The sequence below is a fragment of the Sporomusaceae bacterium genome (genome assembly GCA_031460455.1).
GTDB lineage: Bacteria > Bacillota > Negativicutes > Sporomusales > UBA7701 > Anaeroselena.
Genome location: JAVKTQ010000001.1, coordinates 400172 through 629061 on the forward strand (window position 1 = coordinate 400172; position 228890 = coordinate 629061).

The following is a 228890-nucleotide window of genomic DNA, read 5'->3' on the forward strand; positions in this document are numbered from 1 at the left end:
AAACCGGCCATAACGATTTCGTGGGTCATTTCGCCACCTCCTCCGGTGTTTTGAATACCCCCAGCGGATAATACGGCATCATATTCTTTTCCATCCAGCCGACCGCTTCCAGCGGCGACATCCCCCAGTTGGTCGGGCAGGTCGACAGCACCTCGACGATCGCGAAACCGAGACCGCTCAATTGAACTTCGAACGCTTTCCTGATTGCCGCCTTAGCTTTCGCCATATTGGCCGGGTTGTTCACCGCCACCCTGGCGATATACTTAGCTCCGTCGAGCGTCGACAGCATCTCGCAAACCTTGATCGGCATGCCGACCGATTCGACCTTGCGGCCATAAGGCGAAGTCGTCGTCACCTGGTCGGGCAGCGAGGTAGGCGCCATCTGGCCGCCTGTCATCCCGTAAATGGCGTTGTTGACAAACACGGTAGTAATCTTCTCGCCCCGCGCCGCGGCGTGGACGATCTCGGCGCAGCCGATCGACGCAAGGTCGCCGTCACCCTGGTAACTAAACACAACATTATCGGGATGCACGCGCTTCACACCGGTCGCGACCGCCGGCGCCCGGCCGTGGGCCGCCTCCTGGGTGTCGAAATTGAAGTACTCATAAGCGAGAACCGAGCAACCGACAGGCATCACGCCGACAGTGCGGTCGCGGACCTTCAGTTCGTCGATCACCTCGGCCACTAGCCGGTGAATAATGCCGTGGTGGCAGCCGGGGCAATAATGAAACGGCACATCGCGTAAAGACTCCGGCCTGGCAAATGCAATCTCCGCCATTTATTTCTCCTCCTCGCCCAGCATAATCTTTTTCACGATGCCGAACACCTCTTTCGGGCTGCAGATCATGCCGCCCGTCCGGCCGTAGAAATAAACCGGTTTGGCGCCGTTGACCGCCAGCCGCACATCCTCGACCATCTGCCCGGCGCTAAGTTCGACCGACATGAACCCTTTGGCCGTCTTAACAAGCCTTCCCAACTCCTCGTATGGGAACGGCCAGGCGGTGATCGGCCGGAACAGGCCGACCTTCAGCCCGGCGGCGCGGGCCATCTCCATCGCCGACTGAGCGACGCGGGCGGTAATGCCGTACGCCACCAGCACCAGTTCGGCGTCGTCGGTGCGATACTCTTCCCAGCGGCGCTCATTCTCTTTGATGGTCCGATATTTCATCTGCAGGTGATAATTATGCTTCTCAAGATCGGGCGCCTGAATATGGAGGGAATTGATAACATTCGGTTCCTTGCGGCCCTTGAGGCCGGTCGACGCCCACGGCTTGGCGGGAGCCTCGGCTGACTTTTCCGGGAAAGACACAGGTTCCATCATCTGGCCAAGCGCGCCGTCGCCCAGAATCATAACCGGGTTGCGGTACTTGTCGGCCAGTTCGAAGGCCAGCACGGTGCAATCGACCATTTCCTGCACGGAATTGGGTGCAAGCACGATATTGTGGTAATCGCCGTGACCACCGCCTTTGGTCGCCTGGAAGTAGTCGCACTGGCCGGGCTGGATGCTGCCGAGGCCGGGGCCGCCGCGAACCATGTTGACGATGACGCAGGGCAGTTCCGCCCCGGCGATATAGGAAATACCCTCCTGCTTAAGGCTGATGCCGGGGCTGGAGGACGAGGTCATCACCCTCGCGCCGGCGCCGGCCGCGCCGTAGACCATATTGATGGCAGCGACCTCGCTTTCGGCCTGAAGGAAAACGCCGTTCACCTGGGGCATGCGTTTGGCCATATACTCGATGAGCTCGCTCTGCGGGGTTATGGGGTAACCGAAATAATGGCGGCAGCCGGCGACAACAGCCGCCTCACCGATTGCCTCATTACCCTTCATCAGGATTTTTTCCGCCACTTCATTCACTCCCTTGCCTATTTATGGATTTCAATCACTACATCCGGACACGTCCGGGCGCACAGCATGCACCCGATGCACTGAGACTCGTCGCTGCACGAAGCCGGACGGTACCCTTTGCTGTTGAAGCGATTGGCGATAACCACAATCTTCTTCGGGCAGACCACCGTGCACAGTTCGCACCCCTTGCACCTTTCCTCGTTGAACACAGGTTTCGGCACTGCAATTCCCCCTTTATAAAATATTACCCTTAATATCAAACAGGTTGATAGCCTAAGCGCCGGGCGATCTTCCCGGCCTTCTCCTTGAGAATCCTCACCAGCGTCTCATAACGCTGGGCCGCGAGCACCCTGCTGGCGCTCGACACCGACAGGGCGGCCGTCACCTTGCCCGAGGCATCGTATACAGGCACGGCGATGCAGGTTACTCCCTCGATCGTTTCGTTGCAGCCAACTGCGAACCCCTGCTCCCTGACCTGGGCAAGCTCTTTTTGCAGTACCTCCCGGTCGGTCATAGTATAGGGCGTGAACCGCTCCACCCCCCGCTGCAGCACCTCGCCGACAATAGCCGGCGGCGCGTTGGCCAGCAGCACCTTGCCGATCGCCGTACTATGCAGCGTGATGGAAAAATCGAACTTCGGGATTATGAAGAACGGCCGCTGCGGTTCAACCTTCTCAATGATGATCAGCTCCGTACCCGACAGCACCGCCAGCAGCGCGATCTCCTGCGTCTCGTTCGCCAGTTCGGCCATCAGCGGGCGGGCAATCTCACGGATATCGAGCTGCTCGGCGCACGCTTCTCCCAGCCTGATAAGCCCGTAGCCGAGCGTATAGCGGCCTGAATCCGTCTGGCGGACGAAGCCGCGCAGCAGCAGCGTCTGCAACAGGCTGTGCATCGTGCTCTTCTGGACGCCAAGCTCCTTGGCGAGTTCGGTCACGCCCATGTCGCGGCGGTGCCGGCCCAGGAGCAGCAAAAGTTCTACGGCCCGGTCCACCGAAGCGATGATATACTGCGAATTCGCCTTCTCCAGCTAAACCACCCCGTTTCCACATGCCGAACATCGTTCTATATTCTCTATAGAAGTATATTCGCAGACGCAAGGTTAAATCCTGCCGGATTTTCCTGCGCCGCGCATGAATACAGAATACCGTAAAAGTATGCACGGTAAGTACATTTGTCGCCCAAATGCATATTATTCCCAGTCAATAATGTAACATACCCTGGCTGAGAAAGCGTTGTAGCTGTAAACAGACAGAGGAAAAAAGACCTGCGATTCACTCGCAGGTCTTTTGGCTGTCGGTCCGGTAAACGCTTATCGTCATCTTGTCGCCGGTTTTGCTGACTCCAAAAACATAGCCTTCCCTCTTGAGCGACTTGTTGAGGAAATCGACCACGTCCACCAGCTCCCCGGCGGCGGGAAAGGCTCTGGCGGCGATCATCTCCAGCGTTTTTCCGCCGGCGTTATCCCCGTCCATCGTCGCCTCCTACCCGACTATTTCGGCGAAGTCGCCCGACCTCGCACCGCAGGCGTTGCCCTCGTCGGTATCGACGTGCATCTCCAGCGCGAAACTGTCGTGGACGCGCACCAGCACCTTGTCGAAAATCAGGCAGCGTTCGGCGTCGCCCATTTTTACGGACACGAACTGCTTATCCTTCACGCCGAACTCGGCCGCTTCCGCCGGCGTCATGTGGATATGGCGGCAGGCGGCGATAACGCCTGTATCGAGCTTCACCTGGCCCTTGGGGCCGACGAGCGTCAGCCCGGGAGCATCGCTGTGGTCGCCCGAATCGCGCACGGGAATCTTCAGCCCCAGCTTCATCGCGTCGGTCAGCGCAAGTTCAATCTGGGTTTTGGGCCGTACCGGCCCGAGGATACGCACCTGCTTAAAACTGCCCTTCTCGGTCACCAGGTCGACCCGTTCCTCGCAGGCGTACTGACCCGGCTGGCCGAGATCCTTGAAAACGTGGAGCTGATGTCCCTTGCCGAACAAGATGTCGAGGTGCTCCTGGCTGATATGGAGATGGCGAGCGGAAATCCCTACCGGGATCTTGGGTTTGGCCATGATTAAGAAACACTCCTTGCTAGAAAATAGTCTATTCGATTATCTCCGAAAAATAGACGACCGTCACCGTGTCGTTCGGGGTAAGCGGCTTATCGTAGATCGACCGCAGGAATACGAGCAGATCGTCAACAGTTGCCAGATCGGGATTCTCACCCTGCAGATCCTCGGCGGTAAGCTGACAGATCGGCTTGACCAGCACCCGGTCGATGGCCGCGGTGTAGATCTTCTTCTTCTGCGCGAAGCGCTTGCCGACAGTCACCCAGACAATGTCGCCCTCTGAATACTTGTGGGTCTTGTCCCCCAGCCTTATTGTGCAGGTCTTGCGCCGGCACACCAGCTGGCTGTGGTAGTTTGACGAGTAGAAGTTCAGCGCACGCATATCACTTTTCCTCCTCAGTCGTTTTTCCTATCCCAGCCACTTGCGGATACGGTCAACTGCCTCGCGGAGCCTATCCTGCGGCTGCACGAGCGCGATCCGCACATAACCTTCGCCGTGGGGGCCGAACCCGACTCCGGGCACGACGGCCACCCCGGCGTTTTCTATAAGACTGGCGGCGAAAGCAAACGAATCCTGCTTGGTCGGCACCGGCGCCCATATGTACATCGACGCTTTTGGCCTGGCAACCTTCCAGCCGAGGCTGTTGAAGCCGTCCGCGACGATATCGCGGCGGCGCTGATACTCGGCGGCCATCGCGGTCACGCAGTCCTGGGGGCCGGTGAGGGCGGCGACGGCGGCCTGCTGGATGGGCAGAAAGATGCCGTAGTCAAAGTTCGATTTCACGCGGCCGAGGAGCTCGACAGCCTGGGCGTTGCCGACCATAAAGCCCACCCGGCAGCCGGCCATACAGAAGCTCTTCGACATCGTGTGAAACTCGACGCCGATTTCCTTGGCCCCCGGCAGGCTGAGGAAGCTGGGCGGCCGGTAGCCGTCGAAACACAAATCGCTGTAAGCGAAATCGTGACAGACGAGGAATTTGTAGCGATTGGCCAGTTCGATCACACGGGCGAAAAACTCCACGGTGGCGGTGGCGGCCAGCGGATTGTTTGGATAATTGATAATCATCATCTTCGCCCGCTTGAGGACGCTCTCCGGGATGGCGTCGAGGTCGGGCAGGTAGTCGTTCTCCGGCGTGAGCGGCATAAGATACAGTTCGGCGTCGGCCGAGATCGGCCCGGCGGTGTAGATGGGATAGCCGGGGTCGGGAACCAGCACCACATCTCCGGGGTTTGCTACACACAGGGAAATATGGGCCAACCCGTCCTGGGAGCCCATAAGCGAGTGTACCTCGGTCGCCGGGTCGAGAACGACGCCGAACTTAGTCCGGTACCAGTCGGCGACCGCCTGGAGAAACGCAGGCGTCCCCTTGGACAAGGCATAGCCGTAATTCTTCGGGTCGGCGACGCCCCGCATCAGCGCCTCCATGACGTGCGGCGCCGGCGGCACGTCCGGGCTGCCGAGACTGAGAGTGATTACATCCTTACCGGCGGCGACCGCCTTTTTGCGCATGTCGTCGACCTGGGTGAAGATTGCCGACGACATGCCCTGCATCCGTTTGGCTTGTTCGAGCATAATACCCCTCCCTATAGTAGGTTGCGGTCGCCCTCGTTATCCGGGCAACCACTCCGCCTAAACGCTATATCCATCTAAGCGAAATATTCCAGCCGGAGGGGCGGGATTCCTACCTGGCAGCCTTTTTATTTTGCACATATTCATGGATTTTAGCAGAGGCCTTCTTGCCGGCGCCCATCGCCAGGATGACGGTGGCTGCGCCGGTGACGATATCGCCGCCGGCGAATACGGCGTCCTTGGAGGTCGCGCCAGTCTCGTCGGCCATGATATTGCCGCGCTTGTTGACCGCCAGGCCGGGAGTAGTGTCCTGCACCAGCGGGTTGGGCCCCTGGCCGATGGCCATGACGACCGTCTCGACGTCGAGCACGTAGTTGGAGCCCTCGACCGGCACCGGTTTGCGCCGCCCGGATTCGTCCGGCTCGCCCAGCTCCATCTTGATGCATTCGATGCCTTTTACCCAGCCCTTGTCGTCGCCCAGCACCTGCACGGGGGCGGTCAGCAGGCGGAACTCGACGCCCTCTTCCTTGGCGTGCTCTAGTTCCTCGTGCCTGGCCGGCATCTCCTCCTCCGAGCGGCGGTAGACGATATAAACCTTTTCGGCCCCGAGGCGGAGCGCCGTGCGGGCCGAGTCCATGGCAACGTTGCCCGCCCCCACGACGGCGACCCGGCGGCCCACCCGCACCGGCGTGCCGGTCTGCGGGAACTTGTAGGCCTTCATCAGGTTGACGCGGGTCAGGAATTCGTTGGCCGAATATACGCCGTTGAGGTTCTCACCGGGGATATCCATGAAGTGGGGCAGGCCGGCGCCGGTGCCGATAAAGACGGCGTCGTACCCTTCCTCGTTCAGAAGTTCGTCGATAGTATAGCTCTTGCCGATAACCGCGTTGACCTGGATATCGACCCCCAGCTTGCGCAGGGCGGCGATTTCCCGCTGGACGATGGCTTTCGGCAGACGGAATTCGGGGATGCCGTACATCAGCACCCCGCCGGGAGCGTGGAGGGCTTCGAAAACGGTCACCTTGTAGCCCAGGCGCGCCAGGTCGCCGGCGGTGGTCAGTCCGGCCGGGCCGGCGCCGATGACGGCAACCTTGCCGAGAACCTCGGCAGGCACATCGACTTTGTCTTCGCGGCCTGTGGCCATAGCGTAGTCGGCGGCGAACCGCTCCAGACGGCCGATGCCGACCGGCTCGCCCTTCTTGCCCATGATGCAGTATTTCTCGCACTGGTCTTCCTGCGGGCAGACGCGGCCGCAGACCGCCGGCAGGTTGTTCTTGGTCTTGATCTCGTCGATGGCGGCGTCGAAGTCGCCTTCCTTGATGTTTTTGATGAATTTGGGGATGTCGATTTCGACCGGGCAGCCCTGTCGGCAGGGGGCGGTTTTGCACTGCAGGCAGCGCGCGGCTTCGGCCTTGGCGGTCTCCGCCTCGTAGCCGAGGGCCACTTCGTTGAAGTTGCGGCGCCGCTGGTCGGCGGCCTGCTCCGGCATCTTATGCTTTACTTGTTGCATTTGCAGCTACCTCCTCCGCACCGCTCCATTTTCTCGTGTTCCTGGTACATCCGCTGGCGGGCCATCAGGCCGTTGAAGTCGACCTGGTGGGCGTCGAATTCCGGCCCGTCGACGCAGGCGAATTTGTTCTTGTTGCCGACGCTGACGCGGCAGCCGCCGCACATGCCGGTGCCGTCTACCATGATCGGGTTGAGGCTGACGATGGTATGGATATTATGCGGCCGGGTGACGTCGGCGACGCTGCGCATCATGATAACCGGCCCGATAGCCATAACTGTGTCGATTTTCATCCCGGCGTCGATCATTTCCTGCAGCGGATGGATAACGAGACCCTTGCGGCCTTTGCTGCCGTCGTCGGTGGTGATGATGAGCTCGTCGCTGACGGCGGCCATCTCTTTTTCGAGGATGAGGAGGTCGGCGTTGCGGGCGCCGATGATGGAGATAACTTTATTGCCGGCCTGTTTGTAGGCGCGGGCGATCGGATAGACGGGGGCTACGCCGATGCCGCCGCCGATACAGATTACGGTGCCGAAGTTGTCGATGTGGGTCGCTTTGCCCAGTGGGCCGACGAGGTCTAGGAGGGCGTCGCCCTTATTCAGGGCGCCAAGCTGGCGGGTGGTGTGCCCCACCTCCTGGAAAATCAGCGTGATCGTCCCCGCCTCGCGGTCGAAGTCGGCGATGGTCAGCGGGATGCGTTCGCCGTCCTCGTCGATGCGCAGGATGACGAACTGGCCGGGCTGGCATTTCTTGGCGATCAGCGGCGCCGCGACGTCGAACAGCAGGACGCCGGGCGACAGTACCTCTTTCTTGACGATATTGTACAAGTTCCATTCCTCCCTAAAACTAACACTTACACCCAATTATAGGGCAACAAATACCTATTACTACTGGTTCCTACGCGATTCTACCAGGCGAAGCCCGCGGGCGCCGGCTTCGCGCTTCACCCGCTCTTCGTCGATGGTCGTCAGGCGGCGGGCATCAAGCAGCACCTTGCCATCCACCATAACTGTATGGACATCGGCGGCGGCGGCGGAATATACAAGCAGCGACAGGCGGTCATGGCGCGGATACCAGTGTCCGGCCGTCATGTCGAGAATGGTGATGTCGGCCTTGTAGCCCGGTGCCAGCACCCCGGTAACTCCGCCCAGGCCGAGGACTTCCGCCCCCTTTGCCGTAGCCATGGCCACCGCCTGGCCCGCCGGCACCGCCAGCGGATCGAGCGCGGCGACCTTGCTGAGGAGCGCCGCCAGCCGCATTTCCTCCACCATATCGAGGTTATTGTTGCTGGCCGTGCCGTCCGTGCCGATGCCTACCGGCACGCCGGCCGCGATCAGCGCCGGCACCGGCGCCGCCCCGCTGGCCAGCTTCATGTTGCTCCCGGGATTATGGGCGACCCGCACCTTCTTGGCCTTGAGGATGGCGATATCCTCGGCCGACAGGTGGACGCAGTGGGCGGCCAGCACGCCGAAGTCGAACAGCCCCAGCTCGTCCATCAGGGCGATGGGCGACTTGCCGTGCTCCTTGACGCAGCCGGCCACTTCGCCGGCCGTCTCCGCCAGGTGTATATGGATCTCGGCCCCCAGCTTCGCCGCCAGGGCCGTAACTTTTCTGAGGTAATCGGGAGGACAGGTGTAGGGAGCGTGCGGCCCCAGCATCACCGTTATCCGCCCGCCGGCCCCGCCGTGCCAGTCGCGGTAGAAAGCCTCGCTCTCCGTCAGCGCCTGCGCGGCGGTCGGCGCCACCCCGGCCATACCGCGCGACAGTGCGGCCCGTATGCCGCTCTCGTCCACCGCCCGGGCAACGTCGTCCATAAAGAAATACATATCGGCAAAGGCGGTCGTGCCGCCCCGGATCATCTCGGCAATCGCCAGCATCGTTCCCCAGTAGACATCCTCGCCGGTCAACCTGGCCTCGGCCGGCCAAATCTTGGTCTCCAGCCACTCCATCAGCGCCATATCGTCGGCGTAGCTGCGGAACAGCGTCATCGCCGCGTGGGTATGGGTGTTGACGAACCCCGGCAGCACCAGCTTATCGGTGCAGTCGATCACCCGGTCGGCCTGCCAGCCGGGCTCTACCTCCCCCACCCTGGCGATTGCCGCACCATCGATCGCCACGTCGGCCTTGACCACGCTGCCGCCGGTATAGACCTCGCCGTTCTTCAGCAGTATCCTTGCCATCATTCCGCTCCTTCCTGACGCCGCCGGTAATGCTCCACAAAAAAGCGGCGCATCTCCGCGACATCCCCGTCGCTCAATACCTGGGCCCCGCCCAGGAGATTGGCGTATATGTAAATCTGGGCGCCCTTCTCGACAAGCTCGCAGGCCAGCAACGCCTCGGCGGCCGTCCGGCCGCAGCCCACCGCGCCGTGGTTGGCCAGCAGCACCGCCTGGCGGTCGGACAGCGCCGCCACGGCATTGGCCGCCAGTTCCATCGTCCCTGGTAGCGCATACGCGGCCACCTCGATCGCCCCGCCCGCCAATTGCACCAGATCCTCGATAATCGGCGGCAGGGGGCGACGCGCGGCGGCGCAGGCGCTGGCAAAAACGCTGTGGGTATGGACGACGGCGCCGATGTCGGGCCGGGCGGCGTAAATCGCCAGGTGAAGAGGCACTTCGGTTGACGGCGTGAGTTCGCCGGCCACCTGTTTGCCCCCCATATCGACGACAGCGACATCCTCCGCGCGCAGGCTCCGGTAGTCGCGGCCCGACGGCGTTACCGCCACCAGCTCCTGTCCGGGCACGCGGATGCTCACGTTCCCCCACGTCCCGGCCACCAGGCCCCGCTCCAGCATCGCCTGTCCCGTCCTCACAACCTCGGCCCTCACCGCCGTCAGCTCGTTCATGCGCCCTCTCCCCTTCTGCTTCCAGCCCTACGCTTTGTTAAGATAATCGGTCTGAGTCGTCGACAGCTCGTCGATGGCGATGCCCATCGCCTTGAGCTTGAGGGACGCCACTTTGCGGTCCAGCTCGTAGGGCAGCTTGTAAACCTGATTGTCCAGCTTGCCGTGGTTCTCGAGGATATGGAGGACCGACAGCGCCTGGATGGCGAACGACAGGTCCATGATCTCGGTCGGGTGGCCGTCACCGGCCGCCAGGTTCACCAGCCGGCCCTCGCCGAGCAGGTACACCTTCTTGCCGTCCGCGAACACGAACTCCTCGATATTCTTGCGCACCGTGCGGGTGCTCACCGCCAGCTCGTCCAGATGCTCCTTGTTGATCTCCACGTCGAAATGGCCGGCATTGGCCATGATCGCTCCCGGCTTCATCGCCTTGAGATGCTCGCGGCACACCACGTCGCGGCAGCCGGTCACAGTGACGAAGAAATCGCCCCTGGCGGCAGCGTCGAGCATATTCATCACCTGATAGCCGTCGAACAGCGCCTCGGCCGCCCGGATGGGGTCGACCTCGGTAACGATGACATTGGCTCCCAGGCCCCTGGCCCGCATCGCCACGCCCTTGCCGCACCAGCCGTATCCGGCCACCACCACCGTCTTGCCAGCCACCGTCAGGTTGGTTGTGCGCATGATGCCGTCCCAGGTCGACTGGCCGGTGCCGTAGCGGTTATCGAACAAATACTTGCAGTAAGCGTCGTTAACGGCGATCATCGGAAACTTCAGCTTGCCGGCCGCCGCCAGCGCCTTGAGGCGATGGACGCCCGTAGTCGTCTCCTCCGAACCGCCGAGGATGTTGGCGGCCAGATCGGCGCGCTCGCCATGGAGCAGCGACACCAGGTCGCCGCCGTCGTCGATGATGATGTCCGGCCTGGTGTCGAGCGCCTTATGCAGGAAATCGTCGTACTCCGCGGGCGACGTGTTGTGCCAGGCATAAACCTTGACCCCCTGGCTGGCCAGCGCTGCCGCCACATCGTCCTGAGTCGAAAGCGGGTTGGAGCCGGTAACGGTCACGCTCGCCCCGGCGTTCGCCAGCACCATGCCCAGATATGCCGTCTTGGCCTCAAGATGCATGGTGATAACCATCTTCTTGCCGGCTAGAGGCTTTGTTGCCGAAAGTTCGGCGTTCAGCACATTCAGTACCGGCATATGCTCCTTCACCCAGTTGATCTTGTCCATGCCTTGGGGAGCGAGTTTGATGTCTCTGATGATCGATTCCATATTATCTACACCCTTTCTTCTTCTGCAGCGCGGCGATGGCCTCCGTGTACGGAGCCCTAAGCACACCGTGCTCGGTTATAATAGCCGTCACCAGCCTGTTAGGCGTGACGTCGAACGCCGGGTTGAAAACCTCGATGCCTTCCGGGGCGGTGCGCACGCCGCCCAGGCTGGTGACCTCGGCCGGGCTGCGCTCCTCGATGGGGATGTCGGCCCCGCTGGCGAGGGAAAAGTCGAAGGTGGAAACAGGCGCGGCCACGTAGAAAGGGATACCGTGCTCCTTGGCCAGCACCGCCACCGAATATGTGCCGATCTTGTTGGCGACATCGCCGTTGGCCGTTATGCGGTCGGCGCCGACGATGGCCGCCTGCACCATCCCGCGCTGCATCACCCAGCCGGCCATATTGTCGGTGATCAGCGTCACCGGGATACCCTCGTGCTTCAGCTCCCAGGCCGTCAGCCTGGCGCCCTGCAACAGCGGCCGCGTCTCGTCGGCGTACACGCGGCTGACGCGCCCCTGCCGCCAAGCCTCGCCGATGACCCCCAAAGCAGTGCCGAAAGCCACCGTCGCCAGCGCGCCGGCGTTGCAGTGGGTCAGGACGGCGCACTGCGGCGGGAAAAGCGCCGCGCCGTGGGCCGAGATGCGGCGGTTGACCGCCTCGTCCTCACGGGCGATAGCCACCGCCTCCTCCTCCAGCGCCGCCGTCACGGCCGCCGGGTCGGCGGCGCTGCCGTAGCGGCTGGCTACCGACAGCATCCGGTCGATGGCCCAGAAGAGATTGACAGCCGTCGGCCGTGTGCCCCGCAGCTCCTCGGCGACATTAAGCAGCGCGGTCCAAAAATCCCCCGGCTGTGCCTTCAGTTCGCGGGCTCCCAGCACCAGGCCGAAGGCCGCGGCCGCGCCGATGGCCGGAGCGCCCCGCACCTCCAGGCGGCGGATCGCCTCAGCCACCCGGCGCCAGTCGCGGCAGTCGATAAACTCCGTACTTCCCGGCAAAGCCGTCTGATTCAATAACCGCAGGCGGTCAGCCTGCCACTCAAGCGAACGCAATCCAGATCACCACTCTCTACAGTTTGAAGCCGCCGTATTCGGCCAGCGCCCGTCGGCACGCGCAGGGAGCCTCGGGGTCTAAGCTCTCGATAGTCGCCATAACCAGCGTCTTGATATTCTCAAGATTGGTCCGCATGGCGTCGAGCACCTCGCCGTGGGTCAGCGGCTGGAGCGAAATGCCGGCGGCGAAATTCGTCACCATCGACACCGTCGCGTAGCACATCTCCGCCTCCCTGGCCAGCGTCACCTCGGGAACATTCGTCATCCCGACGATATCGCCTCCCAGGAGGGCGAACGCCTTTATCTCGGCCGGCGTCTCGAACCGCGGACCCTCGGCGCACACATACGTGCCGCGGGCGTGGACCGGGATGCCGTTATCGACGGCCGCCTTGTGGAGAACGGCACGGAGCGACGGACAGTAAGGCTCGGTCACATCCACATGCACCACCCCGCGGTCGCCGCCCTCGTAAAAAGTCGTCACCCGGTTCTTGGTGAAATCGAGGAACTGATCGGTCAGCACGAAATGCCCCGGCGGCATGTCACGGTTGAGCGAGCCCACCGCCGTCGTAGCGATGATGCTCAGCACGCCGATCTTCTTCATCGCCCAGATATTGGCCCGGTAGTTGATGAGATGCGGCGGTATGGAATGCTTGCTCCCGTGGCGGGGAATAAAGGCCACCGCCTTGCCGGCGTACTCTCCCACCTTATACTCCACCTCGCCGTAGGGCGTAACCACCCTGTCCTCGCGGACATTGTCCAGAATGCGGGGGTCGTACAGCCCCGTGCCGCCGATAATCGCTATCCTCGTCATCATTGCGCCCTCCAGAAATCGCTGCTTTTCTCTCAATATAATATGTACCAAATTTTATCGGTCAACAATACGTTGTACAAAGTGTTATATATTGGACTTTGCGACTCGATTCTCCTCCCTGTTCGCTAAAAAACGGCCGCCGATACCCCCCATCTGCGTCGTACCGCAATAAAAATGGCCCCCGCTGTCGCGGAGGCCCGGAAAAACTATTATTTGAAGATACCGAACGGTTTACCCATCGGCATGAACGGTTTGCCGAAATGCGTATTCAGCACGACCGCGCAGCAGGCGTAAAAGGTCAGCAGCGAGATAACCAGCTCGGTCCAGGCGGCGACGGCGTGCGAAGCGTGGGCGGCGATGCCGAACGCGTTCAGCGCCAGGGCGGCGAGCAGCACGTCGATCAGCACCATGATCGCGAAGATAACCTTGTTGACTTCCATCGCGCCGACGGTCATCAGGACGGAGAAGATCAGGTAACCGGTGAAGGCCCAGCCGAGTTGCCCCACATCGGCGGCCTGGGCCAGGATCGGGCCGAATACGCCCATCTTCATCATCCAGGCGGTGGCGATCGCGTACCAGAAGAAAGCGTACGCGCCGAACACCGTGGCGCCCCATATATTATTATGGAAGAAATCGAAGATCGAAGCGACGAGTTGGGCGGTTGCCCCCAGGAAAATTGCGTAAACGATAACGAACGATAACCCGGTTGTCCACCCCAGTTTCTGCGAAGCAGCCACCATCGTAACCATTGCCAAACCAAAAAGTCCCAGTCCGGTCGGATTCGCGAGCACCAATTGAGTCTTCTGCGGTCCTTCTGCCATTTTTTACACTCCTCCCACAAAATAAAAACAATACAACACAAGTAAACACATTCTAAATTATCATATCGGAGGAGGCTCGTCAATCGGTAAGGTCGATATTTCGAAAAATTATAACAACATAATTTATACAGTATACGTCAGAAACGCGCTAATCCCTTATGCCGCATAGCGGGAGCAGCTCTCCCATGTTCTCGATGATATGGTCGGGCCCGGCCGCAACCACGTCAGACCAGGGCACATACGTCCAGCGCACAGCCGCCGTATTCACCGCCGCCGCCTTGGCGCTCATTATATCAAACGGGCTGTCCCCCACCATAAGGCAATCGCCCGCCGGCAGACCAAGCGCCGCCAGCGCCCGCTGCACCGGCTCGGGGTGCGGTTTATGCTGCTGACAGTCCTCGTGGCCGATCACCACCGGAAAATACTTGTCAAGGTCGAACAGTCTCAGGCCGCGTATCGAAGTGACCCGTGTCTTCGAAGTCACCACCGCCAGCTTCACGCCCCGGTCGTACAGCCTCTGCACCACCTCGACGACCCCGGCGAACACCTTCGCCAGTTCGTCGTGATAGTGGACGTTGTACTCGCGGTATGTCCTTATCATCGCGTCCGGATCGGGCCCCATCAGGGCCAGCGCCTCAATCAGCGGCCTGCCGAAGGTCGATTTTACCAGCGCCATATCCGCGTCGCAGCCCTGGTGGGTTTTAATGGTGTGCTGAAACGATTTGAGAATCAGATCGGTTGTGTCCAGCAGCGTACCGTCAAGATCGAACAGAATACCTTTGTAGCTCATCGGTCTCCCCCTGTCATCACTGGCTTGTCCACTCTTCCCGGAAATTAACGCCAGCCCTACCAGGCGCGCTGATAAAGCTGGCGTGATATTTTTTCGCCCTCCGGCGGCGGAAATCCTCTCGGCTAAATATTGACGCCCACCAAGCCTCCCAGAGCCCCGGCGGCAATCCCGGCGAACGCCTTGTTCGCCAGCACGAGCAGCGATACCGGTTCCTGGGTCATCTCCAGCCCCACGCCGACCGAAATCAGCACATACATCAGACCTACCGCCATACCGACAAGCAGACCCGCGCCCCCGGCGCGCTGAGCGGCAAACGCGCTGCCGATGAAAATGCTCGTCACCGTCACCGCCACCATGATATAGCGCAGATAGTTCTCGATGAACAGACTCTCCGTGGCCAGGCTGACCACCGACAGGAAGATTATCGCCACCAGCGACACCGTCAAGCTGACCAGCACCCCTGCGCCGATCGCCATCACCGCCCCTGGCACCTTTTGCGTCGGAACACTCGCCCGTGTGCGTCTGGTCACCTTAGCCACAGTATCCCCCCCTCAAGGGTTTTACTGTAATTTATGCTAAGTAGCCAGATTCCATTCCTTTATAAGCTTGATGATTCCATAGTTGGTGAGATCGAAATGGATGGGCGTCACCGAAATCTTGCCCTTTTTAACGGCCATGACGTCGGTGCCATCCTTGTTGTCGGTATCCTTCAGGCTGCCGCCCATCCAGTAATAAATCCTGCCTCTGGGATCTTCGCGCCGCTCGAAGGTATTCTCGTATTCGATAACCCCCAGAGTGGTCACCTCCACCCCGGCAAGCGCCTCATCCGGCAGCGGCGGTACGTTGACATTCAGCAGCGTATCGGGTGGCAGCGTCCGTTCAGCCAGCTCCAGGACAAGCTTGCGGGCGAAGCGGGCCGCCGGCCGGAAATCGGCCGGCTTGAAAGTGGCCAGCGACACCGCGATCGCCGGGATACCGTGGAGGGCCCCCTCGATCGCCGCGCTCACCGTCCCCGAATACAGCACATCGGTCCCCATATTGGGGCCCTGGTTTATCCCGGAAACGACCACGTCCGGCTTCACCGGCAGCAGCGCCTCGACAGCCATCTTCACGCAGTCGGTGGGCGTCCCGCCCACTCGCCAGGCGCACAGCGGCGGATCGTCAATGCAGAATTGATCGACGCGGATGGGGTGATGGACGGTGATCGACTGGCTCGTTGCGCTCCGCTCGCTGTCCGGCGCCACAACAGTCACCTCGCCGATCGTCGCCAACTCCCGCCACAGCGCCTGTATTCCCGGCGCGTTGATCCCGTCGTCGTTTGTCAACAGAATACGCAAAAGAACTCCTCCTATACCATCCTGCAAATGCTGCTGTCACAGCTGATTCATTATCTTATGCGTCTGCGGTATAACCCGCACATCGTCCACCACATCGAGCGCCGCCGCCAGCAGCCGCAGCACCGCCTCCGGAGCGATGCCGGCCACCCTCCCCACCGGCGTCACCGGCTGAAGCACCACCGGGATGCGACTGTCCACAGCCGCCACCAGTTTTAGCGCCCGGCGAAACTCCTCGTCGCCCGTCGCCGCCGTCAGCACAAGCTTCACATACACCTCGCGGGTTGACGCCAGACGGAGAAAGCGTTCATGCTCGTCCCACAGTTCGCGCCCGCTGATCGACGGCAGCTTGATATCCATACTGACGATATCGATATGGGGCAGCACAGCCGCCAACTCGTCAGGCATCGTCCCGTTAGTCTCCAGATACAGGCGGCCGGCCAGCTTCGGCGCCAGCTCCGCCAGCTCCGCCGCCTGGCAGAGCGGCTCGCCGCCCGTCAGGCTCACCGAGTGGTGCGGCGCACCGAGGAGGCTGTTGACATGCCCGGCCAACGCCTCGACCGGTAATGGATTGTCCACCGCGAAGAAATCCCGCCCTCCCGGCGTAGCCTCCACCCTGGCAGTCGCAGCCGCCACGCGGGAAGCCGGCGTATCGCAATAATCGCAGGCCAGGTTGCAGCCCGCCAGGCGCACGAACACCTGCCGGTAGCCGACATACCTGCCTTCCCCCTGGATGGAGGAAAAAACCTCGACAATCTCCACCTGTGCCGTCACTCCTCCCGATACACGGCCGCCGAATGCGGCGACTCCCACACCTTCACCGCCGTCACCGCCACCCCCGCCGGCAGGTGTCCGGCCAGTTCGCGGTAGACATACGCGGCGATGTTCTCCGCCGTTGGATTGACGGCGCGGAAAGGCTCAATCTCGTTAAGATAATAATGGTCGAGCGTATCGATAACCCGCGTTACCTCCTGTTTGAGGACGCGGAAATCGACCAGCATCCCCAGGCTGTCCAGTGCGGGGCCGGCCACCGTAACCTCCACACGCCAGTTATGTCCGTGGAGGCGGTTGCATTTGCCGGGATAATCGGCCAGCCTGTGGGCGGCCTCAAAATCGACGATCGTCGTCAGTTCGTACATCATTAATCCCTCCCAACCCTATGATTAGCCCGTCGCGGCGATAGTACTCGCCGGCCGACAAAAATAGATGAGCCCCAAGACTCATCTATGAAACAGCGCGAACATCCGATTGGCAGACTTACTATTTCGCCGCCTGCTTGCTTAAATAATTCTCCTTGGGAAAATCGTCGGCCGTCGCCAGCAGCGCCACGTCGCGGTAGCTGAGGCCGCGGGTGTGCTGAGTGTGGCTCCACTCCCGGTCGTTGCGGTGCAGGAAGCCGATAAAAGTGATGGGAATCCAGCTATAGACGAACAGCGGATAAAGCACCATATACCACCACGCCTTCAGGGGGGCGCGGATCTTTGCGAGGACAATGACCGGGAAAACATACTGGCCGACGGCGATCAGCTGCCAGACTTCGACCGGCAGAATCATAAAGAGGATATTGGTGTAAAACGGCACGATATGGTAAATGTAGCTGCAAACCACAAAGGTCGTCGACATGATCAGGAAATGAGGCTGGAGAAGGTGAAGGACGCCGTCGAGGATGCGGATATCCCGCTGGCGGATCCCCTCGTACAACAGGCGGGGTATGTAACGGCTTGCCACGTCGAAGTGCCCCTGGGCCCAACGCTTGCGCTGGTGCCAAGACTGCACGAATGTGAGCGGCTTCTCGTCGTAAACGATGGCGTCGTGGCACCAAGTGGTGCGGATGCCGAGCAGCAGCGCCTTCATCGTGAACTCCATATCCTCGGTCAGGCAAGTAGCCCCCCAGCCGAACTTATGGAGCACGTCGGTCGAGATGCACATCCCCGTGCCGCCGAGAACGCTCGACAGGCCGAGATTATACTTCGCCAGGTGCCAGATATGGTTAACCACCCAGAAGGAAATCGCGAAGGTGCCGGAAATCCATGTATCGCAGGGATTCTTGGAATCCAGGTAGCCCTGGATGACCTTCTCGCCCTTGCACAGGCGGTTGTTCATCTCAAGCAGGAAATTAGGATGCACCAGGTTGTCGGCGTCAAAAACCGCCACCGCGTCATACTTGCGGGGCAGGCGGAACAGCTTGGCGAAGATCCACTCCATCGCATAGCCCTTGCCGCGCTGCTCGAGGTTGAAGCGCTCATACACGATCGCGCCGGCGGCCCTGGCCAGCTCGGCCGTGCGGTCCTTGCAGTTGTCGGCCACCACGAAAATATCGTACAGGTGGCGGGGGTATTTGAGCACATGCAGGTTCTCGATCAGCTGGACGATGACCTGTTCCTCGTTGTGGGCGGCGACGATGACCGCGAACGACTTCTTCGGGGTCATTATCTTGATCTCCCGGCGGCGCCATACCCCGAAGAAAGCAAGAGCGAAATAGTAGAGAGTGAAAAATACGATAATCAGCTGCATTGGAACCATTATGTAGTCAAATAGCTGGTTCATGGGCCGGTCTCCTTTTCGTGGGCGAATCCTTGAATCCGCCCTTTTCGGCACTTGCTGGCTCAGTCACAAAGTAACGAATCACTTAATACACAAATTACATTTTAATTATAGTAAACCTTACTTGTCAAGCCATAATAAAGAAGCGTAAAGCGGCCCTGCTTACCAAAATCAGGAATATCGCCCTTCTTCGGCGGTACAGCACAATTTTCCTGCTCTTACCGTCGGCAGGCTACCTTTAATATAACCAACAAATTGCTTCATATCCTGAGGAAACCGGTCTGGATCCGGAACGTTATGATTCCTTGGCCTCGAACAGCGCGAACAGGTTGTTGAGCAGGCCGAAAACGGCGTAAGCGAAGAAAGCGGCGAACAGCGCCCCCTGCGGCGACAGGTATATTAAGTAGCCGCCAACCAACACCGCCAGCACGGCCGGCACCGGACGGATCTTCTCGCCCTTCCCTTTGAAATCCGGATACTTCACCGTGCTCACCATGAGATACGCGAACACGGCCACAAATATGGCAAACATCCACAGGGGGGGCTTGAGGCCGGTCATCACGAAAAGCGCTACCGTGCAGCCGGCCGCCGGTATCGGCAATCCGAGAAAATAGCCCTTTACCACCCCGGTCATAACGTTGAAGCGCGCCAGGCGGAGCGCCCCGCAGGTGGCGAAAGCCGCGCAGATCAGCGCACCTATCCAGCCTAAATCCTTCAACATATATACGTACGCCAGAAAAGCCGGGGCCACCCCGAACGAGCCGGCGTCACAAAGCGAATCGAGCTCCTTGCCAAACTCGCTGCTCACGCCGAAATAGCGGGCGGCGCGGCCATCAAGCCCGTCGGCGACCATCGCCACAAAGACCAGCAACGCCGAAGCGACGAAATCTCCCTGAAAAGCGGCGACCATCGCCAGGAAACCGAAAACAAGATTGGAACATGTCAGCAAATTGGGGATGAAAGTTCTCACTCGCGCAACCTCCCTATAACCGTCTCGCCGCCCCGGACTTTGTCGCCTTTCTTGACCAGGATCTCCACCGACCGGGGAACGACGATCTCCGTACAAGAACCGAACTTGATCATGCCGTAGCGCTCGCCGCGCTCAAGGACCACGCCCAGCGTCACCCAGGAAACGATCCGGCGCGCCAGGATACCGGCAATCTGCGTGACCAGCACCCGCATCTTCTCGTTCTCCAGGCCGATGGTATGCCGCTCGTTCTCGCAGCCTGCGGATTCCTTGTAAGCCGGGCGGAAGCGCCCGCAGGTATACTGCTGGAATTTGATCTCGCCGGCTATCGGGCTGCGGTTTACATGAACATCGAAGACCGACAGGAATATCGTAACCTTTATCCCGTCCTGTTCGAGGAACTGGTCCTCGTACACCTCGCTGACCCCCATAACCCTGCCGTCGGCCGCCGACACCACCATAGTGTCGTCGAACGGTATAGCCCGCCGGGGATTACGAAAGAAAAAGGTGACAAACGCGGCCAGCACGCCGGGGATGATGGCCCAATACAGGCCGACTGTCAAGGCGGTGACAAAAGTGATAAGCACGAGAATGCCGATATACAGGAAGCCCTCTCTAACGATTGGAGTCTGGGTCATCAAGCCACCTCCTTCCGGTCAACTATCGCCTTCCCCCACAAAACAAAAAGCAAGACAGAAATCCCGCCCTGCCTTATTTTCCTAAATCATTATAATATACCCGTCAGACGTTGTCTAATGTTTTTTGGCCGCCAGCACCCGCAAGACGAAGCGCGGCAGAGCCATCATCCGCCCGATGCGGCTGGGCTCGCAGCCCAGTCGGTACAGCCATTCCAGGCCGGACCGCTGCATCCAGAGCGGCGCCCGGCGAGCAACGCCGGCCATAACGTCGAAAGTGCCCCCGACGCCCATAGACACAGGCACCGACAGCGTCGCCTCATGCGTGGCCAGCCACTTCTCCTGCTTGGGCACCCCCAGGGCGGCCAGCAGGATATGCGGCCTGCTCTCCCTGATAGCGGCGGCGATGCCGGCGGCCTCCTCGGGGGCAAAATACCCGTCGCGCACACCGGCGACAACAAGCCCCGGCCACTTCTGAGCCGCGGCTTCGCTGGCCCTGGCGGCGATCCCCGGCGCACCGCCGAAAAAGAACACCCGCCAGCCCGTCGCCGCCGCCTTGGCCAGCAGCGCCTGCGCCAGATCGAAGCCGGCCACCCGTTCAGGCACCGGCCGCCCCAGATGGCGCGCCGCCCATACCACGCCGGCGCCGTCCGGCACCACGAGCGCAGCGTCGGCCAGGATGCGGGCCAGTTCCAAGTCGCGCCCGGCCGCCATCACCATCTCGGCGTTGGCTGTCGCTACAAGGTGCGGTCCGCCTTCGGCGATAAAACCCTCGACCGTCCGGACCGCCTCGGCCAGAGTCACTGCATCGATATTAACTCCCAGAACGTCAACACGCACGCGGCAAACTCCTCGGAAAGCCTTATTTCCGCCGGTGCGCGGCAAACTGCCGCCCCAGCTTCTCACACCATTTTACCACATCATTACAATCCCGGCAATCGCAGCCAGGGCGGCAGCTTCCAGCCAGGCTTCTGTTCCGGCTGCGCCTGATCGCCCGGCGCGGGGCGGCCTTCAGGGTCCGGCAGCTTCTGCCCCGGCCGGGTGCGGGGATCGATCGCCGTCGGTTCTGTGCCCTTGACGAACGCGCTGTATTCCGTCTCCTGGCAGCCGCCGCTGGCCAGCTTGCCCGAATCGGCGCACACCGGCACCCCTGTCGCCACCCCCGGCGGCACGGGGAAATCGGTCGCCCTTGTCCCCGCCACCGCCTTCGCCATCATCTGGCCCCACAGCGCCGAAACCTCCGTCCCTGATATGCCGACAGGCGTACGGTCGTCATTGCCGATAAAAACCCCTGTAAGCAGCTCGGGAGTGTAGCCCACAAACCAGGCGGTCTCGTAATTGTCGGTCGTCCCCGTCTTGCCGGCCGCCGGCCGGCCAAGGTTGGCGGGCGTCGCCGTGCCGTCCTGCAGCACCCCCATCATAATATCGGTCATGATATACGCCACCTCGGGCCGCAGCACCGACTGCTGGACCACCCTGGCCTCCTCCAGCACCTGATCGTTCTCGTCCAGCACCCTCATGACGGCCACTGGGCGCGACACCACACCGCCGTTGGCGAACGCCGTATACGCCGTGCACAGCTCCATCAGGCTCACGCCCTGCGTCAGCCCGCCCAGAGCCGCCGCCAGATTATCGTCCTCAGGCACCAGCGTCGTAACCCCCAGGCTGCGGGCCAGACTCAGCACATTCGCCATCCCCGCCTGCCGGCCCGTCTTGACGGCGGCCACGTTCACCGACCAGCGCACCGCCTTCTTCATCGTCACCGGCCCGCGGTACTTCTTGTCGTAATTCTGGGGCGAATAACCGCCGATATTGATGCGCTCGTCGACGATGATCGTATTGGCAGCCTGGCCCTGCCCCAGCGCGGTCGCGTACACGAACGGCTTGAACGCCGACCCCGGCTGGCGGACCTCGGCCGTCACCCGGTTGATCTGGCTCTCCTCGTAATTCCGCCCGCCCACCATCGCCCGGATATGGCCGTTTCGGGGGTCGAGCGTCAGCACCGCCCCCTGATATTTGCCCAGCACTGCCTCCGCCGCCTGCTGCAGCTTAATATCCAGCGTCGTATAAACCTTCAGTCCGCCCTTGTAAACGCGGTTCGCCCCATAACGCCCCACAAGCTCCTTGGCAACATAGTCCAGAAAATACGACGCCTGCACCACCCGGCGCTTCTTCCCGGCCAGCGCGATCGGCTCGCGCTGGGCCGCCTCGGCCTGCGCCTGCGTTATATAGCCGGCGTTGGCCAGCCCCTGCAGCACCGTGCCCCGGCGGTTGAGCGCCGCCCGCACATCGGCGTACGGCGAAAAAATGTTCGGCCCCCGCGGCAGGCCGGCCAGCATCGCGCTCTCCACCAGCGAAAGCTCGGCGGCGTGCTTGCCGAAATACACCTGGGCGGCAGCCTCGACGCCGTATGCCCCCTCACCGAAATACACCTGATTGAGGTACGCCTGGAGAATCTCCTCCTTGGAAAACTTCCGTTCGATGATCAGCGCCAACAGCGCCTCCTTGAGCTTGCGGGTCAGCGTCTGCTCCTGAGTAAGGAACATCTCCCTCGCCAACTGCTGCGTTATCGTGCTGCCCCCCTCCACCACCCCGCCGTAGCGGAGATTGACCCATACTGCCCGCAGAATACCGATAGGGTCGACGCCGAGATGGCGGTAAAAGCGGATATCCTCATTGGCGACGATCGCCTCAGGCACATACCGGGACACATTGCTCAGCGTCACGACAATCCGGTTCTCCTCAAACAGCTTGGCCACCGGCTGGCCGTTGACGTCGAAAACCTGTGTAGCCGCCTTCATCGAAAGATTCTCGAGATTATCGGTGCGCGGCAAGGAAAAATAGGCACAGCCGGCCGCCGAAAAGAGGGCGATAACCATAGCCGCGATCACGACGTCGACAACATACTCCCGCCAGACAGCAAGCTTTTTATGGCGCCGGCGGCCGTGTTCTTCCATGCCTCAACCCCTCCTTTACCGATAGTATATCCACAGCTAGTATATCCACAGCTTGGCAGGTAATTGCGCGGCAGGAATCATCCCCGCCACCGCGAATATTACATAAAAATATTATTGTCGTCGGGGAACTGTCATGACCAAAACCGCCACCCTCCTGCGCACCGCCAGCTACCTTGCCGCCGCCCTCCTGCTTCTCCTCCTCTGCACGCCCCTCGCCTCACTCGCCTTCCACCGCCCGCCCCCGCCCGCCACACCTTCCCTGCCGGCCAGCGCAACCGGGCCGCCCACCTACCGCCTCGCAGCAGGCTTCGTCCCCTCCTCACCCGGCGGACCCGTGTACGACACCCTCACCGTCGACCGGCGCCGCGCCGAGAGCCTCCCCACCGCCCTGCCGCCTGCCTTCCCCTACTACGGCGAACGCACCGTCTACCTCACCTTCGACGACGGCCCCGACCCCGACATCACCCCCGCCATCCTCCGCATTCTGCGCCAGGCCGGCGTCCCCGCCACCTTCTTCGTCGTCGGCCGCCAGGCGGAAAAAGCCCCCGCCATCCTCCGCCAGATCCAGCGCGACGGCCACGCCATCGGCAATCATTCCTACAACCACTCCTACCGCGAGCTCTACCGCTCCCCGGCCGCCTACACCGCCCAGCTCCGCCGCACCGACGACATCCTCGTCAAACACCTTGGGTTCCGCCCCCGCATATCGCGGGCTCCCGGCGGCTCGGCCGGCAGCTTCACCGCCGGTTACTGGTCGGCCCTCGCCGACGAAGGCTACCGCGAGGTCGGCTGGAACGTCAACTCCGGCGACGCCTCCCGGGCCAAGGCCGCCCAGATCGCCGCCGCCGTCGCCCAGCAGCTCGACAGCCGTAAATTCCTCTGGAGCCACGCCATCGTCCTCATGCACGACGGCCGCGGCCACGAAGAAACCGTCCGCGCCCTCCCCGCCATCATAAAATACTTTCAAGACCGCCGCTTCGAATTTCGGGTGGTTAACCTCGAAACCCCGCCCGCCTGGTAACGCGAACCGCCCCGGGATAATCCCGGGGCGGTTCGCCTTCTTCACACACCGCCGTATTTTTCGAAGAACCACAGACAGAACTTGCGGGTGATGTAAAACAAGACGAACATCGAAAACCACGTCAGATACCAGTCCCAACTAATATAAATGATCAGATCGGTATAACGCTCGAGCATGACCTCGGCAACCGTCAGCGCAGAGCAGAAAAGCATGTAATACGCCGCTCGCACCAGGGCTTTACTGCCCTCGGGAAAGTAGACGTTGAAATACGCGCACAGCACCGGGAAAAAGAAATATTCGAACGTGAAACTTGTCTGATTGGCGTTTTCGAAAAAACGCACAGGGTACATTATCCAGCCTCTGTCGACCACATACAACCCCACAGGCCACGTTATGAATTGTTTGAAGAGAAATGCCACCAGAGCAAGGCGTACCTTTTCCCTGGGGATGAGAAAAAACAGGCTGACAACAGTAGCAATCCAGACACCATAGAGAATCAGTTTTTCTGTTGACAAATGCCTTCATCCTTTGTCGTCGTGGTAATATATCTTCCCCAGAATACCTTGGAAAAAGCCGAACCGCCCCGGGATTTCCCGGGGCGGTTCAAAATTACTTCCTCTTAATAATCCTACGCAAACAGCAACGCGTAGATGATCAGCAGCGCCGTCTGGGCGAATGCCACCGCCCAGCCGTTGCGGATCATCGATCCGAGGTCCTTCGACTGCGCGAAGCCCATCATCGCGACCATGTTGCTGCCCGGAATGATGAAATTCGTCACCCGCGTCGCCACGATCAGCGCCACCGTCCAGGCGATCATCGACACCCCGTACTGGCTCACCAGCGAGGCGAACATCTTGTTGAGCGTCATCAGCTCGGCCACCACCGCGCCCGAGATGCCGAAGGCGCCGATAACGCCGCCGGCGATGACCACCGCCGCCTTGCCGCCTATCTGGATAAGCGGCATGAGCAGATACGTGATCGCCTTGAAACCGCCGGCATGCTCCACATAATTGATGAGCAGCTCAAGGAGGATAAACAGCAGGAAGATGCCGACATTGCCGGCCATCCCCCGGACGACGCCGCGGCAGATCTCGTCAAACTTCAGCTTGCCGACGAACCCCACCACGAAAGACAGGATCAGCATGACCGATATTACGTACGGCGTCGCCGCCTTGATGAAAATGCCGTAAGCTATCAAGGCGATGAACAGCCAGACGAAAACATTGGTGGCCCGGCGGCTGGTATCGGTGGGGGTAAACCCCACGCTGCTCGACCGTATCGTCTCGTCGTACGACGATTTTTCGGCCGTGTCGCGCTGGATGCGCCACATCATAATCCAGGCGGCGATCATTGTCACGACGGCGATCGGAATCGCCGCGGTAATGAGCATTGTCCCGTAATCCAGCTTGGTCAGGCCGAGCAGCGTCACCACCGGCGGCGTGAACGGCCCAAGGGTCAGGGCTTCCTCGCCCACGCTCTGGTAAAGCACCGCCACCATCGCCGGCGTCAGCCCCACCGCCGCCGCGATCGGGTTGACGATCGGGGCGATGATGGCGATCCCGCCGGCCATCGTTCCCAGCAGGCCGACGATAACCAGCGACGCGAACATTATCCCCAGAGCCGCTTTGCGCTGGGAATTGACGCCGATGCCGTACATGATCTTATACACCAGAGTATGGGCGACCTTGGTCTCGGACAATATCTCGCCCAGGCCGCGTCCCAGCATGATGATGAGTCCGACCAGCCCGAGGAACGAGCCCATCGCCTTCGACAGGTCAGCCCCCACGGCCACGAGGCTCTTGGCATTGATCACCGCGCCGATCACCACGCAGATGATCGTAGCCGGCAGCGGGTCCATCTCCCGCAGCACCAGCACCATGTACACCAGGAGCGGGATCAGGCCCACCAGGCCCCACCACAGATTGAAACCGCCATCAACCATTAGCTTCCCTCCCTATATTTACTGGCTTCCCGGTCCGTCACCGCTTGCGCAGCACCTCCCCCCGCCCGTCGCCCGTCAGGCTCCCGGCTGCCACCGCCGGCGCGCCGTTGACAAACACATACTCTATCCCCTCCGGATACTGGTGGGGATTGGAAAAGTCCGCCCGGTCGCGGATGCGCTCAGAGTCGAAAACCACAACATCCGCCATATATCCCTGCTTCAGCAGACCGCGGTCCCTTATGCCGAAAATCGCCGCCGGCAAAGCCGTCATCTTGCGCACCGCCGCCTCCAGGGGCAGCAGTCCCCGCTCGCGGACATAATGACCCAGCACCCGCGGGAACGTGCCGTAATTGCGGGGATGCACCATCTTGCCGCCGTCCCTCGCCGGGTCGAGGCCGCTGCCGTCGCTGCCGACAGCCACGAAATCGCTGCCGATAATGCCCTCAAGATCCTCGCTGCTGAGCGAAAAATAGATCGCCTCCACCGCGCCGCCTTCCTCCTTAAGCAGAGCGACCACCGCATCCTCGGGCGCCAGCAGGCGATCCCAGGCCAGCTCGGCCACCGTCCGGCCGACATACTTACCGTTAGCCGCGGTACGCAGCGAAGCGATCCTGACCCGTTCCGGCCCGCCCCGCACCGCCATCTCCTCGCGGACCGCCTGGCGGATGCGGGAATGAAGGTCGGCGTCCGCCAGCCGCCATAGCATCGCTGCCGGGCCGCCGTCCTGCACCCAGCCGGGCAACAGCGCCGTCAGCGACGTCGACGTGGCCTCGTAAGGATACTGATCCGCCCACACATCCACCCCCTGGGAACGCGCCTCGGCCAGTCTGTCCAGCGCAGCCCGCCCCTGTCCCCAGAAGGGCTGGCCGATAGCCTTCAGGTGGGAAATAAGCACCCGCGCCCCGCTGGCCGCCGCGATCGACACCGCTTCCTCCACCGCCGCCGGCAGCGTTTTGCTCTCGCCGCGGATGTGGCTGGCGTAAACCGCCTTGTAGGCGGCCAGCACGCCGGCCAGTTCAACAAGCTCCGGCGTGGCCGCAAAACTGCCCGGCGGGTAAATGAGCCCGGTCGACATTCCCCACGCTCCCTGCTCCAGCGACCTGGCCAACAGCATCTTCATCTCATCAAGCTCGGACGCGGCCGGCACCCGGTCGTCCGACCCCATCGCCGCTATCCGCAAAGCCCCGTGGGCCACCAGGGGAGCCAGATTGCGCCCTGGCTCCAGTCGCTCCACCGCCCTGGCGTAGCCGTCCATATCCTCCCATTCGATGCCCTGCGGCGGCAGCTCGCCTTCCATCGTGGCCAGGTACGTCTCCAGCTCGCGCCGGCGTCCGGCGCTAACCGGAAATAACCCGATGCCGCAGTTGCCGACCATCTCGGTCGTCACCCCCTGCATCAGTTTGCTGTTGCCGCGCGGCCCGTGGAAAACCGTCCGGTCGCTGTGGGTGTGGCTGTCGATGAAGCCAGGGGCCACTACCAGGCCCGCGGCATCCACCACCTCCGCTCCGGCAACGGACAGCCCTTTCCCCACCTCGGCAATCCTTCCCCCTGCCAGCAACACGTCGGCCCGCTCGCCCTTGCGTCCGCTGCCGTCCAATACAAAACCATTCTTGAGCAGATACTTCACAGCAATCCCTACCTTTCCCAAAAAATAAAACCAGCAAAACACGCCCACCCCCGTTGGTAGGGACGCTGTTTTGCTGGATTTCACCTGCGTCAGACAAATGAAGCAGCAATATCAGATTTCAACTCTAAATTAGCAGAAAATTCAGCGGCTGTCAATAGCTAACAATTCCGGTTCAGATCTTCCTGCCGGGTCAGATGATCGCCCCTCACCCCCTGCTTATAGAGGCGGTAGCGGCGCTGGGCCTCCTTGAAAGCCACGATGATCGCCTTCTGCGACGACCCGAAATAGCGATTCTCGATCTCGCGGCGGATAGCTTCCCCGTCGGTGAGCATGTTCCGGCCCTTGAACAGGCTGTCGAGAAAGTCGTACGTACTCTTCATGATGACTGAACTGCCGCAGCTTTCGATGATGTCGGTATCGCGGTCGATAACAAACCCGAGCATGAACTGCCCGTACATCTGGGTTATGGGATTGTTCATCTGCGACTTGGAGTCACCGATGATGTAGACGGTATTGGGGGAGTACATGATCGCCGCCCCTCCTCTGGAAGAATATGCCTATCCATTCGCCGCCTCCCCCCATTCTCCCTCCTTTCACAAAAAAGCCGCCCTTTCGGGGCGGCTTGGGAACCGTGTCGCTTACATCAGTATCTTCGGCAGAATAAGGAATCCGGCGGTGACGATTACCAGCCAGAACACGCAGATGAAGGCCATGAAGCCCCAGACTTCCTTCAGCTTCATGCCCACGAGGGCCAGGGCCGGGATGACGTACAGCGGCTGGATGAGGTTGGTCACCTCGTCGCCGTGGACGAACGCGTTCATAACTAAGGGAATATTGGCATTCAGCGCCTTCGCCGCTTCCATGAGAATCGGCCCCTGAACGATCCACTGGCCGCCCTGGGACGGGATGAACAGGTTGACGAACGCGGCCGAGAAGAACGACCAGGCGTAAATGGTATCGGCAGTCGCCACCTTGATCAGCAGCCCGGCGACGACCTTGCCCAGGCCGGACGCCGTCATCATACCCATGATGCCGCCATAGAACGGGAACTGCAGCATAACTTCGGCCGCCGGCCGCATCATGTCTTTGAAAGCGTTCACGAACTTGCTGGGAGTATTGTAGAGGAAAGCGTTAAGCGTCAGGAACATGAAGATGACGAAGTTGAAATCGAGCGACTTCATAACACCCTTGGTTACGATACTATGGATGATGACCGCCAGGCCGGCCGCGCCGATCAGCAGCATCAGGAACCGGCTGCTGTTCATCTTGTCGGCCAGCGTTTCATCCTCTTCCCTGGCGACGGTCGCGGCGACCGCCGGTCCGTCCTGCGGCTCGTAGGTTATCAGTTCGTTGGCGGGCGGCTTCGTATACACGCCAAGCAGGATGACCGTAATAACCATAATAAAGAAGATCGCTGTGTTGACCGGATTATAGACAGTCACGTCCTGGGTCCAGATGCCGATGGTTTTCTCGAGAAAATGTCCCTTGGTCGCCACCAGAGCGTACACGCTCGCGCTCGGGCACCAGGTCTGGCCCAGCACCATCGTGGTATAGCCGGCGGCGATCGCCAGCGGAAAATGCAGGCCCTTGACGTTGCGCGACAACTGCATCGCGAAGATCGGCGTAAGAATCGACGAGAATGCCCAGTTGATCAGGCTGGAAACGAACCCGAAGACCAGCATGACCACCATCGCCATCGAAGCCGAATTCGGCATCCTGGCCACCCTGGCAAGGAACTTCTCGACCAGCGGCGCCTTGGCCGCCGCCCCGCAGCAAATGACCATGAACGACATCTGGAACGCGAACCCGATCATCGTCCACAGGCCGTTATACCACCCCAGCACCAGCTTCAGGGGACCGTCGGGGCTCACCATCAGGCCGAAAACAAAGGCGAACAGGGTGAGGATGACGCAAAACACGAAGGAATCGGGGATATACCGGTCGGCCGCGAACTGGAACGCTCTCGATATCCGCCACAACATAGATTCAACCCTCCCTAAATATCTAAAATTCCGGGGGTTTACAAATAATACTCCGAAGCTTTCAATTGATGGATGAGTTTCTTCATGAATTGCTTTTTGATCGCAGGAATCTCGTCCTGCTTATAAACATAAAAACCCTCGCCCGTCTTGATGCCCAGCTTTCCCTCCTTCACTTTTTCGCGCAGCAGCCTGTTGGCCTCCTGCGAGTTGTCCATCACCTTCAGCAGATTGTCGCCCACGACGCACCAGATATCGAGGCCGCCGAAATCGGCCACCTCCAGTTGCCCCGTCGTGGCGTAGCGGAAGGCCGGGCCGAACTTGAGCGCCTTATCGACGTCGGCCGGCTCGGCTATACCCTGCTCGATGATCGAAAACGCCTCCCTGGCGACGCCCTGCTGGATGCGGTTGGCCACCAGACCGGGCACGTCCTTGAGCACCTTGACCGTCTGCTTCTTGATCGACCGGTACAAAGCCTCGACTTCCTGATAGATCTCCGCCGGCATGTTGCCGAAGAACGACAACTCGGCAATCGGCATCAGGTGGCCCGGATTATACCAGTGGCAGACCATCATCCGCTTTTTGCGCTCCTCGCCCACGAGCGCCATCATCGCATTCAGCGCCAGGCTTGAGGTGTTGCTGGCCAGGATAGCTTCGGGACGGCAATACTCGTCAAGCTGTTTGAACAGCTTCTGCTTGAGGTCGATGCTCTCGGGAGCGGCTTCGATGACATAATCCCGGTCGGCAACCGCCGTTTTCAGGTCGGTGCACGGCGTTATCCTGTCGAGGGTAGCCTGGATCCCGGTCGCGGGCATAAAGCCCTCCTCAGCCAGCAGCTCAAGCTCCTGCCTTATCTGCTCCTTCGCCTGGGCCAGCACCTGCTCGCCGGTATCGAACATATTCACATCATAACCGTAGAGCGCGAACGATTCGGCGATAGCATGCCCCATCGTCCCCGCGCCAACGACGCCGATTTTCTTGATCATGGCAGGGCACCTACTTTCTGAGATTGAGAATGCTTCTCGCGTCGTCCGGTGTGGCGACTTCCTTGTTGGCTTCCTTGATCAGGCGGACGGCCCGTTCCACGAACTCGGCGTTGGACTTGGCCAGCCGGTCTTTGGCATACAGCACGTTATCCTCCATCCCCACCCGGACATGGCCGCCGAGAGCGAGCGTCGCGTACAGGATGGGGATATGGCCGGCGCCGATGCCGAACGCTGACCAGGTCGATCCGGGCGGCAGCAGGCTCTTGAGATAAACCAGATTCTCCACCGTCGCCGCCGTCCCGCCGGCCGCCCCCAGCACGAACTGATAGTGGCCGGGAGAAGCGATAACGCCCTTTTTCATATAATAAACGGCGTTATAAAGCATACCGGCGTCGAAAACCTCGATCTCAGGCTTCACCCCGATCTCGGTCATCGTCCTGCCCAGTTTTTCGAGAAACTGGGGGTGATTGATGAACAGGCTGTTGTGCATCCAGTTCATTGAACCGGCGTCATAGGAAGCAAGTTCCGGCCTGAGCTCGATAAGGTGGGCCATCCGCGTCTCGTCGGTGGCGTTCAGGTCGCCCGATGTCGTGAGATTGAGGACGATATCGCACTTCTGGCGGATAAGGCCGACCGTCTCGGCGAACTTCTCCTTGCTCATCGTTCCCTTGCCTTCATCGTCGCGCATGTGCAGGTGGGCGACAGCTGCGCCCGCCTGCCAGCACGCGTAGACGTCGTCGGCGATTTCCCGCGGCGTCAGCGGGATGTTCGGGTTGTGCTCCTTCGTGGGCCAGGCGCCGGTCGGCGCAACGGATACGATTACTTTCTGCATCATTGTCACCTCAAAGTAGAATTATTTGGGACTGAAACTATATAAAGCAATAACCGTGCCAATAGCGAAAAGCCCGGCAATCGCGGCTTCCCGGCGAAAAAAAACGGGAGAGCGATGAAAAAATTCATCGCTCTCCCGCGAAAAATAATGCAAAATATCTGAAAAATGTGCCATCACAGGCGATGATAAAATTCATCGCTCGTGATGATCATTTTCATCGCCTAACTTAAGCCCGAATTTCTTAGCTTTCTTGACAATTGTCGACTGATCCACCTTGAGCACCTTGGCCGCTTTACGGGTGCTGCCGTGGAGGGCCAGTACCCTCTCCAGCGTCTTTTTCTCGATATTCGCCACAATCTCTTTGAGGCCAGCCTCCCTGATCGCCGGCTCGCTGTAACCGGAATAGACGTTCAGCAGCGGCGCGAGGCGTTCGCCGGTTATCACCGCCGCAGGCTCGGCGACGATCACCAGCCGCTCGACGATATTCTGCAGTTCGCGGACATTGCCGGGCCACGAATACTGTTTCATGATCGCCAGTCCGGCGTCTTCGATATAAGTAACTTTACCGTACTTGGCGTTGTACGCCGCCAGGAAATGCTCGGCCAGCGGCTCGATATCCTCCGGCCGCGATCTGAGCGGGGGGATTGCGATGGGAAAAACATTCAGGCGATAATACAGGTCTTCCCGAAACCGCCCTTGCTGAACAAGTTTTTGCAGATCGCAATTGGTCGCCGCCAGAATTCTCACATCGAGCTTGACGGGTTTCGTCCCGCCGATGCGTGTTATCTCCTTATGCTGGATAACCCGCAGCAGCTTCGACTGCAGCTCCAGCGGCATATCGCCGATCTCGTCGAGCAGCAGCGTCCCCTTGTCCGCCAGCTCGAACATTCCCAGCCGGCCGGTGCCGACCGCGCCGGTAAAGGCGCCCTTCTCATAGCCGAACAGCTCGGCCTCCAGCAGATTACCGGGAATGGCGGCGCAGTTCACCTTGATGAACGGCCCCTTGTTGCGGGGACTGTTCATATAAATCTCGTTGGCGACGACCTCCTTGCCCACGCCTGTTTCGCCGGCTATCAGCACAGTGACGTCGAGAGGCGCCACCTGGTGGATCGCCTCGATGATCTTCGCCGTCGCCGCGCTGCAGCCGATAAGGCTGTTGTTCAGGTGAAGGCGGCGCAGATGCTCGATCTCCAGGATGCTCTTGACCTTGTCCGCCTCGACGGCCTTCATCTTCTCCTGCGAAGCTTCCAGCTCGGCTTTCATCGTCAGCAGATCGGTGATCTCGCGGTCGATGACGACCACATACTTCACGTTGCCCTCGGCGTCGAAGACCGGGTTGCCGGTGATCAGCATCTTTCTGCCGTTCCGGAGGCTCTCCGCCATCGAATTGACCTGTTTCCGGCGCCTGATCACCTCCGGGGTGACCGCGTTCTTATACAGGCCCGCCTCCTCAAGGTCTTTGACATGCTTGCCGACGACCTCCTCCGGCTCGATACCGGTTATCCGCGTGTACGCCTTGTTCACATACAGCGTCTTACCCGCACCGTCGGCGATATAGATGCCGTCGTAGACATGATCGCCCAACTCGCGGAAATCGAATTCGGCCGTGCGGCGGAATTCCTCCAGTACCTTGCCCAGCCCGGCCGCCACTTTTTCGTGTTCGCACCGTCCGCAGCCGTCGGCGGCAATCTTCCCGATCAGCTCCTCAAGGAACGCCTGAGCCGCAAACTTGTCCTGTCCGCCCACTTTACCACCCCTCTACATCCACTATAGAGCAAGAATCGCGCCAACACAACAGAAAAGAAGCCGCCCAGTGGGCGGCTTATTCTTTCTATACGCTGTAATTGGGCGCTTCCTTGGTGATGCTGATATCATGGGGATGGCTCTCCTTCAGACCCGCGCCGGTCACCTTGACAAAGCGGGTCTTGGTGATGAGCTCCTCGATATTCCGCACCCCGCAGTAGCCCATCCCGGCCCGGAGGCCGCCGACCATCTGATAGATCGTATCCGACACCACCCCTTTATACGGGATGCGACCCTCGATCCCTTCGGGCACCAGCTTCTCCATATTCTCCTGGAAGTAGCGGTCCTTACTGCCCTCGACCATCGCTCCCAGCGAACCCATGCCGCGGTAAATCTTATAGCTGCGGCCCTGATAAATGATCGTTTCCCCGGGGCTCTCCTCCGTGCCGGCCAGCAGATTGCCGATCATCACCACGCTCGCCCCGGCGGCGATCGCCTTGGTAATATCGCCGGAATACTTGATGCCGCCGTCGGCGATCACCGGTACGCCGTAAGGCCGCGCCGTCGTGGCGCAGTCATACACTGCCGTGATCTGGGGAACGCCGATGCCGGCGATAACCCGCGTCGTGCAGATCGAGCCAGGCCCCATGCCGACCTTGATGGCGTCCGCCCCCGCTTCGATCAGGTCGCGGGTCGCGGCGCCCGTAGCCACGTTGCCGGCCATCAGATCGACCTCGGGATAATGCTTCTTGATATACTTGACCGCCTCAAGCACCCCGCGCGAATGGCCGTGGGCGGTGTCGACCACCAGCACATCCACCTTCGCCTTCACAAGTGCGGCCACGCGGTCGGGCATGTCCTCCCCGACCCCGATGGCGGCGGCCACCCGCAGGCGGCCCTTGAGATCCTTGGCCGATTGCGGGTACTTCTGCGCCTTCTCGATATCCTTGATGGTGATGAGACCCTTCAGATACCCCTGCGCGTCGACCAGCGGCAGTTTCTCGATACGGTGCTGGCGCAAAAGCTCCTTGGCCTCCTCCAGCGACGTACCCACCGGCCCGGTGATCAGGTTGTCCTTGGTCATGCATTCGTGGATCTTGCGGGTAAGGTCGGTTTCGAACCTGAGGTCGCGGTTGGTGAGGATGCCTACAAGCCTGCCGCCCTCGACAGTGATCGGCACACCGGAGATGCGGTAGCGCTCCATCAGGTCGTGGGCATCCTGGAGCGTATTGTCCGGCGCCAGGAAGATGGGGTCAACGATTATGCCGTGTTCCGACCGCTTGACCTTGTCGATTTCGTTGGCCTGGCGTTCGATGGACAAATTCTTGTGGATGACGCCGAGGCCGCCTTCCCGTGCCATGGCAATCGCCATGCGCGCCTCGGTCACCGTATCCATTCCTGAGCTGATAATGGGAATATTGAGTTTGACGTTCCTGGTAAGATTAGTAGTCACATCGACATCGCGGGGCAAGATCTCCGAACGGTTGGGGACGAGCAGCACATCGTCGAAGGTCAGGCCTTCCGGACCGAACTTGTCGTCGAACATTGCGTTACTCCTTTCAGCATTTGTCTAACACGTATTTTGAATATAATACCATAACTAACCGGACGAATCCACCCTTTTTGTCCCCGCAGCGAAAAAATTCCCCGCCGCCGTTCGCGGGGCGCGGATACAATCCATTTCCCGGCCTCACACTACACATATCATGCTCACCCGGAGGTGCAAAAATGCTGGCAATCCGCGGCGGAACCGTCCACACCGTCAGTCGCGGCACGATTGAAGACGCCGTCATCCTGCTTAATAACGGCAAAATCGTCGCCGCAGGCCGGCACATCTCCATCCCCGCCGACGCGCGCATCCTCGAAGCCGCCGGCAAAGTCGTCACCCCCGGCCTCATCGACTGCCACACCCACCTCGGCATCGCCGAGGAAGGGGTCGGCGACGCCCATGTCGACAAAAACGAGATCGCCGACCCGGTCTGCCCCCACCTCCGCGCCCTCGACGCCGTCAACCCCGAGGACGAAGGCCTGGAAGACGCCGTAGGCGGCGGCGTCACCGCCATCATCGCCACCCCCGGCAGCGAAAACGTCATCGGCGGCCAGAGCGTCGCCATAAAAACCCGCGGCCGCGTAATCGACGACATGATCCTCCGCCAGCCGGCCGGCATCAAGATAGCCTTCGGCGAAAACCCCATCAAAATGTACGGCGGCAAAGGCAAGTCCCCCTCCACCCGTATGACCGTCGCCGGCATCATCCGCGAAAACCTCGTCGCCGCCCGCGAATACGCAAAAAAACCGCCAATCGGACGCAACCTGCGCCTCGAAGCCCTCGCCCGCGTGCTGAGCGGCGAAATCCCCCTCAGAGCCCACGCCCACGCCGCCGACGACATCGCCACCGCCCTCAGGATAGCCGCCGAATTCAACCTGCGGCTCACCCTCGAGCACGCCACCGCCGGCCACAAAATAGCCGACCTGATCGCCGCCCGCGGCGTACCCGCAGCCGTCGGCCCCTCAATCACCGCCCGCGTCAAAGTCGAACTCCGCGACCGCACCTACCGCACGCCCGCCATCCTCCACGCCGCCGGCGTCAAAGTCGCCCTCATCACCGACCACCCCTTCCTGCCGATCGGCGGCCTCCGCCTCGAAGCGGCCCTCGCCGTCCGCGAGGGCCTGCCGTATGACGCCGCCCTACGCGCCATCACCCTCAGCGCCGCCGAAATCATCGGCGTCGCCGACCGGATCGGCAGCCTCGACGCCGGCAAAGACGCCGACCTTGTCATCTTCGCAGGCGACCCTTTCGCCATAGCCACCAAAATAGATCAGGTGTTCATCAACGGCGAACCGGTCTACGGCCGTTGCTGAACACCTACAGCAGATACTCGCCCGCCCGGCAGCGGCGCCAGGCGTCTAGCGCCCCGGAAAGCTCCCCAGCCGACAACACCGGTGCGGCCAAAGCACCGGCCGCCTGCAGGGGGGCGACATTCGCCCTTATCCCCCACCCAGCCTCGGGGACATAATCCGGCAACCCGCACAACACAGCCGCCTCACCGGCCCGCCGCCAGTGCACCAAACAGCCGGCAAAGCCCGGCCCGCCCGCCAGCTGCCACACGACCGGCCGCCGTTTGAACTGGGCGACATGGCGCGGAAAAAAGCCGCGGGCCAGCCAACGGTCGAGCGCCATGCCGGTCGCGGCGGCGAACTCGGCGGCAAAGCCGACCTCTCCGGCCCCGCGCGCGACCAACTCGTCCAGCTCCGCCCTCACAGCCGCGATAGCCATCATCCCCGGCCCGGCAATAGCCGCCTGTCCCGGCCAAACGTGGCCGAGCAGCGCCAGCACCGCCGCGCTGGCAAAATCCCCAGCCTGCTCCTTCTCCAACGGCGGGCAGCGCCAGCCTTCCCTGGCAATCCCGCCATCTAATAATGCATACACCGTTACGGGATGCAATCTTATATGTGCCACTAATTTTGTAAAGAATTCCTCCGGCAGTTGCCCACGCCCCGGTCCACAAATATACAAATTGCGTAGCCGTTCCTTCACAGCCGCCAGTTCCGCCCGGCTGCACCCGCGCACACAAGCCGGCGGCGGCAACCTGTCGGCCGCCAGCTCGGGCGGCAGCGTATGATAACCTGCCAGTGCCGGCCATTCTCCCGGCGAACCGCCGTGTTCGTCAGCCAGCGCCTTCGCCTCGGCCGCCGGCAGGGCCAGCGACTCAGCCAGCAGGCGGTCGATGGCGTCGGCGGCCACCAGCTGTCGCAGCGACGCCAGCCACAGCCGCATCGCCCTTTGTGGCAGCTTGACCGCCAGCGGCAGCCACTCCGCCGGCGCGAACCGGTAACCCGCGTCGGTGATCTCCATCGCCCGCAGTTCGTCCGCCGCCGCCACAGCCATCATCGCCAGCCTGCCGATCTCTTCCCGCGCCGCCGCCGGCACCGCCGGCAGCGGCAGGCGCTGCAGATCGACAGGCTGATAATTTACCGTCGGATTGAACATCTTCAGCAGCCCCTGATAAACCTGGGAGTTCAGGAGACCAAGCAAGTAAGCCGCGTCCTGCGGGTCGCGGGGAAAAACGCAGCTGGCCGCCATATCGGTCATGCACCCGGCCGGCAGCAGCTTGGCAGTAAAAGCCTTGCTGCTTATCAGACCGTACGCCAGCCCCTCCCGGAACCAATATTTCCTGTTGGGCAACTGCGCCGAATAATGGCTCCCGTAATAGCGCCGGGCCTCTTCCGTCCAGCGCACGTAATGGGCAGGCCGGCGCGCGTAGCGGAAGCCGCTCGCCTCCTTCTCGTACGGCGCCCAGCCGTCGGCCGCACCTTCCCGGTCCCACACCTCCCACCAACGGCGCACAAACCGCGCGTTATCCGCCGTCTTCATCCCCAGCACGACATCGGCGGCCTCACTGAGCGGCCGCGCCCCCGCCAACGCCGCCCGCAGCCCCTCCCCCAGCCAGTAGGCCAGCGGCCCGCCAGGCAGGGCGGTCGCCTCGGCAGTCGTACGGACGAACGCCTCCGGCCGGTCTTCGCCCGCGTTATAGCCGCTCACCGCCGCCGCCAGCGCCTCGGCCTTTCGCGGCGCCGCCAGCAGTTTGAAATAAACGCCTTTCTCATCCGTTTTCCCGCCCACAGCCAGCACGAACAGCGCCGCGTCCACCACCGCGTCGGCGAACGCCCCCAGCCCCAGATGGGCCAGCGTGCGGACCGCCGTCCGGCCGAAAACTTCGCTGCGCAGTTTTGCGTAACTCTGGATATAGAGAAAAGTCTGCGGCGTAACCATCGCCACGCACGCCTCAGCCAGCGCGAGGCACCGCAGGATGAAGGCCGCGTACAAGTTACCCGCCCCGGGGGCGTAATGACGCCTGAGGTACACGCGCGCCGCAGCCGCGTAATCGCGCTTGTCCAGATACGGCGGATTGGTCAGCACCACGGCGTAGCGGCGGGCCAGCAGCCTGCCGAGCGGCCCTCCGGCATCCGCCGCCGTCAGCAGCGAGCCCAGTTCATCGCCCTGCTCGCCGGCCGCCACGATGTTGTCATACAGGCCAGGGAGCGCGTCTAGGCCGATGGCCGGCGCCTTCTCCCTGGCGCATAGCCATAGCGCGGCGCGGGCGACTGCCACCGCCCGCCCGTCGATATCCGCCCCGAACAGGTTGCCGTTCACGATCGCCGCGCAGATCGCCGCCGGATCGTCCGCCCCCTCCTCGCGGTACATCCCGTACAGCATATCGAACGCCGCCAGTAGAAAATTGCCCGCGCCGCACGCCGGATCGCACACCGTCAACTCGCTCGCCGTGCGACCCCGTGCGGCTTCGACCGCCGCCCGGACGTAGTAACGCCACCCGGCCGCCAGCGGCGAAGCAGGGCGACCCGCCAACCACAGCGCGCCGAGGGAATTTTCCGTAAGAAAATCCACCATATACGCCTCACTGTACACCTGGGTAGCGGGCACGACCGTACCGGCGCCGATCTTCGCGCACTGGTCGCCGCGCGTCCTGCCGGCCAGGCCGGCCCGCTCCCCGCTGTGCCAGAACTGGTGCAGCCAGCCGAGCGCGGCCGGCGCGGCGAGCAGCTCACCACAACCGGCCAGTAGCCCGCGGCCGCGCTCCGCCACCGCCGGCGGCAAACTCTGCCCGCCCGCGAAAAATACCGGCGCAGGCCCGGCGACTCCCCGCGCCGCCATCGCCGCCTCCAGCGCCAGCGACATCCCGGCGTGCCAGGCCAGCTCACCGGCCTTGTCGCCAAGCCCGCTTTCCAGCACCCGTCGCAGCGCGGCCACTGTCTCCTTCAGTTTTTTCCGTGTCCCGTTGTCCATAGCAGCCCCCAAACGGCATAACCAGACAATAATACCCATTCCTTCGCCGGCCCGGCGGCAAACTCCTACCGTCCCCCGACGACAAAACCCGCCCGGCCTTCATCATGGCCGGGCGGGTTATCAATCATCGCCGTAAACCGCTCACTTCTGTCCTGCCCAATAGCGGCCGATTTCCTCCCGATGCGCCGCGCCAAACCTGCTGGACGGCGTATGGCCGCACCGCCGGCACGCTATGTCGTAGGCCGAATTGACCGTTTCGCACGCCAGGCAGGCATAATGCCCGGCTTTCTCTGCCAGCCATTTCTCCCAGCCGATCTCCCGGATGCGCTCCTGATCCTCCCATAGCTCGGCGCGGTGCGGCCGCTCCGTCTGAAAGGCTTGCAGCAGCTCACAGGGATACTCCCCGCAGCCGCCGCAGAACTCCAGCCCTTTCGCCGCCGCGCAGGCTTCTATCCGGCATGTGCGGCAGTAAAACGACCGCTGCTCCGCCCTGCACCCCTGGCACATAACCTCTTCCACCGGAAGCCCCAGCCGTTCGCCAATCTTCTTCAGCCGTTCCGGTTCCTCGTTTGTGCCGATATACAGGGTACACGCCCCGCAGAACAACCCGCACACCGCGGCCAACCGCTTATCCTTTTCAGCCATGTCCGTTCCTCCCCCGCTAATCGAGCTGCGGCCCCTTACCGATCGCCATCTTCCCGGCGTAATACTTCCGCTGGATTTCCGGCGCCTTCTCCAGCCACGCCGCCAGCCCCTGGTGCTGGATATAACAAAGATTAAACACCTTGATATTATGCGGCAGCACATTGGCCCGGTCGGCGGCGGGATTAAGGCGCGTACAGGGAAACTCCCGGCACTCGTAGCAAAAATTCAGGCCGCGCTCGCTTATACACGCATACGTTTCACAGGGAGCGCTCAGCACCGGGCAGTCCCCGCGGCCCGGACGGCAGCCGGGGCACGGCACCTTCTCCTTGGGTATGCCGGCGGCGATCAGCGCTTCCCGCAGTTTTTCATCGTCCCTGGCTTTGAAGACGCGGCACTCGCCGCAGAAAATCCCGCACGGTGCAGCCAGATCGAACTCCGCGCTTTTTTCCACCTTATCCGCCTCCCATGTTCTGTATGTTCCCGCCTGCCACATGTGAAATATTTATCAATTCCCCCTGTCAATTGTAATATCCTTCAAGCAACGGAAAATATTACATATTTATAATGCAAAAAAAGATGGCCCGGGAATCCCTCCCAGGCCATTTTTCAGTCCTTATGCTCTTACAGCACATACACCTTAACCTTCTGCATGCCGAACTCGTACGCTTCGTCTACGGTCTGCATGGCGATGTCGATGCGGTTGCCCTTGATAGCGCCGCCGGTATCCTCGGCGGTCGCGTATACGCCGTGACCGTCGGCGAACTCGATATACACCCGCGAACCGAGCGGGATAACCCGCGGATCGACGGCGATGATGCCTGGGCGTACCTGAGTGCCCAGATGGGTCAGGCTGCCCCATTTGCCGTTGTCGTGCGGTCCGGGCGCGTACGCGGTCGCCACGATGTCAACCACGCGTTTGTGGCTGCCAGGTGCGGTGCCCTCCTTAGCAGCCGCGCTCTTGCCGGTCAGCGCCGTGATTACGCCCAGATCGGCGACGCCGTCGGCTTCGATGGCGAGCGACTTCTCCAGCTTGCGCACCGCAGCGGCGGTACGGCTGCCGTACTCGCCGTCCCGGTCGCTGCTGCCGAAGCCTCTCTCGGCCAGGGCAGCCTGGAGCTGGCGCACGTCATCGCCCTTGGCGCCGGGAGCCAGTTCGCGATCGCCCAGAGCGGCCGAAGCGAGCGGCATCGAGCCCAGAGCCAGCATGAACATCGTAACGGAACAAACAATAACCTTGTTGATGTTTTTCATTATTAAAACACCCCTTTCTAACGTGCCGGCGAGGTTAGCTGACGGGTTCGGATGAAAAGGTAAGACCCTACCGCCGCATGGCGGATTCACCCCACTAACTTGGTTCCCCCGCTTTCCCGATCGGGAAATTAGGCACAGGCCATTATAATACACGAATAACCCTCCCCGGACAAGGCCTCCCGGCCGCCGTACCGGCCCGCAAACGCCATCCGCCCCCGGTATGCGCCCCCATCCTCGCCGATGATCCGGTATGCTGCCGCCGGTAGCATGAATACCCGTCCCGGTGCAAAGACTAGAATAGCGCCGCCGCACCCCTGGGCGGCAGTTTGAGCGCCGGATCGGGTAACTGAACATGATGAGCGATTGGTTCAAAACCAAAAAACCCCATAAACTCCCCACACGGGCGCAACCGGCTACCGACGCCCCCGCCCCGCGCAAATACGACGCCGTCGTCGTCGGCGCCGGGCCGGCCGGCGCCAGCGCCGCCTACTTCATGGCCCGCGACGGCCTCGACGTGCTCCTCCTGGAGCGCGGCCCCTTTCCCGGCGCCAAAACCTGCGGCGGCGCCGCCATCATCGCCGAACAGGCCCATGAACTCTTCCCCAACTTCTGGGAAGAATTTTCCTACGAACGCATCGTCACCCGCCTGGACTACTGGTGGCTCAGCGAAGACTCCGCCGTCACCGCCGGCTTCACCAGCAGCCGCCTCAGCGCCGCCCCCTACAACCGCCTGTCCGTCAAACGCAAAAACCTCTACACCTGGCTGGCCGCCAAGGCCGTCGCCGCCGGCGCCACCCTCCTCCTCGGCCACCACGTCGCCGGCGTCCTCCTCGACGGATACCAGGCCGTCGGCGTGCGCGTCGCCCCGCCCCAAAGCACCGATTACCTCGCCGACCTCGTCATCCTCGCCGACGGGGCCAACTCCCTCCTCGCCGAGCGGGCCGGCCTCATTCCCCCCGTAACGGCCGCCAACCTTTCCCTGTACGCGAAAGAAACCATCGCCCTCCCCCCCGCAACCATCGAAGAACGCTTCTGCCTCCCGCCCGGCCAGGGCGCCGCCATCGGCCTCATCGGCTACCCCACCGCCGGCTACAACGGCACCGGCTCCATCCACACATTCCACGACAGCATCAACATCAGCGCCGGCATGTCTGTCAGCGCCTACGCCGCCGGCGGCTTCAGCCCCGGCGACCTCCTTGAGCGCATAAAAAAACACCCCCGCATCCAGCCACTCCTGGATGGGGGCGTAACCACCGAATACGGCGCAGCCATGATACCCGAAGGCGGCTACCACGCCATCCCGCCCCTCGTGCACCCGGGGCTTCTCATCGCCGGCGACGCCGCCTCGCTCGTCAACGGCATCCATGGCATCAATCTCGCCATGTGGTCGGGCTTCTACGCCGCCAAAGCAGCCTTCGAAGCAAAAAAGAACCGCGACTTCTCGATCCGCAAACTCTCCCTCTACCGCACCCTCCTTGACGAAAGCTTCATCCTCCAGAACATGCGAACCAACGCCAAAGCGGCAACCCTCCAGCGCGACAGGCCCTACCTGTTCGACCTCTACAGCCGCCTGGCCAACGAAGCCGCCTACCAGATGGTCCGCGCCTACCCCATGCCTGTCAAAGACAAGCGCAAATTCATCTGGCGCAAAGTCACCAGCCTCCAGCCGGTCGGCAAAATCGCCGCCGACATCTGGCAAGTTCTCAAGGTGGTCAAAGGATGAGCAAGCTAGCCGCCAAAATCGCCCTCGTCGAATTCCGTCCCGACGAAACCTGGCAGCACGTCGTCATCGCCGACCAGGAAAAATGCCGCCGCTGCCCGGACAAAAACTGCCTGCGCGTTTGCCCATCGGGCGTCTTCGCGTGGGACAACATCCCCGGCCACCCCGTGCTCGTCAGCTACCGGCAATGCATCGAATGCGGCGCCTGCCGGCTGGCCTGCCCCGAAGGCGCCGTCGAATTCTCGTATCCGCACGGCGGGTATGGGGTAGTTTTTCACCAGGGTTAATCCTTCCCCAGCACGAACGGCGCGAACCCCACCTGCGTCCAGGTCGCGTTGTAAAGCTGGCGCAGCAGACCGTCGAGACGACGCCGCAGCATCCCCTTCACCTCAGCCAGCGAACTGAAGAACAGCCTGGTCGCCGGGTGCGCGCTGTTCAGCGCCGCCTGCTGATAATACTGGCCCGACTTCTCCGTCAGCGCGATCAAAAACCACAGCGACGCCAGTCCGACGACCGTCGACTCTCCCGAAGACCCCAGTCTGGCGGTGGCCTCCTGCCAGACGCTGTCCGCCCCCAAAAGCGCAGCGGCGCTCACCTCCGGATAGCGGCCACTGTCCACATCCACATACTGGGCCCGGTCAACCAGCAGCTCGATCCCCGCCTGGAACGTGCCGACAGCTGTTACCACCGACTGCAGCTCGGGCGGCGACTGAGCCATCACCACCTCCACCTCCTGGCGGATCTGCGCCTCAAGAACGGCGGCGAACTGAAACACCTTCATCCCTGCATCCCCCTCCGGCAAACAGCCCGGTCCGCACTGCGGAACGGGCTGTCAGCTTGTTACTTCTTATCGGACATCAAAGTCCCGGCCTTGGCGATATTCGTCTTCGGCTGATCGCGGATGATGATCGTCACAGCCTCAGGCGGGCACTTGCCGGCCTCCACGACGGCCGCGGTGACCTTTTCGGCCAGTTCGCGCTTCTGCTCGATGCTGCGGCCCTCGACCCAGTCAATTTGCACTATCGGCATAGTATTATTTCCTCCCCGCTAGTTTTGATTAGTGTAATTCGCCGTCGTCCAAATTATCCCTGCTCAGCCGTCCATCGAAAGTTAATATGCCCCTCCCGACGCCGCCTTCTTCCCGGCAACAAAAAAACCGCCGGCAGATTACCGGCGGCTCGCCTGCAAAACCTATGGCAGCAAAAGCCCCGTGAGGGCCAGGAGATTGACCCAGGCGCGGAACGTCCCCACCATCGGCAGAACGCCGCCGCACAGCGCCGGCCCGAATACGTTCACAGAGCCAAGGGTAATCAGCAGCGGCGCGGTCGTCGTCCCCGGCCCGAACAAAGCCACGCATTCGGAAACCTCGCCAAGCTGGCCGCCAATCACCCAACCGCCGATAATAACGACACCTGCATTCTGCCCCTCAAGCTCTTCCAGTTCCTCAATAAGCACGCTCTGCTGGCGGACCATCGCCTTGCCCGGTTTCACATTCCCGCCGTATTTGCCGCCATACTTGCCGCCGGACGCCAGCTTGCCCGTCTCGCTGATCGGCGGAAAAACGAACGGGCCCTCGACGACAATGGCAATGTTGCAGACATCGACGAGGAACTCGCTCAAGAGAATATCCACCCCCGGCAAAGTAGGGTTGGGCGGACGGAACCTCACCGCCGTCACCCCCACGATCCCCACCGCCGGCAGCACGGTTATGACACGGTCCTCCAGCCTGCCCAGGCGGCCGAAGACCGCCGACCCGTCGATAAGCAGCAGCAGCACGTTGCGGTCCCGCAGCCCTCGCAGCTCCTGGGCCAGCTCGCGGTTGCAGTAACAATGCAGCGGAGTATCCATATGGCAAACAACCTCCTTTTTGCTTTCCTGTATATATATTATGGTAACTATATCAAAGATGTTACTGTCTGCACTAAAGGCCGCACCGCCTCCGTCATTCCCCGAAAAAGGCAAAAAAATAAACGGCCCCCGCAATGGGAACCGCTCATTCCTGCTCCGGCTGCCCGCCCTTTTTCGGGCGGCGCCTGCGCCACCACAGCCAGCCGTACAGCGCCACTACCAGCGCCACGATCGCCACCAGGCGGGTCATATTCTCGCCGGCGAACACGATATCGTGGCCGAGTAGCACCTTTACGACCACCGGCGGCAGCTTGCCGAGAAAAGTGGCCCAGAAAAAGTCCCGTACCGAGATGCGGCTCACCGCCGCCACCGCAGTGATGATCCCCGACGGCGCCAGCGGCAGCAGCCTGGCGATAAGCAGCGCCTTGAAGCCGTTTGCCGCGCTGTAATCGTCCACCTGCTTGAGATACGGGCTGTGGGCGATCCACCGCTCCACCGCCTGGCGGAAAAAGAACCGGGCAAAGACGAACATGAAAATCGCGCCGATGACCTCGCCTGACCAGGAAATCAGCGTCCCCCACGCCAGTCCGTACACGATGCCCGCAGCGCCCGACAGAATCATGAACGGGAAAACGACCGTAAAAGTCATCACCACGAACAGGGCCAGGGTCACCACGACGCCCCAGGCGCCGAACGAGCGGAGGTACTCGGCCAGGGCGGCAATATCGCCCTTCCGTATGATCCCGTATGCATGCTGAAAGAAATCCGGCTGCCACAGATACAGCAGAACGCCGGTGACAATTATGAACAGCCAGCCGCAAATTTTGCCCATGTGCCCCGTCCCTGCAAAAAAAATAAAAATACCTGTTTCAGCAATAAGCATACTAGAATCGCCCCTAAAAGGCAACCGAAAAGAAAAAACAGCACCGCTGCGGTGCTGCCGGCTAACCCTGCCACTGTCCGATCTCACTGCGGAAAATCCGGCACGACCCGCCCAGCCAATGGACACAGTCCGGGCAGCGGCGCGCGAACCCCGCCTCCGAAACGTTGAGGAACGAGTACCCGTATCCCATCGCGTTGATCACATGCTCGAACTCCCGGCACTCGCCGGCGATACCCCGTACCTCTTCCTCGCTGAACCTCTTCTCCACGACGCACCACCTCAGCCACATTTAGCCTTAGTGTGCGCCGGCCGGCGGCCATTATTCCCACAGTGTGAAGAGAATCATCGCCAGCACGATCAGGGCGACCGCCGCCACCGTTCCCTTGCCGTACAACAAACTGTGAAAATCCCGGCTGTCTTCCTCCTCCGGCATGCCCCCGCCTCCTGTCGCAAATGATATTTTTGCAGGCCGCAAAGCCCTGCCCGCGGGCCGCGAAAAAATTTTTCCCAATCAATGTATAACCTGCGCATAGCGCGGGCACAATGATAACGTAAAATTTTCTCCTCTCCCATAATTGGCGGCACCAGCCGCCGCTTTTTTTTTACCCCTGAAAAATCATTCCGAAATGATCGCCGAACCGTTCGCGCAGCACCGGACGGACCGCCGCGAACTGCCCCGGCACGGCCACCGTGCTTTGCGCCGCCTGGCGGGCCTCCAGCAGCACCCCCGTATCCTTAAGGATATCGGCGATCTTCAGATCGGGTATGCCATGCTGGCGGGTGCCGAAAAACTGTCCCGGCCCCCTCAGCTCCAGGTCCTTCTCCGCCAGCACGAATCCGTCCCGGACCTGGGCCATTATCTCCAGCCGGTCCTTCGTTTCCGGGCTCTGGTTATCCGACAGCAGGATGCAGTACGACTGGTGCTCGCCGCGGCCGATCCGGCCCCGCAGCTGATGGAGCTGGGCCAGGCCGAAGCGGTCCGCCCCCTCCACCGCCATCACCGTGGCGTTGGGCACATTCACCCCCACCTCGATCACCGTCGTCGCCACCAGCACCTGCACCTCGCCGCTGTAGAAGGCGCGCATCACCGCCTCCTTCTCCGCCGCCTTCAGGCGGCCGTGCACCAGCGCGCAGGAAATATCGCGGAAATACGTACCCTTGAGCTGCTCGTAAAGTTGGGTCGCCGCCTGCACCTCCAGCTTGTCCGACTCCTCCACCAGCGGGCAGACCACATACCCCTGGCGGCCGGCCGCGACCTCCTTGACAATGAAATTATAGACCCGCGCGCGCATATCGCCGCCGACCGAGTACGTCTTCACCGGCTTGCGGCCCGGCGGCATCTCGCGGATCACCGAAACATCGAGATCGCCGTATACCGTCAGCGCCATCGTCCGCGGGATGGGCGTCGCCGTCATTACCAGCACGTCCGGCGTCGGCCCCTTGGCCTGCAGCAGCGCCCGCTGCCGCACCCCGAAGCGGTGCTGTTCGTCCGTCACCACCAGGCCGAGATGTTTGAAAACCACATCCTCCTGGATAAGGGCGTGAGTGCCGATCACGACATCCACCAGACCGTCCCGCAGGCGGCTCAGCACCTCCTCGCGCGTCCGCTTCGTCAGGCTGCCGGTCAGCGCCGCTATCCTCACGCCGTGCGGCGCCAGCAACTGGGCGAGCGTATGGCAGTGCTGCTCGGCCAGGATCTCGGTCGGCGCCATCATCGCCCCCTGGTAGCCGCCGGCCACCGTCTTGGCGAGGGCGATCGCCGCCAGCACAGTCTTGCCGGAGCCCACGTCGCCCTGGACAAGGCGCTGCATCGGCCGGGCGTCCTCCATATCGGCCTTGATCTCCGCCAGCGCCGTCCGCTGGTCTTTCGTCAGCGCGAACGGCAGCGCCGCCTCCACCCTCTTCACCACGGCGTCGTCCGGGCCGTGCTTGATCCCCGTCCCCTCCTGCTTGTTAAGGCTCTTCAGATACAGCAGCCCGCACTGCAGCAGATACAGCTCCTCGAACACCAGCCGCCGCCTGGCCGCCTCCAGCGTGGCCGCGTCGGCGGGAAAGTGGATATTCGCCAGCGCCGCCCCCCGGCCCATCAGCTTATACTGGCCGAGCAACGCCGGCGGCAGAAACTCCGGCCGCTCGCCGTCCGCGTCCAGCGCCTGGCGGATCAGCGTCCTGAGCCAGCGCTGGCCGACACTCTCGCTCGCCGGGTATATCGGCACGATCCTGCCGGTATGGATGAGATCGGCGCCGTCGACCACCTCGATCTCCGGGTGGGAAACCTGCACCTGGCCGTAGCGCCGCTCCACCTTGCCGGATATTATCAGCTCCATCCCCGGCCGGTACCACTTCTTGATATACGGCTGATTAAACCACACCAGTTGGGCGGCGCCGGTCGCGTCGCGCACCGTCAGCTTCGTCAGCGTCAGGCCGCGCCGCGGCCGCGAATCGTTCACCGCCCCCACCAGCGCCTGGAAAGTCTGCAGCTCGCCGTCGGCTAACGCCCGGATCGGCTTCAGTTCGCTGCGGTCCTCGTAGCGCCGCGGGTAATGCTCCAGCAGGTCGCCGAGCGTGAAAATGCCCAGCTTGGCCAGCAGCGCCGCCTTCGCCGGCCCCACGCCCTTGATGAACTTTATATCCGTAGTCCTACCGATAGTCAAATCATCACCTCAAGCATTCGAAGAAACCCCCATATGCCGGCATAAAACCGCAGATGGGGGCTTATCAACGGCCGACACTTTCATTACTGATTAGCCAAAGCCTTATTAAGCTCCGCCACCAGCTTCTCCACATCCACCTCATGCATGCGGGCGCCGCCGGCCACCGTCTCGTTGGCCGCGCCCATACAGCCGATGCAGCCCATGCCGTGGCGGGCGAACACTTCCCGCGCAGCGGGGCACTGCCGCAATACCTCGTTAATCGGCGTATCCTTCGTGATCAATCTTGCCGCCCCCTTCCCGCTTCTTTTGCGGTTCTATTTCCATACATTATGATGAAAATCCTCCCCTGGACACAACCGGCGGAATTTATTGTTCCAGGCCTTGCATATCGGGCGGCAACTGTGTTAAAATACTGATGTTATCGTCATAAGTATGTCTCGTCCCGTCGAAGGAGGTGGAATTAATGGCCAACGTATGCGAAATCTGTGGCAAAGGCGAAACCGCCGGCATGAATGTCAGCCACTCGAACCTGAAGACCAAACGCACCTGGAAACCCAACATCCAACGCGTTAAAGCCCTCGTCCAAGGTGAGATAAAAAGAGTAAACGTCTGCACCCGTTGCCTGCGTTCCGGTAAAATCCAGCGGGCGGTTTAATATTACGCAGCTAAAATCCCCCGGCGACAGTTCGCCGGGGGATTTTTTTTACTTTTCATCGACCGCAGCCAGCAGCTCGTTCAGGCGCTCGCCGGCGACGTCGTACTTCTCGCCGCAGAAATGGCAGCGCACCTCCGCCTTGCCCTCCCTGGCCATATCGGCGAGCTCCTCCCGCCCCAGACTTACCAGCATCGCCTCCACCCGTTCGGTCGAACACTGGCAGCTAAACGCCAGCCTCGCCGATTCGAACACGGTCGCCTCCAGTCCGGCGAAAACCTTCAGCAGCATCGAAGCCGCGTCCGCTCCGCCGCGCACCAGCTCGGAAACCGGCGGCAGCGCGGTCAGATTGGCCTCCACCTTCGCCAGCACCTCGTCCTCCGCGCCCGGCAGCGCCTGGACGATAATCCCCCCGGCGGCCCCCACCGAATAATCGGTGTTGATCAGCACCCCCAGGGCGACCGTCGACGGCGTCTGCTCCGACACCAGCAGGTAATTGGCGACATCGTCGCCGATCTCGCCGCTCACCAGCTCCGCCGTGCCGGTAAAAGGCTGCTTCATGCCAGTGAACCTCGTCACGTGGATATGCCCCTGCCCCACCGCCTGCCCCACAGGCAGCTTGCGGCCGACCACCGGCAGCTCGACATGGGGGTTTTGAACATAGCCCCGCACCGTCCCGAGGGCGTGGGCGTCGGCGATCACCCCGCCGAGCGGGCCGTCGCCGGCGATGCGGATCGTCAAATACTCGTCCGTCTTCAGGTTGGCGGCCAGCAGCAGCGCCGCCGTCATCGTCCGCCCCAGGGCCGCTGCGGCCACCGGGAAACAGTCGTGGCGCCGCCGCGCCTCCTCCGCAAGCTCCGTGGTCACGGCTGCGAACGCGCGCACCCCCGGAACGGTTGCTTTAACCAGATGGTCGGTCATAGTTCCTCCCTGGCAATAACTTCATCTGTTACGATATCTATTATCTCGATAATTCCCCCGTCTATCCTGGCCACCGTGCCGTGCCCGTCCGGGGATTTCGACATCGCCGGCGAGCCGGGATTGAGCAGGACTCTGCCATCCCGCTTCGCCAGCTCCGGCACATGGGTGTGGCCGGTGACCAGCACATCCGCCCCCAGCCGCCCGGCCATCGCCCAGCGACCCGCCTCGTCGAGGCTCTGGCCGTGGTGGACGACGATGCGGCGGCCGTCCGCGAACACATAAGCGTACGGCGCCTGCACCGGCATGGACAGCACCATGCCGTCCACCTCGGCGTCGCAGTTGCCGGCGGCCGCCACCACCGGCAGCGGGCAGGCATTCAGCTCCTCCGCCAGCTCCTTGGGGCTGTATTCGGCCGGTATCGGGTTGCGCGGCCCGTGGTAAAGCACGTCGCCCGCGTGGATGATCAACTCGCAGTCGGCGAAATACCTCTGGTATATCGCGCGCCAGGTAGCGACACAGCCATGCGTATCGCTTACGACACCTATTTTCATATCAACCAATCATCCATTTTCTGGAAATATATTACAGACCTTTGAGCAAGTTCGCCATTTCAATAGCCGACACCGCCGCGTCAAACCCCTTGTTCCCCGCCTTCGTGCCGGCCCGTTCCACCGCCTGCTCGATCGTCTCGGTCGTCAGCACGCCGAAGATCGTCGGCACGCCGCTGTCCAGGCCCACGTGGCCGACTCCCTTGGCCACCTCGGCGCACACATAATCGAAATGGGGCGTGTTGCCGCGGATAACCGCGCCCAGGCAGATAACCGCGTCATAGCGCTTGCTTTCGGCCATCTTCTTCGCCACCAGCGGGATTTCGAACGCTCCCGGCACCCAGGCCAGCTCGATATCGTCCGCGGACGCGCCATGGCGGGTAAGGGCATCCATCGCCCCGCCCACCAGTTTATTGGTAATGAACTCGTTAAACCGCGCGGCCACCACGCCGAACTTCAGTCCTTCGGCAACCAGGCCGCCTTCGTAAGTTTTAGCCATCTTGTTACGCCTCCTCCGTCTTTTCGAGAATATGTCCCAGCTTCGATCTCTTCACCGACAGGTAACGCTGGTTGAAACGGTTGGCCTTCATCTCCAGCGGCACCCGCTCGGTTATTGTCAGCCCGTAGCCCTCCAGGGCCACCCGCTTGCGCGGGTTGTTGGTCAGCAGCCTGATGCTGCTCAGCCCCAGATCGCATAATATCTGAGCGCCGATGCCGTAATCCCTGAGGTCGGGGGCGAAGCCGAGAAGCTCGTTAGCCTCCACCGTATCCTTGCCCCGGTCCTGCAGCGCATACGCGCGGATCTTATTCGCCAAGCCGATGCCGCGGCCTTCCTGGCGCATATACAGCAGCACGCCCGCCCCGGCGTCGTTGATCCGCCTGAGCGCCGTTGCCAGCTGTTCGCCGCAGTCGCAGCGCAGCGACCCAAGCACATCGCCGGTCAGGCACTCGGAGTGGACCCTCACCAGCACATTATCCAGGTTGGCCACATCCCCCTTCACGAGGGCCACATGGCACTGGTTGTCCAGCTCGCTCTCATAGGCCACCAGCTTGAAATCGCCGTACTTGGTCGGCAGCTTGGTCTCGGCCACGCGCACCACGAACCGCTCGTGGCGCTTGCGGTAACGGATGAGATCGGCGACGGTTATCATCTTCAGATTGTGTTTGGCGGCGAACTCTAAAAGCTGTGGCACCCGGGCCATCGTGCCGTCCTCGTTCATCACCTCGCAGATCACCCCGGCGGGATAAAGCCCGGCCATCTTGGCCAGATCGACCGACGCCTCGGTGTGTCCGGCCCGCCGCAGCACCCCGCCCTCGCGGTAGCGCAGGGGGAAAATGTGACCCGGCCGGCGGATATCGGCCGGCGTCGTGCTCGGGTCGAGCACCGTCCTGACCGTCAGGGCCCGCTCGTGCGCCGAGATGCCCGTAGTCACGCTCTCGGCGTCGATCGACACCGTGAACGCCGTGCACATTGTATCTGTGTTGTCGGTCACCATCAGCCCGATGTTGAGTTCGTCCAGGCGGCTGCCGACGACCGGCATGCAGATCAGCCCGCGGGCGTGGATCGCCATGAAATTGATTGCCTCCGGCGTAACCTTTTCGGCGGCGATAACCAGATCGCCCTCGTTCTCGCGGTCCTCGTCGTCGACGACGACAATCATCCGGCCGGCCCTGATATCCTCGATCGCTTCTTCGATAGTGTTGAATCCCATGCTAAATCCCCTCCTATAACGTAAAACCGTGTTCGGCCAGAAAACCGGCGCTCAGGCCCTTGCGGCCGCCGGCGCCCTGCGGCGGCGCCAGCCCCAGCAGCTTCTCCACATACTTGCCGATGACGTCGGCCTCCAGGTTGACCGGCGACCCAACCCCCTTGAACCCCAGCGTCGTAACCGCCGCCGTGTGGGGGATGAGGGAAACGGTGAACCAATCCGGCCCGGCCGCCACCACCGTCAGGCTGATGCCGTCGATGGCGACCGACCCCTTTTCGACTATGTACCGCATCACCGCGGCCGGCGCCTCGATACGCACGATCACCGCATTGTCGTTTGTCTCCTTCGACCGGATGACGCCCACACCGTCGATATGGCCGCTGACGATATGGCCGCCCAGCCGGTCGCCAACCCGTAGCGTCCGCTCCAGGTTGACGGCGTCGCCGCTCTTCAGCCCGGCCATCGCCGTCCGCTCCACCGTCTCCGGCATCACATCGGCCGTGAACCAGCTGTCGCTGAAGTCCACCACCGTCAGGCAGGTGCCGTTGACGGCGATGCTGTCGCCCAGCTTCACACCGGCCATGATCGCCTTCGCGCCCACCGTCAGCCGCACCGACCGCGCGCCGCGCGTCATCGACTTAACCCTGCCCAATTCTTCCACAAGCCCGGTAAACATCGCGTCCCTCCCTCGCCGCCGGATAAGCGGTTATCAGAATATCGCCGTCCACAGCCTCGGCGCTCATATCCTCCAGCAGCAGCGCCCCGTCCACCGCGTCCGCGCCCGCGCCGCCCACCGGCCCTGGCGCCGCGGCGCCGCCGAATATCTTCGGCGCTACAAAGGCGTAAATCTTATCAATAACGTTGGCGGCCAAAGCAGCCGCGTTAACTGCCGCTCCGCCCTCCACCAGCACGCTCGTCAGCTTGCGCTCGCCGAGCACGCGCCATAGGGCGCGGAGGTCGACGCCCGTCGCCCCCCGCGGCAGCACAAGCACCTCCGCTCCGGCGGCTTTCAAGGCCGCCACGTGTCCGGCCGGGGCCGCCTCCGTAACGGCGATGATTGTCGGCGCCAGCCCGTCGGCCACCACCTTCGCGGTCAGCGGCGTGCGCGCCGCGCTGTCGACAACGATTCTGAGCGGGTTCTTGCCGCCGCCCTCAGGCAGGCGGGCAGTCAGCTCCGGGTCGTCGGCCAGCACCGTCCCCACCCCGACGAGGATGGCGTCGCACTCGTCGCGCAGCCGGTGGACGCGCTCGCGGGCCGCCGGCCCCGTAATCCATTTCGACAGGCCGCTACGGGTGGCGATCTTGCCGTCAAGCGTCATCGCCGTCTTCATAACCCCGAACGGCATCCCGGTCGTCACCCACTTGAGGAACGCCTCGTTCAGCCTCGCAGCCTCCGCGGCCAGCACCCCCTCGACGACCTCGACGCCGGCGGCGCGCAGCCTGTCAAGCCCCTGGCCGCACACCTTCGGGTTGGGGTCGGTCATCGCCGCCACCACCTTCTTCACCCCGGCGGCGATCAGCGCGTCGGCGCACGGGCCGGTGCGGCCGAAATGGCAGCAAGGCTCCAGCGTCACATACACCGTCGCCCCGCGGGCCGCCTCGCCGGCAGCCGCCAGCGCGTGCACCTCGGCGTGCGGCGTGCCGGCGCACAGGTGGCACCCCTCGCCGACAACCCTGCCATCCTTCACGACCAGCGCCCCCACCAGCGGGTTCGGGCTGGTGCGTCCGCACGCCCGGCGGGCAATCTCCAGCGCCTTGCGCATATAGGCAATATCCTGTACGTCGTACATTACCTTCAAACACCTCTAACGCGGGTCCAACACTTAAACCTATTGTCCCCCGAAAATATAAACAGGCTGTCCGGAAAGTCTCACTTTCCCAACAGCCTTTGCGGGCAATCGAAATACACAGGGACGCAGGCCTTACCCAGGCCTACGCAACCAGCCTTTTCCCATCCAGACTATACTGTCGGCCCCGGAATTCCACCGGGTCAGCCGCAAAAACGGCTCGCGGGCTTTTAAACCGCCGATCGGGAATTGAAGGTCGGCCGTTGATAACCCCACATCTGCGTTGTTGGCCCTCCGGGCGCTCCCGCCAACGTACGAAAAGTACGTTTCCGGTCGCGTCCTCGGTCCGCCTAGCATCTGCGGGGTTCTGAACGGCCTCGTGCCGTTCCAGCTCCGCTTCTCACCCTGCCCCAAAGGCATTGTATTCTTTTGACAATAACTATACTAGCACTTTCCTCCGGCCCGGTCAAGACCCCCGCAGCGCGCGGATGGCTGCCGCCATATCGGACGCGCCGTAAACCGCCGACCCGGCCACAAGGATATTCGCCCCCGCCGCCGCCACCTGGCGGGCGTTATCGGGGATTATGCCGCCGTCCACCTCGATATCCACCGTCAACTTGCGCGCCTCTATCATCCGCCGCAGGCGCCTGATCTTATCGACCATCGTCGGGATGAACTTTTGGCCGCCGAAGCCCGGATTAACCGTCATCAACAGCACCATGTCCACGTAGTCCAGCACCTCTTCCACCGCCGACAGCGGCGTGGACGGGTTCAGGGACACCCCCGCCTTCGCCCCCTGTTCGCGGATGGACTGCACCAGCCGGTGAAGGTGCGGCGCCGTCTCGGCATGAACGGTCACGATATCCGCCCCCGCCTTGATGAACGGCGTCACCATCGCCTCAGGGTTGGCAATCATCAGATGCACATCGAAAGGCAGGTCGGTCGTCTTGCGGATAGCCGCCACCACCGGCGGGCCGATGGTCAGGTTGGGCACGAAATGGCCGTCCATGACATCGACATGGATGAGGTCGGCGCCGGCATCCGCCACGCGGCGGATCTCGCCGCCGAGGTCGGCGAAGTCGGCCGACAGGATCGAAGGGGCGATTCTTGTCATCTCAAAATCCTTTCTTGCCGGCGCGGATCTCCTCCAGCACCTCCAGGTAAGAATCGTAGCGGCTGCGGACTATCCTGCCCTCGGTCACCGCCTGTTTGACGGCGCATTGGGGCTCCTTTATGTGCAGGCAGGTGGAAAACTTGCAATCCGGCGCCACGGCGGCGATGTCCGGGAAGTAATACGGGAGATCCTGCTCGCCGATTTCGGCGAACTCAGTCAGGCTGAAGCCGGGCGTATCGACCACGAAACCGCCCCCGGCCAGCGGCAGCAGCTCGGCAAAACGGGTCGTATGCTTGCCGCGGCCGATCTTGTGGCTCACCTCGCCGGTCACCAGCGCCAGCCCCGGCTGCAGTGCGTTCAGCAGGCTCGACTTGCCTGCCCCCGAAGGCCCCGCAAACACCGTGATGCGTTCGTACAGGCGCTCGCGCAGCTCCTCAATCCCGCTGCCCGTCTTGGCAGAAACCATAATAACGGGGTAGCCGACCGACCGATAAACCTCGGCCAGCTGCGCCAATGCCGACGTATCGGCGATATCGGTCTTGTTGATGCACAGGATGGCCTCCAGCCCCGACCATTCGGCCAGCACCAGGAATCTGTCCACCAGCGCCGTGCCGATATCGGGATTGGCGGCGGCGAATGTCAGCACCACCTGGTCGACATTGGCCACCATCGGGCGTCTCAGCAGACTGCGCCGCGGCATTATCTCCTCGATGACCCCTTTGTCCGGGCCGGCGGAGCTGTAACCGACCTCATCGCCCACCAGGAGGGAAAACCGCTCCTTCTTGAACCGCCCGCGCAGCGAACAGGCTGTCACCTTGCCACCCGTCTGGACGTAGTAATAGCTACTGTAGGCTTTTACTACTACACCTAGTAGCATATTCCCTCCTGTATTTATCGTTATTAAGAGCGGCTCAAATGCCCGTTGGGAGCGGTCCTATAACACCTGTTCCTGGAAAAGCACCCCGTTTATATACACCTGCACCCTCACCTGGCCCACGCCTTCCACCGTCTTATCGACGCGGTCGCCCGGCCGGTGAACATTCTCATAAACCACACGGCGGCCATTGCTGTCGGTCACCACGATCTGGATCGCCTGCCGGATGGGGCCCTCCGGCACCGTTATCTGCACCACCGCCCGCTTGACCGCCCCGGCAGCGCTTCTCGCCGCCTGCAGGTCGATCGACGAACCCTCCAGCACCTCGCTGCCGGGGGCCGGGTTCTGGCCGATGATCGTGCCTGGCGGATAACGGTCGCTCGAGCCTTCCGTCACCGAGCCGACCTTGAGCTTCAGGCTCTCGAGCTGGGTAGTCACCGTGCTCAAAGGCGTTCCGCGCAAATCGGGCAGGATTATTTTGCGCGGCCCCGCCCCCTTGCTGACCGTCAGATCGATGGGCGACCCCTTGCCGACCTGGGCGGGCGGCCGGGGATTCTGGGCGATGACGGTATCGGCCGGCGTATCGGCTGCGTACTGTTCTTCCACCCGGCCGAGCGTCAGCCCGGCGTTCTTGATCGCGAGCTCGGCGTCGCGGCGCTTCATGCCGCGCAAGTCCGGCACGACGGTGATCTCCGGCCCCTTGCTGACGACGATCATGACGGTGCGTTGTTCTTTCACCGTCGCCCCCGCCTCCGGGCTCTGGGAAATAACGTAGCCGGAAATGACTTTATCGTGGAAGGCGTCGGTCACCGATACGCGGAGATTATTGCTGAGGATGATGTTGCGGGCCGTATCGACCTGCTTGCCGACGACGCTCGGCACAACAACCTCGTTCGTGCTCCAGAATTTGCCAAACGCCAGGAAAGCGCCGGCGGCGAACGCGATTACAAGCAGTCCGGCCAGCGCCCACAGCCAGGTGCGCTTGTTGCGCGCTCCCGACGGTGGCCCCTCAGGCCCATCGCCATTGGCCGGCGGCTCAGGCACATCCACCCGCGGCAGCACCTGGGTCGGGAAATCCTCCTTCGACAAGCGGCGGGTGTGGTCGTCACGCAGGTAGTGCTGGGCCGAGCGAAGATCGGCGATCATCGCCCCGACATCGGTAAACCGCTGTTCCGGGTTCTTGGCCATTGCCTTGAGCACCAGCGCCTCCAGGATAGGCGGCACCGCCGGATTGATTTCCCTGAGCGGCTGCGGATCGTCCTGCAGATGCTTGATCGCGATGCTGATCGGCGTCTCGCCGGTGAACGGCACCACCCCGGTAAGCATCTCGTACATCACCGCGCCGAGCGAATAAATGTCCGACTTGGCGCTCACCGGCGCGCCCTTGGCCTGCTCCGGCGAGAAATAATGCACCGAGCCGATGATCGTACCCGTCTGCGTCATCGTAGCCGAGGTAACGGCTCGGGCGATGCCGAAATCGGTCACCTTCACCCGGCCCGTGCGGGTCATAAGGATATTGTGGGGCTTGATGTCACAGTGGACGATATTGTTCTGATGGGCGTGTTCGAGCGCCTCGGCGATCTCCAGCGCGACGCGCACCGCGGTCTCCACCGGCAACGGCCCCTCGCGCACGATCCTGTCCTTGAGCGTCTCGCCCGATATGTACTCCATCACAATATAATAGCTGTCGTCATCACGGCCGACATCGTATATGTTCACGATGTTGGGATGGGAAAGCCTTGCCGCCGCCTGCGCCTCGCGGCGGAAACGGGTAACGAACTCCTCGTCGTCGGTAAACTGGGACCGCAGCACCTTCACCGCCACCGACCTGTCCAAAAGCTTGTCGTGGGCGCGGTAAACATCGGCCATGCCGCCGCCGCCGACCCGTTCCAAAATCGTATAACGATTATCGAGTGTACGATTGATCAAGACTCTCACCCCCTATCGCAATGCTCTCGCCATAACTTGCCGGGCAATCGGCGCAGCCACCTCGCCGCCCGCGCCGCCGTTCTCCACGACGACCGCGACCGCGATCTCCGGCTCTTCCGCCGGCGCAAACCCGATGAACCAGGCGTGAGGCGCACCGTGTGGATTCTCGGCCGTCCCCGTCTTGCCGGCCACCTTGACCCCGCCGATACGGGCCGCATAGCCCGTGCCGGAGCTTACCACCTGCTGCATCATCCGGCTTACCTCCGCAGCCGTCGCCGGGCTCGTCGCCGCGGCGAACTCGACGCTGCCGAACTGCCTGAGCACCGCGCCGTCAGGCGCGGACACCCTGCTCACCAAAAACGGCTTCAGCATCGTCCCCCGGTCGGCGAACGCCGCCGCCAGCATCGCCATCCTCAGCGGCGTCACCAGCAGGCTGCCCTGGCCTATACCCGTCTGGGCGAGATCGCCGTCCCCCAGCCGGCCGAAATCCGGCAAGCGGCTGGACGCCTCGGCAAAATCCCCGCCGAAGGGCCGCGCGAAAGCGAACCGGTCGAAAGCCTTGGCCATCCGGTTGCGGCCCAGCTCCAGCGACAGGCGGCCGAACGTCACATTGCAGGACACCGCCAGCGCCTCCTCGAGGTCGACTTTGCCGTGGGCCGTGTTGTTCGATTCGTTCAAAACGTAATCAGGGCCGATCTTGAACGAACCCGGACAATCATATGTTTTCCGGTTATCGGTTATTTTCTCCGTCAAAGCCGCCTCGGCCACCAGCACCTTAAGCGTCGAGCCGGGCGGATACAGACCCTGCACGGCCCGGTTCAAGAGCGGGCTGCCGTCTGCGCCGACGATCTCCTTCCAGTCCTCGTCAACCGCCTCCGGCTCGAAAGCCGGCCGGCTGACCATCACCAGCACCGCGCCGCTGCGGGGCGCAATCGCCACCACCGCGCCGCGCCGGTTGCCCAAAGCCCGATAGGCCGTCTCCTGTAAATCGCCGTCAAGCGTCAGCGTAATGCTGTTGCCCGCCTTCGCCGTCCATAGGCCGGTGATCGGCCCGAAACGGCGCTCGGGGTTGTTCATGCCGGAAAGCTCGCCGTTGAAAGCGCTCTCCACCCCCGACTGGCCGTAGCGCGGGCTCGAATAGCCGACGACATGGGCGGCTATCGCCCCGTAGGGGTAATGGCGGACATACCTGCCCTCCCCATCCTTTTTGCTGAAAGCCAGCTTCTCGCCCCGCCGGTCGAAAACAGTCCCCCGTTCCACCTTCTCGGCGGCCGCCGCCGTGCGGCGGTTGAGGGGATGCCCGGCAAGATAATCGCTTTGCACCACCTGGATATACGACAGGTAAAGGAACAACACCGCCAACAGACCGAGGAGGGCAAACGCGGTGCGACGAATGCTGGCGCGCAGACTGTCAAGCATCTGCCGGCCTCTTTTCCGACATGGCCAGCACCATGCCCAGCAAAATAAACGTCGCCACCACCGAACTGCCGCCGTAGCTCACCAACGGCAGCGTCACCCCTGTAAGCGGCAGGAACTTCGTAACCCCGCCGACGATAACAAGTACCTGCAGAGCCAGCAGCACCGCCAGCCCGCCGGCCAGCAGCGCCCTAAAGGGCGAAGTCGCCAGCAGCGCGGCGCGGAAAGCGCGGTAAACGAGCAGGATATAAAGCATCATCACCGCTCCGGCCCCCGCCAGCCCCAGCTCCTCGCCGATGGCCGCAAAAATGAAGTCGGTATGCACCTCGGGGACCAGCCCGGGAAAACCGTAGCCCAGGCCGCTGCCCAGCGCCCCGCCGGAGCCCAGGGCAAACAGCGACTGCACGACCTGGTACGCCCGGCCGCTGGGGTCGGCCCAGGGGTCGAGCCAGATGTCGATGCGCGCCCGCACATGCGGATAGAGCGCGTACGCAAGCACCGAACCGACGAGGAACATCCCCGCCCCCCACAAAAGATAGCCGGCCCGGCCGCTCGCCAGATAAATCATCACCGTCGCCGTGCCGAAATACAGCAGCGCCGCCCCCAGGTCCCGCTGGCCGACGAGCATCAGCATCGCCAGGCCCCACACCGCCAGCAGCGGCGCCATAATCCGCGGCTGGGGAAAGATCAGCGGCCCGTAGCGCCTGGTGGCGAACGTCAGCACCTCGCGGCGCTCGTTAAGATACGCCGCCAGGAAAAGCACGATGAAAAGCTTGGCGAACTCGGACGGCTGGAAATGCACCGGCCCGATGAACAGCCAATTCTTGTTGCCGCCGATATCCACCCCGAACAGCGCCGTCGCCAGCAGCAGGGCAATACCGGCCAGCCCCCAGAAATATTTATACTCAGACCACCGCTCCGCCTGGCGGAAAAAGAACGCGGACCCCAGGAACGCCGCCAGGCCGAACGCGGCCCACAAAGCTTGTACCATAAACAGACCGGGCTTGAGGCGAAAAACCATTATCAGCCCAAGCGCCGTCAGCACAGCCGCCAGCGGCAGCAGCAGACCGTCGCCCAAGTGGCCGGCCCGCCTGAGCGCGAAATGGGCCACAGGCCAGGCCAGCGCAAGACCGGCCGCCGCCCCCAAAGCCCGGTAATCGGGCGCTCCGCCCGCCAGGCTCACCGCCAGCACTCCGGCCAGCAGCACCGCCCCGGCCAGCAGCAGCAGGTAACACTCCCGCTTCGTATCCATCTCAGACCGCCCCGAAGCACACGAGAATAGCGGTGATATTGTCCAGACCGCCGGCGCCGTTCGCTTTCGCCACCAGCGCGGCCAGCAGCGCCGCCCCGTCGTCGTCCCGGCTCAGGGCGGCGGCGATATCGCCGTCGGTCACCATATTCGTCAAACCGTCGGTGCACAACAAAATCTTATCGCCGGCCGCCAGCGCAAAGCTGCCGGTATCCACCTTCACCCTGTCGCCCGTACCGACCGCGCGGGTCAGGATATTGCGGTGCGGGTGGAGAAGAGCTTCCTCGGCGGTTATACTGCCCTTTTTGACAAGCTCGCTCACCAGCGAATGGTCCTCGGACACCTGCGAAAGCTCGCCGGCCCGCAGCAAATAAAGGCGGCTGTCGCCGACATGCCCCCAGTGCAACACCGCGCCCTCGACGAACGCCGCCGTCAGCGTCGTGCCCATACCGGCGCGCTCGCTATCCTCCTGGGCCAGGCGGTAAACCTGTTCGTTCGCGGCGGTGATCGCCTCTCTGAGCAGCGAAGTCGGTTCTTCCCCGCCGGCGGCAGCGGCGACAATGGCGTTCACCGTCTCGGCAGCCATCCGGCTGGCGACCTCGCCGGCCACATGGCCGCCCATCCCGTCGGCGACGACAAACAGCGGCGGCTGGCATACATAACTGTCTTCGTTTGTTTCCCGGACCTTACCGATGTCCGAAAGAGCATGGGCCAGCAATACCGTCACCTCTCAAAGCGGAATGTCACCGCGCCGACGGCGATCAGGTCGCCGTTCTTCAGCAGAATTTCGTCCGCCACCCGGCGGTTGTTATGCAGCGTCCCGTTGGTGCTGTTCAGGTCGGTCAGCCAGAAAGCGTGCTTATAACGGGTAATCAAAGCATGCTCGTGGGAAACGAAACTGTCGGCGACAACGATATCGTTGCCCTCGCCGCGCCCGACCGAAACCGTCTCCGCAAGCTCGTACGAACTGCGGGTCATAGCCACCGCCCCGGCATCCACCACCACCAGCCGGGCGGCATCCTTCTCCGCCGCGGCCGACTCGTCGGCGGCCGACGGCCTCAGCCGCGCCTCGGAACGCTCGGCCTTCAAATCGCTGTACACCGCCCGCAGCACCTTGAACAAAAAATAATACAGCAGCGCCAAAACCGCGTACTGCAAGGCGATCCCGATATAATTCAGCACCATGACCTTGCTCGGCAAATCACTTCACCTCATATAAGATGACCGTGTTCCCCACCTTGACGCGGTCGCCCGCCTTCAGGCGCTTGCGGGTCACGCGGTGATTGTTTACATACGTGCCGTTAAGGCTCTTGGCGTCATACAGCGAATGCCCGCCATCCTCGAAAACCACATACGCATGCAGCCGCGATGTGTTCATATCGGTGAGCGGCAGCTCGTTGCTCTCCCGGCGGCCGATGTTGGCCCGCTCCGCCCCCAGGTCGACCTGCAGCCCCGTATCCAGGCCCTTCACCACCGTCAGCAGCCCGGCTATCGACGCCTGGCGGCTTACCGGCGGCATCCGGCCGAACACCTGGGTATCGGACATTGGCACCGGGCCGGTCGTATCCCGTTCCGGCTCCTCGGGCAGCGGCTCGCTATAGCGGCTCACCACCCGGAACTTCCCCCTGCCCCCCGCCTCGTCGCAAAAAATATCGACAATCGGCTTGCCGACAATCGTATACCCTTTGCGCTTGGCCTCGGCGGCCACGAAAACGGCCAATTCGTCGCGGATTGCCTGACCGTACGGCGTCAGCCGCTCGTAATCCTCGCTGCCGAGGAAAACGCTGTACTGATTGGGGACATAAACCTGGGAGATGCCCACCGTCCGGTCGCTCTCCATCTCGCGCGCCAGGCGCTTGGCAATCTCCACCGGCTGAAGGCCGCCGGAAAAACGGGCATTAAAAAAGCCCTCGATATACTTCTCGAAGAAATCCTCCAAGCGGCGTACAAAACCCACGGCAAAAACACTCCAATGTGTTGTCGTCCTATTATTATACGACATTATAACAAACTAGTCAAAATTACCCAACTCGGTTGCCTAGAAAAATCATCTGCATCGTTGTTCCTCAGAGCGCTTGCTAGCGTACGCCCCAAGTACGAGTCGCGGCGCGCTCTTCCGGTACGCCTTGCATCTGATGTTTTCTAGACAACCTCGGCTCATCCTTACAGTCATTTCCAATTTCGCGGCAAATCATTCCCGCCGCTCCTCGGCGGCCAGCACGGCGTGGCGGAGCTGCCCGCAGGCCGCGCGGATATCGCCGCCCATCTCCCGCCGCACCGTCGCGTTCACCCGGCCGGCCTCCAGCACGGCGTGAAACCGCCGCACCCGGCCGGCGTCCGGGCGCAGCAGACCGCACTCCGGCACCGGATTGACCGGGATAAGGTTGACGTTCGCCAGCCGTCCCTTCAGCAGCGCGGCCAGCGCCGCCGCTTGCTCGTCGCTGTCGTTCACTCCCGCGATCAGCGCATACTCGTACGTCACCCGCCGGCCGGTCGCAGCCGCGTAGCGGTCGCCCGCGGCCAGCACCGCGGCCAGCGGCCAGGTCCGGTTCACCGGCATCAGCCGCGTCCGCAGCTCGTCGTCCGGCGCATGGAGCGAAATCGCCAGCGTCACCGGCAGCCCCTCGGCCGCCAGGCGGTCGATGCCCGGCACAACCCCGGCCGTCGACAGCGTCACGCCGCGATAGCTCAGCCCGAGGCAGTACGGCTCGTGGCACAAGCGGACGAACTTTACCACATTGTCGTAATTGGCCAGCGGTTCCCCCGACCCCATGATGACGATCGAATTCACCGTTTCCCCGCGGCCGGCGAGCCTCTCGGCGGCGTACAGCACCTGGGCGATGATCTCCCCCGCCGTCAGGTCGCGTTCCACCCCCCGCAGCGTCGACGCGCAGAAAGCGCAGCCCATTGCGCAGCCCACCTGGGTAGAAACGCACACACTGTTGCCGTAGTCGTGCCTCATCAGCACCGTCTCCACCGCCAGGCCGTCCGCGAGCGCCAGCAAAAACTTGCTTGTCGCCCCGTCGGCGGCGTGCTGCTCCGCCTTGAGCGTCACCGCCCCCACAGCAAAATGCGCCGCCAGAACCTCCCGCGCCCCCTTGGGCAGGTCGGTCATAGCGGCGAAATCGCGGACATGCCGCTGATACAGCCACGCCGCCACCTGGCGGCCGCGATACTTCTCAAGGCCGTAGGGCACCACCGCGGCGGCGATCTCCCCGGCCGTCAGCCCGAAAAGATTCACCTTGTCCGTCATACCGGCTCCCGCCTTCTCTCCATCCGGGCGATGAAAAAGCCGTCCACATCGTCGGTGTGCGGCCACAGCTGCACCAGCTCGTCACCCTGCGGCGCCGGCAGCAGCGCCCCGGCGCTCGCCAGCGCGAAATCGTCCCTGCTGCCCAGGAAAGCGCGGACAACCGCCTCGTTCTCCTCCGGCTCGGTCGTGCACGTGCTGTACACAAGCACCCCGCCCGGCTTGACGCACGCCGCCGCGCTCGCCAGGGTGGCGGCCTGCAGCGCCGGCAGATCGCGCAGCATGCTCTCGCTCTTCCGCCAGCGCGAATCCGGCTTGCGGCGCAGCACCCCCAGTCCTGAGCACGGCGCGTCCACCAGCACCCGGTCGGCCTGTCCGGCGTAAACGGTATCGAGCTTCGTAGCGTCGAACACCTTCGTCTCGATTATATTCAGCCCCAGGCGGGCGGCGTTCTCCGCCGTCAGCTTCAGCTTATGCTCGTACAAATCGGTCGACAGCACCCGGCCCCTGTTGCCCATCAGCGCCGCCAGGTGGGTGCTCTTGCCGCCCGGCGCCCCGCAGGCGTCGATAACGAATTCGCCCGGCTGCGGCCCCACCACGTGAGCCACCAGCATCGAGCTCTCGTCCTGCACCTGGAAAAGCCCCTCCTTCAGGGAATTCAGCCGGGCCAGCGCAGGGTACTCCCGGCAGACTATGCCCTCGGGCGTCCAACGCGACGGCTCGCCCGCCGCCCCTTCGTCCGCCAGCCGGGCCAGCAGCTCCTCGCGGCTTATCCGCAGCGTATTAGTCCGCAGCGACAGCGGCGGCGTCGCGTTGTCGGCCGCCAGCAGCGCCTCGCAAGCCTCGAAACCCAATCGGGCCAGCCACCTCGTCACCAGCCACTCGGGGTGGAAATACTTCAGCGCCAGATAACGCGCCGGCTCCTTCGCCGCATCGGGATACGCCGCCTTCTCCGGCTCGCGGCCCGCGCTCCGCAGCACCGCGTTCACGAACTTCACCGTACCGGCGTGGCCGTGCTTCTTCGCCAGCTCCACCGCCTGATTGCAGGCCGCCGACACCGGCACGCGGGACAAAAAAAAGATCTGGTATACGCCCATACGCAGGATATTGCGGATCATCGGATCGATCTTCGCCAGCGGCCGGCTGCAGTAATGGCCGAGCAGCCAGTCGAGCGTCGCGCCCGCCTTCACCGTTCCGTACACAAGCTCGGTCACGAACCGGCGGTCCTGGTCGGACAGCGGCCGCCGCCCCAGCTCGCGGGCCAGCGCAATATTGGCGTACGCGCCCCCCGTATCGACTTCGTTTATGATCTTGAGCGCAACATCACGCGCATCAATAGCCATTGAACCTCTTCCTTCCAAAGCAACGATATGGACATAGGCCGTTCAGAAAGCCCCAGATGCACGTTCTGACTACCCGGCTTCATCAGCGCTTCACGCTTTATGCCGATAGTCGTTCCGAATTATGTACGGGTCGGCTCCGCCAGGCGTGCCGCGACGCGTACTCGGGTCGTACGCTAGCAAGCGCCTGGCGGAACAACAACGCAGATGGGGCTTTATCAACGGCCGTCGACAAGGAAATTTTTGAGGGTGGCCTCCACACGCGCCATATCCACCGTCGTATTGCAGCACGGCCCCTCCGGCCTCTCGTTCAGTACCCCCACCACCGGCAGGGGATAAACATCCTGGATGCCGCTGGTCAGATCGCGCTCGCAAGCGATCGCCAGCACGGCGTGCGGCCGGATCGTCTTGACCACCTTGCGGGCCAGCGTCCCGCCCGTCACCACCGCCACATGCACCCCGTACTTCTCCGACAGCGCCAGCAGGTCGCTCACCCGGCACTTGCCGCACGAACGGCAGTTGTGCACATCGCGGGTAATCTTATACGGACACGACTCGTGCTGGATGCAGTGCGGTGTCAGGATGAGCAGCCTGTCCGCCCTCACCCGCACCTGTTTCTGGCGCACAAGCTGGTTGCTCACCTCGATGAACGAGCGTTCCACCCGTTCCTTGTCGATGTCGAACACCTTGCCGATGCGGATGGCCAGCGGGAAAAGCAGTTGGATGGCCGACCAGGCCAACCCCCGGAAAACCGTCAGTGTCGGGTAGCCGAGCAGCGCCATCACGATACTGCCGACGCCGGCGATGGCGGCCAGCACGACCGCCGCAAGCAGGATGCCGAGCGCCAGCGGCAGATAGGCGCTGATATTGGCCAAACCCAGAAAGCTGACGTGCCATAACGCGTAACCGGCCAGAACCGCCAGCGCCATGCTCGCCAGTATCAGCCCGAGAAACAGGCGCTTGCGCGGCCGTGACACCGCTTCCATCATAACCATCCCACCTTTACGCCAAGGTTTCGCCCACCGTCAACCCGTAACCGCGGATATATTCCCCCATCCCCATGCGCCGCCGGTTCTCCGGCTGCACCTCCGTGAGCCGCACCGCGCCAGCGCCGGTAAGCACCACCGCCCCGACGTCGTCAGCCGCGACCACCCGGCCTGGCTGTCCGCCGCCGGGCGCCGTCGCCACCGACTCGCTCCGCCAGACCTTGAGCGGCCTGTCCGCGTGGAGGCAGTACGCCCCCGGCCACGGACTGAGACCGCGCACCTGATTGTGCACCGTCGCCGCCGGCCGGCTCCAGTCGATGCGCTCGACGGCCCGCGTCAAAAGCGGCGCATATGTCGCCGCCGCCCCGTCCTGGGGCGTCCGCGGCGCCGTGCCGTCAGCCAGCCGGGCCAGCGTTGCGGAAAGCACCGCCGCGCCCAGCTCCTTCAGCCTGTCGTGCACCTCGCCGGTCGTATCGTCAGGGCCGATAGCGCTCTCGGCCTTTAATATCATATCCCCGCTGTCCATACCTATATCCATATGCATCGTCGTGACCCCGGTCGTCGTCTCGCCGTTCATCACCGCCCAGTGGATGGGCGCGGCCCCGCGGTAGCGCGGCAGCAGCGACGCGTGCACATTCACACACCCCAGCGGCGGCAATTCGAGTATCGCTTTCGGCAGGAACTGGCCGAACGCCACCACCACGACGACATCGGGCTTAAGCGCCGCAAGCTCGGCCTGAAAATCCGCCGTGCGGATCTTCTCCGGCTGCAGCACCGGCAGCCCATAGCCCAGCGCCGCCTCCTTAACCGGCGACGGCGCCAGCTTCTGGCCCCGCCCCTTAGGGCGGTCGGGCTGGGTGACCACCGCCGCCACGTCGTGCCCGTCGGCCACCAGCCTGTCCAGGCAGGGAACGGCGAAATCGGGCGTTCCCATAAACATGGCCCGCAAACGGCTCATTCGTTCTGCCCCTTATAAACGGTCGTAGCCTTCTCGATGAACAACACCCCGTCAAGATGGTCGATCTCGTGCTGGAGGGCGCGGGCCAGCAGCCCCGTGCCGCTCACCGAAACCTTGCGGCCCTCGCGGTTCAAGCCCTCCACCGTCACCTTCGCGTACCGCTCCACCTGGCCGTACACCCCCGGGACGCTCAGACAGCCCTCGGTGCCGGCTTCGCAGCCTTCACCGGCGACAACCACCGGATTTATCAATTCGAGCAACCCTTCCCCGGCGTCGATGACGACCACCCGCAGGGAAGCGCCCACCTGGGGCGCGGCCAGGCCGACCCCGCTCGCTTCGTACATCGTCTGAGCCATATCGTCAAGCAGCTTCTTGATCCTGCGGTCGATCTTCGCCACCGGCGCCGCCTGCTCCTTGAGCACCTTGTCGCCGGCCTTCCTGATATCGAGAACAGTCACCGTTATACCCCCTTTTTCAACCCCAATGATAGCATAAATCTCAGCAAAAATCACTATGGGGACCGTTGATAAGGCCCCACCTGCTGTGTTGGCCCTGCGGGCGCTTGCTAGCGTACGTCTAGTACGCGTCGCTGCGCGTCCTCGGTCCGCCTTGCATCTGGGACCTTCTGAACGGTCCCGGCAATTCGAGTTTCCGACCTGTCTACATTACATTAACCGGGTCCACATCCACAGAAATATCATTTCGCTTCTCAAATCCCAATTCCCTGAGCGCCGCCTGCACCGCCGGCCTATCGGTGGTCTTAATCAATATATGCAGCCGGTATATGTCGTTGATCCTCGCCACCGGCGCCGCGAACGGCCCCACCACCGACGCCCCGCCCGACAGGCGGGCGCGCAGGGCCGCCGCCGCCTCCTCGGCCTGCCGGCGGGCCTTTACCTCGTCCTCGCCCTGCACGGTCAGTTTGACGAGCGCCGAAAACGGCGGATAACCCAGCTCGCGCCGGTAGCCGATCTCTTCCTCGTAAAAAGCCGCGTAATCGTGGCGGGCGCCAGCCTGGACCGCGTAATGCTCCGGGCTGTAAGTCTGCACCACCACCCGCCCGGAGGCATCGCCGCGGCCGGCTCGCCCGGCCGCCTGCGTCAGGAGCATGAACGTCCGCTCGGCGGCGCGAAAATCGGGAAGATACAGCGACGTATCCGCCGAAATCACCCCCACCGCCGTCACCTGCTTGATATCGTGGCCCTTGGCCACCATCTGCGTGCCGAGGAGGATATCGTACCGACCGGCCGCGAACGCCGACAAGATGCGGTCATGGGCCATCTTGCCGCCGGTTGTGTCCTGATCCATCCGCACAACCCTGGCATTGGGCAGCAGCGCGGCCAGCTCCTCCTCCACCTTCTGGGTGCCTGTGCCGAAATAGCGGATATAGCGGCTGCCGCAAGCCGGGCACACATCGGGCGTCGGCTGGCAGGCCTGGCAGTAATGGCAGCGCAGCACATTACCGCTCGCATGGTACACCAGCGACACCGCGCAGCGGCCGCAGCGCATCACCTCGCCGCAATCGCGGCACAGGACGAACGTCGCGTAACCGCGCCGGTTGAGGAACAGGATCGCCTGCTCGCCCCTGTCCACCGTCTCCGTCAGCAGCTCCCGGAGCGGCGCCGAAATCACGCTCCGCCGCCCGGCCTGGAGTTCTTCGCGCATATCCACCACCTGTACCGCGGGCAGCGGCGAACAATCCACCCGCGACGGCATAGCCAGCAGGCGGTGCCGGCCGGCGCAGGCGTCGTAGTAAGTCTCCACCGCCGGTGTCGCGCTGCCCAGCACCACCGCAGCCCCGGCCAGCTCAGCCCGTTTCAGGGCCACCTCCCTGGTGTGGTAGCGGGGCGACTCCTCCTGCTTATACGTGAACTCCTGCTCCTCGTCGATAACGAACAGGCCAGGGTCGGGCACCGGCGCGAACACCGCCGAGCGGGCGCCGATCACGATCCCCGCCGCTCCGCCGCGCAGCCGCTGCCAGGCGTCGTAACGCTCGCCCACCGACAGCTTGCTGTGCGCCACCACCACATCGTCGCCGAACCGCGCCTTAAACCGCGTCACGATCTGGCCGGTAAGCGCGATCTCCGGCACCAGCACCACCACCTGCCGGCCGGCCTCGCGGGCCGCCGCCGCAGCCTCGATATAAACCTGCGTCTTGCCGCTACCGGTCACGCCGTGCAGGAGAAACGACTCGTACCGTTTCGCCCGGACGGCCGGGATGATCGCCGCCAGCACCGCCCGCTGCTCGTCTGTCGGCGCAGGAATGCTCGCCGTAGCCGCTGGGCCTGCGTAGCTGTCGCGCACCACCGTCTCCCGCTCAGCCGCCACAAGCCCTGCGGCCTCCAGGCTCCTGACCGTGGTCGCGCCCACCTTCAGTCGCTTGAGCTCCTCCGCGCCCAGCCGGCCGACCGCCAGCAGAGCCGCCAGCAGACGCCCCTGCGCCTGCCGGCCCTTGAGCTTCGCCATATACTCCGCGGCTTCGGCCTCATCGACCGCCAGCCGCCAATAAATTTTATACTGCGTGCGGGCCGTGCGGCGGGCCGTCGCCTCCGCGGCCACCAGCCCCTGGCGCGCCAGCAGGCGCAGGGCGGCAGCAGCGCCGCCGCCGAATTCGCCCGTCAGCTGCGTCAACGTCCTCGGCCCGGCGCATACCGCAGCATATACCCGCTCGGCCAGCGGCGGCTTCCCGGCCAGGCTATCGCCGACCGGCGCCCCTGTCGGGCGGTAAACGGTCGCACTCTTAATCCCCGCCTTGCCGGGCACGAACAGCCGCATCGCCTCGGCGGTCGTGCTCAGGTAATACTCGCTCACCCACGCCGCCACCGCCAGCATATGCTCCGTAAACCACGGCCCGTCGTCGATCGCGCCCAGGATGGGTTTCAGCTCGACTGCGTCCGCCGCCCCGTCCTCACTCACGCCGGCTACAAACCCCTCCACCTTGCGGCCGCCGAACGGCACCAGCACCCGCCACCCCGGCCCGACATGGTCGAACTCGCCGGGGACGAGATATGTGAACGAATGAGTCAGCCGGCGGGCCGGCAAATTGACGAACACTTCCGCGATCCGTGCCATACTTACCCCCGTAACGGTCAAGCCGTAAAAGAAGAGGGACATGTCCCTGTCCCTCTCAATTTTCTAGCCAATATTACGTTTATTTCGCTTTTTTGTCCGTCAATACCTGCTGTTATCATCCTCTTCGGTAAAATCCGGACTCTCCCATTCCCTGTCCGGCGCCGGCTGCCGGCTGAACCGTCGGGCCGGGCGTCTGCCCAGCGGCGCAAAACGCAGTCCCATAGCCCTAACCCTGGATGGAGTAGCCCAGAGACTGCAGCGTTTCCTCGATATACCCGCCGGGGATGACGTCCGGGTCGTAAGCCACCTTTACCTGCTTCGCGCCCAGATCGACATCCACCCCGGCCACGCCGCCCAAATGGGAAAGAGTATGCTCGATGCGGTCGCGGCAATGCTCGCCCTTGAGGCCGCCGACCCGGTAAACGGCTGTTTTCGTGCCTGCTGCTGTTGCCAAAATACCTACCCCCTGTCGATTGTTCTTTTGGCCGACAAAAATAGTATGCCCTCTCTCCGTCTCCGGATATGCGAACGACCGCCTAGAAAGCCGGTCAGACTATCTAGGCGGTCGCTATGTTTCGTGAATAAGCTTACTTCAGGCCGGCTTCCTTGCGGAGGATCTCCGCCTTATCCGTCCGCTCCCACGGCAGATCGATATCCGTACGGCCGAAATGGCCGTAGGCAGCCGTCTGGCGGAAGATGGGGCGCCGGAGGTCAAGCGTCTTGATGATGCCGGCGGGCCGAAGGTCGAAATGAGCGGCGATCAGCTTCGAAATCAGCGCCTCATCCACCTTGGCGGTGCCGAAGGTTTCGACAAGCACCGACACCGGACGGGCGATGCCGATAGCGTACGCCAGCTGGATCTCGCACTTGTCGGCCAGCCCAGCGGCCACGACATTCTTGGCCACATAGCGGGCCGCGTAAGCGCCCGAGCGGTCGACCTTCGTGGGATCCTTGCCCGAGAAAGCGCCGCCGCCGTGGCGAGCCATGCCGCCGTAAGTATCGACGATGATCTTCCGCCCCGTCAGGCCGGCGTCGCCCTGCGGGCCGCCAACCACAAACCTGCCGGTCGGGTTGATATAGTACTTGGTATTGGCGTCAAGGAACCCGGCCGGCACCACCGGCATAATGACATGCTCGATGATCTCCTTCTCGATATCCTTCTGCTCGACGTCCGGCCGGTGCTGGGTCGAAACGACGATCGTATCGATGCGGACAGGCTTGTCGCCCTCATATTCCACCGTCACCTGGGTCTTGCCGTCCGGACGCAGCCAGGGCAGCACGCGCGTCTTGCGCACCTCGCTCAGGCGGCGGGCCAGCTGATGAGCCAACGAAATCGGCATCGGCATCAGTTCGGGAGTCTCATTGGTCGCGTAACCGAACATCATCCCCTGGTCGCCGGCGCCGATGGCCTCGATCATATCATCCTCGCCCTTCTTGGCTTCCAGGGCTTTGTCCACCCCGAGGGCGATATCGGCCGACTGCTCGTCGATCGAAGTCATAACGCCGCAGGTGTCGCCGTCGAAACCGTACTTGGCGCGGGTGTAGCCGATCTCCTTGACAGTAGTGCGGACGATCTTGGGAATATCCACATAGCAATTGGTCGTTATCTCGCCCACCACATGGACAATACCGGTCGTCACCAGCGTCTCGCAGGCCACGCGCGCCATCGGATCCTGGGCGATGATCGCGTCCAAAACGCTGTCGGAAATTTGGTCGGCTATTTTGTCGGGGTGCCCTTCGGTAACCGACTCGGATGTGAACAATCTGCGCATCTTCTCCAAAAAACTAACCTCCTCATATTCGGCAATAAAAAAACCCTCCACGGGAGGGTAAACCACTCTCCCATCTCGCGGGCATTATCCCGCCGGAATTGGCACCGTTCCCCCATAGGGGGTGGTTGCCGCGGTTTCATCGGGCCAGTCCCTCCACCATCTCTTGATGAGTATAACATATGTAGTTTTACCGTAAAAAATTGTACCTGAAACAGGCAAAAAAATCAATGCCTATTTGTCAATAAATCGCAAATTTTATCTAAAATTATCCCGGCAAGCTCCTCCTTGGCCATGCGGTCGTATTCCTCCACCCGGCCGTCCGGATAAAGCAGCTTGACGATATTCGTATCGACGCCAAACCCCGCCCCCGGCAGCGTCACATCGTTCGCCACCATCAGGTCGAGATTCTTCCGCGTCAGCTTATCGCGGGCATGAGCGACCAGCTCTTCCGTCTCGGCCGCGAACCCCACCAGCACCTGTCCGCGCTTGCGGCGGCCCAGCTCGGCGAGAATATCGGGATTCTTCGCCAGCGTCAGTGTCAGCTCGTCGTCCGTCTTCTTGAGCTTCTGCCCGGCAGGCGCCAGCATGCGGTAATCGGCCACTGCCGCCGCCTTCACCACCACATCGCAGTCATCGTACTCGGCCAACACAGCGGCCATCATCTCGGCCGCCGTCTCCACCCACGCCACCTTCACGCGCGGCGGCGGCGCAAGCTCGGTCGGGCCCGAAATCAGCACCACCTCGGCGCCGCGGGCCGCGGCCGCCCTGGCGATGGCGTACCCCATCTTGCCGCTCGAATGATTGCTGATATACCTCACAGGATCGATCGCCTCGCGCGTCGGGCCGGCGGTAACCAGCACTTTTACCCCCGCCAGATCGCCAACCGCGCCCAGCAGCGCGGTCACCTTGTCCACGATCGCCGCCGGCTCGGGCAGGCGTCCGGGGCCATCCACGCCGCACGCCAGCGGCCCCTCGTCAGGCGGGATAACATGATAGCCCAGCCCGGTGAGCCTGGCAATATTCGCCTGCACCAGCGGGTTCAGGTACATATTGCAGTTCATCGCCGGCGCCAGCACCACCGGCGCCTTCGTCGCCAGCAGCGTCGTCGTCAGCATATCGTCCGCGATACCAGCCGCCAGCTTGCCGATCACATTGGCGGTCGCCGGCGCGACCAAAAACAAATCGGCCCGCGTAGCGAGCGCGATATGCTCCACATTCCAGTTCTTCGGTTCATCCCACATCGAAGTCACAACAGGATTACCGCTGATCTCGCGAAAAGTGAGCGGCGTCACAAAATTAGCCGCCGCCCTTGTCATCACCACATAAACCGTCGCCCCGAGCTTGCGCAGCCGGCTGGCCACCTCCACCGCCTTATAGGCGGCGATGCCGCCGGACACGCCCAGGACGACGCACTTTCCTGTCAGCATAGCGACACTCACCTACTTGATGCCCGACTTCGTCCTCTCGTACACGATCCTGCCCTGGGCAATCTCCTCCAGGGCCACCGTAACAGGCTTGTTGGAGCGCGAATCCACCAGCGACTCCTCGCCGTTCATGATCTCCCGGGCCCGCTTGGCGGCAAACACCACCAGCGTATACTTACTGTCAACCTTATCGACAAGCGTATCCAAAGACGGATGAATCATAAAAGCCCCCCTCAACTCTAATCTATGCTGCCTCTGCTGCCGATAGCCTCAATCAAATCGCTGTTGCGTACCATGCGGCACTTCTCAGCGAGGATAATCGCGGCGATCTTGGCCGTCGCCGCCGCCACCTCGTCGTTCACCACCGCATAATCGTACTGACGGGCGAAACAAAGTTCATCCTGCACGCAGCCCAGCCGCTTGGCGATCACCGCCGGGCTGTCGGCGCCGCGCTTCACGATGCGGTCCTCCAGCTCCTTAAGCGACGGGGGAACAATGAAAACGAACACCCCTTCGGGAAACTTCCTCTTGATCTGCATCGCACCCTGGGTATCGATCTCCAGAACGACGTCGTGGCCGCTCCGCAGCGTATCCGCCACCCAGCGGCGGGGTGTGCCGTAACAGTTGCCGTAAACCTCGGCCCACTCCAGCAGCTCATCCTGCTCGACCATCGTACGGAACTCATCGGGAGCGATAAACCAGTAATTCACCCCGTTGACCTCACCGGGACGGGCCGGGCGGGTCGTCGCCGAAATCGAATAATGCAGATTGCTATTCTGGGCAAGCAACTCTTTGCAAATTGTGCCCTTGCCGGTTCCGGACGGACCGGACAGGACGATCAGAATACCGTGCCGCGCCATAGAAAAGTTACTCCCTTCGGCCCTCTACTCAGCGGCGTCGTCGCTGGATTCCTTGCTCACCAGGCGATGGGCCACCGTCTCGGGTTGGACCGCCGACAGCACCACATGATCGCTGTCGGAAATGATAACCGCGCGGGTGCGGCGGCCGTACGTCGCGTCGATCAGCATCCCGCGGTCGCGGGCCTCCTGGATGATGCGCTTGATGGGAGCCGATTCGGGACTGACGATAGCGACGATACGGTTGGCTGAGACAATATTACCGAAGCCGATGTTGATTAGCTTGATATCCATACCCTTGAATTCCTCCCAGTCGTTTATATAAGCCTCTATTGGCCGAAATCGCGGCGATTTCCTCTATATTACTCTATGTTCTGGATTTGCTCTCTGACCTTCTCGATTTCACTTTTAATTTCGACCACCACATTAGCCACCGTAAAGTCGTTGGCCTTCGATGCGATCGTATTCGTCTCCCGGTTCATCTCCTGGACGATGAAATCCAGCTTGCGGCCGACAGCCTCGCCGGAAGAGAGCGTCTCCTTGAACTGGCGCAGATGGCTCCGCAGCCTTACCAGCTCCTCGGCGATGCTGATCCGGTCGCCGAACAGGGCCGCCTCCTGCAGCAGCCGAGTCTCGTCGGGCTCAGCCCCCACAGCCGCCAGCACCTCGCGCATCCTGGTCAGCAGCTTCTCGCGATACTCGGCAAGCACCTGGGGCGCCCGCGCCTCCACGACGTCGACATTGGCGGCGATAGCGTCGATGCGGGCTGCCATATCCTGTTCGATATTCGCTCCCTCCGCCAGGCGCATCGCCATCAGATTCTGCACAGCCGCCTCAACGGCAGTCTGCAGCTTGGCCCACAGCCCCTCGACATCGGTCGAAACCTCTTCCACCCGCAGCACGTCCGGATAGCGGGAAATCTGATTGGCGCTCTCCCCCGCCGGCGCGCCGAGCAGCTCGCCCAGCTCTTTCAATGCTTTATGGTAAGCGATTGCCAATTCTTTGTCAACCCTTACCCCCCGATTCTTTTCGCCGTACTCGTCCACAGTCACGAAAACATCGATGCGGCCCCTCTGCAGCGTCGCGGCCACCGTCTTGCGGATCTTGTCCTCCAGCGAGCCGAGATTCTTCGGCATGCGGATCACGATCTCGTTATAGCGGTGATTAACCGCCTTTACCTCGACAACCAAGCGGTGTTCGGCGTCCATAAACTCGCCCCGGCCGAACCCCGTCATACTCTTCAGCACCCGATGCACCATCCTTTAGAATCTATTATCTGCGATAACCGGCCATTTAATCAGCCGCGCCGCTGCGCCTGGCACCCTCATGTCCAGGTTCGCAGCCCCCATATTGTATCCTATACACGGCGAAAAAATCGTCAAAACCCGATTTTTTCAACTTTACTTCTCCCTAGCTATCTGTAAATCCTTTTTTCGCGCATAAATAAAAAAGGGGCGTCCTAAGCCCCCGCAAAAAACCCTCCCCCTCTACCGATAACCGGCAAACGGGATCATGAAAACCCTCTGACGGCCGTCGGCGGCCGATACTGTCAGCCTCGCCGCCTTATCAGTCGCCACACCGCGGCTGGCAAAATAAAAATACACCTGCGCCTGGTAACCCCCCGCCGCCTCGGTCGCCGCCGCCTGAGCGCGCACCATCTTCGGCCGCAGCGACTTCCTGCCCTGGCGGAGATTCGCGGACACATTGCCGGCAAAATCGGCCCGCAAGCCGGACAGCGTAACCCCGAAAATAACATAGCCGTTATAATCGGTCAGCACCTTCCCGGCGTCGGCCGCCGTCACCGCATCCCCTGCCGCCGTCCGGTCGCGGGCATCGGCGGCCAGCAGCAAGAACGGCGTATAAAGGCAGGCCCGTTCAGCCGTATCGTCCAATCTGTCCGCCTTCTCCTCGTACGCCGTCCAAGGCTGCAAAAACAGCGTCAACGGCATATCCGCCTTACTCCGGCCGTAATCCTGGGCGGCTGCGATCGTTGCCTCGTTCACCGGCGCCACAGCCAGCACCGGGCCGGTCAGCAGCAGCATAATCGCGAACCACAGGGCGACAACTCTCACGACAGGCACCTCCCATCACTTCTCGGCTAATATATATGCCTCCCGCGCGATAATTTTTCCCATTTTCTCCGGACAGCCTGATTTGATTCCCTCTCCCGCTCAGACAACGGCAATCGATATAACACATTTTTATTGCCACATAACTACCGTTAATATCATTATTTTCACTGAAAATTCATTGTCGGATAATGTAAATTTTGGTACGATAAAAAGAAAGCCGGATCCATGAAGGGAGGCTGCCATGCGACAGATTTCCTTGCCAGAAGCACGACCAGGCATGATCCTCGCCCGTTACATCATGAGCGGCGCCGGCAGGATCCTGCTAGCCCCGGATATCGTCCTTACCGAGGAGTACCTCCGTAAACTCGCGTCGCTCGGTGTAGCCACCATCTTCGTCAAAGATTCCGATCACCCCGACATCGAGACCCCCGAATACCTTTCCGTCCAGACCCAGCAACGGGCGCTGGCCATCCTCGACAACACCATGAGGCAGATCTCCCGCGGCGAAACCTTCGCCCCCGACGCCGTCGACGGCGTTGCCTCCGACATCGTCGAAGACCTGCTCACGCAGCAAAACCTCACAATCCACCTATCTGGCATAATGACCCACGACGACAACACCCTCGCCCACAGCCTCAACTGCTCCATCTACTCCGCCATCCTCGCCCGCGTCGCCGGCTTCTCCATCCCCCAGATCAAAGAAGTAGCTTCCGGCGCCCTCCTTCACGACGTCGGCAAAATGTTTGTCGAAAAAACCATCCTCAACAAACCCGGTCGGCTGACCGAAGAAGAATACGAAGCCGTAAAAACCCATGCCGAACAAGGCTTCAAGGCCATCATCTCCAAAAGGTGGGAGCTTTCCAGCCTTGTCGCCCACATGGCCTGGCAGCACCACGAACGCGTCAACGGCGAAGGCTATCCGCGCAAACTGCATGGTTCCGAAATACTGCCGTACGCCCGCATACTGGCCATCACCGACGTCTACGAAGCCATCAACGTCAACCGCCCCTACCGGCGGGCCATGACCCCCGACGCCATCTACGACACCATCCATTCCGGCCTGGGCAGCGAATTCGACGCCGATTTCGGCCAGCTGTTCCTCTCCAAGCTCGCCATCTACATAGCCGGCATGCGCGTCATGCTCAACACCGGCGAAGCAGGCATCGTCGCCGCCGTTTCCGAGGAAACCCCGCAGCGGCCCATCGTCCGCCTCATCGCCCACCCCGACGGCAGCCCCTACACCCCTCCCAAGGAGATCAACCTCGCCGACCACCCGAAAATCCAAATACTCTCGACGAAAATATAAAGGTTGCCGATAAAGCCCCATCTGCGGCGCACCCGCAAGGGGCAGGCCGTAGTTCTAAGCGCTACGCGCTAAGAACTTGCGCACTTGCTCCTCAAAGCGCTTGCTAGCGTACATCCGAGTACGCGTCGCGGCGCGCTTTTCCGGTGGGCCTTGCATCTGGAGCTTTCTCGACAACCTTGGTTTTTCTAACACAAAAGCGGCCCGCATTGTGCGGGCCGCTTTCAATATCTTATGGCCTTACAGGCTCAGACGCGTCTTGATCCGGCTGATCGCCTCTTCCGTATTCTCGCGGTTGCCGAACGCCGTCAGGCGGAAATACCCCGCCCCCGACGGGCCGAAACCGCTGCCGGGTGTGCCGACGATATTGGCCTCGCCGAGCAGTTTGTCGAAAAACGCCCACGAATCCATGCTGTTCGGCGTCTTCAGCCAGATATAAGGCGCGTTCACGCCGCCGAAAGCCTCCAGGCCGGCGCTCTTCAGCCCCTCGCGGATGATGGCCGCATTCGTCATGTAATAATCGATCGTCGCCTTCACCTGCTCCTTGCCGGCCGGGGAATAAACAGCCTCCGCCCCCTTCTGGACGATGTACGGCACCCCGTTGAACTTCGTCGTCTGCCGCCGGTTCCACAGCTTATTGAGCTGCTGGGCCTCGCCGGCCTTCGTGTAACCGACCACCGTTTTGGGCACCACCGTATACGCGCAGCGGGTGCCGGTGAAGCCGGCCGTCTTGGAGAACGACCGCATCTCGATCGCCACGTCCTTGGCCCCCTCCACCTCGTAGATGCTGTGCGGCACCTCAGGTTCGCGGATGTACGCCTCATAAGCGGAATCGTACAGGATAACCGCCTTGTTGGCCTTCGCCCAGTCCACCCACTTCTTCAGCTCCGTCTTCGACAAGGCGGTGCCCGTCGGGTTGTTGGGCACGCACAAGTACACCATGTCCACCCTGGCGGCAGGCAAAGCGGGCATGAAATTGTTCTCTGCCGTGCACGGCAGATAAACGATGCCGGCGAACCGGCCGTCGCCGCCCAGCGCCCCCGTCCGCCCCGCCATCACGTTCGTGTCTAGGTACACCGGATACACGGGATCGGTGATCGCCACCGTGTTTTCCACCCCGAAGATCTCCTGGATGTTGCCCACGTCGCTCTTCGCGCCGTCGCTCACGAACACCTCGTCCGCGTCAAGCTTGATGCCGCGGGCGGCGTAATCGTGCTCGACGATCTTCTCGATCAGGAAGGAATAACCCTGTTCTGGCCCGTAGCCGCGAAAGGTCTCCGCCTTCGCCATCTCGTCCACCGCCGCGTGCATCGCCGCGACAACGGCGGGCGGCAGCGGCCGCGTCACATCGCCGATCCCCAGGCGGATGATGTTGGCCTCTGGATTGGCGGCCTTAAAAGCGGTCACGCGCCGGGCGATCTCCGCGAACAGGTAGCTGCCCGGCAGCTTCAGATAATTCTCGTTAATCAAAGCCATTGTAATTCCCCCCTATAACCTTCTGATGTAATAACATTTTTGAACAATGCGAAGGTGTCTAGAAAGCTCCAGATGCAAGGCACGGCGAGAACGCGCCGCGCCGCGTACTCGGACGTACGCTAGCAAGCGCTCGTAGCCGTAACGCCGCAGATGGACTTTCTAGGCACCTTCCCTCATATTCTGAGCAAAAACTGGCCGCGGAATACCTCCACCGCCGGCCCCGTCATAAACACCCTGTCGTCCTCGGCCCACTCGATCGTCAGATCGCCGCCGTCCAAATGCACCAGCGCCGTGCGGTCGCACCGGCCGCTCAAGGCCCCCGCCACCACCGTCGCGCACGTCCCCGTGCCGCAGGCCAGCGTCACGCCCGCGCCCCGCTCCCACACCCGCATCCTAAGCTCGCCGCGGCTGAGCACATTGGCGAACTCCACATTCGTCTTGCGCGGGAAAAGCGCGTCCGTCTCGATCTTCGGCCCTGTCACCGGCAGCTCGACCTTCCGCACATCCTCGTCGAGGAAAATCACGAAATGGGGGTTGCCCATATTCACGCCGATGCCGTAATACGTGCGGCCGTCGACCGTCACCGGCACATTCACCGCCTTCTCGTCCGCGGGACCGCTCATCGGGATCTCGCCCCGCTTGAAGCGCGGCTTGCCCATATCCACCCGCACGCCGCTCACCTTGCCGTCCGTAAACACCAGCTCCGGCCTGATCGGCCCGGCCAGCGTCTCCAGCGTCACCTTCGTCTTGTCGGTCAGACCCTGCTCATAAACATAGCGGGCCACGCAGCGGGTCGCGTTGCCGCACATCTCCGCCTCGCTGCCGTCCGAATTGATGATTTGCATCCGGAAATCGGCGCTGTCCGACGGCAGCACGAACACCAGGCCGTCGGCGCCCACGCCGAAATGGCGGTCGCACACCAGGCGGCCGGCGGCGGCCAGATCCAGCCCCGCCACCTTCTCCTTGAACCCGTTCACGATAACGAAATCGTTGCCAGCGCCATGCCACTTTGAAAACTGCATAATATCCCTCCGTCAGAAACGATTATTGCTCTTACCTGTATTATACCCGGCTATAAGCCGAACGTACCGGCGGACGCCGCCTTAAAAGCAGATGCCGCAAGCCGCCGACCATCGCCGTCCAACCGGACACGACCAGCACGACCGCCCATTCCGTCAGCCCCAGCGGCACCGTCCCGAAAACCGCGCCCAGCGGCGGCAGGTGGATGACCGCCACCTGCATGAGCGCCGAACAGGCGGTCGCCATCAGGAGATACTTGTTCGTAAACAGGCCGAGTTCGAAAATCGTCAGAATCTCCGACCGGCAGTCGTACACATGGAAGAGCTGACAGAACACCAGCGTCGCAAACGCCATCGTCCGCGCCAGCGCCAGGTCGCCCTGCGCCAGATACACACCCGCGAACACCAGCAGCGTCGTCAGCCCGATCTGAATGCCGCGGAAGACGATCTTCCTGGCCAGCCCGCGGGAGAAAACGCTCTCCGCCGGATTGCGCGGCGGCCGGTGCATCGTATCCGGCGCCTTGGGATCCACCCCCAGCGCCATCGCCGGCAGCCCGTCGGTCACCAGGTTAACCCACAGTATCTGCAGCGGCAGCAGCGGCAGCGGCAGCCCCGCCAGCGCGGCCAGGAACATCGTCAGCACCTCGCCGATATTGCACGCCAGCAGATAACGGATAAACTTCCTGATATTGTCGTAGATACCCCGGCCTTCCTCAACCGCTGCCACGATCGTGGCGAAATTGTCGTCAGCCAGCGTCATCGACGACGCCTCGCGGGTCACATCCGTGCCCGACATCCCCATGGCCACGCCGATATCGGCTTCCTTCACCGCCGGGGCGTCGTTCACCCCGTCGCCCGTCATGGCCACGATATGCCCGACATTCTTCAGCGCCTTCACGATCCGCAGCTTGTGGGCCGGCGACACCCGCGCGTACACCGTCGTCACGGCCGCCGCCGCCGCCAGCTCGCGCTCGCCGAGCGCGTCGACCTCCGCCCCCGTCAGCGCCCGCGATGTGCCGTCGCGGAACATCTTCAGCTCGCGGGCGATCGCCACCGCCGTATTGCGGTGGTCGCCGGTAATCATCACCGTCCCGATGCCGGCCTGCCGGCAAAGGGCGATAGCCTCCTTCACCTCCGGGCGCGGCGGATCGATCATCCCCGCCAGGCCGGTGAAAACCAGCTCCCGCTCCGCCTCCTCGGTCACATTCGCCGCCTCGGCCGGGCTCAGGCGGCGGTACGCCATCGCCAGCACCCTTAAAGCCCCGTTCGTCATCGCCTCGTTGGCGGCCGCGATGCGGACGGTCAGCTCGGGCGTCAGCGGCTGCTCGACATTCCCGTCGAAATAATAGCGGCACAGCTCAAGTACAGTGTCTGGAGCGCCCTTCACATACAGCACAGCGCCTGCCGGGCCGCCATAGGCCACCGCCATCCGGCGCCGTTCCGCCTCGAAGGGGATCTCCGCCAGACGGCGCTCCCGTTTCTCGACGTCGGCCCGCCAGAGGCCCGCCTTGGCCGCAGCCACCACCAGCGCCCCCTCGGTGGGGTCGCCCTCCACCGACCAGCCGCGGGCGCCCTTCTTGCGCCACAGGCCGGTTATGCCGACGCTGCCCTGCTTCAGCACGCTGTTATTGCACAGAGCGCCGACCGCCAGGCATTGCATTAGACATTTATCCTTTTTGGCATCAAATTCCTGCTTGTCGAGCAAAAATTCGCCCTTGATTTCAAAGCCGACCCCGCTCACCTCGTACGTTTGGCCGCCGCAGTACACCCTTCTTACCGTCATCGCGTTCTGAGTCAGCGTCCCCGTCTTATCCGAGCAGATCACCGTCGTGCAGCCCAGCGTCTCCACCGCCGGCAGCTTCCTCACAATCGCGTTCCGGCGGATCATCCGCTGCACCCCGAGCGCCAGAGCCACCGTCACGATCGCCGGCAGCCCCTCGGGTATGGCCGCCACCGCCAGGCTGATCCCCGTCATGCACATCAGCAGCAGCGGCTCGCCCCTCGCCACCCCCGTCGCCACCACCACCAGGCACACTCCCAGGCAGCCCCACACAAGCCACCGCCCCAGGTTATCCAAACGCCGCTGCAGCGGCGTATCGTCCTCCGTCGCCGCCTGAATGAGTTTGGCGATATGCCCCACCTCGGTATTCATCCCCGTGCCGCACACAATCGCCGCGCCCCGGCCGCGGGTCACCACCGTGCCCGCGTACACCATATTCTTGCGGTCGCCCACCGTCACACCCTCGTCATACACCCTGTCGGCCAGCTTGCGCACCGGCAGCGACTCGCCCGTCAGCGCCGACTCCTCAGCCTCCAGATTGGCCGTCTCCGCCAACCGGCCGTCGGCCGCCACCACATCCCCCGGCTCCAGCAGCAGGATATCGCCCGGCACAAGCTCGCGGGCCGGCACATGCTGCACAGCGCCGTGGCGGACGACGCGGGCCGTCGGCGCCGTCAGCTTCTTCAAAGCCGACATCGACCGTTCCGCCCGGTGCTCCTGGATAAAACCCAGCACCGCGTTAAGCACCACAATCGCCAGAATCGTCACCGCGTCGGCATACTCGCCCAGCAACCCGGAAATCAGCGTCGCCGCCATCAGCACCAGCACCATGAAATCCTGGAACTGGGCCAGAAAACGCCGCCACCAGGCCGGCCGCTCCTTTTCAGCCACCTCGTTATAGCCGAACAGCTTCAGCCTTTCCGCCGCCTCGGCGTTCGTCAGCCCCTCGCTGCGGTCGGTGCGCCAGTACGTGAGAGCATCGTCCGACGTTCTCGCATGCCACATCTCCATAGTCTTCACCCCTTGTACGTGGCGGCCGTTGATAAGGCCCCATCTGCGTCGTCAGCCCTGCGGGCGCTTGCTTGCGTACGCCCTAAGTACGCGGCGCAGCGCGTCCTCGGTCTTCCTAGCATCTGAGGCCTTCTGAACGGCCGTTCTCAATCCATGATATTCCAAAAAAAGAGCTGCTATGCCTCATTTGACCCTGCGCGGCGGGCGATGCTATACTGTATTGAGAAAACCTGGCAAGCGGAGGTTCCCATGAACATCGACGGCCTTTCATTGCGGCCGCTGGTGGCCGAACTCGACAAGCGGCTCGCCGGCGCCCGCATCGACAAGATATCCCAGCCCGACAAATTCCGTCTCGGCATCTGGCTGCGCCAGCCGGGCGAAAACGTCGCCCTCCTTCTGTCCGCCAGCCCCGACAGCGCCGCCGCCTGGCTGCCGGCCGCCCTGCCCGAAAACCCGGCCGTGCCGCCCGCCTTCTGCATGCTGCTAAGAAAACACCTCGAAGACGGCCGCATCGCCTCAGTCACCCAGCACGGCCTCGACCGCGTCGTCACCTTCGCCGTCGACACCCGCGGCGAGCGCGGCCTCATCGTCACCAAACAGCTCATCCTCGAAATAATGGGCAAACACAGCAACATCATCCTCGTCCAGGACGGCCTTGTTTTAGACGCCATCCGCCGTATCGGCGCCGGCATCAGCCGCGTCCGCCAGGTCCTCCCCGGCCGCCCCTACACCCCGCCCCCCGGCCAACCGCGCGCCGACCTCCTTGCCACCGCCCCGGACGCCTTTGTCGCCGCCCTTCGCCATGACCACGCCCCCCTCGCCCTCGCCAAAGCCATCGTCGCCGCCGCCGAAGGCGTCGGTCCCATAGCCGCCAGAGAAATCGCCTGGCGGGCCGGCCTCCCCGCCGACCACCCCGTCGCCGCCCTCGACGACGCCGACGCCGGCGCCCTCGCTGAAGCCGTCGCCACCATCGCCGCCCCCATCGCGGCCGGCGAACCCACACCCACCGTCGCCCTCAGCGCCGACGGCGGCAAACTCCTCGCCCTCGCCGCTTTTCGCCCCGAACACCTCCCCGGCGACCTGCGCCCCTTTCCGGCCATGACCGCCGCCGTCGAATACGCCGCCAACTTCCAGGGCCAGCCTGACAACCCCGAAAAAACCGTCCTCCAGAAGCTGCTCGTCCAGGAAACGGCCCGCCTCGCCCGCAAGGAAGCCATCCTCGCCGCCGAGCTCGCCGCCGCCGACGAAGCCGACAAGTACCGCGTAAACGGCGACCTCCTCATGGCCAACCTTCACGCCATCCCGGCCGGAGCCGCCCAGGTCACACTCCCCAACCTCTACGACGACAACGCCGCCCCCCTCGCCATCGCCCTCGACCCCCTCCTCAGCCCGGTCGCCAACGCCAAGCGCCACTACATCAAATACAACAAAGCCAAACGGGCCCAGCAAAGCCTTGCCGCCCAGCTCGCCGAATGCCGCGCCGAACTCGCCTACCTCGACAGCGTCGCTGTCGCCCTCGACCAGGCCGCCGTCCTCGACGACATCAACGAAGTCCGCCAGGAACTCGTCCAGGCCGGCTATATAAAAGAAAAAAGCAAGCGCCGCCCCGCGCCGCCCGCCGCCCCCCTGTCCGCCGCCGCCCCGGACGGCGCGCCTATCCTCATCGGCCGCAACAACCGCCAGAACGACCTCGTCACCTTCAAGCACGCCGGTCCCGACGATATCTGGCTGCACACCAAGGACATCCCCGGCTCCCACGTCATCTTAAAAAGCGCCGGCCGCGAGCCCGCCCCCGAAGCCCTTGCCGCCGCCGCCATGCTCGCCGCCTACTTTTCCAAGGCCCGCGCCTCGGCCACCGTCCCCGTCGACTACACCCGTCGCCGCCACGTCAAAAAACCGGCCGGCGCCAAACCCGGCTTCGTCATCTACGACCACCAGAAAACCGTCTACGTCACTCCCGACGAAGAAACCGTGCAAAAAATGCTCATAAGCAACAGACGTTAGCCAGCAGGTTCTGTTGACGGCAACTGCCACCCCATTATGGTGCGGAGGAAGGAAAAATGCGCATTATCTGTTATTGCCGGAATGTATCTGAAGAAGAAATTATTAACCATGTAGCCGATATGAAATGCTGTAGCACTATCGAGGATATTCAGCGACATACGGGAGCCAATACCGGCAACCAATGCCGCGTCAAAAACCCCTCTGGTCGCTGATGTTATCCTGATGTGCAATCGGTGATTGCCAAAGCCTTACAAATGAGATAGCCCCCGGCAAAAAAAAACGGCCTTGGATTTTTGAGATTTATCCCTCAGAAATCAAAGCCGTTTTTTTATTTGGTTTTATCTACCCCTGCCCCGGCAGACGGCCGTAATAGCACTTCAGCGGGTTGGCCCCCACGCCGATCAGGCAATAGTTGCAGTTGATGCACCGCGACCCCTCCTGACGGCCATCGCGCAGCCGGGCCACGATATCCGGCTGAATCACGAACGGCCGGCACATTGACACATAATCGGCCTGCCCGGCGGCGACAATACCCTCGACCGCCGCCAGCCGCCGCACGCCGCCGACCACGATCACCGGGATATCCACCGCCGCCTTGATCGCCGCCGCCGCGGCCACGTTGTAATTCTCCTGCTCGTCATATGTCGCGAACAGCCGCGGGATGAGCAGCCCCGCGATTTTCTTCTTCAGCCACGACGCCCCCCGGAAGGCCGGCGACAGCTCCACTATCGCTTCCACCGGCACCTTCGGCGACCTAACCACGCAAAACCAGTTGTCGTTGCCGCACGACACCTCGATCGCGTCGAACGACGCCTCCCGGCACATTTGCGCCAGGCGCACCGCCTCCTCCAGCCGCATCCCGCCGTCGTCATAATCGTACGCGCTCAGCTTGACCAGCAGCGGAAAATCGCCCACCGTCGCCCGCGCCCGGCCGATAATCTCCCGTACGACCCGGAACCTGTTCCCCGTCGACCCGCCCCAGCGGTCGCGCCGCCTATTGAGCGCCGGCGACAGGAACTGCGACAGCAGATACCCGTGGGCCGCGTGCAGCTGCGCCCCGTCGAAACCGCTCTTCCAGGCGCGGACTATCCCCTGCGCGAACGCGTCAATTATCCTCTCGATCTCGCCCTCCGTCAGCTCCCGCGCCGTCGTGCCCGAGCCTTTATAGCGATGCCGCGACGGCGCCTTGGCCTCCTCACCGGTCACCGCCGGCTCCGTCCGCCCCCCGCCGTGGGCAAGCTGCATAATGAGCGGCGCCCCGTGCGGCTTAACAGCGTCCGTCACCTGGCGGTAAGCGGCCACATAGCTATCGTCGTCGATCATCAGCATATTCGGCCACGCCCGGCCGTCCCGGCTCACCCCCGCGTAGCCGGTGATGATCGCCCCCGCGCCGCCTTCCGCCAGCCTGATATACCGCTCCGCCAGCCGCGCCGGGAAATCCTCCCGGTCGCCCAGCCCCTCATGGGTCGCCGACCGGATTATCCTGTTCGCCGGCCGCATCCCCGCCAGCGTCGTCGCCTCGAAAACCGTCGCCATCGCTGTCGATCCCTTCCTTCGTATCATTCACGACAACATCGTACTGGAAACAGCTTCCACCGTCAACCCCACGGCATAAAGAAAGAGCCCCGGCGCTCGCTGCGCCGGGGTTCCCCGTAACTGGTATTATCATCGGCCTTTGCGGGCTACGTAAAACACATAGCCGTAATAATCGCCATACTTCCTGTGCATTTCGATCTCGACCTGCATCTCATCCACCGCGGCCAGCGCCTCCGGGTTGCCCCGATACCTTGCGCGCAGCAGCGGCAGACGCTGCTCCATCGGGGTGTAGAAATCGTCCCGCCAATCGGACGCCGGCAGGGCGAAGTGACCCACCATCCCGTACCCGGCGGCGGCGAACAGCGCCAAAGTAGCGGCCGTGTCCATGACCACGGCGCCGAGCTTCGCAAAGAAACGGCTCAGCTCCGCCGGCGGGCCGTCCCGCAGCCAGGTGAGATCGGAGGCCGCCAGATACCCGCCGGGCTTCAAGAAGCCTTTCAGGTAGGGCAGCGCCCGCTCGAACCCCATGATGAACAGCGACCCCTCGGCCCAGATGACGTCGAACTCTTCCGGCCCGAACGGTAGCGCGTCCATCGACCCGTGCACCGTCCGCACCTTATCCTGCAGCCCGTCGGCTTTCGCCCCGGCCGCCAGCGCGTCCAGGAACGGCTGGTGGTTATCCAGCCCCGTCACCATGCCGCCCGACAGTCGCGCCAGCTCCAGCGTCTGCATCCCCGGGCCGCAGCCCACATCCAGGATGCGCGGCGCCGCCGGCGCCCCGGTCAACAGCCCGTAAGCCCTGCGCGTCGAAGCGTTCGACCCCGGCCCGCCGCGCGGCATACCGGTGAACATATCTTGTAAAATTTCTACTTTATCCAATTCTGACATCTCCTTGACTAATTTTTTCTTAGTCGCGGAGAACCCGATTCCGCTTAAGCGGCGCCAAGGAATCCCGCGACTTAAAGCGTGCGGTTACCCTTTGCCACCGACTCCAGCATCAACATCCAAACACTCCTTATTCGCGACCTTTCAATATGCCCCATCTGCGGCATTCTTGACGGCCGCTTTGTTACTCAGCTATCTCTTGAAGTACAACCTGTTCCGCCTTATCAGTATCGCTCAGCTGCACCGCCACGATCTCCTTGCGCGACGTCGGCACGTTTTTGCCCACGAAATCGGCGCGGATAGGCAGCTCGCGGTGGCCCCGGTCCACCAGCACCGCCAACTGGATGTACTGCGGCCGGCCGATATCCGTCAGCGCCCCTAAAGCCGCCCGCACCGTCCGCCCCGTATACAGCACATCGTCCACCAGCACGACCTTCTTATCGTTGATATCGAAGGGGATCTGCGTCTCGTGCACGATCGGCTGATAACCGAGCGTCGACAGGTCGTCGCGGTACAGCGTGATATCTAAGAGCCCCACCGGCAGCTTCACACCCTCGATCTTCTCGATCTCCACCGCCAGCCGCTGGGCCAGCGGCACGCCGCGCGTCCTGATGCCCACCAGCGTCAGGTCCTTGCTGCCCTTGTTCTTCTCGATGATCTCGTGGGCGATGCGGATCAGCGCCCGGCTGATGCCCTGGGCGTCCATCAGGACGGTCTTGTCGATAAGCTTGACCATTATTCTCCCCCCGTTCTAGCCGCGCATCCTGCGAAGCTTCGCCAGAATCCCTTCCATATCCATCGGTAGCGGCGCCGTAAACACCATCTCCGCCCCGCTCACCGGGTGGCGGAAAGTCAGCTCGGCCGCATGCAGCGCCTGCCCGTCGATCGGGAAAGGCGAGCCCTTCGGTCCGTACTTCGGGTCGCCCACCACCGGATGGCCGATATACGCCATATGCACCCTTATCTGGTGGGTCCGCCCCGTCTCCAGCTTGCACGCCACCAGCGTATACCCCGCGAACCTCTCCAGCACCGTGAACCGCGTCCGTGCCTCCCGGCCGCGCTCGGCGTCCACCGCCATCTTCTTGCGGTCGGTCCGGTGGCGGCCTATCGGCGCGTCGATCAGCCCCTCGTCCGCCTTCACGTTGCCGTGGACCAACGCCAGATACTTCCGTCCGGCCGTCCGGTCCTTTATCTGCCGGGCGAGGCTGGCGTGAGCGCGGTCGCTCTTCGCCGCCACCATCACCCCCGAAGTATCCTTATCAAGGCGGTGGACGATTCCCGGCCGCACCTCGCCGCCCACCCCCGACAAATCGTCGCAGCGGGCCAACAGAGCGTTCACCAGCGTTCCCCGCCAGTTTCCGGCCGCCGGATGGACCACCATCCCCCGTTGCTTGTTCACCACCACCACCTCGGCGTCCTCGTACACCACGTCGAGCGGGATGGCCTCGGCCTCCACAGCCACAGGCTCGGGAGCCGGCACCGTCAGCGCCACCGCCTCGCCCGGCTGCACCTTGTGATTGGCCTTGGCCGGCCGGCCCTGCACCGCCACGCGTCCGTCGGCGATCAGCTTCTGAATGCGGGACCGCGACAGCTCCGGCGCCTGACGGGCCAAAAACACATCCAGGCGCTCCCCCTTATCGGCTTCACCCGCCTCAAACAGGCGCGTCTCCCCCGTCAATGTCATCAGCCTTCCTTTTTCCGGGCGGGAACAAAAGCGAATACACAATCAACGCCACCCCGCCCACGATCGCCATATCGGCCACATTGAACACCGGCCACACGCGAAAATCGAAGAAATCCACCACATAACCCGTCTTCAGGCGGTCGATGGCGTTGCCCGCCGCACCGCCCGTCTGCAGGGCGATACCGAGCCGCAGCAGCCCGTAGCCCGCCGGGATGCGGGGATACAAATACACGATCACCGCCACAAGCAGTAAAGCCACCGCCACGAAAAACCACCGTTGGTGCTCGAGAATGCCGAACGCCGCTCCGGGGTTCAAGACATATGTAATGTGAAAAACACCGGGAATCACCGGCACAGACGCACCCGGCGCCATATTGGCCTGCAAATAAGCCTTGGACACCTGATCGAGAGCGATCACCGCCAGGGCCAGTATCACGATCGGCACGCGTTATATTCTCCTATCCTACCATATCAATGGCCTTCAGCAGCAGGGCCGCCGACGCCTCGTTCGTTGCCACCGGCACATTATGCACATCGCACACCCTCAGCAGCGCGGTTATATCCGGCTCATGCGGCTGGGCCGTAAGCGGGTCGCGGAGGAAAATCACCGCGTCGACCGCCTGGCAGGCGATCAGCGCCCCGATCTGCAAATCGCCGCCCAGCGGGCCGGACAGATACGCCTTAACCTCCAGCCCCGTCTCCCTGGCCACCAAGCCGCCGGTCGTCGCCGTCGCGATCAGCTGGCAGCAGGCCAGCACCTCGCGGTACGCGGCCACGAAGGCGAGCATCTCCTCTTTTTTGCGGTCATGCGCTATCAGTGCAATCGTTCTTTTCATCATTAACCCCTATATATATTTCCCTGACATATCCATAATACTCAATTTTTGCCGTAACGTAAAGAAGCGTAGCCCAAGCTACGCTTCCAACACGACCCTTATTACTGGCCAGGGCTGATGGCCCCCACCGGGCAGACCGCCGCGCAAGAGCCGCAATCAACACACTGGTCGCCGATGACGTATTGGGCGTCTCCCTCGGTAATCGCGCCTACCGGGCAGGTTGCCGCGCATGCGCCGCACTTGATGCACTCGCTGCTGATTACATACATGAGTACTTTTCACCTCCTGAAACATTGCTAAAATTTATTATACCACCAAATGAATGGAAAAAAAACAAGGACAAATACAAATCATTCCTTATGGGAAAAAAGTCGCTGCTCGATCTCGTTACGGTAATAGTAAACAAGCAAACTCGCGGCAATCAGCAGCGTCGTGCCCACGATCGCCCAACGGATACCGCGGGTCAGGTGCTGGCCCAGGAACGAATACAGCACGATCGCCGGCGTCTGGCCGATGCCTGTTGCCAGCACATACTGGCGAAGCGTTATCGCCGTCAGCCCCGCCCCGTAGCTTATCACCTTGAACGGGATAACCGGCGTCAGCCTCGTGACGAACACCGCCAGCACCCCGTGCCGCTTGAAAAACTGGTCCGTCATATCGAGATACTTCGGCCGCACGAACTTCTCCACCACCGGCCGCCCATACCAGCGGGCGATGCCGAAATCCAGGACCGCGCCGGCCAGCGCCCCTATCCACGAATACAGCGCTCCGTGCTCCCAGCCGAAAATCCAGGCGTTCGTTATCGTGATTGCCAGGCCAGGCACCAACGGCACCATCGACTGCACCGTCATCAGCGCGATCGACGTCACCGGCGCCCACACCCCGTACGCCAGGATAAACAGCCGCAGCCCCTCGAAATCGCGGTGGTGGAGGAAGCCGACACCCGTCGCCACGAACTCCCGCACCCCGGGCACGAAAAAATACGCCGCCACGGCGCCGGCCAAAACCGATCCCTTCATCAAATACAAGCTTCTGCACGTCGGTTCGGCCATAAAGAGCCGCCCTCCCGCTTCGCCTTCCGCTATATATTAGTCGCCGGCCGCCGATGCGTGCCACGGCAGGCAACTAATCTAGCATTCGCCAAACACCGCGCCGCTATGTGCCGCGTTACTTGCCGCGCCCCTTCTTGCCCGTCGGCCCCTTCTCGTCCTTCGGCATACTGCGCCTCTTGATCCAACTAGTCATAAACAGCGCCAGGCAGCCGACCGCGAAGCCGGCCAGCAACAGATACGGGATATTGACCCCATCGCCGCCCTGCTCGCTCGACCACAGCGCCAGCCCGCCGATAATCACCGTCGTAATACTGATAATAAAATTCCGCAAAACAATGTTCACACTGTTGTCTCCTTTGTCCGGATATTCTAAGATAGTTTATCCGCCGTCGCGGCAAAATCCTGCCGGAACGCGGCAAGAAATCCGGAAGAAAAAGAAACCGAGCGCCTTACTCGGTCTCCTCTTCCTCCTTGCGGGCCGCCGCCGCGTTCTTCCGGCCGCGCGTGCCTGCCACCGCGCTCGGAATAGCGTCCGCCCGGTCGACGATCCCCTGATGCTCGTTGCTGTTCGGCCACAGCGCCTTATAATCGTACGACCCGGGGATATCCTGCGGCGTATCCGAGCTCCCGTACTTCAGCGCCGCCTGCAGCGCGTCCTCGCCGTCGAAACCCACGAAATCGAACCGCGCCGAATCCAAAAACGTGCGGTGGAAAGGCGGCGCCAGGCTCTCCTCCTCCAGCGGCCGGGGCGTGGGGTCGGCCACCTCATCCCGCCGTTGGCAGGCGATACAGTGCGTCGCCCACGGCAGCGCCTCCAGCCGCTCCTCGTCTATCTCCCGGCCGCAATGCTCGCACACCCCGTACGTGCCCCGCGCCATCTTATCCAGCGCCGCCTCCACCTCCTCCAGCAGCACATGGGCGTTGTCCCTGAGCGCCACATCCTTGCCGCGCTCGAACATCGCGTCGCCCACATCCGCGGGGTGGTTATCGTACATCGACAGCTCGCCCAGGGAATCGCTCATCGTATCGCCAAGGCCCGTCTCCTCCAGGCGGGAAACCGTCGCCAACAGCCGCTCCTTCGTATCCTCCAGATCCTCGCGGAAATGCGCCCGCATCTGCCGGTCCAAGCCAATCCCCCCTAGTGCAAAATCTTCGTCACATCAGCCACCCGCAGGCGCTCTTTCGCCTCATCGTCATTCTCCTCGTTGCTGTAACCCAGACACACGATCGCCACCGCCCTCAGTCGCGGCGGCGCCTCCACCAGTTCCTGAACCCGGCGCTCGTCGAACGCCCCCACCCAGCACGACGCGATCCCCAGCCCCGTCGCCGCCAGCAGCATATTCTGCGTCGCCGCCGCCGTATCCTGCAGGCAATAAAGCTGCGCGCCCCGCTCGCCGTAGCGCTCGTTCGCCCGCGCCGGGTCGGCCATCACCACCACCACCGTCGGCGCCTCCGCCACCTGGTGCTGCCCGTGGCACGCCTCCGCCAGCCGCCGCTTCAGCTCGGCGTTCTGCACCACATAAAAATACCACGGCTGCAGATTCCCGGCGCTCGGCGCCCAGCAGGCCGCCTCCAAAAGCCGCGTCAGCGTAGGCTCCGGCACCGGCACCGTCGTGAACTGCCTCACCGAATGGGCCTCGCGCATCGCATCGAAAACATCCTTTGTCATGATAGATTCCTCCCCAAACCCTAAAAATTGCCCTTGCCGTTCGTCGTCTCCACAATCCTCATAATCTCGGCCACAAATTCGCCGATGCCGGGAATATTCAAAAGAATGACCCGGCGCATCAGCTCCAGCATCAACGCGAAAATCAGCGTTGCCCCGATCGCGATCCCCAGCCCCCGCGCCAGCCCGGCCGCAAAATTCAAAAACAGCAACCGCGCCGGACGCTGCATCAGCTCCACATACCCGGCCACATTCATCTTCTCCAGATACATCGCCAGCCGCTCCAGTTGGGCGGCGATCACGTCCGCCTTGCCAGCATCCTGCGCCATCGGCATACCTCCATATTGCGTAGTATCCCCATGCCGCCTCAAAAAATAAGGCCCGCATACCGCGTCCGCCCGTGCCGGCGCGTCAGCTTGACGGCCGGCAAATTCACTTTTCCCAGCTAAAGGAACAACGCCCTTTCCACCGAAATATCAAGTATATCTACACCCGATCAAAAATCATGAGAGAAGGAACGACCGTGCCTGCAGGTGACACTTCCTCCGAATTCGCCATCCTCTCCCTGCCTTGGATCAAAGCCGCCGCCCCCTCCCCCTGGGAGGACGTCCTGGCGCTGGCTATCAGGCGGACCTACCGCAAAAACGAATTTGTCATCCAGTCCGGCCAGATACTCGAGCACCTCTATTATTTACGGAGCGGCGAGCTAAAAACCCTGGCCGTACGTAGCGACGGGCAGCAGAAAACACTCTGGTTCCTGGCCGCCGGCAGCGTGTTCGGCGAAACGCCCCTCTTCAACCGCAAGCCGTGCGCCTATCTCTTCCAGGCAGTCACCGACTGCGAAGTATACCTGTTTTCCCGCGAAACCCTGAACTGCCTGTTCACCCGCAACCCCAACATTGCCTTGTCAGTCATCACCACCCTAACCCGTAAAGTCCACATCCTCTCCTGCCAAATCGAAGACTCCCTGTTTTGCAAACCGGTCATCAGAGTCGCCAAACTCATCTACCTTCTGTACCAGACAAAACAAAAAGCAGGGAGTGACTCCCTGCCCATAACGCAAGAGGATATCGCCGCCGTTCTCGGCCTTCACCGCGTAACCGTAAACCAGTCGATACGGGCGCTGAAGCTCGACGGTATCCTCGACATCAAAAACCATCATATTGTCGTTAAAAGCGTTGAAAAACTCCAGGCGCTGGCGGCGGGAGAATAATCCCCCTACTTGCCGTCCGCCATCGTCTTCTCCGGCCCGCGGACCGGGCTGCCGTCGGAGCGCCAGATACCGATGCCGGTATAAGCCAGCAGGATCGAAAACACCGGCACGATCCAGTTCAGCAGGGCATACGGGGCGAACTCGTACGCGCTCACGCCGAGAACCGCCAGAATATAAAACGCGTGCACGCTCCAGGGAACCAGCGGACAGCCGATCGTGCCGCCGTCCTCGCACGTCCGTGACAGCACCCTGAGGCTGACGTTCTTCTCCCGGAACACCGGCACGAACGCCCGGCCGGGGATGATCACCGCCACCATCTGGCTGCCCGTCCCCAGCAGCATGATATAGCCGGCCGCCAGCACCGCAACCACTAAACGGCCCGTGTTGGTCGCCCAACTGGTGGCGGCCTCGATCAGCGCCTCCAGGGTACGGATCTTCTCCAGCACGCCCCCGAAGGCCACCCCGCTGATCAGTAGCACCAGCGTGCCCATGATGCTGTTCAGCCCGCCGCGGCTCAAAAGCACATCCACCTGCTTCACGCCGGTGTTTGCCTTATAGCCCGCCATCACCGCCTGGATCATCTCCTTCACCGAGCTCCCCTGCAGCGCCCACGCCGTCACCAGGCCCACGGCTACGCAGAAGAACAGCAGCGGCACAGCCGGCATGCGCCGGTAAGCCAGCACCATCAGCACCGCCGGCGGCAGCAGCGTCCACAGCGACAGATTGAACTTGCCGGCGATCGCCTGCAGAATCACCGGAATATTGCCTTCCGTCCCCGCGCCGGCGTGCTGCATGCCCATCACAAGATAAATAATTGCCGAAACCACGGCTGCCGGGACCGTCGTCCACATCATCGACGCGATATGGGGGAAAAGCTCCACCTCGCACACCGACGCCGTTATATTCGTCGAATCCGACACCGGGGACATCTTATCGCCGAAATACGCGCCAGCCACGATCGAGCCCACCACCATCGGCAGCGGATAGCCGAGCGCCTGGCCCACGCCCACCAGCGCCACCCCCACCGTGCCTATCGTCCCGAACGACGTGCCGGTGGCCGTCGACGCGATCACGCACAGCAGGAACGACGTCATCAGGAAGCTGCTCGGAGAAATAAGCGTAAGGCCCCAGTAAATAATCGTCGGAATCGTCCCGGCCAGTATCCAGGCGCCGATCAGCATCCCCACCGCGACCAGGATGAGAATCGCCACCAGCACCCTGGCGATGGCCTCGAACATCCCCGTCTGCATCTCATCCCACGAATAGCCGAACGCCGCCCCGAAGCAGCAGGCGATAGCCGTCGCCAGCACCAGCGGCAGGATCGCGCCGACCTTCAGCACCGCCGTCCCGTAGAGAATAACCGCCACCGGGATTACGAACGACAAACCGGCCAGCCCTAGCGAAGGTTTTTTAGCAACGCTGTTCATCCACGGTCCTCCTCACGCAAATAATAATATAGGAGCACTACACAATCAGGCAGGGAAACTCCATTTTCGCGGCGCCGACGGGGCATTCCAGCTCACACACGCCGCAGTACCAGCAGTCGTTCTTATACTTGTTGTAAGGGCGCTTTTTTTGCGGGTCCATATGGATAACGTCGCCCGGGCACTCCTCGGCGCACCGCCCGCAACCGGTGCACCTATCCTTGTCAACCTTTACACCCACAATACCACTCCTCTCGCGCCATTATTCCCGGTGAGCCGGCACCGGCCTGGCAGAAACGGCCATCCGGCCGGTTGCCGCATCCTTCGCCACCACGGCATATTTTTTTTCCCAGGCCGGATCCTTCTCGGGATAGTCGAGCCGGTAATGGCCGTAGCCCCAGCGGCTCTCCCTGCGGGCCAGCGACGCGCTCACGGCCATCTCAAGCGTGTCGATGATCGCCTCGACCTCCACGAACTTCATCACCTCGTGGTAATCGCGGGCCCTCACCCTGCCCATATCCTCCCGGAACCGCGCCACGGCGCCCAGCGCCGCCGTAAGCCTGGCCTCGCTCTTCGGCGACGTCAGGTGCGGCTTAATCATCCGCCTGACCTTGAACTCCATCTCCTCGGGGTCATAGCCGTCCTCGCGGTCGAGCGGCGCCACCAGCCGCGCCAGTTCGCGCGCCACCTCTTCCTTGTCCGGGGCTTGGAACGCCAGGTCGCCCATCCGTCCGGCCGCATCCTCGGCGGCCACCGTGCCGAACACCCACGCCGCGCCAACGAACCCCCATCCGGTCGAAGCCACGTCGCCGGCGGCATAAAGATTGCGCACCGCCGTCTCCGCGTTCACGCCCACCAGCGCCCCCGTCGGCCCGTGCCCGCCGCACATATTCGGGCCGGATAACGTCAACTCTATAAGGTCGCGGCCGATATCGATACCCTTGAGAGCGAAAAACTCCTTCTCCGTCGGGCGCTCGGCGGCGAAGATCCCCTCCTTGATCAGTTCGACCGTCTCTGCCGGCAGGTGGCGGAGATCGTAATAAATCGGCCCGCGCCCCTCCTTAAGCTCGGTGCGCATCGCCTGCTCGCGCACCCCCGAAGGGGCCCGTTCAAGGAACTCGGGCGAATACTTCGTCATGAACCGCTCGCCGAGCGAATTCACCAGATAGCCTCCGTGACGGATAAAGGTCGAATGACCGGGGCCCTCATAATCCTTCAGCATCGGCGAAACATCGTTATACTCCATATTCGCCAGCTCCCCGCCGGCATGGTACACCATCGCATACCCCTCGCCGGCGTTGTACGGGCAGTCGAACGTGCCGAACAAATAGCCCGAATCCGGCAGGCCGAACCGCCCCTGCCCGCCGGTGCAGAGAATAACCGCCTTCGCGGTGCACACCTGGAAAACGCCGCTGCGGATATTGAACAGCGCCGCCCCCGTCACCCGGCCGTCGGCCGCAAACAGGCGGGTGGCCATTGTCCGGTTCAGCACCTTGACTCCGTGCTCTTCCAGCAGCTTCGCCATCGCCGGCTTAATATCGCCGCGCATCTCCGCCAGAAAAGCGCCTTTCGGGTGAAACTTCTGTACCATATAATGCCCGTTCTCGTCGCGGGGGAATGTCGCCACCCCCCATTCCTCCAATTCGCGGAGAATGGCAAAACTCTTCTCTGCCACAACCCTGCTGATATTAGGGTCGGCGATCCCATCGCTCATCATGTCGATCGAATCGACATACTCCTGCACCGTCGCCACGCCAGGAACGGTAACGTTATTGAACGCATCCATCCCCCGGCAGATCGAACCGCCGCGGCGAACCGTCGCCTTATCGACGATCAGCACCGACAGGGCGGGGTTCTTTTTTTTCGCCTTCAGCGCCGCCATCGGGCCGGCGGTCCCGCCGCCGATAATCAGCAAATCGACCTGCAAATCCTCTTTACGGGTAATCTTCACGGCATCTCCCTCCTTGTCCACCACAATATACCAACAATCCCGCCAAGTCTGTAGTCCCATTTACATTCTCACCTCCCGACGGTGATTTTTTTACACAGAGTGTTATTCTCCCGCCGGGCTTTTTTATCGGCATAATACCGTTTTTAAGCAATCAAACCTGCTGCCTATTAAAAACCCGCCCCCACAATACCCATATTTCCCCATTACGTCCCATCTCTGCCACCCTAATTCCTCCCCCGCCCCGCCTCCTCGTATTGCCCTTTTTACCCCCGCCCTTCCCGATACCTCCCCCGCCAACCCCTTATCTAACAGGCCTCCCCGCCCAAGAACCGCTACATTTTTACCTTAGTTGCAAAAATTCGTTTTTTTACGACTAGCATGGACATACTAAAATCCTACAACCCTCATAAAGGAGGTGCCGGCATCATGCCCGACATCCACTTCATCACCGAACCCGACGCCGTAATCACCGGGCAAAAATCTCCCGCAGTCCCCGGCTATGTCGTAACCCTCCCCGACAAAGACGAAATCCTCGCCAACCTCCATACCTGCTACTACCCGCCCGGCTACTGATTCCGCCCGCACCAACACCGCACAGCCATACAAAAAACCGGGGCCTCCGCCCCGGTTTTTCCTTTGCGCTACTATTTATCTTCCGTGAACTGGTACATCGTCGTAGACGCTTCCTGCAGATCACGGGCGAGAGTGATCAGCTGCTCGCTCTCCTTCGCGATCTCCTGCACCGAAGCCGCCTGATCGACGATATTGGCATCGATATCGTTCACCATGCCCCCGAGGTTGCTCACACCGGTCTGGATCCTTTTCAGCGACGCCGTAATGCTCTTCACCGACTCGGCGCTCACGCCGGCCAGCTTCCGCACCTCCTCGGCCACCACCCCGAAGCCCCGGCCCATCTCGCCGACCCGCGCCGCCTCGATCGCCGCGTTGAGGCCCAGCAGATTCGTCTGGTCGGCCACGTTGCGGATAAAGCTCACGATCTCGTCTGTCTCCTTCGTGAACTTCAGCAGCTCGCTGCTCAGCTCCTCCAGCTTCTTGCTGGCCGTCGAAAGCTCGCTCGACTTCGCCGCCAATTCCTCAAGGTTGGCGTTCATCGTCTCCGAAGACTGGGACAGCGTCGCCGCTCCCCCCGTCAGCCGCAGATAACCTTCCACCGTCCCGGTCGTCGTCACGACCCCGGCCGTCCTGTCCCCGTCCATGATCGGCAGCGCGCAGACCACGTAGGCCACCGCGTGCGGCGACTTCTCCTGCGGGACCAGGCGGACGATCCGTCGCCTTTTTTCCATCGCCTCGGCGGACACCTTGCCCTTCATCGTCTCGCCGGCATTATACTTGAGGTCGAGGCCCCCTCCTGCGGAGTACGCGGTAATGATACCATCCTTCACCACCGACACTCCCAGGCTCAGCGGGGTTGCATCGTCCAGATATGGAGCCACTATCTTGAATGCCTCCAGCACTTCTTCAGCCGTATACTCTTTTGCCATATTAGCCTCCCGTACACACGTAATATTCGACATAATTCGGTATTAATTTCCATCCTCCTGCCAGAAATACACAAAAAAAACAAGAAACCCCGGAGCCTCCGCCCGGGGTTCTTATCCTACAACTTCTTCACGACCGCCGCGCACCGCGGGCACAGCGCCTCATGCTCGGCGTCGGCGCCCACAGTCTCGCTGTACATCCAGCACCGCTCGCACTTCACGCCGCCGGCCGGAACCACCGCCACCGCCAGCGCCAGCTCCTCGGCGCGGTACGCATCCTGCGGAGCCCGTGCGACCCCTTCGGTCACCTTCACCTGCGACACGATCAGGATGGTCGCCAGATCGTCCTTCACCGCCATCAGATGGCGGTAATTGTCGCCATCCGCCCACAACTCGACCGCGGCATCCAGCGAATGGCCGATCGTCTTCGCCCGGCGGGCGTTCTCCAGCGCCTTCGTAATCTCGCCGCGCAGCGCCAGGATCTTATCCCACTTCGCCTCCAGGCCGGCGTCCAGGCAATCGCGCCGCTCCTTGGGCCACAGCACCATCTGCACGCTCTCCGGCATACCCTTGGCCTTCGGCATATGCTGCCAGGCCTCCTCCGTCGTAAACGACAGCACCGGCGACAGCATCGCCACCAGCGTCACCAGGATATCGTACATCGCCGTCTGCGCCGCCCGCCGCTCCACCGAGCCGGGCACCGACGTATACAGCCGGTCCTTGAGGATATCGAGATAAATCGACGACAAATCCACCGTGCAGAAATTGTGCACAGTATGATAAAGGAGATGGAACTCGTAATCGTCGTACGCCTTCGTCACCTTCTGGCGCACCTGCTCCAGGCGCAGCAACGCCCAGCGGTCAAGCTCCAACAGCTCGTCGTACTCCACCCGGTCCTTGTCGGGGTCGAAATCGGCGAGATTGCCGAGGATATAGCGGAAAGTGTTACGGATCTTGCGGTAAACCTCCGCCAGCTGCTTTAAGATATCGTTCGAAATGCGGATATCGGTCTTGTAATCCGCCGAAGCCACCCACAGGCGAAGAATCTCCGCCCCGTACTGCTTGATGACCTCCTGCGGATAAATCACGTTCCCCAGCGACTTCGACATCTTCCGGCCATCGCCGTCCACCACGAACCCGTGGGTCAACACCGAGCGGTAAGGCGCCCGGCCGCGCGTCGCCACCGTCGTCAGCAGGGAAGACTGGAACCAGCCGCGATGCTGGTCGCTGCCCTCCAGATACATCGACGTCGGCCACTCCAACTCCGGCCGCACCTCGGCCACCGCCGCCCAGCTCGACCCGCTGTCGAACCACACATCCATGATATCCGTCTCCTTGCGGAAACCCCCGTGGCCGCAATGCTCGCACTTGAAGCCGGCCGGCAGAATATCCTCCGCCTCGTACTGCCACCACGCGTCCGACCCCTCGCGGCCGAAAAGCTCCTGCACCGCCGCGATCGTCGTATCGTTAACGATATGCTCGCCGCACTCCTTGCAATAGAAAATCGGGATAGGCACGCCCCACACCCGCTGGCGGGAAATGCACCAGTCCTGGCGGTCGGCCACCATATTGTGCATGCGCTCCTCGCCCCACGGCGGGATCCACTGCACATCGGCGATCGCCGCCAGCGCAGCCTCGCGGAAGCCCTCCACCGACGCGAACCACTGCTCCGTCGCCCGGTAAATAACCGGGCTCTTGCAGCGCCAGCAATGCGCGTACTGGTGGCGGAGCGACCCCTTGCCAAGCAGCAGGCCCCGCTGGGCCACCTCCTTCAAAATCGGCACATTCGCGTCCTCCACGAACAGCCCCTTGAACATGCCGCCCTCGGCCGTAAACTTGCCGGCGTGATCCACCGGATTGATGATCGGCAGTCCGAACTTGACCCCTGTCTCGAAGTCCTCCACCCCGTGGCCGGGAGCGGTATGCACGCAGCCCGTGCCCGCGTCCAGCGTCACATAATCGCCGGTCACAACCCGCGACTCGCGGTCGATGAACGGGTGGCCGAACAGCATCCCCGTCAGCGTCTCGCCCTTCATCGGCTCACCCAGCACCGTATACTCGCCGAGCTTGTTCGCCTCGGCCACGCTCTTCACCAGCTCGGCCGCCATCAGGTATACCTCGCTGCCGAACTGGACCCACACATAATCGAACTCCGGGTGGACCGCGATACCCGTATTCGCGGGCAGCGTCCACGGCGTCGTCGTCCAGATCACGCAATAAACATTCGCGGCATCCACGCCCACCGGCAAGTTGCCCTTATCGTCCACCAGCGGGAACTTCACGAAAATCGAATGCGACTTCTTCTCCGCATACTCGATCTCCGCCTCAGCCAGCGCCGTCTCGCACGTCGTGCACCAGTAGACCGACTTCAGGCCCTTGTAGATATAGCCCTTCTTGGCCATCGCGCCGAAAACGCCGATCTGCTTGGCCTCGAACGACGGCTTGAGCGTGATATACGGATCGTCCCAGTCCCCCTGCACCCCCAGGCGCTTGAAATCATCGCGCTGCAGATCGAGGCACTTCAGCGCGTACTGCTTGCACTCGCGCCGGAGATCGAGAGCCTTGAGCTCATGGCGGTTCAGACCGAGGATCTTGATCGCCGCGTGCTCGATCGGCATCCCGTGCGTATCCCAGCCCGGCACATACGGTGCGTCATAGCCCCTGAGCGACTTATACTTGATAATGATATCCTTCAGCACCTTGTTGAGCGCCGTGCCGATATGGATACTGCCGTTCGCGTACGGCGGCCCGTCGTGGAGGATGAACTTCGTCTTGCCCTTCGACGCCGCCAGCTTCTTTTTATAAATATCGTTCTTCTCCCAGTATGCCAAAAGCTCCGGCTCCCGCTCCGGCAACCCCGCCCGCATCGGGAACTCCGTCTGCGGCAAATTCAAAGTCTTGCTGTAATCCATCCCAGCCACCTCCGTAAAATATAGAACACGAAAATTTCAAACCCCGGCGTCCTCTTTATCCGCCTAAAACCTTCAATGCGCCGCGGCCGTTCAGAAGGCCGTAGATGCAAGGCGCACCGGAAGAGCGCGCCGCGACGCGTACTCGGACGTACGCTAGCAAGCGCTCTGAGGAGCAACGCAGCAGATGCGGCGCTTTCCCGCGCCGGCGCGGATAGCTCAACTAAGGCGCGGGCTAATCGCCCTCGCCAAGTTTCGCTTATCAACGACTGCCCCAAATAAAAAGAGCCTCGCCCTAAAAGGGACGAGGTTATCTCGCGGTACCACCCTACTTGCTCACGCCACTCAAAACGTCTAACGCCCGTCACGCGGCGGAGCCTACTGCCTTCGGTCCGCAGCTCGGGAGGGATCTTCACCGCATCGGTCCTGCCGGGCTTCCACCGCCCCCGGCTCGCTGGGAAGACACAGAAAGGCTACTCTCTCCGTCATCGCTTTTGTTGTATTCGGCTGTTGATAAACGTCGCCGCGGCTATGCTTGAAAATACTGTATGCACAATATTATATACGACCGCGTCGCTTTTAGTCAAACTTTACCGTCGCCAGCGCGGCAAAAAGCGCCGCCTTGCCCAGGCCGGCCACCCGCACCGTCTTGTCGCGGCTCTTCAGCCCGGCCACGATGGCCACCCGGCCCTTAGCCACCTTCAGCAGCTCGGCGAAAAACGCCGTGCAGGCCGCGTTGGCCGCGCCCTCCACCGGCGGCGACGTCAGAGCCACCCGGACGGCAGCCCCCGCCAGGCCCGTAACGGCGCAGCGCGACGCGCGCGGCTGCACCCGCACCCTGAAGGTCACGCCCTCCGGCCCCTCTCTCACATCCAGCGCCGCAAAATCCACCGCTAGTTGTCGTCCTCCTGCGCGTTCTGCAGCATCTCCAGCTGGGCCTGCAGCAGCGTCCGCATCCGCGTCCGGTAAATCTGGGACTGCTTCTGCAGTTCCTCATACTCGCCATGCAGGCGGCGGACCTTCGACATCGACTCCTCCACCAGCTTCTGGCCGCGGATCTCGGCCTCCTTGATCTGCAGCTCGCTCTCCTTGCGGGCGTTAAGCTTGACCTCCTCGGCCGTCTCCTGAGCGATAACCAGCGTACTGTGGAGCGTGTTCTCCATATGCTGATAATGCTCCAGCTTGCTGTTCACCCGGTCGAGCGTCTCCTTCAGCTCGATGTTCTCGCGGTACAGCTTCTCGTAATCCTTGACCACCTCATCGAGGAAAGCGTCCACCTCTTCCTCGCTGTAGCCGCGGAAGCCGCGTTTGAATTCTTTGTTGTGGATGTCTAATGGCGTCAGCATTGCCCCACTCCCTTATATAAACCTTTTCAGATATATACTCGTCCGGCCCTTCTTTGTCTGGCCGAGGATCTCCACCACCTCGACCCGGCCGCGGCCGCGCATCGAGATGACATCCCCCGCCTTGATCGCCTGCGCGGGGCCCTTGGCATCCTGCCAGTTCACCTTCACCTTTGCGGCCTCGATCTCCTCCGTCATCTGGCTGCGCGAAGTCCCGTAGCCAGCCGCCGCAATCGTATCCAGCCGCAGCGACGCCACCGTCGCCCGGATCTCCTTCACCTTCTCCTCGCGGGGCGCGATATCGGCCAGCGCGATCGGCGCAAGCTCAACAGGGGCCGCCCCGATCTTATGCAGATTATCCTTGATGAACCCCGCCAGCGTCGCGTCGCACACAATCTGGCAGCCCCGGCCGCCCATCACGATATCGCCCACGACCTCGCGCTTCACGCCTAAAGCCAGCACCGCCCCCAGCACATCCCGGTGGCTGATGCTGTAATACCGCACATCCACCTCGGCCGCCAGGGCCGCCAGCTCGAAATCCGGCTTGCCGCGGAAATCCTCCTCGACAAACGCCGCCTTTACCCGCTCAGCCCCCGGATAGCCCCCGTCCGCTTCCAGCTTAACCCGCGGATAATGGGCGGTTACCGTCTCGGCGATACTGTAGCCGAAAGGATCGAGAAACTCGCTCACCTTATACCGTCTGCTCTTCAGCGCCCCCTCGGCCAGATCCACCAGCCTCGCGGCCAGATCCGACTCGCCGCTGGCGCGGTAAAAGCGCAGAATCTTTTCCCGTTCGCTCATTTATGCTTCTGCCCCATCTCGCGCGAGCGCTCCGTAGCCGCCACCACAGCATCCATCAGCGCGGCCCGCACGCCCTTCTGCTCCAGCGTGTGCACCCCGGCGATCGTCGTGCCCGCCGGCGAGGTCACCATATCGCGGAGCTTCGCCGGGTGTTCGCCCGTCTCCAGCACCATCTTCGCCGCTCCGTAGAGCGTCTGCGCGGCCAGCGTGATCGCCGTCTGGCGGGGTAACCCCACCCGCACCCCGGCGTCGGCCAGCGCATCGATCATCACATATGCAAACGCCGGACCGCTGCCCGACAACCCGGTCACCGCGTCCATAGCGTCCTCTTTCACAGTTACGACCCGGCCCACCGCCGCGAACAGCGCCGCGGCCACCTCGCCGTCCTTGTCGCTCGCGTGGCGGCCGAGCGCGAGTGCGCTCATCCCCGCCCCCACGGCCACCGGCGTATTCGGCATCACCCGGATAACCGGCGTCTCCGGCAGCTTATCCTCCAGCGTCGCCAGCGTAACCCCCGCGGCCACCGAAACGACCAGCGTCGTCTTCGCCACCGCCGGCGAAAGCACCGTCAGCACCTCGCCGATAACCTGCGGCTTCACCGTCAAAAACAGCACATCCGCCTTCGCGGCCGCCGCGGCCGAATCCCGCGCCGTCGCCACCTTATAAGTCTTCGCCATATAATCGAGGCGGTCCGCCGACACATCGACCACCGTCAGCTGCCCGGCGGAAACCAGGCCGGCCTGCAGCATCCCGCGTACCAGCGCCTCGGCGATCGCGCCGCCGCCGACAAACAAAATCCGCTTATTCGTCAACATCTCTGTCCTCCCGCATCCGGCGGCCGAAAAATACTACTGCTTACTGTTCCAGGGCAGAATCGTCCTCTCCAGGCTCTCCTCGCGGCTGTTGTAAGCAACATCGACATTATTAGGCGCGCACAAAAAAATATTATTGCCGATCTTCTGGATCGTCCCACCGAGAGCATACGTCGTGCCGCTGATGAAATCGATCATCCGCTTGGCCACTTCCTTATCCGTATTCTCAAGATTGATCACCACCGGCTTGCGGTTCTTCAAATGATCGGCCACGTACTGGGCATCGTCGAAAACGAACGGTTCCACCACCATAACCTTCATCTGCTTGGGTTGGGCTGTCGGCAAATTCACGATATTCCCACCCTTCTTACCCTTGCTCTCCGGCTCCTCCTGGCGGGGGCGCTGCTGCTCCTCCTCCACCGTCTCCACCGGCTCGAAAAGACCCAGGCTGCCCCAAACCTTCTCCATAAATTTCACGACGCTTCCCCCTTTTAGTAATGGCGCGGTCCGAAGATGGCCGTGCCCACGCGCACCAGGTTGGCCCCCTCTTCCACCGCCACACCGTAATCGTTAGTCATCCCCATCGACAGCCACTCAATCGCCGTATTCGGCAGAGCGGCCGCCTTCAGGGCGGCAAATATCCCGTAAAGCTCCCGGAACACCGGGCGGGCCTGCTCGGCGTCCTCGTAAAAAGGCGCCATCGTCATCAGACCGCACAGCCTCACATGCGCAAGACCGCTCGCCAGTCTGGCCAGCTCCATCACGCCGCCAGGCGCCACGCCCGACTTCGTATCCTCACCGGCCACATTCACCTGGATAAGCACATCCTGGTGCTTGTCCATCCTGGCCGCCACCCGCTCCACCTCCAGCGCCAGCTTCTCGCTGTCCAGCGAATGGATCAGCGTGAAAAGCGGCACCGCCTGGCGGACCTTATTCGTCTGCAGATGGCCGATCAGATGCCACTCGGCCGGCGGCAGCAGCGCGGCCTTCGCCGTCGCCTCCTGCACCCGGTTCTCGCCCAGCGCCTCGGCCCCGGCCGTCAGCGCCTCGCGTACCTCGGCCGCCTCGTGGTTCTTCGTCACCGCCACCACCTTCACCCGCGGCCCCGTCACCGGCACATCGCGCCGGCGGGCCACGGCAAGGTCGACGTTATGCCTGACGAGAGCCAGGTTATCGGCGATAGACATGGACAAACCCCCTAATATTCCTTTCTATTCGCCCATAAACATAATTTTCCTCTTAGTATCTGCCATTAACATAAAAAATATCATGCCAAAAGCTGCGATAAGCCCCCATCTGCGACGCTCTGCCCGGATGTCGCGCTCGGCGTACGCAACCAAGTACACCTGCGCGCGCATCCTCCGGTGCGCCTTGCATCTGAGGCCTTCTGACAGCCTTTGGTCTTATACATTTTTAATTAGTTATGTTGTGTTGGTTTTTGTCTCATTCCTTGGTGCGGCGTCGCTGCGACCGGCTTCGCCTACGGCGCGTACCGCCCTCCGCAATGTCGCCTTCCGTTTGCTCGCCCACGCAGTGCCAAAACATTGATTCACCCCAAAAACTCTTTAAAACCCTTAAAGCTAAAAACCAATCCCATGAAAATTAGGCTCAAGAATAAGCGAATTAACTAGCGCACTTTCTATACCAGGCTTTAATTCCTTTTGTACAACAAACTCCTTTAGGTCTTTATTAAGGCTTTTCTTACGTCAGCGAACACAGCAAGAAAATACAATAATATCCCATCCCCGCCTGCGAAAATTGAACCAAACACTCACGAGAGGAGTAACCAAAATGAAAGAACTCGAACAAATCCTCGCCACCCGCAAAGCCAACCGCGACCGCCTCGAATCGGAAGCCCCCGACCTTTACAACGGCTTCAACGAACTCATGAAATACTACTACAAACCCGGCGCCCTCACCCGCCGCGACAAAGAACTCATGGCCGTCACCGCCTCCGTCGCCACCCGCTGCATCCCTTGCCTCGGCAACCACCTCAACAACGCCATCGCCGCCGGCGCCACCCGCGAACAGGCCCTCGAAGCCGCCTCCATCGGCATCGAATTCGGCGGCGGTCCCTCCTTCGTCGTCGTCCGCGACCACCTGCTCGGCATGCTCGACGAAATCTACGCCAACCGCCCCTGAGCCCTCGCTCCCGCCAGCCCCCGCGCCGACAGGCGTGGGGGTTTTCCGTCCGCCCCTGCGCGCGCGGATTATAATCGCCGGCCGCGGGGAAACTAGCCGCGGAGGTGAAAACCATGACATATAAGCGCAAATCCCCCTGGTCGGCCATCGACAAAGACCAGCTCGGCTACGAATCCAGCTTCAACCCCAGCGGCCAATTCCACGACGGCCCCCGCACCGCCGACAACGACAAAACCCTCGCCACCGACACCACAGCCGGCGACGACACCGACCGGCTCTCCTGACATTCCGCTCCAGCCGCAATATTCCCCGTCCTTCCGGCCATACTAAACAGGAAACGGCGGACAGGAAGGGGCTATGCCCATGGCAGTCACCGAACAGATCATCGTAATATCGTCGGCGGCGATCACCCTGCTGCTGCTCATCTTCGCCGTCGACTGGCGCTACTTCCGCGACTGGGTCGTCGTCTTCCTCTTCAAATGCACCCTCGACTTCATCTGGGGCAGTCCGGTAGTATCCCTGAAAATGATCGAATACCCCGAACGCCTTTTCCCCCGCTATTACGAGACCAGCGTCCTCTTCGAGCTATGGGTCTTCCCCGTCCTCTGCGTCCTCTACAATCAAATCACCCGCACGCGCGGCCTCACGGCGATCGTCGGCTACGCCCTCCTCTTCAGCGCCGGCATCGTCGCCGTCGAATACCCCCTAGAGCGCCACACCAACCTCATCAGATACCGCGACTGGACCTGGTTCACCAGCTTCTACACCCTCGCCATCACCTTCCTCATGTCCCGCGCCTTCATCGCCTTCTTCCGCCGGGGCTGCGACCGCTTCGGCGCCGGGCGCTACGGCCGCTGACGCCTCGCGTCCGCCTGTCTTACCCTTCGCGCTGCCTTTTCCCGTCCCGGCGGATAAGCAGGATTTTTCCGTCGGACGGGGAATATTTTTATCACGCAATTCTGTCTTTTTACTATAAACGCCTCTGAACAGCTACCCGCTACTCACCGCTTACTAGAGGAGAGTGATAACATGCCGCGTTCACTCCGCACCAGCCTCTTCTGCCTTGTTTTGGCGGTATCCCTGGTTGTCCTCCTGCCGGCCGCGGCATCCGCCGAAGGCGTCTGGGTCACGACGGAAAAAGGCTACAAAGTCTGGGACGAATTAGCGTTTTCCGACCACATCGTCACCTGGTCCGGCGAAGCGGACCCCGAAGGCTACGTCACCGGGAAAGGCGTTCTCCAGTGGTTCACCCTCAGCAAAAACCCGCTCTACAAATATGACGGCGAAATGCGCAAAGGCAAGCGGGACGGCGTCGGCGCCATGACCTTCGAAGCAAGCAGCGTCAGCTTCTCCGGCCTCTGGCGCAACGACAAAATGAACGGCCACGGCGTATGGATCACCGAGACCGGCGACCGCTACGAAGGCAACTGGGTGGACGGCTTCCAGCACGGCAAAGGAACGATTGCCTGGGCCGGCGGCGACCGTTACGACGGCGACTGGGTTAAAGGCGAACGCACCGGCAAAGGCGTTTCCACCTGGGCCAACGGCGACCGCTACGAAGGCGAACTGGCAAGCGGCGTCCGCACCGGCAAAGGCGCCTATACCTGGGCCAACGGCGACCGCTACGAAGGCGAATTCAAAAACAACGAACTCAGCGGCAAGGGTATTTACACCTGGTCGAGCGGCGCCCGCTACGAAGGCGACTTCGTCAGCGACAAACGCCACGGCAAAGGGATCCTCAAATGGCCCACCGGCGAACGCTACGAAGGCGAATGGGCCAACGGCGCCATGCATGGCTACGGCATCCTCCGCTACCCCAACGGCGCCGTCCAAAAAGGCCAGTGGGCCAACGGCAAATATCTCGGCGAAAAAACAAAATGACGCGAAAGAACCCTGCGCGCTATCGCGCAGGGTTTGCTATACCCCCTGACTTCAGAAGCCGAACTGGCGGCTGATGCCGGCGGCAAATTCGTCAGCCATCAGCAGCGCCTGTTTCTCGATCCGGTCAAAAATCTCGATATCCCTGGCGTATTCGCCTCCGAGGCGGGCCACCGCCTCCGCCTTGGTCAGCGCCAGATGCTCGAACCACATCTTCCGCATCGCCGCCATTCGCCAGCACGGATTAACATGACTCAAAAAACGTACGATATCCTCGCCGTTAGCGTACCAGCGCCGTTCCGCCGTCGCCGCGGCCGCGTTGTCGCCGGCCTTCGCCGCGGTCACCAGCTCGGCGGCGATCGTCAGGTGGTCGCGGATAAGCCGCGCGAACTCCGCCGCCGCATCCCGGCCGTAAAACCGCCCGAACGGCCTTGCCATATCGGTTGCGTTGCGCAGCAGCCGCGCAGTCGTCGCCTCAAGGTCGGGCGACCCGGCCGCGATACTGATAATGACCATCCTCGTCCAATACACGTGCTGCTCCCACAACAGGCGAAAATGCTCCCGCAGCCTTACCGCCGCGCCGCTAAAGCACGCTTCACCCTCGAAGCATCCGGGAACGTCAGGCCTCGCCCCGTTCATAAACATCCCTCCCTAGCTGCCATCTGCTACATAATATGCCGACACCGGCAAATCCGCAACACAGGCAGTCATGCCCGTCCTGACTATTGACTAATCCTCTGTAACAGCGTTATACTTACAGCATAATATAACAACGTTACAGGGCCACCTCTGCGGCCCGTAGGAGGCAAGCGAAATGGAAATCCTCGTCCTGAACGGCAGCCCCAAAGGCGACCTTAGCATCACAATGCAGTACGTCGCCTTCCTCGCCAAAAAGCAGCCCGGCCACACCTTCACAATCGTCAACATCGCCCAGCGCTGCCGGCAGCTCGAAAACGACCCGGCAGCCTTCGAGGCCCTCCTCGCCCAGGTCCGCGCAGCCGACGCCGTCCTGTGGGCCTTCCCCGTATACTACCTCCTCGTCCACGGCAATTATAAACGCTTCATCGAGCTGGTCGGCGAACGCGGCGCAGCCGAAGCCTTCCGCGGCAAATACGCCGCCTCCCTCTCCACCTCCATCCGCTTCTTCGACCACACCGCCCACAACTACATCAACGCAATCGCCGACGACTGGGGCATGCGCTACTTCGGCCGCTACTCCGCCAAAATGAACGACCTCTTCATCCCTGCCGAGCAGGGCCGCCTCCTCGCCTACATGGAAAACTTCCTCGCCGCCGTTGCCCGCGGCCTGCCCACCGCCCGCGCCCACCAGCCCGTCGTCCCCGCGGACCGCCGCTACACTCCCGGCCCTGCCGCCGCCCCCGTAGACACCGGCGACCGCAAAGTGCTCATCGTCACCGACGAAGCGCCCGGCGACGCCAACCTCGCCGCCATGACCGCCAGACTCGCCGCCGCCTTCCACGGCCCGGTCGAAACCGTCAACCTCCGCGACCTCGACATCAAAGGCGGCTGCCTCGGCTGCTGCCGCTGCTCCTACGACAACACCTGCGTCTACGAAGGTAAAGACGGTTTCACCGCCTTCTACCGGGAAAAAGTCATAGCCGCCGACATCGTCGTCTACGCCGGCGCCATCCGCGACCGCTACCTCTCCGCCCGCTGGAAAACCTACTTCGACCGCACCTTCTTCAACAATCACGTCCCCACCCTCGGCGGCAAACAGTTCGCCTTCCTCGTCAGCGGCCCCCTCGCCCAGCTCGCCAACCTCCGCCAGATCCTCGAAGCCTACGGCGAATTCCAGCACAGCGCCTTCCTCGGCATCGTCACCGCCGAAGGCGAATCAGCCGAAACCGACGCCCTCCTGGACAACCTGGCGGCCGCCGCCGTCCTGCAGGCCGAACGCGGCTACCTCCCGCCTCCCTCCTTCCTCGGCATCGCCGGCGCCAAACTCTTCCGCGACGAAATCTGGGCCAGGATGCGCTTCCCCTTCGTCGCCGACCACCGCTACTTCCAGACCCACGGCCTCTACGATTTCCCCCAGCGCGATTGGGCCGCCCGCCTCAGAAGCACCCTCATGTACTGGCTGGTCCACATCCCCGCCGTCCGCAAACAAATCTACGGCCCGCAATTTACCACCCACATGCTCGCCCCCCTGAAAAAGCTGGTGGGCAGCCTATGACCACCGCCAGCCCCGACACCACCCGCGACGCCATCCTCACCGCCGCCCGCGCCCTCTTCCTCACCCGCGGCTACCATAAAACCGCCATGCGTACCATCGCCCAGGAGGCCGGCATATCCACCGGCCCCCTCTACTTCCACTTCACCAGCAAAGCGGAAATCTTCTTCCACATCTGCCGCCAGGGCTACGACCGGCTCCTGGCCGCTTTCGCCCGCGCGGCCGGCAGCGGCGACGCGGCCGGTCTCAGGCTGCGGGCCATGTTCCTTGCCTACTGGGAATTTTTCCACACCGAACCCGAACTGTTCGCCATCCTCCACCTCGCCGAAAACCCCATGGCCGGCATCGACCTGCCCGCCGAACCGCGGGAAAAACTCGACAGCCTCCACCGTCAGGTCAATGCCCTCATGGAAGACGTAATCCGCGAAGGCATCGCCGCCGGACAGCTCCGGGCCTTCGATCCTCCCTCCCTCGCCCTCTTCCTGCACTCAGTCGCCGAAGGCGTCTTCCGCGCCCACAAAAGCGGCGCCCTAAAGGACGCAGGCACCACCCTCGACGCCATGATCGCCACCGCCGTCGGCGTCATCGGTCACGGCATGGTCCTCATCCCCGCCGCGCCGGCCTACCCCTGCCGGGAGAGTGACAGCTTATGAAACAGCCCCCCATCTGGGGCGTCGGCCCCAAACTCATCGCCGCCCTCCTCCCCAAACTCCGCTGAAGCAAAGCCCGCCATGACAATGGCGGGCTTTCCCGTCCACAGTGCTTGCCGTCGCCGGCCGCCAAGGTGTATACTATAATAACTATGATAAAAACCCACTCAATCGCCGACGTCACCGCCGGACGGGGCGGCAAAGCCTTCCTGCTCACCGGCCGCGACAAAACAGCCCTCATCGACACCGGCATGGCCTACTGCGCCCCCGCCCTCATCGCCAACATCAGCCGGCAGCTGGCAGACCGGCCGCTCGACTACATCCTCATCAGCCACTCCCACTACGACCACATCGGCGCCATCCCCCACCTCCGCGGCGCATGGCCCGCCGTCAAAGTGCTCGGCGCCGAGCACGCCGCTTACGTATTCACCCGCAGCCGCGCCCTCCAGACAATCCGCGCCCTCGGTTCCCAGGCCGCGGCCATCTTCCGCGCCGGCGAGCTTCCCCCCTATGACGACGCCCTGCTCAAAATCGACGCCGTCGTCGGCGACGGCGACAAACTCGACCTCGGCGGCCTCGGCGTGACCATCCACGCCACCCCCGGCCACACCCGCTGCTCGCTCTCCTTCCTGGCAGGCGGCGGCACCCTCTTCGCCAGCGAATCCACCGGCTACATGAGCGGCGGCAAAGTCTACCCCTCCTTCATCACCAGCAGCGCCGCCGCCCTCGCCTCTGTCGAAAAGTGCCGTAAACTCGATCCCGCCGTCATCGTCCCGCCCCATCACGGCCCCCTCTGCGGCCGGGAGCGCATCGCCTTCTGGGACGACTGCGAAGCCGCCATCCGCGCCGCCGTCGCTTTCATCCTCGCCCACGCGCGCCAGGGCCGCAGCGCAGAAGAAATCCTCGTCGCCTACGAGCGGGACATGCGGGACGAAGGCAGCCGGCGCGAACAGCCCCTCGCCGCCTTCCGTCTCAACACCGAAAACATGATCAAAACCGTCCTGCGGGAAAACGGACTGTCCTGCCCCAATGCCCAATAAGCCAAAACCGCCGTCAAACGGCGGTTTTTTTTGCGAAAAATCTGTTACGGCTCTTGACCCGACTACAGCTTCACAGTTTAGACTTGCAGCAGTGATTAAAACACCAGGAGGAAGGATAATGACAGCCTTTCGCGGAAAAAGGATAACACTGCGCCACACCATGCACATCGCCGCCGCTCCCGCCGCCGTATTCCCGCTGCTCTGCCCCGAGCGGGAGAAAGACTGGATCGACGACTGGTCCTACGAAATGATCTATTCGCAGTCCGGCCTGGCCGAACTCGACTGCACCTTCAAAACCGCCTTCCCGGACGAAGGCGAAGCCTACTGGGTCATGATCAGACATAACCCCCCCGCCGAAGGCGACTACATAAGATTCGTGCCCGGCCTCATGATCGTGAAACTAGCCTTCGTTCTGCGCCCCGAAGGCGACAGCGGCTGCGTCATAGAAGTCGCGCACACCTTCACCGGCCTCAGCGACCGGGGCAACGCAGCAATTACCGAAAGAATCCCGGCCGAACACGCCCAGGACATAGCGCGTCTCGAACAACTCCTCGACCACTATGCCCGCACCGGACGCATGCTAAAAACCCGCCAAAGTTAGGAGGAAGCGGCTTGTACTCCATCGGGCAGCTGGCGAAAAAATACAAACTGGCGCGCAGCACGCTGCTTTACTACGGCTCCATCGGCCTGCTGCCCGGCTCCGGCCGCACCGCTGCCAACTACCGCACCTACACGGAAGCCGACTGCCAAAAACTCGGCCAGATCTGCACCTACCGCGCCGCCGGGCTCACCCTCGCCCAGATCAAAGCCCTCCTCGACGGCCCCCAGTCAGGCGCCGCCGCGCTCCTGCAAAGCCAGGTGCACACCCTCAACCGGGAAATCGAACTCCTGCGCGCCCGGCAGAAACTCATCGTGCGGCTGCTGCTCGACTTCCAGGCGCGGGAAAGCCGCGGGCCGGTCGACAAAGCCGCCTGGCAGGAACTCTTCAAAGCGGCCGGCTTCAGCGACATCGACCAGTGGCAATGGCACCGCGACTTCGAACTCGCCAGCCCCGGCAAGCATGAAGCCTTCCTGGCCTCCGTCGGCTACCCCGCCGCCGAAATCGCCGCAATCCGCGCCTGGGCCCGCGCCGACTATCAGGAGTAGCGGCTCTCACCCCAGATACTTGCTCCCCTCGCGCACGCTCAACGGATGCAGCCTGTGGCCGGCGATGAACGCCCGCACCCACTCCCTGTCCGTCTTCGAATACTCCCTGAGCGCCCAGCCGATCGCCTTGTTGAGAAAAAACTCCTTCGTCCCGCACGTATTGCGGATCACCAGACCGAGCACCTCCGTGTCGGTCTTTTCCTTATATTTAAGCTGAAACAGAATCGCTGTCCGCGCCAGCCAGATGTTCTCCCCCGCCGACCATTCCACCATATGGCTGCCGGCCAGCTCCGGGTGCCGAGCGCACAAATGCCCAATAACAACCGCCGCCAGGGCGTCTACCGTATCCCACCACGCTTTGGCCGTTATCAGCCCCGCCAGTCTGTCGATATCTCCCGCCGCCAGTTTGTCCTTCACCGCTGACAGATAATCGACCGCCAAATACTGAAACTCCCTCTCCGGCAGCGCCCACAGACGGTCGACCAGCCCCCGGTCCACCGCCACCGCCTTCCTCGCCCCGCGCAAAAAACCGCGCGCCAGCGCCGTCCGCTCCGGCTTGGCAATCCCCAGGAAAGGGAACTTATCCTTCATATACGCCGCCATAAACCCGGCCTTCGCCTCATTCCGGTGCGCGTAAAACGCCGCGATCAACTCCTCGTCCACAAAACCACCGCCTAAAAATATATTATTCCCCGCTTTCGCCGGCGGCGCGGCAAATCCTGCCGCTCTCGCTTGGCGCCTCTCGCCGCATCCGCAGAGCAGACAGTTGCACCGCCCCCAAAAAAGGAACTGCGCTATATCTTGCCAAATACTAACAACGCAACAAGCAAAGTCCCTACAAAGGAGCGACTCAACATGACTGGGAAAAAATCGATAATCGCTTGCTTCCTGATAACGGCTTTAGCGCTGGCCGCTTTCGCCGGCTGGTCGCCGCGACAAGCGTCCGGCGAGCCCGCGTCCGACGACAAGGCTGCGCAAATAAAGCTCTTCGAACAACGCATCCGCACCATCCGGGCCGGCCAGATCCCCATCATCGACGTCGAGCAGCATTGGGGCGGCAAACTCGGCCTCAAAGAGTTGACAGACAAAATGGACCGGAACGGCGTCGCCCTGACCTGGCTTGGTCCGAACGAAAAGCTGGGCAACGAGTATTCGCTCCGGGCCAGCCGGTCGCATCCCGGCTACTTCGTCCCCACGACCATCCACGGCGACGGTCCGCTGTGGCACGGCAAACACAAAGACCTGCTGGACAGCATCGCCGCCGCCGCCCGCTCCGGCCAGTACTTCGCGATGGGCGAATTCGAGGCCCGTCATTACCCGTCCAGCACCAACAACCGCGACATCCACCTGCCGCTTACCAGCGAATCGTTCCGGGCGATATTCGCGCTGTCGCAGGAAACCGGCATCCCCTTCCTGATTCATCATGAAGCCGAAGACGCCCTCCTCCCGGAAATGGAGGCCATGCTCGCCGAATTTCCCGGCGCCAAAGTCGTCTGGTGCCATGTCGGCCGCAACCGCAACCCGGCCACCTGGCGGAAATTCCAGACCCCGAGCGCTGTTCGCCACCTACTGGAAAAATACCCCAACCTTTATTTTGACCTTGTCCAGTCCCCGCCGGGCGCAAAATACCGCCTCACCGGCTATGTCGAAGGCATCATGTACGACCTCGGCGGCGACACCCCCTGCCTGGAACGCGGCTGGCGGCAGCTGCTCATCGACCATGCCGACCGCTTCGTCCTCGGCAGCGACGTCAACACCGGCCGCTGGGACGGTTACGATTCCGTATTCCAGACTTTCCGCAGCGTCGTCCTCAGCGACCTGCCGCGGGACGCCGCCGAAAAGATCGCCTTCAAAAACGCCTGGCGGCTGATGACCGGCCAAGTCTGGGCTGATTAACAGTCTTACATACATGCCCCGCCCCGTTTGACTCCCGGCTATTCCAGAATTATACTGTTGATATGACGGCCCAAACGCCGTCCAAAGGGGGACTGACAATGCCAGACAACATCTCCGGCCGCTTCCGGCGGCACGCCGAAGACTGGGCCCTGTACGAACAGGCCAAAGAATACGCCCTCGACTACATGCGCACCGTCGCCGACCGGCCCGTCTTCCCCGGCACCGAAGCCATCGCCGGCCTCGACGCCTTCCGCGAGCCGCTGCCTGACGCCCCCGCCGACCCGCGCGACATCCTCGCCCGGCTTCACCGCTGCGGCTCCCCGGCCACCGTCGCCCAGACCGGCGGCCGCTACTTCGGCTTCGTCAACGGCGGCATCATCCCCGCCGCCCTCGCCGCCCGATGGCTGGGCGACACCTGGGACCAGAACGCCGCCCTCTACGTAATATCGCCCGTCACCGCCGTCCTCGAAGAAGTCTGCGAGCACTGGCTCGTCGACCTGCTCGGCCTGCCTGCCGGCACCGCCGCCGGCTTCGTCAGCGGCACCTCCACCGCCAGCCTCTGCGGCCTCGCCGCCGGACGCGACTTCCTCCTCCGCCGCAAAGGCTGGGACGCGGGCGCCAACGGCCTGTTCGGCGCCCCCGAAATCCGCGTCGTCCTCGGCGCCGGCGCCCATTCCACCGTCTACAAGGCCCTCTCCATCCTCGGCCTCGGCAAAGACCGCCTCATCAAAGTGCCGGTCGACGACCAGGGCCGGATGCTCGCCGATAAACTCCCGCCCCTCGACGACAGCACCCTCCTCATCCTCCAGGCCGGCAACGTCAGCACCGGCGCCTTCGACCCCTTCGCCGCCATCTGCCCCCGCGCCCGCGAAGCCGGCGCCTGGGTCCATGTCGACGGCGCCTTCGGCCTGTGGGCCGCCGCCTCCCCCAGCCTCCGCTCCCTCACCGCCGGCGTCGACCTCGCCGACTCCTGGTCGGCCGACGCCCACAAAACCCTCAACGCCCCCTACGACAGCGGCGTCGTCCTCTGTCGCCACCGCGACGCCCTCGCCCAGGCGATGAGCATGACCGGCTCCTACATCGTCTACAGCGAGCAGCGCGACGGCATGATCTACACCGCCGACATGTCGCGGCGGGCGCGGGCCGTCGAGCTGTGGGCCTCGCTCAAGGCCCTCGGCCGCACCGGCGCCGGCCAGCTCGTCGACGACCTCTGCCGCAAAGCCCGGCGCTTCGCCGCCGCTCTTGAGAAAAACGGCTTCCGTATCCTCAACGACGTCTGCTTCAACCAAATCCTCGTCGCCTGCGGCGACGAAGCCCTGACGAAAAAGACCCTCGAGGCAATCCAGCGCTCCGGCGAATGCTGGTGCGGCCCCGCCCAGTGGCAGGGCGAAACCGTCATCCGCATCAGCGTCTGCTCCTACCGCACCACCGACGAAGACATCGACCGCTCCGCCCGCGCCTTCATCACGGCAAGGTGCGAAAACGCATGATAAAGCAAGCCGCAAAGCTCCCGGACAACGTTCACCTGGCCGTACGCGTCGCGCTCGCCTACGCCGTATGGCTCCTGGCATACCTCCTCTTTCAACCCGCAGAAATCGGCATGAAACTGTTTTACTTCGGCCTCACGGCGGGAATCGGCATGCCTGCCGTCCTCGCGGCCGACGATGCCGTCCGGCGCTTCACCCCGCACGCCATCGTCATCAGGAGCTTGGTCTCGCTGGCAGCCTCAATCGCCTTCACCATCATCTTGGTCGATTTGCGGGACTTCATACCCTGGAGCGTAATCTACCTTGCGCCGTTCGTCTCGGCGGCGATCAGCGACCGAGTCAGGCGCGACCTGCGAAAAAAAGACACCTGATAATTCTCGGGCGGTCCGTTTTGAATCGGCATTTTAAAAATCGGCCTTAAATGTCAAGCAAACTGGCACTAGTTTTAGTGTCAGTTTGTCTTTGTATTGTTTAAGTTTATTAAAAAGTGTCAATACTTTTGGAGGAGTGTTTTTTTTAATAGATGAAAATAATAAATTCATTATTCGGCAGTGAGGCGCTTTGCATGAATGTTAAACATGGTTCAACCACGTTCTTAAAGGTAATAAATTTTCTGATTGGAATTGCCGTGCTTGCCGTGTGTATATTTTTGTTGCCTGAAGCAGCCAAAAGAGACGCGATAGAGCGTCCGGGTGATTATTCGCTATATCCGCTTTTGGTATGTGCATATGGAATATTTATTACGTTTTCTGTAGCTTTGTATCAATTATATAAACTGTTAACCTATATCGAAAAGAACAATGCTTTCTCTGAATTATCCCTCGAATCTTTGAATATCATAAAGAAATGCGCTTTTACTGTCATTTTCTTCATTTTGTTGGCAATAGTTTATTTAAGGGTGCGTGCTCAATTCACAGGTGATGATGCAGCAGGTCCAGTATCTCTAGGTCTAATGGGGGTTTTAGCAGCAAGTATCATCGCAGCCATTGTGGACGTACTTCAAAAGCCATTAAAAAATATCCTAGAATTAAAACCAAAAAATGATTAACAATGACAAAGTAGGTGCCAAAAGGCACCTACTTTTTGTTTTTCCCATCCGGAACGGAACACCCTATGATAATTCAGGTGTCTTTCTTAATTCTTAGCATAAATAAGCGCCTACGGCGGCTTCCCTATTCCTTGCTCCCTTCCTCCAGCGCCGCCTTTATCCGCGCCAGCTCCGCCACCCGGCCTTCGAGCGCCGTCAGCGACGCCCCCACGGCCGCCAGCAGCGCAGCCCGCTCCGCGTCCGCCAGCGTCGCCAACGCGGCCAGCGCCTCCGCCGGCACAGCCTCGGCCGCCGGCATGACCGCCAGCAGTCTGGACACCGCGGCCGGCGCGGCCGGTGCGCCCTCGCGTACGGGCCGGTCCGCCGCCTGCTCCGCGCCATCCCCGGCGCCCGTCACCACCGCCGCCGCCTCGGCTAACACCGGCGTCGCCGCCTCGTCCCCGTCCGCCGCTGCCGGCTTCAGGGGGGCCACCGCCGGCGCAGACCCCGCCGGGGCCGCCTTGGCCTCCGCCGTCTTCGCCAGCTCCTGGCGGCGTTCGGCGTCCACACTCAGCGCCACCAGCTCATGGCAGGGCATCTTCAGAAACTTCTCCTTCGTCGGCGCGTCGAACTCCTCGCTCACAAACAGCCCGGCGATCCGCTTCGCGTCCCTCGCGCTCCGCTGATCCCTGGCCACCTTCAGCGCCAGATTGTCGCGGTACGCCAGCGGCACATCCTTCAGCCCCAGCGCCTGCTCCTCCGACAGCTGGCCGGCGAGGATCTCCGCCCCGCCGTGGATAATCCTCCTGATCTCCGGGCCGAACACCAGCAAGGCCAGCTTGTTCGTGATATACTTCTCCGTCTTGCCCAGGCGGCTCGACAGATACTTCTTCGACAGCTTCCACTTCTCGCCGTCGAGCAGCTTCTGAAAGCCCTCCGCCTCCTCGATCGGCGTGAAATCCCGCCGCTGGATGTTTTCGGTCAGCTGCTCGAAATAAATATCCAGCTCGTCGGTATTATCGGACAGGATGCACGGGATCTTTCTGAAGCCCAGCATCTTCAGCGCCTTGTAGCGGCGGTTGCCGAACACGATCTTGTAGCGGCCGTACTTCACCTTGTAAACCTTGATCGGGTTTAAAAGCCCGACCTCGCTGATACTCTCCGCCAGCTCCTCGATCGCCTTCTTGTCGAATTCGCGGCGCGGCTGCTCGCTATCCTCATCAATCAAATTAATATCGATCTCAACCAGTTTCACTGCTAATATCCTCTCCCGCATGTCCCGTTTCGCCTCTCAATTCGACAGCCTGCCGCTTATTCCTGCCCGCCCGCCGGCCCCGCGGATGTTTCCACAGGGATTGACACCCGCCCCGCCCCGCTATATAATGTCTGTAAATACATACCAAAAATGCCATGAGCGGGAGAAGTAAGTTTTTCGGGCCGTGCAGAGAGCCGGTGGCTGGTGCGAACCGGTAGGCAGACTGACTGAAATACACCCGTGAGCAGCAGGTCGAACCTTATAGTAGACCGCGCCGGAGCGCCCCCGTTACCGGGCTAGGGTATCGGAACCCTTGTGTTCCCGCACCCGACGAGCGGCTTGCCACAAGCAAGCAGGGTGGTACCACGGCTTCACATCCCGTCCCTGTAGAAATACAGCGACGGGATTTTTTATTTTCCAAAACAAAAATAAGGAGTGGTTACCGATGTCTGTAGTCAAATTCTACCGTGGCGAAACAATGCCCCTCGAGCTCCACAAAGTCCGCATCGTCCAGAAACTCTCCCTCGTCCCCGTCGAGCGCCGTCTGGCGGCCATCGCCGAAGCCGGCAACAACACATTCCTCCTCAAAAACCACGACGTCTTCCTCGACATGCTCACCGACAGCGGCGTCAACGCCATGAGCGACAGACAGCTCGCCGCCATGATGGAAGCCGACGACAGCTACGCCGGCTCGGCCACCTTCACCAAACTCGAAACCCGCATCAACGACATCTTCGGCAAAAAATTCGTCCTCCCCGCCCACCAGGGCAGAGCGTGCGAAAACATCATCTCCCAGGCGTTCGTCAGGCCCGGCGCCATCGTCCCCATGAACTACCACTTCACCACCAGCAGGGCCCATGTCGTCTTGAACGGCGGCGCCGTCGAAGAACTCATCATCGACGAAGGCACGAAAGTCACCAGCGACCACCCCTTCAAAGGCAACATGGACACCGACAAGCTCGCCGCCCTCGTCGAAAAACACGGCGCCGACAAAATCGCCTTCGTCCGCATCGAAACAGGCACAAACCTCATCGGCGGCCAGCCCCACTCGCTCGCCAACCTGCGCGAAATCCGCCGCGTCTGCGATAAATACGGCATCATCATCGTCTTCGACGCCAGCCTGCTGGCCGACAACCTCCACTTCATCAAAACCCGCGAACAAGCCTGCAAAGACATGTCCATCCGCGACATCAGCCGCGCCATCGCCGACCTCGTCGACATCATCTACTTCTCCGCCCGCAAGCTCGGCTGCGCCCGCGGCGGCGTCATCTGCACCAACAGCGAGCAAGCCTACCTTAAAATGCGCGAACTCGTCACCCTCTACGAAGGCTTCCTCACCTACGGCGGCATGTCCGTCCGCGAAATCGAAGCAATTGCCGTCGGCCTCGACGAAACCATGGACGAGGACATGATCAACCAGAGCCCGCAGTTCATCGCCTACATGGTCGAAGAACTCCAAAAGCGCGGCGTCCCCGTCATCACGCCTCCCGGCGGCCTCGGCGCGCACATCGACGCCCGCCAGTTCCTCGCCCACGTCCCCCAGCAGCAATACCCCGCCGCCGCCCTCGCGGCCGCCATCTACCTCGCCGGCGGCATCCGCGGCATGGAGCGCGGCACCATGTCCGAAGCCCGCGACGAACAGGGCAACGAAACCTTCGCCAAAATGGAACTAGTCCGCCTCGCCATGCCGCGCCGCGTCTTCACCCTCTCCCAGGTAGCGTACGCCGTCGACCGCATCGCCTGGCTGTACGACAACCGCGCCCTCGTCGGCGGACTGGCCTTCACCGAAGAACCAAAACTCCTGCGCTTCTTCTTCGGCAAACTCGCCCCCCTCTCCGGCTGGCAGACCGACCTGGCCGCCAAATTCCGGAAAGACTTCGGCGACAGCCTATAGCAATCATATAAAACAGCACGACCGGCCGGATAATTCCGGCCGGTCGTGCGTTAGCGGTTCTCAGGCAAGCGCGGTCTCAACGACGGCCTGCGCCAATATGGCGGTGGCGTCGAATTTCTCCGGACCGCCGAGAAAAGGGAAAAGCAACGGCACCTCGGTGCACCCGGCCAGCATCGCCTGCGTACCGGCGGCGGCGAAACGGCCGACCATCGCGTTAAGCTCCCCGAGGTAAGGATTATCTGCTACCAGGCCGGCCTTCACCTGCCTGACCGCGGTGTCCAGCGCCTTCTGCTCGGCGTCGTTCGGCATCACAAGCGCCAGGTTGTGAACCGCGAACGCTTTCTGATACAGGCCCGTCCTGATTGTCGCCGCCGTGGCCAGCAACAGCGTCGGGCCGGCGGCCGCGCCCTGCCGCTGCGCGATATGCGCCGCGGCGGCGTCGATCATATTGAGGACAGGCACCCTGACCGCCTGACGCAGTTCTCTGATCCAGTAATGGGCCGTGTTGCACGGCATCACGATAAAATCCGCCCCGGCCTCCTCCAGCAATCGGGCCGACCGGGCCATACCCGGCAGCGGGCTTTCCGCCCCGTGGAGAATGGCCTCCACCCGTGGCGGAATCTGCGGGTTGTTATCGACGATAATCCGCAAATGGTCCTGGTCCACGGCGGCCGGGGTACACTGCACAATCTTCGCGAACAGATCGACTGTCGCCAGCGGCCCCATACCGCCCAGAACGCCGACCGTTTTTCTCATGCGCTATTCCTCCCGCCAAACAGAGCCCTGCAACTAAAATATCTGCTGATACGCGTACAGCGCGGGCGAACCGCCCGTATGCACGAACAGGACATTATCCTCTTTCCCGAAGCGATTGCCGCGGATCAGATCGATCAGACCGGCCATGGCCTTGCCGGTATAAACGGGGTCGAGGAGGATGCCCTCGGTCCGGGCTACCAGCTTCACCGCCTCGACCATCTCCGGCGTCGGCAGCGAATAACCCGGGCCCACATATTCCTCATAGCAGACCACCGCCTCGCGGGGGATCGCCTGACTAACGCCCAGCCGTGCGGCGGTGCGCTCGACCAGCCCGTAGACCAGCTCCTCCTGAACGCTCTTCTTACGGCTGATATTGATGCCGATCACCGGTATATTCGTGTTATTGCCGTAAAACCCGGTCACCAGGCCAGCGTGGGTGCCGGCGCTGCCGCTGGTGGTCACCACATAATCGAGTTTCAGGCCCCGGTCGAACGACTGGGCGAGTATCTCCTCGGCGCAGGCGACATACCCGGTCGCGCCGATCTCGTTGGAACCGCCGCCGGGAATGATATAAGGCTTTCGCCCCTGAGCCGTAAGGCCGTCCGCGACCGCCTGCATCTCCTTCAGCATATCCGACCCGCCGGGAACGACCTTTACCGCCTCGACGCCCAGCAGACCGAAGAGGAAATTGTTGCCGCTCGCATCGGCCTTATAACTGCCGGGAACACGTTCTTCCAGCACCAGTTGGCACTTGAGTCCCTCCTTCACCGCCGCCGCCAGGGTAAGGCGGCAATGATTCGACTGCACCGCGCCGCACGTCATCAGTGTATCAGCCCCTTGGGCCAGCGCGTCGGCCACGAGGAACTCCAACTTGCGGGTCTTATTGCCGCCTGAGGTCAAACCGAGGAGATCGTCCCGCTTGATGTAAATGCGGGGGCCTCCCAGAGCGGCGGTGAGGCGGGGCAGAAACTCCAGCGGGGTTTGACCCTCGGTATAACGTCTGCGGGGAAACTGTGCTAAATTCATAACGACACTCCTTCAAAATATAGATGCTGTGACCGGAAACGTCCTTCCCCTTAGGCGGAAACGCCCACGCACGCTTTCTCCACCTTGTCTTCCGACTTCTGAATGAATACGGTTGCGACGGCGTCACCGGTAATGTTCAGCGTAGTGCGGGCCATATCCAGCACACGGTCGATGCCGGCGATCAGCGCGATGCCCTCCAAGGGAAGTCCTACCGACTGCAGGGTCAGGGTGAGCATTATCAGTCCCGCGCCGGGCACGCCAGCCGCCCCGATGGAAGCGAGCGTCCCCGTGAGCACGATCACCAGCATCTGACTGAGCGACAGATCGACGCCGTAGATCTGGGCCACGAACAACGCGGCAACGCCCTGATAAATCGCCGTGCCGTCCATATTGATCGTCGCGCCAAGCGGCAGGACAAAGCTGGACACTTCCTTCGACACCCCGAGATTCTCCTGGGTATTCTTCATCGTCACCGGCAGGGTAGCCGCGCTGCTGCAGGTCGAAAACGCGATCATCTGGGCGGGAAGGATGCCCTTGAAGAAGCGGATGGGGCTAAAATTGGCCAGCAGCTTCAGGATAGCCGAATAGGTAATGCTCATATGAATCAGGCAGCCGATATAGACGGCGGCGATTACCTTAGCCAAAGGGATCAGGACCTTCGGTCCGTTTGCCGCCACGACGGGCAGAATCAGCGCGAAAACGCCGATCGGCGCAAACGCCATGATTATGCCGACAATCTTATAAGTTATCTCGGCCAGCCCGTCGAAGAAGGATTCGACCGGCTTCGCCTTCTGTCCCACCAGCGTGATGCCGATGCCGACAAACAGCGCGAAAACGATGATCTGAAGCATATCGGCATTCAACATGGCTTGAAAAACATTGGTCGGCACCATGTTAACCAGCACATCCATAAGCGGCGGAGCCGCCTTGCCCTTGTAAACCGCGTTGGCCGGCAGCTGCAGACCCGAACCGGGGCTTAGCACCAACGACATAACGATCCCGATTACAACCGCCACTGCCGTCGTAACAAGATAGAACGATACCGTTTTGCCGCCGATGCGGCCCAATTTGCGCACATCGCCGAGGCTGGACGCGCCGACAATCAGCGAAGCGAGAACCAGGGGGACGATCACCATTTTGATCATGTTGATGAACAACGTGCCAAACGGGGCAATCCACTTTTTCACGAAGCCTAACCCCTCGGGACCTACGGCCAGACCGGCCACTACCCCCAGAACCAGACCAATCAGGATCTTGTTGGATAGATTCATGAAAGCGCCTCCTTCAAAATAAAATCGACAAACGCATTGCGGCTGATTAACTCTAACTTATGTAGGCCACCACCTCGATTTCCACACCGACGTTTTTGGGAAGCCTTGCTACCTCAACGCAAGATCTGGCCGGAGGATCGGACGGGAAAAACCCGGCATACACAGCGTTTATCCTGGCGAAATCATCCATATTTTTGATAAACACCGTCGACTTCACCACGCGCTCCAGACCGCTGCCGGCAGCCTCCAGTACAGCCTTCACATTCTCCAGGACCTGCCTGGTCTGTTCCTCGATAGTGCCATCAACCAGATTTCCGCTAACCGGTTCCAGGGGAATCTGCCCTGACGTAAAAATCAGATTCCCGATCCGTACTGCCTGTGAATAAGGTCCGATTGCCGCAGGCGCGGCCGGCGTCTGTATAATCTGCCGCATATCCTCTCTCCCTTTTTGCTGCCAAGCCGGTCAAAGGCCAGTCAGTTAATCCTGTCTTGAGTGTAAAATGATTTCAACTGCATGTCAATATTTACTTAAAATTTTTTAAGCAACATTCAAATTATTTTGAACAACGACTATTGTAAGAACTTGGTTTTTCCGATAGAATATAACTAATAAAACGTCAGGACGTTCATTAGATTTGCATTTATTGCAGGACGCCGGGTCATTCTAGGAGGTATTGCCGTGAGCGAAATTCATGACGAAATCAAGAAATTCATACCATTTATCGATGCCATACAAGCCACCATCGGCCCGCATTGCGAGCTGGTCCTGCACGACTTCGCGAAGCCAGAGCAGTCGTTGATCCACATCGCCGGCAACGTCACCGATCGCCGGATCGGCGCGCCCATCACCGACTTTGTCCTGGCAAGGCTCCGCAAACACGGAGATGAATGCGATAATTTCATGAACTACACCACAAACACGCAAACCGGCAAAACACTCCGCTGCTCCACCCAGTTTATCCGCGATGCCGCGGGGAAAATCGTCGGCTGCCTCTGTATCAACATCGACATCTCTCCCATGATGGCATTAAAACATTTCGCCGACGCCAGCCTGTCGGTGAACAGCGTACCAATGGAAGAGCACTTCTCCAACGACGTCTTTGAAGCGCTTAACAACATTATCAAAGATACCCTGGCGCACTACCAGATTCCCGTAGCAAACCTGCCTAAAGAAGAAAAACTCAACATCGTCAGCCACCTCGACGAAAAAGGCGCCTTCCTTGTCAAAGGGGCTATCGAACAGGTCGCAGCCACCCTCGGGGTATCACGCTACTCCATATATAACTATCTTGACGAAGTCCGCAGCCTCAAAAACGGCAAATAAACCGGCCGGATATCCTCAGGCCGGTTTTCCATGTCCCCCGCAAATCCGTCCCCGCCGTCAACAACCCTCCGCCCGGCGCATACCTTATAACATAATAACTCATCAATCGCTACGGGAGGGTTGAACACCTTGGAAACCGACGCCTTCAGGCGCTATGTCCCCGCCGGCAAACACCGCCTGCCCCCCTTGCCTTACCCCTACGACGCCCTCGAGCCCGTCCTCGGCGCCGCCACGCTCCGTTTCCACCACGACCATCACCACAAAGCCTATGTCGACGGCCTCAACAAAGCCGAACTCGCGCTCGCCGCAGCAAGGGACAATCAAGACTTCAACTATATCAAGTATTGGGAAAACGAACTGGCCTTTAACGGCTCGGGACACATCCTCCACAGCATCTACTGGGCCGTCATGGCTCCCCCCGACAGCGGCGGCGAACCTGGCCCCTGCGCCACGCGGGAAATCGAAAAATACTTCGGCAGCCTCGGACCATTTTGTCAGCAATTCGTCGCCGCCACCGTCAAAGTCGAAGGCTCCGGCTGGGGCATACTCGCCTGGAACCCCGCCTGGGGCCGCCTGGAAATCCTCACCGCCGAAAAACACCAGAACCTCACCCAGTGGGGGGCCATCCCCATCCTCGTCGCCGACTCCTGGGAACACGCCTACTACCTCGACTACCAGTACAAGCGCGAGGAATACGTCCGCCAATGGCTCAAACTCATCAACTGGTACGAAGTCGAAAACCGCCTCCTCCTCGCCATGGAGGGTCAGCTCCCCCTCCTCCCCGCCGGAGCCGCCGAATAATCCCCTTGACTTTCCGCCCAGATAATGATATCTTAAATAAGATTGATTGCCATCAATATTAGAAGTAGTGAAAAATCTGCCTCCCCAGGTTTTCTTCATTCTAGTGAGCGGTTGGTAATAGTCGGAGGTAATTGCGGCTGATAGCGCCTTGCGGCGTTATGATTACCATCTTAGTAATTACGGAGGAAGAAAAAATGGAGCTCAACATCATCAAAAAGCTCGTCAAGCGCCTCGCTTGGCTCGGATACACCGCCTATGAGATCAGCGCCATCGTCAAAGACGTCATCGGCGACGACAGCATCGACGACGACATCTGCTCGCTCAAGGCATCCCGGGTCATCTCGCAGCTTAAGCGCTATGAAGAGCTCGGCGCCAACTATTTACTCACCTACAGTAAATAACGCAACAAAAAACGGGAGGGCATACGCCCTCCCGTTTTCAGTTTGCCGATAAAGCCCCATCTGCGGCGTTGCTCCTCAGAGCACTTGCTAGCGTACGCCCGAGTACGCGTCGCGGCTCGCTCTTCCGGTGCGCCTTGCACCTGGGGCTTTCTCAGCAACCTGATGCCTCCGGCTCTAAAAATTGATATCCAATTGGGTCGTTATCGTATTCTTAAGATTCCTGTCGTTATAAATATCATAGCCGACAATTATCGACGCATTCGGCGCAACAGTATAGCCAACGCCGAAGTTAAGCGCTCCCAGCGCACTCTTGCCGCTCTGGTAATCGACGCACACCCACCACTTGTCGTTGAGCTGCTTATCGATGCTGGCCAGCAGCATCTTGTTATCGCTTCCCAGCGCGTCCTTACGGCCCACGCCGTAGCCGAGGGAATAGCGCCAATTGTTGGCGTCGGTCACGCTCGTCAGGATATACTTGACCTCCTGGTTTGTCGTCTTGGTCGTGCCGATGTTATACACGCCGGCCACTACGTTCAGATCCGAAGGCGTCTTGCCGGCCAGCTTGAATTTGAAATTGAAGTACAGCGGGTCTCTCTGCCCGGCGACATAATCGATCCCGGCCTCGCCGTTTTTGAAACCGAATGTCAGGCCATAAGTAGGCGTGGTGAAAGCGCCGGTAGATTCGCCGGCTTGCAGCGACTTGGCGGTGAAATAATTGTCGATCCCGAAATGAACCTTGTCCGCCGGCTGGATATCGGTCGAAGGAATCCAAACCGCGGTCGAAGGCGTAGCCGCGACAGGCGACGCGACCGCAAGAACAAGAAGGCAAGTGAGTAAAACCAGCTTTTTCATACAGACCCTCCCAATTATTATCTATTATTTAATCTGCTCCCTCGGTGATACGTTTCCCCTTTCCTCCCCCCTCCCCGAAAAAACAGAAGTCTTCCGCCGCGGCGGAAGACTTCTTTGTCCAATATGCCTACAAACAGACGCAGTCTTCCGAAGAAATCGGAAGACTGCGTTGTCATCGGCTGATATTGTTTGAATACAGTATAAAGGCATTTCCTCATCTTGGCAAGAAGATTCTTCCCCCGCCGGCCCCTCCACGCCTCCGGGCCGGTCGTCAAACCCGGGAAACCATGTCGAATTATGTAAAATAAAGGAAATTACCAAAAAACACCGAAGGTTATACTTATTATCAGGCGAACTTTTCAGCGAAAGAAGGCCGGCAATAATGAACAAAGAACACTTCTCTCTCCGCAAAATCGCCGGGATCTTCGCCGACAACCCCGCCCTCATCGCCGTCACCAGCATGCCGGACAGGAAATATGTCGAAGTCAACCGCGCCTTCACCGACAGCCTCGGCTACACGCGGGAAGAGACAATCGGCAGGACGATCAACGAAATGGGCCTGATGTCTGCCGATGATCTGGCCGCCATGATCGCCGAAGTGCAGAAAACAGGCAAAATCACCGACCTGGAGCTGCAGGTCAAAACCAAGGCCGGCGCCTTCCGCACACTGCTCTTCTCCGGCAACGTCATCGAGAGCGGCGGCGAAAATTACTTTTTTATGGTCAGCGTCGATATAACCGAACAGCGTTCGCTGCAGCTAAAACTCGCAGAACAGAAGCAAAAGCTCGAGAACGTCATCGAAGGCACCGGCCTGGGAACGTGGGAGTGGAACGTCCAGACGGGTGAGACCATCTTCAACGAACGCTGGGCGGAAATCATCGGTTACACCCTCGCCGAGCTCCAGCCGGTCAGCATAGAAACCTGGCTGCGCTTCATCCATCCGGACGACATCGAAAAATCCCAGGCAGCGCTGCAAAAATGCTTCGCCAGAGAAACCGACGCCTTCGCCTGCGAAACGCGCGTAAAACACAAAAACGGCCGCTGGCTATGGATCGCCGACCGGGGAAAGGTCACCGAATGGACCGCCGACGGACGGCCCCTGAAGATGTTCGGCACCCATGCCGATATCACCCCCCAAAAGAAAGCCGAGGAAGAACTCAAAGAAAGCGAACGGCGTTTCAACCTCGCCCTCGAAGCCACCGACGCCGGCCTGTGGGACTGGGACATGAAACGCGACACCGTCTATTACTCCCCGAAGTGGAAAAACATGCTCGGCTACGCCGACCACGAAATCGAGAACACCGTTGCCGGGTGGAAAAACCTCTGGCACCCCGACGACGCTCCGGCCATCGAAAAAGCGATGGACGACTACCTCCACGGCCGCGCGGCTCGCTACGAAATAAGTCACCGCCTGCGCCACAAAAACGGCGAGTGGCGGTGGATACTCACCCGCGGCGGCGCCTTGGCCAACAAAAACGGTATCCCCTACCGCTGGATCGGCACCAACATCGACATCACCGAAGATAAAAACAGCGCCGACGAACTTGAGCGCTTCTTCTCCGTCAACCTCGACCTCCTCTGCATCGCCGACCTCCAGGGCAACTTCGTCAAAACCAACAAAGCCTGGACAGACATCCTCGGCTATTCGCAGGAGGAACTGGAAAACCGCAAGTTCCTAGAATTCGTCCATCCCGACGACCTCGACGCCACTCTGCAGGCCATGGCCAAGCTCGCCGGCAGAGAACAGGTGCTCAACTTCGTCAACCGTTACCGTACAAAAGACGGCGGCTACCGATATATCGAATGGCGCTCCCACCCCTACGGCAGCCTCATTTACGCCGCCGCCAGAGACATCACTGAACGCATCGAAACCGAGGAAAGGATCCGCCAGATCTCCCTCCGCGACCCGCTCACCGGTATCTACAACCGGCGCTTCATCTTCGAACGTCTCGAAACCATCCTCGCCGAGTACCGGCGGACAGGCCGGAGCTTCGCGGTCGCGATGCTCGACATCGACCTCTTCAAGGCCATCAACGACCGGTTCGGCCACCTCGCCGGCGACTTCATCCTCCGCGAATTTACCCGGGTGCTCGGCGCCAACCTGCGCCCCTACGACATACTTGGCCGCTACGGCGGCGAAGAGTTCATCGTCGTCTCGCCCAGCACCGGTAAAGATCAGGCCGTCGCAATGATGACCCGCGTCCTCGACAAAATCCGCAAAGCCGTCTTCGATTACAACGGCACCGCTATCAGCTTCACCTTCAGCGGCGGCGTCGTCGATTGTCTGGATTTCGAGGCAAGCGAACTCTCCGCCGAAAAAATCATCGAAAAAGCCGACAACAGGCTCTATACCGCCAAACAGACCGGCAGAAACAGAATCATCCCAACCCCAAGCCGGCCGTTAGACTGACGATAAAAGAACGCCGCAGGGAACACTATTCGGCAAATCCGGCCGCGTATTTTTCCACGGCCGCAAGGAGGCGCCCTGGCATGAAGTCCAAAACCAAAAACACCAAGCCCCCCAAACCGGTGGCCGGCACCGACCTCGTATCCGTCCGCCGGCAGTGGAACAGCCGGGAGATCGCCCAGGTATACGTCGCCGACGTCGCCAACCCCCTTTGGGACGTCGCCGGCGGCGGCACAAAGGAAACCGCCCCCGACGCCCTCATCTACGGCCACATCTGGTGCGACGCCCTCGTCTCCGGCAGCGTCGCCCACTCCTGCCTCCACGGCACCGCCCCCCACAGCATCAAAATCTGCATCCTCCGTCAGGACAACCCGCCGCGCATCTACAACCACTTCCTCGCCCTCGCCGGACCAAAACCGGCCATGTGGCAGCGCTAGAAGCCCGGCTGCCCGTCCGGCCGCTATTACATACGCCGCTTTGTAATCAGCTCACAAGGAGGTATTGTCGTGAAATCCTTCAGGACCACCATATCTCTCCTCCTAGCCCTCCTCATCCTCGGCACGGCCGCCGCCGCCCTCGCGGCCGCAAGCTGGGCCGTCGACCCCGCCACCGGCGGCAAAATCGGCTACGTCCACGACGACTACACCATTACGGCCGCCACCTGGTCCGGGCCGCTCGTCGACGGCAAGGCCGACGGCAAAGGCAGCCTCACCCTCACCGTGCGCGCCAACAAAGACGGCGCAACCTACTCCGCCACCGGCGAAGCCGAAATAAAGGGCGGGCTGATGAACGGCCGGGTAATCCTCACCTGGTCTGACGGCAACTATGTCGACTGCCTGTACGCCGACGGCCAGCGGGTCAAAGGCCTGATGAAGTTACCCTCCGGCGCCGTCTACGAGGGCGAATTCAAAAACAACTTCTTCCACGGCAAAGGCGCCTACAAATACCCCGACGGCTTCAAATACGAAGGCGACTGGGTCAACGGCACCCCCCACGGCCGCGGCGTCGGCTACAACCCCGCCGGCAAGGTCGTCCATGACGGCGAATGGAAGGACGGCCAACCGTACTACCCCGTAAAAACCGACAACGTCCTCGGCGTCCCCTGGGGCGCCACCTTCGAACAGGCCAAAACCGTCCTCCTCAAACGCCCCAACACCATCCGCGTCTCCTTCCTCGACGGCAAAGACGGCGACAACCGCTGGTACTACTTCGGCGGCCCGTTCGCCGACTTCGCCGACGCCTGGATCTATGTCCACTTCTACCAGGACAAGATGTGGCAAGTGCAGATATCGTGGCCCCTCAAAGACGACCAGGTCCACGACCGCTTCGCCGCAATAAAGCAAGGCCTCACCGGCCGCTACGGCCCACCCTCCGAGGAGAAGGGCAAATACCTCGACTCCTACGCCGTTTGGAATCTGGGCGGCGGCTACTATGTCAACGTCCAGATAAGGCAGAACACCTTCAAAATCGCCGCCGCCGACCCCACCCCGCAGACCCACCCCTTCCGGGTCATCATCACCTACCATAACCAGGCGGTCGTCGACATTAAGGAAAAAGCCTCGGCCGCCAAGCCGGGCGGCAGCAAGGACTACTGATTTACGCCCCGCAAACAACAAAGTTCGCACCTGCCGACCGGCAGAATGCGAACTTTGTTGTTTCCTGGCAGGAAATTCCCAAATTCGCAAGAATTACCATATTAAAGTTATGCTCGGGAGAGGAAAGGTGCTCCCTGTAATGCAATACCCACATAGTTATCGCCGCTGGTGCGCACAGGCCTTAACCCGCCTCTTCGCCCTCACCCTTCTCCTCGCCCTTCCGGCCGCCCCGCTGGCGGCGGGGCAAAGCGCGGCCGCCTCTCCCGTTAAAAGCAAAGTCCTCCTCCTCTACACGCAAAGCATGGACTCCTCCTTCAACATCGCTTTTACCGCCGGCTTCAAACAGCGCCTGGCAGCGGACGACTCTCGCGAATTCGAATATTTCTCCGAAAATCTCGAAGTCCTGTCCTATTCCCCCAACGACACCGTCGCCCGCGCCATCGCGGAAGTCCTCCGCCAAAAATACCGCTACTCCCGCCCCGACATAATCGTCGTCCACTCCCCCGTCGGGATCCGCTTCCTCGATACCTATTGCGACGACATCTTCGGCGACACGCCGGTCCTCGCCTTCAGCACCCTGACGCTCGACATCACCCCCGCTCTGCTGCATCCCAACCGGACCTATTGCATCCCGGCTTTCGACCCGCTCAAAAACGCCGCCCTCATCCTCGAACTCGTGCCGGCCGTCGAGCGGCTGTACGTGGTGCTGGGCCGCTCCGAAGCCGAGCGGGACCTTCGCGAAGAACTGCCACGACGGCTAGCCCCCCTCGCCGGCCAGGTGGCGATAAATTATCTCGACTACCTGGCCCTCCCCGAGCTAATCGACCACCTTGCCGCCCTCGACAAACCGGCCGCCGTCCTGTTCGTCGACTTCGCCCGCGACAACTACGGCTCCCCGCTCGTCCCGGCCCAGATAGCGCGCAGCCTCGCCGCAGCCTCGCCGGCGCCCGTTTTCGGCAGCTACTCCACCCACATCGGCGACGGCGGCGCCGTCGGCGGCTACGTCCTCAATATCGGCAGCCTCGGCCGGGCGGTCGGCGAAAAAGCCCTCGCCATCCTCCAGGGCCGCACCGCGCCCGGAACCCTGGAAACGCTCGACATCGCCGAATACCGCTTCGACGCGGCCGAGCTACAGCGTTGGTCGATCGGCGAAAGCACACTCCCGGCCGGCAGCATCGTGATAAACAGGCGGCCTTCCCTTTGGCAGACCCATAAATGGTCCATCATCGTTACCAGCCTGTTCGCGCTCGCCGTCGTCAGCCTGCTGGTGGCCCTCATCGCCCTCCACAGCCGGCGGCGGCTCGCGGCCGAACGGCGGGCGCTGCTCGGCGAGGCGCTGCTCGGCAGGCAGGAAGAGATCATCCGCGAACGCACCAGCGAACTCATCGAGGCCGAGGAACGCTTCCGGGGCATATTCCACCACAGCCCGGCGATGATCGCCATCTACAGCATGGTCGACGACCGGCACGTCGAAGCCAACCGGAAATACCTCGACACCCTCGGCTACACACGCGACGAAGTCAGCGGCCGCACCGCCAAGGATCTCGGCATCAGGGTCAATCTTGACGAACGTAAGGCAGCGAAACTCCTCCACACCCTGCGCACCGCCGGCGAACTGCCTCTCGCGGAATATAAGCTCAGAACGAAAACCGGCAAGCTGGTAACCGTAATGACCACCACCACCCTCGTCCATATCGGCGACGAACCGTGCCGCATCGCCATCATGCAGGACATCTCCAAAGAAAAGCTGCTCGAAGCCGACATGGCCCGCCTCGACCGCCTCAACCTCGTCGGCGAGATGGCCGCCGGCATCGGCCACGAAGTCCGCAACCCCATGACGACCGTCCGCGGCTACCTGCAGCTGTTCCAGCGGAAAAACGAACTCGCCGGGTACAAATCCCAACTGGCGATGATGATCGACGAGCTGGACCGCGCCAACAGCATCATCAGCGAATTTCTCTCCCTCGCCAAAAACAAAACCTCCGACCTCAAGCCCGGCAGCCTCAACGACGCCCTCGCCGCCATCTTGCCGCTCCTGCAGGCCGATGCCCTGCGCACCGGCCACTCCGTCGAACTCAGAACCAGCCCCGTCCCCTCCATCTTATTCGACGAAAAAGAGCTCCGCCAGTTGGTGCTCAACCTCACCCGCAACGCCCTGGAAGCAATGCCGGGCGGCGGCGTCGTCACCATCGCCACCAGCCCGGCGGCAGAAGGCCGGATCGTCCTCGCCGTCAGCGACACCGGCCGCGGCATCCCCAAAAGCGTCATCAAAAAAATCGGCACCCCCTTCTTCACCACCAAAGACAACGGCACCGGCCTCGGCCTGTCGGTATGCTACCGTATCGCCCAGCGCCACCGCGCCGCCGTCGACTTCGCCACCGGCATGGACGGCACCACCTTTTACGTCAGATTCCCGGTCAAACCTTAAGCCGCGCGCCATGCCGCCGCGCTGCAATCACGCGCCAGCGAAAAAAATCCGAAAGGCAGGTCGAAGCAATGACCCTCTACACCATCGGCTCCGGGAAAAAATCCGCCCGCGACTTCTTCACCCTCCTGCAGCAAAACGGCGTCAGCAGGCTCATCGATATCCGCCTCAACAACACCTCCCAACTCGCCGGCTACACCAAAAAACCCGATCTCGAATACCTCCTCGACGCCATCGCCGGCATCGACTACCTCCACCTGACCGACTTCGCCCCCACCGAAAGCCTCATGGACGGCTACAAAACAAAAAAAATCAGCTGGCCCGAGTACGAAAGCGAGTACGCCCGCCTGCTCGAAGAGCGCCAGGCTCTGCGTAAAACCGACCCTGCCCTCTTCGCCGGCGCCTGCCTGCTGTGCAGCGAACCCGCAGCCACGCGCTGCCACCGGCGGCTGCTCGCCGAGCGCCTCGCGGCGCTCATCCCCGGCCTCGAAATCGTCCACCTGTAAACCGATAAACAATCGAAAAACCGCGGAAATCGCGGTTTTTCGTCTTTAGTGACCGCGGGCGGCGTGCGCGGATTTTCCGCCGGCAATCGCGTTTGGCGGCGTATTACGCGCCAATCGGCCGGTTGTAATCCGCCCGTCCGGCAGCTATAATTAGTCTGAATTCCGGCCGGCGGCGCAATTTCCCAGGCGACCCGCCGCGGCCGACCCGAGAGGCGCACCGATGTCCTTACTGCCGAACCTGTTCGCCAACCGCCAGTTCCAGATCATCGTCATCGTCCAGATGATGATGGTCTTCAGCAACAACCTGCTTAACCCCGTTCTGCCGGTGCACTTCAAAACCACAGGCCTGAGCGAATCCCAGATCGGCTTCGCCATGGGTATCGTCTCGCTCGGCGCCCTGCTGCTCCGCCCCTGGTCGGGGATGAGCGCCGACGTGCGCGGCAGCCGGTTCACGCTGCAGATCGGCCAGATCCTCACAATTACGGGGTTGGCGGCCTACCTGTGGGCAACCGGGTTCTGGCCCCTGCTCCTCGTGCGCTTCTGGCAGGGGATCGCCATGTCCTTCTACGGCACCGGCGCCATCACCTTCGCCAGCACGGTGGGCACGCGCGAACACGCCACCGCCGCCATCGCCTACTTCTCCCTCTTCACCATGATCGGCCTCGGCATCGGCACCAGCGCCGGCCCCTTCGTCTACCAGGCCGCCGGCTTCACGTCCCTGATCGCCGTCAGTCTGACAGTCTCCCTCTGCGCCCTGGCGGTAATATGGTTCGGCTCCAAACCGGCCCCCGCTCGCGCGGGCGACGCCCGGGCCCCTTTCCGCGCCGTCCTGGCCGCCAAAATCGTCCTCGCCCCGTCCGTCTGCCTGTTCGCCTCCAACTTTGCCCTCGGCACCATGTTCACCTTCGTCCCCCTGCTCGCCCTGGCCCACGGCATCGGCGGCTTCTCCGTCTTCTTCGTCGCCTTCAGTCTCGCCGTCGTCCTCGCCCGTCTGGGCGTCCAGACCGTCAATGAATGGCTCAGCCCCGTCAAAACCTCCGTCTGCGCCAGCCTCCTCAACGCCGCCAGCGCCTTCCTGCTCGCCGCCGCCCCCTGCCCGACCGTCTTCGCCGTCGCCGGCGTCCTCGTCGGCTTCGGCTTCGGAACCATCTACCCCACCCTGGCCGGCTTCCTCGTGCAAAACGTCAAAGAAGCCAACAAAGGCTCCGCCCTCAGCATCCTCTCCGGTGCGGGCGACGTCGGCAACGCCCTCGGCGCTTCCGTCCTCGGCGTTGTCGCCCAGGCGTTCGGCTTTACGGCCGTCTTCACCGCCGCCGCCGCCGTCATCCTCGTCTGCGCGCTCTACTTCCACCTCGCCCTGCGCGCGCACGCGCCGCGGTAGTCCGCCCCCGCCGCAGCATAAACTCCGCAAACGAAAAACCTGCGAATCTCGCAGGTTTTTTTCCGTATCGCCGCCCTTACCCGTTCTTTTCCTTGTCCAGGCGATAAGCGACCTGATAATACTTTATATCGTACCCCTTCTGAGTCAGCACCCTGGCGATCTTCCGCGCCCCCATACCCAGCTTCCGGAACTCCCCGACCAGCGCCCACACATCCGCAGCCGGCTGAGCCGCGGCAGCCTCCGGCTTACTGGCGACATTCACCACCTCCGCCACCTGCCGTCTGCCGATTTCCGCCCCCGGCGACAACAGCACCAGTCGCTCCACCACATTGGCCAGCTCCCGCACATTGCCGAACCACGGGTATTCCCGCAGCGCCCCGATCGCCTCCGGAGAAATGCTCTTCACCGGCGGCCGGTGCGTCGACAGCCTGCGGACGAAATGCTCCGCCAGGCGCCCGATATCCTCCGGACGCTCCCGCAGCGGCGGCAGATGCAGCGGCAGCACGTTGAGCCGGTAATAAAGATCCTCCCGGAACCTGTTGACCGCCACAAGACGGGTCAAATCCTTATTGGTCGCCACCAATATACGGACATTGACCATATTGATCTTGTCGCCCCCAAGCCTCATAACCTCTTTCTCCTGGATCATCCTCAGGATGCGGGTCTGCAGCGAAAGCGGCATCTCGCCGATCTCGTCGAGAAACAGCGTCCCGCGGTGGGCGAGTTCGACCAGGCCGATCTTGCCGCCCTTCTTCGCCCCCGAAAACGCACCCTCCTCATACCCGAACAACTCGCTCTCCAGCAGGCTTTCCGGCAGCGCGGCGCAGTTGACGGCCACGAAAGGCGCGTCGCGGCGCGAACTGAGGTTGTGAATGCTCTGGGCGAAAAGCTCCTTGCCGGTGCCCGTCTCCCCCGTGATCATCACCGTCGAATCGGTTGCCGCATACGTGCGGGCGAGCTCCTTCGCCTTCCGCAGCGCGGGGGAATCGCCGACAATCTGGTTAAGATGGAACTTGGCCGTCAGACCCTTATCGTAAAGCTTCCGGCGGATAGACTGCTCGAACTTCTGCAGCTGCGACACCTCCTGGAAAGTCGCCACGACGCCGGTAACCTGATCGCCCGTCTTTATCGGGATGCGCTTCGTGGCGATCTGCCGTTTGCCGATTATCTGCAGCTCGCCGATCTCCGGCTCGCCGGTGCTCAGCACCTGGGGCAGGCGCGTATTGGGAATGACGTCCGTCACCGGCCGTCCGGCCGCCCGGTCCTGACCGAACCCGAAGATACCCTCCGCCGCCTTGTTGAAAAGCGTTATGCGGGCGGCATCATCGACCGCGATTATGCCGTCGGTCGACGAATCGATTATCGTCCGCAGCATCTCCGTCCGGGCCTGTTCCTTCCTGCGCACCCTGACGACCGACTCCGCCTCCCTGATCGCCTTATAGATCGACGCCTTGCCCGACTCGATCAAAATGCACGATATCCCGGCCGAATTGGCGAACCTTATCGCCAGCGCGTCGCCCACCAGGATCCGGATGCCTTCCCTGATGGCCTGCTTCATCCCCGCATCGTCGCAATCGTCGAGAATCGTAACCTGACGGAGCTGGGTGCCCAGAAAATCGTACAGGCTCTCGCACTCGTAAATAACATTCCTGAACCCCGCCAGGCCGATCGTCGACGCGTCTTTCCCCGCCTTGTTGAACGCGCTCAGCATATCGAGCGCCGTCACCTCGATCTCGACCACGGGGATATCGGTATGCTCGGCGATATACGCCGCCGTGCCGCCGCGGCTGACAATCACCTCCGCTCCCCACTCCTGCGCCTTGCGCAGCTCGACCAGGCTGTTCTGAAACCCGGTGACGTCGCAGTGGGAAGTCGATACCGCGACATCGCAGTTGGCAAGTTCGCGAGCCCTCTCGGCCACCACCTGCTCAGCCACCTTCTGCATCGCAACGAACGGCGTGATAATCCACATCTTTGTCTTCATGCCGGCAATCCTCTCCCGATATTCTCTCCCCTCAATTATACACCAATAACGGCGCCAAAACAGATGTAAGAACTATTCTTCTTACATCTGTTACAATTATTACATTTTTTGGTTGACGCCGCGCGACTTTTTCCCCGCCGGCAGCGGCGGGAAAACGCGGGAAATAGGCGGAAACAGGGCCGGCTATCCCCTTCGCCGCTATTGGCACGAGATATGCGATAACTAAACCTATGGCGCCCACCCGCAGGATAAAAGAGCACGGAAAAAGGAGAGGCTGGCATGAAAAAAGTAAAACTGGCTTACGGCAGAACCGGACTGGAAATCAACGTCGCCGACGACGCGGTGGTTATCGAACCCAACCACCTCGAAGGCCTGGCCGACGAAAAGCAGGCCGTCCTCGCGGCGCTGCGCGACCCCATCGGCGCCCCGCCGCTGCGGTCGATGGTAAGCACCTCCGATACGGTGGCGATCGTGATTTCCGACCTCACCCGGCCGACGCCGAACCACAAGCTCGTCCCGTGGATACTCGAGGAACTCGGCCACGTGCCGCCGGAAAACTTCGTCATCATCAACGGCCTCGGCTCGCACCGGGCGAATACCAGGGACGAACTCATCCTCATGCTCGGCAGGGAGATCGTCGACACCATCCGCATCGAGAACCACGACGCCTTCGACGACGGCAAACTCGTCCGCGTGGGCCGCAACACCTACGGCTCCGAGGTATACTTCAACAAAACCTATGTCGAGGCATCCTTCAAAATCGTCATCGGCTTCATCGAGCCCCACTTCTTCGCCGGCTTCTCGGGCGGCCCCAAGGGGATCCAGCCCGGCGTTTCCAGCATAAAGACCATCCTCGATTTCCACAACGCGCAGATGATCGGCCACCCCAACAGCACGTGGGGGATCATCGAAGGAAACATCCTCCAGGACGCCGCCACCCAGAACTGCCTGATGGCCAAACCCGACTTCATGCTCAACGTCACCCTCAACGGCGAGAAAGAAATCACCAACGTCTTCGCCGGCGACGTCATCAAAGCCCACCGCATCGGCTGCCAATTCGTCAGGGAAAGCGCCATGCACGCCGTCGACCAGGCGTTCGACATCGTCGTCACGACCAACTCGGGCTACCCGCTCGACCAAAACCTCTACCAAACCGTCAAAGGCATGAGCGCGGCGGCGCAGATCGTGCGCCAGGGCGGCGCGATCGTCAGCGCGTCCGAATGCTCGGACGGCGTGCCCAACCACGGCAACTACGCCAAAATCCTGCAGATGCGCGACACGCCGCAGCAGCTGCTGGCCATGATCGAAGACCCGGCGTTCAGCATGTTCGACCAATGGCAGGTCCAGGTGCAGGCCATCGTCCAGCTCAAAGCCGACTGCTACCTCTACTCCACCCTCGACGGCGCAACCGTCGCCAAAGCCAAATTCATCCCCATAAGCGACGTGGAGCAAACCCTGGCCGCCCTGACCGCGAAATACGGACCGAAGCCCCGCATAGCCGTCCTCCCGTTCGGGCCACTGACAATCCCCTACGTCAAACAGGCGCGGTAATCACAGCCCGGCCGGCCGCACCCGGCGCGAAAACGGCAGGGATGGGGTGGAAATCGATGCCATAGCAGGAACGGGCCCAGGCGAATAAATATGAAGGAGCGAAAACAATGCAAATCAAGCGCGCAATCGAAAAGGTCCCCGGCGGGCTCATGGTAGTGCCCCTGATGTTCGGCGCCCTGCTGAACACCATTGACCAGCTGCACATTCCTTTCATAATGTCCTTCCTCAAGTCCCTCGGCGTAGCGCCCATCAAACCGGGAATATATGAATTTTTACGGATTGGCGGGTTTACGCAATTCCTGTTCAAAGACGGCGCCATGCCCCTCATCGCCCTCTTTCTTTTCTGCTGCGGCAGCCAAATGAACCTGCGGGTCGGCGGCCTGGCCCTCAAGAAAGGCGTCCTCCTCACCGCCTCCAAATACTTCACCGGCCTCATCGTCGGCGTCATCTGGGGCAAACTATCCGGCGACATGATGAACGGCTTCCTCGGCCTGTCCACCATGGCGATCATCGCCGCCATGACCAACGGCAACGGCGGCATGTACGCGGCCCTCACCGGCCAGTACGGCAACCGCTCCGACGTCGGCGCCGTCGCCGTCCTCTCGCTCAACGACGGCCCCTTCTTCACCCTCATGGCGCTCGGCATGCTCGGCGCCAACTTCCCCATTATCGCCTTCATCGCCGTCCTCCTGCCCATCGGCATCGGCATGCTGCTCGGCAACCTGGACAAGGACATCCGCGAATTCCTCAAGCCGGGCGAATCCCTGCCCATTCCCTTCTTCGCCTTCGCCCTCGGCGCCGGCATGAACCTCGCCACCTTCTTCAATCCCAAAGTCGTCGTCGCCGGCGTCACATTAGGGCTGATGACCACCATCCTGACCGGCTTGACCGGCATCCTGGTATTCAAGCTATTCCGCGAAAAGAGCCAGATAGCCCCGGTCGCCGAAGCCTCGACAGCCGGCAATGCCGTAGGCACCCCCGCCGCTATCGCCGCCGCCGCCTCAATAGCTGTGGGCGCAGGCATGATGAGCCCTGCCGAAGCCCTGGCGTACAAGAACCTCGTCGAAATCGCCACCCTCCAGGTGTCGCTGTCCACCTTGACCACCGCCATCCTCTGCCCCATCGCCGTCATCTTGATGGACAAGTGGCAGAAAAGCCGCGGCATCGACGCCAAGATCGAATACCCCGAGAACGGACAGTCGGCAAACCATCAGGCCTAGCCCGACGCTCCCCGCCCGCGGCGTCAACCGGCCGGAGAAATATTCTCCGGCCGGTTTTTCCGTTCATCGGCCCGTCCCCGCCCGCGGTGAACTAATAAAAATTCCCTTGATTGGGAAATATATGCGGCAGAGGCTTTGGCGGCGCATAGTTCTGCAGAGGGGTAATCGCGGTGGGAAAAGTAGACGGGAACGATTTCCGCGTTAAGCTTCAGGGCCTGAAAACCCTGCTGGCCGGCGCGGGCGAAATCGAGCAGGACCTGGAAACCCTCGCCAGGACACTTCGGGAGCAGTATGTCGAGAGCGAAGCCTACCCGCTGTCGGCCGTGCTGGCCGACAACCTGGCGGCCTTAGGCAAAATATTCGCCGGCAGCGACGACATCCGGTTCCGCGAATTCTGGGCCGCACCCCTGCAGTTAAAGGCGACGCTCGTTTTCCTCGAAGGCATGGTCGACGAAGCGACGATCAACGAGCATGTTATCGAAAAGCTTACCCGGCCCAGCGCTGTCCCGGCTTCCGGCCCGCAACAGTCCGGCCTGGCCGATACCGTTCGCCATACCTTCCTCACCACAGCGTCGGTCGCCGTGGAAAACAGGATGGAAGCGGTCGTAAACCGGATTCTGGCCGGCAACGCCGCCTTGTTCGTCGATACGCTCGCCGCGGGGATCGTCGTCGCAACCCGCAAAGTCGAAGCGCGCGCCATCGCCGAACCGGATACGGAAGCCGAGATACGCGGCCCGCGCGACGGCTTCACGGAAGAACTGCGCGTCAATATTACGCTTATCCGCCGCCGGATCAAAAACCCCAACCTCGTCGTCGGCAAGCGGACTGTCGGCAGACGCAGCCAGACGGATATCGCCGTCGTCTATTTCCGCGGCATCGCCGACTTCAAGCTGGTCGGCGAGGTCGAAAAACGCCTGCAAAATATCACCATCGATATCCCCGCGCCGTCCGGTATCCATGGCCTGTTCGAAGACTCCCCCTTTTCGATCTTCCCCACAGTGCTGGACACCGAGCGCCCCGACAGAGTCGTGAGCCTGCTGGCCGAAGGCAAGGTCGGCATCCTGATCGACGGCACGCCTTACTGCTGCGTCGCCCCCACCACCTTCACCGATTTCTTCAAATCCGGCGACGACTACTACGAAAAATGGCTGCCCGCCGCCCTCATCAGATTCACCCGCTACGTCACCGCCTTCTTCGCGCTGACCATGCCCGCCCTCTATGTCGCCATAACCAGCTTCCACCCCGGCCTCCTCCCCATGCCGCTCACCCTGACGGTCGGCACGTCGCGCGAGGGGGTGCCGTTTCCCACCTTTATCGAAGCGTTCATCATGGAAGGCCTGCTGGAAATCATGCAGGAGGCTGGCATCAGGCTGCCCAAACTGATCGGCCCGGCGGTCAGCATCGTCGGCGGCCTGGTCATCGGCGAGGCGGCAGTGCGGGCGGGACTGGTCAGCCCGCCGCTCGTCATCGTCACCTCCTTCACCGCCATCGCTACCTTCAGCATCTCCAGCTACCGGATGGGCCTGCCGCTGAGGTTGCTCAGAGTGCCGCTCATGATCCTGGCGGCCGGTATGGGCATGTTCGGCGTGATGTGGGGCCTAATCGCCATCGCTATCCATCTCAGCATCCTGGAAAGCTTCGGCGAGCCTTACCTGGCGCCGCTTACCCCCAGATCGAGCGCCCACCTCAGCGACCTAAAGGACACCGTCGCCCTCCTGCCCGCCACCCGCATGTCCGAACGGCCCGCCTACCTAGAGCCTCAGGACGCCGTGCGGCTTAAGGAGGAGAAAGGCAGCGGCGACGATGCAGACTAGATGGGTATCACCGCTACAATTCATGGTGATAACGATCAACGCCATGGTCGGCACCAGTTTGCTCGTGCTGCCCCGCACGGTCGCCGAAACCGCGAAACAGGACCTGTGGCTGTCGGTGCTGCTAGCGAGCGTCCTTATCGCCGTATCCTTCCGGATCGCCGCCGCCCTGGCCGCCCGCTTCCCCGACCAGACCGCGATCGAGTACCACCGCGTATTGCTGGGAAAGGTCTGGGGAAATGTCCTGAGTGTCGTCATGCTGGCGCTGATGATCGCCATGGCGGCGCAGCTTATCCGGATCTCGCGCATCGCCGTGAAGATTTTTCTCCTGGACATGACCCCGTCGCAGGTCATCGTCCTCGCCCTGCTGCTGCTCGCCGTGTATGCGGCCCAGAGCGGCCTCGGCCCTGTCATCCGCGCGCAGCAGTTCCTGCTCCTCTTCGCGCACTCGACCTTCGTCGTGCTGGTGCTCCTCGGCCTGCTGGAGATCGAAACCGCGCATTACACGCCGCTGCTGGCGGAAGGCGTCATGCCGGCGCTGGCAGGCAGTCTGGACTGCTGGGCGGCTTACAGCGGGCCGGAGCTGATAATAGGGTTGGTGTATCCGTATCTCGTCCGGCGGGACAGCGTCGTCCGCTTCGGCCTGGCCGGCATCGGGGCGGTGACCGTCCTATTCGTCTTGATCGCGGGTATAACGCTGGGGATACTGGGGCCGGAAGAGACGGCCCACCTGCTCATCCCGACAATCATGGCCTACCGGGCGATCGAAATCCCCGACACCTTCATCGAACGGATCGACGGCTATCTGATGATCGTCTGGATCGCCGTCTGCTTCACATCCCTGGTCAACTGGCTGTATTTCAGCGGCTTTGCCGCCGCCCGCCTGCTGAGGCTGGAAAATCCCCGCCCGGCGATGGTCGTGCTCGTTCCCGTGCTCGCGTACCTCGTCACCGTGCCGCCGGACTTTTACTCGCTCATCGTCGTCGGCAAATGGCTGAATTACGCCGGCCTGGCGTGGGGTCTGGGAGTCCTGCCGCTCTTGCTGGCGCTGGCCTGGCGGCGGCAACGGGGGTGACGCGGTGCGGAAAACATTGTCCGGACGATTGCTGCTCGTTGTTGCGCTAATAGCGATTACCCTGCCGCTCGGCGGCTGCTGGGACCGCAAGGAGATCGAAAACCGCGGCTATGTGCTCGGCGTCGCCGTCGACCACGCAACCGCCGGCGAAGGCAGCGGCAAAAAAGAATTCCTGGCAGCGCCGCAGGGGGCGGGACGGCGGACGTACCTTGTGACGATGGAACTGCCCAAATTCAGGAAAGAAGCGAGCAGGGAGATCTCCAGCTCCCAGAAGCACCTCATCTGGGCGGCCGAGGGGGAGTCGATGCTCGCGATCGTCCGCGCCATCAACACCAAGGTCTACTTCGCCATGTTTTTCGAGGATATCCAGATCATGATCGTCAGCGAGGCGGTGGCCAGGGAAGGCATCGGCGGCATCCTCGACTTCTGGCTGCGCGACGCCGAGATCCGCCGCAAGGTCAAGCTGTTCGTCGCGCCCGGCCGCGCCGAAGACGTCCTGAAAGCCACCCTGCAGGTCGACGAGGTAAACAGCGTCTTCATCGCCAAACTGCCGAAAAACGCCGACCGGTCGCCGTACTTCCCGAGCAAGGCGACCGTCGGGGAGATATCGGAAGCGATCAGGGGCAAACGGTCGTTCGTCCTGCCGTTCGTCCTGGTGGAAGGCAAGGAGGTGAAGCTGGCGAAGGCCGCTGTGTTCGACAGGCGGCAGAGGATGATCGGCGAGCTGGACGAATTCGAAGTATACGGCGGGAAACTGCTCAGACGGGAGCTCAAGCAGGGCGTGGTCGTCTTCGCCAACCCGGCCGCCCCCGGTAAGATCGCCGTTTTCGAACTGTACGAGGCCGATATCAAAGTCACGCCCCTGTTTGAGGGGAATAACCTCCGCTTTTCCCTGGAGGCCAGGTTCGTCGGCACGCTGGGCGAAAACCAATACCCCCCGCAGGACGCCCTCGACCCCGAATTCACCAAAGCAATGGAACAGGCGGTGGCGGCCGAATACACGCGGATGGCGAGAAAGGCTTACGACCGGCAGCAGGACATGAAGGTCGAGATATTAGGTCTGGGCAAACTGGTTTACAACCGTTACCCGCAATACTGGAAAAGCGTAAAAGACCGCTGGGAAGAAGAGATATTCCCCGCCGCCCCGATCGACATTAAAATCGACGTCAGCGTACGGAGGCCGGTGCTGAAGCGCTGACGCTAGCGAACAAGCAGGATGCCGGCCCCGGCGGCGATATAGCACCAGCCGGCGATCCGGGCAAACTTTGCGCTCCGGAGGCAGTTCTTGTTCGCCGCCTGCCTGGCGTTGATTTTCCACGAATATAGGCCGACGAGGATAAGCACGACCGCGAACGACGGCTCAAGCGGGTTTGTCAGCAATTTGATTAGCGGTTGGTCGTTCATTACCAGGCTTCTCCTTTCCGAAAACGGCGGCAGGCATCTAAATATTGTCCATAATTTGGCTAATAAATGCGCGAAGAACCGGCCGGAGTACAGTCTCCGACCGGTTCTTCGCCTCTTGATAACGACCTATCCCCGCCCGCGCTCGCGGAAGAGGAGCGACAGCGACCACAGACCGCCGATACCGACCACGGTATAGACGATCCGGCTCATGAACGAATTCTGACCGCCAAAGATTGACGCGACGAGATCGAGCTGCAGCAGCCCCACCAGCAGCCAGTTTATCGCCCCGGCGATGACCAGCAATAATGCGATTCTATCCAAGAATTAGACCCCCTTTATGTTATTTTCCAACACTCTTATATTATGTCCAAACCTTGTGCCAATTAGTACAAGTACCGCAAACCCTGTTCGGATGTTATAATGTTATGTAAACAAAATCCCGCGGGGAGGAACGCTATGAACTTCAAGCGCGACAACCGGCTTATGTTCGTTATCGCCCTGGCAGTGACGGTGGCGGTATTGGTCACCGGCCAGCTGCTGTGGCAGAAATACGCGGTCGCCAGGCCGCTCGGCGCCAGCCTGCAGGGCATCGCCGGCGTGACCGCCGCCAGCTGGGACGAGAACAAGAACGGCGACATCACGATAAACGTCACCCTCGGCGGCGTCGACAATCTCGCCAAAACGTACGGCGAAATCGGCGAGACCGCCAAAACAGTTCTCGGGAAGCGCCCGGCCCGCATCAACCTTGGAGACAACCGCACCCCTGAGCTGGAGGAAATTTACCACGCCGTCCACTTCCACCTCCAGGAGGCAGTCGCGACCGGCAATTTCTCGGCCATGGCCGACCGCGTGGACGCCAAGGCCCGCGCCGCCGGCGCTCAGGCCAAGCTGTACGTCGACGCGCGCAACGTCTATCTCCAGCTCCGCAAGGCGGACGCTTCCCTCTATGCCGTCGTGCCCCGCCCCGACGCAGCCGTCCGGGAGGTGAAGTGATGCGCTACGCACCGATAGCCGCCGGCGTCGGCGCCGGCAGCGTCATCTATCTGGCCTGGCGGGGCGTCGACGTCCTGCCCGTCCTGTTCTTCGCCGGCATCGTCGCCGTGCTCGCTTACTACGGCAATAACAAGCTCGGCGGCAAAACCTCGTTCGCCGTTATGGGCGGCGAGGGAGAACGCCAGCCGGCGATCGTCTTCGACGACATCGGCGGCCAGGAGGTGGCCAAGAACGAGCTGCGCGAGGCGCTGGAGTTCATCCGCGACCTCGACGGCATCCGCCGCCTCGGCATCCGCCCCCTCAAGGGCATCCTCCTCGCCGGCCCGCCGGGCACGGGCAAGACGCTGCTCGCCAAGGCCGCGGCCCGGTTCACCGACTCGGCCTTCGTGGCCGCCAGCGGCTCGGAGTTCGTGGAGATGTACGTCGGCGTCGGCGCCCAGCGCGTCCGCCAGCTGTTCAAGCAGGCCCGCGGCCTTGCCCGCAAACAGGGCAAGGCGTCGGCGATCGTCTTCATCGACGAGATCGAGGTGCTCGGCGGCAAGCGGGGCCAGAACTCCGGCCACCTCGAATACGATCAGACGCTGAACGAACTGCTCGTCCAGATGGACGGCCTCGCCACCGATGACGAGGTGCGCGTGCTGCTCATCGCGGCCACCAACCGCGCCGACATGCTTGACCCCGCCCTCCTCCGCCCCGGCCGCTTCGACCGCCAGGTGCAGGTCGACCTGCCGGACAAGACCGGCCGCCTGCAGATCCTCGGCCTCCACACCCGCAACAAGCCGCTGGCCGTCGATGTCGATCTTGCTGTCGTCGCCGCCGACACGTTCGGCTTTTCCGGCGCCCATCTCGAAAGCCTCGTGAACGAGGCGGCGATCGCCGCCTTGCGCGACGGCGCGCAGGAGGTGACGGCCCGCCACCTCAAGGGGGCGATCGACAAGGTCATCCTCGGCGAGAAGCTCGACCGCCTGCCCGGCGCGGACGAAAAGCGGCGCATCGCCGTCCACGAGGCCGGCCACGCCATCGCCGGCGAACTGCGCCGCCCCGGCTCGGTGGCGAGCGTGAACGTGGCCGCCCGCGGCAAGGCGCTCGGCTATGTCCGCCAGACCCAGGCCGACGACCTGTACCTCCATACCGCCGACCAGCTCAAGGATAAGATCGTCGTCGCCCTCGCCGGCGCGGTGGCCGAGGATATCGCGCTCGGCAGCCGCAGCACCGGGGCGGGCAGCGACTTCCAGCAGGCCGCCGCCCTCGCCCGCCAGCTCGTGCTTGGCGGCATGTCCGACCTTGGCATCGTGTCGGCCGACGATCTCCCCCAGGGCACGCTCCATATGGCGGTCGCCTCGCTGCTGCAGGGCCTAGAGGCCGAAACCCACGCCCTGCTCGCCGCCCGCCGCGACACCCTCGACCGCATTGTCGCCGTGCTGCTTGAAAACGAGGGGCTGGGCGGCAACGAATTCCGCGCCCTGCTGGCGGCTCCCCTACAATGACAAAAAGCGCCTCCTCGCCACATGGGGAGGCGCTTTTCATGTATCCATAATATTTTTACATATATCGAAAATTACGTCTACTAAACCTGGCATTTGCCCTGACATTTTCGGGCATTTTTTCTGACATATTTTCTGGCCTTTGCTCTGACATTTGTTCTGTCGCACAGGCATTTCGGGCATAGTATTGCCGACAGAAATTTTTTCGCAAAAAACGGAGGAGGCGGGCAAGGAAAATGGACGCGGCAGGAAAATTTGCGGCCGAGGCGCAAAAGACGGTCGAGGCCCTTAAAGGGAACAGGTTCGCGGCGAGGTATTTCCCGACGGCTCAGGAGGCGGTCAGGGAGCTGATGGCCGCCATCCCGAAGGAGGCGACGGTGGGGATCGGCGGGTCGTGGACGCTGATACAGCTCGACATCGCGGCTAAGCTGGAGGAGCGGGGCAATACGGTGTTTTGCCACCACAAGAGCGGCCTGACGGCTGAGGAGGTGCTGGCAACGCGGCGGGCGCAGCTGACCTGCGACGTTTTCCTGACGGGGACGAACGCGATCACCGCCGACGGACGGCTGGTAAATATGGACGCGACCGGCAACAGGGTGGCGGCGATGATGTTCGGGCCGAAGAAGGTTTTCGTGCTGACGGGGGCCAACAAGATCGTGCCCGGCATCCACGAGGCGATGGAACGCATCCGCGCGACGGCGGCGCCCCAGAATAACAAGCGCCTGAACCGCCCCAACCCGTGCGTGCAGAGCGGGCGGTGCATGGACTGCCAGGGGCCGACGCGGCTGTGCAATATCACGACAGTCATCCACAAGAAGCCGCCGGCGTCGGATATTCATGTGTGGGTGATCGGCGAAGAATTAGGGTACTGAAATTACGGCCGTTGATAAGCCCCCATCTGTGTCGTTGGTCCTCGGATGGCCCACTCGACGTACGCAACCAAGTACGCCGTCGCGGGCCATCCTCCGGTCCGCCTAACATCTGGGGGCTTCTGAACGGCCTATGGAATATTTATAGAATTTGCTGTCCACCTTCATAACCGGGAAGGCGGGCGGCAGGTCGGCTTGGGCGATTGCGGCGAAGCCCTTCTTTTCGTAGAAGCGGTGGGCGGCGAGGAATTTGGCGGTAGTGCCGAGGTATATTTCGCGGAGGCCTTTACCGCCGGCCCAGGCGAGGAGGGTTTCCAGCAGCAGGCCGGCGGTGTTGTGGGGCGCGCCACGGTAGGCGGGGGCGACGAACATCTTGCGCAGGGCGGCCTGACGGCCGCCGATGTCGATGAGGGCGACGGTACCGACGACCTTGCCGCCGTCAATGGCCAGCCAGAAGTTGCCCGCGCCGGTACGGTAGAAGGTTTCGATATTATCGAGGTCAGGCTGGTCGGCGCGGGTGATGGCGATACCGAACTCGTCCCGCTGGATGGCGAGGATGTGCGCGATCATCCGCTCCCTGTACGGCTCTGAATACTCCCGGATGCTAATCATCGCTGTCTTCTCCTCCCCCGCCCTGCTTCTGCTCCAGCCACTCTTTTTCGATGTTGGCCCGCATCCGCCCAAGGAGGCCGAGGGCGGCGGCGCGCTCGGCGTCGCTGAAGCCGGCGAAGCAGATGTCGATGCTGCGGTTCTCCTCGGCGATGATGCCGGGGTAGACTTCGAGGGCCAGCTCGGACGGGACGAGCCGCCACATGCGCCCGTCGACAGGGTCGCGCTCCCGCTGGACATAGCCGGCGGCCATGAGCTTCTGCACGGCCTTGGTTGTTGTCGTCTTGTCGACCTTGAGCAGCACAGACAGCTCGGCGAGGTTGACGCCGGGGTGCTCGCAGATGCGGGTGAGAAAGGTGAACTGCCCCCGCTGGAGGCTGATCTCCCGGTACTTGACGTCGGCCAGCGTATGTATGCACCGCGCCACCGCACCGATTTCGCGGAGGATCTGATTTTTGAGAGTGTTGATGGCGGCCACCTCCCGGCAGGCAAAAAATAGTTGAAATTTCTACTAATCCTATTATAGCGAGAGATAGTAGAAATTTCAACTAAATTATATGTTTTAAATCAAGGATTAAAAAAACAACCCGCAACCTCGCCGGATGCGGCGGAGAATGCGGGCGTGGGCGGCGTTGCGGAGGGCGTTACGCGCCGTTGGCGCAGGGGGCCGGTAAGTGCGCCACTCTTAGCGCTTCAGCGGTTAGAGGGGCGGCCTGCCCCTTGCGGGTACACGAACGTACGCCCGACCATGGACGGACGGGCGAGGAGCCATCTGTCACGGATGACAGTTGGCGACGGTACGGCTGTGTCGGCCCGAGCCTTACGGAGCGTTCGACCGGAGCTTCGGCGCATAGCCCGCGTCCTCCGCAATCTGTTTAATCATCGACTTTTTCAATGCTTTCACCCCGGCCACAAACAAAACCCCAATCCCTTTCCCACACACAGAAAGCCCCGGCCTCACGGCCGGGGTTTCTTGTCCTGCTAAATTCTTTGTGGGTTGGCGGTTTCGCTGAAGCGCAGCGTTGTGCCTGCTGGGTAGGTGGTCACGCCTATCGTCAGGTCATTGGCCAGCGTTCCCGTGATTACCTCGCCGTTGGATCCGAAAAGCACTTCGGTGAGACCCTTGAATTTTACGAATCCTGCGTTGATGTTATTCGGTAAAGATGTGCGCCATCCCTTGGGATGAAAATATGTATCGGCTTTTGGCGTTCCCCGGAGAAGACTGCCGTCGTTGTTGAATTCGATATAAGTCCCGTATTTTAGATATACGACTGGGTTAGCGTCGCCGTATAAAATAACCGTCGCGTCGTGTTGCAATGTTCCCGAAAGCACCAGACCGCGTTCGTTAAAAGTGACCCTGCCTGGTTTGAAGGCGACGAGCGCGCGGGCGCCCCCCGGTATTTCTTCGAAAAGAGCGGAGCTATAACCGACGGTGAGTAATCGCTCGTTCCACCGCAAATCGCCGGAAATCACCTCGTTGTTATCATTCAAAATAACCGTGGTCCCTTCCTTGAAAGTCAGCGCCCCGGCGATCCAGCCCTGAGGGTGAAGCTCCGTATCGCGCTCCAGCAATTTGGATGTCGAGCAAAACGCCACCGCTGGAATAACCATTATCACCGCCAGGAAAATGATTATCCTTTTCATAAAATCCCCCTGCGAATCAAACTTTGCAAATTACTTCTCTATTTTCCATTATATTCCTTTCGTTAGGCATGTCAAGGGGACGTGGTTATTGACACTATGTGTAATTGGTTCAGACCTACTTGAACCTGAATTCGAGTTGCCTGGTTTTGTAAAACGACATATGGCCGATACCCCCGAGGCTCCAAGCCTAATTTCATACTATGTCGGTCCTTTGCTTAGGCCGGTAACACGAACGTACGCCCGGCCATGGACGGACGGGCGAGGAGCCATCTGTCACGGACGACAGTTGGCGACGGTACGGCTGTGTCGGCCCGAGCCTATGGCGCGTTCGCCTGGAGCTCCGGCGCATAGCCTGCGTTCTCCGCAAAGGGCTATATATAGAGAACAAACTCCCGGTATATACCGGGAGTTTTATATTGGGCTATTCGTTTGTTACTGCGACAAGGTCGGCCGTCTCGGCAACCTCCTCTGCTGCTGCCGGCTTGGGGATATCGCGGATGAGGAGGGCGGCTAGGACGCCGAGGACGGCGAAGAGGGCGGCGATTTGGAAGACGTCGGCGTAGGCCATGACGGCGGCTTGTTTGGCGACCATGCCCTTTAGGACGGCGAGGGCCGCGCCGTAGGCCTGGTCGGCGGCGAGGCCGCTCTGGATGAAGCCGCCTTTGAGGGCGGCGAGCAGCCCTGTTGCTGCGGGCGAGGCGGTGTCGACGTATTCGGCGAGGACGGCGGCGTGAAAGGACTGCCGGTCGTCGAGGAATGTGCCGAAGAGGGCGATACCGACGCTGCCGCCGACGTTTTTGAAGAGGTTGAAGACGCCGGAGCCGACGCCGGTTTTATCTTTGGGGAGGGTGGCCATGGCGGCATTTGAGAGGGGCGACATGGTGAGCGCCAGGCCGACGCCCATGAGGACGAGGCGGACGGCGATGAAGGGGTAGCCGGTGTCGGCGGTGATGGTGCGGAAGGAGTAGAGGCTGACGGCGAGGAGGAGCATGCCGATGGCGGTGGGCGTCCTCCCCCCCGCCCGGTCGGCGAGCTTGCCGCCCAGAGGGGCCATGACGATCATGGCGGCGATGAGGGGGAAGAGCGACAGGCCGGCGCGGATGGGCGAATAGCCGAGGATGTTGCGGAGGAAGAAGGGGATGAGGAACAGGCCGCCCATCAGGGTCATGAAGGTGAGAAAGCCGACGATGTTGGCGACGGAGAAGGTGGCGCTCTTGAAGAGGCCGAGGTCGACGAGCGGCTCGGCGACGCGGCGCTCGATGAGGACGAAGGCGGCGAGGCTCAGAGCCATGAGGGTGAAGAGGCTGACGATATAAGGAGAGGTCCAGCCTTCCTGGCCGCCGCGGTTGAGGGCGACGATGAGGGCGCCGAGGCTGGCGACCAGCGTGAGGCCGCCGAGAAAGTCGATGGGCTTTGTGGTGTCCTGCGGGGGCGATTCCTCGAGGACGAGGACGGCGAGGACGATGCCGACGGCGGAGATGGGGACGATGCTGCTGAACAGCGCCCGCCAGCTGACGTATTCGACGATGTAGCCGCCGACGGTGGGGCCTAAAACGGCGCCGGCGGCCGCAAACGCCCCCCACATGCCCATGGCCTGGCCGCGCTCGCTGGGCGGGAAGGCGTCGGCGACGAGGGCCATGGCGTTGGGGAAGTACATGGCGGCGCCAAGCCCCTGGACGATGCGGAAGAAGATGACGGAGGCGGCGTTCCAGGAGAGGCCGACCATCATGGTGGCGACGGTGAAGACGACGAGGCCGGCGACGTAGACCTTTTTGCGGCCGAACTGGTCGCCGAATTTGCCGGTGATGGGCAGGGTGGCGCCGTAGGGGATCATGTAGGCGAGGAGCACCCAGGTGACGGTGTCCATGGTGAAGCCGAAGGAGTTCATGATGTTGCTGAGGGCGATGTCGAGCGAGCTGGCGACATAGCCGCTGAGGACGGTGCCGAGGGAGACGATGGCCAGGACGAGGTATTTGTCGGGTTTGGCGGCGGCGTTCACGGCGCTCACCTGCCGGTGAGGATGGCGACGACGGCCGACATCCCGGGCCGGAGGGCCGCCTGGCCGCTGTCGGTGATTTTTATTTTGACGGGGATGCGCTGGGTGACTTTGGTGAAGTTGCCGGTGGCGTTGTCGGCCGGCAGGAGGGCGAACTGGGAGCCGGTGGCGGCGCCGACTTCGACTACTTCGCCGGTGAATTTCTGCCGCGGATAGGCGTCGACGGTGAACTTGACGGCCTCGCCGGTCGCGATGCGGCCGATCTCGGTTTCCTCGATGTTGGCCTCGACCCAGGAGTCGGCCGGGTTGGTGATGCTGTAGATCGTCTGGCCGACCGAGACCATCTCGCCGCGGTCGACGGGAAGCTTGGCGACGATGCCGGCAACGGGGGCGACGATGACGGAGTTTTCGACCTGGAGGCGGGCGTTTTTGAGGGCGGCGGCGGCCTGGGCGACCTGGGCCTTGGCGAAGTCGACGTCCTGGGCGGCCGCGCCTTCGGCGGCGAGGCTTAGGCCCTGGCGGGCGGCTTCGTACTGGGCCTGGGCTACTTTGAGGGCGGTGAGGGCCGCATCACGTTGCTGGGCGGACAGGGCGCCGTCTTCGTAGAGGGTGGCGGTGCGCTCGTAATCGCGGCGGGTGTTCTCAAGGTTGGCTTCGGCCTGGGCGACCGAGGATTCGGCCTGGGCGACCTGCTGGGGGCGGCTACCGGCCTCAAGGGAGGCCAGCTTGGCCTGAGCGGCGGCGAGGTTGGCCTCAGCCTGCTCGGCCTGGATGTGGAGGGCTTTGCCGTCGATCCTGGCGATGACCTGGCCGGCCTCGACCCGGTCGCCCTCGCGGACGGCGAGCTCTTCGAGCTGGCCGGGGACTTTGGTGCTGACGTTGATGATGCTGCTTTTGATACGGGCGTCGTCGGTGGAAACTTTGCCGCTGGCGGCGAACCACCACCAGCCGCCGGCGACGGCGAGAGCGCCCGCGATCAGCCCTGCGGCGATGGTGAGTTTGCGTTTGTCCATTTTTTTCGGGCCGCTCATGTTGATTCCTCCTGGTATGTTAATGGTGTTGTTTTTCAGTCGGCGAAGAGGTAATCGCGGATGGCTTTATGGCGACGCTCGAGCTCCAGCATTTTGGCCCGGGCGGTGTTTTTCAGCGTGGCGAGGTAGGCGCACCCGCCGGGGGTGATGGTGTAGACGCGCTTGCTGCGGGTAGCGGGGTTTTCCCAGCTGCCTTCGACATAGCCGCCCTCTTCGAGCTGGCGGAGGAGCGGATAGAGGAAATTGGGGTTGGGCTGGACGGCGTCGCCGGTGACGCGCTTGATCTCGGCGGCGATGCGGTTGCCGTGGGCGGCTTTCGTTTTGAGGATTTTGAGGATGAAGAGGGCGGTGACGAGCTTGATCCACGTTTTGGCGTCCGGGCGGCTGAACACGGCTGAAGACCTCCTTTGCGGGGCGCGTAGTTTGCAATAATTTTGCCTTTATGTTAAGTATAACATTATTAATATTAATAGCTTTTGCGGATGGCGTCAATTTGGGATTGACGGTAAGAATGGGCGGGGCTGCCAGGGAAGCCTTTGTCTGGTATAATTAGCATAGTTGCTACAAGGAGATGATGCAAGATGTGTAATTCGCTGGGCTGCTGCCTGGACGGGGTGTATGAGGCTTTCGAGAAAAGGCTGCTGAGGGACGGCGTCGCCGTGTGCCTGAACGCGCTGACGGCGGAGAAGTTCGCGGAAAGGCTGGCCGCTAAGGGGATCAGGGCCGCCAGGTCGGATTTGGGCGGTAAGCGGCACGAGTTCCGGCTGGAAAAGTGAACAGCATAGCGAAGCGGCCCGCCGGGAGGCGGGCCGCTTTAAAGCGAAACAGGCTGCCACCGGCAGCCTGTTTCGCGCGCTTATACAGTTTCCCCGTCTCTCACTCGGTCCTAAAGTCTTGAATTGCCGGGGCCGTTCAGAAGTGCCCAGATGCAAGGCGCACCGGAGGATGACACCGGAAGCGTACACGAACGTACGCTGAGGATGGCAGCCGAGGAGCAACGCCGCAGATGGGCACTTATGGGCGGCCAACCAGGAGCTGCCATCCTTCGCGAACGAGAAGGATGGCGAGCACTGCCAGCAGAGCAGCAAGGAGGCGCATTACGATTATATACCCCCGGCCGGTGAAGGCGGGGCGGGATTTGCTTACTACATAGGCGAGGAGGATTTTCGCGCCGACGAGGCAGGCGTAAAAGGCGGTGAGAAAAGCTACGGCGCTGGCGGGGCCGTCCTGCCAGGCGGTCAGGAGGAGCGGGCTGCCGACGGTGAGCCAGAAGAGGTACGGGTGGGGGCTGAGGAGGTTGACGAGCGCGCCGCGGAAGATGGAGTTGGCGGCTTCCGAGTCGGCATCCTCGGCCGAGAGCGGGCCGGAACGGGCGTTTTCCCAGGCCATATGGGCTACGAAGAGACCGCCGGCGAGGGCGATGAGGCCGAGGAGCTGTTGGTAAGCGGCGAAGGCGGCCAGCAGCCAGGTGGCGGCGACGATTATCGGCAGGTCGGTGGCGAGCGGCGAGCAGGCGGCTTTTATGCCTTCGCGGCGGCCGTATTTCATCGTCTGGGCGATGACGAGTGCGAACAGGGGACCGGGGGACAGGCCGGCCGACAGGCCCAGGGAGGCGCCGGCGAGCAGGAAGGCGAGCATGGGCGAATCAACCTTTCCGGGTTTTGGTGGTCGCCGTTGGCGACGGGGACGGGCCGCGGGAGAGCCACAGGCCGAGGAAGATGACGGCGCCGCCGGCCGCCTGGAGGAGACCGAAGCTTTCGTCCAGCCAGAGCCAGGCGAAGATGATGGAGATGATGGGGCAGAGGTTGGGGTAGAGGGACACGCGCGTGCTGCCGAGGGCTTTGACGGCCCATATCCAGGTGAAGTTGGCGACGGCGAGGGCGAGGGAGGCGGAGAATACTATGCTAAACCAGCCGGCGGCCGGGACGGCCGCGAGGTCGGTGCGGGCGAGGCTGGGGACGGCGATGAGCGCGAAGAGGACGGCGTTGACGGCGAAGACGGAGGCCATGATCTGGTGGAGCGAGTAGCTGTCGGTGAGGCGGCGGAAGGCGACGGTGTAGTAGCCGTAGCCGCACTGGCCGATGAGGATGAGGATGGCGCCGGTGAGGTGCGGGCCGGAAAGGCTTATTTCTTTGCCCGCGCCGGCGACGGTGAGGACGACGCCGCCGAGCGACAGGGCGATGGCCATGGCGGTGCGGGGCGAAAGGGACTCGTAGCCGAAGAGGCGGTTGATGAGGGCGATGTTTACTGGCAGGGTGGCGAGGATGAGGGCGGCGTTGCCGGAGGTGGTGACGTCCATGCCGTAGATTATGAAGATCTGGTTGAAAAAGAAGCCGAAGACGCTGATGGCGCCGAGGTGCCTGAGGTCTTTGGCGGGCATGGGCCGGTAGAGGCCGCTGGCCAGCATGACGCCGCCGGTGAGCAGGGTGGCGATGACCATGCGGAAGGCGTTGTAGACGAGGGGGTCCATGACGTTGAGACCGATCTTCATGACCGGGGTGTTGACGCCCCAGATGAGGACGATGGCGAGCATAATGATTTCGACTTTGCGGACTGAGGTTGTTGTGGCGGGCGTCAAGTTATCATCTCCGTTGTGTGCTGCATGATTTGTTTTATTCCACACGATGCGCCGGCTCCCCTCCGCCGCGCGGAAATAAAAAGGATTTGGCGGCGCGATGCCGAAGGTTAGTGTGCGCCGGCGGGAATACTGATGCCGGCGGCAAAGCCGGGAAAGGGACGGTCGATGGTATGGCAAACGGCGTAGCGGGGCTGTGGGGTATCGAGGCTAGGGCGTTTCGCGTGCCGTTCCTGCCGTTCACGCATAATTTCTGGGCGCTGGTGGACGCGGCCGGCAGGGTGGCCGACCAGCTGCACGGGCTGGCGGTCGATCCGCGGACGGGGCAGGCGAAGGCGATCGGCTGGTCGGCGCACCGGCTGCTGGCGATGCGGGGGGCGGGGTTCGCGTGGGCGCTGCAGCCGGGGCAGCCGGCGGCGGTATGCATACGCGGCCGCGAAACCGAGGTGGCGGCGCGCTGGCTGGCGGCGGCGACGGCCATCCCGGCGATCAACGGGCTGGAGCTGCGTTACCCGAATCTTTGGCAGCACGGGTTCCGGGCGAATTCCAACAGTATGTTCAACACTTTCGGGCTGATAATGGGCTTCGACGCCGCGGCCGACCTGCTGCCGACGCTGGCGCCGGGGGTGAAGCTGGTGGTGTCGCGCGAGCTGATCGAATTGTATCGTTACCGACCACCGTCGACGGGCTGAGGCTTCGCGCCGCCAGGACCCGGGCGTGGAAAGGCCGGCCGGAGTATTCTCCGGCCGGCCTGTGTTTGTGCCTCTCCCCCGCCCTTTCGTTCTTCTTTGATCTGCCGGGGCCGTTCAGAAGTGCCCAGATGCAAGGCGCACCGGATAAGCAGGCACACAACGCTTTAGCGTTGATGTGGTCGCTTATGCCCGAAGGGTGCGAGCGCGCCGCGACGTGTACTCGGATGTACACTAGCAAGCGCTCTGAGGAGCAACGCCGCAGATGGGCGCTTATGGGCGGCCCCTATGTTATAGGCAGATAAGGCGGGGTCAGTCCCGGCCGACCTTGTCGCGTTCGGCGGCGGTAAAGATGCTTTCGGTAAGCCAGCGGGCGAAGAGGGGCAGGAGGATGTATACCGGGAAGCTGTAGTAGAATTCCCATTCGAGCGGCATGTACAGTCCCATCAGTTCGAGGGCCGGTTCGAAAACAAAGGCGAATACGGCTGCGGTGACGACGACGCCGGCGGCGAAGACGCCCCAGCCCGATAAGTATTGGTACAGCAGCATGAAGATGACGGGAAAGGGGGCGTGGTCGACGAAGGCGACGAAGGGACCGAAGGGGGCGATTTTGTAGGGGTAGTACCAGCGGCCGAGTTCGTAGCCGAGCAGGTCGAGGCCCATGGTGACGAACATGAGGATTAGGCCGAAGAGGATGAGGCGGGGGAGTTTGCGGCGGTGGGCGAGGCAGTGGAAGGCGACCCAGGGCAGAATAAACAGGGCGATGAGGAAGAACCATTGCCAGGTGTAGAGGTCGGTGGCATACCAGTTTTCGGTGCGGGCCTGGCTGAGCTGGCGGGTCATTTCGGCGATCTGGGCGTCGCTGGGCGCACCGGGCATGGTTATCCCCCCTTTGCGGCATTAGTATCTGCCGCGAGGGGGGATTTTGATGCGAAGGGGGGTTGCCGGGGCCGTTCTTCTTTGGACTGCCGGGGCCGTTCAGAAGTGCCCAGATGCAAGGCGCACCGGAAGAGCGCGCCGCGACGTGTACTCGGACGTACACTAGCAAGCGCTCTGAGGAGCAACGCCGCAGATGGGCGCTGCTGGGCGGCCCCAACGAATTATAGGCAAATGACTGCGCCGTGGCGGCCGGTTGTGCCTCGTTCAGCCCGGTGCGAATAAAACAGCGTCGTATTTTCGGCGGTGCAGACGCCGCTGATGTCGATGTGGGCGCGGGGGACGCCGATTTCTTCGAGCTGGTCGCGGTTGGCGTGCCAGAGGTCGAGGTGCCATTTGTCGCCGCTGGGGACGACGAGGTCGCGCCAGGTGCCCGCGAAGGAGGCCTGGAGCTCTTCGACGACAGGGGCGTCGACTTCGTAGCAGCAGGGGCCGATGGAGGGGCCGATGCCGACGAAGCAGTCGGCCGGGCTGGTGCCGTAGTGTTCGCCCATGGCGAGGACGGTTTTGGCGGCAATTTTGGCGACGGTGCCTTTCCAGCCGGCGTGGCTGAGGCCGATGGCCCGCCGGGCGGGGTCGAAGATGAGGACGGGGACGCAGTCGGCGTAGAAGAGGATGAGGGGTATGCCCCGCCGGTCGGTGATGAGGGCGTCGCTGGCCGGGACGGCGGCGGCGTGGCTGCGCGTGCCCCGCCCGGCGTCTTCATCTGTGACGAGGTGGATGTGGTCGCCGTGGATTTGCTGGCAGGTGACGGCGCGGGCGTAGTCGACGCCTACGGCCTGGCAGAAAAGGTCGCGGTTGAGGAGGACTTTGCCGGGGTCGTCGCCGCTTTTGAGGCCGAGGTTGAGGGTGGCGTAGGGCGGGACGCTGAGGCCGCCCAGCCGGGTGGAGACGCCGTGTCTGACCCCCTGGTGGGCGAGGTGGGTGAACAGGCCGTGCCAGACGCCGTTGGCGGCGCGTTTGATGACGAATTTGCTCATGGGGTTTGTCCTCCTCCCTCCCCCTGGCCGGGACGGCAGACGCCGCAGAGGGTGCAGCCTGGCCGGCAGGGAGGGGTGTATTTTTCGCCGCGGGCGCGTTGGAGTTCTTGCCGGAGGTAGCCGGGTTCGAGGCCCATGTCGAGGTGCTGCCAGGGGAGGGATTCGCCTACGGGACGGTCGCGGTAGAGGTAGAAGGCTTCGTCGAGGCCGGCGGCGGCGAGGGCCTTGGGCCAGTGTTTGGGGCCGCCGCGCCGGTGGGCTTCGAGGAGGACGGGGCCGAGACGGCGGTCGCCGCGGGCGAGGACGCCCTGGAGGTAGGCTTCTTTGGGGGGCTCGACGAGGATTTCGGTGTTTTTGTCGGCTTTGAGGGCGGCGCGGATGGCGGCCAGCCGTTCTTCGACGAGGGGCTGGGGGGCCATGGGCAGCCACTGGAAGGGGGTGAAGGGTTTGGGGATGAAGGGGTTGATGCTGAGGGTGAGACGGCCATTGCTGCCGTGGGCGGCCATGTGGCGGCGGGTGGCGCGGGCTAGCTCGGCGATGGCGGCGATGTCGTGTTCGTTTTCGGTGGGGAGGCCGACCATGATGTAGAGGCGGATGTTGGGTATGCCGGCGCCGGCGGCGAGGGCTACGGCGCGCTCTAGGTCGGCGGCGTCAAGGCCTTTGTTGATGACGCGGCGGAGGCGTTCGCTGGCGGCTTCGGGGGCGAGGGTGATCGTTTTGTGGCCGCTGGCGGCTAAAGCCTGGGCGAGCGCGGGGGTGAGGGAGTCGGCCCGGAGGGAGGCGACGGAGAATTTGAGGCCGCGGGCGCGGATGGAGGCGACGAGGGCGTCGATGTCGGGGTGGTCGGAGACGGCGGCGCCGACGAGGCCGATTTTGTCGCGGTATTTTTGGGCGTGGCCGATGGCGGCCTCGAGGCTGGCGAGGGAGCGGGCGCGCGGCCGGCGGAAGCAGTAGCCGGCCATGCAGAAGCGGCAGTGGCGTCCGCAGCCGCGGGCGATTTCGATGAGGTACATGTCGCCGAATTCGGTGTCGGCGGTGACGACGGCGGTTTGGCCGGGGCGGGCGTCGAGGTCGCGGATCCAGCGGCGGCTTATTGCCGCGGGGACGGCGGCGGCGGGCGTGAGGGCGGCGAGGGCGCCGTCGGGGTTGTATTCGTCGTTATAAAAGGAAGGGACATAGACGCCGGGGATGGCGGCGAAGGAAAGCAGTATGTCGTTTCGGGCCAGACCCTCCTCCCTGCCCCGCTGCCAGGCGGCAAGGATTTCGGTGATGACTTCTTCGCCTTCGCCGATGACGAAGGCGTCGATGAAGGCGGCGAGAGGCTCGGGGTTGAAGGTGGCGCAGGGGCCGCCGGCGATGACGATGGGGTCCGCCTCGCCGCGGTCGGCGGCGAGGAGGGGAACTTTGCCGAGCTCGAGCATGGCGAGGAGGTTGAAGTAGTCCATTTCGAAGGAGACGGCGAAGCCGATGAGGGGGAATTCGTACAAGGGGCGCTGGGTCTCGAGGGTCATGAGGGGGGTGTTTGTGCGGAGGTGTTCGGCGAGGTCTTTTTTGCCGGGCAGGAAGGCGCGTTCGCAGGCGGCGAGGCCGCTGGCGTTGATTTCGCGGTAGATGATGTGGAAGCCAAGGTTGGACATGCCGACATGGTAGGTGTTGGGGAAGGCTAGGGCGAAGCCGGGGCGGGAGCCGGGGGCGTGGATGACGGCGCCCTGCTCGGCGGCGAGTTGTTTGCGGAGTTTTTCTTTGAGGGGCCAGGACATGGTATCACTACTTCCGGTGCGTATTGTCGTTACACTATTTATACGTCGTTATAGTGTTTCCCTGCCTGGCGGGCGAACATGAGCCAAATCTTGGCCGCGGCGGGCGGAGGTCTGAGTGTTCGGTATTGTTTTCTAGACAGATCCCTTCCAGGACATGCCAAGTATCGGCAGAGCGATGACAGCGACGAATCCGGGCAAACTATCGTCAAAGGAGGGATGCAGATGTTGTGTTCCAGCCTGGATCGGTTTCGCGACGAGGGTTTGCTGCTGCTTAGGGTGGGTCTGGGGCTGATGTTCATGTACCACGGCTGGCCGAAGGTGACGGGCGGCGTGGCGGCCTGGGCGAAGCTGGGGATGTCGATGAGTTTCGTGGGGATCGGGTTCCTGGCGCCTTTCTGGGGGTTCATGGCGGCGGCGTCGGAGTTCGGCGGCGGTCTGCTGCTGATTTTGGGGTTGTTTTTCCGCCCGGCGTGCCTGCTGCTGACGATTACGATGGCGGTGGCGGTGGCGATGAAGCTGGGCACCGGCGCCGGCCTGGGCGGCGCTTCGCAGGCGCTGGAGCTGGGCATCGTTTTCCTCAGCCTGATTTTTATCGGGCCGGGGCGGTATAGCTTCGCAGCGAGGATGTGCAGGCGGCGATGATGCGGCAAGAAGGCGGCTTGACGGCTTGGCAACTGACGATGCTGGCGCTGGGCACGGTTGTCGGGGGGTCGTTTTTTCTCGGGTCGGCGGTGGCGATCCGCAGCGCGGGGCCGGCGGTGATCGTGGCATTTTTGGCGGGCGGGGCGCTGGTGTATATAATTTTGTTCGCGCTGTCGGAGATGACGGTGGCGGATGCGGCCCCCGGCTCGTTCCGCACGTTCGCGGAGCGGGCGTTCGGGCCGGGGGCGGGGTTCACGGTGGGCTGGGTGTACTGGACGGGGCTGGTGCTGGCGATGTCGAGCGAGGCGACGGCGGTGTCGATCTTCGTGCGCAACTGGCTGCCGGCTTTGTCGATCCCGCTGATGGGGTCGGCGATTATCGTGGCGGTGACGGTGCTCAATCTTTTCGGGGCGGACAGGCTCAGCCGCCTGGAGAGCGCTTTGGCGGCGGTGAAGCTGGCGGCGATCGCGGGGTTCATCGCCCTGGGCGCGGCGCTGATAACAGGGCTTGTTCCTGGCGTTCCGGCGGCGGGCGCAGGGGCGCTGGCGGCGGAGCCGCTGCTGCCGGAGGGTGTGGGCGGGCTGGCGGGGAGCATGCTGATCGTAATATTTTCGTACGCCGGGTTCGAGGTTATCGGTCTGGCGGCGTCGGAGGCCCGCGATCCGCACCGCACGGTGCCGCGGGCGATCGGTATGACGGTGGCCGGCCTGGTGGGGCTGTATGTGCTGGCGATGGCGGCGCTGCTGCCGCTGGTGCCGGCGGGGACGCTGACGACGGAGGCGAGCCCGCTGGTGGCGGCTTTGGCGGCGTGGCGTCTGGCGTGGGCCGGTAATGCGATGAATATGGTGCTGGTGTCGGCGATTCTGTCGACGATGCTGGCGGCGATGTTCGGCCTGGGGCGGATGATGCGCTCGCTGGCCGAGGAGGGGCATGCGCCGGCGTGGCTTAAGGATAAGGGCGATATCCCCTACCGCGGGATTTTGTTTTCGGGGACGGGGATGCTGGCCGGACTGGCACTGGGACTTGTGCTGCCGGCGCAGGTTTACCTTTTCCTGGTGAGCGCCGGCGGTTTTTCGCTGCTGCTGGCGTATGCGGTGATTCTGGCTACGCATTATAAGTTCCGCAGGCTGCACGGCTGCCCGCCGCGGGGCGACTGCCAGCTGCCGGGCTTCCCGTATACGTCGTGGCTGGGGCTGGGCGCGTGTGTGGCGATTATCGCGAGTATGCCGCTCATCCCCGGCCAGGGCGCGGGACTGGCGGCGGGGCTGGGCCTTTTGGCCGTGTTCGCGGCGTCGTATCACGTGAAGAAGCGTGTGGGCGCACGGGCGGCGCGGCCGGCGACGGACCGCCGGGATCTGCTGCTGCGGCTGCAACTGGAGCTGGCGGCGGACTTCGCCCTGGGCGAACGCCAGGCGGAGCCGGGGACGAACGAAAAGGAAAAAGGCCCTAGTGAGTAGGGCCTTGCGGGGAAACGTTTGTAGACGGCGGACTTCAGTCGTTGGATTTTTGATAGCCGCGGGCCGAACTCCACTGCTCGTCGGCGTCGCTCTTCATGAGGGCGTTGTGGTCGGAGATTATCGCCGACAGGTTCTGGTCGTTCTTGGAAAGCTTGGTTTTGTCTTTGGTCATCGTGTAACACCTCCGGGTTTAGTGTGCCCGGAGGATTTTCATTTAGGCGGAAAGGAAAGTGAGACTCAGTTCAGGCACTGGACGTTCTCGATGCGGAAGATGGCTTCGTCGACGACTCTTTTAACCAAGTCTTCCCGCTTGTAGAATTTGTCGGCGTCGCTGACGACGAAGCTGTCGGCGTGAAGAATCCGGCCGTTGCGGACGTCGATGATACGGATGCGAACGCTGAGCCTGTCGATGTAGTAGGGGGCGTCTTTATGGAAGACATATTCGACGTCTTGACGGAAGTGAGCGGCGAGAATGTAGTCGTACCCGTATTTCTGTCCGAAATCGATCACGGCCGCTTTGTCGCGGCTTGCCAACGGACCGGCTTCGCCGAAATGAGCTTTTTCGTCGGCAAGGAGCCGGCCGGTGTCGGCGATCCGGTATTTTTCGCGGTCCACGAGGCTGAATACGGCTTTCTCGGCGTCTTCGCGGGCGCGATCAAGGTTGCTCCAGAAGTCGACGGCGACGAGCGGTTTGCCGGATCCGGCCGAGTCGGCAGCGAGGACGGGCGCGGAAAGGAACAGCAGACAGGCGAGGATGGCAATGCACAGACATCTTGGCATAGCAGCACCTCCCGAAATGTTGTCGATAAAGTGATTTTCGCGGCCCACTGAGGAGAATCCTCCCAGTGCGTCGCATGACCCGACAGAGTGACCACGGCGCAGATGCGGAGATGGCGAAAGAGCCGAAGACCAGACGGTTTTCGGCTCTTTCGCTGTGAATATGGGGAAGAATTGTCTGAGGGAACAACGCCGCAGATGGGTGCTTATGGACGGCCGGGAATACGATAGGCCGGAGGCCGTTCAGAAGTGCCCAGATGCAAGGCGCACCGGAGGCTGACACCGGAAGCGTACACGGGACGTACGCTGAGGATGGCAGCCGAGGAGCAACGCCGCAGATGGGCGCTGCTGGACGGCCGGGGATAGGGATCAAGGGAAGACTCCGCGGAGTTTTTTTGCTTTTACCACCCTCTCCAGCGCCACCATATAGGCGGCCATGCGGAGGGGAACGCCGGAGGCTTCATGGACGCGCCAGACTTCGTCGAAGGATCTTTTCATGACTTTTTCGAGGTTGTTGTTGATGTAGTCTTCGTCCCACATGAAGGATTCCTGGTTCTGGACCCATTCGAAGTAGGAGACGATGACGCCGCCGGCGTTGGCGAGGATGTCGGGGATGACGACGACGCCTTTGGCTTTGAGGATTTCGTCCGCTTCTTTTGTGGTGGGGCCGTTGGCGCCTTCGACGATGATGCGGGCGCGGACGGCGGCAGCGTTGTCTTTGTTGATCTGGTTTTCGAGCGCCGCGGGGAAGAGGATGTCGACGTCGAGGGCGAGAAGCTCGGCGTTAGAGATGACTTTGAGGCCGGGTTCGCTGTAGCCGACGATGGAGCGGTTGTTCTTTTCGGCGTAGGCCATGGCGGCGCGGATGTCGATGCCGTCTTCTTTGTAGAGGGCGGTATGGGCGTCGCTGATGGCGGCGATGGTGAAGCCTTTCTCCTGCATGAGCTGGGCGCCGATGCTGCCGACGTTGCCGAAGCCCTGGACGGCGACGGTCATGCCCTGGGGGCTGCGGGCAAGTTTTTCGAGGAGGTTGAGGAGGGAGAACATGACGCCGCGGCCGGTGGCTTCCTTCCGGCCGAGCGAGCCGCCGATTTCGAGGGGTTTGCCGGTGACGACGGCCGGCACGGCGTAGCCTTTGAACATGCTGAAGGTGTCCATTATCCAGGCCATGACGTTGGCGTCGGTGTTGACGTCGGGGGCGGGAACGTCTTTTTCGGGGCCGATGATGGGCAGGATCATGGCGGTGTAGCGGCGGGTGAGCCTGCGCAGTTCGTCCTGGGAGAGTTTGGCGGGGTCGAGCCTGACGCCGCCTTTGGCGCCGCCGTAGGGGATGTTGACGACCGCGCATTTCCAGGTCATCCAGGCGGCGAGGGCTTTGACTTCGTCGAGGTCGGCCGAGGGGTGAAAACGTATTCCCCCTTTGCAGGGGCCGCGGGTGCTGCTGTGCTGGACGCGGTAGCCTTCGAATACTTCGGTGTGGCCGTCGTCCATGACGACAGGCACGGAGACGATGAGTTCGCGCTCGGGGGTGCGCAGGGTGACATAGTCGTTTTTGGTGAGACCGAGCTTTTGGGCGGCTTCGTCCAATACGTCGAGCATGTTTTGGTAGGGGTTGTAGGTGCCGGCCATAATTTTGCCTCCTATCGATTCTTTTTTTACGTTTTTGAGTATTACGCTCTAATTATTTCCGTGCGCGGTTTTTTTCATCATCAGGCGTTTTGGGGCATTGTATACATTATACATTATCCAATTTCTTTGTACTTTGGGGGAATTCCTGCCGGGCTGCGTGTTTTTTTGTGTAGGTTCGCGAGGGTGCGGCAGACATTAAAAAACCCGTGCGCATAGCAGCACGGGTTATGGTCATACGGCGGCGTCGGCGGCGGTGATGAGCTTGACGCCCAGGAGGCCCATGACGGCGCCGGCGGTGCGGTCGATGGCGGCTTTGGCGCGGGTGTAGACCGCCCGCGGCCCGTCCGCGGACAGGACGAGGGCGACGATGCTGTACCAGCATATCTCGATGAGGAAGACGGCGAGCGCGAGGAGGAGAATGAAGAGGAAGCTGGGGCTGGGAGGCAGCAGGGCGGTGAAGATGCTGCCGTAGAAGATGGCGGTCTTGGGGTTGCCGAGCTGGATGGCGGCGGCCATGGCGAAGGCCCGTCGCCAGTTCTGCTGACCCGCGGCGTCGGCCGGCAGGTCGGCGAGGGGTTTGGCGGCGCCGCGCCACATCTGGACGGCGATGTAGACGAGATAGGCGCCGCCGCCGAGCTTGACGAGGCTGTAAAGCCAGGGGAAGCTGGCGAAAACGGCTTTGAGGCCGAGGAGGGCGAGGACGGCGTAGACAAGGCCGCCGATTCCCATGCCGGCGGCGGCGGCGAGGCCGCTGCGGCGGGAAGCGGCCATGGAGGTGCGGGCGACGAACAGGAAGCTGGGGCCGGGGCTCATAGCGCCGATGGTGACGGCGATGAGGATGCCGGCGAAGGCGAGCAGTGTTTCCATGGTATCACCTTCCGGGATATTTCGCTTTATGGTTTCAGTATAGTGCGTCTGCGGGGTTTGTCAATCGCCGTGAATCGTGGCGACTTATTGCCGGAACCAGAATTCGGGCGAGGTTGGCGGCGGCGGCGAGCCAGTCATCGCCGCCGGGGAGGATGAAGGCGGCTTGCCAATCGGCGAAGCCTTCGTTCCTCCTGGCGATTATTACAGGAAGAAGCTTCGCTTTTGTGGCACTATTTTCCTGCTGACATGGTACGATTCACGGCAGCAACTTTATGTTAATTACGTTTGTTATTGTAATTATTGTAATTATTGCGTGTGGGTTGGGGAGAGGATGGGGATGTCCAGGGCGTTGGCGGGCATGCGCGGGAAGGATGCCGTCCTAAGAAAATGATGACCTTTGTCCTATACGTTTATTTCGTAACAAGATTTATAATCAGGGTAAGTACTAAGAAATGGCTGAGCGATCTGAAAAGATCAATGATGTATAAGGAGGAAGGAAAATGTTGAAAAAGGCGCTCACGTTACTGTTGATTTTCGTATTTGTTGTCAGTTGCGCGCTGATCGTCCAGACCGATAACGCTTTAGCCAGTGGTGGCGGTGGCGGCGGCGGCGGTGGCGGCGGCGGCGGCGGCGGCGGCGGTGGCGGCGGCGGCGGCGGTGGCGACGGCGGTGGCAGCGGCGGCAGCGGCGGCGACGGTGGCAGCGGCAGCGGCAGTGGCAGCGGCAGTAACGATAGCAGCGGCAAGGGTAGCCAGAGCCAAAGCCAGAGCCAGAGCCAAAGCCAGAGTAAGGGTAAAGGCCAGAATCAGAACCAGAACCAGAATCAGAATCAGAATCAGAATCAAAATCAAAACCAGAATCAGAATCAGAACCAGAATCAGAACCAGAATCAGAACCAGAATCAGAACCAGAACCAGAACCCGAATCAGAATCAGAACCCGAATCAGAATCAGAATCAGAATCAGAATCAGAATCAGAACCAGAACCAGAACCAGAACCAGAACCAGAATCAGAACCAGAATCAGAACCAGAATCAGAACCAGAACCAGAACCAGAATCAGAACCAGAACCAGAACCAGAACCAGAACCAGAACCAGAACCAGAACCAGAACCAGAACCAGCATCAGCATAATTGACCCTTGCGCAAGCGGACAGGCGCTCCCCGGCAATATAATCCGGGGAGTGTTTTTTGTCCAAAGGGGGCGGAGCGGGAGGATTTTGCGGCGGCGGGCAGAAGTACGAGAAGAATAACTGAGGCACGGAGGAGATATTATGTTCGGACGAACGAAGCCGGTATTGCTAGCGATGGCGCTTGTGCTGAGTTTTCTGGTTATGCCGGTCGAGGCGGCCACGGCGACCCTGACGGAGGATGCCGAGCTGCACCCGGTGAACTGGGCGACCGGAACGGTGAAGTTCAAGAAGGATACCCAGGCGGTTACGAACGAGTACGGCGAGGCGGTCAGCGGGGTGCTGGCGAAGGATACGGCCCTCCGCCCGGCCGGCTGGCAGCGGGTGATGTTCGATTATACGATGGAGAACGGCTACACCAGTGTGGCGTCGTCGTCGTCGAGCGGCGGGTATAGCTACGGCGGCGGCTCGTACAGATACGCGGTGCCGGGGGAAAAGCTCCTGCACTTCAAGGGCGGGCAGACGGTGACTTTCAACGCCCAGGGCGAGGTTGTCGCCGGCACGCTGGATAAACCGGCGCACATCAGGCTGGTGGACGACAAGCAGGGCTTTGTGAGCTACCGGGAGGATACGGCGCTGTCTTTCCATGCCAACGGGGTTGTGGCGGCGGGGACGCTGCACGCGGATACATGGCTGCGGCCGGCGGGCTGGCAGGAGATACTGGCGGCCAATGGCGGCGCGGGGTTCCTGAAGTTCAAGAAGGGTACGGCGATCAGCTTCACGGAGAGCGGGCTTGTGACGGCCGGGACGCTGGCGGCGGAGGCCAAGCTGAAGGCGGAGGGCCAGTATGTAAAGATTTACCCCGCGGGGACGGCGGTGAAGTTCACCGCGAAGGGCGAGCTGGCGCCGTGAGGCAAGCCGTAGGGAGGGATAGCGATAAACAAGGTCAATCTGGCGGAGAAGTTCGGGCTGTTTGCGGAGTACTGGAGCCCGAAGATCGTGGGCGAGCTGAACGACAGCCACATCAAGCTGGCCAAGCTCAAGGGGGAGTTCGACTGGCACCACCACGCCGGTGAGGATGAGCTTTTCCTGGTGGTGAAGGGCCGCCTGTTGATAAGGTTCCGCGACCGCGACGTTTATCTCGACGCAGGGGAGTTCATCGTCATCCCCAAGGGGGTGGACCATCTGCCGGTGGCTGCCGAGGAGGTGCAGGTGGTGCTGATCGAGCCGAAAGGGACGCTGAATACGGGCAATGTGGTGACGGAGAAGACCAAGACGACGCTGGACCGGCTTTAGGCCAGGGCCAATTCCCAGGGGATTGTTTGCGCGAATATGAATGTATGGGAGCAGATGATGTTATATTACATGGCTATCGGCCTTACGGTGGTTTCGAATGTTCTTTATCACGTGTTTCTGAAGGTTACGCCGACGACGGTCAATCCGCTCCTGTCGCTGATCGTGACTTATCTGACGGCGGCGGCGGCGACGACGGTTATTTATTTCGTTTATCCGGACAAGGCGTCGCTTACGGCCGGGCTGAAGGAGCTGAACTGGGCAAGCTACGCACTGGGCGTGGCGATCGTGGGCCTGGAGGTGGGGTTTATGCTGGCGTACCGCGCGGGCTGGAATATCACGCTGGCTGGTCTGGTTTCGAGCACGACGGTGTCGCTGCTGCTTATCCCGGTTGGGCTGCTGCTGTTCCGGGAGTCGCTGTCGGCGGTGAACGCGCTGGGGATCGCGCTGTGCCTGGCGGGGCTGATACTGGTGAATTATAAGGGCTAGATTTATTGAGGATGTACGAAGCCCGTATCCGGGAGGATACGGGCTTTTTGGCGCGTAATGCTTTTTACTCCCCGGCGCTGAAGTGGACCTTGTTGCGGCCGCCGTCTTTGGCGAGGTATAACGCTTTATCGGCGCGGCGGTAGAGGTCGTGGACGGTTTTGTCGTCCGGCAGGGCCTGGGCGACGCCGATGCTGACGGTGAAACGCAGGTTGGGGGTTGCCGTTTGTTCGAAGATGTGGCCGCACTGCTTGCGAAGGCGCTCGGCGATGGCCGCGGCTTTCTCGCCTTCGGTGCGCGGCAGGAGCAGGGCGAATTCTTCGCCGCCGGTGCGGCCGAAGCTGTCCCGTTCGCGGATGCTGCCGAGGACGAGGGCGCAGAAGGTTTTGAGCGCTTCGTCGCCGGCGTCGTGGCCGAAGGTGTCGTTGATGGCTTTGAAGTGGTCGATGTCGATGACGAATATGGCCAGGGGCGAACCGCTCAGGGCGTGGACGGCGAATTCTTCTTCGGCGCGCCGGAAGAAGCCGCGGCGGTTGAGGGCGCCGGTGAGTTCGTCGCGGTTGGCGAGCTCGGCGAGTTTGTCGCGCGTGACCGCGTCCTGGTAGCGGCCGAGGAATTCCTGGCGGCGCGACGTGTAGTAGAGCGCGGAGAAGTAAAGACCGATGACGTTGACGATGAGGAAGGATATGACGAAGATGAGGTAGGGGGCGAGCTGATCGACTTTTTTGATGAGGAAGAATATGGCGAAGTGGCCGGCAGTGTAGAGGAGCGCCGGGATGACGCGGTTCCAGAATGTGCCGGGGACAACGACGTACATGCTCATGACGATGAGGATGTCGACGGTGAAGTAGTTGATATAGGTGGGCGGGCGGGTGAAGGCCTGGAGGTATAGGACGCAGGCGGCGGCGACAAGCCACATGAAAAGGGTCAGCCGGTCATACTCCGCCGGGCTGATGGAGCGGCAGAGACGGATAACGTAGTAGCTGACGAACAGGAGGAGCACCCCCCTGATGATGAGCGCCTGGAGGAGCAGGGGGCCAACGCCGAGAACGACGAAGTCGACCGAGACGAAAAACAGGTTGATGGCTAACCAGAACGCGGCCATCAGCTTAGCGACAAAGGTGTCGCTGTGCAGGTAGCGCGTCCTGTAGGCGTACTCGAGGCGTTCTTCCAGGCGCGGTTCAAATCTGTTTTCGATTTTTTCGGCCAGTAGAGGCAATTTGCGATCAACTCCCGGTTAAGGGTAACAAATATGTTTTCGCCTCTTGCGACACTATTCCTTTTTACGACGCATATTTTGACATTACGGGACGTGGGGACCGGTGGAATGGAAATTGCCTGCGGCGGGGAAACTAGGGAAAACCGAAGGAGGCAAATTGATGACGCTACAGTTGACGCAGAAGGAGCAGCAGTTGCTGCAGGATCAGACGACCCACGAGAAGGTGTGCATCCAGAAGTACCGGCAGTACGCCGCGAAGGCGGGCGACGCGCAGCTTAAACAATTGTTCACGTCGTTCGCCCAGCAGGAGCAGCAGCATCTGGATACGATCAATTCGCTGCTGAACGGCCAGGCGCCGAGCATGAGCCAGCAGGGCCAGGGGCAGCAGAGCCAGCAGCAGGGTATGCAGTCGCAGGCGGGACAGGGCCAACAGGCGCAGGCGGGCGGGCAGAGCGGCGCGCAGGCCACTTCGCTGACAGGGTCGGCGCAGGCCAGCCAGGCGGACGCGATGCTGTGCAAGGACATGCTGATGACGGAGAAGTATGTTTCGGGGGCGTACGATACGGCGATTTTCGAGTTTGCGGACGCGAGCGTGCGCCAGACGCTGAACCATATCCAGAAGGAGGAGCAACAGCACGGCGAGGGTATCTATAATTACCTGAGCAGCCACGGGATGTACAGTACGCAGTGACGCAAAAACCCGGCGGTGTACCGCCGGGTTTTCTGTCGGGGCGGCGTTGGCCGGCGACAAAAAGGTTTCACAGTTTTTTCACAGTTTTCTTATGGTTTTCTTATAGTTATCCGGGCCGCGAGGTGATAAAATCTTACTATGTTCCGGGCAGGTGCGCAGTGACGCCACGCCGCGCTGCGCAGGCGCCGAGCGCACTTTGCCCAGGGTTTTGTTTCAGGAGGTGCCGTTGTTGTATCAGCTAATGCGTAAAGTCCATCTGTGGGTCGGGCTCATCCTGGCCGTGGTTTTGCTTGTCGAGGCTATGACGGGATTGATATTGGCTGAGCCGGAGTGGTTCGGCGAGGTGAAGCAGAAGCCGCCGGGCCTGGAGCGGCAGGCTGCGCCCGCTGGCGGGCAGGGACAGGCGGAGCCGGAGCGGCCGAAGAGCGCTCCCACGCTCTATGGTTTGGCGAAGGGGCTTCACCAGGGCAAGGTGGGCAGTATCGATCTTGCGTGGGTTGTCGATCTTTCCGCGGTGGGGCTGGTGGCGCTGACGCTGACGGGGGTTTATCTGGCGGTTCCCGTTCTTCGTCCGCGCGCCAGGCGGCGATAAGGTTATCCGGGAGGGCGGCGCAGGCCGCTTCGCCGCTGACAGGGTCTGCGCCGACCAGCCAGGCGGACGATGCTGTCAGTGGCTTTCCATCTTTATACCGTAAAGAACGAGCTTTTTGCGGAAGATGGTCCGCTCGACTTCGAGGGTGAGGGCGGCGCCGGCGGCCATGCCGGCAAGGTCGGGATGGCAGTAGATGTCGATGCCGCTGGCGGAGAATTCGAGGTACGGGACTGGGTCGCTGGCATCAGGTTTTCCCGGTCGCACGGACGGGCAGGGGATTTCCCTGGGACCGCATCAGCCGAAAGCGGTGGATCTTTGCTCGACGACTGCGATGACCGCGCCGCCGTTGGCCATGATGTACTCGCGGGCGGCGGGGGTGACGGAAAAATGCATGGTCTGCACCTCCTTCGGTGTTGTATTCCGGTGGCGCTGCCCGGCGGACTGTTTATGGCCGCGGCAATATAATTCAAGCCTAAGCACCCAGGTGCCTAGGCTTTTTCTGTACGCGCGAGGACAGGTTTAGGCGCCGTAGCGCTTCCAGGCTATCTGGCTGAAGGGGAGGCGGGCCAGGAGGGTGACGATGTCTTTGTCGCCGTAGTAGAGGGGCGAGCCGGTGAGGTCCTGGGCGATGAGGACGACCGGCAGGCCGGGGAAGTATCGCTGGTACGAGCCGAGGGCCCGCTCGGCCGCAGAGGTGTCCTCACTGTCGATGATACCCCGTTTTACCGCCACTACCGCATAGGTTACGTCTTTTTCTTTGATAATCGCGCCGTCGAATTCCATAATCACACACCCCACCTTTATTTCGGCTTTTGGGGCGGAGGCCGGCCAGACCGGCGTCCCCTCTCCCCCGCCCTGCTGTTTGCTCTTTTATTCCCGATAATACGGGGAAAACCCTGCAATTCTTTGCAGGGTTTTGGCTTTGAGCCATAGGTATTTTGGATGACCGGCGCATGTGGGGGAGTAACTGTATGGGCCGGCAGCGGCAGGGGCGTTTTTACGCCATTCTGGTATCATCGAGTTTGAATACGAACGGCATGGAATTAGGGCCGGGGCCGCCGCCGGTCATGACGATATCAGACATCGGCCTACCGCCGCCGGAGACGTTGTCCAGGTCGGCGTCGCTGAGGGACGCGCCGCCCGGCGGGAGGATGACCAGCAGTTCGTCGGGCTGCTGCTGCACCACTTTGAGTTTGAAGTGGCTTTTCAGCTGTGCCCCGGGGGCTATCCTGCCCAGTTCTTTTTCAACCGCCGCCGTGGGGTCGGTCAGCAGTTCGCGGCGGAAATCGTCTTCTTTGATGGCCCTGTAGACCAGCGCCGCCTGGAATTCCTGCCAGCTCGGCAGCTTGGGGGGATTTTTCTTGGTCATTGGCAGCCTCCTTGTATTTGGGGTTGTTTCCCTTAAGAGGGGGCTTCGTGCTCTATTGACATTATTCGGCAGGTGATTGCAAATACCTGTTGAACAGAGTATATAGCGAAATCCAAATACAGGAGGGAATTGGCTGTGACAAAAAAAATCCTCGGTGTTCTTCTGTTGACGTTTGTGCTCGGAACCGGCGTGTGTTTCGCGGAAGCGGAAATTCCCAATCTTGTCGGCACATGGACAACGCAATCGGAAGCGGCTCTGTTGAGCAAAGCGGGCGGAACGGGCGAATGGACCCACCATAGCCAGGAGTTCAGCACTCTTTCCGCAGAGCTTGTCGTCACCAAGCAGCAGGGCAGAGTGATTTACGCCACCTTCACGTCAAAGATGGCTTCCGAGCAGATGGCCGGCGTGATCGGCTGGGACAACAAGACGCTCTATTTAGTCGACCAGGATGGCTTCACGGATGCGACGATCGTCAGCAAGGACAAAATCACCTGCATCTACCGGCATGTGGGCGAAAAAGACGCGGTGGCGGCAGTGGGCGTGTGGACGCGGAAGAAATAGCCGGTCAGGCTGATAAGGGAATACTGAGGGGGCTGGCTTTTCGCCGGCCCCCTCTTTTTGATTTAGCGCTTATTTTTGTTTTTGGCGGTCCGCATGAGCTGCTTCATTTCGCTGCGGCTGCCGAACATTCTTTTGATTTTTTCCTGCTCGAGCTGGCGGGAGTTGAGGCCTTCGTAGCCGATTTCCCTGCTGAGCTTTTCGTAGCTCAGGAAGCGCTCCTCGGGCAGCGAGCCGTCTTCGATGGCGCGCCGCACTTCGCAGCCCGGCTCGCCTCTGTGGGAGCAGTCTTTGTACCTGCACCCCGCGGCCAGCGCCGCGATGTCGGCGAAGGATTTGGCGAGGTCGCCGCCGTCGAGCTGGAGCTCGCGCATGCCGGGGGTGTCGATGACGATGCCGCCGCCGGGCAGCGGCAGGAGCTGGCGGTGGGTGGTGGTGTGCCGGCCGTGGCCGTCGGCGGCGCGGATTTCCCTGGTGACGAGGCGCTCGTGCCCGAGCAGGCGGTTGATGAGCGTGGATTTGCCGACGCCGGACGAGCCGATGAAGGCGATGGTCTTGCCCTCTGCGATATAGGGGAGGATTTCCCGGTAGCCGCCGCCCCCTATGCCGGAGCAGACGACGACATCGGCGCCGACGCTGACGGCGGCGACTTCGGCGAGCCGCGCGGCCAGGTCGTCACACAGGTCGGCCTTTGTGAGGACGATGACCGGGGTGGCCATGCTGTCGAGGGCGACGGTGAGGTAGCGCTCCAGGCGGCGCAGGTTAAAGTCGGCGTTGAGGGCCATGCAGATGAAGACGGTGTCGAGGTTGGCGGCGATCAGCTGCGTGGCGGCGGCCGTGCCCGCGGCTTTGCGGGCGAGCAGGCTGCTGCGCGTGAGGATATGGTGGATGATCGCGGTACCGGCGCTGTCGTCCGCCCGGTCGGTCATGACCCAGTCGCCGACCGCCGGGAAATCGGCGCCATCGGCCGCATTATGCGCCAGCTTGCCGGCAACGGCGGCGGCGTATTCGCCGTGCTCGCCGATGACTTTATAGAGGTCGCGGTGCTGCTCAGCGACCCTGGCGATATGCAGGCCCTCGTACATGGTGGCTTCCTGGCTGAAGCGCGGGCTTAAGCCATAGTGTGCTAAATTTATATTTTTCATTTCTGCCTCCAAAAATCGTATTCGCGCTTTTGGAGGGAAAATAGGCTTTAGTTCGTCCGTTTTCCCCCCGCGACGAACACAAGCTCCGAATTCAGTATTTTAGACATAGTAAATGCCCCCTTTCACCAGGTATCATAGACCGGATACGGCCGGTTGTCAAGGTTTGCCGGGCGGATAATGGGAATTTTTAGGGGCCGGCTTGCGCCGGCCCCCTCTCCCCTGCCCTGCCGCACTGCCAGCTAAAGAGCCCAGGCATTTGAATGCCTGGGCTCTTGGCGTGTGCCGACCATGGCGGCGGGGGGGGGTTATGCGAACAAATAACATGTCATTGATATTGACCCTAAGGTACATGAGTCATTATAAACCTCTAGCCTGTCAGCGATGTTTGCCGCACCCAGAATATAAAGAAGCGGGTAAAAGTGTTCGGGGGTGGTAAAGGCCAGTTCGGCGGATTCTCCCGCCGATTTATAATTTATTACATCCTGGTACTGCCTGGCGATTATCTTTTCCTTGATGTAGCGGTCAAACCCGTTTGCCCACGGTTGCCCGCCTTCCATGCCCCAGGTTATCCGGGCGAGGTTGTGGACGACATTGCCGCTGGCGAAGATTAATACCCCTTTTTCACGCAGGCCGGCGATTTCCCGCCCGATCTGAAAATGGGTTTCCGCACTGGCGTTACGGTCCACGCTAAGCTGGCAGACGGGTATGTCCGCTTCGGGGTACATTTTGTGAAGCACGGACCAGGCGCCGTGGTCGATTCCCCAGGTATTGTCGATTTGCCCGCCGCCACTGATCAGGCCCTTGGTCAAATGGGCCAGTTCGGGCGCGCCGGGGGCGCTGTAAGCCACACGGTAAAGCTCGTCCGGGAAGCCGTAAAAGTCATAAATTGTCTTGGGCTTCGCCGCATCCGCAATTCTGCTGCCGGCGGTGTACCAATGGGCCGATATGGCCAAAATAGCTTCCGGCCGGGGGATTTTACGGGCGATTTCTTCCCACCCGCCGGTGAAAGCGTTGTCTTCGACGGCGTTCATCGGCGAGCCGTGCCCGACGAATAGCGCCGGCATTGTGGGGGGATAAGCCATGGTCGATTACCTGCCTATTTAGTCTTTCCCCAACCATTTGCGGTCAAGGCTGTATTTTCCTGCTCCTACTGCCATGAGGACAAGCATGAACAGGGCGTCTTCGGTCGCGGGGGCGGCGGCGAAAAGGCCTTTCATCGTGAACATGACCGCCGCGCCGACTACGAGGGTGGCGAAGATCATGAACGCGCCCAGACGGGTGAAGAGGCCCAAACCGATGAGGATTCCGCCCAGGAATTCGGATACGGCGGCGATAAAGCCCAGGAAGACCGGCATGGTCGTAATGCCCAGGACTTTGAGCAGCGAGCCCACTTCCAGCCATTTCTCCGGGCCGCCGAAGAGCTTCGGCCCGCCGTGGACGACGACGAACATGAAGCACAGCCCCAACCGGGCGAACAAAAGCGCCTCGTCCTGATATTTTTTAAGACCGTTCATAAGCAGATTGTTCATAACAATTCCTCCGTTTTTGTTGATTATCGTGTTATGCGGCAAGTATGGGTATTGATAATTTCTTTCAATTACATTATATAGCAATAATTATTATTAGGAAAGATATTTTTTTAAATTATTTTACTACGCTGACAAGAAAAACCGCCCATAAATGCCTGTTCGGACATTTAAGGCGGCTTGTCGTAATGCAGAAAACGGTATTTGAGGGGGCCGGCTTCACGCCGGCCCCCTCTCCCCTGCCATGGTTAGTTATTGTAATTGTGTGAATCAATAGAACCGTCCCCACGATGCGACCCTATACACTTAACAGAGCGACATATCAACATCGTGTTTGCTACTTGTCTACATTTATAACTACCTTGGAGTATAAAAAATCGTTTATTATCATCTTTACTTCAATTTCGTTACCAAATCTATAGCCTGTATAGGAATATTTGGATTGCTGAACGTCTACCCAATCAAGAATCAAAACTTGCGCTTTATATTTCTCTTTTGCTTCGTTATTACTGACCAAATCAAATTCTAAAACCATTATTCTATCGTATACCCTACTCCCTACTTCCGGATATAACTCTCCATTAAGAATATAAGGTTGACAAAATTCATCTAATTCTTGATTAGTCATATCGGGAAGAAATGAATAATCTACATTTATGTCTTTAATACAGTACCCTTCAGAAATCTCGTAGACAGCATGTCCAATTGCCAATTTAAATAAAATTCTCGAGATTCTCTTTTCAAATTGATTTATTCTATCAGCCTCTACCGCGTTATCAATTTCATTGCTTATTTTTGTATTATTATTTATTCTTGTTATTATCTCCATCGAAGGAATATACCCTTTATCGTAGTATTTAATTTTTAATTTCTCAACTAGTATAGACAAAAACAATTCATCTTTTGAAAAGGAATTGTTACAAGTAGAACAAGCAGGTACGATTGCAAGATTCTCGGGGTATGGTCTTTCTAAAAATACTTTTGAAGGTATATGCTCTCGCGAATCAGCCTTTGTCCCGCAATAAATACACTCAGAATACGATTCTTTATCGTATACTATTTTATGGCGTAATCTGCTATCACCATAAAATTCTATAAATTTCATTCAATCCTCTCCACCCAGTTAAACAATTATCGCATTTCCAGTTTTACTGGAATATGTACTTCTTTCAGCTTAAATCCGTCTGCAGCATACTTTATTACGATATTAAAATCCCTCCCCCTTAATCCAATGCCAGCAAAATATAATATTGGTAATGTTACTGGTAAGCCTGGATATACTATCGTGTTTTCTGGACTCCATCTAAATCCATAATAACCTTGCCCATGTGCGTGGAGTACCGCTTTCCATCCAACGAATTGGTTTTCAGTAAAATAAGCACCTTCGAATTCTATTTGAACAAGAGGATATTTGGCTGATACTTGTCCGCTATTTTTGATTCTAATCGTGAACTCCGTTAAAGGTCGAGAAAGCAAAACGCGATTGGTTTTTGAGTCTATTGGCAAATAGAAGTAATCTCTGTCTCTAAGATATTGAGAAATTCCCATAGATAAATCTGGTCTTAAGATGGCATAATCATATGCCCTTTTTGCCACATATGCCGCAACCACAGCAAACAAAAGACTCAAAAAAGAAATAATATTTGAAAAATCCATAAGGTACGTATTAAATTGACGCACCGGCGCAAAATTAAGAAGTGCAGTAATTAGGACTATGATACAGGTATAATCAAGAAACTTGCCAATCAACTAATTCATACCTCATTTCATTATATCTAAATAGACAAAGCCTAAACGCACTCACGCGCTTAGGCTTTGTCTTGTATACGTCGGCGCGAATAACAATCTTGTCCGTCGTACTTATCGTATCTACTTTGTGCTGCCGGGGCCGTTCAGAAGTGCCCAGATGCAAGGCGCACCGGAGGGTGACACCGGAAGCGTACTCGGGTGTACGCTGAGGATGGCAGCCGAGGAGCAACGCCGCAGATGGGTGCTGCTGGGCGGGCCCCCTATAAGAGCGGGACGATCAGGCGAAAAGCTTGTCCCCTGTATCAAGCTCTTCCCAAAGAACAGCTTGTCCCGCGAGCAGTGAGCGAGGCACGTCAATGAGCCTTTGATTGGCTGACCCTCGAAACGCAAGACTTATATCCCTCTGCCCGGCCATGTATTTGCCGTCGACCAGTATATCGCTGGCGGCGAGGAGGTCGCGGATGTTTTTGTCGCGGGCGGCCATGGCGTAGAGCTGTTCGAAGGTGTAGCCGCTGTAGGTGACGAGGCCGAGGCCGAGGGCTCTGACCTGGCGGGCGAGCTGGGCTAAAGGGGCGGCCTGGAGGTAGGGCTCGCCGCCGGAGAAGGTGACGCCGCGGATGAGTTTGGCTTTTTTGATGCGTTCGAAGATTTCGGCGAGGTCGACGAGGTCGCCGCCTTCCCGGTCGTGGGTTTGGGGGTTGTGGCAGCCGGGACAGGCGTGTTCGCAGCCCTGGGCGAAGAGGACGAAGCGGATGCCGGGGCCGTCGACGACGCTTTCGGGACTGTAGCCTGCGAGACGGATTTTCATATACGGATACCTTCTTATGGTTGGATTTTATGGATGATGCGGTGTTTGAGCTCGGAGACTTTGGCGTCGTTGAAGCGGTCGACGGTGCTGAGGTAGCCGGTGATGCGGCGGACGCGGCGGATGGAGGTGGTGCCGCAGGAGGGGCAGGCGTCGGTGTCGATGACGCCGAGGCGGCCGCAGGAGTCGCAGAAGTCGATGGGGAAGTTGATGGCGGCCATGCCGAGGTCGCAGGCTTTCATGTGGCGGATAATGTCTTCGATGGCGCCGAGGTTGTTGACGGGCGGGGCGTCGAATTCGACGTAGCTGATGTGCCCGGCGTTGGTGTATTTGTGGTATACGCCTTCAAGGCGCATTTTGTCGTAGGCGCTGATGGGGAAGCTGACGGGGATGTGGAAGGAGTTGGTGTAGTAGTCTTTGTCGGTGACGCCGGGGATGATGCCGTATTCTTTGCGGTCGATGCCGAGGAAGCGGCCGGAGAGGCCTTCGGCGGGGGTGGCGAGGAGGGTGTAGTTGAGGTCGTAGCGGTCGGAGGCTTTGTCGACCTGGTTGCGGAGGAAGGCGACGATTTCTTCGCCGAGGGCCTGGGCTTCGTCGCTCTGGCCGTGGTGGCTGCCGGTGAGGGCGATGAGGGTTTCGGCGAGGCCGATGAAGCCGATGGAGAGGGTGCCGTGTTTGATGACGTCTTCTATGTAGTCGCAGGCCCGGAGTTTTTCGGAGTCGAGGTAGAGGCCCTGGCCCATGAGGAAGGGCATGTCCTTGACTTTGAGGCCGGCCTGGACGCGGTAGCGGTGGTGGAGCTGGTCGGCGGTGAGTTCGACGATTTCGGCGAGGCTTTGGTAGAATTTCATGAGGTTGCGCTCGGCTTTGATGGCGAGACGCGGGAGGTTGATGGAGGTGAAGCTGAGGTTGCCGCGGCCGTCGGTGACGGCGTCGCCGTGCCGGTTGGCCATGACGCGGGTGCGGCAGCCCATGTAGGCGACTTGGTCGCCGAAGGGGGCGTTGAAGGAGGAGTCCATGAAGCTGAAGGTGGGGTTGAGGCGTTTGGCGGCGACGCGGATGGCGAGTTTGAGGAGGTCGTAGTTGGGGTCGCCGGGGTTTAGGTTGACGCCTTCTTTGACGCGGAAGATGATGTTGGGGAAGATGGGGTTTTCGCCGCGGCCGAGGCCTTTTTCGAAGGCGAGGAGGATGTTTTTGGCGACGAGGCGGCCGGCGGGGCTGGTTTCGGTGCCGATGTTGAGGCTGGAGAAGGGGACTTGGGCGCCGGCGCGGCTGTGCATGGAGTTGAGGTTGTATATGAGGGCTTCCATGGCCTGGAAGATTTCTTCTTCGTCGGCTTTTTCCATGAAGGGGGCCATGTCGCGGTCGAAGAAGGCGAAGGATTGGCCGCCGTGCATGTCGTTCTGGGAGCTCTGGAGGATGATGGCGGCGAGGGCGGTGGCCGACGCCGGCCTTTTCGGCGGGCGGATGAAGCCGTGGCCGTTGTTGAAGCCGTTGGTGAGGAGCTTGCCTAAGGGTATCTGGACGCAGGTGAGGGTTTTGCCGTAGAAGTCGAGGTCGTGGATGTGGATGTCGCCGCGTTTGTGGGCGACAGACATGTTTTCGGGGATGAGGCGGTTGAGGTAGTAGGCTTTGCTGGCGGCGCTGGCGATCTGGAGCATTTTGGCGGAGGGGGAGTTGGAGACGTTGGCGTTTTCGCGGTTGGTTTCGACGAGGATTTCGGCGACGGCGTCCATGAGGTCGGATTTGGCGTCGCGGATGCGGGTGCGCTGGTTGCGGTAGATTATGTAGGCTTTGGCGGTGCGGGCGTGGCCTTTTTCGATGAGTACTTTTTCGACGGCGTCCTGGACGTCTTCGACGCCGAAGAGGCCGCCGTTGTATTTCTGTTTGAGGTATCTGAGGACGTCGAGGGTGAGTTCGATGGCCATTGCTTTGTCGGCGCCGCCTACGGCTTTGGCGGCTTTGAAGATGGCCTCGGTGATTTTTGCTTCGTCGAATTGGACTTCACGGCCGTCACGTTTCAGGATTTTTACGAACATTTGTCCTTCACCTCATTTAGTTGTGGCTTTTCACCGACTGCGTTTTCATTAGCGTTTCTAGTTCTTGCATGAAGTTGTTGATGTCGGCGAACTGCCGGTAGACCGAGGCGAATCTTACATAGGCCACCTGGTCGATGTCTTTGATGTGCCGCATTACGGTCTCGCCGATGTGGCGGGAGGATACTTCCCGCTCCATAAGGTTGCGCAGTTCTTTTTCGACTTTGTCGACGACGTTTTCGACGACGCTGAGGGGGATGGGACGCTTTTCGCAGGCCCGGAGGATGCCGTTCAGGAGTTTAGTGCGGTCGAAGAGTTCGCGCCGGCCGTCTTTTTTGATGACCATGAGGGGCGATTCTTCGACGACCTCGTAGGTGGTAAAGCGACGCATGCATTGCAGGCATTCGCGCCGCCGCCTGATGGAGCTGCCTTCCTCGGCGGCCCGCGAGTCGATCACTTTGCTTTCACCATAACTGCAGAACGGGCAACGCATGGGCTTGTCCCTCCTACTTCCGTTTGTTTCCGGGGTGTGGTAAAATAGGGCCCGGGCCGCTTGAGGCGGATCCGGAGGCTAAAAGAGGACTACTATATTTAGTAGGTCCTAGTAATTATTACGCCACATATTGTGTAAATCCTGCTAGCTGAAGAAATTTCTACACAATATTTGAATATTTTACAAATTAAAATTTCGACAAAAATCCGCTGACTTCCTGGCATGGCCGGCGGTCTTATTTTTTTTCCGGACGCCGGCCGGAGATGATTCGACAAGAATCGTGGCGCTGGCGGACGGGGCTTTGTTACATAAGAAGGGAATTTGCGGGGAATGGCCGGAGGTGGGTGCGAATATGATGGAGGTTAGTTTTGAGGAGTGCCGCAGGAAGGTTGCCGTCCAGGGGATGGAGTTTTATAATTGAAGGTAGATGTGTAAAAGTATTGGGGGGATTGTTTTGAAAGCGCTTTGCGACATCGGATTGATCGGTCTTGCCGTGATGGGCGAAAATCTTGTTCTGAATATGGCTGGCAAGGGTTTTCAGGTTGCTGTCTTTAACAGGACGACAGCGCGGGTGGATGAATTCGTGAAAGGCGCTGCGGCAGGGTTTCCCGTGAAGGGAACATATTCCCTGGCTGAATTCGCCGCGTCACTGTCGAGGCCACGGCGGGTCATGCTGATGGTCAAGGCCGGCAAACCGGTTGATGACATGATCGAGCAAGTGCTCCCGTTCCTGGAAACGGGCGACATCATCATCGATGGCGGGAATTCCTTCTTCCAGGATACGCGGCGGCGCTATAATTCTCTGAAAGACAAGGGGTTCCGGTTTATCGGCATGGGGGTGTCGGGCGGGGAAGAAGGCGCTCTGCGCGGACCTAGTCTGATGCCGGGCGGCGACCAGGCAGCCTATGATGAAATCGCGCCGATGTTCACGAAGGTGGCGGCGCAGGTCGCTGACGGCCCGTGCTGCTCCCATGTGGGACCCGACGGGGCGGGGCATTACGTGAAGATGGTACATAACGGCATCGAATATTCCGATATGCAGCTCATCGCCGAGGCTTATAACATCCTGCGGGTGGCAGGCGGTCTTTCGGCAAGCGAACTACATGAGGTATTCGCCAGTTGGAACTCTGGACCCCTCGATTCCTATCTGATTGAAATCACGCGTGACATCTTCGCAGTCACGGACCCGGAGACCGGACGTCCGCTGGTGGAGATGATTCTGGACAAGGCCGGACAAAAGGGGACAGGCAAGTGGACGTCGCAGAACGCCCTGGACCTTGGAGTTCCGACGCCAGCCATCACGGAAGCCGTCTTTGCCAGATGCATGTCGGCCGTCAAGGAAGAGCGCGTAAAAGCGTCGGCCATGCTGGCCGGACCGCAGGGCAAATGGGAAGGCGACAGGGAAGAGTTGATCCGGTCGGTGCATGATGCCCTGTATGCTTCGAAGATCTGTTCATATGCGCAGGGTTTTGCGCTGCTCAGGGCCGCCGGGGAAGAATACGGATGGCCGCTGCGGTTCGGTGAAATCGCCCTGCTCTGGCGCGGCGGCTGTATCATCCGCGCCCGTTTCCTGGATAAGATCCGCGATGCGTTTGCGAAAGAGCCCAACCTTCCGAACCTCATGCTGGATCCTTTCTTCACGGAAGTCCTTGCCAGGGCGCAGACACCCTGGCGGTCAGTGCTGAAGACCTGCCGCGACCTGGGGATTCCCACGCCGGCCTTCAATGCATCACTCGACTATTATGACTCTTACCGGCAGGCGGTGCTGCCTGCCAACCTCATCCAGGCGCAGCGCGATTATTTCGGGGCGCACACCTATGAACGCGTGGACCGTCCCGGTGCGTTCCACACCGAATGGATAGCCAAATAGCCAAAACATAACGCTTGAGGAGGAAAAATGATGAGTACTGGATTGAATATCCGCCCGCAGGGAGCTCTGGATTTTTTGTCGCTGGGCGCTCTGGTTCACCGCCTTGACACAGGGATCGTGCCGTTCCGCAAGGCGACCGGATGCCAGATTCATGTCAGCGGTGGAGAGTTCAATTGCTCTGCCAATCTTGCCAATTGTTTCGGCCTGAAAACCGGTGTGGCGACAGCCATGGTGAATTATCCCATCGGGGAAATGATCGCCGAGCGGGTCAGGGCGATGGGCGTCAAGCCGTATTATAAGCATTTCAAGCACAATGGCGTCAACGGTCCCAACATGGCGACGGTATACAGCGACCGCGGCCAGGGCGTGAGGCCGCCGGTGGTCTTTTACAATCGCGCGAATGAAGCCGGTGCTTTGTTGAAGCCGGGGGATTTCGACTGGAAGGGCATCTTTGCCGAAGGGGTACGGTGGTTTCACAGCGGCGGAATCTATGCGGCGCTGTCTGAAACCACCGCCGAACTGATTATCGAGGGGATGCAGGCGGCAAAGGCCGCAGGTGCGGTTGTGTCGTTCGACCTGAATTACCGGGCCAAGCTCTGGAACATTGTCGGCGGGGAAGAACGGGCGGTGGCCGTGTTGGACCGGGTCCTGAAAAATGTGGACGTGCTTGTGGGCAATGAGGAAGATCTTCAGAAAGGGCTCGGCATTCCCGGCCCCGAAGTGGCTGCAAAATCAAAACTCGACCCCAGTGCCTTTTTCGGCATGATTGACGATGTCATCAAAAAGCATCCACAGATAAAGGTGGTTGCCACCACCCTGCGCGAAGTCCATTCCACCAACAGGCACAGCTGGAGTGCCGTGGCTTGGGTCAATGGCAAAACTTATATCGCACCCACGGCTGAACTGGATGTTTATGACCGGGTCGGCGGCGGGGACGGATTTGCTTCCGGCTTCTTCTATGGGCTGTTGACCGGTGAATCGCCGGAAGAATCCCTGAAGCTTGGCTGGGCGCACGGCGCTCTCCTGACGACTTTCCCGGGGGATACCACCATGGCGAGCCTGGAGGAAGTCCGGGCATTTGCCAAGGGCGGCTCGGCGCGCATCCAGCGGTAAGGCTTCCTGGCGCTTTGGCTTTCTCAACAAGTTCGAGCAAGGCCCTGCTGTCCATCGGGACAGCAGGGCCTTGCTTTGCTCCGGGCAGGAAATAATATAGGCTATTATTCTCATTGCCGCCGGTTGTTCCTTGTGGGCGAGAAGTTTTTTTAACGGGGAAAAGGGAAAAGCGGCTTTCGCCGCTTGTCAATGCACTAGCTGACATTTTATTTCTCGAGGTGCTTAAGATCAGCAAATTGGGGACTCTCCACCAATATGCAGTCGACGCCGATTTTGCTGATTTTGTCCCAGGGGATGACGATGTCTTCGTTGCGGCCGAACAGGCCGAGGAAGCGGCCGGGGCCGGGGACGACGATGGCGGTGAGACGGCCGCTTTCGATGTCGATTTCGATGTCGGTGATGGCTCCGAGCCGTTTGCCGTCGATGACGTTTACGACTTCCTTTATTTTGAGGTCGCTGGTTTTGATCATGGTGCCCCCTCCGCCCTTCCCTGCTTGTTTCGCTAACAGTATATGATGGACAAGGGGAAAGTGTTCCAGGGAATTTTATTAAAGTTTTTTAATGCGCACCAATGCTTGATTTTACAGGATTGTTGATTATTGGCGCTCATCAAAAATCATCGGTTTTTAACCATGACTGTCCCAAAAACTGTCCCAATTTTACTTACCCAAAGAAGCAACTACTTCCTGCGTTCTCTATCTTCATTCAAGTTGCTTAACGTGTCCAGCAGCCTGCCAAATTAAATCCATAGCCGGTTGTAGTATCTCCTTTATGCCTGATGTCCTATTTGCTATATATTCCGGAAGAATCGCCGTTTGCCTGTCAAACAAACGAGGCGCAAAAAAGTGATATCCTCTGGGAACCTCAATTTCATATCCTTTTAAGCCCAAAATAGTAACGGCAATAAATACTTCATCACTAAGATCAAGTTCATCGTAATTTTTAAAAATACTCTCAAATGTCTTTACTACGCCCCTTGTAGGATATCCTAATTGAGCTATTAGTTTTCCGTTTTCTTCTCGCGCACGACTTATTACGTTTACCATTTCAACGATACCATTTCGAAAGTATTGACAGTATGCTTCAGTTCTGCCTGTATCCGGTCGGCAATATTTGGCAAAGACACCATCAGCATTTGGTAAAATTTCGGAATTGACAGGATAATCCAGAATGTCTTCTAGCTTATCATGACCATAACGCGGCGTATCTACAATTTGCCTTATTACATCATTTTTTGGCTCCACAGCAAACGCATCTGTTGGAATAACGTGAAAAATTATGATAGGTCCACATCTACCAGGTAGTGGAGACTCTTCACCTAAAACCCATGCAATACGCTCTTGTCTGAAGGCCCGAATCCTTGGGGCAAGGCCCTCCCTTTCTAGAATCATCTCTTTTATTTGCATAATATCAGTCCTATCAGTCAACCCATTCATTCTTAGATAAACCCTGTATTCCTGGTCTTTTATAACCATATGCGGCGCTAGCCAGCTACGTGGAACTCCAATAGCCAGAATATATTTTCCATTCGGCCCATTTACCTCAATCGTTTTTATCTGTATACCTGGCGTCCTCGGCTGAAGTCCCGAATTTAACACATTTTGTAGTTGAAGTTTAAACTTATCTGGATCGTTTATATCAAAGCCGACGATTCTTGTAGGGGCACCCGCAGATTCCTCAATGCCGTAAATAATATGTCCGCCGTTGGCGTTTGCAAGTCCAGAAACGTCCTTACAAAATTCTTTTTTTTCAGAATCCAGCCCAATACTTAACGTTTGTTTATAATCGATGAAGCGGTCTTCGTTAACACCGTTATCAATTAATGCCTGGACCTTGTCTAGAAGGTACTGATCATCTATGCGTTCAACTTTTTCGGGCAAGTACAACAATATCCCCTGCCTTTGCCGTTTACTCTCTATCGGCAAGTTCGAACAACTTGCTTCTTACTTCTGAATAATTTGATAAAACGATCCGCATAAGCAGTAGGCTACCCGTTAAGGCGACGGGCATTTCACTATCCATAAAACTGATAATGACTTTATCTGGTTTAAAACGCACGATGTACTCAGAATCACTCAATTGAGTATACCCTCCGATATTTCCCCAATAATTCGGATGACATACTTCGCTTAAACGATCATAAGTTGTTCGGAAACCTGGTTGTAGCTTTTCGAGGTGGCCAATAAGCGTTAAAACGTTTATTGCCTGGGGATAGTTTTCCCCCAATCGCTGCCCAAAAGTATATTGCTTAACATATTCATCAATTTCTTTTAAATCAGATACTTCAACCTTAGTAGCTAATCCTTCGACAAAAGCGTGTAAACACGCAATAGTCTCAATCATTGCTCTAGCATGTAAAAAAGTACTCGTTATCTTTTCATGTTGCCACAATTCAATGGATATCTCGCCTAAGTCTATTAAACGAGCCAGTGTAGCGTAAATAAATGCATCAACCTTCCAGACCAGCAACGGGCGACGCTTCCCATCGTCCTGATAAGGAGTTATTTCGTCCACTTTTAGCACTTCAAGTTGTTCTAAAGCTTGTTTTGCGGCTTCTATCTGTTGGGGCCTTTTCTCGGTTGGGTCGTCCAATCTTCAACCCTCCTAGTAATGTGACTTACATAATTATTCTGGTCGAAATTCCCAACACCTCCCATTTTGAGGCAATTATTATTTGTTCGCATATAAATGGATGATTAAGAGTCACTAAATTTGTAACCTATGCTGGCCCGGACGCTATAAACCATAGTATGCAGCCACCGCCTGCGTTATTGACTCAGTATCGCCCGGCAAAAGGTGTCCGTAAATATCCAGTGTGGTACTCGTTTTCTCGTGCCCAAGCACTGCCGATATTGCCTTAATGTTTAATCCCTGACTAATTGCCACGGACGCGAAGGTATGCCGCAACTGATGAAAAGTTCGTTTAGGGATAGCGGCCTTGTCCATGATACGGCTATATCTAGTTCCCACGACGTTGGGAGTGCTTATATTACCGTCGGGCTCACAAAAGACCAAGCCAAGGTCATTATACGCATCCCCCAGGTCTTTTTTCAGCTTGTCTTGCTGCGCCTTATGCCACTTCAAGACTTCAATTAGCCGGACGCCGATGGGAATAGTACGATAAGAAGACTTTGTCTTTAAGCAACCAAGCAATACACGCCTTGCCTCTACCTTCGCCTGCTGCCTTACAGTAATTCGCTTTTTCTTGAAATCAACATCAGCCCACTTTAGCCCGAGAACTTCACCGCGCCTCATCCCGGTATGAAGTGTCAAATAGATAATATTGTACATAAGGCCGCCGGCGCCGGCCGTGTTCAAAAGTATTTTAATCTCTTCCTGGTTAAGCGGATTGATTTCCTCTTTTTCCACCTGTGGCAGTTTCAGTTTCTTACAAGGATTATGCAGTATCAGCTTGTCCATTTCAGCAACGTTAAAGGCATCTGCCAGTACAATTTTTATTTGCCCCAAGTAGCGCGGGGCAACCTTCTCCCCTTTCTCGTTCAGGAATTTTTGCACATCAGCCCGCCTTACCTTATCCAGAGACATTTTACCCAGCGCCGATCCCTTAACGTGGCACTCAATAATTGTCTTATAAATCGTATGGCTTTTCACCGAAACGCTGCCTTTTTTGTTGACTTCAAGCCAGGTATTCAACCAATCCAGGAGGTTTTGTTTTTTGACGTTCGGCTTAACCCCCAAGTCGATAGATTTGAGAAAATCCTTCTTCTTTGCTAAAACCTCGTTCTGGCCTGCACCCCTAATCGTTGTCCTCTTTAAATCGTCGGTGTCCGGATCGCGGTAGGATATTTTGAGCCACCAACGGCCGTTTGCATCCTGTTTTGGCTCTGTACCCGCTCCATTCTCACGCCTTTCGGCCATTACCGCTGCCCCCTTTCTCCGATGGCCTCCGAGGCATTATTTTCGCAATCACCTGAGCCGCCTGTTTAACTGACACGTCATTAAGATGCGGGTAACGTTCTGCTTTGATTGTGCGTCCGGTTTTACGGCATATCGTATATTTGACCATTGTTCGCACCGTCCTTATACTTTTTGAAAGTGCTATGAGGCTTTCGTCCGCAACTCTTCTTTGAGTGACCAGGCATCTTCAAACCCTCGCCGGTAATACTCCCGGGCTAAAAGATCAAGAAGATCGCCAAAGGCACCGTCTAAATCAAAATACAAAGGCCTGTCTAAATCCCGCACCTTTTGAAGCAAGCCGTCAAAGGTATTCTGGGCCCCTTGAGTTTCCTGCGTCATTGGCGCTGCGTCCATCCCTAAATGCTCCAAGTATAAAGTGTTAATGACCAAATCGATTTTCGCCATTGTAACCCCTCGCCTTCTTTGATTTTGCACCCTGCCGGCGAGTCTGATATAATAAGTCCGACAGAGCAAGTACCTTCGCGGGCTTGTCCTCGTCGCCGGCCGGCGCCCTGGCTCCAACAGGGCCCGGCCCTTTGCTTTTAATCGGCATTCTGTGTTTTGGGCTTTTGGGTGTTGCCCTCAAGCCATGTTTCTAACTCTGCTTTTGGTACTCTCCACAACTTACCGATCTTGGTACCGGGAATAGTACCGGCTCTAAGCCAATCCTTAACCACTTTTTCACTAACCTTAAGAATCCCCGCAACCTCTTCCGGTGTCAGATATTCGTCCATAATTCACCCCCTTGGTAATATAATACTATGCACAACGTTACTTTTCAATTCTTTTTCGTACTTTTTAATACTTTTACGTCCAATAATAACCATTATGTTAATTTGTGTTTTGGTTTACGAAAACCTATAATTCCTTTAAATAAAGGGCTCGCGGGATTCAAAACAGCAATGGCGATTATATATTTTCGGTCTGTTCATCCTCAGCGGACAAAAAAAGGGCGCATATCGCGGACTATTTGCCCCACGCAGCAGCTTTGATACTGCCGGTCCGTTGGATGCAATTGATAAAACGTTGACCGCCTACGCGCCCCTGTGGCGTGTTTTTTTACTGTTCCGCATCAGTTCCCTTACCACGTCGCGTTAATCGGTCCCCGGTGGCTCCCACGCACCCAGCAGATTTATCATCGTTGAAGCTCTTTTAATCTATCGACGTTCTTAGGGGAGTTTTTGGCATTGTCAAGAACGCCGGCGATTACTTGGGCCAACTTTGTGAATAGTGGGTGCTGCTCGTTTAATTCGGTGGCTTCGCTAGTATCCCTTAAACCTATAAGCTCTCCGTCCTGGTCAATATACATTTCTCGCGAAATCGTTACCCTTTTGTTTTGCATATCAAAAAACGCAAGATTGACGGCGAATCTAAATAAGTCTGGATAGGCTTTCCCCATCGTGTAAATATGATCGCCGGCCATACCCTTTTTGATACTTTCGATCATATCACGCCTAAGTTGATCGTCTTTTAATTCAAAATACATGGCCACAGAAAAGTTCCCGGTCTGAGGGTAATTAGTCCAAAACAGATTAGTATTTATCATGTCAGCGGGTATATAAACATCTATTTTGCTATCTGAATAAACCAGTATGGTTTCAGTCCATGAATGCTTTTGCACTAAGCTTTTTACAATAGGGTTGCATAGCGCCATGCTACAGGTCAGAAATACCGCGAGGAATATTATAACAACTTTAACTTTCATTCTTCGCAGCCTCCCAATATATGGTTTTTCAGCTACAGATTATCACAGCTATCACAATTTGAAAACTGCTGCCTTTCCTCGTTAAGCCATGTCAACCACAGCAGGCAACTTCAAGCCGGCGCCTAAACGTCCAAAGGAATCCGACGGTTGAAAGGATTATTCGGCGATTTCCTCCGTTGCTTGCTACCTCCGCCGCCTCCCTTGGGATTGCCATAACGGCCCTCAGCTATTTGCGCCGCCCACGTCTCCTTTAATTGGCGGCCAGTGTCCATGTCCGGCCAGAGCTCGGCGCCGCAACCAGGGCATTTCCAGAAGTCCGGTTGTTTCGCCATAGCCTCGCGGCACAGCGGGCATACAACAGACATTCCGCCCTCCTTAATAGCGTACTTTTCCAAGGTTGTGGCCGCCCACAATGACCGTACCGTCCGTTAAGACTTTATATTTGCCCGGTGGAATGCGGTAGGTGAAGCTACCAGGCCGACTTATGAGTAGCCAACCGTCAGAGCAAGGAAAGACCAGCATTGCATAAAGGCCGTGGGTAACGCGGTTTCGGTTTCCCCATTTGGGCATCCAGTTCCCTCGGGCCCCTCTGGCCGCCTGATTACCGGGTAAAAACTTACCGGTCTTTAGATCACGGTCCACCGCGCCGCCTCCATTCGGTAACGTTACCGATACATAAAGAGTAACGTTACTTTAAGCGTTCCCATTCCTACGGCGAAAGCCGCCTCCGGCTTATGTTCTATTAACACCGCCCCAACCGTTTTGGAAGCGAAAAATAGTACTGCCTTGGCAACCCTTTTAGGGGACAATTCGTTACCCTAAAGACGGTAGATCATCCCCCCTTGTACCGCTTTTTTGTCGCCCCCTACGCCTATCCGTTCGGACTTTGTATCTTATTGGCCAGCATAAGCGGTGCTGCCGCGCCGTACCGGCTCACACCGTCCACCTCCGTATACCATTCGTTCCCGCGGGTATCTCCATAATGAATAACCTTATATGCTTGGTACTGGCCGTCATCGTCGAGGGGTACGGGAATCTGCCCAAGCCGTTTTTTTTGCATTCGGATAAGGGAGTTATCGATCTGAACCATTGTCATTAGTTTAATGGCCGGGTTTAAAAGACATTTGAATGTAACGCCGTCAAAAGTTTGCTGTGGTACCCCAACGAGGCCGGTTTTCGGCGTTAATACTAATGCCTCCCCTGGTGGCGTATCGGTAGCCTTGGCAATGTAGACCTGGCCATCCTCAACCCAAAAGTTGGCGTTGTTATCCCGGGCAATATCCCGCAAATAATCTTTGGGCATCCCGAAAAACACCTTGCCCCGCGGCAAATTCTGTGTTTTGAGGTCAGGGGAAATGCGCCCAATTTCCGTTGGCGTCACGGCCTTTGTGGCTATTTGATCGACAATTTGCCGTTGGTTGAGGCCGGCGTTGACGGTCATTTTGACAATGTTGTTGTTGAGGAATGAGTCCCCATCCAGGCAAACCAACGTTAGCTTGTAGTCAACGACGTCCTCGCGGTCCCTGATCGCTTGGATAACTTCCCCATCAAAAATCTTGCCATACTGCTTTGGCGCCAAAACCTGCTGCGCCGCCCCCTGCTGCTGCGTTTTCAAATAGCCTTGGTATCCGGCCTCAAGAATTACCCGCATTCCTTCCTTGATAATCACCTTTTCCGTGTCGGGGGAAAGGTTGTATATGCTCACCTCGGCGTGATTGGCAACCTGCAAAGCGACTTTTTCAACACGAAAAGTGCAACGGAGGTTGGAAACGTCCAATGCGTTGTTGTTTTTGTCGGCTACCAAAACCCGATATTTGCGGCCATAAAGGAAATTGTCCATTATTTTGCCCTCCTTAATTAAACACAGTCACCGCCCCCGGAATGACGGATACGATACTTTGGCGCCTCAGCCGTTGAGGCTGTAAAATCTTCCGTTCCTGAGTGGCGGATTGTAGACGGACGATCACAGCCATAATAACCGATACCACTATGGCGGACTCGGGAAGGTCTTTGCCCGCCGCTATCCTGGCCACTAATCACTCCAAAGGATTGCTGATGTGTTCCATGTTCGCCACGTCTCCGGCCATCTTTGGCTAAATATTCCTTATACCGGTCAATAACCCACTTTCGAATAACAAGGTTATCATCCCGGTAAGCCTTGGCGCCTCCACATTTATCAGGCGTGTTGGCTTTATAGGCGTGCAGAATTTCAATTATCCGCGCTGCTCCATCCTCGGTAAACTCCTCAACCAACCGTTGATATTCGACGGGAGTGAGAAAGACCGTTTCAGTATACCTAATCACACCTTCACGCGTGCTAGATACTATTACCTTTTCCTGTTTATCGTTTTTCTTTTTGTTCCGGGTGTGTTCCAAGCCCGTTCCAAGCCCTGTTCCAAGTTCGTCTTTTTTAAACCGTTCAAACCCTTGGTAATGCTCATAATTTATTACTGTGAAAAGCGTTCCATGTTCTGTAAAGCTCACGTTAAGTCGCTGCTCAAGCCTCAGGCGATCAATTGCTCTTTTTAATGAACCCAGTGGATAAATCTTCCGTGCATTGTTTTCTATGTAAGCTAAATCATCCTGGAGTTTTCGCAGAGACCTTAGCAACTGGCCCCGGCCGACATGGATTCCCTCAATTACGGCCCCCTCTTCTTTCCAAATGGCGTTGCCATATATGAAGAAAAATAACCGAAAATCAAGAATGTGTTGCCAAAGTTTTTTCCCAAAAATCGCCCTATCAGTTTGAAACACACCGGAGCCCATTTGACCGCCGCCTTTGCCGTCTATCTACGTTATTTCCCTTCAAGGAAACGATCAATTGCCCATGTCGGTATTAACCAACGGCGGCCTGATTTAATAGCGTGGATTTTCCCGCTCTGCAAGAGGTCCGCGAGTTTGTTTCGGCAAACTCCCAACATTTTGCATGCCTGGGCGATGGTAACGACTTTTGCCTCCATAACGACACTCCTTTTCGCTTAATAGTGGAATTTGTTGTTTTCCCTTGTTGTCTAAAGTATAATAAAATTAATCAACGTTTCGCAAATCGTTGCGAAATTAAGAAAAGGGAAATACCCCGTAATATAAGCATTTCGGGGCTTGATTAGGGGGCAAAAATATGTCCGGCGAAATTAAGAAAATTCACCAATTATTTATCAATGGCGAAGGGCAGTTTATCCGTTTTAATAACGGTTTTTTCGGCCTCTCAACTCCCCTCCTTTTCACAACCAGCCAACTTTTGAAATCCTTTTCGCCTCTGCTTGATGCGGATAACCCGTCGTTTGACGTTGCACTAAAAGAGTTTGTATGCTCGTTCCTAAATGAAGCGCCAATAACCGCCCAGCCTATCAGTCACAACATTTTTGGTGTGGGGCCATTCAGTACTTTAACATTAGGGCAGGCCGGCGCCAGGAATCCCCTCAAAGGCCATGAAACTGACTTTCTACTTGAAATAAGATCGCTCCGGCGCGCGGTTAGTTCATGGCTGGACTGTGGCAATCGGCCCGAGTTGCTGGCCATAACAGAATGGAGTGATTCGCTTGTGACTGGCGACATCATGGATAATGCGGCGGCCTTTTTCATTCGGGAACGTGTATTGCAGGCCCCTGGCTATCCCTGTTTTGACAATGGGGGGCTTATCCGTGTACATGAAACTGATGAGATTCTACCCCTTGCCTGGGCGGAAGTATGGCATGCTTTAGAGTATGGAATCCGCCTTCGGATTTGCCCATATTGCCAAACGGTATTTCGGGTACCATCCAACAATCCACGAAAAGAAAGCTGTCTGTCCCCTGCATGCAAAAAAGCTCAAGAGACTAATCGTTTAGGTGGTCTTGAAAACCAACGGGAGTATTGGCGCAATAACAAAAAGAAAAAAGGCGGTAAAGTTGGCCGCCCGAGAAAAACGAACTAGCTTTTTCATAGATAGTTACGAAAGGTTGTGTTTATCATTGCTTTATGAACTAGCCGAATTAGAAAATCAAATCATGAAAGATTTTATACTAAAGAATCATGACCTTATTCGCAACACGGAAGAAATAGCTAAGTTATTAGAAAATGTCGTAGATGTATGCGACGAAAAAGCCGTGGCGTTTTATTCCCTTAAAAACGAAGTACAAATCGGTCTCATCCAATGCTTATTATCATATTTGCGTAATCATCAAGTCCAAGCAAAGCTTATGCTGCGATATTCAGTTGAAACAGCCTGTTTGTGTGCATATAGTCTACATCACACTAACATTGGAAACTTCTTAATTAATGATGAAATTGGTGCTAAGCCAGTATCGAATACTAGTAAAAAGGTTTATAAGTGGTTAAATCGAGAGTACCCTACGCATGCAGAAAAACTGCAAAATGTTAAAAATATGATCAATTATTATTTTGCACATGGTAATCTATTCGCATCATTGCTAACACTAGATAAGGAAAACTATTCATATAACTATTTTGATCGTGATGATATATTGATGAAGCAATCACATATTTGGGAGGTCGGATTTGTTGCAGCGTTAGTTTATGATTTAATACATCAATCTGCAAGAGATTGTTCTGTAGTCAGCGTGCGAAATGATGTTTTTGATCGTTTTTTATCTTTATACGCTAAAAATCAAAATTATCGGAATGCACTCATGGAAAACACCCGGTTATCCCAGTGGCGTAATAAATAGAACCGGAAAACACCCCCGCAAAGTATTCATTTTAGCTTGATTTTGCATAAACGAAAAAAGAGCTAGGAACTTAACTAATAATGTTGGGGAGTTTTTTCGTGAAAAGTTAATAAATTTTTACCCAACTGTCCCAAAAACTGTCCCAAATAGAAAAATGCCATGCTCCCAAATGCTGAGAACATAGCATTTATAAGGATTTACTAAATTCGCGAGGGACAAGGGGAAAATGTGCCTACGGCGACGGCGGGGGCGAAGAAAAAAACGGGTTATTTGAAGAGGTCGTCGCCGCTTTTGAAGCCGAGGCCGGGGTGGTTGTCGAAGTGGACGACGCCTACGGCGGCTTTGCCGGCGACGGCCTGTTTGACGAGGGCGGCGCCTTCGATGCCGAAGCCGCCGCAGAGCTCTAGGGCGGCGAAGCCTTCGGCGACGAGCTGGCGGGCGACGGTTACGGCTTCGGCGTAGTTTTTGACGCCGACGGCGGTGAGTTTGACGACGGGGGTGTCGACGACGGCGCGGTGGATGGCGGCGTCGGCGTCGGGGGCGACGAAGATGAAGGCTGCTTTGAGGCTCATGGTTTTTCTCCTTTGGGAGTTTTTTTATGACGGGGTTACGGCGGGCAGGCGGAAGACGCCGGCGGCGGCGGCGACGGCGAGCGCGGCGCGGGCGTCGACGACGAGGGGGCCGTCGAAGGTGAGGCTGATGGCGGCGATTTCGCCGGCTCTGACTTCGACTTCCCTCTCGCCGTCGAGGGCGATGATGCAGGGGGTGTGAGCGACGGGAACGTGTTCGCCGATGGCGAGGATGCGGTAGCTGCGGAAGCGGACGGGGGTTACGACGCCGGGGGCGATGGGGGCGAGGACGGCGGCGGCGGCAGTGTCGTCGAGGTCGATGGCGAGGCCGCGGTCGTCGTGGGGACCGATGGGGACGAGCTGGCCGCCGATGGCGGATATGCCGATGGCGTGGGGTTCGCAGCGGGTGAGGATTATCTGGCGGATGGGGTCGATGTCCCAGATGGCGCGCGAGCCGATGAAGCTGCCGTCCAAAACGACGGCGTCGACGAGGGCGCTGTCGGCGGGGACGCCGTCTTTGGCGACGAGCAGTTTTTTGGTGCGGCGAAGGACGGCTTGGCCGCCGGCGAGGCCGCGGGCGACGACGCCGGCGGCGAGGCCGGCGATTGTGCCTTCGAGCATGACGGGGAAGACGTTGTTGGTGCCGGTGGATAGGGGCAGGAGGGGAATGTCGCCGCAGCCTTTGGCGACCATGCGGTTTGTGCCGTCGCCGCCGAGGGTGACGATGCAGCCGGCGCCGCCGGCGCGCATGGCGGCGGCGGCGGCGGCGGAGTCCTGCTGGGTGCAGGTGAGGGGGATGTCGGCGGGGACGAGGTCGAGGGACGGGCGGTCCCGGCTGCCGAGGCCTTCGAGGGCGCGGGGGACGATGCCGTAGTAGTCGGGCATGTAGATTACCTTTTCGACGCCGGCGGCGGCGAGGCCAAGGAGTATCCTTCTGACGATGTTGACTTTTTCGAGGTTGTCGAAGACGGTGCCGTGGGCGACGAGGCGTCTGATGTCTTTGCCCGAGGCCGGGTTGGCGACGATTCCTACCGTGGTCACGCTATTCCTCCTCAAGGGATGCCGGGCTGGCCCGGCCGTCATGGACCGCCGCGGCGCGGACGGTCTTAGAAGAGTTCTTTGACGGCCTGGATGATTTTCCCTTCATCAGGCAGGAAGGCTTTTTCGAGGACGGGGCTGAAGGGGACGGGGGTGTCGGGGGCGGTGACGCGCTTTATGGGGGCGTCGAGGAGGTCGAAGCCTTGTTCGGCTACGACGGCGGCGATTTCCCCGCCGAAGCCGCTTGTTCTGACGGCTTCGTGGACGATGACGAGTTTGTGGGTTTTGGCGAGCGAGGCGAGGATGGCGTCTTTGTCGAGGGGGACGAGGGTGCGCGGGTCGATGACTTCGGCGCTGATGCCTTCTTTGGCGAGGGCTTCGGCGGCGGCGAGGGCGCGGTGGACCATCCACGACCAGGCGACGATGGTGACGTCGCTGCCGGGGCGTTTGATGTCGGCTTTGCCGAGGGGGATGACGTATTCGCCTTCGGGGACGTCGCCGCTGAGGCCGAGGAGCTGTTTGTGCTCGATGTAGATTACGGGGTTGTCGTCGCGGATGGCGGCGGCCATGAGGCCTTTGGCGTCGGCGGGGGTGGCGGGCATGACGGTTTTGAGGCCGGGGATGTGGGTGAACCAGGCTTCCATGCACTGGGAGTGCTGGGCCGCAGCAGCGACGCCGCCGCCGCAGATTGTTTTGAGGACGAGGGGTACTTTGGCTTTGCCGCCGAACATGTAGCGCATTTTGACGGCCTGGTTGAAGAGTTCGTCCATGCAGACGCCGGTGAAGTCGATGAACATTATTTCGGCGACCGGCCTGAGGCCGACGGCGGCCGCGCCGACGGCGGAGCCGATGATGGCGGTTTCGGTGATGGGGGTGTCGAGCACCCGGCCGGGGAATTCGTCGACGAGGCCGGCGGTGACGCCGAAACAGCCGCCGAATTTGCCGACGTCTTCACCGCAGAGGTAGACGTCGGCGTCGCGTTTCATTTCTACTCTGATGCCGTCTCTGATGGCTTCGGCGTAGGTCATCTTTTTCATTTTCGTCACCCTTTCTTTTCGCTATTGACCGGCGTAGACGTCGGTGAGCACGTCGGCGGGAACGGGGTCGGGGCTGCTTTCGGCGAAGGCTACGGCGGCAGCGACCTGGGCTTTGACGGCGTCGGCTATTTGGGCGAGGTCGGCGTCGGTGGCGTAGCCGAGGTCGATGATTTTCTGCGCCAGCCGGGGGATGGGGTCTTTCTGGAGCCAGGCTTTCTGTTCTTCGGGGTTTTTGTAGGTGGCGGGGTCGCCTTCGAAGTGGCCGCGCCACCGCCAGGTTTTGCATTCGATGAGGCTGGGGCCGTCGCCGCTTCTCGCCCGCTTGACGCCTTCGGCGGCGGCTTCGAAGACGGCTACTACGTCGTTGCCGTCGACGGTGACGCCGGGGATGCCGTAAGCGGCGGCGCGGTCGGCGATGTCGCAGATGTTCATGTGGTCGCGCTGGCAGTTGGAGATGCCGTACATGTTGTTTTCGCAGACGAAGACGACGGGCAGTTTCCAGATGGAGGCGAGGTTCATGGCTTCGTGGAATGTGCCGCGGTTGGAGGCGCCGTCACCGAAGAAGCAGACGGTGATGGCGCCGCTGCCCTTGTATTTGCAGGCGAAGGCGGCGCCGGCGGCGATGGGCTGACCGGCGCCGACGATGCCGTTGGCCCCGAGGATGCCGAGGTCGACGTCGGCGATGTGCATGGAGCCGCCTTTGCCTTTGCAGTAGCCGGTGGCTTTGCCGTAGAGCTCGGCCATCATGAGGTCGACTTTGCCGCCTTTGGCGATGAGGTGGCCGTGGCCGCGGTGGGTGCTGGTGATGTAGTCTTGGGCGGTGAGGTTGGCGCAGACGCCGGTGGCGACCGCTTCTTCGCCGATGTAGAGGTGGACGAAGCCGGGCAGTTTGCCGGCGGCGAAGAGTTCGGCGGCTTTGTTTTCGAAGGTTCTGACGGTTACCATGGTCTGATAGAATGCGAGCAGGTTTTCCTTGGACAGTTGCATTTTTTTCCCTCCTTCGTTGTTGGAAAAATCGGGGTTGGCACTCAGGAGTCGAGGTCGATGGAGACGGTGAGGGCGGCGACGGCGATGACGATTGTGTCGCCCGCGCCCAGGGCGGGAAGGGCCAGGCCGCGGACGGCGAGTCCGCCGGGGACCGCTTCGAGGGTTTTGGCGCCGAAGGGCACGGCTGCGAGGACTTCGTCGCCGGCGAGCCGCTCGGGCTCGGGGCAGCCGATTTTGACGGCGACGTGCATTTTGTCGGGGTTGTCGAGGTGGAAGATGTCGACGAGGCCGCAGAGGCAGCTTTTGGAGACGGCGTCTTTGACGGCCCGCTGGGCGGCTTTGGTGATGTCGCCGCCGTGGAGGTCGGCGCCGGTGCCGATTTCCACGATGTAGCGCTTGAGCGCCATTTGTTCACCCTCTCTTCTTTTTTTTTGCCGACAGGTTGTCGCAGATTTTTATTGCATGGAGTGTGCCAAGCCGGTGGGAGAACGAAAAAACCACCCGTGAGGGTGGTTAGTGCGTCCTATTTCGCCGCGACCGTTCAGAAAGGCCCAGATGCAAGGCGCACCGGAGGCTGACACCGGAAGCGTACTCGAACGTACGCTGAGGATGGCAGCCGAGGAGCAACGCCGCAGATGGGTCTTTATCAACGGCCGCCTTTGACTGTAGCGGGGGTGTAGCGTCTATGTTCTATCAGCTAACATTCCCCCGCTACAGTGTTTAGCTGTCAAGACCAAGGTGGCGCAGGCGGCGGTATATGGTGCTGCGGGCGACGCCGAGGCGGTTGGCGAGCAGGCTGATGTTGCCGCCGCATTCGCGGAGGAGGGCGGCGAGTTCCTGGCGGTCGCGCTGGGCGAGCTGTTGGCGGGTCTGTTCGCGCAGGGAGACGATGCGGACGACTTCGGAGAAGGCCAGCCCGCCGGAGTGGGCGAGCTGTTCGCCGCCGCCGCCGTGGATTTCCGGGGGGAGGTGCCAGAGGTAGACGGTGTCGCCTTCGGCGAGGCTGACGGCCCGCTCGGCGGCGTTGTGGAGTTCGCGGACGTTGCCCGGCCAGCGGTAGCGGCGGAGGGCGTCGTAGACGGCCGGTTCGGGGGCAAAGGCCCGGCCGCGCTCGCGGCCGAGGCGGGCGAGGAAGTCGTCGAAGAGGAGGAGGATGTCGTCGCCGCGGTCCCTGAGGGGCGGGATGGTGATGGAGATGACGTTGAGCCGGTAGTAGAGGTCTTGCCGGAAGGCGCCTTTGACGACTTCGTTGGCGAGGTTTTTGTTGGTGGCGCAGATGACGCGGACGTCGGCGGGGATGACTCTGCTGCCGCCGATGCGGACGAGTTTCTTTTCCTGCAGCACTCTGAGGAGGGCGGCCTGCTGTTCGAGGGGCATGTCGCCGATTTCGTCGAGGAAGACGGTGCCGCCGCCGGCGAGTTCGAATTTGCCGGGTCGCCCGCCGCGCGAGGCGCCGGTGAATGCGCCTTCTTCGTAGCCGAATAGTTCGCTGCCGATGAGTTCGCGGGGGATGGCGCCGCAGTTGACGACGATGAAGGGGCCGTCGCTGCGGGGGCCGTGGTGGTGGATGGCCTGGGCGAAGAGTTCTTTGCCTGTGCCGCTTTCGCCCTGGAGGAGGATGTTGGCGGCGCCGGCGGCGGCGAGGCGCGCGATGCGCACGGCCTCGCTGATCTGCGGGCTGGCGCCGATGATGTCGCTGAACCGGAAGGTGGTGAAGTAGCCGCTGAAACGGTTGACGAGGGTGCGGACCTGTTTGATGGGCCTGACGACGATGACGCCGCCGCTTATTTCGCCCTGGCCGTCGGTGACGGGGTCGCCGGAGACGAGGCAGTGGCTGGCGCCTTTTTTGCCGGGGAGCATGAGTTCGACGTCGGCGTAGGGCTGTTTGTCGGCGAGCATGCGGCGGGTGAGGGGCGCGAACCCGCCGAGGAGTTTTTCGATGGGCCGCCCGACGATGTCTTCGCTGGGCCGGTCGATTATCCGGCCGACGACGGCGTTGATTTCGTCGACGACGCCGTGGCGGTCGATGAGGATGACGCCTTCGGACATGGTGTTGAAGATGCTGGTGAGGCGGCGGTTGGCCATGGCGAGTTCGCGGTTTTTTTCGCGGATGGCGAGCTGCATGGCGATGGCTTCGGCGGCGGCGACGACCATGCCGAGGGTGTGGGCGTTGCAGGCGCGGGCGGGGCCGGAGACGTCGAGGACGGCGATGATTTTGCCGCCTTTGCCGGTGATGGGCGCGGCGGAGCAGGTCCAGGCGTGGTGGCGGAGGCAGAAGTGCTCCTGCCCGGAGACCTGGATGGGCGCGCCGGTGGCGAGGGCGGTGCCGATGGCGTTTGTGCCGACGCTGACGTCTTGCCAGTCGGCGCCGGGAAGGAAGTTGATGGTGCGGGCGCTGGCGAGGGGCTCGCTGTCGCCGAAGCTTTCGAGGATGTAGCCGGCTTCGTCGGTGAGGACGATGATGAAGCCGGAGGCGCGGAAGAACTGGTAGAGGTTTTGCATGAAGGGTTTGGCGAGGCTGACGATGGCGCGGTTTTTGTCGACGAGCCGCCTGAGGTCGGCGTGTTCGAGGACGATGCGTCCTGTGCCGTCGGCGGGGTCGACGCCGGTGAGGGCGCATTTGCGCCATGAGGCGGCGATCGGCGGGGGGATGGCGCCGGCGACGATTTCTCCCGAGTTTACGAAGGTTTTCCAGGCCGATGCCTTGTCAGGGGTTGACGCGCTCCTGATGACTTCCATGGCTGGTGTCCCTCCTCGCGGAGATTATATTAGCCTGTCTGGTGATCACGACAGGCTGCCTTAAGCCGGGTTCGGTCCTGTCCGGCTTGTCTGCTAATTTATATGCGGGATTGGGACTTTTATTGACTGTAATCAGCCGAGGGCGAGGGCTACGAGGCCGGCGACCATGAAGCCGGCGGCGGCAAGGCGCGGGCCGGCGTTGCCTTCGCGGAGGATGTGGGTGCCGGCGAGGGCGCCGATGAGGATGCTGATTTCGCGGGCGGGGGCGATGTAGCTGACGGGGCTGAAGACCATGGCGGTGAGGACGAGGATGTAGGCTAAGGGTGAGAGGACGGCGACGGCGGCGATGGAAAGTTTGTTCTGCCGCCATTGCTCGCGGACGCCCTCTTTGTCGCGGAGGGCGGCGGGGGTGAGGAGGAGGACGCGGCCGAGGTTGGCGGCCCAGTCGTAGAGGAGGGGCGGGATGAGGAAGGCGCTGACGGCGATTTTGTCCCAGACGGTGTAGGCGGCGATGACGGCGCCGCATAAGATGGCGAAGATGACGGGCCGCCGGTTGGCGGGGTCGCCGAGTTTGGCGGGGTTGCCGGTGAGGACGAGGATGCCGGCGCCGATGGCAAGGCAGCCGGCGATGGCGAGCCAGGAGGGGCGTTCGCCGAGGAGGAGGACGGCGGCGAGCATGGCGAGGAGCGGCCCGGTGCCGCGGGCGAGGGGGTAGATGACGGACAGGTCGCCGATTTGGTAGCCTTTGTCGAGGAGGATGAAGTAGATGGCGTGGAGGACGGCGGTGCCGGCGATGAGACCGAGCTCGGCGGGGCCGATGACGGGCTGATATGTGAGGTATACCCAGGCGGCTACCGGGGCATAGATGACGGCGGACATGACGGCGAACAGCCAGATGAAGGGGACGCCGCCGCAGATTTTTTTGGCGAGGTAGTTCCAGGCGGCGTGGGCGAAGGCGGCCGCCAGGACGAGGGCGAGGGCGAGTGCGGACATGGTGTCCTCCGCTTTGCTATCGGTTATTTCCAGAGGTCGCGGTGGGAGGTGCTGACGGCGAGGGCGCCGCCGGCGAGGGCGCTCTGGACGTCGGCGCGGGTGGCGACGAGGCCGCCGGCCCACAGGGGCAGGCCGGTCTGGTGGGTTATTTCGCGGAAGACCCACGCGGGTACGGAGGCGGGCAGGACTTCGACGGCGTCGGGTTTGGCCTGGTTGACGATTTTTATGCCGGTGCGCAATGCTTCGGTGTCCATGATAAAGAGGCGCTGGACAACGATGATACCTTCGTCCCGCGCCGTTTTGACAAGTTGTTGTTTGGTGGTGATGAGGGCGGTAACGCCAAGCCTGGCAAGGCATTTTACGCCGGCGCGGTCTTTGCCGACGCCGTCTAAGAGGTCGAGGTGGACGATGAGGCGCTTGCCGTGCCGTTTGGCTTCGGCGAGCAGGCCGGGGAGGGTGTTGATGTCGCCGAAGAGGAGGATGACGGCGGGGGCGGCGGTGGTGGCGAGGGCGTGGGTGAGGTCGGCGGTGGTGCGGGCGGCGGGGATTACGGACCCGGCGCAGAGTTGGGCGACGATGTCGGCCATGCGGCCTCCCTCTTTTCTGTTATTCTTCAGCGCGTTTGCGGCTGTAGCTGACGATGTAAACGCCGATGGCGACCATGACGGTGCCGGCGAGGGATTTGGCGGTGAGGGGCTCGCCGAGGAAGAAGTGGGCGCCGTAGGCGATGGTGACGTAGATGACGGAGGCGCCCGAGAGGGCGATGTAGAGCGGGGTGGCTTTGAGGATCTGCATCCAGAGGAAGAAGGCGACTACATATAATGCGTAGCCGCCGGCGATGTAAAGGTTGGGCACAAGGTCGCTGAAGCCGGCTTGCATGGTGCCTTGTTTTATGAGCAGGTGGGCGGCGGTTTCGACGATGATCATGCTGATCCAGATGATTTTAAGCATTTTGCCCGCCTTTCGGTTATGAGACGAGGGATACGCCGACGGCGATGAGGAGTACGCCTGCCCAGGCGAGGGGCGCGATTTTTTCTTTGAGGACGAAGGCGGCGAAAAGGATGAGGATCATTTCCTGAAGCCCTGCCAAGGGGTAGGCGACCGACAGCGGCAGGTGGGCGATGAGGTAGAGCCAGACGGCCATTTCGCCGAGGTTGGCGGCGATGCCGAGGTGGATGTGGCGGTTTTTCGCGAGGCAAAGGTAGTAGGCGAGCCCGGTTTCGTGCTTGGTGCAGAGCGCCGCTTTTTTGAAGCATATCTGCCCGCAGCTCTCGCAGAGGGCGGACAGGAAACACCACGGTATCCAGCTAATAAGCCACATGCTTGCTCCATCGCCGCCACGTGCAAGTAGCACGCGGGTTTTCGCCTTTATTTGAAGTCATCGACCATTTGCTGGCTGACAGGGTCGTGGCAGCCTGTTTTGATGCATAGTCCGAGGTAGTCGACGAACCGCGGCGGCGGTGTGAAGCCTTCGCCGAGGAGCCGCGAGTTGTCGAAGGTGAGGCTGAGGTTGGCGAAGTTGTAGTAGAGGTTGATGGCTCTGAGCATGAGCCGGGGGTTGCCGGGGCCGAACCATTCGTTGAAGTGGACGGTGTTCTCGGCGTAGTGGTCGATGGTGATTTTGAGCGGCGGGGCGGCTTTGCGGTCGCCGTTTTGCATGAAGGTGTCCATTATTTCGCCGAAGGTGCAACTGGCGCCGGGGCCGGCGGCGATGTGGTAGCGGGTATGGGCGAGGTCGTCTTTGAGGGCGAGGTAGACGATGGCTGCGGCGGCGTAGTCGGCCGGCAGGACGTCGATTTTATAGTCGAGGGGGAAGGGCGAGCGCCAGGCGAGGTAGAGCATGCGGAAGATCCAGAAAATGCTGGTGGAGGGTCTGCACCCCAGCCGGGAGTGGCCGACGACGATCGACGGGCGGACGACGGTGAGGGGCACTTTGCCTAAAGCGGCCGGCAGCAGGGTTTCGGCGGCGGCTTTGCTTTCGGTGTACGCGACAAAGTGGGTGGTGGGGGCCGGGGATTCGTCTTCGCAGACGACGCGGTTGGCGGCTTTGGCGCCGCAGATCATGGCGGTGCCGACGTAGACGAACCGCTTGACGGCAGGCAGCCCGGCAATGACGCCGGCGAAGGCGAGGGTGTCGTCGACGTTGACTTTGCGGATCGAGGGCCGGTTTGAGAAGGCGGTGACGGCGGCGCAGTTTATGACGTGGGTGACGTCCTGCAGCCTGGCGTCGGCGGCCAGTTTTTTGCTTGCGCCCAGGTCGCCGAGGATTATTTGCGCTTCGTGGAGGCCGGCGAGGGTAATCGCCCGCGCCCCCACTTTGGCGAGCGCCGCGCGCACCCGCGCGAGACCCTGGGGCTTATTGTCGGCCCTGACGAGGAACAGGGGCTCGCAGCCGCGGCGGTTTTCGAGCAGTTCTACGGCGACACAGCTGCCGATCAGTCCGGTTGATCCAGTGAGCAGTATCTTTGTATGCATTAGCAACCCCACTTTGTTTTAGACGGTAGCAAATGGTTTTTAGGCCGGGAAGACCATTATTTTATCTACTTTGAGGCCGATCGCGTCGCCGGCCTTGTGGTCCCTGAATACGGCGGCGGGGGCGATGACGCGGATGGTTTCGCCGCCGACTTCGATGCGCCAGTCGACGGCGTCGCCGAGGTAGGATTTGTGGAGGACGGTGGCGGCGATGCCTTCGCCGGGGGCGGCGAGGGCGATTTGCTCGGGACGGACGGCGGCGACGGCTTTGCCGGCGAGGCCGGGCGGCGCGGAGACGGTGCGGCCGAGGGCGGGCACGACGACTCCCCCCTCCCCCGCTTCGGCGGCGAGGAAGTTGACGAGGCCGATGAAGTCGGCGATGGTTTTGTTGGCCGGGGTTTCGTATACGTCGACCGGGTTGCCGATCTGTTGGATGACGCCGGCGTTCATGACGATGATGCGGTCGGACATGGCCATGGCTTCGGCCTGGTCGTGGGTGACGTAGATGACGGTGACGCCGAGTTTTTTCTGCAGTTCCTTGATTTCGAACCGCATGCTTTCGCGCAGTTTGGCGTCAAGATTGGAGAGCGGCTCGTCGAGGAGGAGCAGGTCGGGCTCGGCGACGAGGGCGCGGGCGAGGGCGACGCGCTGCTGCTGGCCGCCGGAGAGCTGGCTGGGCAGGCGCGCAGCTAAGCCGGTGAGGTGGACGAGGTCGAGGGCGGTATTGGTGCGCTCGGCGATTTCGGCTTTGGGGAGGCCCTTGATTTTCAGGGGGTAGCCGACGTTGTCGAAGACGGACATGTGCGGCCAGACGGCGTAGGACTGGAAGACCATGCCGATGCTGCGTTTCTCGGGAGGGACGAATATGCCTTTGGCGGGCGAGCTTACGAGGCGGTCGCCGATGTATATTTCGCCGGCGGTGGGTTTTTCGAAGCCGGCGACCATGCGCAGCATGGTGGTTTTGCCGCAGCCGGAGGGGCCGAGGATGGAGACGAATTCGCCGTCGCCGACGGTGGCGACGAATTGGTCGACGGCTTTGACTTCGCCGAAGTGTTTGGATACTGCCTGGAGTTTTATTTCCGCCATAGTGTTAACTCCTTTGCCGGTTTTGGCGTTATATGCCGATGGCTCCCTTGGAGACCTTACGGAGGATGATGTTGCCGACGAGGATGATGAGGAGGATGATGACGGCGAGGACGGAGGCGTCCTGCGGGTCGGCGTAGGTCTGGAGTTCGTAGAGGAGGACGCCGATAGTCTTGGTCTGGGAGCCGTAGAGGATTATCGACATGGTGAGTTCGTAGAAGGAGGGCATGAAGACGAGGAACCAGCCGGCGACGATGGAGGGGCCGATGAGGGGGAGCATGATGTCGCGCAGCGACTGGAGCCAGGTGGCGCCGGAGTTGAGGGCGGCCTCTTCGAGGGAGGAGTGGACCTGGCTGAGCGAGGCGGCGATGGTGCGCACGGCCATTGTGAGGTATTTGACCATGTAGGCGACGATGAGGATGCCGAAGGTGTTGTAGAGGTTTAGCCCGAATTCGCCCGAGAAGGTGATGATGAGGGCGAGGGCGATGACGATGCTGGGGGTGGCCCCGCCGAGGGTGGAGAGTCCGTCGGGGATGGTGCGGCCGCGCATCCTGGTCTTGACGAGCAGGTAGGCGATGAAGACGGCGATGGCGGTGGCGGCGGTGGCGGCGGCGGCGCCGGTGACGAAGCTGGTCCACAGCGGCGTCATGTATTGGTCGTTTTTGAGGGCGGCCAGCCAGGTGTCGAAGGTGAGGTTGTCGAGAGAGATGGGTCGCGAGAGGGATTTGATGAGCGAGGTGACGGCTATCGAGGCGAGCGGCAGGAAGATGGCGATGAAGCCGTAGAGGCTGACGAGGAAGGTGAGCGGCCATTTCCATTTGCCGAGTTCGACGAGGTTGGGCCTGGTGCTTTTGCCGCTGATGGTGACGTAGTCTTTGCGGGTTAAAAGCCAGGTGGAGGCGTAGAGGACGAAGTTGGCGGCGATCATGAGGGAGACGGCGAGGGCGGTGGCGTCGCGGATGCCTTTGCCGGTGCCGAGGTAGACGTAGGTGACGATGCGGGTGGTGAGGACTTCGATCTGGGCGGGCATGCCGATGATGGCGGGGATGCCGAAGGCCGAGCCGACGCCGATGAAGACGAGGACGCCGCCGGCGATGATGCTGGGGAACATGAGGGGCAGAGTTACCCGCCACAGGGTGCCGAGCGGCGAGGCGCCGGCGACCCGCGAGGCTTCCTCGAGGCTGGGGTCCATCTTTTCGAGGGCCCGCGAGATGGTGATGAAGGCGAAGGGCGAGTAGAAGAGGGTGAGGACCCAGATGAGCCCGCCCATGCCGTAGATGTCAAAGGGAGCTTTGGCGAGTTTGAGGACGCTGACCAGCCATTCGTTGAGGTAGCCGACGCTGGGGTTGAGAAGCTGGGTCCAGGCGATGGCGCCGACATAAGGGGGGATCATGTAGCTGGCGATGAAGGTTGTGCGGAAGAAGCCTTTGCCGGGGAGGTCGGTGCGGCCGACGAGCCAGGCGAGGGGAAAAGAGATGGCGACGCTGGCGAATGTGACGACGAGGGAGATGTAGAAGGTGTTGGCGAAGGCTTTCCAGTTGGCGGATTGGGCGTAGACCTGCTTGTAGGTGGCGAAGTTGAAGGAGCCGTCGATGAAGACGCTCCGCCAGATGAGGTAGAGCATGGGCAGGACGACGAATAGGACAAGGACGCCCACAGCCGCGGCAATGGCCATCCATTTGGCGTCGAATTTTTGGCGCAGGCGGTTTATCACGAGTACCCCCTGAAGTGTGGGGAGACTGCGTCTCCCAGAATTACGTTATCTTATAATTGCGCACGGCCGTTCAGAAGTGCCCAGATGCAAGGCGCACCGGAAGAGCGCGCCGCGCCGCGTACTCGGATGTACGCTAGCAAGCGCTCTGAGGAGCAACGCCGCAGATGGGCGCTTATCAACGGCCGCACTGAAGGAGGGGGAGAGTCCTCCCCCTCCCTGCTGCAGAATTTATTTCTCCAATACCTTGCTGCGGAACGTCTCTTTGACCTTCTCGTTTTCTTTGGAGAGTTTCTCCCAGTTGGGCTTGATGGCTTTGTCCATGAAGGTCTTGAGGGCGGGAGCGCCTGTGGGGGCGGCGACGTCGCCGCGGACGGAGTGCATCCAGCCTTTGACGATGACTTCCTGGCCTTCTTTGGAGAGGAACCAGTCGAGGACGACTTTTGCGGCTTCCTGGTTTTTGGAGGTGTTGAAGATGGCGATCGGGCTGGGGATTACGATGGTGCCGTCTTCGGGGTAGACGACTTTGACGGGTTCGCCTTTGGCGCCGATCTTGAGGATGTTTTCTTCGAGGATCATGACGGCGAGGTATTCGCCGCGCACGAGTTTATTCTGGATGGCGGAGTTGCCTTCTTCGACTTTCATGCCGTTGGCTTTGAGGTCTTCGAAGTATTTCCAGCCGTATTTTTCGGACAGTTCGCCGGCGGCGACGTAGGCGGTGCCGGAGAGCAGCGGGCTGGGCATGGCGATTTTGCCCTTCCATTTGGGATCGAGGAGGTCTTTCCAGGTTTTGGGCACATCGGCGGCATTCACCTTGGCGGTGTTGTAGGCGATGATCATGTTGGAGATGCGGACGCCGGTCCAGTAGCCTTCAGCGTCCTTGTTGATTTGGACGTCCTTGCGGTTGGGGGAGTCGTATTTGAGGAGGAGGTTCTGGTTTTTGAGGGTGAGGTAATAGGAGGGATCAGCGACCATGAGCAGGTCGGCCTGGATTTTCTTGGCTTCGATTTCGCCGGCGACTTTGGCCATTACTTTTTCGGTGCCGGCCTGGAACCACTGGACTTCGAGGTCGGGGAACTGTTTTTTGAGGGCCGGTTTGATGAGTTCGATGATGTCGGGGTAGATGGAGGTGTAGATCATTACTGTGCCTTTGGGGCCGGCGGCTTTGGGGGTTTCGGCGGGTTTTTTGTCGCCGCCGCCGCAGCCGGCTACAAGGGCGAGGGACATGGCGGCGATGACGATGAGCGAGACGATGAGATACCAGGGTTTTTTCACGGTACTACCTCCCTAAATAGAAAATTGGTGCCCGGGGTTATGTGGTCAGCCGCCGGACGGGAAGCTGTCTTCCTGTCGGTCGCCGGCGGCCAGGGCCAGCTGGAGGGTGCCGAGGCCGGCGAAGATGTAGTCGGGGGCGACGGCGGTGCTGCCGAGGTCGGCGGCTTTTGTTTCGCCGCTGAGGACTAGTATGGAGGTGATGCCGGCGTTTTTGCCGGTGGCGATGTCGGTGTAGAGACGGTCGCCGACGATGGCGGTGGCGGCGGCGGGATGGCCGGTCTGGGCGAGGACGGCGGCGACGATGTCGCGGTGGGGTTTGCCGATGATGTGGGGCCGGACGCCGGTGGCGGCGGCGATGAGTTCGATCATGGCGCCGCAGTCGGGGATGAAGCCGTCTTCGGTGGGGCAGTTGATGTCGGGATGGGTGGCGATGAAGGGGACGCCGCCGCGGATGAGGCGGCAGGCGGTGGTGAGTTTGTCGTAGGTGAGGGTTTTGTCGAAGCCGAGGACGACGAAGTCGGGGGCGTCGGCGGTGAGGGTGAAGCCGTGGCCGGCGAATTCGGCTTCGAGGTCGGGGGTGCCGAGGAGGAAGACGCGGGCGGCGTTTTTTTGCCGGGCGAGGTAGAGACAGGCGGCTTCGCCGCTGGTGAGGATGTCGCGCGGCTCTGCGGGCCAGCCCATGGCGGTGAGTTTTTTGGCATAAAAATGAGCGGACCGGGACGAGTTGTTGGTGAGGAAGAGGTAGTCCCTGCCGCTGGCTGTTATGTATTTCATGAAGTCCAGGGCTCCGGGCAGGAGCTGCTCGCCGAGGTAGAAGGTGCCGTCCATGTCGAGGAGGAAGCAGCGTATGTCTGATAACGGTTTCAAGGTCGAAATCTCCAGTCCTGTTTTGCGCTAGGAAGTATTTCGCTAAGAAAGGTTGGCAATCCTCTCATTTTCGGAAAAATTATGAAAATGAATTATGGGGTAAAAAAGCGTCGAGACCCGGGGGGATGCCCCGAGTCTTGTCGTTGTAGACGTTTTTTTGTAAGGATTTGCCCTGGAGGCTCGCGGTTACAGGAAAGTGGCCAGTTTGGCGGGGTTAACGGCGACGATTTCGCGGCCGTTGATTTCGACGCTGCCGGCGGCGCGCATCTCGTTGAGAAGGTTGTTGACCGTCTGGCGCGAGCAGCCGATTATGTGGGCGAGTTCTTCCTGGGGCAGCCTGATGTTGACCTGCCGCCTGTGTCCGTCAGGCCGGCCAAGGTATTGCCCGATGTTGATGAGGGTCAGGGCGAGCCGTTTGTCGGTCTGGTTGGCGATGAAGTAGACCATGTTGTTCTGGGTTTCCCGCAGCCGGGCGCCCAGGAGGCAGAAAAACTTGTCGTTGAGGACGGGGTATTTTCTAAGGAGGGCTCGGAAGTTGTCGCGCGGCAGGATGACGACTTCGCTGTCGATGAGCGCCTGGGCGGAACAGCCGCGTTCGCCGTCGCAGGCGAAGCTGCCGAGGCCGGCAAATTCGCCGCGGTAGCGGAGCCCGACCGATACCTGTGTGCCCTGGTTGGTGACTTTGTAAACGCTGACCCAGCCGCTGAGGATGTAGTGGATTTCCGCCGCTCTTTGCCCGGCGGCGAAGATCGTCTCGCCTTTGCGGAATCCGAGCTTCGTTCCCAGGGAAATTAGCTCGTGCTCCTCTTCGGACGAGAGCAGGCAGTCGGTGATCGGCATGCATCTCCCCCCCCACTCTTCATAGTTTGTTAATTTTTTCACCGATGCGCGAAACCCTTCCCGGACAGCGATTTTTTGTTGTTATGCGGCCATAACCGGAAAGCTATCGGCACAGGGCGAAACAAAAAGGCCGCCCGGCGTGGGCGGCTTTGCGGCGTGTTTTCCGGTTGCGGGCCGTAATGTTACCCGCCCAGGGGCAGCCAGACGCCGGCGACGACGACGCTGTAGCGCAGGGCGAGCGCGCCTGCCAGCAGGCAGAGGCCGGCGGCGAGGCGGCCGCGGGGGGCGTGGGCCTGGCCGCGCAGTTCGAGGGCAAGAGGTATAACGAGGCCGGCGACGACGACGAGGCCCCAGAAGGGCAGGGCGAAAAAGCCGCTGAGGAGGATGGCCGCGCTGGCGGCGGCGGCCAGGCCGCCTGTTTTGGCGATGAGGATGAGGGTGGCGAGGAGGCCGGCTTTGACGATGATGAGGCCGGTGTCGAGCCTGAGCAGCTGCGGCAGGAGGATGTCTCCCCCCTCCCCCGCCGCCAATGGGCCGCGGGCGGGCAGGAGCATGAGCAGCCCCGCTCCCGAGGAGACGGCGGAGACGAGGAAGAGGACGGGCAGAAGGGGGTTGTTCCAGAAGGGGATGGCTTTGACGACGCCGAGGAGGAGGCCGGTATAGGTGGCGGCGCCGACGGCAAGGAGAAGCCCGGCCCAGTCCCAGAAGGCGGCGAGCCTGCGGCCGCGGTAAAGGAGGTAGCCCTGAAGGAGGCCGACGGCGATGAAGAGGCTGAGGATGAGGGTGCCGACGGAGATCATCGAGGAGTGGGGCCGGAGGATGGCAAGGGCGGCCCTGAGCGGCTGGCCGAGGTCGAGGAGGAGGAGAAAGCTGCCGAGGATGACAAGGGCAGGGCTGAGATAGTAGCCGGCTTTTTCGTAGGCGGTGCTGCCGCGCCAGATTTTCGCGCCTATGGCGATGATGTAGAGGCCTGCTCCCATGCCGGCAAGGAAGAGATACCAGGCGACAAGGTGGCCCCAGGTGGTTTGGACGGTGAGCGTCATTGTCTCTCCCCTCCTATTCCGGGATATAGTATACGGCCGGCCCGGTGTTGAGGCCGGTGAGCAGCCGGTGAGCCGGGCGGCGTCCGAGCAGGCGCGAGGGTTCGCTGCCAGGGTCGGACAGGTCGCCGAAGATGCGGGCGCGGGCGGGGCAGGCGACGACGCAGGCCGGCTGCCGCCCCTGGCTGATGCGGTGAACACAGAGGGTGCATTTTGTGACGGTGCCCCGAGTGTGGCTTTTGTAGCCTTGTTCCTCCAGGGGGGTGAGGCCGCGCGCGGGAAAGTAGCCGGCGGTTTTGTGGTTGAAGGTGCGCTGCTGGTACGGGCAGGCGACGACACAGTAGCCGCAGCCCATGCATTTGTCCTGGTTGACGGCGACGATGCCGTCGGGGCGGCGGTAGGTGGCGCCGGTAGGGCAAACCGTCTCGCAGGGCGGATTGTCACAGTGGTTGCAGAGGACAGGCAGGAAGGTAAGCCGGGCGTTCGGGTAGGCGCCCTTTTCTTCAACCAGCACTTTGTTCCAGAATACGTTCGCTGGGGTGACGTTTTCGGCTTTGCAGGCCATGACACAGGCGTAGCAGCCAACACAGCGCTTCAGGTCGATAACCATTCCGTAACGGGGCATGCGGGTTTCCTCCTCTCCCCTACAGTTTGCGGATTCTGACTTTGACGTCGCGGTCGAGCGATATTTTGAGCGGGTTGATGTATTGTTCGTCGAGTTTGAGGAGGTCGCCGAAGGCGGGACCGGCGGTGACGGCGGGGTTGAGGTTGGCGGAGCGGAGGCCGAAGGCGCCGGCGATGCCAAGGACGTCGGGGTGGATGAGCTGTGTGACGCGGACGGCGGCGGCGACTTTGCCGCCGGTGAAGGAGGTGATTTCGATGCGGTCGCCGTCTTTGAGGCCGCGGCGGGCGGCGGTGGCGGCGTTTATCATCACTCGTAGGGAGTACGGATCCTGGTCGGCGGTAAGTTCCATGAGCCAGGCGTTGGAGATGTTGCAGGCGAAGTGGTGCTGCATGTTTTTGTAGTTGATACAGTAGAGGTCAAATTCGCCGGGCGCTTTATGTTCGGGGTGCGGTTCCCAAACCGGCAGAGGGGCGAGCTGCCGAAGGACAAAGTCGTTGCCGGGACGGCGGACGATGCCTTTGTCGGCAAATTCGCGGGTTAGCCTTATCCGGTGGGCGGCGAATTCTTCGAGATAGAGCGGGAAACGGGCGGCGGGGAAACGGCTGGCGCCGTAATAGTCTCTGACGCCATAGCTTTTCTGGAGAAAAAGGCCGTTTTTCCTGAACCAGGCCAGGTCGTGGGCGCCGCCGGTCTTGGCCCGGCAGAGGCGGTCCATGATTTGTTCCCAGGTGTAGTTTGCGGTTGTGTTGAGGGCGTTGGCGCCGGTGAGGCGCAGTTCGGAGTTGAGGGCGGCGAGGAGGCCGCCGGGGCCGTTGAGGATGCCGAGGCTGCGACTGAGGTCGAGGATTATCTGGTTGCCTTCCCTGGTGTTGTAGAGGGGTTTTTCCAGTACGGGCTGCTGGAGGGCCCAGCCGCTGGTGCCTTTTGTTTTGAATTGCTCGGTAAGGGAGGTGCGGGGTACGACGGGGGTAAGGCCGTAACGTTCCAGCCAGCTGGATTCAGGCAGGACTATGTCGGCGAATTCGGTTGGCTCGTCGAATTCGTAGGAGATGGCGAAGACGAAGGAAAACTTTTTGAAGGCGTCGTTTACTGCCTGGGGGTCGCCGAGGAGAGCCTGGGGATTGCCGCCCCAGAGGCCGAGAATCTCGGGGGTGTATTCGAAGCCGTAGGCCTTGGGGTCGCGGAGGGTGAGCCAGGCCAGGCCGCTGGAGGAGCCCGGCAGGGGCGAGTGCTCTTTGAGGCTGAGGGCCGACGGTGTCTTTTTCAAGGGCCGGTAGTAGAATTCGCGCGCGGTGTTGAGGCCGTCCACCGGGTTTATGGTGACAAAGGGGCGGGCGCTGGCTTTGGCCGAGCCGGGGGCGTCGGTGGCGCCGACGAGCTGGGCGAGGATTTTGGCGGCGTGAACGACCATGTAGTTGTCAACGTGGCATTTTGCGCCCTGTTCGGCGATGATGGCGACCGGCCGGTACGGCAGGGTGACGCCGTCGATGACGACGGTGCTGCCGATACGGGCGTTCTCGACCCATTCCCTGGCCAGGCGGCGCACGACGTCGGCCGGGATGCCGGTGATTTCCCGGTTTTTTTCCGGTGTGTAGGCGGCGGCATGATCGCGGAGGGCCTGGAAAGCGGGGCGGCATTTGACGCCGTCGACGGTGAAGACGCCTTCGAGGGCGACGTCGCCAAGGTCCGGGGCGTCGAAGGGCCTGGCCTCTTTGGCGGCCGCGTCCCATACGAGGGGTTTGCCGAGTTTGGCACCGCGGACAGGGTCGTCGAGCCGGTCGGGGGTGCGCAGGTAGAGGCCGTCTTCACCGATGAGGTAGGCGGCATTTGTGCGCTTTTTGAGGTAGGGGGCGTCGCAGGTTTTTAGTTCGTTGACGAGGATGTTGATCATGGTTAGGAGGAAGTGGCCGGTGGTACCGGGGATGATGGGCACCCATTCGTCGGTTTTGGCGAGCGAGGGGCTTATGACCGGGGTGACGTTGACGACGCGCAGGCCGTTGTCGCGGGCGTTGACGAAGGCGTCGATTTCTTCGGCGTTGCCTTTGGCTCCTTGCTGGGAGTTGGCGCCAAGGTTGAGGAAGTATTTGCAGTAGAGCATGTCGGCCCGGGCCTGCCAGCCGCCGTTGACAAGGACGTTGAGGGGGCTGGAAGAGCCGCCGCAGGCCATAGAGGTGGCGCCGACGATGACATTGGGGGTTTTGATTGTATGGGCGAAGGCGTCGGCGGCGTCCATGTTGAGGCTGGCGTCGTGGCCGAGCATGAATACGATTTTCCGCGGGTCAGCGGCTATTACGGGCTTTAGCCGGGCGGCGATGGTGTCCAGCGCTTCCTCCCATGTTATCTCTACCCACTTGGGGTCCACGCCGCGCCCTTTCTCGGGGTTGGTTCTTTTAACCGGGAATCTGACGCGGTAGGGGTTGTAGAGGGTCAGGAGCGCGGCGCAGGATTTGGCGCAGTTGCGCCCCTGGTTAGTGGGTGAAGCCGGGTTGCCCTCGATCTTGACGGCGACGCCGTTGACGCGGCGAACGAGCAAATGACAACGGTTGTCGGCGGCGCAGGCTTTGCAGTGGGTGGGGATGAGCGCGTCTTCTTTTATCGAGCCGTTGAAGGCTTCGAAGACTTTTGCTTCGAAGAATTCGGCCGCGGTGCCGGTAAAGGCGGCGGTGGCCCCCACGGCGGCGGCGGACCTGATGAATTGCCGTCGGGTGAGTCTCATGGGTCATACCTCCCAGCTAGGTTGGGGAACGAAAAAGGTTGCCGAACGTATGTCAACAACCTTGTGAGACACCGGATTTCAGCATTTGCAGCCGCCGTCGTCTTCCTCGGCAGGCTTGTTGGCAGGAGGCTCAGGCTTTTTTTCTTCTTCGGCGGCGATAATTGTCGGCGACGAGACGCCGAAAAGCGCTTGTTGGGCTACCGCTGCCACTGTTCCGGTCAACAGGAACACGGCGAGCAGGCAGGCGAGAGCCGTTTTGAGCAGTTTGTTCATTGCTTACACCTCCTCGGCTGGATTTCCGGCTGCGGCCGTGCGGCGGCCGCAGCCGGACAGACAGTTCCATCCTATCCGGACGGTAAAGATACGGTCATCAGTTTGCGGTTTTGAGGGTTTTGATCTGGTTGTACTGTTCGATGACCAGCATGGGGGCAAAGCGGCCGACGAAATGCCATACGGTGCGGCAACGGGTGTTGACCAGCAGGTCGATATGCTTGCCCTTGGCTCGGTCGGCGAGGTTTAGGGTGATGTTGCCCTTGGAGTCTTCGAGGTGCCAGGCTTTCACGGTGGTGCCGTCAAACTCGTCGATGATTACTTTGAAGTACGCGTCTGGCCCAACAAACACGTTGTTGGTCATATCGAGGACGATCTCTTCGGTGTTTTCGATCATCAGCTCGATATATTGTGAGCAGGTGCTTCACGTGTCGGGGCGAACGGTGAACCGCGGGTCTGCGGGCAGCCGGTCGCCGGCGGCGAGTTTGAATACGTCATAGTAGCCGAGGAGGGCGACTTTGCCCTGCCGGAAGGGATGACGGAGGGCGTCGAGGGATACCTGTACGTCGCCGGCGGCGGAGCGGACAAGCATCTTGGCCCGGTTGACATGGTCGGTGGGCAGGTATTTCTCGGTTTCGTGGTTGAAGGGGCCGAGGACCTTCTGGGTGACGGCGCCGTCTTTGGCGATGAGCTCGACGGTGGCGGTCTCGGCGGTGAGGGCTACGACTTTGACGGTGTAGTCGCCGACTTTGCCGGTTTCACCGGGGCCGAGGACGAGTTCGACCGGGTCTTTGTCGCTAAGATAGACCGCGGTCGTAGCCGAGGTGCCGAATTCTTTGATTTTGGCGCCTTCGGCTGTGGTGCTTTCGACCACTATGTAGGTCTGGCCGCTGGTGTTCGCGGAGCGGTCCCAGAATTCCCGGGTCCAATCGGAACCCTGTCCGGGCAGGTAGGAGCCGGTCTTTTTGCCGGTGCCGTTTTTGAGCACGCCTTTTGTGATGTCGCCCATCTTGGGGTCGGCGGATACGGGGAAGTCGGTGCCGTAGTAGTTGCCGGACGGCTTGAGAATCTTGAAGGTGGCTTTGACGCCTTCGTAACCGTTGTCTTCAAGACCAAGGTCGGTGAGTTCCAGCGCTTTGGTGCCGTCGCCGAAGAGAATGGGCTTTTTCTTCTGGGCGAATACGTCGGCGAGGACGTCGAACCGGGCGTCGGTGTCGACGACGGTGTACATCTTGCCGAGGATTACCGTCTTTTCGCCTTTGAACATTTCAGCCGGGTCGGTGCGGGTGGTGTAGTAGAGGCCGTATTTAGGGATGATGATCTTGCCGTTCTCTACCCGGCTTTGGCGGATTACGAGGCCTTCGTTGACGGTCCGCTCGCGGAAGAAGGTCTTGTACCGGATGTTCTGGAACCCGGGCATGTCGGCGACGACCGCCGCTCCGGATGCAGGCGGCTTCATCATCGCGCCCATGTCCGACGGCGCCGCGACTGCGATGGCGGACAGTGACAGTAGCAGGCAGGCCGCCATGGTCAAGGCGGTCAGACGATAAGCTGACCTTTTCCTCATTTCAGCACTCCTTTCGTTTCTTTTAAAGGCGTGAGCCTTCTATATATATATTTTAGCGGGACTTCAGGCGCAAATCTGTCAAGGACCAGACAATTCCAGCAATTTTTGCGCTATTCAAAAGGTTAAATCATCTATATCTGCTATATATTTAATCTATGTTTCCGTTTATCCTTAATTATATAAACCGCCCGTTTTGCCGGTGATTGATTCGATTTTGCAGGCTGATGCGCATATTTTGTTGTCGGGAAAAAATTTTTTCGCTATTTGCATGAATATTCGTAATTAGCGTTGAACTATAATTGGGGTATGGCAGCTTAATTACACGAGGTGGTCTATGATGCAGCAAGGTTTTTCCTGGATAAAACAGTCGGTTTTGACGATGGGAGATAAGACCGCGGAGGCGGTCGGGCTGGCCGTGCGTGCGCTGGTGGATAACGACGCGGCGGCGGCGGCCGGGGCGCGTGAGATAGAGAAGCAGGTCGATCTGATGTATCAGGAGATAAACGAGCATTGCCTCGATAGCCTGGCAGCCAGGCTTTGCAGCCGCGAGGAGGTCAATTTCGTGACCTGCAGCCTGAAGATCGCGATGGAGCTGGAGCGGACGTGCGATTACGCCAACCAGATCGCGAAGATGGTGCAGAAGAAGTTCGCCACGCAGAATATGCAGCCGCTGGCGACGCTGCACGGGTCGGTGGCGAGTATGAAGGATCAGTCGCTGGAGATGCTGCGGGGGGCGCTGCGCTGTTACGATACGCTGGACTGCTCGCTGACGAGGCAGGTTATCGATAAGGATACTTCGGTGGACAAGCGCAACCGCGACCTTTTTCGCGATATGGTGTGCGTGCTGTCGGTGCATCCCTGGGTCCAGGAGACGATCATGGATTATCACGTGGCGATCCGCTATATCGAGCGGGTGGCCGACCGGGCGACGAATATCGCCGAGCTGGCGTTTTATATTGCCCATGGCGAGCCGCTGAAGAAGAAGGGCGCGGGGGGAGGCGAGGCCGGTGGTTGACGATTATACGACGGTGATCCGCCTGGTGGTTTCGGTGGTGCTGGGCGGGATTATCGGTTTCGAGCGACAGCACCGCGGCAAGACGGCCGGGCTGAGGACGCATATTCTGGTGTGCCTGGGTTCGTGCCTGGTGGCGATTTTGTCGTTGAATCTGTATTCGGACGTGGAGGGCAAGACGAACGCCGACCCGGCCAGATTGGCGGCGCAGGTGGTCAGCGGCATCGGTTTCCTCGGCGCGGGGGCGATTATGAAGGAGGGCCCGACGATCAAGGGCCTGACGACGGCGGCCAGCCTGTGGGTGGTGGCGAGCGTGGGCCTGGCGGCCGGGGTGGGCGCGATGGTGGGGGCGGTGGCGACGACGGTGCTGGTGGTGGTGGCGCTGGAGGTGCTGCCGCGGATCGACCGCCTGTACGCAAGCCGCAGCCCGCGGGTGGCGAATCTGCTGATTAAGTCGCTGGACAAGCCGGGCCAGATCGGCCGCATCGGTTCGTGCCTGGGCGGGCTGGGGGTGGGCATCCTCCAGATCCAGATCGAGGATGCGGAGGAGCCGGGGAAGATTTTTATTCCGGTGACGGTGAAGCTGTCCGACCGGAGCGAGCTTGAGCAGGTGATAAACGAGCTGTGCGGCATCGAAGGGGTGCTGGATATAAACAAGAAGTGAACGGGCAACGCGAGAAAACCGCCGGGCGACCGGCGGTTTTGTTTTTGGCTATATGTGCTTCAGCTTGCTTTTTTGAGGGTTTGGCGCAGATGGTTGCTGAATTCCTCGCTGAATTCGGCCACGGTGACGCCGAAGGTTTTCTGGAAGGCGGCGTCGGCGCTGCCTGTTGCGGCGACGGCTTTGAACCATTCGTTGAAGGCGGCCGGTCCGTGTTTGTCGAGAAGGTAGAGGCCGGCGAGCAGGACGACGGCTTGGACCTGCGGGGCGCCGCGGGTCTTTTTCGCCTGTTCCCAACCGGCTGCGGTGGTGAGTTCGTCAAGGCCGGGGATTACCGCCGCTTTGGCGAGGACATTTAGCCAGGCCTGGCGGTAAGCGGCCTTGGTGTTGGCGCCGCCGAGTTCGACGATGTGAGCGGCGACGGCTTCACTGGAGGCGAGCTTGAGCCAGTACAGCTGGTCAAGGAGTTTCTGGGGGGCGATATCGTTGGCGTACCGCCGGACGAGGAGGCCGGAGACGGCGTGGATGCGCAGGCGTTTGGCGGGGTTGGCGGTGATGTCGTAGATGGCGGTGCCGCCGGAATTCCACCAGGTGCTGTTTTTGGCCCGCTGGGCGGCTTCGGTTTCGCTGAGGCCCAGTTCTTTGGCGAGGGCGGCGGCGTAGGCGGGTTTGCCGGATACGAGGACGAAGCGCATGGAGCTTATGAGGTCGCCGCCCCAGGCGCCGGCCATGAATTGGCGGGTAAGGGCGACGCCCTGGTTGAAGTCGTCGAGGCTCTGGGCGGGGATGCCGGGGGAGGCGATGACTTCGACGGTGGCGGACTGGGTGGAGATTGCGGCGAACCAGGCCTGGAAGCCGGCGAGGATGCCGTCGGCAGGGGCGCCGAAGGCCTGCTCGAAGGCTTTGTCGTTGTCAAGGCCCTGGCCGAGTAACCGGTAGTAGTCGCCGATGGCCCGGTAGCCGCCGGCTGTGGTGCGGCTCATGAGGTAGAAGACCATGAGGTCGGACATTTCGTAGGGGTGCAGTTTTTCTTCGATGAGGGTCGTCCATTTGGCGAGGTTTGTTTTCAGAATGGCCTGCGGGGAGACGTATTTGTCGGCTTTGCGGAGGGTGTTGACCTGGTCGAGTTTCCATTTGTCGAGGCTCTGGTAGCCGACTTTTTCGGCGACGGCGGCGCCGAGGAGGTCGGCGGCCCCTTCTTTGAGCCAGTAGAAGGATTTGCCCATGTTGTTGCCGGCGAGCTGGTGCTCGAGTTGGTGGAAGAGTTCGTGGGCGGTGGTTTTGTAGGCGCGGGCGCTGGCTGCTTCGCTGCCGTAAGCGCCGAAGTTGATGGCGACCGCTTTGGAGCGACCGCCGGACATGCCGGAGGTGGATTTGGCGGAACGCTCGGCGACGTCGGGCTTCTGGCCGAGCTCACGGATGAGGACGGCGCGATAGCTGTCGCGGGTGGGGCAGACGAAGACGCGCACGTCGTTGTTGAGGGTGACGCGCATTTCGGCGCCGACGATGGTGTTGAAAGAGTCGACCGTTTTCCGGACGATGGCGACGTGGGCCGGATCGGCACCCGGCTCGGGGATGACCAGTATGGCCGCGAGGGCGGAGATATGGACTGCCAGGATGAGGACAAGAGTGACGATGGCTGCTGCGAGCCGACGATAAGGAATCACGATGCCACCTCCCGAGTTCTGTCGAAGTAAAGGATTTCGCCAGGGTATGGCAAAAACCTCTACGAAAAAAACCGCCGTGTGGCGGTTTTCGTTCTTTTCGAACTATCGTTTTTCTGCGAGCGGACGTTCAGAAGCCCCCAGATGCTAGGCGGCTCTGCCTGGCGTGCCGCGACGCGTACTCGGGCCGTACGCTAGCAAGCGCCAGGCGGAACAACAACGCAGATGGGGGCTTATCAACGGACGCTAAACTATCTTGCCCAAAAGATGTTGGATGAATTGGCGGGCTACGCGGCCGGACCTCCCCGAGTGACTGAACTCCCACTGCAGGGCTTCTTTGTTGAGCTGTTCTTCGCTGAGGGCGACTTTGTGCTTCTGGGCGAGTTTGTGGACGATGTTGAGGTATTCCTGCTGGTCGGGGGACGGGAAGGTGATGGTGATGCCGAAGCGGTCGGCGAGGGCGATTTTTTCGTTGAGGGAGTCGAAGCGGTGGATTTCGTCGTCGCCGCCCTGGCGGTCCTGCCAGGTTTCCTTGACAAGGTGGCGGCGGTTGGAGGTGGCGTAGATGAGGACGTTGGCCGGCCTGGTCTGGAGGCTGCCGTCGATGACGGTTTTGAGGTGCTTGAAGTCGCCGTCGGAGTCTTCGAAGGAGAGGTCGTCGAGGAAGAGGATGCATTTTTTGCCGCGGGCGCCGAGGAGGTCGCTGACGGTCTGGAGGTGGAGGAGGTCGCCCTTGTTGACTTCGACGAGTCTCAGGCCTTTGATGGCGTAGGCGTTGACGAGGGCTTTGACGGTGGAGGATTTGCCGGTGCCGCGCGGGCCGATGAGGAGGACGTTGTTGGCGGGGCGGCCGGCGAGGAAGGCTTCGGTGTTTTCTTTGAGGGTGTTTTTCTGGCGTTCGTAGCCGATGATGTCGTCGAAGGTGGTTTTGTCGTAGTGGGTTATGCCGACGAGGCCACCTTTGCGGTCCCAGCGGAAGGCGACGTGGTTGGCCATCTGGCCGCAGCCGTAGACGGCGTAGTGGCGGGCGAGCATGGCGGCGCTTTCGGCGGGGGCGGCGGCTCCGGAAGACGCCCAGCTGTGTTTGAGGGCGTTGAAGGCGAGAAGGTCGCTGGCGACGGTGGGCCGGTAGTCGGCGAGGAGGCCGCCGGCGAGGGCGGCGGTGCGGTCGTGGAGGCGCCTTAAGATGGCGAGGTCGTGGGCGCAGGCGGCGAGGAGGCTTTCGCCGACTTGGCCGCGCTGTTTTTCGGCAGTGATGCTGAAGCTGTTTTCGTCGACGACGAGGAGGTAGATGAGGTGGTCGCCGAGGACGTTGCCGGCAAGGCCGTATTGTTCGGCGAAGGCGATGAGGTCGGCGACGGTGCCGGGCGGCAGGGCTCCCCCCTCCCCCGCCCTGTCGGCGTGGACGAGAAGCTGTTTGATTATCGGGTCTTCGAGCAGACCGCGAAAGATGACAAGGTTATTGAGGTTTTTGATTTCTGAGAGCATGGCGTCACCTCGTCCGTGTTTGGATGTCCGCGCAGGGCGGAATCCGATATTACATCTATTTAATAACAGACGAGGTATTTGTGTCAAGGGTTACATTTTTTTTTTGCGGGCCGTCTACGAAGGCGGCGGCATGGTAGGAGCTGCGGACAAGGGGGCCGGCGGCGACGTGGCTGAAGCCCAGGGCGTACGCGGTCTCCTCGTAGCGGCGGAATTGGTCGGGGTGGATGTATTCGCTGACAGGCAGGTGGCCCGCGGAGGGGCGGAGGTATTGGCCGAGGGTGACGGCGCGGACGCCGGCGGCGGCAAGGTCGGCGAGGACGGCGCGGATTTCGCTTTCCTGTTCGCCGAGGCCGAGCATGAGGCCGCTTTTGACAAGGACGGGCCGGCGGGCGGCGGCGGCGAGGAGGCCGAGTGAGCGGCGGTAGTCGGCGCCGGGACGGACGGAGGGGTAAAGGCGGGGAACTGTTTCGAGGTTGTGGTTGAAGACTTCGGGGGAGGCGGCGAGGACGGCGGCGAGGCTGTCTTCGCGGCCGGCGAAGTCGGGGGTGAGGACTTCGACGCTGGCGCCGCAGGCGGCGCGGATGGCGGCGATGACGGCGGCGAAGTGGGCGGCGCCGCCGTCGGGGAGGTCGTCGCGGGTTACGGAGGTGACGACGGCGTGACGGAGGCCTAAGGCGGCGGCGGCCTGGGCGACCCGGGCGGGTTCGCCGGGGTCGGGGGGCGCTGTCTCGCCTTTGGGGACGGCGCAGAAGCGGCAGCGACGGGTGCAGACGCCGCCTAAAATGAGGAAGGTGGCGGTGCCGTGGCCGAAGCATTCGCCGATATTGGGACAGTGGGCGCTCTGGCAGACGGTGTGGAGGCCGAGGCCGCCGAGGAGGCCGCTGACTTTTTCGAAGGAGCCGGGGGCGACGCGCTGGACGAGCCAGGGCGGCCGCGCGGGCTGGACGGTGGTCACGGGTTTTCAACTCCTTGGGGCTCGCTGTATTCGAGGTCGAAGACGGCGGCGATTTCGGCGGCGAGGACGGCGGCGACTTCGGGCAGGGGGGCGGCGACGCCGGCGCGCGCGAGGCTGGTGACGCCGAATTCTCTGATGCCGCAGGGGACGATGGCGTCGAAAAGGGCGAGGTCGTTGGCGATGTTGAGGGCGAAGCCGTGGCCGGTGATCCAGCGCCTTACCGAGACGCCGATGGCGGCGATTTTGTCGTCGCCGAGCCAGACGCCGGTGTATTTGGCTTTGCGGCCGGCGGTGAGGCGGTAGCGGGCCAGGGTGCGGATGACGGCTTCTTCGAGGGTGTGGACGAACCAGTGGACGTCCTGCCGCCATTTGGCGAGGTCGAAGATGGGGTAGCCTACGAGCTGGCCGGGGTTGTGGCCGGTGACGTTGCCGCCGCGGTCGGTGTGGGCGACGGCGACGCCATGGGCCTTGAACCAGGCGGGGTGGGCGACGAGGTTTTCGTCGCCGCCGCCGCGGCCGATGGTGACGACGGCGGGGTGCTCGAGGAGGAGGAGGATGCCGTCGTAGCGGCCTTCTTCTACGAGGGCTCGGGCTTCTTTTTGCAGGACCAGCCCGGTGTCGTAGTTAACGAGACCGGGCTGGAGCAGGAGGCAGCGACGCATCAGCTTTTGCGGGCCGGCGGCCAGTGGATGGCGGCGCCGGCGACGGCGAGGGCGGCTTCGCCCATGGCTTCGCTGACGGTGGGATGGGCGTGGATGGTGGAGATGAGTTCGTCGACGGTGGCTTCGAGCCTGAGGGCGAGGGCGGCTTCGGCGATGAGGTCGGTGGCGCGGGGGCCGAAGATGTGGACGCCGAGGATTTCGCCGTGTTTGGCGCCGGAGATGATTTTGATCTGGCCGGTGCCGCCGCTCTCAATGAGGGCCTTGCCGTTGCCGGCGAGGGGGAAGACGCCTGTTTTATAGGCGACGCCCTGGGCCTTGGCCTGCTCTTCGGTGAGGCCGACGCCGGCGACTTCGGGGCTGGTGTAGATGCAGGACGGGATTGTGTGGCCGTGGTAGGCGCTGCGGTGGCCGAGGGCGTGTTCGACGGCGGCGGTGCCCTGGGCGGAGGCGGCGTGAGCGAGCATGATGAGGCCGTTGATGTCGCCGACGGCGTAGACGCCGCTCTGATTGGTCAGGAAGTTGGCGTCGACGGTGACGCGGCCGCGTTCGGTGGCGATGCCTGCGTTTTCAAGGCCGAGGCCGGCGGTGCGCGGCCGGCGGCCGACGGCGACGAGGACTTGTTCGGCGGCGATTTCCTGGGTTTTGTCGCCGGCTACGACTACGGCGGCGAGACCGGCGGCGGTTTTTTTGACTTCGCTGAGGCGGGCGCCGGTGAGGAATTTGACGCCCTGTTTGGCGAGGTGGCCGCGGATGAGGGCGGCGATTTCGCCGTCGACGGGCGGGAGGATTTCGGGGAGCATTTCGATGACGGTTACTTCGGCGCCGAAGGAGCGGTAGAGGGCGGCGAATTCAACGCCGATGACGCCGCCGCCGATGATGGCGATGGAGGCCGGAATGGCCGGCAGGGCGAGGGCGGCGGTGCTGTCGATGACCCCGGGCAGGTCGGCGCCGGGGAAATTCAGGCGGACAGGCTCTGAGCCGGTGGCAAGGATGACGGCGTCGGCTTCGAGGACGGCCGGAGTGTCGCCGACGATTTCGACGGTGCGGGGGCCTTTGAGGCTGCCGGCGCCGCGGTGGACGGTGACGCCGTTGGCTTTGAGAAGGCCTTCGACGCCGCGGACAAGCTTGGTGACGACGGCGCGCTTGCGGGCCATGACGGCCGGCCAGTCGACGGTGACGTTGTCGGCTTTGATGCCCTGGGAGGCGCCGTGGGTGACGGCGTGGTATAGTTCGGCGGCGTGGAGGAGGGATTTTGTGGGGATGCAGCCGACGTTGAGGCAGGTGCCGCCGATGTGCTCGTTTTCGACGAGGTGGACTTCGGCGCCGAGCTGGGCGGCGCGGATGGCGGCGACGTAGCCGCCCGGCCCACCACCTATGACAATTATTCGCTTCATATAACTTGTGCCTCCAATACAATGAGGCCGTTGATAAAGCCCCATCTGCTGTGTTGTTCCTGCGGGCGCTCGCTAGCGTACGTGCCGAGTACGCGTCGCTTCGCGTCCTCGGAGCCGCCTTGCATCTGGGGCTTTCTGAACGGCCTGTATATATCCGTTTTTCTTTTTAACTTAGCAACAGAAGTGGTTCTTCGAGCAATGCCCTCATTCGCGACATGAATTTCGCGGCGAGTGCGCCGTCGACGAGCCGATGGTCGAAGGATAGGCAGAGGTTGGCCATGGGGCGGACGACGATTTCGTCGCCGATGACGACGGGGCGTTTGACGATGCGGCAGACGCCGAGGATGGCGGATTCGGGGGGGTTGATGATGGGGGTGAAGTGGTCGGTGCCGAACATGCCGAGGTTGGTGACGGTGAAGGTGCCGCCGCTGTAGTCGTCGGGGCCGAGCTGGCCCTGGCGGGCTTTGGCGCTCAGGGAGGCGATGTCTTCACGTATCTGGCCGACGGTTTTGGCGGCGGCGTTTTTGATGACCGGGACGATGAGGCCGTTTTCGAGGGCGACGGCGACGCCGATGTTGACGCTGTCGTGCTGGACGATGGCGCCGTTTATGAGGCTGGCGTTGACCATGGGGAATTCGCCGAGGGCTTTGGCGGCGCATTTGACGATGATTTCGGTAAAGGAGGCTTTGGCGCCGACGGCGGCGAGGGTGTCTTTGAGGCGGCCGGCGGCGGTCATGTCGACTTCGACGGTGAGGTTGACGTGGGGGGCGGTCTGCCAGCTGAGGCTCATGCGTTCGGCGATGATTTTGCGCATGCCGGCGAGGGGGATGGCGGCGGCGGGCGCCTGGACGGGCACGGCGGCGCGGACGTCGGCGGCCATGATGCGGCCGTCTTTGGCGATGGCGGCGAGGTCGACGCCGGTCTCGGCGGCTATTTTGGCGGCCAGGGGCGAGGCTTTGGGGGCCGCGGCCCGGCGGGCGGCGTAGGCGAGGATGTCTTGTTCGACGACGCGGCCGCCTGGGCCGGTGCCGGTGACGAGGGCAAGGTCGATGCCTTGTTCTTTGGCGAGTTTTTTGGCGAGAGGCGAGGCGATGACGCGGCCGTCGCCGGCTGCGGGTACGGTGACGGAAGCAACGGCGACCGCTGCCTGGGCCGGGGCGGCCTGGGCGGGCGCGGCGGCTACTTCGGCGATGGCGGCGTCGATTTTTTCGCCGGGGGCGCCGATGACGGCGAGGACGGCCTGGACGGGCGCGACGCCGCCTTCGGGGACGAGGACGGCGAGCAGGACGCCGTCAGCCGGGGCTTCGATCTGGTTGGTGATTTTGTCGGTGGAGATTTCGGCGAGGATTTCGCCGGCGGTTACTTTCTCCCCCACTTGTTTGAACCATTTGCCGACGGTGCCTTCGGTCATGGTGAGGCCGAGCTGGGGCATGGTAAAGTTGGTGGCCATATTTACTCCTCCTCGGAAATTGTTGGTATTTTACGCCGGGTTAGCGGCCGAGGGTTTGCCTGACGGCGGCGGCGATATCGCCGGGGTTGGGGTAGATGAAGTCTTCGAGCGCCGGGCTGAAGGGGGCGACGACGTTGAGGCCGGCGACTCTTTTGACAGGGGCGTCGAGGCTGTCGAAGAGGTCTTCGCCGATCTGGGCGGCGAGTTCGCCGCCGTAGCCGCCGCGTTTTACGGCTTCGTGGACGATGACGGCGCGGTGGGTTTTGCGGATGGAGGCGGCAAGGGTTTCCCAGTCGAGGGGGACGAGGCTCCTGAGGTCGAGGACTTCGGCGTCGATGCCTTCGCCGGCGAGGGTCTGCGCGGCTTCGAGGGCGGAGTGGACCTGGCGGGACCAGGCGACGATGGTGATGTCGCGGCCGGGTCTTTTTATGTCGGCTTTGCCGAGGGGCACGAGGTGGTCGCCGTCGGGGACTTCGCCTTTGGTGGCGTAGAGGAGTTTGTGTTCGATGCAGACGACGGGGTCGTCGTCGCGGATGGCGGTTTTGAGGAGGCCTTTCATGTCGGCCGGGGTGCTGGGGGCGATGACTTTGAGGCCGGGGATGTGGGTGAAGAGGGCCTCTAAGCTCTGGGAGTGCTGGCCGGCGTTGCGCCGCCCCGCGCCGCCCGGGCAGCGGAGGACGAGGGGGACGCTGGCCTGGCCGCCGGTCATGTAGCGCATTTTGGCGGCCTGGTTGGCGATGGCGTCGAAGCAGACGGGGGTGAAGTCGACGTACATTATTTCGACGACGGGCCTGAGGCCGCGCAGGGCGGCGCCGACGGCCATGGCGGTGAAGCCGGCTTCGGATATGGGGGTGTCGATGACGCGGTTGGCGCCGAATTCTTCGAGGAAGCCTTTGGTGAGGCCGAAGACGCTGCCCATGACGGCCATGTCTTCGCCGAGGATGAAGACGTTTTGGTCGCGGAGCAGTTCTTCGCGGAGCGCTTCGCTGATGGCCTGACCGTAGGTGATGGTCTTCATCTGACCACGCTCCTCTCGTTGTCGGCGGCGTAGACGTCGCGGACGACTTCGCCGGGCTCGGGGTAGGGCGATTCTGTCGCGAAGGCGACGGCGTCTTCGATTTCGCGGCGGACGCTTGTTTCGATTTCTTCGAGTTCGGCGGCCGCGCCGGGGTCGAGAGCAAGAACGGCGGCTCTGAGGAGGGCGATGGGGTCGCGTTCTTTCCAGCCGGCGGCTTCGTCGGCGGGTTTGTATATCTGGGGGTCGCCTTCGTAGTGGCCGCGGTGGCGGTAGGTTTTGGCTTCGATGAGGGTTGGCCCCTCCCCTGCCCTGGCCCGCGCGGCGGCGGCGCTCACGGCTTCGAAGACGGCGAGGACGTCGTTGCCGTCGACGACGATGCCGGGGATGTCGTAGGCTGTGGCGCGATCGGCGATGTCGGCGATGTTGGTGACGCGGTCGATGCATACGGATACGCCGTATTTGTTGTTTTCGCAGAGGAAGATGACGGGCAGGCGCCAGGCGGAGGCCATGTTGAGGGCTTCGTGGAAGACGCCTTCGTTGGAGGCGCCGTCGCCGAAGAAGGCGAGGGTGACTTCGCGGCTGCCTTTGATTTTGCTGGCGAGGGCCGAGCCGGCGGCGATGGGGATGCCGGCGCCGACGATGCCGTTGGCGCCGAGGATGCCGAGGCCGAGGTCGGCGATGTGCATGGAGCCGCCTTTGCCTTTGCAGTAGCCGGTGGCTTTGCCGAACAGTTCGGCCATCATGACGGCGGCCTGGCCGCCTTTGGCGAGGCAGTGGCCGTGGCCGCGGTGGGTGGCGGTGATGAAGTCGGTCGGCTCTAAGGCCTGGCAGGCGCCGACGGCGGTGGCTTCCTGGCCGACGCAGGTGTGGATGTTGCCGGCCATGCGGCCCTGGGTGAAGAGTTCGGCGGCTTTGAGGTCGAACTGGCGGATGCGCTGCATTTCCCGGTAGAAGCGCAGCAGGGTTTCGCGGCTGGGCCTTTTGGTTTTCATGCGCTTTGCACCATCCTCGCTAGGCTTGATTCACGAACCGGGGGCGGAACCGGCGGCCGGGATGGCCGAAGGTTCCGCCGCGGTCCGCGGGAGGGGGGGGGTATGCGTTGGTATGTCAGCCGCCGGCAGGGCCGGCGGCTATTTTTCAATTTCGGGCAAGGAGCCGCCCGTGACGCGGGGGGTGCCGGCAGGTTACGCTCCAGCCGGTGCACCCCCGAAACGCGGCTTTATTTCATGCCGAGGGCGGTGGGCAGCCACATGGAGATGGCCGGGATGTAGGTGATGGCCGCGAGGGCGATGAGGGATGCGATGAGGAAGGGGGTGATCGCCGCCGATATTTGTTTGAGGCTGATGTTGGCGATGTTGCAGGCGACGTAGAGGTTGACGCCGACCGGCGGTGTGATCTGGCCGATGGCGAGGTTGACGGTCATGATGACGCCGAAGAGGACAAGGTCGACGCCCACCGCGTTGAGGATGGGGATGAAGATGGGCAGGAGGATGTAGTAGGCGGAGATGGCGTCGATGAAGCAGCCGGCGACGAGGAGGATGGCGTTCATGATGAGAAGGATGACGTATTTGTTGCTGGAGAATTCGACCATGGCCTTGGAGATGTCCTGGGCGACGCCTTCGGTGGTAACAAGCCAGGCGAAGACGGTGGCGGCGGCGACGATGAGCATGACGACCGCCGAGCCGACGGAGGCGTCGATGAGGAGTTTTTTGAGTTTGGCCAGGGTGAGTTCCTTGTAGACGAAGAAGCCGACGAACATGCCGTAGACGGCGGCGACGCCGGCCGCTTCGGTGGGGGTGAAGATGCCGCCGTAGATGCCGCCGAGGATGATTACCGGGGTCATGAGGCCCCAGGCGGCGTCTTTGAAGGCGTCCCAGATTTCGCCGAGGGTGGGTTTCTTGCCGCCGCCGCCCCAGCCGTGCTTCCTGGCGAGGAAGTAACTGACGGCGGCGAGGGCGAGGCCGATGACGAGGCCAGGGACGACGCCGGCCATGAAGAGTTTGCCGATGGAGACTTCGGCGACGACGCCGTAGACGACGAAGGCGATGCTGGGGGGGATGATGATGCCGATGGCGCCGGCGTTGGCCATGAGGGCGGAGGACATGGGTTTGTTGTAGCCGGCCTCAGCCATGGCGGGGATGAGGATGGACCCCAGCGCTGCGACGGTCGCCGGGCCGGAGCCGGAGATGGCGGCGAAGAAGCAGGAGGTGATGACGAGGACGATGGCCAGGCCGCCGGTGATGTGGCCTACGCAGACGTTGGCGAAGCGGATGAGGCGGCTGGAGACGCCGGCCTGCTCCATGACGACGCCGGCGAGGATGAAGAAGGGGATGGCCAACAGGGTGAATTTGGCGGTGGCCGAATACATGGTGAAGGCCATGATGTCGAGCGAGCTGCCGCTGAGGAAGATGGTGATGACGCTGCCGAGACCGAGGGCTACGGCAATGGGGGTGTTGAAGCACAGCAGGAGGCCGAAGATGAGGAACAGGAGAATGCCGGGTTCGATGTCCATGTGTCAGTTAACCCCCTTCTGCCAAGATTGCCAGCCGGCCTGGGCGAAACGGATGAAGCAGAAGGCGGCGCCGACGGGAACGGCGATGCCCATGGTCCACTCGGGGATGCCGAGGGCCGGGGTGGTCTGGCTGCTGGCCATCTGCGACTGGACCATGCCGATGCTGGTCCAGACGATGACGGCGAACAGTGCGAGCGACATTATCGATACGATGAGGGCGACGAGGCGCTGCCATTTGGCGGACAGCATGTCGGTGAAGAGGCTGAGGCCGAGGTGGGCGCCGCGTTTGGCGGCGGCGGACGCGCCGAGGAAGCAGCTCCAGACGAAGAGGTTTGTGGTTATTTCTTCGGTGAAGGACATGGAAAGGTTGAAAAAATACCGGGAGAGGACGTTGCCGAAGTTGAGTAAAAGCATGGCCCCCAGGGAGATGGCCAGGAACCATTCTTCGATGGCGTCAAACAGTTTGGACATGA

General features: G+C 61.1%; 237 protein-coding genes, 1 pseudogene, 2 riboswitches and 2 other annotated features (1 of these 242 cut by a window edge). Of the genes and pseudogenes, 58 read left to right on the forward strand and 180 right to left on the reverse strand.

All coding sequences use genetic code 11. The annotated features are described in order from the left end of the window. The 27 genes from RIN56_02160 to RIN56_02290 form a co-directional block, all read right to left on the reverse strand. On the reverse strand, positions 1-29 hold the 5' end (the start) of the coding sequence (locus tag RIN56_02160; GenBank protein MDR7865588.1) for a 2-oxoacid:acceptor oxidoreductase family protein. 511 nt of this gene lie to the left of the window's left edge; 29 of the gene's 540 nt are visible here — the first part of the coding sequence; it begins with the start codon at positions 27-29; its stop codon lies beyond the left edge, outside the window. Continuing rightward, positions 26-778 carry a thiamine pyrophosphate-dependent enzyme gene (locus tag RIN56_02165; protein ID MDR7865589.1) on the reverse strand — a complete coding sequence of 251 codons (753 nt, stop codon included), beginning with the start codon at positions 776-778 and terminating at the stop codon, positions 26-28. The genes RIN56_02160 and RIN56_02165 overlap by 4 nt, the downstream gene beginning before the upstream one ends. Continuing rightward, positions 779-1846, reverse strand: a complete 1068-nt coding sequence (locus RIN56_02170; GenBank protein MDR7865590.1) for a 3-methyl-2-oxobutanoate dehydrogenase subunit VorB — start codon at positions 1844-1846, stop codon at positions 779-781. It abuts the gene before it with no gap. Between the two features lie 17 nt (positions 1847-1863). Beyond that, entirely contained in the window at positions 1864-2067 is a 204-nt protein-coding gene (locus tag RIN56_02175) for a 4Fe-4S binding protein (protein ID MDR7865591.1), read from the reverse strand. Between the two features lie 35 nt (positions 2068-2102). Then, positions 2103-2840 carry an IclR family transcriptional regulator gene (locus RIN56_02180; protein MDR7865592.1) on the reverse strand — a complete coding sequence of 246 codons (738 nt, stop codon included), beginning with the start codon at positions 2838-2840 and terminating at the stop codon, positions 2103-2105. A gap of 280 nt (positions 2841-3120) precedes the next feature. Then, a complete protein-coding gene (locus tag RIN56_02185) occupies positions 3121-3321 on the reverse strand; it encodes a DUF4264 family protein (protein ID MDR7865593.1) in 201 nt (66 codons plus the stop codon). A 9-nt stretch (positions 3322-3330) separates the two neighbouring features. Continuing rightward, a complete protein-coding gene (locus tag RIN56_02190; protein ID MDR7865594.1) occupies positions 3331-3909 on the reverse strand; it encodes a phosphate propanoyltransferase in 579 nt (192 codons plus the stop codon). 31 nt (positions 3910-3940) lie between these two features. Further along, positions 3941-4288 carry an ASCH domain-containing protein gene (locus RIN56_02195; protein ID MDR7865595.1) on the reverse strand — a complete coding sequence of 116 codons (348 nt, stop codon included), beginning with the start codon at positions 4286-4288 and terminating at the stop codon, positions 3941-3943. 27 nt (positions 4289-4315) lie between these two features. Beyond that, complete coding sequence (locus tag RIN56_02200) at positions 4316-5479, reverse strand: aminotransferase class I/II-fold pyridoxal phosphate-dependent enzyme (protein ID MDR7865596.1); 1164 nt, start codon at positions 5477-5479, stop codon at positions 4316-4318. A gap of 109 nt (positions 5480-5588) precedes the next feature. Beyond that, the gene (gene gltA, locus RIN56_02205; GenBank protein MDR7865597.1) at positions 5589-6986 is read right to left on the reverse strand and encodes an NADPH-dependent glutamate synthase; all 1398 of its coding nucleotides are present in this window, start codon (positions 6984-6986) and stop codon (positions 5589-5591) included. Then, entirely contained in the window at positions 6974-7810 is an 837-nt protein-coding gene (locus tag RIN56_02210; GenBank protein MDR7865598.1) for a sulfide/dihydroorotate dehydrogenase-like FAD/NAD-binding protein, read from the reverse strand. The genes gltA and RIN56_02210 overlap by 13 nt, the downstream gene beginning before the upstream one ends. 60 nt (positions 7811-7870) lie before the next feature. Then, positions 7871-9163, reverse strand: a complete 1293-nt coding sequence (locus tag RIN56_02215) for an amidohydrolase (GenBank protein MDR7865599.1) — start codon at positions 9161-9163, stop codon at positions 7871-7873. Continuing rightward, on the reverse strand, positions 9163-9828 hold the full coding sequence (locus tag RIN56_02220; GenBank protein MDR7865600.1) for a class II aldolase/adducin family protein: 666 nt from the start codon (positions 9826-9828) through the stop codon (positions 9163-9165). Before RIN56_02220 ends, RIN56_02215 begins: the two co-directional genes overlap by 1 nt. Before the next feature lie 27 nt (positions 9829-9855). Next, positions 9856-11097, reverse strand: a complete 1242-nt coding sequence (locus RIN56_02225) for an adenosylhomocysteinase (protein ID MDR7865601.1) — start codon at positions 11095-11097, stop codon at positions 9856-9858. 1 nt (position 11098) lies between these two features. Then, complete coding sequence (gene mtnA / locus RIN56_02230; protein MDR7865602.1) at positions 11099-12145, reverse strand: S-methyl-5-thioribose-1-phosphate isomerase; 1047 nt, start codon at positions 12143-12145, stop codon at positions 11099-11101. A gap of 16 nt (positions 12146-12161) precedes the next feature. Then, positions 12162-12956 carry an S-methyl-5'-thioadenosine phosphorylase gene (gene mtnP, locus RIN56_02235; protein ID MDR7865603.1) on the reverse strand — a complete coding sequence of 265 codons (795 nt, stop codon included), beginning with the start codon at positions 12954-12956 and terminating at the stop codon, positions 12162-12164. Between the two features lie 209 nt (positions 12957-13165). Continuing rightward, complete coding sequence (locus RIN56_02240; protein ID MDR7865604.1) at positions 13166-13777, reverse strand: acetate uptake transporter; 612 nt, start codon at positions 13775-13777, stop codon at positions 13166-13168. Between the two features lie 148 nt (positions 13778-13925). Then, positions 13926-14567, reverse strand: coding sequence for an HAD-IA family hydrolase (locus RIN56_02245; GenBank protein MDR7865605.1), 642 nt, complete (start codon positions 14565-14567; stop codon positions 13926-13928). A gap of 122 nt (positions 14568-14689) precedes the next feature. Continuing rightward, on the reverse strand, positions 14690-15106 hold the full coding sequence (locus RIN56_02250; GenBank protein ID MDR7865606.1) for a TIGR04086 family membrane protein: 417 nt from the start codon (positions 15104-15106) through the stop codon (positions 14690-14692). A gap of 36 nt (positions 15107-15142) precedes the next feature. Further along, positions 15143-15904: a 5'/3'-nucleotidase SurE gene (surE, locus tag RIN56_02255; GenBank protein MDR7865607.1), complete on the reverse strand. Its 762-nt coding sequence runs from the start codon at positions 15902-15904 to the stop codon at positions 15143-15145. Between the two features lie 36 nt (positions 15905-15940). Further along, positions 15941-16714, reverse strand: coding sequence for a 7-carboxy-7-deazaguanine synthase QueE (locus RIN56_02260; GenBank protein MDR7865608.1), 774 nt, complete (start codon positions 16712-16714; stop codon positions 15941-15943). Beyond that, positions 16672-17040 (reverse strand): 6-carboxytetrahydropterin synthase QueD, encoded by a 369-nt coding sequence (queD, locus tag RIN56_02265; protein MDR7865609.1) that lies wholly within the window; start codon positions 17038-17040, stop codon positions 16672-16674. Before queD ends, RIN56_02260 begins: the two co-directional genes overlap by 43 nt. 121 nt (positions 17041-17161) lie before the next feature. Continuing rightward, positions 17162-18448: a glycosyltransferase family 2 protein gene (locus tag RIN56_02270; protein MDR7865610.1), complete on the reverse strand. Its 1287-nt coding sequence runs from the start codon at positions 18446-18448 to the stop codon at positions 17162-17164. Between the two features lie 292 nt (positions 18449-18740). After that, positions 18741-19415 carry a CDP-diacylglycerol--serine O-phosphatidyltransferase gene (gene pssA / locus RIN56_02275; protein MDR7865611.1) on the reverse strand — a complete coding sequence of 225 codons (675 nt, stop codon included), beginning with the start codon at positions 19413-19415 and terminating at the stop codon, positions 18741-18743. Next, the gene (locus RIN56_02280; protein ID MDR7865612.1) at positions 19412-20050 is read right to left on the reverse strand and encodes a phosphatidylserine decarboxylase family protein; all 639 of its coding nucleotides are present in this window, start codon (positions 20048-20050) and stop codon (positions 19412-19414) included. Before RIN56_02280 ends, pssA begins: the two co-directional genes overlap by 4 nt. A gap of 114 nt (positions 20051-20164) precedes the next feature. Beyond that, entirely contained in the window at positions 20165-20887 is a 723-nt protein-coding gene (locus RIN56_02285) for a WecB/TagA/CpsF family glycosyltransferase (GenBank protein MDR7865613.1), read from the reverse strand. 83 nt (positions 20888-20970) lie between these two features. Next, positions 20971-23004: a PBP1A family penicillin-binding protein gene (locus RIN56_02290; GenBank protein ID MDR7865614.1), complete on the reverse strand. Its 2034-nt coding sequence runs from the start codon at positions 23002-23004 to the stop codon at positions 20971-20973. Between the two features lie 133 nt (positions 23005-23137). Between RIN56_02290 and RIN56_02295 the strand changes: the two genes are divergently transcribed. Then, positions 23138-24025, forward strand: a complete 888-nt coding sequence (locus tag RIN56_02295) for a polysaccharide deacetylase family protein (protein MDR7865615.1) — start codon at positions 23138-23140, stop codon at positions 24023-24025. Between the two features lie 41 nt (positions 24026-24066). On the opposite strand, the gene RIN56_02300 is transcribed toward RIN56_02295, so the two are convergent. The 9 genes from RIN56_02300 to guaB form a co-directional block, all read right to left on the reverse strand. Continuing rightward, positions 24067-24540 carry a CBO0543 family protein gene (locus RIN56_02300; GenBank protein MDR7865616.1) on the reverse strand — a complete coding sequence of 158 codons (474 nt, stop codon included), beginning with the start codon at positions 24538-24540 and terminating at the stop codon, positions 24067-24069. Positions 24541-24653: 113 nt separating this feature from the next. Next, a complete protein-coding gene (locus tag RIN56_02305; protein MDR7865617.1) occupies positions 24654-25967 on the reverse strand; it encodes a Na+/H+ antiporter NhaC family protein in 1314 nt (437 codons plus the stop codon). 37 nt (positions 25968-26004) lie between these two features. Then, positions 26005-27594 (reverse strand): D-aminoacylase, encoded by a 1590-nt coding sequence (locus tag RIN56_02310; GenBank protein ID MDR7865618.1) that lies wholly within the window; start codon positions 27592-27594, stop codon positions 26005-26007. Positions 27595-27752: 158 nt separating this feature from the next. Then, positions 27753-28121 (reverse strand): DUF3870 domain-containing protein, encoded by a 369-nt coding sequence (locus tag RIN56_02315; protein MDR7865619.1) that lies wholly within the window; start codon positions 28119-28121, stop codon positions 27753-27755. Between the two features lie 111 nt (positions 28122-28232). Further along, the gene (locus RIN56_02320; GenBank protein ID MDR7865620.1) at positions 28233-29576 is read right to left on the reverse strand and encodes a TIGR00366 family protein; all 1344 of its coding nucleotides are present in this window, start codon (positions 29574-29576) and stop codon (positions 28233-28235) included. A 38-nt stretch (positions 29577-29614) separates the two neighbouring features. Further along, positions 29615-30559, reverse strand: a complete 945-nt coding sequence (locus tag RIN56_02325; protein ID MDR7865621.1) for a 3-hydroxyacyl-CoA dehydrogenase family protein — start codon at positions 30557-30559, stop codon at positions 29615-29617. 10 nt (positions 30560-30569) lie between these two features. After that, positions 30570-31394: a 3-keto-5-aminohexanoate cleavage protein gene (locus RIN56_02330; GenBank protein ID MDR7865622.1), complete on the reverse strand. Its 825-nt coding sequence runs from the start codon at positions 31392-31394 to the stop codon at positions 30570-30572. A gap of 189 nt (positions 31395-31583) precedes the next feature. After that, positions 31584-33137, reverse strand: coding sequence for a sigma 54-interacting transcriptional regulator (locus RIN56_02335; protein ID MDR7865623.1), 1554 nt, complete (start codon positions 33135-33137; stop codon positions 31584-31586). Positions 33138-33222: 85 nt separating this feature from the next. Next, positions 33223-34680 carry an IMP dehydrogenase gene (guaB, locus tag RIN56_02340; protein MDR7865624.1) on the reverse strand — a complete coding sequence of 486 codons (1458 nt, stop codon included), beginning with the start codon at positions 34678-34680 and terminating at the stop codon, positions 33223-33225. A gap of 182 nt (positions 34681-34862) precedes the next feature. On the opposite strand from guaB, the gene RIN56_02345 reads away from it, so the two are divergent. Beyond that, positions 34863-35996: an amidohydrolase gene (locus RIN56_02345; protein MDR7865625.1), complete on the forward strand. Its 1134-nt coding sequence runs from the start codon at positions 34863-34865 to the stop codon at positions 35994-35996. A gap of 4 nt (positions 35997-36000) precedes the next feature. On the opposite strand, the gene RIN56_02350 is transcribed toward RIN56_02345, so the two are convergent. The 4 genes from RIN56_02350 to RIN56_02365 all read right to left on the reverse strand — a co-directional run bounded on the left by RIN56_02350 (position 36001) and on the right by RIN56_02365 (position 40836). Next, the gene (locus tag RIN56_02350) at positions 36001-38940 is read right to left on the reverse strand and encodes an N-6 DNA methylase (GenBank protein ID MDR7865626.1); all 2940 of its coding nucleotides are present in this window, start codon (positions 38938-38940) and stop codon (positions 36001-36003) included. Positions 38941-39081: 141 nt separating this feature from the next. Further along, entirely contained in the window at positions 39082-39585 is a 504-nt protein-coding gene (locus RIN56_02355) for a DUF3795 domain-containing protein (GenBank protein ID MDR7865627.1), read from the reverse strand. 16 nt (positions 39586-39601) lie between these two features. Then, positions 39602-40036, reverse strand: a complete 435-nt coding sequence (locus RIN56_02360) for a DUF3795 domain-containing protein (protein ID MDR7865628.1) — start codon at positions 40034-40036, stop codon at positions 39602-39604. Between the two features lie 170 nt (positions 40037-40206). Next, positions 40207-40836, reverse strand: a complete 630-nt coding sequence (locus RIN56_02365; protein ID MDR7865629.1) for a 3D domain-containing protein — start codon at positions 40834-40836, stop codon at positions 40207-40209. A gap of 8 nt (positions 40837-40844) precedes the next feature. Beyond that, positions 40845-40981, reverse strand: a riboswitch (cyclic di-AMP (ydaO/yuaA leader). A gap of 207 nt (positions 40982-41188) precedes the next feature. Here RIN56_02365 and RIN56_02370 point away from each other — a divergent pair. Both RIN56_02370 and RIN56_02375 read left to right on the forward strand, forming a co-directional pair. Next, positions 41189-42559, forward strand: coding sequence for an FAD-dependent oxidoreductase (locus RIN56_02370; protein ID MDR7865630.1), 1371 nt, complete (start codon positions 41189-41191; stop codon positions 42557-42559). After that, positions 42556-42843: a 4Fe-4S dicluster domain-containing protein gene (locus RIN56_02375; protein ID MDR7865631.1), complete on the forward strand. Its 288-nt coding sequence runs from the start codon at positions 42556-42558 to the stop codon at positions 42841-42843. Before RIN56_02370 ends, RIN56_02375 begins: the two co-directional genes overlap by 4 nt. Here the strand turns inward: RIN56_02375 and RIN56_02380 are convergent. The 7 genes from RIN56_02380 to RIN56_02410 form a co-directional block, all read right to left on the reverse strand. Next, complete coding sequence (locus RIN56_02380; protein ID MDR7865632.1) at positions 42840-43337, reverse strand: hypothetical protein; 498 nt, start codon at positions 43335-43337, stop codon at positions 42840-42842. The two genes, RIN56_02375 and RIN56_02380, sit on opposite strands and share 4 nt — an antisense overlap. Before the next feature lie 59 nt (positions 43338-43396). Then, positions 43397-43585: a 2-hydroxymuconate tautomerase gene (locus tag RIN56_02385; protein MDR7865633.1), complete on the reverse strand. Its 189-nt coding sequence runs from the start codon at positions 43583-43585 to the stop codon at positions 43397-43399. Positions 43586-43747: 162 nt separating this feature from the next. Continuing rightward, entirely contained in the window at positions 43748-44404 is a 657-nt protein-coding gene (locus RIN56_02390) for a hypothetical protein (GenBank protein ID MDR7865634.1), read from the reverse strand. A gap of 145 nt (positions 44405-44549) precedes the next feature. Beyond that, positions 44550-45236: a TVP38/TMEM64 family protein gene (locus RIN56_02395; GenBank protein ID MDR7865635.1), complete on the reverse strand. Its 687-nt coding sequence runs from the start codon at positions 45234-45236 to the stop codon at positions 44550-44552. Between the two features lie 112 nt (positions 45237-45348). Further along, the gene (locus RIN56_02400) at positions 45349-45555 is read right to left on the reverse strand and encodes a hypothetical protein (GenBank protein MDR7865636.1); all 207 of its coding nucleotides are present in this window, start codon (positions 45553-45555) and stop codon (positions 45349-45351) included. Positions 45556-45889: 334 nt separating this feature from the next. Further along, on the reverse strand, positions 45890-47941 hold the full coding sequence (gene recG / locus RIN56_02405) for an ATP-dependent DNA helicase RecG (GenBank protein MDR7865637.1): 2052 nt from the start codon (positions 47939-47941) through the stop codon (positions 45890-45892). A gap of 83 nt (positions 47942-48024) precedes the next feature. After that, a complete protein-coding gene (locus tag RIN56_02410; GenBank protein MDR7865638.1) occupies positions 48025-48222 on the reverse strand; it encodes a DUF1858 domain-containing protein in 198 nt (65 codons plus the stop codon). Positions 48223-48404: 182 nt separating this feature from the next. On the opposite strand from RIN56_02410, the gene rpmB reads away from it, so the two are divergent. Beyond that, positions 48405-48596, forward strand: a complete 192-nt coding sequence (rpmB, locus tag RIN56_02415; GenBank protein MDR7865639.1) for a 50S ribosomal protein L28 — start codon at positions 48405-48407, stop codon at positions 48594-48596. A 48-nt stretch (positions 48597-48644) separates the two neighbouring features. On the opposite strand, the gene hslO is transcribed toward rpmB, so the two are convergent. From hslO to RIN56_02555, 28 genes are all read right to left on the reverse strand, one after another. Then, positions 48645-49514 (reverse strand): Hsp33 family molecular chaperone HslO, encoded by an 870-nt coding sequence (hslO, locus tag RIN56_02420; protein MDR7865640.1) that lies wholly within the window; start codon positions 49512-49514, stop codon positions 48645-48647. After that, positions 49511-50065: a phosphodiesterase gene (gene yfcE / locus RIN56_02425; GenBank protein MDR7865641.1), complete on the reverse strand. Its 555-nt coding sequence runs from the start codon at positions 50063-50065 to the stop codon at positions 49511-49513. The genes hslO and yfcE overlap by 4 nt, the downstream gene beginning before the upstream one ends. A gap of 31 nt (positions 50066-50096) precedes the next feature. Beyond that, positions 50097-50561 carry a 6,7-dimethyl-8-ribityllumazine synthase gene (gene ribE, locus RIN56_02430; protein ID MDR7865642.1) on the reverse strand — a complete coding sequence of 155 codons (465 nt, stop codon included), beginning with the start codon at positions 50559-50561 and terminating at the stop codon, positions 50097-50099. A gap of 4 nt (positions 50562-50565) precedes the next feature. Beyond that, on the reverse strand, positions 50566-51774 hold the full coding sequence (locus RIN56_02435; protein MDR7865643.1) for a bifunctional 3,4-dihydroxy-2-butanone-4-phosphate synthase/GTP cyclohydrolase II: 1209 nt from the start codon (positions 51772-51774) through the stop codon (positions 50566-50568). A 13-nt stretch (positions 51775-51787) separates the two neighbouring features. After that, on the reverse strand, positions 51788-52447 hold the full coding sequence (locus RIN56_02440) for a riboflavin synthase (protein ID MDR7865644.1): 660 nt from the start codon (positions 52445-52447) through the stop codon (positions 51788-51790). Then, entirely contained in the window at positions 52410-53561 is a 1152-nt protein-coding gene (gene ribD, locus RIN56_02445; protein MDR7865645.1) for a bifunctional diaminohydroxyphosphoribosylaminopyrimidine deaminase/5-amino-6-(5-phosphoribosylamino)uracil reductase RibD, read from the reverse strand. The genes RIN56_02440 and ribD overlap by 38 nt, the downstream gene beginning before the upstream one ends. A 463-nt stretch (positions 53562-54024) precedes the next feature. After that, on the reverse strand, positions 54025-54672 hold the full coding sequence (rpe, locus tag RIN56_02450) for a ribulose-phosphate 3-epimerase (protein ID MDR7865646.1): 648 nt from the start codon (positions 54670-54672) through the stop codon (positions 54025-54027). A gap of 1 nt (position 54673) precedes the next feature. After that, entirely contained in the window at positions 54674-55549 is an 876-nt protein-coding gene (gene rsgA / locus RIN56_02455; protein MDR7865647.1) for a ribosome small subunit-dependent GTPase A, read from the reverse strand. A 57-nt stretch (positions 55550-55606) separates the two neighbouring features. Further along, on the reverse strand, positions 55607-57484 hold the full coding sequence (pknB, locus tag RIN56_02460) for a Stk1 family PASTA domain-containing Ser/Thr kinase (protein MDR7865648.1): 1878 nt from the start codon (positions 57482-57484) through the stop codon (positions 55607-55609). A gap of 3 nt (positions 57485-57487) precedes the next feature. Then, positions 57488-58894, reverse strand: coding sequence for a penicillin-binding transpeptidase domain-containing protein (locus RIN56_02465; GenBank protein ID MDR7865649.1), 1407 nt, complete (start codon positions 58892-58894; stop codon positions 57488-57490). Further along, positions 58887-60143: an FtsW/RodA/SpoVE family cell cycle protein gene (locus RIN56_02470; protein MDR7865650.1), complete on the reverse strand. Its 1257-nt coding sequence runs from the start codon at positions 60141-60143 to the stop codon at positions 58887-58889. The genes RIN56_02465 and RIN56_02470 overlap by 8 nt, the downstream gene beginning before the upstream one ends. Before the next feature lies 1 nt (position 60144). Further along, positions 60145-60867 carry a Stp1/IreP family PP2C-type Ser/Thr phosphatase gene (locus RIN56_02475; GenBank protein MDR7865651.1) on the reverse strand — a complete coding sequence of 241 codons (723 nt, stop codon included), beginning with the start codon at positions 60865-60867 and terminating at the stop codon, positions 60145-60147. Continuing rightward, positions 60864-61340 carry an FHA domain-containing protein gene (locus RIN56_02480; GenBank protein ID MDR7865652.1) on the reverse strand — a complete coding sequence of 159 codons (477 nt, stop codon included), beginning with the start codon at positions 61338-61340 and terminating at the stop codon, positions 60864-60866. The genes RIN56_02475 and RIN56_02480 overlap by 4 nt, the downstream gene beginning before the upstream one ends. A gap of 1 nt (position 61341) precedes the next feature. Further along, positions 61342-62097, reverse strand: a complete 756-nt coding sequence (locus RIN56_02485) for a DUF3662 and FHA domain-containing protein (GenBank protein ID MDR7865653.1) — start codon at positions 62095-62097, stop codon at positions 61342-61344. Positions 62098-62331: 234 nt separating this feature from the next. Continuing rightward, positions 62332-63393, reverse strand: a complete 1062-nt coding sequence (gene rlmN / locus RIN56_02490) for a 23S rRNA (adenine(2503)-C(2))-methyltransferase RlmN (protein MDR7865654.1) — start codon at positions 63391-63393, stop codon at positions 62332-62334. Beyond that, positions 63390-64727 (reverse strand): 16S rRNA (cytosine(967)-C(5))-methyltransferase RsmB, encoded by a 1338-nt coding sequence (rsmB, locus tag RIN56_02495; GenBank protein ID MDR7865655.1) that lies wholly within the window; start codon positions 64725-64727, stop codon positions 63390-63392. Before rsmB ends, rlmN begins: the two co-directional genes overlap by 4 nt. A gap of 221 nt (positions 64728-64948) precedes the next feature. Further along, a complete protein-coding gene (locus RIN56_02500; GenBank protein ID MDR7865656.1) occupies positions 64949-65719 on the reverse strand; it encodes a DUF116 domain-containing protein in 771 nt (256 codons plus the stop codon). Positions 65720-65732: 13 nt separating this feature from the next. Beyond that, complete coding sequence (gene fmt / locus RIN56_02505; GenBank protein MDR7865657.1) at positions 65733-66674, reverse strand: methionyl-tRNA formyltransferase; 942 nt, start codon at positions 66672-66674, stop codon at positions 65733-65735. Then, a complete protein-coding gene (gene def / locus RIN56_02510) occupies positions 66671-67132 on the reverse strand; it encodes a peptide deformylase (protein MDR7865658.1) in 462 nt (153 codons plus the stop codon). The genes fmt and def overlap by 4 nt, the downstream gene beginning before the upstream one ends. A 202-nt stretch (positions 67133-67334) precedes the next feature. Next, positions 67335-69746, reverse strand: a complete 2412-nt coding sequence (gene priA, locus RIN56_02515) for a primosomal protein N' (protein ID MDR7865659.1) — start codon at positions 69744-69746, stop codon at positions 67335-67337. A 226-nt stretch (positions 69747-69972) separates the two neighbouring features. Beyond that, on the reverse strand, positions 69973-70200 hold the full coding sequence (locus RIN56_02520) for a heavy-metal-associated domain-containing protein (protein ID MDR7865660.1): 228 nt from the start codon (positions 70198-70200) through the stop codon (positions 69973-69975). A gap of 133 nt (positions 70201-70333) precedes the next feature. Beyond that, entirely contained in the window at positions 70334-71527 is a 1194-nt protein-coding gene (gene metK / locus RIN56_02525) for a methionine adenosyltransferase (protein ID MDR7865661.1), read from the reverse strand. Between the two features lie 58 nt (positions 71528-71585). After that, positions 71586-71691, reverse strand: a riboswitch (SAM riboswitch). Positions 71692-71742: 51 nt separating this feature from the next. Beyond that, the gene (gene coaBC, locus RIN56_02530; GenBank protein MDR7865662.1) at positions 71743-72945 is read right to left on the reverse strand and encodes a bifunctional phosphopantothenoylcysteine decarboxylase/phosphopantothenate--cysteine ligase CoaBC; all 1203 of its coding nucleotides are present in this window, start codon (positions 72943-72945) and stop codon (positions 71743-71745) included. A gap of 12 nt (positions 72946-72957) precedes the next feature. Further along, the gene (gene rpoZ / locus RIN56_02535) at positions 72958-73164 is read right to left on the reverse strand and encodes a DNA-directed RNA polymerase subunit omega (GenBank protein ID MDR7865663.1); all 207 of its coding nucleotides are present in this window, start codon (positions 73162-73164) and stop codon (positions 72958-72960) included. 17 nt (positions 73165-73181) lie between these two features. Next, positions 73182-73802 (reverse strand): guanylate kinase, encoded by a 621-nt coding sequence (gene gmk, locus RIN56_02540; GenBank protein ID MDR7865664.1) that lies wholly within the window; start codon positions 73800-73802, stop codon positions 73182-73184. A gap of 24 nt (positions 73803-73826) precedes the next feature. Continuing rightward, positions 73827-74093 (reverse strand): DUF370 domain-containing protein, encoded by a 267-nt coding sequence (locus tag RIN56_02545; GenBank protein ID MDR7865665.1) that lies wholly within the window; start codon positions 74091-74093, stop codon positions 73827-73829. A 68-nt stretch (positions 74094-74161) separates the two neighbouring features. Next, positions 74162-75058, reverse strand: coding sequence for a YicC/YloC family endoribonuclease (locus RIN56_02550; GenBank protein MDR7865666.1), 897 nt, complete (start codon positions 75056-75058; stop codon positions 74162-74164). Positions 75059-75286: 228 nt separating this feature from the next. Further along, the gene (locus RIN56_02555) at positions 75287-75871 is read right to left on the reverse strand and encodes a hypothetical protein (GenBank protein MDR7865667.1); all 585 of its coding nucleotides are present in this window, start codon (positions 75869-75871) and stop codon (positions 75287-75289) included. Between the two features lie 241 nt (positions 75872-76112). On the opposite strand from RIN56_02555, the gene RIN56_02560 reads away from it, so the two are divergent. After that, positions 76113-77177: an HD-GYP domain-containing protein gene (locus RIN56_02560; GenBank protein ID MDR7865668.1), complete on the forward strand. Its 1065-nt coding sequence runs from the start codon at positions 76113-76115 to the stop codon at positions 77175-77177. A 237-nt stretch (positions 77178-77414) separates the two neighbouring features. Here RIN56_02560 and RIN56_02565 read toward each other — a convergent pair whose 3' ends face one another. The 3 genes from RIN56_02565 to RIN56_02575 form a co-directional block, all read right to left on the reverse strand. Then, positions 77415-78650 carry an LL-diaminopimelate aminotransferase gene (locus RIN56_02565; GenBank protein ID MDR7865669.1) on the reverse strand — a complete coding sequence of 412 codons (1236 nt, stop codon included), beginning with the start codon at positions 78648-78650 and terminating at the stop codon, positions 77415-77417. Between the two features lie 173 nt (positions 78651-78823). Beyond that, on the reverse strand, positions 78824-79672 hold the full coding sequence (dapF, locus tag RIN56_02570; protein MDR7865670.1) for a diaminopimelate epimerase: 849 nt from the start codon (positions 79670-79672) through the stop codon (positions 78824-78826). A 40-nt stretch (positions 79673-79712) separates the two neighbouring features. Beyond that, complete coding sequence (locus RIN56_02575; GenBank protein ID MDR7865671.1) at positions 79713-82460, reverse strand: cation-translocating P-type ATPase; 2748 nt, start codon at positions 82458-82460, stop codon at positions 79713-79715. 249 nt (positions 82461-82709) lie between these two features. Here RIN56_02575 and RIN56_02580 point away from each other — a divergent pair, with 249 nt between their 5' ends. Together RIN56_02580 and RIN56_02585 are read left to right on the forward strand one after the other, a co-directional pair. Next, positions 82710-84464, forward strand: a complete 1755-nt coding sequence (locus RIN56_02580; GenBank protein ID MDR7865672.1) for an NFACT RNA binding domain-containing protein — start codon at positions 82710-82712, stop codon at positions 84462-84464. Positions 84465-84529: 65 nt separating this feature from the next. Further along, positions 84530-84727: pseudogene (locus RIN56_02585) on the forward strand ((2Fe-2S)-binding protein). A 79-nt stretch (positions 84728-84806) separates the two neighbouring features. Here the strand turns inward: RIN56_02585 and RIN56_02590 are convergent. From RIN56_02590 to RIN56_02645, 12 genes are all read right to left on the reverse strand, one after another. After that, positions 84807-86027, reverse strand: a complete 1221-nt coding sequence (locus tag RIN56_02590) for an NADH:flavin oxidoreductase (protein ID MDR7865673.1) — start codon at positions 86025-86027, stop codon at positions 84807-84809. Positions 86028-86129: 102 nt separating this feature from the next. Further along, positions 86130-86879: a class I SAM-dependent methyltransferase gene (locus RIN56_02595; GenBank protein MDR7865674.1), complete on the reverse strand. Its 750-nt coding sequence runs from the start codon at positions 86877-86879 to the stop codon at positions 86130-86132. 190 nt (positions 86880-87069) lie between these two features. After that, on the reverse strand, positions 87070-87621 hold the full coding sequence (gene pyrR, locus RIN56_02600; GenBank protein MDR7865675.1) for a bifunctional pyr operon transcriptional regulator/uracil phosphoribosyltransferase PyrR: 552 nt from the start codon (positions 87619-87621) through the stop codon (positions 87070-87072). Between the two features lie 15 nt (positions 87622-87636). Further along, positions 87637-88569 carry an RluA family pseudouridine synthase gene (locus RIN56_02605; protein ID MDR7865676.1) on the reverse strand — a complete coding sequence of 311 codons (933 nt, stop codon included), beginning with the start codon at positions 88567-88569 and terminating at the stop codon, positions 87637-87639. Then, on the reverse strand, positions 88538-89014 hold the full coding sequence (gene lspA, locus RIN56_02610; protein ID MDR7865677.1) for a signal peptidase II: 477 nt from the start codon (positions 89012-89014) through the stop codon (positions 88538-88540). The genes RIN56_02605 and lspA overlap by 32 nt, the downstream gene beginning before the upstream one ends. A 13-nt stretch (positions 89015-89027) precedes the next feature. After that, complete coding sequence (locus RIN56_02615) at positions 89028-89408, reverse strand: methylglyoxal synthase (protein ID MDR7865678.1); 381 nt, start codon at positions 89406-89408, stop codon at positions 89028-89030. A 98-nt stretch (positions 89409-89506) separates the two neighbouring features. Further along, positions 89507-89674: a 4Fe-4S binding protein gene (locus RIN56_02620; protein ID MDR7865679.1), complete on the reverse strand. Its 168-nt coding sequence runs from the start codon at positions 89672-89674 to the stop codon at positions 89507-89509. Positions 89675-89755: 81 nt separating this feature from the next. Beyond that, complete coding sequence (locus tag RIN56_02625) at positions 89756-90457, reverse strand: TVP38/TMEM64 family protein (GenBank protein MDR7865680.1); 702 nt, start codon at positions 90455-90457, stop codon at positions 89756-89758. A gap of 115 nt (positions 90458-90572) precedes the next feature. Beyond that, a complete protein-coding gene (locus tag RIN56_02630) occupies positions 90573-90800 on the reverse strand; it encodes a hypothetical protein (GenBank protein MDR7865681.1) in 228 nt (75 codons plus the stop codon). 106 nt (positions 90801-90906) lie between these two features. Further along, positions 90907-91584: a TraR/DksA C4-type zinc finger protein gene (locus tag RIN56_02635; GenBank protein MDR7865682.1), complete on the reverse strand. Its 678-nt coding sequence runs from the start codon at positions 91582-91584 to the stop codon at positions 90907-90909. 11 nt (positions 91585-91595) lie between these two features. After that, the gene (locus RIN56_02640; GenBank protein MDR7865683.1) at positions 91596-92126 is read right to left on the reverse strand and encodes a nitroreductase family protein; all 531 of its coding nucleotides are present in this window, start codon (positions 92124-92126) and stop codon (positions 91596-91598) included. Between the two features lie 20 nt (positions 92127-92146). Beyond that, on the reverse strand, positions 92147-92452 hold the full coding sequence (locus RIN56_02645; protein MDR7865684.1) for a DUF5665 domain-containing protein: 306 nt from the start codon (positions 92450-92452) through the stop codon (positions 92147-92149). 194 nt (positions 92453-92646) lie between these two features. Between RIN56_02645 and RIN56_02650 the strand changes: the two genes are divergently transcribed. After that, positions 92647-93336, forward strand: coding sequence for a Crp/Fnr family transcriptional regulator (locus tag RIN56_02650; GenBank protein MDR7865685.1), 690 nt, complete (start codon positions 92647-92649; stop codon positions 93334-93336). A gap of 5 nt (positions 93337-93341) precedes the next feature. Here RIN56_02650 and nhaC read toward each other — a convergent pair whose 3' ends face one another. From nhaC to RIN56_02665, 3 genes are read right to left on the reverse strand one after another with little or no spacing between them, the layout of a single operon-like run. Then, complete coding sequence (gene nhaC, locus RIN56_02655; GenBank protein ID MDR7865686.1) at positions 93342-94763, reverse strand: Na+/H+ antiporter NhaC; 1422 nt, start codon at positions 94761-94763, stop codon at positions 93342-93344. 37 nt (positions 94764-94800) lie between these two features. Next, positions 94801-95001, reverse strand: a complete 201-nt coding sequence (locus RIN56_02660; protein MDR7865687.1) for a ferredoxin family protein — start codon at positions 94999-95001, stop codon at positions 94801-94803. A gap of 21 nt (positions 95002-95022) precedes the next feature. Next, on the reverse strand, positions 95023-96711 hold the full coding sequence (locus tag RIN56_02665) for a fumarate reductase/succinate dehydrogenase flavoprotein subunit (GenBank protein ID MDR7865688.1): 1689 nt from the start codon (positions 96709-96711) through the stop codon (positions 95023-95025). A gap of 378 nt (positions 96712-97089) precedes the next feature. Between RIN56_02665 and RIN56_02670 the strand changes: the two genes are divergently transcribed. Then, positions 97090-97284, forward strand: coding sequence for a hypothetical protein (locus RIN56_02670; protein ID MDR7865689.1), 195 nt, complete (start codon positions 97090-97092; stop codon positions 97282-97284). Between the two features lie 71 nt (positions 97285-97355). Here RIN56_02670 and RIN56_02675 read toward each other — a convergent pair whose 3' ends face one another. From RIN56_02675 to RIN56_02710, 8 genes are all read right to left on the reverse strand, one after another. Then, positions 97356-98213 carry a methyl-accepting chemotaxis protein gene (locus tag RIN56_02675; protein ID MDR7865690.1) on the reverse strand — a complete coding sequence of 286 codons (858 nt, stop codon included), beginning with the start codon at positions 98211-98213 and terminating at the stop codon, positions 97356-97358. 116 nt (positions 98214-98329) lie between these two features. Continuing rightward, the gene (ileS, locus tag RIN56_02680) at positions 98330-101122 is read right to left on the reverse strand and encodes an isoleucine--tRNA ligase (protein MDR7865691.1); all 2793 of its coding nucleotides are present in this window, start codon (positions 101120-101122) and stop codon (positions 98330-98332) included. A 294-nt stretch (positions 101123-101416) separates the two neighbouring features. Next, positions 101417-101617 (reverse strand) — a binding site (T-box leader). 81 nt (positions 101618-101698) lie between these two features. Then, positions 101699-102010, reverse strand: coding sequence for a DUF167 domain-containing protein (locus RIN56_02685; protein MDR7865692.1), 312 nt, complete (start codon positions 102008-102010; stop codon positions 101699-101701). 2 nt (positions 102011-102012) lie between these two features. After that, on the reverse strand, positions 102013-102465 hold the full coding sequence (locus tag RIN56_02690; protein ID MDR7865693.1) for a DivIVA domain-containing protein: 453 nt from the start codon (positions 102463-102465) through the stop codon (positions 102013-102015). A 12-nt stretch (positions 102466-102477) separates the two neighbouring features. Beyond that, on the reverse strand, positions 102478-103263 hold the full coding sequence (locus tag RIN56_02695; protein MDR7865694.1) for a YlmH/Sll1252 family protein: 786 nt from the start codon (positions 103261-103263) through the stop codon (positions 102478-102480). Continuing rightward, complete coding sequence (gene proC, locus RIN56_02700; GenBank protein MDR7865695.1) at positions 103260-104078, reverse strand: pyrroline-5-carboxylate reductase; 819 nt, start codon at positions 104076-104078, stop codon at positions 103260-103262. Before proC ends, RIN56_02695 begins: the two co-directional genes overlap by 4 nt. A 33-nt stretch (positions 104079-104111) precedes the next feature. After that, a complete protein-coding gene (locus RIN56_02705) occupies positions 104112-104552 on the reverse strand; it encodes a cell division protein SepF (GenBank protein ID MDR7865696.1) in 441 nt (146 codons plus the stop codon). Between the two features lie 14 nt (positions 104553-104566). Further along, positions 104567-105262, reverse strand: a complete 696-nt coding sequence (locus tag RIN56_02710) for a YggS family pyridoxal phosphate-dependent enzyme (GenBank protein ID MDR7865697.1) — start codon at positions 105260-105262, stop codon at positions 104567-104569. A gap of 604 nt (positions 105263-105866) precedes the next feature. Between RIN56_02710 and RIN56_02715 the strand changes: the two genes are divergently transcribed. From RIN56_02715 to RIN56_02730, 4 genes are all read left to right on the forward strand, one after another. Continuing rightward, the gene (locus RIN56_02715) at positions 105867-106217 is read left to right on the forward strand and encodes a carboxymuconolactone decarboxylase family protein (protein ID MDR7865698.1); all 351 of its coding nucleotides are present in this window, start codon (positions 105867-105869) and stop codon (positions 106215-106217) included. Between the two features lie 113 nt (positions 106218-106330). Beyond that, positions 106331-106501 carry a hypothetical protein gene (locus RIN56_02720; GenBank protein MDR7865699.1) on the forward strand — a complete coding sequence of 57 codons (171 nt, stop codon included), beginning with the start codon at positions 106331-106333 and terminating at the stop codon, positions 106499-106501. A 79-nt stretch (positions 106502-106580) separates the two neighbouring features. Then, entirely contained in the window at positions 106581-107075 is a 495-nt protein-coding gene (locus RIN56_02725; GenBank protein ID MDR7865700.1) for a CBO0543 family protein, read from the forward strand. Between the two features lie 171 nt (positions 107076-107246). Further along, a complete protein-coding gene (locus RIN56_02730; protein MDR7865701.1) occupies positions 107247-108098 on the forward strand; it encodes a hypothetical protein in 852 nt (283 codons plus the stop codon). Positions 108099-108149: 51 nt separating this feature from the next. Here RIN56_02730 and RIN56_02735 read toward each other — a convergent pair whose 3' ends face one another. Continuing rightward, entirely contained in the window at positions 108150-108734 is a 585-nt protein-coding gene (locus RIN56_02735) for a hypothetical protein (protein ID MDR7865702.1), read from the reverse strand. 175 nt (positions 108735-108909) lie between these two features. On the opposite strand from RIN56_02735, the gene RIN56_02740 reads away from it, so the two are divergent. The 5 genes from RIN56_02740 to RIN56_02760 all read left to right on the forward strand — a co-directional run bounded on the left by RIN56_02740 (position 108910) and on the right by RIN56_02760 (position 113122). Next, positions 108910-110289 carry an NAD(P)H-dependent oxidoreductase gene (locus tag RIN56_02740; GenBank protein MDR7865703.1) on the forward strand — a complete coding sequence of 460 codons (1380 nt, stop codon included), beginning with the start codon at positions 108910-108912 and terminating at the stop codon, positions 110287-110289. Continuing rightward, entirely contained in the window at positions 110286-110939 is a 654-nt protein-coding gene (locus RIN56_02745; protein MDR7865704.1) for a TetR/AcrR family transcriptional regulator, read from the forward strand. Before RIN56_02740 ends, RIN56_02745 begins: the two co-directional genes overlap by 4 nt. Positions 110940-111088: 149 nt before the next feature. After that, positions 111089-111976 (forward strand): MBL fold metallo-hydrolase, encoded by an 888-nt coding sequence (locus RIN56_02750; protein MDR7865705.1) that lies wholly within the window; start codon positions 111089-111091, stop codon positions 111974-111976. 118 nt (positions 111977-112094) lie between these two features. Then, positions 112095-112577 carry an SRPBCC family protein gene (locus RIN56_02755; GenBank protein MDR7865706.1) on the forward strand — a complete coding sequence of 161 codons (483 nt, stop codon included), beginning with the start codon at positions 112095-112097 and terminating at the stop codon, positions 112575-112577. Positions 112578-112588: 11 nt separating this feature from the next. After that, entirely contained in the window at positions 112589-113122 is a 534-nt protein-coding gene (locus RIN56_02760; protein MDR7865707.1) for a MerR family transcriptional regulator, read from the forward strand. A 6-nt stretch (positions 113123-113128) separates the two neighbouring features. Here the strand turns inward: RIN56_02760 and RIN56_02765 are convergent, their stop codons facing one another. Beyond that, on the reverse strand, positions 113129-113785 hold the full coding sequence (locus tag RIN56_02765; GenBank protein ID MDR7865708.1) for a DNA alkylation repair protein: 657 nt from the start codon (positions 113783-113785) through the stop codon (positions 113129-113131). Between the two features lie 192 nt (positions 113786-113977). On the opposite strand from RIN56_02765, the gene RIN56_02770 reads away from it, so the two are divergent. The 4 genes from RIN56_02770 to RIN56_02785 all read left to right on the forward strand — a co-directional run bounded on the left by RIN56_02770 (position 113978) and on the right by RIN56_02785 (position 117553). Next, the gene (locus tag RIN56_02770; protein MDR7865709.1) at positions 113978-115018 is read left to right on the forward strand and encodes an amidohydrolase family protein; all 1041 of its coding nucleotides are present in this window, start codon (positions 113978-113980) and stop codon (positions 115016-115018) included. A 98-nt stretch (positions 115019-115116) separates the two neighbouring features. Further along, a complete protein-coding gene (locus tag RIN56_02775) occupies positions 115117-116508 on the forward strand; it encodes an aminotransferase class V-fold PLP-dependent enzyme (protein MDR7865710.1) in 1392 nt (463 codons plus the stop codon). After that, positions 116505-116876 (forward strand): hypothetical protein, encoded by a 372-nt coding sequence (locus RIN56_02780; GenBank protein MDR7865711.1) that lies wholly within the window; start codon positions 116505-116507, stop codon positions 116874-116876. The genes RIN56_02775 and RIN56_02780 overlap by 4 nt, the downstream gene beginning before the upstream one ends. Positions 116877-117070: 194 nt before the next feature. Continuing rightward, entirely contained in the window at positions 117071-117553 is a 483-nt protein-coding gene (locus tag RIN56_02785; GenBank protein MDR7865712.1) for a DUF2975 domain-containing protein, read from the forward strand. A gap of 124 nt (positions 117554-117677) precedes the next feature. Here RIN56_02785 and RIN56_02790 read toward each other — a convergent pair whose 3' ends face one another. Then, positions 117678-118787 (reverse strand): ParB/RepB/Spo0J family partition protein, encoded by a 1110-nt coding sequence (locus tag RIN56_02790; GenBank protein ID MDR7865713.1) that lies wholly within the window; start codon positions 118785-118787, stop codon positions 117678-117680. A 146-nt stretch (positions 118788-118933) separates the two neighbouring features. Further along, positions 118934-119176, forward strand: a binding site (T-box leader). Positions 119177-119232: 56 nt separating this feature from the next. On the opposite strand from RIN56_02790, the gene RIN56_02795 reads away from it, so the two are divergent. Beyond that, entirely contained in the window at positions 119233-120681 is a 1449-nt protein-coding gene (locus tag RIN56_02795; protein ID MDR7865714.1) for a tryptophanase, read from the forward strand. Positions 120682-120741: 60 nt separating this feature from the next. On the opposite strand, the gene RIN56_02800 is transcribed toward RIN56_02795, so the two are convergent. Genes RIN56_02800 through RIN56_02815 form a run of 4 tightly spaced genes read right to left on the reverse strand, consistent with a single transcriptional unit; the run spans position 120742 to position 124167 of the window. Then, complete coding sequence (locus RIN56_02800; protein ID MDR7865715.1) at positions 120742-121437, reverse strand: amino acid racemase; 696 nt, start codon at positions 121435-121437, stop codon at positions 120742-120744. A 33-nt stretch (positions 121438-121470) separates the two neighbouring features. Then, a complete protein-coding gene (locus RIN56_02805; GenBank protein MDR7865716.1) occupies positions 121471-122463 on the reverse strand; it encodes a D-cysteine desulfhydrase in 993 nt (330 codons plus the stop codon). Positions 122464-122513: 50 nt separating this feature from the next. After that, positions 122514-123734: a dicarboxylate/amino acid:cation symporter gene (locus RIN56_02810; GenBank protein ID MDR7865717.1), complete on the reverse strand. Its 1221-nt coding sequence runs from the start codon at positions 123732-123734 to the stop codon at positions 122514-122516. A gap of 52 nt (positions 123735-123786) precedes the next feature. After that, positions 123787-124167, reverse strand: a complete 381-nt coding sequence (locus RIN56_02815; protein ID MDR7865718.1) for a RidA family protein — start codon at positions 124165-124167, stop codon at positions 123787-123789. A 246-nt stretch (positions 124168-124413) separates the two neighbouring features. Between RIN56_02815 and RIN56_02820 the strand changes: the two genes are divergently transcribed. From RIN56_02820 to RIN56_02830, 3 genes are all read left to right on the forward strand, one after another. After that, positions 124414-125058 carry a PAS domain-containing protein gene (locus RIN56_02820; protein MDR7865719.1) on the forward strand — a complete coding sequence of 215 codons (645 nt, stop codon included), beginning with the start codon at positions 124414-124416 and terminating at the stop codon, positions 125056-125058. Positions 125059-125187: 129 nt separating this feature from the next. Beyond that, a complete protein-coding gene (locus RIN56_02825) occupies positions 125188-125859 on the forward strand; it encodes a superoxide dismutase (GenBank protein ID MDR7865720.1) in 672 nt (223 codons plus the stop codon). Positions 125860-126017: 158 nt separating this feature from the next. Beyond that, positions 126018-126260, forward strand: coding sequence for a hypothetical protein (locus RIN56_02830; protein MDR7865721.1), 243 nt, complete (start codon positions 126018-126020; stop codon positions 126258-126260). Positions 126261-126434: 174 nt separating this feature from the next. Here the strand turns inward: RIN56_02830 and RIN56_02835 are convergent, their stop codons facing one another. Continuing rightward, on the reverse strand, positions 126435-127112 hold the full coding sequence (locus RIN56_02835) for a hypothetical protein (GenBank protein MDR7865722.1): 678 nt from the start codon (positions 127110-127112) through the stop codon (positions 126435-126437). Positions 127113-127494: 382 nt separating this feature from the next. Here RIN56_02835 and RIN56_02840 point away from each other — a divergent pair, with 382 nt between their 5' ends. The 6 genes from RIN56_02840 to RIN56_02865 all read left to right on the forward strand — a co-directional run bounded on the left by RIN56_02840 (position 127495) and on the right by RIN56_02865 (position 135426). Continuing rightward, complete coding sequence (locus RIN56_02840) at positions 127495-129522, forward strand: PAS domain-containing protein (protein ID MDR7865723.1); 2028 nt, start codon at positions 127495-127497, stop codon at positions 129520-129522. An 80-nt stretch (positions 129523-129602) separates the two neighbouring features. After that, positions 129603-129956, forward strand: a complete 354-nt coding sequence (locus tag RIN56_02845; protein ID MDR7865724.1) for a hypothetical protein — start codon at positions 129603-129605, stop codon at positions 129954-129956. 69 nt (positions 129957-130025) lie between these two features. Continuing rightward, the gene (locus RIN56_02850) at positions 130026-131114 is read left to right on the forward strand and encodes a hypothetical protein (GenBank protein ID MDR7865725.1); all 1089 of its coding nucleotides are present in this window, start codon (positions 130026-130028) and stop codon (positions 131112-131114) included. A gap of 139 nt (positions 131115-131253) precedes the next feature. Then, entirely contained in the window at positions 131254-133542 is a 2289-nt protein-coding gene (locus RIN56_02855; protein ID MDR7865726.1) for an ATP-binding protein, read from the forward strand. 68 nt (positions 133543-133610) lie between these two features. Next, the gene (locus tag RIN56_02860) at positions 133611-134045 is read left to right on the forward strand and encodes a DUF488 domain-containing protein (protein MDR7865727.1); all 435 of its coding nucleotides are present in this window, start codon (positions 133611-133613) and stop codon (positions 134043-134045) included. 220 nt (positions 134046-134265) lie between these two features. Further along, positions 134266-135426: an MFS transporter gene (locus RIN56_02865; protein MDR7865728.1), complete on the forward strand. Its 1161-nt coding sequence runs from the start codon at positions 134266-134268 to the stop codon at positions 135424-135426. A 76-nt stretch (positions 135427-135502) separates the two neighbouring features. On the opposite strand, the gene RIN56_02870 is transcribed toward RIN56_02865, so the two are convergent. Continuing rightward, on the reverse strand, positions 135503-137410 hold the full coding sequence (locus RIN56_02870) for a sigma 54-interacting transcriptional regulator (protein MDR7865729.1): 1908 nt from the start codon (positions 137408-137410) through the stop codon (positions 135503-135505). Positions 137411-137689: 279 nt separating this feature from the next. On the opposite strand from RIN56_02870, the gene larA reads away from it, so the two are divergent. The 5 genes from larA to RIN56_02895 all read left to right on the forward strand — a co-directional run bounded on the left by larA (position 137690) and on the right by RIN56_02895 (position 144265). Further along, complete coding sequence (larA, locus tag RIN56_02875; GenBank protein MDR7865730.1) at positions 137690-138961, forward strand: nickel-dependent lactate racemase; 1272 nt, start codon at positions 137690-137692, stop codon at positions 138959-138961. Positions 138962-139068: 107 nt separating this feature from the next. Beyond that, the gene (locus tag RIN56_02880) at positions 139069-140181 is read left to right on the forward strand and encodes a 2-keto-3-deoxygluconate permease (GenBank protein ID MDR7865731.1); all 1113 of its coding nucleotides are present in this window, start codon (positions 139069-139071) and stop codon (positions 140179-140181) included. A gap of 170 nt (positions 140182-140351) precedes the next feature. Continuing rightward, positions 140352-141995 carry a spore germination protein gene (locus tag RIN56_02885; GenBank protein MDR7865732.1) on the forward strand — a complete coding sequence of 548 codons (1644 nt, stop codon included), beginning with the start codon at positions 140352-140354 and terminating at the stop codon, positions 141993-141995. Further along, positions 141985-143067: a GerAB/ArcD/ProY family transporter gene (locus RIN56_02890; GenBank protein ID MDR7865733.1), complete on the forward strand. Its 1083-nt coding sequence runs from the start codon at positions 141985-141987 to the stop codon at positions 143065-143067. The genes RIN56_02885 and RIN56_02890 overlap by 11 nt, the downstream gene beginning before the upstream one ends. A 28-nt stretch (positions 143068-143095) precedes the next feature. Next, complete coding sequence (locus RIN56_02895) at positions 143096-144265, forward strand: Ger(x)C family spore germination protein (protein MDR7865734.1); 1170 nt, start codon at positions 143096-143098, stop codon at positions 144263-144265. Between the two features lie 2 nt (positions 144266-144267). On the opposite strand, the gene RIN56_02900 is transcribed toward RIN56_02895, so the two are convergent. Beyond that, a complete protein-coding gene (locus RIN56_02900; protein ID MDR7865735.1) occupies positions 144268-144471 on the reverse strand; it encodes a hypothetical protein in 204 nt (67 codons plus the stop codon). Positions 144472-144597: 126 nt separating this feature from the next. Beyond that, on the reverse strand, positions 144598-144792 hold the full coding sequence (locus RIN56_02905) for a DUF378 domain-containing protein (GenBank protein MDR7865736.1): 195 nt from the start codon (positions 144790-144792) through the stop codon (positions 144598-144600). Between the two features lie 135 nt (positions 144793-144927). On the opposite strand from RIN56_02905, the gene RIN56_02910 reads away from it, so the two are divergent. From RIN56_02910 to RIN56_02920, 3 genes are all read left to right on the forward strand, one after another. Further along, positions 144928-145464: a hypothetical protein gene (locus RIN56_02910; protein ID MDR7865737.1), complete on the forward strand. Its 537-nt coding sequence runs from the start codon at positions 144928-144930 to the stop codon at positions 145462-145464. Next, positions 145464-146951 (forward strand): AAA family ATPase, encoded by a 1488-nt coding sequence (locus RIN56_02915; protein ID MDR7865738.1) that lies wholly within the window; start codon positions 145464-145466, stop codon positions 146949-146951. Before RIN56_02910 ends, RIN56_02915 begins: the two co-directional genes overlap by 1 nt. Before the next feature lie 233 nt (positions 146952-147184). Further along, positions 147185-147820, forward strand: coding sequence for a lactate utilization protein (locus RIN56_02920; GenBank protein ID MDR7865739.1), 636 nt, complete (start codon positions 147185-147187; stop codon positions 147818-147820). Positions 147821-147922: 102 nt separating this feature from the next. On the opposite strand, the gene RIN56_02925 is transcribed toward RIN56_02920, so the two are convergent. The 6 genes from RIN56_02925 to RIN56_02950 all read right to left on the reverse strand — a co-directional run bounded on the left by RIN56_02925 (position 147923) and on the right by RIN56_02950 (position 153489). Continuing rightward, entirely contained in the window at positions 147923-148429 is a 507-nt protein-coding gene (locus RIN56_02925; GenBank protein MDR7865740.1) for a GNAT family N-acetyltransferase, read from the reverse strand. Next, the gene (locus RIN56_02930; protein ID MDR7865741.1) at positions 148422-148904 is read right to left on the reverse strand and encodes a MarR family transcriptional regulator; all 483 of its coding nucleotides are present in this window, start codon (positions 148902-148904) and stop codon (positions 148422-148424) included. Before RIN56_02930 ends, RIN56_02925 begins: the two co-directional genes overlap by 8 nt. Positions 148905-149407: 503 nt before the next feature. Then, on the reverse strand, positions 149408-150070 hold the full coding sequence (locus tag RIN56_02935; GenBank protein ID MDR7865742.1) for a hypothetical protein: 663 nt from the start codon (positions 150068-150070) through the stop codon (positions 149408-149410). A gap of 421 nt (positions 150071-150491) precedes the next feature. After that, positions 150492-152078, reverse strand: coding sequence for a DHA2 family efflux MFS transporter permease subunit (locus RIN56_02940; GenBank protein MDR7865743.1), 1587 nt, complete (start codon positions 152076-152078; stop codon positions 150492-150494). Beyond that, entirely contained in the window at positions 152075-153097 is a 1023-nt protein-coding gene (locus RIN56_02945) for an HlyD family secretion protein (GenBank protein ID MDR7865744.1), read from the reverse strand. The genes RIN56_02940 and RIN56_02945 overlap by 4 nt, the downstream gene beginning before the upstream one ends. A gap of 35 nt (positions 153098-153132) precedes the next feature. Beyond that, positions 153133-153489, reverse strand: a complete 357-nt coding sequence (locus tag RIN56_02950) for a PadR family transcriptional regulator (GenBank protein ID MDR7865745.1) — start codon at positions 153487-153489, stop codon at positions 153133-153135. 189 nt (positions 153490-153678) lie between these two features. Between RIN56_02950 and RIN56_02955 the strand changes: the two genes are divergently transcribed. Continuing rightward, positions 153679-153873 carry a hypothetical protein gene (locus RIN56_02955; protein MDR7865746.1) on the forward strand — a complete coding sequence of 65 codons (195 nt, stop codon included), beginning with the start codon at positions 153679-153681 and terminating at the stop codon, positions 153871-153873. 238 nt (positions 153874-154111) lie between these two features. On the opposite strand, the gene RIN56_02960 is transcribed toward RIN56_02955, so the two are convergent. Beyond that, positions 154112-154735 carry a LysE family translocator gene (locus tag RIN56_02960; protein MDR7865747.1) on the reverse strand — a complete coding sequence of 208 codons (624 nt, stop codon included), beginning with the start codon at positions 154733-154735 and terminating at the stop codon, positions 154112-154114. Positions 154736-154742: 7 nt separating this feature from the next. Further along, the gene (locus RIN56_02965; GenBank protein MDR7865748.1) at positions 154743-155675 is read right to left on the reverse strand and encodes a DMT family transporter; all 933 of its coding nucleotides are present in this window, start codon (positions 155673-155675) and stop codon (positions 154743-154745) included. Between the two features lie 170 nt (positions 155676-155845). Here RIN56_02965 and RIN56_02970 point away from each other — a divergent pair, with 170 nt between their 5' ends. Beyond that, positions 155846-156364, forward strand: a complete 519-nt coding sequence (locus tag RIN56_02970; protein MDR7865749.1) for a hypothetical protein — start codon at positions 155846-155848, stop codon at positions 156362-156364. 309 nt (positions 156365-156673) lie between these two features. On the opposite strand, the gene RIN56_02975 is transcribed toward RIN56_02970, so the two are convergent. The 3 genes from RIN56_02975 to RIN56_02985 form a co-directional block, all read right to left on the reverse strand. After that, positions 156674-157240 carry a CBO0543 family protein gene (locus tag RIN56_02975; GenBank protein MDR7865750.1) on the reverse strand — a complete coding sequence of 189 codons (567 nt, stop codon included), beginning with the start codon at positions 157238-157240 and terminating at the stop codon, positions 156674-156676. Positions 157241-157461: 221 nt separating this feature from the next. After that, positions 157462-158277, reverse strand: a complete 816-nt coding sequence (pgeF, locus tag RIN56_02980; protein ID MDR7865751.1) for a peptidoglycan editing factor PgeF — start codon at positions 158275-158277, stop codon at positions 157462-157464. After that, entirely contained in the window at positions 158274-160037 is a 1764-nt protein-coding gene (locus RIN56_02985; protein ID MDR7865752.1) for a TIGR03960 family B12-binding radical SAM protein, read from the reverse strand. The genes pgeF and RIN56_02985 overlap by 4 nt, the downstream gene beginning before the upstream one ends. 222 nt (positions 160038-160259) lie before the next feature. On the opposite strand from RIN56_02985, the gene RIN56_02990 reads away from it, so the two are divergent. Both RIN56_02990 and RIN56_02995 read left to right on the forward strand, forming a co-directional pair. Then, positions 160260-160679 carry a DoxX family membrane protein gene (locus tag RIN56_02990; protein MDR7865753.1) on the forward strand — a complete coding sequence of 140 codons (420 nt, stop codon included), beginning with the start codon at positions 160260-160262 and terminating at the stop codon, positions 160677-160679. Then, positions 160676-162136 carry an amino acid permease gene (locus tag RIN56_02995; GenBank protein MDR7865754.1) on the forward strand — a complete coding sequence of 487 codons (1461 nt, stop codon included), beginning with the start codon at positions 160676-160678 and terminating at the stop codon, positions 162134-162136. Before RIN56_02990 ends, RIN56_02995 begins: the two co-directional genes overlap by 4 nt. 34 nt (positions 162137-162170) lie before the next feature. On the opposite strand, the gene RIN56_03000 is transcribed toward RIN56_02995, so the two are convergent. The 4 genes from RIN56_03000 to RIN56_03015 all read right to left on the reverse strand — a co-directional run bounded on the left by RIN56_03000 (position 162171) and on the right by RIN56_03015 (position 165409). Beyond that, positions 162171-162308, reverse strand: a complete 138-nt coding sequence (locus tag RIN56_03000; protein MDR7865755.1) for a hypothetical protein — start codon at positions 162306-162308, stop codon at positions 162171-162173. Between the two features lie 65 nt (positions 162309-162373). Continuing rightward, entirely contained in the window at positions 162374-162916 is a 543-nt protein-coding gene (locus RIN56_03005) for a hypothetical protein (protein ID MDR7865756.1), read from the reverse strand. A gap of 366 nt (positions 162917-163282) precedes the next feature. Then, positions 163283-164542, reverse strand: coding sequence for a Glu/Leu/Phe/Val dehydrogenase (locus RIN56_03010; GenBank protein MDR7865757.1), 1260 nt, complete (start codon positions 164540-164542; stop codon positions 163283-163285). Positions 164543-164773: 231 nt separating this feature from the next. After that, positions 164774-165409, reverse strand: coding sequence for a LysE family transporter (locus RIN56_03015; protein ID MDR7865758.1), 636 nt, complete (start codon positions 165407-165409; stop codon positions 164774-164776). 500 nt (positions 165410-165909) lie between these two features. Between RIN56_03015 and RIN56_03020 the strand changes: the two genes are divergently transcribed. The 4 genes from RIN56_03020 (at position 165910) to RIN56_03035 (ending at position 168319) form a co-directional block, all read left to right on the forward strand. Beyond that, positions 165910-166545: a hypothetical protein gene (locus tag RIN56_03020; GenBank protein MDR7865759.1), complete on the forward strand. Its 636-nt coding sequence runs from the start codon at positions 165910-165912 to the stop codon at positions 166543-166545. Positions 166546-166681: 136 nt separating this feature from the next. Further along, positions 166682-167449, forward strand: coding sequence for a hypothetical protein (locus tag RIN56_03025; GenBank protein MDR7865760.1), 768 nt, complete (start codon positions 166682-166684; stop codon positions 167447-167449). A gap of 87 nt (positions 167450-167536) precedes the next feature. Next, complete coding sequence (locus RIN56_03030; GenBank protein MDR7865761.1) at positions 167537-167833, forward strand: cupin domain-containing protein; 297 nt, start codon at positions 167537-167539, stop codon at positions 167831-167833. Positions 167834-167887: 54 nt separating this feature from the next. After that, entirely contained in the window at positions 167888-168319 is a 432-nt protein-coding gene (locus RIN56_03035) for a hypothetical protein (GenBank protein MDR7865762.1), read from the forward strand. A gap of 64 nt (positions 168320-168383) precedes the next feature. Here the strand turns inward: RIN56_03035 and RIN56_03040 are convergent, their stop codons facing one another. Continuing rightward, entirely contained in the window at positions 168384-169535 is a 1152-nt protein-coding gene (locus tag RIN56_03040) for a GGDEF domain-containing protein (GenBank protein MDR7865763.1), read from the reverse strand. A 160-nt stretch (positions 169536-169695) separates the two neighbouring features. On the opposite strand from RIN56_03040, the gene RIN56_03045 reads away from it, so the two are divergent. Both RIN56_03045 and RIN56_03050 read left to right on the forward strand, forming a co-directional pair. Next, positions 169696-170226 carry a spore coat protein gene (locus tag RIN56_03045; protein MDR7865764.1) on the forward strand — a complete coding sequence of 177 codons (531 nt, stop codon included), beginning with the start codon at positions 169696-169698 and terminating at the stop codon, positions 170224-170226. A 229-nt stretch (positions 170227-170455) separates the two neighbouring features. After that, positions 170456-170818, forward strand: a complete 363-nt coding sequence (locus RIN56_03050) for a PepSY domain-containing protein (GenBank protein MDR7865765.1) — start codon at positions 170456-170458, stop codon at positions 170816-170818. A 75-nt stretch (positions 170819-170893) separates the two neighbouring features. Here the strand turns inward: RIN56_03050 and RIN56_03055 are convergent, their stop codons facing one another. The 3 genes from RIN56_03055 to RIN56_03065 all read right to left on the reverse strand — a co-directional run bounded on the left by RIN56_03055 (position 170894) and on the right by RIN56_03065 (position 172187). Then, entirely contained in the window at positions 170894-171082 is a 189-nt protein-coding gene (locus RIN56_03055; protein ID MDR7865766.1) for a hypothetical protein, read from the reverse strand. Between the two features lie 255 nt (positions 171083-171337). Further along, positions 171338-171601: a hypothetical protein gene (locus tag RIN56_03060; GenBank protein ID MDR7865767.1), complete on the reverse strand. Its 264-nt coding sequence runs from the start codon at positions 171599-171601 to the stop codon at positions 171338-171340. Positions 171602-171815: 214 nt separating this feature from the next. After that, positions 171816-172187 (reverse strand): hypothetical protein, encoded by a 372-nt coding sequence (locus RIN56_03065; protein MDR7865768.1) that lies wholly within the window; start codon positions 172185-172187, stop codon positions 171816-171818. 135 nt (positions 172188-172322) lie between these two features. Here RIN56_03065 and RIN56_03070 point away from each other — a divergent pair, with 135 nt between their 5' ends. Continuing rightward, positions 172323-172748, forward strand: coding sequence for a hypothetical protein (locus RIN56_03070; GenBank protein MDR7865769.1), 426 nt, complete (start codon positions 172323-172325; stop codon positions 172746-172748). A 62-nt stretch (positions 172749-172810) separates the two neighbouring features. Here RIN56_03070 and rsgA (RIN56_03075) read toward each other — a convergent pair whose 3' ends face one another. From rsgA (RIN56_03075) to nrdR, 8 genes are all read right to left on the reverse strand, one after another. Next, on the reverse strand, positions 172811-173890 hold the full coding sequence (rsgA, locus tag RIN56_03075) for a ribosome small subunit-dependent GTPase A (protein ID MDR7865770.1): 1080 nt from the start codon (positions 173888-173890) through the stop codon (positions 172811-172813). Positions 173891-174195: 305 nt separating this feature from the next. Continuing rightward, entirely contained in the window at positions 174196-174954 is a 759-nt protein-coding gene (ygiD, locus tag RIN56_03080) for a 4,5-DOPA dioxygenase extradiol (GenBank protein ID MDR7865771.1), read from the reverse strand. A 36-nt stretch (positions 174955-174990) separates the two neighbouring features. After that, positions 174991-175419 carry a DoxX family protein gene (locus RIN56_03085; GenBank protein ID MDR7865772.1) on the reverse strand — a complete coding sequence of 143 codons (429 nt, stop codon included), beginning with the start codon at positions 175417-175419 and terminating at the stop codon, positions 174991-174993. Between the two features lie 334 nt (positions 175420-175753). Continuing rightward, the gene (locus RIN56_03090) at positions 175754-176521 is read right to left on the reverse strand and encodes a hypothetical protein (GenBank protein ID MDR7865773.1); all 768 of its coding nucleotides are present in this window, start codon (positions 176519-176521) and stop codon (positions 175754-175756) included. A gap of 26 nt (positions 176522-176547) precedes the next feature. Then, entirely contained in the window at positions 176548-177072 is a 525-nt protein-coding gene (locus RIN56_03095; GenBank protein ID MDR7865774.1) for a hypothetical protein, read from the reverse strand. Positions 177073-177442: 370 nt separating this feature from the next. Further along, entirely contained in the window at positions 177443-177973 is a 531-nt protein-coding gene (nrdG, locus tag RIN56_03100; protein MDR7865775.1) for an anaerobic ribonucleoside-triphosphate reductase activating protein, read from the reverse strand. Positions 177974-177987: 14 nt separating this feature from the next. Then, positions 177988-180009, reverse strand: a complete 2022-nt coding sequence (gene nrdD, locus RIN56_03105; protein MDR7865776.1) for an anaerobic ribonucleoside-triphosphate reductase — start codon at positions 180007-180009, stop codon at positions 177988-177990. Positions 180010-180025: 16 nt separating this feature from the next. Then, entirely contained in the window at positions 180026-180499 is a 474-nt protein-coding gene (gene nrdR / locus RIN56_03110) for a transcriptional regulator NrdR (GenBank protein ID MDR7865777.1), read from the reverse strand. 454 nt (positions 180500-180953) lie between these two features. On the opposite strand from nrdR, the gene gnd reads away from it, so the two are divergent. Both gnd and RIN56_03120 read left to right on the forward strand, forming a co-directional pair. Continuing rightward, complete coding sequence (gene gnd, locus RIN56_03115) at positions 180954-182369, forward strand: decarboxylating NADP(+)-dependent phosphogluconate dehydrogenase (GenBank protein MDR7865778.1); 1416 nt, start codon at positions 180954-180956, stop codon at positions 182367-182369. A 30-nt stretch (positions 182370-182399) separates the two neighbouring features. Further along, positions 182400-183482 carry a sugar kinase gene (locus tag RIN56_03120; protein ID MDR7865779.1) on the forward strand — a complete coding sequence of 361 codons (1083 nt, stop codon included), beginning with the start codon at positions 182400-182402 and terminating at the stop codon, positions 183480-183482. Positions 183483-183688: 206 nt separating this feature from the next. Here the strand turns inward: RIN56_03120 and RIN56_03125 are convergent, their stop codons facing one another. From RIN56_03125 to RIN56_03165, 9 genes are all read right to left on the reverse strand, one after another. Then, a complete protein-coding gene (locus RIN56_03125; protein ID MDR7865780.1) occupies positions 183689-183952 on the reverse strand; it encodes a YlmC/YmxH family sporulation protein in 264 nt (87 codons plus the stop codon). Between the two features lie 231 nt (positions 183953-184183). After that, positions 184184-185368 (reverse strand): ATP-binding protein, encoded by a 1185-nt coding sequence (locus tag RIN56_03130; protein MDR7865781.1) that lies wholly within the window; start codon positions 185366-185368, stop codon positions 184184-184186. A 22-nt stretch (positions 185369-185390) separates the two neighbouring features. Then, entirely contained in the window at positions 185391-186074 is a 684-nt protein-coding gene (locus RIN56_03135; protein MDR7865782.1) for a hypothetical protein, read from the reverse strand. A 144-nt stretch (positions 186075-186218) separates the two neighbouring features. Next, positions 186219-187361, reverse strand: a complete 1143-nt coding sequence (locus RIN56_03140) for a tyrosine-type recombinase/integrase (protein MDR7865783.1) — start codon at positions 187359-187361, stop codon at positions 186219-186221. Between the two features lie 180 nt (positions 187362-187541). Beyond that, a complete protein-coding gene (locus RIN56_03145) occupies positions 187542-187805 on the reverse strand; it encodes a hypothetical protein (protein MDR7865784.1) in 264 nt (87 codons plus the stop codon). Between the two features lie 137 nt (positions 187806-187942). Further along, on the reverse strand, positions 187943-188134 hold the full coding sequence (locus RIN56_03150; protein ID MDR7865785.1) for a helix-turn-helix domain-containing protein: 192 nt from the start codon (positions 188132-188134) through the stop codon (positions 187943-187945). A gap of 401 nt (positions 188135-188535) precedes the next feature. Next, positions 188536-189105: a hypothetical protein gene (locus tag RIN56_03155; GenBank protein MDR7865786.1), complete on the reverse strand. Its 570-nt coding sequence runs from the start codon at positions 189103-189105 to the stop codon at positions 188536-188538. A gap of 871 nt (positions 189106-189976) precedes the next feature. After that, positions 189977-190945 (reverse strand): hypothetical protein, encoded by a 969-nt coding sequence (locus RIN56_03160; protein MDR7865787.1) that lies wholly within the window; start codon positions 190943-190945, stop codon positions 189977-189979. Positions 190946-190962: 17 nt separating this feature from the next. Beyond that, positions 190963-191871 (reverse strand): hypothetical protein, encoded by a 909-nt coding sequence (locus tag RIN56_03165; GenBank protein ID MDR7865788.1) that lies wholly within the window; start codon positions 191869-191871, stop codon positions 190963-190965. 352 nt (positions 191872-192223) lie between these two features. Here RIN56_03165 and RIN56_03170 point away from each other — a divergent pair, with 352 nt between their 5' ends. Continuing rightward, positions 192224-193018, forward strand: coding sequence for a hypothetical protein (locus tag RIN56_03170; protein MDR7865789.1), 795 nt, complete (start codon positions 192224-192226; stop codon positions 193016-193018). Next, positions 192939-193772, forward strand: coding sequence for a hypothetical protein (locus RIN56_03175; GenBank protein ID MDR7865790.1), 834 nt, complete (start codon positions 192939-192941; stop codon positions 193770-193772). The genes RIN56_03170 and RIN56_03175 overlap by 80 nt, the downstream gene beginning before the upstream one ends. A 266-nt stretch (positions 193773-194038) precedes the next feature. On the opposite strand, the gene RIN56_03180 is transcribed toward RIN56_03175, so the two are convergent. The 22 genes from RIN56_03180 to RIN56_03285 all read right to left on the reverse strand — a co-directional run bounded on the left by RIN56_03180 (position 194039) and on the right by RIN56_03285 (position 215601). Further along, entirely contained in the window at positions 194039-194344 is a 306-nt protein-coding gene (locus tag RIN56_03180) for a DUF6506 family protein (protein ID MDR7865791.1), read from the reverse strand. A gap of 24 nt (positions 194345-194368) precedes the next feature. Next, positions 194369-195382 carry an NAD(+)/NADH kinase gene (locus tag RIN56_03185; GenBank protein MDR7865792.1) on the reverse strand — a complete coding sequence of 338 codons (1014 nt, stop codon included), beginning with the start codon at positions 195380-195382 and terminating at the stop codon, positions 194369-194371. Between the two features lie 65 nt (positions 195383-195447). Further along, a complete protein-coding gene (locus RIN56_03190) occupies positions 195448-196416 on the reverse strand; it encodes an alpha-ketoacid dehydrogenase subunit beta (protein ID MDR7865793.1) in 969 nt (322 codons plus the stop codon). Positions 196417-196437: 21 nt separating this feature from the next. After that, the gene (locus tag RIN56_03195) at positions 196438-197403 is read right to left on the reverse strand and encodes a thiamine pyrophosphate-dependent dehydrogenase E1 component subunit alpha (GenBank protein MDR7865794.1); all 966 of its coding nucleotides are present in this window, start codon (positions 197401-197403) and stop codon (positions 196438-196440) included. Between the two features lie 41 nt (positions 197404-197444). Beyond that, entirely contained in the window at positions 197445-197810 is a 366-nt protein-coding gene (locus RIN56_03200; GenBank protein MDR7865795.1) for a Lin0512 family protein, read from the reverse strand. 313 nt (positions 197811-198123) lie between these two features. After that, positions 198124-200142, reverse strand: coding sequence for a sigma-54-dependent Fis family transcriptional regulator (locus RIN56_03205; protein ID MDR7865796.1), 2019 nt, complete (start codon positions 200140-200142; stop codon positions 198124-198126). A gap of 132 nt (positions 200143-200274) precedes the next feature. Further along, on the reverse strand, positions 200275-201135 hold the full coding sequence (locus tag RIN56_03210; GenBank protein MDR7865797.1) for a DMT family transporter: 861 nt from the start codon (positions 201133-201135) through the stop codon (positions 200275-200277). A gap of 23 nt (positions 201136-201158) precedes the next feature. Next, positions 201159-201722: a glycerol-3-phosphate responsive antiterminator gene (locus RIN56_03215; protein ID MDR7865798.1), complete on the reverse strand. Its 564-nt coding sequence runs from the start codon at positions 201720-201722 to the stop codon at positions 201159-201161. A 19-nt stretch (positions 201723-201741) separates the two neighbouring features. Next, positions 201742-202086, reverse strand: coding sequence for a hypothetical protein (locus RIN56_03220; protein MDR7865799.1), 345 nt, complete (start codon positions 202084-202086; stop codon positions 201742-201744). 16 nt (positions 202087-202102) lie between these two features. Then, entirely contained in the window at positions 202103-202489 is a 387-nt protein-coding gene (locus RIN56_03225; protein ID MDR7865800.1) for an EamA family transporter, read from the reverse strand. A gap of 14 nt (positions 202490-202503) precedes the next feature. Then, positions 202504-203610: an SDR family oxidoreductase gene (locus tag RIN56_03230; GenBank protein MDR7865801.1), complete on the reverse strand. Its 1107-nt coding sequence runs from the start codon at positions 203608-203610 to the stop codon at positions 202504-202506. 39 nt (positions 203611-203649) lie between these two features. Continuing rightward, positions 203650-204693, reverse strand: a complete 1044-nt coding sequence (locus tag RIN56_03235; protein ID MDR7865802.1) for an ABC transporter ATP-binding protein — start codon at positions 204691-204693, stop codon at positions 203650-203652. A gap of 28 nt (positions 204694-204721) precedes the next feature. After that, complete coding sequence (locus RIN56_03240) at positions 204722-206404, reverse strand: iron ABC transporter permease (protein MDR7865803.1); 1683 nt, start codon at positions 206402-206404, stop codon at positions 204722-204724. A 228-nt stretch (positions 206405-206632) separates the two neighbouring features. Then, complete coding sequence (locus tag RIN56_03245) at positions 206633-207676, reverse strand: ABC transporter substrate-binding protein (protein ID MDR7865804.1); 1044 nt, start codon at positions 207674-207676, stop codon at positions 206633-206635. Between the two features lie 45 nt (positions 207677-207721). After that, positions 207722-208543 carry an HAD-IIA family hydrolase gene (locus RIN56_03250; GenBank protein ID MDR7865805.1) on the reverse strand — a complete coding sequence of 274 codons (822 nt, stop codon included), beginning with the start codon at positions 208541-208543 and terminating at the stop codon, positions 207722-207724. A gap of 186 nt (positions 208544-208729) precedes the next feature. Further along, positions 208730-209383, reverse strand: a complete 654-nt coding sequence (locus tag RIN56_03255; protein MDR7865806.1) for a Crp/Fnr family transcriptional regulator — start codon at positions 209381-209383, stop codon at positions 208730-208732. A gap of 182 nt (positions 209384-209565) precedes the next feature. Continuing rightward, a complete protein-coding gene (gene nrfD / locus RIN56_03260) occupies positions 209566-210426 on the reverse strand; it encodes an NrfD/PsrC family molybdoenzyme membrane anchor subunit (GenBank protein ID MDR7865807.1) in 861 nt (286 codons plus the stop codon). 13 nt (positions 210427-210439) lie between these two features. Beyond that, on the reverse strand, positions 210440-211048 hold the full coding sequence (locus RIN56_03265) for a 4Fe-4S dicluster domain-containing protein (GenBank protein MDR7865808.1): 609 nt from the start codon (positions 211046-211048) through the stop codon (positions 210440-210442). Between the two features lie 19 nt (positions 211049-211067). Further along, positions 211068-213764 (reverse strand): molybdopterin-dependent oxidoreductase, encoded by a 2697-nt coding sequence (locus tag RIN56_03270; GenBank protein ID MDR7865809.1) that lies wholly within the window; start codon positions 213762-213764, stop codon positions 211068-211070. Positions 213765-213842: 78 nt separating this feature from the next. Further along, complete coding sequence (locus RIN56_03275; protein ID MDR7865810.1) at positions 213843-214037, reverse strand: hypothetical protein; 195 nt, start codon at positions 214035-214037, stop codon at positions 213843-213845. Positions 214038-214134: 97 nt separating this feature from the next. Then, the gene (locus tag RIN56_03280; protein ID MDR7865811.1) at positions 214135-214431 is read right to left on the reverse strand and encodes a hypothetical protein; all 297 of its coding nucleotides are present in this window, start codon (positions 214429-214431) and stop codon (positions 214135-214137) included. 27 nt (positions 214432-214458) lie between these two features. Further along, the gene (locus RIN56_03285; protein ID MDR7865812.1) at positions 214459-215601 is read right to left on the reverse strand and encodes a hypothetical protein; all 1143 of its coding nucleotides are present in this window, start codon (positions 215599-215601) and stop codon (positions 214459-214461) included. A gap of 334 nt (positions 215602-215935) precedes the next feature. Here RIN56_03285 and RIN56_03290 point away from each other — a divergent pair, with 334 nt between their 5' ends. Both RIN56_03290 and RIN56_03295 read left to right on the forward strand, forming a co-directional pair. Beyond that, complete coding sequence (locus tag RIN56_03290) at positions 215936-216616, forward strand: PhoU domain-containing protein (protein ID MDR7865813.1); 681 nt, start codon at positions 215936-215938, stop codon at positions 216614-216616. Continuing rightward, the gene (locus RIN56_03295) at positions 216609-217277 is read left to right on the forward strand and encodes an MgtC/SapB family protein (protein ID MDR7865814.1); all 669 of its coding nucleotides are present in this window, start codon (positions 216609-216611) and stop codon (positions 217275-217277) included. The genes RIN56_03290 and RIN56_03295 overlap by 8 nt, the downstream gene beginning before the upstream one ends. A gap of 59 nt (positions 217278-217336) precedes the next feature. On the opposite strand, the gene RIN56_03300 is transcribed toward RIN56_03295, so the two are convergent. From RIN56_03300 to RIN56_03345, 10 genes are all read right to left on the reverse strand, one after another. Then, positions 217337-218941: a hypothetical protein gene (locus RIN56_03300; GenBank protein MDR7865815.1), complete on the reverse strand. Its 1605-nt coding sequence runs from the start codon at positions 218939-218941 to the stop codon at positions 217337-217339. Between the two features lie 243 nt (positions 218942-219184). Then, entirely contained in the window at positions 219185-220426 is a 1242-nt protein-coding gene (locus tag RIN56_03305) for an ATP-binding protein (GenBank protein ID MDR7865816.1), read from the reverse strand. 55 nt (positions 220427-220481) lie between these two features. Beyond that, positions 220482-221381 (reverse strand): lipoyl synthase, encoded by a 900-nt coding sequence (gene lipA / locus RIN56_03310; protein MDR7865817.1) that lies wholly within the window; start codon positions 221379-221381, stop codon positions 220482-220484. After that, on the reverse strand, positions 221378-222043 hold the full coding sequence (gene lipB / locus RIN56_03315) for a lipoyl(octanoyl) transferase LipB (protein MDR7865818.1): 666 nt from the start codon (positions 222041-222043) through the stop codon (positions 221378-221380). Before lipB ends, lipA begins: the two co-directional genes overlap by 4 nt. Further along, on the reverse strand, positions 222043-223437 hold the full coding sequence (gene lpdA / locus RIN56_03320; protein ID MDR7865819.1) for a dihydrolipoyl dehydrogenase: 1395 nt from the start codon (positions 223435-223437) through the stop codon (positions 222043-222045). Before lpdA ends, lipB begins: the two co-directional genes overlap by 1 nt. A gap of 166 nt (positions 223438-223603) precedes the next feature. Beyond that, positions 223604-224887: a dihydrolipoamide acetyltransferase family protein gene (locus RIN56_03325; GenBank protein MDR7865820.1), complete on the reverse strand. Its 1284-nt coding sequence runs from the start codon at positions 224885-224887 to the stop codon at positions 223604-223606. 40 nt (positions 224888-224927) lie between these two features. Next, a complete protein-coding gene (locus tag RIN56_03330) occupies positions 224928-225905 on the reverse strand; it encodes an alpha-ketoacid dehydrogenase subunit beta (GenBank protein ID MDR7865821.1) in 978 nt (325 codons plus the stop codon). Beyond that, complete coding sequence (locus RIN56_03335) at positions 225902-226897, reverse strand: thiamine pyrophosphate-dependent dehydrogenase E1 component subunit alpha (protein MDR7865822.1); 996 nt, start codon at positions 226895-226897, stop codon at positions 225902-225904. Before RIN56_03335 ends, RIN56_03330 begins: the two co-directional genes overlap by 4 nt. A gap of 227 nt (positions 226898-227124) precedes the next feature. Beyond that, positions 227125-228417 (reverse strand): TRAP transporter large permease, encoded by a 1293-nt coding sequence (locus RIN56_03340; GenBank protein ID MDR7865823.1) that lies wholly within the window; start codon positions 228415-228417, stop codon positions 227125-227127. A 3-nt stretch (positions 228418-228420) separates the two neighbouring features. Then, positions 228421-228888, reverse strand: a complete 468-nt coding sequence (locus RIN56_03345; GenBank protein ID MDR7865824.1) for a TRAP transporter small permease — start codon at positions 228886-228888, stop codon at positions 228421-228423. Positions 228889-228890: the final 2 nt, after the last annotated feature.

Bases quoted from the DNA above. Each gene is read 5' to 3' on its own strand.
- RIN56_03090 (MDR7865773.1), bottom strand. From the start codon at position 176,521: ATGAAATTTATAGAATTTTATGGTGATAGCAGATTACGCCATAAAATA.
- rpmB (MDR7865639.1), top strand. From the start codon at position 48,405: ATGGCCAACGTATGCGAAATCTGTGGCAAAGGCGAAACCGCCGGCATG.
- RIN56_02740 (MDR7865703.1), top strand. From the start codon at position 108,910: ATGGAAATCCTCGTCCTGAACGGCAGCCCCAAAGGCGACCTTAGCATC.
- gmk (MDR7865664.1), bottom strand. From the start codon at position 73,802: ATGGCGCGGCACGGTATTCTGATCGTCCTGTCCGGTCCGTCCGGAACC.
- rpe (MDR7865646.1), bottom strand. From the start codon at position 54,672: ATGACAAGAATCGCCCCTTCGATCCTGTCGGCCGACTTCGCCGACCTC.
- yfcE (MDR7865641.1), bottom strand. From the start codon at position 50,065: ATGAAAATAGGTGTCGTAAGCGATACGCATGGCTGTGTCGCTACCTGG.
- RIN56_02225 (MDR7865601.1), bottom strand. From the start codon at position 11,097: ATGGAATCGATCATCAGAGACATCAAACTCGCTCCCCAAGGCATGGAC.
- RIN56_02280 (MDR7865612.1), bottom strand. From the start codon at position 20,050: ATGACCCAGACTCCAATCGTTAGAGAGGGCTTCCTGTATATCGGCATT.
- RIN56_03305 (MDR7865816.1), bottom strand. From the start codon at position 220,426: ATGCTCTCAGAAATCAAAAACCTCAATAACCTTGTCATCTTTCGCGGT.
- RIN56_02330 (MDR7865622.1), bottom strand. From the start codon at position 31,394: ATGATGCAGAAAGTAATCGTATCCGTTGCGCCGACCGGCGCCTGGCCC.
- RIN56_02720 (MDR7865699.1), top strand. From the start codon at position 106,331: ATGACATATAAGCGCAAATCCCCCTGGTCGGCCATCGACAAAGACCAG.
- lipB (MDR7865818.1), bottom strand. From the start codon at position 222,043: ATGCGTCGCTGCCTCCTGCTCCAGCCCGGTCTCGTTAACTACGACACC.
- RIN56_02810 (MDR7865717.1), bottom strand. From the start codon at position 123,734: ATGAATCTATCCAACAAGATCCTGATTGGTCTGGTTCTGGGGGTAGTG.
- RIN56_02785 (MDR7865712.1), top strand. From the start codon at position 117,071: ATGAATGTTAAACATGGTTCAACCACGTTCTTAAAGGTAATAAATTTT.
- RIN56_02860 (MDR7865727.1), top strand. From the start codon at position 133,611: ATGACCCTCTACACCATCGGCTCCGGGAAAAAATCCGCCCGCGACTTC.
- RIN56_02295 (MDR7865615.1), top strand. From the start codon at position 23,138: ATGACCAAAACCGCCACCCTCCTGCGCACCGCCAGCTACCTTGCCGCC.
- RIN56_02960 (MDR7865747.1), bottom strand. From the start codon at position 154,735: ATGCTCGCCTTCCTGCTCGCCGGCGCCTCCCTGGGCCTGTCGGCCGGC.
- RIN56_02470 (MDR7865650.1), bottom strand. From the start codon at position 60,143: ATGGATACGAAGCGGGAGTGTTACCTGCTGCTGCTGGCCGGGGCGGTG.
- rlmN (MDR7865654.1), bottom strand. From the start codon at position 63,393: ATGACGGACAAGGTGAATCTTTTCGGGCTGACGGCCGGGGAGATCGCC.
- RIN56_02975 (MDR7865750.1), bottom strand. From the start codon at position 157,240: ATGCCCGGTGCGCCCAGCGACGCCCAGATCGCCGAAATGACCCGCCAG.
- RIN56_03325 (MDR7865820.1), bottom strand. From the start codon at position 224,887: ATGGCCACCAACTTTACCATGCCCCAGCTCGGCCTCACCATGACCGAA.
- RIN56_02575 (MDR7865671.1), bottom strand. From the start codon at position 82,460: ATGGAGATGTGGCATGCGAGAACGTCGGACGATGCTCTCACGTACTGG.
- RIN56_02770 (MDR7865709.1), top strand. From the start codon at position 113,978: ATGACTGGGAAAAAATCGATAATCGCTTGCTTCCTGATAACGGCTTTA.
- RIN56_02915 (MDR7865738.1), top strand. From the start codon at position 145,464: ATGCGCTACGCACCGATAGCCGCCGGCGTCGGCGCCGGCAGCGTCATC.
- RIN56_02345 (MDR7865625.1), top strand. From the start codon at position 34,863: ATGCTGGCAATCCGCGGCGGAACCGTCCACACCGTCAGTCGCGGCACG.
- RIN56_02795 (MDR7865714.1), top strand. From the start codon at position 119,233: ATGTCTGTAGTCAAATTCTACCGTGGCGAAACAATGCCCCTCGAGCTC.
- RIN56_02985 (MDR7865752.1), bottom strand. From the start codon at position 160,037: ATGTCCTGGCCCCTCAAAGAAAAACTCCGCAAACAACTCGCCGCCGAG.
- RIN56_03200 (MDR7865795.1), bottom strand. From the start codon at position 197,810: ATGGCGCTCAAGCGCTACATCGTGGAAATCGGCACCGGCGCCGACCTC.
- RIN56_03215 (MDR7865798.1), bottom strand. From the start codon at position 201,722: ATGGCCGACATCGTCGCCCAACTCTGCGCCGGGTCCGTAATCCCCGCC.
- rsgA (MDR7865647.1), bottom strand. From the start codon at position 55,549: ATGCTACTAGGTGTAGTAGTAAAAGCCTACAGTAGCTATTACTACGTC.
- RIN56_03205 (MDR7865796.1), bottom strand. From the start codon at position 200,142: ATGGAAGTCATCAGGAGCGCGTCAACCCCTGACAAGGCATCGGCCTGG.
- ygiD (MDR7865771.1), bottom strand. From the start codon at position 174,954: ATGCCGGCGCTATTCGTCGGGCACGGCTCGCCGATGAACGCCGTCGAA.
- RIN56_02710 (MDR7865697.1), bottom strand. From the start codon at position 105,262: ATGTCTATCGCCGATAACCTGGCTCTCGTCAGGCATAACGTCGACCTT.
- RIN56_03270 (MDR7865809.1), bottom strand. From the start codon at position 213,764: ATGAGACTCACCCGACGGCAATTCATCAGGTCCGCCGCCGCCGTGGGG.
- coaBC (MDR7865662.1), bottom strand. From the start codon at position 72,945: ATGCTGACAGGAAAGTGCGTCGTCCTGGGCGTGTCCGGCGGCATCGCC.
- RIN56_02440 (MDR7865644.1), bottom strand. From the start codon at position 52,447: ATGTTTACCGGGCTTGTGGAAGAATTGGGCAGGGTTAAGTCGATGACG.
- RIN56_02185 (MDR7865593.1), bottom strand. From the start codon at position 3,321: ATGGACGGGGATAACGCCGGCGGAAAAACGCTGGAGATGATCGCCGCC.
- RIN56_02780 (MDR7865711.1), top strand. From the start codon at position 116,505: ATGATAAAGCAAGCCGCAAAGCTCCCGGACAACGTTCACCTGGCCGTA.
- RIN56_03285 (MDR7865812.1), bottom strand. From the start codon at position 215,601: ATGAGGAAAAGGTCAGCTTATCGTCTGACCGCCTTGACCATGGCGGCC.
- RIN56_02695 (MDR7865694.1), bottom strand. From the start codon at position 103,263: ATGAGCGAACGGGAAAAGATTCTGCGCTTTTACCGCGCCAGCGGCGAG.
- RIN56_02730 (MDR7865701.1), top strand. From the start codon at position 107,247: ATGCCGCGTTCACTCCGCACCAGCCTCTTCTGCCTTGTTTTGGCGGTA.
- RIN56_02945 (MDR7865744.1), bottom strand. From the start codon at position 153,097: ATGAGCGGCCCGAAAAAAATGGACAAACGCAAACTCACCATCGCCGCA.
- RIN56_02215 (MDR7865599.1), bottom strand. From the start codon at position 9,163: ATGGCAAGGATACTGCTGAAGAACGGCGAGGTCTATACCGGCGGCAGC.
- queD (MDR7865609.1), bottom strand. From the start codon at position 17,040: ATGTACGAACTGACGACGATCGTCGATTTTGAGGCCGCCCACAGGCTG.
- RIN56_03000 (MDR7865755.1), bottom strand. From the start codon at position 162,308: ATGACCAAAGACAAAACCAAGCTTTCCAAGAACGACCAGAACCTGTCG.
- RIN56_02605 (MDR7865676.1), bottom strand. From the start codon at position 88,569: ATGACATTGACGGGGGAGACGCGCCTGTTTGAGGCGGGTGAAGCCGAT.
- nrfD (MDR7865807.1), bottom strand. From the start codon at position 210,426: ATGACGCTCACCGTCCAAACCACCTGGGGCCACCTTGTCGCCTGGTAT.
- RIN56_03340 (MDR7865823.1), bottom strand. From the start codon at position 228,417: ATGGACATCGAACCCGGCATTCTCCTGTTCCTCATCTTCGGCCTCCTG.
- RIN56_02620 (MDR7865679.1), bottom strand. From the start codon at position 89,674: ATGTATGTAATCAGCAGCGAGTGCATCAAGTGCGGCGCATGCGCGGCA.
- RIN56_02390 (MDR7865634.1), bottom strand. From the start codon at position 44,404: ATGGATACTCCGCTGCATTGTTACTGCAACCGCGAGCTGGCCCAGGAG.
- RIN56_02165 (MDR7865589.1), bottom strand. From the start codon at position 778: ATGGCGGAGATTGCATTTGCCAGGCCGGAGTCTTTACGCGATGTGCCG.
- nrdG (MDR7865775.1), bottom strand. From the start codon at position 177,973: ATGAAAATCCGTCTCGCAGGCTACAGTCCCGAAAGCGTCGTCGACGGC.
- RIN56_02350 (MDR7865626.1), bottom strand. From the start codon at position 38,940: ATGGACAACGGGACACGGAAAAAACTGAAGGAGACAGTGGCCGCGCTG.
- RIN56_02370 (MDR7865630.1), top strand. From the start codon at position 41,189: ATGATGAGCGATTGGTTCAAAACCAAAAAACCCCATAAACTCCCCACA.
- RIN56_02200 (MDR7865596.1), bottom strand. From the start codon at position 5,479: ATGCTCGAACAAGCCAAACGGATGCAGGGCATGTCGTCGGCAATCTTC.
- RIN56_03085 (MDR7865772.1), bottom strand. From the start codon at position 175,419: ATGAACAATCTGCTTATGAACGGTCTTAAAAAATATCAGGACGAGGCG.
- RIN56_02845 (MDR7865724.1), top strand. From the start codon at position 129,603: ATGAAGTCCAAAACCAAAAACACCAAGCCCCCCAAACCGGTGGCCGGC.
- RIN56_02290 (MDR7865614.1), bottom strand. From the start codon at position 23,004: ATGGAAGAACACGGCCGCCGGCGCCATAAAAAGCTTGCTGTCTGGCGG.
- RIN56_02560 (MDR7865668.1), top strand. From the start codon at position 76,113: ATGCGACAGATTTCCTTGCCAGAAGCACGACCAGGCATGATCCTCGCC.
- RIN56_02805 (MDR7865716.1), bottom strand. From the start codon at position 122,463: ATGAATTTAGCACAGTTTCCCCGCAGACGTTATACCGAGGGTCAAACC.
- RIN56_02435 (MDR7865643.1), bottom strand. From the start codon at position 51,774: ATGGGATTCAACACTATCGAAGAAGCGATCGAGGATATCAGGGCCGGC.
- nhaC (MDR7865686.1), bottom strand. From the start codon at position 94,763: ATGAACAGCGTTGCTAAAAAACCTTCGCTAGGGCTGGCCGGTTTGTCG.
- RIN56_02920 (MDR7865739.1), top strand. From the start codon at position 147,185: ATGGACGCGGCAGGAAAATTTGCGGCCGAGGCGCAAAAGACGGTCGAG.
- mtnP (MDR7865603.1), bottom strand. From the start codon at position 12,956: ATGACGAGGATAGCGATTATCGGCGGCACGGGGCTGTACGACCCCCGC.
- RIN56_03150 (MDR7865785.1), bottom strand. From the start codon at position 188,134: ATGGACGAATATCTGACACCGGAAGAGGTTGCGGGGATTCTTAAGGTT.
- RIN56_03345 (MDR7865824.1), bottom strand. From the start codon at position 228,888: ATGTCCAAACTGTTTGACGCCATCGAAGAATGGTTCCTGGCCATCTCC.
- RIN56_02935 (MDR7865742.1), bottom strand. From the start codon at position 150,070: ATGAAAAGGATAATCATTTTCCTGGCGGTGATAATGGTTATTCCAGCG.
- RIN56_02465 (MDR7865649.1), bottom strand. From the start codon at position 58,894: ATGCTTGACAGTCTGCGCGCCAGCATTCGTCGCACCGCGTTTGCCCTC.
- pyrR (MDR7865675.1), bottom strand. From the start codon at position 87,621: ATGGTCAAGCTTATCGACAAGACCGTCCTGATGGACGCCCAGGGCATC.
- RIN56_02775 (MDR7865710.1), top strand. From the start codon at position 115,117: ATGCCAGACAACATCTCCGGCCGCTTCCGGCGGCACGCCGAAGACTGG.
- RIN56_02755 (MDR7865706.1), top strand. From the start codon at position 112,095: ATGACAGCCTTTCGCGGAAAAAGGATAACACTGCGCCACACCATGCAC.
- RIN56_02545 (MDR7865665.1), bottom strand. From the start codon at position 74,093: ATGGATATCAAGCTAATCAACATCGGCTTCGGTAATATTGTCTCAGCC.
- RIN56_02550 (MDR7865666.1), bottom strand. From the start codon at position 75,058: ATGGTGCATCGGGTGCTGAAGAGTATGACGGGGTTCGGCCGGGGCGAG.
- RIN56_03005 (MDR7865756.1), bottom strand. From the start codon at position 162,916: ATGCCAAGATGTCTGTGCATTGCCATCCTCGCCTGTCTGCTGTTCCTT.
- RIN56_03015 (MDR7865758.1), bottom strand. From the start codon at position 165,409: ATGGAAACACTGCTCGCCTTCGCCGGCATCCTCATCGCCGTCACCATC.
- RIN56_03155 (MDR7865786.1), bottom strand. From the start codon at position 189,105: ATGAAAGTTAAAGTTGTTATAATATTCCTCGCGGTATTTCTGACCTGT.
- RIN56_02675 (MDR7865690.1), bottom strand. From the start codon at position 98,213: ATGGCAAAAGAGTATACGGCTGAAGAAGTGCTGGAGGCATTCAAGATA.
- ribE (MDR7865642.1), bottom strand. From the start codon at position 50,561: ATGGCTAAAACTTACGAAGGCGGCCTGGTTGCCGAAGGACTGAAGTTC.
- RIN56_03065 (MDR7865768.1), bottom strand. From the start codon at position 172,187: ATGACCAAGAAAAATCCCCCCAAGCTGCCGAGCTGGCAGGAATTCCAG.
- RIN56_03235 (MDR7865802.1), bottom strand. From the start codon at position 204,693: ATGGCGGAAATAAAACTCCAGGCAGTATCCAAACACTTCGGCGAAGTC.
- ileS (MDR7865691.1), bottom strand. From the start codon at position 101,122: ATGGATTACAGCAAGACTTTGAATTTGCCGCAGACGGAGTTCCCGATG.
- RIN56_02800 (MDR7865715.1), bottom strand. From the start codon at position 121,437: ATGAGAAAAACGGTCGGCGTTCTGGGCGGTATGGGGCCGCTGGCGACA.
- RIN56_02855 (MDR7865726.1), top strand. From the start codon at position 131,254: ATGCAATACCCACATAGTTATCGCCGCTGGTGCGCACAGGCCTTAACC.
- RIN56_03170 (MDR7865789.1), top strand. From the start codon at position 192,224: ATGTCCGGCGAAATTAAGAAAATTCACCAATTATTTATCAATGGCGAA.
- RIN56_02880 (MDR7865731.1), top strand. From the start codon at position 139,069: ATGCAAATCAAGCGCGCAATCGAAAAGGTCCCCGGCGGGCTCATGGTA.
- RIN56_03330 (MDR7865821.1), bottom strand. From the start codon at position 225,905: ATGAAGACCATCACCTACGGTCAGGCCATCAGCGAAGCGCTCCGCGAA.
- RIN56_02385 (MDR7865633.1), bottom strand. From the start codon at position 43,585: ATGCCGATAGTGCAAATTGACTGGGTCGAGGGCCGCAGCATCGAGCAG.
- RIN56_02320 (MDR7865620.1), bottom strand. From the start codon at position 29,576: ATGTTGTGGCGGATATCGAGAGCGTTCCAGTTCGCGGCCGACCGGTAT.
- larA (MDR7865730.1), top strand. From the start codon at position 137,690: ATGAAAAAAGTAAAACTGGCTTACGGCAGAACCGGACTGGAAATCAAC.
- proC (MDR7865695.1), bottom strand. From the start codon at position 104,078: ATGTTGACGAATAAGCGGATTTTGTTTGTCGGCGGCGGCGCGATCGCC.
- RIN56_02500 (MDR7865656.1), bottom strand. From the start codon at position 65,719: ATGATGGAAGCGGTGTCACGGCCGCGCAAGCGCCTGTTTCTCGGGCTG.
- RIN56_03120 (MDR7865779.1), top strand. From the start codon at position 182,400: ATGAGTACTGGATTGAATATCCGCCCGCAGGGAGCTCTGGATTTTTTG.
- rpoZ (MDR7865663.1), bottom strand. From the start codon at position 73,164: ATGATTCATCCGTCTTTGGATACGCTTGTCGATAAGGTTGACAGTAAG.
- RIN56_02865 (MDR7865728.1), top strand. From the start codon at position 134,266: ATGTCCTTACTGCCGAACCTGTTCGCCAACCGCCAGTTCCAGATCATC.
- RIN56_02995 (MDR7865754.1), top strand. From the start codon at position 160,676: ATGATGCGGCAAGAAGGCGGCTTGACGGCTTGGCAACTGACGATGCTG.
- RIN56_03280 (MDR7865811.1), bottom strand. From the start codon at position 214,431: ATGATCGAAAACACCGAAGAGATCGTCCTCGATATGACCAACAACGTG.
- fmt (MDR7865657.1), bottom strand. From the start codon at position 66,674: ATGAGCCGTTTGCGGGCCATGTTTATGGGAACGCCCGATTTCGCCGTT.
- hslO (MDR7865640.1), bottom strand. From the start codon at position 49,514: ATGACCGACCATCTGGTTAAAGCAACCGTTCCGGGGGTGCGCGCGTTC.
- RIN56_03045 (MDR7865764.1), top strand. From the start codon at position 169,696: ATGACGCTACAGTTGACGCAGAAGGAGCAGCAGTTGCTGCAGGATCAG.
- RIN56_03180 (MDR7865791.1), bottom strand. From the start codon at position 194,344: ATGAGCCTCAAAGCAGCCTTCATCTTCGTCGCCCCCGACGCCGACGCC.
- nrdD (MDR7865776.1), bottom strand. From the start codon at position 180,009: ATGTTCGTAAAAATCCTGAAACGTGACGGCCGTGAAGTCCAATTCGAC.
- pgeF (MDR7865751.1), bottom strand. From the start codon at position 158,277: ATGAGCAAATTCGTCATCAAACGCGCCGCCAACGGCGTCTGGCACGGC.
- RIN56_03290 (MDR7865813.1), top strand. From the start codon at position 215,936: ATGATGCAGCAAGGTTTTTCCTGGATAAAACAGTCGGTTTTGACGATG.
- RIN56_02580 (MDR7865672.1), top strand. From the start codon at position 82,710: ATGAACATCGACGGCCTTTCATTGCGGCCGCTGGTGGCCGAACTCGAC.
- RIN56_02245 (MDR7865605.1), bottom strand. From the start codon at position 14,567: ATGAGCTACAAAGGTATTCTGTTCGATCTTGACGGTACGCTGCTGGAC.
- nrdR (MDR7865777.1), bottom strand. From the start codon at position 180,499: ATGCGTTGCCCGTTCTGCAGTTATGGTGAAAGCAAAGTGATCGACTCG.
- RIN56_02615 (MDR7865678.1), bottom strand. From the start codon at position 89,408: ATGATGAAAAGAACGATTGCACTGATAGCGCATGACCGCAAAAAAGAG.
- lpdA (MDR7865819.1), bottom strand. From the start codon at position 223,437: ATGAAGCGAATAATTGTCATAGGTGGTGGGCCGGGCGGCTACGTCGCC.
- RIN56_03335 (MDR7865822.1), bottom strand. From the start codon at position 226,897: ATGAAAACCAAAAGGCCCAGCCGCGAAACCCTGCTGCGCTTCTACCGG.
- ribD (MDR7865645.1), bottom strand. From the start codon at position 53,561: ATGTACGACGTACAGGATATTGCCTATATGCGCAAGGCGCTGGAGATT.
- rsgA (MDR7865770.1), bottom strand. From the start codon at position 173,890: ATGAAAAATATAAATTTAGCACACTATGGCTTAAGCCCGCGCTTCAGC.
- RIN56_03095 (MDR7865774.1), bottom strand. From the start codon at position 177,072: ATGGATTTTTCAAATATTATTTCTTTTTTGAGTCTTTTGTTTGCTGTG.
- RIN56_03140 (MDR7865783.1), bottom strand. From the start codon at position 187,361: ATGGCCGAAAGGCGTGAGAATGGAGCGGGTACAGAGCCAAAACAGGAT.
- RIN56_02625 (MDR7865680.1), bottom strand. From the start codon at position 90,457: ATGGCCGAACCGACGTGCAGAAGCTTGTATTTGATGAAGGGATCGGTT.
- RIN56_03035 (MDR7865762.1), top strand. From the start codon at position 167,888: ATGATGTTATATTACATGGCTATCGGCCTTACGGTGGTTTCGAATGTT.
- RIN56_03020 (MDR7865759.1), top strand. From the start codon at position 165,910: ATGTTGAAAAAGGCGCTCACGTTACTGTTGATTTTCGTATTTGTTGTC.
- RIN56_02325 (MDR7865621.1), bottom strand. From the start codon at position 30,559: ATGATCAAGAAAATCGGCGTCGTTGGCGCGGGGACGATGGGGCATGCT.
- RIN56_03190 (MDR7865793.1), bottom strand. From the start codon at position 196,416: ATGAAAAAGATGACCTACGCCGAAGCCATCAGAGACGGCATCAGAGTA.
- RIN56_03060 (MDR7865767.1), bottom strand. From the start codon at position 171,601: ATGGAATTCGACGGCGCGATTATCAAAGAAAAAGACGTAACCTATGCG.
- RIN56_02840 (MDR7865723.1), top strand. From the start codon at position 127,495: ATGAACAAAGAACACTTCTCTCTCCGCAAAATCGCCGGGATCTTCGCC.
- RIN56_02355 (MDR7865627.1), bottom strand. From the start codon at position 39,585: ATGGCTGAAAAGGATAAGCGGTTGGCCGCGGTGTGCGGGTTGTTCTGC.
- RIN56_02640 (MDR7865683.1), bottom strand. From the start codon at position 92,126: ATGACAAAGGATGTTTTCGATGCGATGCGCGAGGCCCATTCGGTGAGG.
- gltA (MDR7865597.1), bottom strand. From the start codon at position 6,986: ATGCAACAAGTAAAGCATAAGATGCCGGAGCAGGCCGCCGACCAGCGG.
- RIN56_02315 (MDR7865619.1), bottom strand. From the start codon at position 28,121: ATGTACTCCCCCAATACCGTCTACATCATCGGTGACTCCAAGTCGCAG.
- RIN56_03265 (MDR7865808.1), bottom strand. From the start codon at position 211,048: ATGCCCCGTTACGGAATGGTTATCGACCTGAAGCGCTGTGTTGGCTGC.
- RIN56_02380 (MDR7865632.1), bottom strand. From the start codon at position 43,337: ATGAAGGTGTTTCAGTTCGCCGCCGTTCTTGAGGCGCAGATCCGCCAG.
- RIN56_02715 (MDR7865698.1), top strand. From the start codon at position 105,867: ATGAAAGAACTCGAACAAATCCTCGCCACCCGCAAAGCCAACCGCGAC.
- RIN56_02305 (MDR7865617.1), bottom strand. From the start codon at position 25,967: ATGGTTGATGGCGGTTTCAATCTGTGGTGGGGCCTGGTGGGCCTGATC.
- RIN56_02195 (MDR7865595.1), bottom strand. From the start codon at position 4,288: ATGCGTGCGCTGAACTTCTACTCGTCAAACTACCACAGCCAGCTGGTG.
- RIN56_02750 (MDR7865705.1), top strand. From the start codon at position 111,089: ATGATAAAAACCCACTCAATCGCCGACGTCACCGCCGGACGGGGCGGC.
- RIN56_02645 (MDR7865684.1), bottom strand. From the start codon at position 92,452: ATGGCGCAGGATGCTGGCAAGGCGGACGTGATCGCCGCCCAACTGGAG.
- RIN56_02270 (MDR7865610.1), bottom strand. From the start codon at position 18,448: ATGAACCAGCTATTTGACTACATAATGGTTCCAATGCAGCTGATTATC.
- guaB (MDR7865624.1), bottom strand. From the start codon at position 34,680: ATGTTCGACGACAAGTTCGGTCCGGAAGGCCTGACCTTCGACGATGTG.
- RIN56_02735 (MDR7865702.1), bottom strand. From the start codon at position 108,734: ATGAACGGGGCGAGGCCTGACGTTCCCGGATGCTTCGAGGGTGAAGCG.
- RIN56_02970 (MDR7865749.1), top strand. From the start codon at position 155,846: ATGGCAAACGGCGTAGCGGGGCTGTGGGGTATCGAGGCTAGGGCGTTT.
- RIN56_02835 (MDR7865722.1), bottom strand. From the start codon at position 127,112: ATGAAAAAGCTGGTTTTACTCACTTGCCTTCTTGTTCTTGCGGTCGCG.
- RIN56_02990 (MDR7865753.1), top strand. From the start codon at position 160,260: ATGTTGTGTTCCAGCCTGGATCGGTTTCGCGACGAGGGTTTGCTGCTG.
- RIN56_02955 (MDR7865746.1), top strand. From the start codon at position 153,679: ATGTGTAATTCGCTGGGCTGCTGCCTGGACGGGGTGTATGAGGCTTTC.
- RIN56_02565 (MDR7865669.1), bottom strand. From the start codon at position 78,650: ATGGCTTTGATTAACGAGAATTATCTGAAGCTGCCGGGCAGCTACCTG.
- RIN56_02375 (MDR7865631.1), top strand. From the start codon at position 42,556: ATGAGCAAGCTAGCCGCCAAAATCGCCCTCGTCGAATTCCGTCCCGAC.
- RIN56_03160 (MDR7865787.1), bottom strand. From the start codon at position 190,945: ATGGACAATTTCCTTTATGGCCGCAAATATCGGGTTTTGGTAGCCGAC.
- RIN56_02220 (MDR7865600.1), bottom strand. From the start codon at position 9,828: ATGAACGAGCTGACGGCGGTGAGGGCCGAGGTTGTGAGGACGGGACAG.
- RIN56_02890 (MDR7865733.1), top strand. From the start codon at position 141,985: ATGCAGACTAGATGGGTATCACCGCTACAATTCATGGTGATAACGATC.
- RIN56_02590 (MDR7865673.1), bottom strand. From the start codon at position 86,027: ATGATACGAAGGAAGGGATCGACAGCGATGGCGACGGTTTTCGAGGCG.
- RIN56_03010 (MDR7865757.1), bottom strand. From the start codon at position 164,542: ATGGCCGGCACCTACAACCCCTACCAAAACATGCTCGACGTATTGGAC.
- dapF (MDR7865670.1), bottom strand. From the start codon at position 79,672: ATGCAGTTTTCAAAGTGGCATGGCGCTGGCAACGATTTCGTTATCGTG.
- RIN56_02690 (MDR7865693.1), bottom strand. From the start codon at position 102,465: ATGCTGACGCCATTAGACATCCACAACAAAGAATTCAAACGCGGCTTC.
- RIN56_03220 (MDR7865799.1), bottom strand. From the start codon at position 202,086: ATGCTTAAAATCATCTGGATCAGCATGATCATCGTCGAAACCGCCGCC.
- priA (MDR7865659.1), bottom strand. From the start codon at position 69,746: ATGGCACGGATCGCGGAAGTGTTCGTCAATTTGCCGGCCCGCCGGCTG.
- RIN56_02240 (MDR7865604.1), bottom strand. From the start codon at position 13,777: ATGGCAGAAGGACCGCAGAAGACTCAATTGGTGCTCGCGAATCCGACC.
- RIN56_02725 (MDR7865700.1), top strand. From the start codon at position 106,581: ATGGCAGTCACCGAACAGATCATCGTAATATCGTCGGCGGCGATCACC.
- RIN56_03145 (MDR7865784.1), bottom strand. From the start codon at position 187,805: ATGGCGAAAATCGATTTGGTCATTAACACTTTATACTTGGAGCATTTA.
- RIN56_03165 (MDR7865788.1), bottom strand. From the start codon at position 191,871: ATGGGCTCCGGTGTGTTTCAAACTGATAGGGCGATTTTTGGGAAAAAA.
- RIN56_02870 (MDR7865729.1), bottom strand. From the start codon at position 137,410: ATGAAGACAAAGATGTGGATTATCACGCCGTTCGTTGCGATGCAGAAG.
- RIN56_02925 (MDR7865740.1), bottom strand. From the start codon at position 148,429: ATGATTAGCATCCGGGAGTATTCAGAGCCGTACAGGGAGCGGATGATC.
- RIN56_03230 (MDR7865801.1), bottom strand. From the start codon at position 203,610: ATGCATACAAAGATACTGCTCACTGGATCAACCGGACTGATCGGCAGC.
- RIN56_02395 (MDR7865635.1), bottom strand. From the start codon at position 45,236: ATGGGCAAAATTTGCGGCTGGCTGTTCATAATTGTCACCGGCGTTCTG.
- RIN56_03195 (MDR7865794.1), bottom strand. From the start codon at position 197,403: ATGCAACTGTCCAAGGAAAACCTGCTCGCATTCTATCAGACCATGGTA.
- RIN56_02365 (MDR7865629.1), bottom strand. From the start codon at position 40,836: ATGAAAAACATCAACAAGGTTATTGTTTGTTCCGTTACGATGTTCATG.
- RIN56_02190 (MDR7865594.1), bottom strand. From the start codon at position 3,909: ATGGCCAAACCCAAGATCCCGGTAGGGATTTCCGCTCGCCATCTCCAT.
- RIN56_02670 (MDR7865689.1), top strand. From the start codon at position 97,090: ATGGACATACTAAAATCCTACAACCCTCATAAAGGAGGTGCCGGCATC.
- RIN56_02815 (MDR7865718.1), bottom strand. From the start codon at position 124,167: ATGCGGCAGATTATACAGACGCCGGCCGCGCCTGCGGCAATCGGACCT.
- RIN56_03210 (MDR7865797.1), bottom strand. From the start codon at position 201,135: ATGTCCGCACTCGCCCTCGCCCTCGTCCTGGCGGCCGCCTTCGCCCAC.
- RIN56_03255 (MDR7865806.1), bottom strand. From the start codon at position 209,383: ATGCCGATCACCGACTGCCTGCTCTCGTCCGAAGAGGAGCACGAGCTA.
- RIN56_02830 (MDR7865721.1), top strand. From the start codon at position 126,018: ATGATTACCATCTTAGTAATTACGGAGGAAGAAAAAATGGAGCTCAAC.
- RIN56_02910 (MDR7865737.1), top strand. From the start codon at position 144,928: ATGAACTTCAAGCGCGACAACCGGCTTATGTTCGTTATCGCCCTGGCA.
- RIN56_03125 (MDR7865780.1), bottom strand. From the start codon at position 183,952: ATGATCAAAACCAGCGACCTCAAAATAAAGGAAGTCGTAAACGTCATC.
- RIN56_02745 (MDR7865704.1), top strand. From the start codon at position 110,286: ATGACCACCGCCAGCCCCGACACCACCCGCGACGCCATCCTCACCGCC.
- RIN56_03025 (MDR7865760.1), top strand. From the start codon at position 166,682: ATGTTCGGACGAACGAAGCCGGTATTGCTAGCGATGGCGCTTGTGCTG.
- RIN56_03275 (MDR7865810.1), bottom strand. From the start codon at position 214,037: ATGAACAAACTGCTCAAAACGGCTCTCGCCTGCCTGCTCGCCGTGTTC.
- RIN56_02900 (MDR7865735.1), bottom strand. From the start codon at position 144,471: ATGAACGACCAACCGCTAATCAAATTGCTGACAAACCCGCTTGAGCCG.